At 71.7% G+C, this 230,686-nt stretch carries 171 protein-coding genes, 5 tRNA genes and 3 pseudogenes (2 of these 179 only partly in view); 108 read left to right on the forward strand and 71 right to left on the reverse strand.

Annotated features, from left to right (window positions below; translation table 11 throughout):
• A protein-coding gene (locus LNW73_RS21165; RefSeq protein WP_374118147.1) for a beta-N-acetylhexosaminidase crosses the window boundary here: on the forward strand, window positions 1-1,551 show its 3' portion. Its footprint begins 147 nt before the window's first position; only the last 1,551 of its 1,698 coding nucleotides appear in the window; its start codon lies beyond the left edge, outside the window; it ends in the stop codon at window positions 1,549-1,551.
• Between the two features lie 72 nt (window positions 1,552-1,623).
• Here the strand turns inward: LNW73_RS21165 and LNW73_RS21170 are convergent, their stop codons facing one another.
• From LNW73_RS21170 to LNW73_RS21185, 4 genes are read right to left on the reverse strand one after another with little or no spacing between them, the layout of a single operon-like run.
• Window positions 1,624-2,790 (reverse strand): acyl-CoA dehydrogenase family protein, encoded by a 1,167-nt coding sequence (locus LNW73_RS21170; protein WP_250990965.1) that lies wholly within the window; start codon window positions 2,788-2,790, stop codon window positions 1,624-1,626.
• A 2-nt stretch (window positions 2,791-2,792) separates the two neighbouring features.
• The gene (locus tag LNW73_RS21175; protein WP_250975990.1) at window positions 2,793-3,731 is read right to left on the reverse strand and encodes a hydroxymethylglutaryl-CoA lyase; all 939 of its coding nucleotides are present in this window, start codon (window positions 3,729-3,731) and stop codon (window positions 2,793-2,795) included.
• On the reverse strand, window positions 3,728-5,689 hold the full coding sequence (locus LNW73_RS21180) for an acetyl/propionyl/methylcrotonyl-CoA carboxylase subunit alpha (RefSeq protein WP_250992991.1): 1,962 nt from the start codon (window positions 5,687-5,689) through the stop codon (window positions 3,728-3,730). The genes LNW73_RS21175 and LNW73_RS21180 overlap by 4 nt, the downstream gene beginning before the upstream one ends.
• Before the next feature lie 14 nt (window positions 5,690-5,703).
• Window positions 5,704-7,317 (reverse strand): carboxyl transferase domain-containing protein, encoded by a 1,614-nt coding sequence (locus tag LNW73_RS21185; RefSeq protein ID WP_250990966.1) that lies wholly within the window; start codon window positions 7,315-7,317, stop codon window positions 5,704-5,706.
• Window positions 7,318-7,401: 84 nt separating this feature from the next.
• Between LNW73_RS21185 and LNW73_RS21190 the strand changes: the two genes are divergently transcribed.
• The 3 genes from LNW73_RS21190 (at window position 7,402) to tesB (ending at window position 10,120) form a co-directional block, all read left to right on the forward strand.
• Window positions 7,402-8,013: an SACE_7040 family transcriptional regulator gene (locus LNW73_RS21190; RefSeq protein ID WP_250975989.1), complete on the forward strand. Its 612-nt coding sequence runs from the start codon at window positions 7,402-7,404 to the stop codon at window positions 8,011-8,013.
• A 63-nt stretch (window positions 8,014-8,076) separates the two neighbouring features.
• Window positions 8,077-9,234, forward strand: coding sequence for an acyl-CoA dehydrogenase family protein (locus tag LNW73_RS21195; RefSeq protein WP_250990967.1), 1,158 nt, complete (start codon window positions 8,077-8,079; stop codon window positions 9,232-9,234).
• Between the two features lie 10 nt (window positions 9,235-9,244).
• Window positions 9,245-10,120, forward strand: a complete 876-nt coding sequence (gene tesB / locus LNW73_RS21200; protein WP_250990968.1) for an acyl-CoA thioesterase II — start codon at window positions 9,245-9,247, stop codon at window positions 10,118-10,120.
• 22 nt (window positions 10,121-10,142) lie between these two features.
• On the opposite strand, the gene LNW73_RS21205 is transcribed toward tesB, so the two are convergent.
• The 4 genes from LNW73_RS21205 to LNW73_RS21220 form a co-directional block, all read right to left on the reverse strand.
• Window positions 10,143-11,330: a sensor histidine kinase gene (locus LNW73_RS21205; RefSeq protein ID WP_250990969.1), complete on the reverse strand. Its 1,188-nt coding sequence runs from the start codon at window positions 11,328-11,330 to the stop codon at window positions 10,143-10,145.
• Entirely contained in the window at window positions 11,327-12,004 is a 678-nt protein-coding gene (locus LNW73_RS21210) for a response regulator (RefSeq protein WP_250990970.1), read from the reverse strand. The genes LNW73_RS21205 and LNW73_RS21210 overlap by 4 nt, the downstream gene beginning before the upstream one ends.
• A 104-nt stretch (window positions 12,005-12,108) precedes the next feature.
• Window positions 12,109-12,900: a phosphatase gene (locus LNW73_RS21215; RefSeq protein ID WP_250990971.1), complete on the reverse strand. Its 792-nt coding sequence runs from the start codon at window positions 12,898-12,900 to the stop codon at window positions 12,109-12,111.
• A 180-nt stretch (window positions 12,901-13,080) separates the two neighbouring features.
• Window positions 13,081-14,736 (reverse strand): PucR family transcriptional regulator ligand-binding domain-containing protein, encoded by a 1,656-nt coding sequence (locus tag LNW73_RS21220; protein ID WP_250990972.1) that lies wholly within the window; start codon window positions 14,734-14,736, stop codon window positions 13,081-13,083.
• A gap of 127 nt (window positions 14,737-14,863) precedes the next feature.
• Here LNW73_RS21220 and LNW73_RS21225 point away from each other — a divergent pair, with 127 nt between their 5' ends.
• The 5 genes from LNW73_RS21225 to LNW73_RS21245 all read left to right on the forward strand — a co-directional run bounded on the left by LNW73_RS21225 (window position 14,864) and on the right by LNW73_RS21245 (window position 24,719).
• Window positions 14,864-16,336, forward strand: coding sequence for a sodium:solute symporter (locus LNW73_RS21225; protein ID WP_250990973.1), 1,473 nt, complete (start codon window positions 14,864-14,866; stop codon window positions 16,334-16,336).
• A 142-nt stretch (window positions 16,337-16,478) separates the two neighbouring features.
• Window positions 16,479-17,450 (forward strand): agmatinase, encoded by a 972-nt coding sequence (gene speB, locus LNW73_RS21230; protein ID WP_138355061.1) that lies wholly within the window; start codon window positions 16,479-16,481, stop codon window positions 17,448-17,450.
• On the forward strand, window positions 17,447-19,072 hold the full coding sequence (locus LNW73_RS21235; RefSeq protein WP_250990974.1) for a thiamine pyrophosphate-binding protein: 1,626 nt from the start codon (window positions 17,447-17,449) through the stop codon (window positions 19,070-19,072). Before speB ends, LNW73_RS21235 begins: the two co-directional genes overlap by 4 nt.
• A gap of 174 nt (window positions 19,073-19,246) precedes the next feature.
• A complete protein-coding gene (locus tag LNW73_RS21240) occupies window positions 19,247-23,179 on the forward strand; it encodes an ABC transporter ATP-binding protein (RefSeq protein WP_250990975.1) in 3,933 nt (1,310 codons plus the stop codon).
• Window positions 23,180-23,264: 85 nt separating this feature from the next.
• A complete protein-coding gene (locus LNW73_RS21245) occupies window positions 23,265-24,719 on the forward strand; it encodes a S28 family serine protease (RefSeq protein WP_250990976.1) in 1,455 nt (484 codons plus the stop codon).
• A 100-nt stretch (window positions 24,720-24,819) separates the two neighbouring features.
• Here the strand turns inward: LNW73_RS21245 and LNW73_RS21250 are convergent, their stop codons facing one another.
• The 6 genes from LNW73_RS21250 to LNW73_RS21275 all read right to left on the reverse strand — a co-directional run bounded on the left by LNW73_RS21250 (window position 24,820) and on the right by LNW73_RS21275 (window position 31,842).
• A complete protein-coding gene (locus tag LNW73_RS21250; protein WP_250990977.1) occupies window positions 24,820-25,512 on the reverse strand; it encodes a hypothetical protein in 693 nt (230 codons plus the stop codon).
• A gap of 153 nt (window positions 25,513-25,665) precedes the next feature.
• A complete protein-coding gene (locus LNW73_RS21255; RefSeq protein WP_250990978.1) occupies window positions 25,666-27,486 on the reverse strand; it encodes a glycoside hydrolase family 3 protein in 1,821 nt (606 codons plus the stop codon).
• 78 nt (window positions 27,487-27,564) lie between these two features.
• Window positions 27,565-28,620 (reverse strand): hypothetical protein, encoded by a 1,056-nt coding sequence (locus tag LNW73_RS21260; protein WP_250990979.1) that lies wholly within the window; start codon window positions 28,618-28,620, stop codon window positions 27,565-27,567.
• 166 nt (window positions 28,621-28,786) lie between these two features.
• Window positions 28,787-29,584, reverse strand: a complete 798-nt coding sequence (locus LNW73_RS21265) for a sugar phosphate isomerase/epimerase family protein (protein ID WP_250975975.1) — start codon at window positions 29,582-29,584, stop codon at window positions 28,787-28,789.
• Window positions 29,585-29,660: 76 nt separating this feature from the next.
• Window positions 29,661-30,578: a bifunctional helix-turn-helix transcriptional regulator/GNAT family N-acetyltransferase gene (locus LNW73_RS21270; protein WP_250990980.1), complete on the reverse strand. Its 918-nt coding sequence runs from the start codon at window positions 30,576-30,578 to the stop codon at window positions 29,661-29,663.
• A gap of 190 nt (window positions 30,579-30,768) precedes the next feature.
• Complete coding sequence (locus LNW73_RS21275; protein WP_250975973.1) at window positions 30,769-31,842, reverse strand: LacI family DNA-binding transcriptional regulator; 1,074 nt, start codon at window positions 31,840-31,842, stop codon at window positions 30,769-30,771.
• Between the two features lie 159 nt (window positions 31,843-32,001).
• Here LNW73_RS21275 and LNW73_RS21280 point away from each other — a divergent pair, with 159 nt between their 5' ends.
• The 3 genes from LNW73_RS21280 (at window position 32,002) to LNW73_RS21290 (ending at window position 35,239) form a co-directional block, all read left to right on the forward strand.
• On the forward strand, window positions 32,002-33,153 hold the full coding sequence (locus LNW73_RS21280; RefSeq protein WP_250990981.1) for a Gfo/Idh/MocA family protein: 1,152 nt from the start codon (window positions 32,002-32,004) through the stop codon (window positions 33,151-33,153).
• The gene (locus tag LNW73_RS21285; RefSeq protein WP_250990982.1) at window positions 33,150-34,316 is read left to right on the forward strand and encodes a dihydrodipicolinate synthase family protein; all 1,167 of its coding nucleotides are present in this window, start codon (window positions 33,150-33,152) and stop codon (window positions 34,314-34,316) included. The genes LNW73_RS21280 and LNW73_RS21285 overlap by 4 nt, the downstream gene beginning before the upstream one ends.
• A gap of 71 nt (window positions 34,317-34,387) precedes the next feature.
• A complete protein-coding gene (locus LNW73_RS21290; RefSeq protein ID WP_250990983.1) occupies window positions 34,388-35,239 on the forward strand; it encodes a sugar phosphate isomerase/epimerase family protein in 852 nt (283 codons plus the stop codon).
• Between the two features lie 220 nt (window positions 35,240-35,459).
• Here the strand turns inward: LNW73_RS21290 and LNW73_RS21295 are convergent, their stop codons facing one another.
• Window positions 35,460-35,897: a DUF937 domain-containing protein gene (locus LNW73_RS21295; protein WP_250990984.1), complete on the reverse strand. Its 438-nt coding sequence runs from the start codon at window positions 35,895-35,897 to the stop codon at window positions 35,460-35,462.
• Window positions 35,898-36,186: 289 nt separating this feature from the next.
• On the opposite strand from LNW73_RS21295, the gene recD2 reads away from it, so the two are divergent.
• The 4 genes from recD2 to LNW73_RS21315 all read left to right on the forward strand — a co-directional run bounded on the left by recD2 (window position 36,187) and on the right by LNW73_RS21315 (window position 41,997).
• Window positions 36,187-38,403: an SF1B family DNA helicase RecD2 gene (gene recD2, locus LNW73_RS21300; RefSeq protein WP_250990985.1), complete on the forward strand. Its 2,217-nt coding sequence runs from the start codon at window positions 36,187-36,189 to the stop codon at window positions 38,401-38,403.
• A 124-nt stretch (window positions 38,404-38,527) separates the two neighbouring features.
• A complete protein-coding gene (locus tag LNW73_RS21305) occupies window positions 38,528-39,817 on the forward strand; it encodes a citrate synthase (RefSeq protein WP_250990986.1) in 1,290 nt (429 codons plus the stop codon).
• Window positions 39,818-40,269: 452 nt separating this feature from the next.
• The gene (locus tag LNW73_RS21310) at window positions 40,270-41,019 is read left to right on the forward strand and encodes an SDR family NAD(P)-dependent oxidoreductase (RefSeq protein WP_250990987.1); all 750 of its coding nucleotides are present in this window, start codon (window positions 40,270-40,272) and stop codon (window positions 41,017-41,019) included.
• A 219-nt stretch (window positions 41,020-41,238) separates the two neighbouring features.
• Window positions 41,239-41,997, forward strand: coding sequence for a DedA family protein (locus tag LNW73_RS21315; protein WP_250990988.1), 759 nt, complete (start codon window positions 41,239-41,241; stop codon window positions 41,995-41,997).
• A 237-nt stretch (window positions 41,998-42,234) separates the two neighbouring features.
• Here the strand turns inward: LNW73_RS21315 and LNW73_RS21320 are convergent, their stop codons facing one another.
• Entirely contained in the window at window positions 42,235-42,879 is a 645-nt protein-coding gene (locus LNW73_RS21320) for a TetR/AcrR family transcriptional regulator (protein ID WP_250990989.1), read from the reverse strand.
• Between the two features lie 117 nt (window positions 42,880-42,996).
• On the opposite strand from LNW73_RS21320, the gene LNW73_RS21325 reads away from it, so the two are divergent.
• Window positions 42,997-45,228, forward strand: a complete 2,232-nt coding sequence (locus LNW73_RS21325) for an MMPL family transporter (protein WP_250990990.1) — start codon at window positions 42,997-42,999, stop codon at window positions 45,226-45,228.
• Between the two features lie 67 nt (window positions 45,229-45,295).
• Here the strand turns inward: LNW73_RS21325 and LNW73_RS21330 are convergent, their stop codons facing one another.
• The gene (locus tag LNW73_RS21330) at window positions 45,296-45,499 is read right to left on the reverse strand and encodes a helix-turn-helix transcriptional regulator (protein ID WP_138355080.1); all 204 of its coding nucleotides are present in this window, start codon (window positions 45,497-45,499) and stop codon (window positions 45,296-45,298) included.
• Window positions 45,500-45,729: 230 nt separating this feature from the next.
• Here LNW73_RS21330 and LNW73_RS21335 point away from each other — a divergent pair, with 230 nt between their 5' ends.
• From LNW73_RS21335 to LNW73_RS21350, 4 genes and pseudogenes are all read left to right on the forward strand, one after another.
• Complete coding sequence (locus LNW73_RS21335) at window positions 45,730-46,317, forward strand: ArsR/SmtB family transcription factor (protein WP_250990991.1); 588 nt, start codon at window positions 45,730-45,732, stop codon at window positions 46,315-46,317.
• Between the two features lie 47 nt (window positions 46,318-46,364).
• Window positions 46,365-46,580: pseudogene (locus LNW73_RS21340) on the forward strand (ABC transporter ATP-binding protein); the annotation flags it as partial.
• The gene (locus LNW73_RS21345; protein WP_250990992.1) at window positions 46,580-49,126 is read left to right on the forward strand and encodes an ABC transporter permease; all 2,547 of its coding nucleotides are present in this window, start codon (window positions 46,580-46,582) and stop codon (window positions 49,124-49,126) included. The pseudogene LNW73_RS21340 and the gene LNW73_RS21345, both read left to right, overlap by 1 nt.
• 130 nt (window positions 49,127-49,256) lie before the next feature.
• Complete coding sequence (locus tag LNW73_RS21350) at window positions 49,257-50,771, forward strand: cellulase family glycosylhydrolase (protein ID WP_250990993.1); 1,515 nt, start codon at window positions 49,257-49,259, stop codon at window positions 50,769-50,771.
• 23 nt (window positions 50,772-50,794) lie between these two features.
• On the opposite strand, the gene LNW73_RS21355 is transcribed toward LNW73_RS21350, so the two are convergent.
• Window positions 50,795-51,211 carry a CBS domain-containing protein gene (locus LNW73_RS21355; RefSeq protein ID WP_250990994.1) on the reverse strand — a complete coding sequence of 139 codons (417 nt, stop codon included), beginning with the start codon at window positions 51,209-51,211 and terminating at the stop codon, window positions 50,795-50,797.
• A gap of 365 nt (window positions 51,212-51,576) precedes the next feature.
• Window positions 51,577-51,652, reverse strand: a tRNA-Arg gene (locus LNW73_RS21360).
• A 327-nt stretch (window positions 51,653-51,979) separates the two neighbouring features.
• On the opposite strand from LNW73_RS21360, the gene LNW73_RS21365 reads away from it, so the two are divergent.
• From LNW73_RS21365 to LNW73_RS21395, 7 genes are all read left to right on the forward strand, one after another.
• Window positions 51,980-53,575 carry a dynamin family protein gene (locus LNW73_RS21365; RefSeq protein WP_250980169.1) on the forward strand — a complete coding sequence of 532 codons (1,596 nt, stop codon included), beginning with the start codon at window positions 51,980-51,982 and terminating at the stop codon, window positions 53,573-53,575.
• 5 nt (window positions 53,576-53,580) lie between these two features.
• Complete coding sequence (locus LNW73_RS21370; RefSeq protein ID WP_374118149.1) at window positions 53,581-55,308, forward strand: GTPase; 1,728 nt, start codon at window positions 53,581-53,583, stop codon at window positions 55,306-55,308.
• Window positions 55,309-55,567: 259 nt separating this feature from the next.
• Window positions 55,568-55,972: a single-stranded DNA-binding protein gene (locus tag LNW73_RS21375; protein ID WP_285391443.1), complete on the forward strand. Its 405-nt coding sequence runs from the start codon at window positions 55,568-55,570 to the stop codon at window positions 55,970-55,972.
• A gap of 235 nt (window positions 55,973-56,207) precedes the next feature.
• Window positions 56,208-57,599, forward strand: coding sequence for an LAETG motif-containing sortase-dependent surface protein (locus tag LNW73_RS21380; RefSeq protein WP_250990996.1), 1,392 nt, complete (start codon window positions 56,208-56,210; stop codon window positions 57,597-57,599).
• 246 nt (window positions 57,600-57,845) lie between these two features.
• A complete protein-coding gene (gene ettA, locus LNW73_RS21385; RefSeq protein WP_138355090.1) occupies window positions 57,846-59,510 on the forward strand; it encodes an energy-dependent translational throttle protein EttA in 1,665 nt (554 codons plus the stop codon).
• A complete protein-coding gene (locus LNW73_RS21390; protein ID WP_250975954.1) occupies window positions 59,510-59,962 on the forward strand; it encodes an acyl-CoA thioesterase in 453 nt (150 codons plus the stop codon). Before ettA ends, LNW73_RS21390 begins: the two co-directional genes overlap by 1 nt.
• The gene (locus LNW73_RS21395; protein WP_250990997.1) at window positions 59,959-60,645 is read left to right on the forward strand and encodes a hypothetical protein; all 687 of its coding nucleotides are present in this window, start codon (window positions 59,959-59,961) and stop codon (window positions 60,643-60,645) included. Before LNW73_RS21390 ends, LNW73_RS21395 begins: the two co-directional genes overlap by 4 nt.
• Before the next feature lie 81 nt (window positions 60,646-60,726).
• On the opposite strand, the gene LNW73_RS21400 is transcribed toward LNW73_RS21395, so the two are convergent.
• The 4 genes from LNW73_RS21400 to LNW73_RS21415 all read right to left on the reverse strand — a co-directional run bounded on the left by LNW73_RS21400 (window position 60,727) and on the right by LNW73_RS21415 (window position 68,392).
• The gene (locus LNW73_RS21400; protein ID WP_250990998.1) at window positions 60,727-61,722 is read right to left on the reverse strand and encodes an ABC transporter ATP-binding protein; all 996 of its coding nucleotides are present in this window, start codon (window positions 61,720-61,722) and stop codon (window positions 60,727-60,729) included.
• Complete coding sequence (locus LNW73_RS21405) at window positions 61,719-64,511, reverse strand: FtsX-like permease family protein (RefSeq protein ID WP_250990999.1); 2,793 nt, start codon at window positions 64,509-64,511, stop codon at window positions 61,719-61,721. Before LNW73_RS21405 ends, LNW73_RS21400 begins: the two co-directional genes overlap by 4 nt.
• A 1-nt stretch (window position 64,512) precedes the next feature.
• A complete protein-coding gene (locus LNW73_RS21410; RefSeq protein ID WP_250991000.1) occupies window positions 64,513-67,830 on the reverse strand; it encodes an ABC transporter permease in 3,318 nt (1,105 codons plus the stop codon).
• Between the two features lie 157 nt (window positions 67,831-67,987).
• On the reverse strand, window positions 67,988-68,392 hold the full coding sequence (locus LNW73_RS21415) for a globin (RefSeq protein WP_250975949.1): 405 nt from the start codon (window positions 68,390-68,392) through the stop codon (window positions 67,988-67,990).
• A gap of 258 nt (window positions 68,393-68,650) precedes the next feature.
• On the opposite strand from LNW73_RS21415, the gene LNW73_RS21420 reads away from it, so the two are divergent.
• The gene (locus tag LNW73_RS21420; protein WP_250991001.1) at window positions 68,651-69,826 is read left to right on the forward strand and encodes a methyltransferase domain-containing protein; all 1,176 of its coding nucleotides are present in this window, start codon (window positions 68,651-68,653) and stop codon (window positions 69,824-69,826) included.
• A gap of 38 nt (window positions 69,827-69,864) precedes the next feature.
• Here the strand turns inward: LNW73_RS21420 and LNW73_RS21425 are convergent, their stop codons facing one another.
• The 14 genes and pseudogenes from LNW73_RS21425 to LNW73_RS21490 form a co-directional block, all read right to left on the reverse strand.
• Window positions 69,865-70,761, reverse strand: coding sequence for an FHA domain-containing protein (locus tag LNW73_RS21425; RefSeq protein ID WP_250991002.1), 897 nt, complete (start codon window positions 70,759-70,761; stop codon window positions 69,865-69,867).
• Window positions 70,762-70,793: 32 nt separating this feature from the next.
• Window positions 70,794-72,137, reverse strand: coding sequence for a vWA domain-containing protein (locus LNW73_RS21430; protein WP_138355100.1), 1,344 nt, complete (start codon window positions 72,135-72,137; stop codon window positions 70,794-70,796).
• Window positions 72,138-72,195: 58 nt separating this feature from the next.
• The gene (locus LNW73_RS21435) at window positions 72,196-73,473 is read right to left on the reverse strand and encodes a PP2C family serine/threonine-protein phosphatase (RefSeq protein WP_250991003.1); all 1,278 of its coding nucleotides are present in this window, start codon (window positions 73,471-73,473) and stop codon (window positions 72,196-72,198) included.
• A 4-nt stretch (window positions 73,474-73,477) separates the two neighbouring features.
• Window positions 73,478-76,069, reverse strand: coding sequence for a serine/threonine-protein kinase (locus tag LNW73_RS21440; protein ID WP_250992993.1), 2,592 nt, complete (start codon window positions 76,067-76,069; stop codon window positions 73,478-73,480).
• A 127-nt stretch (window positions 76,070-76,196) separates the two neighbouring features.
• Window positions 76,197-77,516, reverse strand: a complete 1,320-nt coding sequence (locus LNW73_RS21445) for a hypothetical protein (protein WP_250991004.1) — start codon at window positions 77,514-77,516, stop codon at window positions 76,197-76,199.
• Window positions 77,517-77,607: 91 nt separating this feature from the next.
• Window positions 77,608-78,615, reverse strand: coding sequence for a glutamate ABC transporter substrate-binding protein (locus tag LNW73_RS21450; RefSeq protein WP_250980167.1), 1,008 nt, complete (start codon window positions 78,613-78,615; stop codon window positions 77,608-77,610).
• Window positions 78,616-78,653: 38 nt separating this feature from the next.
• Window positions 78,654-80,114: a hypothetical protein gene (locus LNW73_RS21455; protein ID WP_308407698.1), complete on the reverse strand. Its 1,461-nt coding sequence runs from the start codon at window positions 80,112-80,114 to the stop codon at window positions 78,654-78,656.
• Window positions 80,115-80,358: 244 nt separating this feature from the next.
• The gene (locus LNW73_RS21460; RefSeq protein WP_250975944.1) at window positions 80,359-81,357 is read right to left on the reverse strand and encodes an N-acetylglucosamine kinase; all 999 of its coding nucleotides are present in this window, start codon (window positions 81,355-81,357) and stop codon (window positions 80,359-80,361) included.
• Window positions 81,348-82,610: a 6-phospho-beta-glucosidase gene (locus LNW73_RS21465; protein WP_250975943.1), complete on the reverse strand. Its 1,263-nt coding sequence runs from the start codon at window positions 82,608-82,610 to the stop codon at window positions 81,348-81,350. Before LNW73_RS21465 ends, LNW73_RS21460 begins: the two co-directional genes overlap by 10 nt.
• Window positions 82,607-83,512 (reverse strand): carbohydrate ABC transporter permease, encoded by a 906-nt coding sequence (locus LNW73_RS21470; RefSeq protein ID WP_250991005.1) that lies wholly within the window; start codon window positions 83,510-83,512, stop codon window positions 82,607-82,609. Before LNW73_RS21470 ends, LNW73_RS21465 begins: the two co-directional genes overlap by 4 nt.
• A gap of 5 nt (window positions 83,513-83,517) precedes the next feature.
• Window positions 83,518-84,464, reverse strand: a pseudogene (locus tag LNW73_RS21475) (carbohydrate ABC transporter permease).
• Window positions 84,464-85,792, reverse strand: coding sequence for an extracellular solute-binding protein (locus LNW73_RS21480; protein WP_250991006.1), 1,329 nt, complete (start codon window positions 85,790-85,792; stop codon window positions 84,464-84,466). Before LNW73_RS21480 ends, LNW73_RS21475 begins: the two are co-directional and overlap by 1 nt.
• Before the next feature lie 143 nt (window positions 85,793-85,935).
• Window positions 85,936-87,174: an ROK family transcriptional regulator gene (locus tag LNW73_RS21485; protein WP_250975939.1), complete on the reverse strand. Its 1,239-nt coding sequence runs from the start codon at window positions 87,172-87,174 to the stop codon at window positions 85,936-85,938.
• A 200-nt stretch (window positions 87,175-87,374) separates the two neighbouring features.
• On the reverse strand, window positions 87,375-88,442 hold the full coding sequence (locus tag LNW73_RS21490) for a mechanosensitive ion channel family protein (protein ID WP_250991007.1): 1,068 nt from the start codon (window positions 88,440-88,442) through the stop codon (window positions 87,375-87,377).
• A 233-nt stretch (window positions 88,443-88,675) separates the two neighbouring features.
• Here LNW73_RS21490 and LNW73_RS21495 point away from each other — a divergent pair, with 233 nt between their 5' ends.
• A complete protein-coding gene (locus LNW73_RS21495) occupies window positions 88,676-89,212 on the forward strand; it encodes an HNH endonuclease (protein WP_250975937.1) in 537 nt (178 codons plus the stop codon).
• 191 nt (window positions 89,213-89,403) lie between these two features.
• Here the strand turns inward: LNW73_RS21495 and LNW73_RS21500 are convergent, their stop codons facing one another.
• On the reverse strand, window positions 89,404-92,868 hold the full coding sequence (locus LNW73_RS21500; RefSeq protein ID WP_250991008.1) for a beta-N-acetylglucosaminidase domain-containing protein: 3,465 nt from the start codon (window positions 92,866-92,868) through the stop codon (window positions 89,404-89,406).
• A gap of 797 nt (window positions 92,869-93,665) precedes the next feature.
• Between LNW73_RS21500 and LNW73_RS21505 the strand changes: the two genes are divergently transcribed.
• The 3 genes from LNW73_RS21505 to LNW73_RS21515 all read left to right on the forward strand — a co-directional run bounded on the left by LNW73_RS21505 (window position 93,666) and on the right by LNW73_RS21515 (window position 97,583).
• The gene (locus LNW73_RS21505) at window positions 93,666-95,072 is read left to right on the forward strand and encodes an amidase (RefSeq protein WP_250991009.1); all 1,407 of its coding nucleotides are present in this window, start codon (window positions 93,666-93,668) and stop codon (window positions 95,070-95,072) included.
• Window positions 95,073-95,163: 91 nt separating this feature from the next.
• A complete protein-coding gene (malQ, locus tag LNW73_RS21510) occupies window positions 95,164-97,218 on the forward strand; it encodes a 4-alpha-glucanotransferase (RefSeq protein WP_250991010.1) in 2,055 nt (684 codons plus the stop codon).
• Window positions 97,219-97,397: 179 nt separating this feature from the next.
• Window positions 97,398-97,583 (forward strand): hypothetical protein, encoded by a 186-nt coding sequence (locus LNW73_RS21515; RefSeq protein WP_232485007.1) that lies wholly within the window; start codon window positions 97,398-97,400, stop codon window positions 97,581-97,583.
• Window positions 97,584-97,628: 45 nt separating this feature from the next.
• Here LNW73_RS21515 and LNW73_RS21520 read toward each other — a convergent pair whose 3' ends face one another.
• The gene (locus LNW73_RS21520) at window positions 97,629-98,132 is read right to left on the reverse strand and encodes a MarR family winged helix-turn-helix transcriptional regulator (protein ID WP_250975932.1); all 504 of its coding nucleotides are present in this window, start codon (window positions 98,130-98,132) and stop codon (window positions 97,629-97,631) included.
• 117 nt (window positions 98,133-98,249) lie between these two features.
• On the opposite strand from LNW73_RS21520, the gene LNW73_RS21525 reads away from it, so the two are divergent.
• Both LNW73_RS21525 and LNW73_RS21530 read left to right on the forward strand, forming a co-directional pair.
• Window positions 98,250-99,530 carry an MFS transporter gene (locus LNW73_RS21525; protein ID WP_250975931.1) on the forward strand — a complete coding sequence of 427 codons (1,281 nt, stop codon included), beginning with the start codon at window positions 98,250-98,252 and terminating at the stop codon, window positions 99,528-99,530.
• A 102-nt stretch (window positions 99,531-99,632) separates the two neighbouring features.
• A complete protein-coding gene (locus tag LNW73_RS21530) occupies window positions 99,633-100,562 on the forward strand; it encodes an EamA family transporter (protein WP_250991011.1) in 930 nt (309 codons plus the stop codon).
• Here the strand turns inward: LNW73_RS21530 and LNW73_RS21535 are convergent.
• Window positions 100,559-101,182, reverse strand: coding sequence for a class I SAM-dependent methyltransferase (locus tag LNW73_RS21535; protein ID WP_250991012.1), 624 nt, complete (start codon window positions 101,180-101,182; stop codon window positions 100,559-100,561). The two genes, LNW73_RS21530 and LNW73_RS21535, sit on opposite strands and share 4 nt — an antisense overlap.
• A 150-nt stretch (window positions 101,183-101,332) precedes the next feature.
• Between LNW73_RS21535 and LNW73_RS21540 the strand changes: the two genes are divergently transcribed.
• Entirely contained in the window at window positions 101,333-102,295 is a 963-nt protein-coding gene (locus tag LNW73_RS21540) for a DMT family transporter (protein ID WP_250991013.1), read from the forward strand.
• Here LNW73_RS21540 and LNW73_RS21545 read toward each other — a convergent pair.
• Entirely contained in the window at window positions 102,279-103,700 is a 1,422-nt protein-coding gene (locus LNW73_RS21545; RefSeq protein WP_250975927.1) for an ATP-binding protein, read from the reverse strand. The two genes, LNW73_RS21540 and LNW73_RS21545, sit on opposite strands and share 17 nt — an antisense overlap.
• Before the next feature lie 139 nt (window positions 103,701-103,839).
• Window positions 103,840-106,419: an aminopeptidase N gene (pepN, locus tag LNW73_RS21550; protein WP_250991014.1), complete on the reverse strand. Its 2,580-nt coding sequence runs from the start codon at window positions 106,417-106,419 to the stop codon at window positions 103,840-103,842.
• 185 nt (window positions 106,420-106,604) lie between these two features.
• On the opposite strand from pepN (LNW73_RS21550), the gene LNW73_RS21555 reads away from it, so the two are divergent.
• Complete coding sequence (locus tag LNW73_RS21555; protein WP_250975925.1) at window positions 106,605-107,474, forward strand: ABC transporter ATP-binding protein; 870 nt, start codon at window positions 106,605-106,607, stop codon at window positions 107,472-107,474.
• A complete protein-coding gene (locus tag LNW73_RS21560) occupies window positions 107,471-109,999 on the forward strand; it encodes an ABC transporter permease (RefSeq protein WP_250991015.1) in 2,529 nt (842 codons plus the stop codon). Before LNW73_RS21555 ends, LNW73_RS21560 begins: the two co-directional genes overlap by 4 nt.
• Window positions 110,000-110,078: 79 nt before the next feature.
• Here the strand turns inward: LNW73_RS21560 and LNW73_RS21565 are convergent, their stop codons facing one another.
• The 3 genes from LNW73_RS21565 to pepN (LNW73_RS21575) all read right to left on the reverse strand — a co-directional run bounded on the left by LNW73_RS21565 (window position 110,079) and on the right by pepN (LNW73_RS21575) (window position 117,440).
• Window positions 110,079-113,396, reverse strand: coding sequence for a S8 family serine peptidase (locus tag LNW73_RS21565; RefSeq protein ID WP_250991016.1), 3,318 nt, complete (start codon window positions 113,394-113,396; stop codon window positions 110,079-110,081).
• 155 nt (window positions 113,397-113,551) lie between these two features.
• Window positions 113,552-114,559: a hypothetical protein gene (locus LNW73_RS21570; protein ID WP_250991017.1), complete on the reverse strand. Its 1,008-nt coding sequence runs from the start codon at window positions 114,557-114,559 to the stop codon at window positions 113,552-113,554.
• Between the two features lie 304 nt (window positions 114,560-114,863).
• Window positions 114,864-117,440 (reverse strand): aminopeptidase N, encoded by a 2,577-nt coding sequence (gene pepN, locus LNW73_RS21575; RefSeq protein WP_250991018.1) that lies wholly within the window; start codon window positions 117,438-117,440, stop codon window positions 114,864-114,866.
• Between the two features lie 151 nt (window positions 117,441-117,591).
• On the opposite strand from pepN (LNW73_RS21575), the gene LNW73_RS21580 reads away from it, so the two are divergent.
• Together LNW73_RS21580 and LNW73_RS21585 are read left to right on the forward strand one after the other, a co-directional pair.
• Window positions 117,592-118,230 (forward strand): mycothiol-dependent nitroreductase Rv2466c family protein, encoded by a 639-nt coding sequence (locus tag LNW73_RS21580; RefSeq protein ID WP_250991019.1) that lies wholly within the window; start codon window positions 117,592-117,594, stop codon window positions 118,228-118,230.
• The gene (locus LNW73_RS21585) at window positions 118,230-118,622 is read left to right on the forward strand and encodes a VOC family protein (protein WP_138357652.1); all 393 of its coding nucleotides are present in this window, start codon (window positions 118,230-118,232) and stop codon (window positions 118,620-118,622) included. The genes LNW73_RS21580 and LNW73_RS21585 overlap by 1 nt, the downstream gene beginning before the upstream one ends.
• 87 nt (window positions 118,623-118,709) lie before the next feature.
• Here LNW73_RS21585 and LNW73_RS21590 read toward each other — a convergent pair whose 3' ends face one another.
• Complete coding sequence (locus LNW73_RS21590) at window positions 118,710-119,351, reverse strand: superoxide dismutase (protein WP_250991020.1); 642 nt, start codon at window positions 119,349-119,351, stop codon at window positions 118,710-118,712.
• Between the two features lie 84 nt (window positions 119,352-119,435).
• On the reverse strand, window positions 119,436-120,824 hold the full coding sequence (locus LNW73_RS21595) for an amino acid permease (RefSeq protein ID WP_250992995.1): 1,389 nt from the start codon (window positions 120,822-120,824) through the stop codon (window positions 119,436-119,438).
• A gap of 349 nt (window positions 120,825-121,173) precedes the next feature.
• Between LNW73_RS21595 and LNW73_RS21600 the strand changes: the two genes are divergently transcribed.
• Entirely contained in the window at window positions 121,174-121,776 is a 603-nt protein-coding gene (locus LNW73_RS21600) for a biotin transporter BioY (protein WP_250975917.1), read from the forward strand.
• Between the two features lie 58 nt (window positions 121,777-121,834).
• On the opposite strand, the gene LNW73_RS21605 is transcribed toward LNW73_RS21600, so the two are convergent.
• On the reverse strand, window positions 121,835-123,280 hold the full coding sequence (locus LNW73_RS21605) for an amino acid permease (RefSeq protein ID WP_250991021.1): 1,446 nt from the start codon (window positions 123,278-123,280) through the stop codon (window positions 121,835-121,837).
• 148 nt (window positions 123,281-123,428) lie between these two features.
• Between LNW73_RS21605 and LNW73_RS21610 the strand changes: the two genes are divergently transcribed.
• Together LNW73_RS21610 and LNW73_RS21615 are read left to right on the forward strand one after the other, a co-directional pair.
• Window positions 123,429-123,914 carry a ribose-5-phosphate isomerase gene (locus tag LNW73_RS21610; protein ID WP_250991022.1) on the forward strand — a complete coding sequence of 162 codons (486 nt, stop codon included), beginning with the start codon at window positions 123,429-123,431 and terminating at the stop codon, window positions 123,912-123,914.
• 7 nt (window positions 123,915-123,921) lie between these two features.
• The gene (locus LNW73_RS21615) at window positions 123,922-124,746 is read left to right on the forward strand and encodes an Fpg/Nei family DNA glycosylase (protein ID WP_250992996.1); all 825 of its coding nucleotides are present in this window, start codon (window positions 123,922-123,924) and stop codon (window positions 124,744-124,746) included.
• A 144-nt stretch (window positions 124,747-124,890) separates the two neighbouring features.
• On the opposite strand, the gene LNW73_RS21620 is transcribed toward LNW73_RS21615, so the two are convergent.
• Window positions 124,891-126,123: a GNAT family N-acetyltransferase gene (locus tag LNW73_RS21620; protein WP_250991023.1), complete on the reverse strand. Its 1,233-nt coding sequence runs from the start codon at window positions 126,121-126,123 to the stop codon at window positions 124,891-124,893.
• A 112-nt stretch (window positions 126,124-126,235) separates the two neighbouring features.
• Here LNW73_RS21620 and LNW73_RS21625 point away from each other — a divergent pair, with 112 nt between their 5' ends.
• Both LNW73_RS21625 and LNW73_RS21630 read left to right on the forward strand, forming a co-directional pair.
• Window positions 126,236-127,378: a SpoIIE family protein phosphatase gene (locus LNW73_RS21625; protein WP_250975913.1), complete on the forward strand. Its 1,143-nt coding sequence runs from the start codon at window positions 126,236-126,238 to the stop codon at window positions 127,376-127,378.
• 229 nt (window positions 127,379-127,607) lie between these two features.
• Complete coding sequence (locus LNW73_RS21630; RefSeq protein WP_138357641.1) at window positions 127,608-127,802, forward strand: hypothetical protein; 195 nt, start codon at window positions 127,608-127,610, stop codon at window positions 127,800-127,802.
• Here the strand turns inward: LNW73_RS21630 and LNW73_RS21635 are convergent.
• A complete protein-coding gene (locus tag LNW73_RS21635; protein WP_250991024.1) occupies window positions 127,767-128,780 on the reverse strand; it encodes an asparaginase in 1,014 nt (337 codons plus the stop codon). The genes LNW73_RS21630 and LNW73_RS21635 overlap by 36 nt on opposite strands.
• Window positions 128,781-128,910: 130 nt before the next feature.
• On the opposite strand from LNW73_RS21635, the gene LNW73_RS21640 reads away from it, so the two are divergent.
• Window positions 128,911-129,363, forward strand: a complete 453-nt coding sequence (locus LNW73_RS21640) for an Lrp/AsnC family transcriptional regulator (protein ID WP_138357640.1) — start codon at window positions 128,911-128,913, stop codon at window positions 129,361-129,363.
• A gap of 66 nt (window positions 129,364-129,429) precedes the next feature.
• On the opposite strand, the gene LNW73_RS21645 is transcribed toward LNW73_RS21640, so the two are convergent.
• The 3 genes from LNW73_RS21645 to LNW73_RS21655 form a co-directional block, all read right to left on the reverse strand.
• Window positions 129,430-131,058 (reverse strand): hypothetical protein, encoded by a 1,629-nt coding sequence (locus LNW73_RS21645; protein ID WP_250991025.1) that lies wholly within the window; start codon window positions 131,056-131,058, stop codon window positions 129,430-129,432.
• Window positions 131,059-131,118: 60 nt separating this feature from the next.
• The gene (locus LNW73_RS21650; RefSeq protein WP_250991026.1) at window positions 131,119-131,490 is read right to left on the reverse strand and encodes an ArsC/Spx/MgsR family protein; all 372 of its coding nucleotides are present in this window, start codon (window positions 131,488-131,490) and stop codon (window positions 131,119-131,121) included.
• Between the two features lie 90 nt (window positions 131,491-131,580).
• Window positions 131,581-131,651, reverse strand: a tRNA-Gly gene (locus LNW73_RS21655).
• 159 nt (window positions 131,652-131,810) lie between these two features.
• On the opposite strand from LNW73_RS21655, the gene LNW73_RS21660 reads away from it, so the two are divergent.
• From LNW73_RS21660 to clpX, 5 genes are all read left to right on the forward strand, one after another.
• A tRNA-Pro gene (locus tag LNW73_RS21660) sits at window positions 131,811-131,887 on the forward strand.
• 193 nt (window positions 131,888-132,080) lie between these two features.
• A complete protein-coding gene (gene tig, locus LNW73_RS21665) occupies window positions 132,081-133,490 on the forward strand; it encodes a trigger factor (protein ID WP_250991027.1) in 1,410 nt (469 codons plus the stop codon).
• Between the two features lie 262 nt (window positions 133,491-133,752).
• Complete coding sequence (locus LNW73_RS21670) at window positions 133,753-134,358, forward strand: ATP-dependent Clp protease proteolytic subunit (protein WP_250992997.1); 606 nt, start codon at window positions 133,753-133,755, stop codon at window positions 134,356-134,358.
• A 106-nt stretch (window positions 134,359-134,464) separates the two neighbouring features.
• The gene (locus LNW73_RS21675; protein ID WP_250980164.1) at window positions 134,465-135,103 is read left to right on the forward strand and encodes an ATP-dependent Clp protease proteolytic subunit; all 639 of its coding nucleotides are present in this window, start codon (window positions 134,465-134,467) and stop codon (window positions 135,101-135,103) included.
• A gap of 173 nt (window positions 135,104-135,276) precedes the next feature.
• Window positions 135,277-136,560, forward strand: coding sequence for an ATP-dependent Clp protease ATP-binding subunit ClpX (clpX, locus tag LNW73_RS21680; RefSeq protein ID WP_138357760.1), 1,284 nt, complete (start codon window positions 135,277-135,279; stop codon window positions 136,558-136,560).
• An 83-nt stretch (window positions 136,561-136,643) separates the two neighbouring features.
• On the opposite strand, the gene LNW73_RS21685 is transcribed toward clpX, so the two are convergent.
• The gene (locus tag LNW73_RS21685) at window positions 136,644-137,453 is read right to left on the reverse strand and encodes a hypothetical protein (RefSeq protein WP_250991028.1); all 810 of its coding nucleotides are present in this window, start codon (window positions 137,451-137,453) and stop codon (window positions 136,644-136,646) included.
• A gap of 84 nt (window positions 137,454-137,537) precedes the next feature.
• A complete protein-coding gene (locus LNW73_RS21690) occupies window positions 137,538-138,467 on the reverse strand; it encodes a hypothetical protein (RefSeq protein ID WP_250991029.1) in 930 nt (309 codons plus the stop codon).
• 121 nt (window positions 138,468-138,588) lie between these two features.
• Between LNW73_RS21690 and LNW73_RS21695 the strand changes: the two genes are divergently transcribed.
• The 11 genes from LNW73_RS21695 (at window position 138,589) to LNW73_RS21745 (ending at window position 153,868) form a co-directional block, all read left to right on the forward strand.
• Entirely contained in the window at window positions 138,589-141,219 is a 2,631-nt protein-coding gene (locus tag LNW73_RS21695) for a valine--tRNA ligase (protein WP_250991030.1), read from the forward strand.
• Window positions 141,220-141,415: 196 nt separating this feature from the next.
• Window positions 141,416-142,903, forward strand: a complete 1,488-nt coding sequence (folC, locus tag LNW73_RS21700) for a bifunctional tetrahydrofolate synthase/dihydrofolate synthase (RefSeq protein ID WP_250992998.1) — start codon at window positions 141,416-141,418, stop codon at window positions 142,901-142,903.
• Window positions 142,904-142,912: 9 nt separating this feature from the next.
• Window positions 142,913-143,248, forward strand: coding sequence for a DUF4233 domain-containing protein (locus tag LNW73_RS21705; protein WP_250991031.1), 336 nt, complete (start codon window positions 142,913-142,915; stop codon window positions 143,246-143,248).
• A 50-nt stretch (window positions 143,249-143,298) separates the two neighbouring features.
• Window positions 143,299-143,712, forward strand: a complete 414-nt coding sequence (ndk, locus tag LNW73_RS21710) for a nucleoside-diphosphate kinase (protein WP_138357754.1) — start codon at window positions 143,299-143,301, stop codon at window positions 143,710-143,712.
• Window positions 143,713-144,022: 310 nt separating this feature from the next.
• Window positions 144,023-145,048, forward strand: a complete 1,026-nt coding sequence (locus LNW73_RS21715; protein WP_250980162.1) for a rod shape-determining protein — start codon at window positions 144,023-144,025, stop codon at window positions 145,046-145,048.
• A 128-nt stretch (window positions 145,049-145,176) separates the two neighbouring features.
• Window positions 145,177-146,124, forward strand: coding sequence for a rod shape-determining protein MreC (gene mreC / locus LNW73_RS21720; RefSeq protein WP_250975904.1), 948 nt, complete (start codon window positions 145,177-145,179; stop codon window positions 146,122-146,124).
• A gap of 2 nt (window positions 146,125-146,126) precedes the next feature.
• Window positions 146,127-146,756: a rod shape-determining protein MreD gene (mreD, locus tag LNW73_RS21725; RefSeq protein ID WP_250975903.1), complete on the forward strand. Its 630-nt coding sequence runs from the start codon at window positions 146,127-146,129 to the stop codon at window positions 146,754-146,756.
• A 75-nt stretch (window positions 146,757-146,831) separates the two neighbouring features.
• A complete protein-coding gene (mrdA, locus tag LNW73_RS21730) occupies window positions 146,832-149,045 on the forward strand; it encodes a penicillin-binding protein 2 (protein ID WP_250991032.1) in 2,214 nt (737 codons plus the stop codon).
• Window positions 149,042-150,238 carry a rod shape-determining protein RodA gene (rodA, locus tag LNW73_RS21735; protein WP_250991033.1) on the forward strand — a complete coding sequence of 399 codons (1,197 nt, stop codon included), beginning with the start codon at window positions 149,042-149,044 and terminating at the stop codon, window positions 150,236-150,238. Before mrdA ends, rodA begins: the two co-directional genes overlap by 4 nt.
• A gap of 83 nt (window positions 150,239-150,321) precedes the next feature.
• Entirely contained in the window at window positions 150,322-151,842 is a 1,521-nt protein-coding gene (locus LNW73_RS21740; RefSeq protein WP_250991034.1) for a CYTH and CHAD domain-containing protein, read from the forward strand.
• 100 nt (window positions 151,843-151,942) lie between these two features.
• Window positions 151,943-153,868 carry a TIGR03960 family B12-binding radical SAM protein gene (locus LNW73_RS21745; RefSeq protein ID WP_250991035.1) on the forward strand — a complete coding sequence of 642 codons (1,926 nt, stop codon included), beginning with the start codon at window positions 151,943-151,945 and terminating at the stop codon, window positions 153,866-153,868.
• A gap of 23 nt (window positions 153,869-153,891) precedes the next feature.
• Here the strand turns inward: LNW73_RS21745 and LNW73_RS21750 are convergent, their stop codons facing one another.
• Complete coding sequence (locus LNW73_RS21750) at window positions 153,892-155,085, reverse strand: ROK family transcriptional regulator (protein ID WP_250991036.1); 1,194 nt, start codon at window positions 155,083-155,085, stop codon at window positions 153,892-153,894.
• Between the two features lie 146 nt (window positions 155,086-155,231).
• Here LNW73_RS21750 and LNW73_RS21755 point away from each other — a divergent pair, with 146 nt between their 5' ends.
• Entirely contained in the window at window positions 155,232-156,698 is a 1,467-nt protein-coding gene (locus LNW73_RS21755) for an APC family permease (RefSeq protein ID WP_250975897.1), read from the forward strand.
• A 90-nt stretch (window positions 156,699-156,788) separates the two neighbouring features.
• A complete protein-coding gene (locus tag LNW73_RS21760) occupies window positions 156,789-158,258 on the forward strand; it encodes a hypothetical protein (protein WP_250991037.1) in 1,470 nt (489 codons plus the stop codon).
• 30 nt (window positions 158,259-158,288) lie between these two features.
• Here the strand turns inward: LNW73_RS21760 and LNW73_RS21765 are convergent, their stop codons facing one another.
• On the reverse strand, window positions 158,289-161,414 hold the full coding sequence (locus tag LNW73_RS21765; RefSeq protein ID WP_250991038.1) for a phosphocholine-specific phospholipase C: 3,126 nt from the start codon (window positions 161,412-161,414) through the stop codon (window positions 158,289-158,291).
• 281 nt (window positions 161,415-161,695) lie between these two features.
• Here LNW73_RS21765 and LNW73_RS21770 point away from each other — a divergent pair, with 281 nt between their 5' ends.
• From LNW73_RS21770 to LNW73_RS21795, 6 genes are all read left to right on the forward strand, one after another.
• Window positions 161,696-162,475 carry a TIGR03936 family radical SAM-associated protein gene (locus LNW73_RS21770; protein ID WP_250975894.1) on the forward strand — a complete coding sequence of 260 codons (780 nt, stop codon included), beginning with the start codon at window positions 161,696-161,698 and terminating at the stop codon, window positions 162,473-162,475.
• Window positions 162,476-162,697: 222 nt separating this feature from the next.
• Complete coding sequence (locus tag LNW73_RS21775) at window positions 162,698-166,702, forward strand: Rne/Rng family ribonuclease (protein WP_250991039.1); 4,005 nt, start codon at window positions 162,698-162,700, stop codon at window positions 166,700-166,702.
• 262 nt (window positions 166,703-166,964) lie between these two features.
• A complete protein-coding gene (rplU, locus tag LNW73_RS21780; RefSeq protein WP_138359423.1) occupies window positions 166,965-167,285 on the forward strand; it encodes a 50S ribosomal protein L21 in 321 nt (106 codons plus the stop codon).
• Window positions 167,286-167,299: 14 nt separating this feature from the next.
• A complete protein-coding gene (rpmA, locus tag LNW73_RS21785; RefSeq protein WP_138359421.1) occupies window positions 167,300-167,557 on the forward strand; it encodes a 50S ribosomal protein L27 in 258 nt (85 codons plus the stop codon).
• Between the two features lie 136 nt (window positions 167,558-167,693).
• Entirely contained in the window at window positions 167,694-169,124 is a 1,431-nt protein-coding gene (obgE, locus tag LNW73_RS21790) for a GTPase ObgE (RefSeq protein WP_250975892.1), read from the forward strand.
• A gap of 110 nt (window positions 169,125-169,234) precedes the next feature.
• Window positions 169,235-170,797 (forward strand): glycosyltransferase family 2 protein, encoded by a 1,563-nt coding sequence (locus LNW73_RS21795; protein WP_250991040.1) that lies wholly within the window; start codon window positions 169,235-169,237, stop codon window positions 170,795-170,797.
• Window positions 170,798-170,900: 103 nt separating this feature from the next.
• On the opposite strand, the gene LNW73_RS21800 is transcribed toward LNW73_RS21795, so the two are convergent.
• Window positions 170,901-174,470, reverse strand: coding sequence for a bifunctional glycosyltransferase/CDP-glycerol:glycerophosphate glycerophosphotransferase (locus LNW73_RS21800; protein ID WP_285391467.1), 3,570 nt, complete (start codon window positions 174,468-174,470; stop codon window positions 170,901-170,903).
• 123 nt (window positions 174,471-174,593) lie between these two features.
• On the opposite strand from LNW73_RS21800, the gene galE reads away from it, so the two are divergent.
• The 6 genes from galE (at window position 174,594) to LNW73_RS21830 (ending at window position 180,736) form a co-directional block, all read left to right on the forward strand.
• The gene (gene galE / locus LNW73_RS21805; RefSeq protein WP_250975889.1) at window positions 174,594-175,574 is read left to right on the forward strand and encodes a UDP-glucose 4-epimerase GalE; all 981 of its coding nucleotides are present in this window, start codon (window positions 174,594-174,596) and stop codon (window positions 175,572-175,574) included.
• 186 nt (window positions 175,575-175,760) lie between these two features.
• A complete protein-coding gene (gene proB / locus LNW73_RS21810) occupies window positions 175,761-176,891 on the forward strand; it encodes a glutamate 5-kinase (RefSeq protein ID WP_250975888.1) in 1,131 nt (376 codons plus the stop codon).
• Between the two features lie 156 nt (window positions 176,892-177,047).
• Window positions 177,048-177,500 carry a hypothetical protein gene (locus LNW73_RS21815; RefSeq protein ID WP_138353135.1) on the forward strand — a complete coding sequence of 151 codons (453 nt, stop codon included), beginning with the start codon at window positions 177,048-177,050 and terminating at the stop codon, window positions 177,498-177,500.
• A 222-nt stretch (window positions 177,501-177,722) separates the two neighbouring features.
• A complete protein-coding gene (locus LNW73_RS21820; protein ID WP_250991042.1) occupies window positions 177,723-179,033 on the forward strand; it encodes a glutamate-5-semialdehyde dehydrogenase in 1,311 nt (436 codons plus the stop codon).
• Between the two features lie 95 nt (window positions 179,034-179,128).
• Window positions 179,129-179,563 carry an SCO2584 family spore wall biosynthesis protein gene (locus LNW73_RS21825; protein WP_250975886.1) on the forward strand — a complete coding sequence of 145 codons (435 nt, stop codon included), beginning with the start codon at window positions 179,129-179,131 and terminating at the stop codon, window positions 179,561-179,563.
• Between the two features lie 66 nt (window positions 179,564-179,629).
• Window positions 179,630-180,736, forward strand: a complete 1,107-nt coding sequence (locus tag LNW73_RS21830; protein WP_250991043.1) for an SCO2583 family membrane protein — start codon at window positions 179,630-179,632, stop codon at window positions 180,734-180,736.
• Between the two features lie 44 nt (window positions 180,737-180,780).
• On the opposite strand, the gene LNW73_RS21835 is transcribed toward LNW73_RS21830, so the two are convergent.
• Window positions 180,781-181,926, reverse strand: coding sequence for a M48 family metallopeptidase (locus LNW73_RS21835; protein WP_374118152.1), 1,146 nt, complete (start codon window positions 181,924-181,926; stop codon window positions 180,781-180,783).
• A gap of 136 nt (window positions 181,927-182,062) precedes the next feature.
• On the opposite strand from LNW73_RS21835, the gene LNW73_RS21840 reads away from it, so the two are divergent.
• The 6 genes from LNW73_RS21840 (at window position 182,063) to LNW73_RS21865 (ending at window position 185,996) form a co-directional block, all read left to right on the forward strand.
• Window positions 182,063-182,215 (forward strand): hypothetical protein, encoded by a 153-nt coding sequence (locus tag LNW73_RS21840; RefSeq protein WP_187144878.1) that lies wholly within the window; start codon window positions 182,063-182,065, stop codon window positions 182,213-182,215.
• Between the two features lie 8 nt (window positions 182,216-182,223).
• Window positions 182,224-182,826: a nicotinate-nucleotide adenylyltransferase gene (gene nadD, locus LNW73_RS21845; RefSeq protein ID WP_138353140.1), complete on the forward strand. Its 603-nt coding sequence runs from the start codon at window positions 182,224-182,226 to the stop codon at window positions 182,824-182,826.
• A 27-nt stretch (window positions 182,827-182,853) separates the two neighbouring features.
• Entirely contained in the window at window positions 182,854-184,605 is a 1,752-nt protein-coding gene (locus LNW73_RS21850) for an LCP family protein (protein ID WP_250991045.1), read from the forward strand.
• 139 nt (window positions 184,606-184,744) lie between these two features.
• Window positions 184,745-185,179 carry a ribosome silencing factor gene (gene rsfS / locus LNW73_RS21855; protein WP_138353142.1) on the forward strand — a complete coding sequence of 145 codons (435 nt, stop codon included), beginning with the start codon at window positions 184,745-184,747 and terminating at the stop codon, window positions 185,177-185,179.
• On the forward strand, window positions 185,176-185,829 hold the full coding sequence (locus tag LNW73_RS21860; protein ID WP_250992999.1) for a histidine phosphatase family protein: 654 nt from the start codon (window positions 185,176-185,178) through the stop codon (window positions 185,827-185,829). The genes rsfS and LNW73_RS21860 overlap by 4 nt, the downstream gene beginning before the upstream one ends.
• A 94-nt stretch (window positions 185,830-185,923) precedes the next feature.
• A tRNA-Ala gene (locus tag LNW73_RS21865) sits at window positions 185,924-185,996 on the forward strand.
• 217 nt (window positions 185,997-186,213) lie between these two features.
• Here the strand turns inward: LNW73_RS21865 and LNW73_RS21870 are convergent.
• Window positions 186,214-187,164 carry a helix-turn-helix transcriptional regulator gene (locus LNW73_RS21870; protein ID WP_250991046.1) on the reverse strand — a complete coding sequence of 317 codons (951 nt, stop codon included), beginning with the start codon at window positions 187,162-187,164 and terminating at the stop codon, window positions 186,214-186,216.
• Between the two features lie 102 nt (window positions 187,165-187,266).
• Between LNW73_RS21870 and LNW73_RS21875 the strand changes: the two genes are divergently transcribed.
• Complete coding sequence (locus tag LNW73_RS21875) at window positions 187,267-188,715, forward strand: MFS transporter (RefSeq protein ID WP_250991047.1); 1,449 nt, start codon at window positions 187,267-187,269, stop codon at window positions 188,713-188,715.
• Between the two features lie 157 nt (window positions 188,716-188,872).
• On the opposite strand, the gene LNW73_RS21880 is transcribed toward LNW73_RS21875, so the two are convergent.
• Window positions 188,873-189,940: an alkene reductase gene (locus tag LNW73_RS21880; RefSeq protein ID WP_250991048.1), complete on the reverse strand. Its 1,068-nt coding sequence runs from the start codon at window positions 189,938-189,940 to the stop codon at window positions 188,873-188,875.
• Window positions 189,941-190,030: 90 nt separating this feature from the next.
• Here LNW73_RS21880 and LNW73_RS21885 point away from each other — a divergent pair, with 90 nt between their 5' ends.
• Window positions 190,031-190,594, forward strand: a complete 564-nt coding sequence (locus LNW73_RS21885) for a MarR family winged helix-turn-helix transcriptional regulator (RefSeq protein WP_250991049.1) — start codon at window positions 190,031-190,033, stop codon at window positions 190,592-190,594.
• Here the strand turns inward: LNW73_RS21885 and LNW73_RS21890 are convergent.
• Entirely contained in the window at window positions 190,584-191,939 is a 1,356-nt protein-coding gene (locus tag LNW73_RS21890; RefSeq protein WP_308407700.1) for a glycosyltransferase 87 family protein, read from the reverse strand. The genes LNW73_RS21885 and LNW73_RS21890 overlap by 11 nt on opposite strands.
• A 209-nt stretch (window positions 191,940-192,148) precedes the next feature.
• Here LNW73_RS21890 and LNW73_RS21895 point away from each other — a divergent pair.
• Window positions 192,149-192,221, forward strand: a tRNA-Ala gene (locus LNW73_RS21895).
• A 3-nt stretch (window positions 192,222-192,224) separates the two neighbouring features.
• Here LNW73_RS21895 and LNW73_RS21900 read toward each other — a convergent pair.
• Complete coding sequence (locus tag LNW73_RS21900) at window positions 192,225-193,025, reverse strand: hypothetical protein (RefSeq protein ID WP_250991050.1); 801 nt, start codon at window positions 193,023-193,025, stop codon at window positions 192,225-192,227.
• Window positions 193,026-193,381: 356 nt separating this feature from the next.
• On the opposite strand from LNW73_RS21900, the gene LNW73_RS21905 reads away from it, so the two are divergent.
• From LNW73_RS21905 to LNW73_RS21940, 8 genes and pseudogenes are all read left to right on the forward strand, one after another.
• Window positions 193,382-195,343, forward strand: coding sequence for a S53 family peptidase (locus tag LNW73_RS21905; protein WP_250991051.1), 1,962 nt, complete (start codon window positions 193,382-193,384; stop codon window positions 195,341-195,343).
• A gap of 264 nt (window positions 195,344-195,607) precedes the next feature.
• Entirely contained in the window at window positions 195,608-198,496 is a 2,889-nt protein-coding gene (gene leuS, locus LNW73_RS21910; protein WP_250991052.1) for a leucine--tRNA ligase, read from the forward strand.
• 168 nt (window positions 198,497-198,664) lie between these two features.
• Window positions 198,665-199,276: a hypothetical protein gene (locus LNW73_RS21915; RefSeq protein WP_308407701.1), complete on the forward strand. Its 612-nt coding sequence runs from the start codon at window positions 198,665-198,667 to the stop codon at window positions 199,274-199,276.
• A gap of 81 nt (window positions 199,277-199,357) precedes the next feature.
• A pseudogene (locus tag LNW73_RS21920) lies at window positions 199,358-200,202 on the forward strand (DegV family protein).
• A gap of 359 nt (window positions 200,203-200,561) precedes the next feature.
• On the forward strand, window positions 200,562-201,326 hold the full coding sequence (locus LNW73_RS21925) for a ComEA family DNA-binding protein (protein ID WP_308407702.1): 765 nt from the start codon (window positions 200,562-200,564) through the stop codon (window positions 201,324-201,326).
• A gap of 59 nt (window positions 201,327-201,385) precedes the next feature.
• Entirely contained in the window at window positions 201,386-203,935 is a 2,550-nt protein-coding gene (locus LNW73_RS21930) for a ComEC/Rec2 family competence protein (RefSeq protein ID WP_250991053.1), read from the forward strand.
• Between the two features lie 43 nt (window positions 203,936-203,978).
• Window positions 203,979-204,635, forward strand: coding sequence for a winged helix-turn-helix domain-containing protein (locus tag LNW73_RS21935; protein WP_250991054.1), 657 nt, complete (start codon window positions 203,979-203,981; stop codon window positions 204,633-204,635).
• 2 nt (window positions 204,636-204,637) lie between these two features.
• A complete protein-coding gene (locus LNW73_RS21940; protein ID WP_250991055.1) occupies window positions 204,638-205,918 on the forward strand; it encodes an MFS transporter in 1,281 nt (426 codons plus the stop codon).
• A 38-nt stretch (window positions 205,919-205,956) separates the two neighbouring features.
• On the opposite strand, the gene LNW73_RS21945 is transcribed toward LNW73_RS21940, so the two are convergent.
• The 3 genes from LNW73_RS21945 to LNW73_RS21955 all read right to left on the reverse strand — a co-directional run bounded on the left by LNW73_RS21945 (window position 205,957) and on the right by LNW73_RS21955 (window position 208,534).
• Window positions 205,957-207,405 (reverse strand): APC family permease, encoded by a 1,449-nt coding sequence (locus LNW73_RS21945; RefSeq protein WP_250991056.1) that lies wholly within the window; start codon window positions 207,403-207,405, stop codon window positions 205,957-205,959.
• A 211-nt stretch (window positions 207,406-207,616) separates the two neighbouring features.
• Window positions 207,617-208,129 (reverse strand): pyridoxamine 5'-phosphate oxidase family protein, encoded by a 513-nt coding sequence (locus LNW73_RS21950; protein ID WP_250991057.1) that lies wholly within the window; start codon window positions 208,127-208,129, stop codon window positions 207,617-207,619.
• Between the two features lie 153 nt (window positions 208,130-208,282).
• Window positions 208,283-208,534, reverse strand: coding sequence for a hypothetical protein (locus LNW73_RS21955; RefSeq protein ID WP_138353157.1), 252 nt, complete (start codon window positions 208,532-208,534; stop codon window positions 208,283-208,285).
• Between the two features lie 57 nt (window positions 208,535-208,591).
• On the opposite strand from LNW73_RS21955, the gene holA reads away from it, so the two are divergent.
• A complete protein-coding gene (holA, locus tag LNW73_RS21960; RefSeq protein WP_250991058.1) occupies window positions 208,592-209,578 on the forward strand; it encodes a DNA polymerase III subunit delta in 987 nt (328 codons plus the stop codon).
• A gap of 89 nt (window positions 209,579-209,667) precedes the next feature.
• Here the strand turns inward: holA and LNW73_RS21965 are convergent, their stop codons facing one another.
• Window positions 209,668-210,519 (reverse strand): hypothetical protein, encoded by an 852-nt coding sequence (locus LNW73_RS21965; protein WP_250991059.1) that lies wholly within the window; start codon window positions 210,517-210,519, stop codon window positions 209,668-209,670.
• 203 nt (window positions 210,520-210,722) lie between these two features.
• Window positions 210,723-210,989, reverse strand: a complete 267-nt coding sequence (gene rpsT, locus LNW73_RS21970; protein WP_250975867.1) for a 30S ribosomal protein S20 — start codon at window positions 210,987-210,989, stop codon at window positions 210,723-210,725.
• 208 nt (window positions 210,990-211,197) lie between these two features.
• Between rpsT and lepA the strand changes: the two genes are divergently transcribed.
• The 3 genes from lepA to hemW all read left to right on the forward strand — a co-directional run bounded on the left by lepA (window position 211,198) and on the right by hemW (window position 216,539).
• Window positions 211,198-213,084: a translation elongation factor 4 gene (lepA, locus tag LNW73_RS21975; protein ID WP_250975866.1), complete on the forward strand. Its 1,887-nt coding sequence runs from the start codon at window positions 211,198-211,200 to the stop codon at window positions 213,082-213,084.
• Window positions 213,085-213,338: 254 nt separating this feature from the next.
• On the forward strand, window positions 213,339-215,225 hold the full coding sequence (locus tag LNW73_RS21980) for an AMP-dependent synthetase/ligase (RefSeq protein WP_250991060.1): 1,887 nt from the start codon (window positions 213,339-213,341) through the stop codon (window positions 215,223-215,225).
• Window positions 215,226-215,306: 81 nt separating this feature from the next.
• On the forward strand, window positions 215,307-216,539 hold the full coding sequence (gene hemW / locus LNW73_RS21985) for a radical SAM family heme chaperone HemW (protein ID WP_250991061.1): 1,233 nt from the start codon (window positions 215,307-215,309) through the stop codon (window positions 216,537-216,539).
• Between the two features lie 131 nt (window positions 216,540-216,670).
• On the opposite strand, the gene LNW73_RS21990 is transcribed toward hemW, so the two are convergent.
• Both LNW73_RS21990 and LNW73_RS21995 read right to left on the reverse strand, forming a co-directional pair.
• Window positions 216,671-217,516 (reverse strand): DUF3097 domain-containing protein, encoded by an 846-nt coding sequence (locus LNW73_RS21990; protein WP_250991062.1) that lies wholly within the window; start codon window positions 217,514-217,516, stop codon window positions 216,671-216,673.
• A 37-nt stretch (window positions 217,517-217,553) separates the two neighbouring features.
• Window positions 217,554-218,279 carry an MBL fold metallo-hydrolase gene (locus LNW73_RS21995; RefSeq protein ID WP_250991063.1) on the reverse strand — a complete coding sequence of 242 codons (726 nt, stop codon included), beginning with the start codon at window positions 218,277-218,279 and terminating at the stop codon, window positions 217,554-217,556.
• Between the two features lie 168 nt (window positions 218,280-218,447).
• Between LNW73_RS21995 and hrcA the strand changes: the two genes are divergently transcribed.
• The 9 genes from hrcA (at window position 218,448) to LNW73_RS22040 (ending at window position 228,553) form a co-directional block, all read left to right on the forward strand.
• Window positions 218,448-219,464, forward strand: a complete 1,017-nt coding sequence (hrcA, locus tag LNW73_RS22000) for a heat-inducible transcriptional repressor HrcA (RefSeq protein WP_138353257.1) — start codon at window positions 218,448-218,450, stop codon at window positions 219,462-219,464.
• Entirely contained in the window at window positions 219,465-220,598 is a 1,134-nt protein-coding gene (dnaJ, locus tag LNW73_RS22005; protein WP_138353165.1) for a molecular chaperone DnaJ, read from the forward strand.
• Window positions 220,599-220,718: 120 nt separating this feature from the next.
• On the forward strand, window positions 220,719-221,783 hold the full coding sequence (locus LNW73_RS22010) for a nitronate monooxygenase (protein ID WP_250991064.1): 1,065 nt from the start codon (window positions 220,719-220,721) through the stop codon (window positions 221,781-221,783).
• Window positions 221,780-222,532 (forward strand): 16S rRNA (uracil(1498)-N(3))-methyltransferase, encoded by a 753-nt coding sequence (locus LNW73_RS22015; protein ID WP_250991065.1) that lies wholly within the window; start codon window positions 221,780-221,782, stop codon window positions 222,530-222,532. Before LNW73_RS22010 ends, LNW73_RS22015 begins: the two co-directional genes overlap by 4 nt.
• A gap of 140 nt (window positions 222,533-222,672) precedes the next feature.
• Window positions 222,673-223,137: a hypothetical protein gene (locus LNW73_RS22020; RefSeq protein WP_250991066.1), complete on the forward strand. Its 465-nt coding sequence runs from the start codon at window positions 222,673-222,675 to the stop codon at window positions 223,135-223,137.
• Window positions 223,138-223,183: 46 nt separating this feature from the next.
• Window positions 223,184-226,465, forward strand: a complete 3,282-nt coding sequence (locus tag LNW73_RS22025) for a S41 family peptidase (protein ID WP_250991067.1) — start codon at window positions 223,184-223,186, stop codon at window positions 226,463-226,465.
• Between the two features lie 91 nt (window positions 226,466-226,556).
• Window positions 226,557-226,934 (forward strand): histidine triad nucleotide-binding protein, encoded by a 378-nt coding sequence (locus tag LNW73_RS22030; protein ID WP_250991068.1) that lies wholly within the window; start codon window positions 226,557-226,559, stop codon window positions 226,932-226,934.
• Window positions 226,921-227,826, forward strand: coding sequence for a ribonuclease Z (locus LNW73_RS22035; RefSeq protein ID WP_250991069.1), 906 nt, complete (start codon window positions 226,921-226,923; stop codon window positions 227,824-227,826). Before LNW73_RS22030 ends, LNW73_RS22035 begins: the two co-directional genes overlap by 14 nt.
• A gap of 139 nt (window positions 227,827-227,965) precedes the next feature.
• Window positions 227,966-228,553, forward strand: a complete 588-nt coding sequence (locus tag LNW73_RS22040; protein ID WP_250991070.1) for a hypothetical protein — start codon at window positions 227,966-227,968, stop codon at window positions 228,551-228,553.
• A 33-nt stretch (window positions 228,554-228,586) separates the two neighbouring features.
• Here LNW73_RS22040 and LNW73_RS22045 read toward each other — a convergent pair whose 3' ends face one another.
• Complete coding sequence (locus LNW73_RS22045) at window positions 228,587-228,961, reverse strand: DoxX family protein (RefSeq protein WP_250991071.1); 375 nt, start codon at window positions 228,959-228,961, stop codon at window positions 228,587-228,589.
• Window positions 228,962-229,091: 130 nt separating this feature from the next.
• Between LNW73_RS22045 and LNW73_RS22050 the strand changes: the two genes are divergently transcribed.
• Both LNW73_RS22050 and LNW73_RS22055 read left to right on the forward strand, forming a co-directional pair.
• Window positions 229,092-229,769 carry a TetR/AcrR family transcriptional regulator gene (locus tag LNW73_RS22050; protein ID WP_250991072.1) on the forward strand — a complete coding sequence of 226 codons (678 nt, stop codon included), beginning with the start codon at window positions 229,092-229,094 and terminating at the stop codon, window positions 229,767-229,769.
• 121 nt (window positions 229,770-229,890) lie between these two features.
• Window positions 229,891-230,686, forward strand: the 5' portion of a protein-coding gene (locus LNW73_RS22055; protein ID WP_250991073.1) for an adenosine deaminase. The gene runs 197 nt beyond the window's last position; the window shows 796 of its 993 coding nt (coding positions 1-796); the start codon lies at window positions 229,891-229,893; its stop codon lies off the right edge, out of view.

The raw sequence follows: 230,686 nt of genomic DNA on the forward strand, positions 1-230,686 counted from the left end.
GTCCCCGCCCCGGCCTCCGTACAGTCCGGCGGCGCCTCCTACGCCATCGGCGCCGGCACCCGCATCCACGTGCCCGGGAACTCCGACGAGGTGCGGAAGGTCGGCGACTACCTCGCGGCCGTGCTGCGGCCGTCCACCGGATACCCGCTGCCCGTCGTCGCGGACGACGGAGGCGGCGACGGCATCGTGCTCAAACTGGGAGCGACGATCAGCGGTGCGGGCAGCGACAAGGCCGCCCGCGTCGGGACGGCCGATCCCAAGGCGGACGGCGCCGGGGCGCCCCGCGACACGGCCGTGGCACTCGGAGCTGAGGGGTACCGGCTCGTCGTCTCCGGGCAGTCGGTGACCATCGGCGCCGAGCAGGCCGCCGGGCTGTTCCACGGTGTGCAGACGCTGCGCCAGCTGCTCCCCGCCACGATCGAGAAGCGCACCGTGCAGAGCGGCCCGTGGAAGGTGCCGGGCGGCACCATCACCGACGCACCGCGCTACGCCTACCGCGGCGGCATGCTCGACGTGTCGCGGCACTTCTTCTCCGTCGCGCAGGTCGAGCGGTACATCGACCAGCTCGCCCTCTACAAGATCAACCAGCTGCATCTGCATCTGTCGGACGACCAGGGGTGGCGGATCGCCATCGACTCCTGGCCGCGGCTGGCCGCCTACGGCGGCAGCACCCAGGTCGGCGGGGGACCCGGCGGCTCGTACTCGAAGGCCGACTACCGCGAGATCGTGCGCTACGCCGCCGGCCGCTATCTGACGGTGGTGCCCGAGATCGACATGCCCGGCCACACCAACGCGGCCCTCGCCTCCTACGCGGAGCTGAACTGCAACGGCATCGCCCCGCCGCTCTACACGGGCACCAGTGTCGGCTTCAGCTCGCTGTGCGTCGCCAAGGACGTCACCTACCGGTTCGCGGACCAGGTGCTGGGGGAGCTGGCCGCCCTCACCCCGGGCCCGTATCTGCACATCGGCGGCGACGAGGCGCACTCCACCAGCCACGCCGACTACGTGACGTTCATGGACAAGGTCCAGCCGCTCGTCACCAAGTACGGGAAGACCGTGATCGGCTGGCACCAGCTGGCGGGCGCGCACCCGGTCGCCGGGGCCGTCGGCCAGTACTGGGGCACGAACGGCGGTGAGAAGGAGGTCGCGGACGCGGCCAAGGCCGGAATGCGGCTGATCCTCTCGCCCGCCAACCGCGCCTATCTGGACATGAAGTACAACGCCTCCACCCCGATCGGCCAGAACTGGGCCGGCTTCGTCGAGGTGAAGGACTCCTACAACTGGGACCCCGCCACCTTCATCAAGGGCGCACCCGCCGCCGCCGTCCTCGGCGTGGAGGCGCCGCTGTGGACGGAGACCATTGTGACCAGCGCGGACGCCGACTACATGACCTTCCCGAGGCTGCCGGGAATCGCCGAGATCGGCTGGTCCCCGGTGGCCACCCACCAGTGGGATGCCTACAAGGTGCGGCTCGCCGCCCAGGGCCCGCGCTGGACGGCCCTGGGCATCGGCTACTACCGCTCGCCCCAGGTGCCCTGGCCGAGCGGCTGACAGCCGGCCGGCGGCGGACGGTCCTCGCGACCGACCGCCGCCGGCCCGCCGGCCGCCGATCGACCCGCCTCGTCAGCCCGAGAGCCCCAGCTCGCGGGCGATCAGCATCCGCTGGACCTCGCTGGTGCCCTCGCCGATCTCCAGGATCTTGGAGTCCCGCCACATACGGGCCACCGGGTACTCGTTCATGAAGCCGTATCCGCCGTGGATCTGGGTGGCCTCACGGGCGTTGTCGACGGCGACCGTCGAGGAATAGAGCTTGGCGATCGCCGCCTCCTTCTTGAACGGCTCGCCGTTCACCAGCCGGGAGGCCGCGTCGCGCCAGCCGATACGGGCCATGTGGGCGCGCATCTCCATGTCGGCCAGCTTGAACTGGATCGCCTGGTTGGCGCCGATCGGCCGGCCGAACGCCTCCCGGGTCTTCGCGTACGCCAGGGACTCGTCGACGCAGCCCTGGGCGAGCCCGGTGGCCAGCGCCGAGATCGCGATCCGGCCCTCGTCGAGGATCCGCAGGAACTGCGCGTAGCCGCGGCCCTCCTCGCCGAGCAGGTTCGCGGCCGGGACCCGGCAGTCGGAGAACGACAGCTCACGGGTGTCCGAGGCGTTCCAGCCGACCTTGGAGTACGGGGCCGCGACACCGAAGCCCGGCGTGCCAGAGGGCACGATGATCGACGAGATCAGCGGCCGTCCGTCGTCCTTGCGGCCGGTGACGGCGGTGACCGTGACCAGACCCGTGATGTCCGTACCGGAGTTGGTGATGAAGCACTTGGTGCCGTTGATCACCCATTCGTTCGTCGCCTCGTCCAGCCGGGCGGTGGTGCGGGTGCCGCCGGCGTCGGAACCGCACTCGGGCTCGGTCAGCCCGAACGCGCCCAGGATCTCCCCGGAACACATCCGCGGCAGCCACTCGCGCTTCTGCTCCTCGGTGCCGAAGCGGAAGACCGGCATCGCGCCCAGCGAGACGCCCGCTTCGAGGGTGATGGCGACGGACGAGTCCACCCGCGCGAGCTCCTCGAGGACGATGCCGAGGGCGAGGTAGTCGCCGCCCATGCCGCCGTACTCCTCGGGGAAGGGCAGACCGAACAGGCCCATCCGGCCCATCTCACGGATGATCTCGTACGGGAACTCGTGGTTCTCGTAGAACTCCCCGATCTTCGGCGTGATCACGTCGTGCGCGAACGCCTCGACGGTGCGGCGCAGTTCCTCGTGCTCGGGGGCGAGGCGGTGATCGATCGACATGACTACGGCTCCTGGTGGGAGAGGGCGCGGACGGTGCGGGAGGGGCTTGGCCTCCCGAGCTGCTCCGCCATCCACACGCTCGTGGCGGTGAGGCGGTCGAGGTCGACCCCGGTGTCGATACCGAGGCCGTTCAGCATCCAGACGAGGTCTTCCGTGGCGAGGTTGCCGGTGGCGCTCTTCGCGTACGGGCAGCCGCCGAGGCCGCCCGCGGAGGCGTCGACGACGGTCACCCCCCGCTGGAGGGCGGCCAGGGTGTTGGACAGCGCCTGGCCGTACGTGTCGTGGAAGTGCACGGCGAGCCGGTCCGTCGGGACCCCCTGTTCCACCAGGGCGGCGAGCAGCGCGGTGACATGGCCGGGGGTGGCGACGCCGATCGTGTCGCCGAGGCTCAGCTCGGTGCATCCCAGGTCGTACAGCCGGCGGGCGACGGCCGCCACCCGCTCCACCGGGACCGGGCCCTCCCACGGGTCGCCGAAGCACATGGAGAGATAGCCGCGCACGGTGGCCCCGGCCTCCCGGGCCCTGGCGACGACCGGCTCGAACATGGCGAGGGACTCGTCGACGGTCCGGTTCAGATTGGCCTTGGCGAACGACTCGGTCGCGCTGCCGAAGACCGCGATCTCCGTGACGCCGAGCGCCAGGGCGCGTTCCAGACCCCGTTCGTTGGGGACCAGCACCGGCAGATGCGCGTCCACATCGGCCAGCAGCGGCATCAGCTCGGCGGCGTCGGCCAGTTGGGGCACCCACTTGGGGTGCACGAAGCTGGTCGCCTCGATCGTGCCGAGGCCCGCGGCGGCCAGCCGGTGGATGAACTCGGCCTTCACCGCGGTCGGGACGGTCGTCTTCTCGTTCTGCAGCCCGTCGCGCGCGCCGACCTCGTGGATCCTGACCCGCGCGGGCAGCCCGGCGGCCGGTACGGACATGGGCAGACCGTTGGTCATGACTCCTCCCGGGGAGTGACGACGGCGAGCACCTGGTCCATGGCGACGGTGCTGCCGGGGGTGACGTCGATCTCGGTGACCGTGCCGTCGTGGGGAGCGGTGATGACGTGCTCCATCTTCATCGCCTCGACGACCAGCAGGCTCTGGCCCGCGGTCACCTCGTCCCCGGTCGCGACCTTGACGACGGTCACCGTGCCGGGCATCGGCGCGGTGAGCGCGCCGGTGCCACCGGCGCCCGCGCTGCCGCTCAGGGCGGCAGCGACGGGGTCGTGGTCCGCGACGTGCCAGCTGTCCCCGTCACGGCCCAGCCAGGCGCCCGCGTGGTGGAAGGAATGGGTGGCGCCGTCCCAGTGCAGGACGCCGCGTCCGCCGTCGGTGACCAGCCGCGCCGGGACCGCCGCGGCGTCGCCCACCCGGACCTCGCCCCCGCGGACCCGGACGGCCAGCGGCTCGTGGCCCGGCACTCGCAGATGGTGGATGGTCCAGGCCGGCTCGCCGCCCAGCCGCCAGCCGTCGGCCGCCGAGAACGGATCGGTCCAGGTGGTGGCGTCCGACGGGGGGAGCAGGGCGGCCTGGCGCAGCAGCGCCGCGGCGGCGTAGACCTCGGGCGGCACGTCCGGTGGGATCAGCGAGCCGACCTCGCGCTCGACCAGCCCGGTGTCGAGGACTCCGGAGACCACCTCCGGGTGGGCCAGCAGCCGCCGCAGGAAGCCGGCGTTGGTGGCGACACCCAGGGTGACGGTGCCGGCCAGCGCCGCGCGCAACTTGCGCAAAGCGGTGGCGCGGTCGGGGCCGTACGCGATGACCTTGGACAGCATCGGGTCGTACAGGCTGCCGATCTCGGTGCCCTCGGCGAGCCCGGAGTCGGTGCGGACCCCGTCGCCCTGCGGCTCGTGGAGCGACAGCACGGTTCCGCCGGAGGGCAGGAAGCCGCGGGCCGGGTCCTCGGCGCAGATCCGGGCCTCGACGGCGTGGCCGGTGAGGGTGACGCCCTCCTGCCCGAACGGCAGGCGCTCGCCGGAGGCGACGCGCAGCTGCCACTCGACGAGGTCCAGGCCGGTGATGAGTTCGGTGACGGGATGCTCGACCTGGAGGCGGGTGTTCATCTCCATGAAGCAGTACGCGGACGGGTCCGCGCCCGGGACGATGAACTCGACGGTGCCCGCGCCGACATAGCCGCAGGAACGGGCGGCCTGCACGGCGGCCTCGCCCATCGCCGCGCGGGTGGCCTCGTCCAGGAGCACGCTGGGCGCCTCCTCGATCACCTTCTGGTGCCGGCGCTGCAGCGAGCACTCCCGCTCGCCCAGGTGGACGACGTTGCCGTGGGCGTCGGCCAGCACCTGGATCTCGATGTGCCGCGGCCGGTCGATCCAGCGCTCGACGAGGAGGGTGTCGTCGCCGAAGGAACCGCGGGCCTCGCGCCGGGCGGCGGCGATCTCGTCGCCGAGCTGCGCCTCGTCCCGCACCAGCCGCATGCCCTTGCCGCCGCCGCCCGCGGACGGCTTGAGCAGGACCGGCATGCCGATCTTCTGTGCCTCGCCGATGAGTTGGGTGTCGGTGAGACCGCTGCCGGACGATCCCGGTACGACCGGGACACCGGCCTCCAGAACGGTCGCCTTGGCGCGGATCTTGTCGCCCATCAGCTGGATCGCCGAGGCCGGCGGTCCGATGAAGACGAGCCCGGCGTCGGTGCAGGCCTGCGCGAAGGCGGCGTTCTCCGCGAGGAAGCCGTAGCCGGGGTGCACGGCCTGGGCCCCGGTACGGGCGGCGGCGCGCAACTGCTCGTCGATGGAGAGGTAGTTCTCGATGCGGACCGCGGTGTCGGCCTCGCGGACGTGCCGGGCGTCGGCGTCGGCGTCGCTGAACACGGCGGCCGAGCGCACGCCGAGGCGCCGCAGTGTGCGGATCACCCGGACGGCGATCTCACCGCGGTTGGCGATGAGGACGGTGTCGAACATGGTCATCTCTGTCCTCACATCCGGAAGACGCCGTAGCCGGGCTCACCCAGCGGCGCGTTGGCGCAGGCGGTGAGCGCGAGGCCCAGGACCGTGCGGGTCTCCAGCGGGTCGATCACGCCGTCGTCCCAGAGCCGGGCGGTCGCGTAGTAGGCGTTGCCCTGGGTGTCGTACTGGGCCCTGATGGGGTCCTTGAACGCGGTCTCCTCATCGGGAGCCCACTCGCCGCCCGCCGCCTCGATCTGGTCGCGCTTGACGGTGGCGAGCACGGAGGCGGCCTGTTCGCCGCCCATCACGGAGATCTTGGCGTTGGGCCACATCCACAGGAAGCGCGGTGAATAGGCGCGCCCGCACATCGAGTAGTTGCCGGCGCCGTACGAGCCGCCGATCACGACCGTCAGCTTGGGCACCCGGGCGCAGGCCACCGCGGTGACCATCTTCGCGCCGTGCTTGGCGATGCCGCCCGCCTCGTACTGGCGGCCCACCATGAACCCGGAGATGTTCTGCAGGAACAGCAGCGGGATGCCGCGCTGGTCGCACAGCTCGATGAAGTGCGCGCCCTTCATGGCGGACTCGGCGAAGAGGATGCCGTTGTTGGCGATGATGCCCACCGGGTGGCCGTGCACATGGGCGAAGCCGGTGACGAGGGTCGTGCCGTACTCCGCCTTGAACTCCGCGAAGCGGCTGCCGTCGACGATCCTGGCGATGACCTCGCGCACGTCGTACGGGGTGCGGGAGTCGACGGGCACCGCGCCGGTGAGCCCCGCCGGGTCGACGGCGGGCTCCTCGACCGGGTCGAGGTCCCAGGGGCGGGGGGCCCGGGGGCCGAGGGTGGACACGATGTTCCGCACGATGCGCAGCGCGTGGGCGTCGTCCTCGGCCAGGTGGTCGGTGACGCCGGAGATCCTGGAGTGCACCTCGCCGCCGCCGAGCTCCTCGGCGGTGACGACCTCGCCGGTCGCGGCCTTCACCAGCGGCGGCCCGCCCAGGAAGATCGTGCCCTGGTTGCGGACGATCACCGCTTCGTCGCTCATGGCCGGGACGTACGCGCCGCCGGCCGTGCACGAGCCCATCACCGCGGCGATCTGCGGGATGCCGCGGGCCGACATCGTCGCCTGGTTGTAGAAGATCCGGCCGAAGTGGTCGCGGTCCGGGAACACCTCGTCCTGCCGGGGCAGGAAGGCACCGCCGGAATCGACCAGGTAGACGCACGGCAGCCGGTTGTCGAGCGCGATCTCCTGCGCCCGCAGGTGCTTCTTCACCGTCATGGGGTAGTACGTGCCGCCCTTGACCGTGGCGTCGTTCGCGACGACCACGACCTCACGGCCGGAGACCCTGCCGATACCGGCGACGACGCCGGCGGCCGGGGCCTGGCCCTCGTACATCCCGTCGGCGGCCAGCGGGGCGAGCTCCAGGAAGGGCGAGCCGGGGTCGAGCAGCCCGTCCACCCGGTCACGGGGCAGGAGCTTGCCGCGCGCGGTGTGCCGGGCGCGGGCCTTCTCGCCGCCGCCGAGCCGGGCGGCGGCGAGCTTGTCGCGCAGCCGCGCACTCAGTTCGGCGTGCGCCGCCGCATTGGCACGGTAGGTCTCCGACGCCGGATCGGCGGCGCTGGAGAGGACGGGTGCTGCCATGTGTCGGGCCCCCGGAAGTTAGCGAGCGTTAACGTGGTGACCTTCACGTTAACGCTCGCTAACGGGATTGTCTAGACTCGTTCCATGCACCCCACGAAGGCGAGCGAGAACCGCCGCGACCAGATCCTGCGGGAGGCCGCCCGGCTCTTCGCCGAACGCGGATTCCATGGCGTCGGTGTGGACGAGATAGGGGCCGCGGTCGGCATCAGCGGACCCGGCCTCTACCGGCACTTCGCGGGCAAGGACGCGATGCTCGCCGAGCTGCTCGTCGGGATCAGCGGCCGGCTGCTCACGGCCGGCAAGGCCCGGGTCGCCGAGGCTTCCGACCCGGCCGGAGCACTGGACGCGCTGGTCCGCGGCCATATCGACTTCGCGCTCGACGACCGCCCGCTGATCACCCTGCACGACCGCGAGCTGGACCGGCTGCGCGACTCCGACCGCAAGCTGGTGCGCCAGCTCCAGCGGCAGTACGTCGAGCAGTGGGTCGACGTCGTCCGGCAGGTGCGTCCGGCCGCGCCCGAGCCGCAGGTGCGGGCCGCCGTGCACGCGGTCTTCGGGCTGCTCAACTCCACCCCGCACCTGGGCGCGCACAGCGGGCTCCCGGACCGGAACGACACCGCGGCGCTGCTGCGCCGGCTGGCACTCGGCGCACTGACGGCTCTGGACAGCATGGACGACCGGCGAGTAACTTACTGAGCGCTTGCTTATTTTCCGGACCCCGGTCCCGGATCCATGTCTCAGGCCCAGAGGAGGCGCGAAGTGCGTCGTACGGTGTTCAACGAGGACCACGAAGCGTTCCGCGAGACGATCCGGGACTTCATCGCCGCCGAGGTCGTTCCCGTCTACGACGAGTGGCTGGCGGCCGGCCAGGCCCCCCGCGACTTCTACCGCAAGCTCGGTGAGCTGGGCGTCTTCGGTATCGAAGTGCCCGAGGAATTCGGCGGGGCCGGCGAGACCAGCTTCAAGTTCCAGGCCGTCATCACCGAGGAGTGCGCCCGCGCGGGCGTCAGCTTCGGCGGCAGCGGTGTGCACACCGGCCTCTGCCTCCCGTACCTGCTGGCCTACTGCGACGACGAGCAGAAGAAGCGCTGGCTCCCCGGCTTCGTCTCCGGCGACATGATGACCGCCATCGCCATGACCGAGCCGGGCACCGGCTCCGACCTGGCCGGCATGAAGACCACCGCCAAGCTCTCCGAGGACGGCACGCACTACGTCCTCAACGGCGCCAAGACCTTCATCACCGGCGGTGTGCACGCCGACCGCGTCATCGTCTGCGCCAGGACCGCCCCGGACACCCCCGAGGACCGCCGCGCGGGCATCTCGCTGCTGGTCGTCGACACGAAGTCCGAGGGCTACGCCGTCGGCCGCAAGCTGGAGAAGCTCGGCCTCAAGACCTCCGACACCGCCGAGCTGTCCTTCACCGACGTGAAGGTGCCCGTCGAGGACCTGCTCGGCGAGGAGGGCAAGGGCTTCTCGTACCTCGGCCAGAACCTGCCGCAAGAGCGGATCGCCATCGCTGTGGGCGCGTACGCGCAGGCCTCCGCCGCCATAGGTTTCGCCAAGGCGTACGTCCAGGACCGCACCGTCTTCGGCCAGTCCGTCGCCTCGTTCCAGAACACCAAGTTCGTGCTCGCCGACTGCAAGGCCGAGGTGGACGCGGCCCAGGCCGTCGTCGACCGCGCCCTGGACGCACACGACGCCGGTGAGCTGACCGCCGCCGACGCCGCCTCCGCCAAGCTCTTCTGCACCGATGTCGCGGCCCGCGTCATCGACAAGTGCCTGCAGCTGCACGGCGGCTACGGCTACATGCTGGAGTACCCCATCGCCCGCCTGTACGCGGACAACCGCGTCAACCGCATCTACGGCGGCACCAGCGAGGTCATGCGCTCCATCATCGCCAAGTCGATGGGCCTGTGAGCGCGACCCTGTGAACACAGCGCTGACGTCCCTGCTCGGTCTGCTCGATCTGGAGCGGATCGAGCAGGACATCTTCCGCGGCATCAGCAGGTCGGCGGTCGTGCCACGGGTGTTCGGCGGCCAGGTCGCCGCCCAGGCGCTGGTCGCGGCGGGCCGCACCGTCCCCGAGGACCGCGCCGCGCACTCCCTGCACGCGTACTTCCTGCGGCCGGGCGACCCCGGCGCGCCGATCGTCTACCAGGTGGACCGGATCCGGGACGGCCGCTCCTTCACCACCCGAAGGGTGGTGGCCGTTCAGCACGGACAGCCGATCTTCCATCTGTCGGCGTCCTTCCAGGAGCACGAGGAAGGGCTCGAGCACCAGGAGCCCATGCCGCCGGCGCCGGACCCCGAGTCGCTGCCCACCGCCGAGGAACTGCTGCCCGCGCACGCGGACAAGTTCCCCGACCCCAAGGTGATCGACCGCCTCCTGGAGGCGCGGGCCGCCGTCGACCTGCGGTACGCCGAGGATCCGCCGTTCCTCGTCGCCGGGCAGGGCCCGCGCGAACCGCGCTCCCAGGTGTGGTTCCGCACCCGCGGCAAGCTCGCGGACGACCCGCTGCTGCACGTCTGCCTGGCCACGTACGTCTCGGACATGACGCTGCTGGACTCGGTGCTCCTCGCCCACGGGCGGGGTGGCTGGGCTGTCGGCGACGTGGTCGGCGCCAGCCTGGACCACGCCATGTGGTTCCACCGGCCCTTCCGCGCCGACGAATGGCTGCTGTACGACCAGCAGAGCCCGTCGGCGTCCGGCGGCCGGGGACTGGGCACCGCCCGGATCTACACCCAGGACGGTCGCCTCGTGGTGTCCGTGATTCAGGAGGGCGTGGTCCGCGTCCCGCGTTAGCGGGTGGGGCACACGGCCCGCCCTACGCGGCGGGGAGGACGGCCCGCACCAGGAAGCCGCCGTCGGGCTGCGCGCACGCGTCGAGGGTGCCGCCCAGCTGGGCGGCACGTTCGCGCAGGCCGGCGAGGCCGTGGCCGCCGGAGGGCAGCAGGGGGCCCGGCAGCTCACCCGGCGGGCCGTTGCGGACGCTGACCAGGAGCCGTCCCCCGGTCAGCCGCACGTCGACCTCCGTCTCGGCGCCCGTCGCGTGCTTGCGCACGTTGGTCAGCGACTCCTGCACGATCCGGTAGGCGGCCTGCCCGACGGGCGCCGGGCAGCTTCCCGCGTCGACCTGCCCCCGCACCGTGGGACCCGCCGTCGCCAGCAGCGCCGGCAGCTCGGCCAGTCCGGGTCCGGCCGGCGGCGTCATGGCCGCCGGACGTGCCCGGCCCGCCGGGTCCGACGAGCCGGACGCGTTCGTCACGGGAAGCCGCAGCAGGCCCACCATGCGGCGCAGTTCGTCCAGCGCGTCCCGGCTCAGCTCGCGCACCGCTCCGGCCGCGTCGCGGGCCTCCTGGCTCCGCGCGGTGACCTCCAGCGCGCCGGACTGCACCGCGATGAGGCTGATGTGATGCGCGACGGTGTCGTGCATCTCGCGGGCGAGCCGGGCGCGCTCCTTGACGACGGCCTGCTCGGCGGCGAGCCGGCCTTCGCGTTCCCGGCTCTCGGCCAGCTCGGCGAGCCGGGCCGCCAGCTCCCGCCGGGAGGAACTGAGCAGCCCCAGGGCCGTGGGGGCGGTGGCCAGCAGGGCGGACAGCAGCAGCGCCAGGATCGTGGGCGCCGGCTCCCAGTCGATCGTGCCCAGCCACGGCCAGGGGACGAAGGAGACCACGGCCACGGCGGCGGCGCAGCCGCCGATGACCCACATCCGGGGTGTGACGCGGGGGCCGGACCCGGTGCCGCCGTTCGTGTCCGGTGCCGTGCGGCCCGTCCCGCCGGAGGCGACCTGGTAGAGCGCGGCCATCGGCGCCAGCCACACGTACCCGAGCGAGAGCGCGGGCAGCGTCGCCGCGAAGGCGAGCAGCGGAAACCGCCGGCGCACCAGGAGAGCGGCCGTCGCGGTGCACGCGACGGCGAGCGAGAGGGAGCCGCCCATCGACTGCGTCGCCCACACCTCGGTCGCCGAGAGGGCGATCAGGGCGGCATCCAGGACGGCGGGCCGCAGTCTCACGTCCGCTCCGCGGCCGGGGCGAGTCCCGCGCGGTGCGCGAGCACGGCCGCGGCGACCCGGTTGGGCGCGTCCAGCTTCCGCAGCACCGCGCGCACATGGTCCTTGACGGTGGCGACCGTGATCCCCAGCCGTGCGGCGATGTCGGAGTTCGGCAGACCCGCCGCCAGGAGGACGAGGACTTCGCGCTCGCGCAGGGTGAGCAGGCCCAGGGCGACGGCGTCCGCACCGCCGGGGTTGTCGAGGCCGGTCCCGGCCCCCGCCCCGAGGTAGCCGCGGACGACCGTACGGCTGACGGTCGGCGTGAAGACCGTCCCGCCGGAGGCGAGGACCCGCACGGCGTCGATCAGCGTGCCCACGGCCGTGTCCTTGAGGAGGAAGCCGGTGGCGCCCTCCCGCATCGCTGCACTGATGTACGCGCTGGTGTCGAACGCCGTGAGCATGGCGACGGCGGGTGGCCGCGGCAGCGCGCGCAGCTCCCGCAGGACCGTCAGCCCGTCCGGTGCCGGCATGACGGCGTCCAGCAGCACCAGGTCGGGTCCGGCCGCCTCGATGGCGGCCACCGCGTCCCGGCCGTCGCAGTCGACGACCACCGCGATGTCTCCCGCGGTCTCCAGAATCCGCCGCAGGGCGACCCTGACCAGCGCCTCGTCGTCGACGATCGCTACATGGATCAACTTGCGCCTGCCTTCTGAAGCCCCTCTGCGATCGTAACCAGAGACTTCGGATCCGCAGAGTCCGGATCCGCTGCGCGGAGGTAGGCCGCGTGCCCGCGCCGGGCTCAGATCCGTGCTTCGAGGCCTGCGGCGGCCAGCAGGTAGGCGGTCAGCGGGTCGTACAGGTGGGGCGGCACGTTGTCGTCCAGGGGGACCGTCACCGTCAGGTCGCCCTCGGCCTCGCCGACGAACAGCGCGGGATCGTTGCAGTCCGCGAAACCGACCGTGTCGATGCCCTGGCTGCCCGCGAAGCCCGCCCACCCGTGGTCGGCGACGACGAGATCGGGCTCCTGGCCCTCGTTCTCCATGGCGTCCAGCACCTCCCGCATGGGGTCGGGGGAGTGGGTGTGCATGAGGTTTCCGCCGCGGTGCAGGACGGACACACCACCGATGTGCCGGATCTCGCCGTTGTCGGCGTACAGCCGGTCCGCGGGCAGCAGGATCTCGCAGCCCGCGTCGCGCAGCGCGGCGGCGAGCGCCTGGTGCACGGCGAACATCCCGGCCGGGTGACCGGTGGCGAACAGCACGCGGGACCGGGATTCCGCGGCCTTGCGCAGCTCGACGGCCATCCGGTCCAGCGCGTCGATCGTCAGTTCCGCGTCGATGGTGTCCTGTCCCCTGCGGTGCTTCGGGTCGGCGACGACCCCGCAGCGTTCCACCATCAGCTCCAGCACGGCCCGCGGATCCGTCCAGCGGTCGCCGAGCTCCAGCCCCAACCAGTAGTAGCGGTTCCCCTCGGCGAGCTCACGGTAGTGATCGAGGTTGTTCTCGCGGCTCGTGGCCACGTCACCCGCGATGCGGGTGCGTATGAGGTGCTCGGCGAGGGACTGGCGGGACGGCGTCGTGTCATGGGGCATGTGTCTCATTGTCGCGCCTGGCAGCACGGGCGTAGGGGGCGAGGGTGATCGACACCGATGTGTGACCCTCGGAGGGGCCGGGGACCGGCTTTCCGCCGACTCTCGACGAGGTCCCTTCGGGCTCTGGTTCCGATCCCGGCACGGGTCCCGGTCGCATGTCGACCCCGGCGTCGTCGCTGCTCAGAGCCAGCGCAGGGCGAACCAGAGGTCCATGCGGGTGTCGGGGTCGTCCAGGTCCGCGTCGAGCAGCGCGGCGGTCCGCGCCACGCGCTGCCGGACCGTGTTGCGGTGCACTTCCAGTGCGACGGCGCTGCGGTCCCAGCTGCCGTGCAGCGCCAGCCAGGCGCGCAGCGTCTCCACGAGGGCGGGGGAGTCCAGCAGCGGTGCCAGCAGGGCACGGGCCTGGGCACGCGCCTCCTCGGGCGCCACGAGTGCCGTCATGCCCGCGCCGCCGCCGCGGTGCCGGGCCAGCCCGGAGCGGTTCGCGACGGCCCGGCGCAGCGCACCCGCCGCCTGGGCGTCGGCGGCGGAGAGTTCCGCCGTGGACGCGGGGGCGCTGACCCCGAGCGTCCAGCCCGGCTGCGCGGAGATCCGGCGGTCGGCGGGCAGCAGCGCCCGGACGGCGGCGACCCCGTCCGCGTCGACCAGCGCGGTGCCGAGCGCGGCCGCCAGGGCGGCGGCGGCCAGGGGTGCCGCCTCGCCGCGGGTGGGGCCGGAGCCGCGGTGATGCCCGTGCACCACGATCCAGTGCGGCCCGGCCGCTTCGGGGTGTTCAGCGCCGCTGTCGGTTTCTGCCGGACGGGTGGGACCGGTCAGCAGGGGCGCGACGTCCTCGGGCCGTGCGCCGAGCAGCAGCCGCACCAGGGCGGCGGAACGGTCGGTGTCGGCCGTGCCCTGGTAGGGGCCGGTGAGCAGCGAGAGCAGCACGGTGGCGACCCCGGTGAGCGCGTTGTCGGCCGGATCGCGCCGCCCCGCCGCGACGGCCAGCACCAGTCCCTCGCCGGGGGCGCTTCCGGCCAGCGCGTAGGCCGCCAGATGCGCGCCGGCGACGGTGTCGGTGGCGGAGGACGGGGCCTGGACGGTCTGCGACCGGTTGCCCGGCAGCGGCCTGACGACCTGCGCCAGCTGGCCGAGCGCCGCGCGGACCGGCGGCCCGGGGCGGGCGCCCGCCCCGTACAGTTCCCCGCCGCCGGGGCCGAGGAGGGCCGCCCAGCCGCCCAGATGGTGGGCGAGCTGACGCAGCACGGCGGGTACCGGCTCGGGGCGGGCGGCGGCGGAGGCGAGGGACTGCTGGGCCTCGGTGACCCGGCGCAGCTCGCGATGACGGGCCTCGGCCATCGCCTGCCAGACGGCCCGGGCGACCGCGGTGAACGGGGTTTGCGGCGGAACCTCCACCAAAGGCAGGGCGTACCGGTCGCACGCCTCCACGAGGGCGCGGGGCGTTCTGTCGTAGACGGGGGCGAGTCCGAAGCCGAGCGCCGCGGCGCCCGCCTCCACGGCGCGTGCCACGTAGTGGTCGAGATAGGCGTCGTCGACACCGCCGTCGTCGTCTTCGGCTTGGCCGGCGCCGACGTCATCGGTGGCGCCGCGGCCGGCGTCGTCCGGGCGCGTTTTCCGTCGCCCCGTGGTGTCGCTCGCCGACGGGAAGTGCACCCCGGCGGTCAGCAGCAGCTCGCCGCCCAGGAGATACGGAACCGGGTCTTCCATCTCGCTGGTGTGCACCCAGTGGACGGGAATGTCCTCGCGCGGACCCGCGACCTGCCGAAGTCCCAGGTCCGCGCGGGCCAGCAGGTCGGCGAGCGGTACCGGGGGAGTGGGCGGCGCCAGACTCGGCATGTGCGGTCCATCCACTGGAGTGACGTTGAATGGAGGAAACGTACACTTCAGCGACATCTTTCGGCCACCTAGGGTCATCCCCGGAATCGCCCGCATGCAGTGAAGCGCTTCGGATGGAGGAGAGCCCATGGCTGTCGACTACGCAGTGATCGTCGTCTACCTGGTCGGCATGCTCGCTGTGGGGTGGTGGGGGATGCGCCGCGCCAAGTCCAAGAGCGACTTCCTCGTGGCGGGCCGCCGCCTCGGTCCCACGATGTACTCCGGCACCATGGCGGCGATCGTCCTCGGCGGCGCGTCGACCATCGGCGGCGTGGGCCTCGGCTACAAGCACGGCCTGTCCGGTGCCTGGATGGTCTTTGCGATCGGCCTCGGCCTGCTCCTGCTCAGCGTCTTCTTCTCGGCGCGCATCTCCCGGCTGCGCGTCTACACCGTCTCCGAGATGCTCGACCTGCGCTACGGCGGCAAGGCCGGGGTCATCTCCGGCGTCGTGATGTGGGCGTACACGCTGATGCTCGCCGTCACCTCGACCATCGCCTACGCGACCATCTTCGACGTGCTCTTCGGCCTCGACCGCACCCTCGCCATCATCCTGGGCGGCACCATCGTGGTCGCGTACTCGACGCTCGGCGGCATGTGGTCGATCACGCTCACCGACATGGTGCAGTTCGTCGTCAAGACGATCGGCGTCCTGCTGCTCCTCCTGCCGATCGCGATCGTCAAGGCGGGCGGGTTCTCGGCGATGAAGGCGAAGCTGCCGACCGAGTACTTCGACCCGCTGGGCATCGGCGGCGAGACGATCTTCACCTATGTGCTGATCTATACCTTCGGCATGCTCATCGGACAGGACATCTGGCAGCGGGTGTTCACCGCCCGCACCGACAGGGTCGCGCGCTTCGGCGGCACGGTCGCCGGGACGTACTGCCTGGTCTACGCGCTCGCCGGCGCCGTCATCGGCACCGCCGCGAAGGTGATCTACCCGAACCTCGGGGCGGCGGACGACGCGTTCGCCACCATCGTCAAGGACTCGCTGCCGGTCGGCGTCCGGGGCCTGGTGCTCGCCGCCGCGCTCTCCGCCGTCATGTCGACCTCGTCCGGAGCGCTGATCGCCTGCGCGACCGTCGCCAACAACGACATCTGGTCGCGGCTGCGCGGCGCGGTCACCGGCGGCCAGGAGGGCGAGGACCGTGACGAGGTGCGCGGCAACCGCATCTTCATCCTGATCATGGGCATCGCGGTGATCGCCATCGCGATCGTCCTCAACGACGTCGTCCAGGCGCTCACCGTCGCCTACAACCTCCTGGTCGGCGGGTTGCTGGTGCCCATCCTCGGCGGTCTGCTGTGGAAGCGCGGCACCGGAGCGGGAGCGCTCGCCTCGATCGTGACCGGCGGTGTTTCCGTCGTCGGCCTGATGTGGTGGTACGGCATCCTCGCGAACGAACCCGTCTACTACGGCCTGCTGGCCTCGCTCGTCACGTACGCCGTGGTGAGCCTGGCCACGAAGCCGACCGACGCGGCCGTCCTGGCGGCCTGGCGCGAGCGGCTCGCGGGCCGCGGCGGCACCGCCCCGGCCGTCGCGGAACCGGTGCCCGCACAGGGCTGAACCGGGTCCCGGCACGGGGTCGAACCGGTTCCCGGACCGGACCGGACCGAAGTTATCCACAGCCCCGGCCCGCTTGTCCGCGGGCCGGGGGACACTCGAATCACACCGAAACACCACGAGTAACGCGAAAGAAGGCACCCCGATGAGCAGCAACGAACCGCGTGGACCGATCGACTCGTCCCGCATCCCGCGGTACGCCGGCCCCGCCACGTTCGCCCGGCTGCCCCGGCTGGACGAGGTCGGCACCGCGGACGTCGCCGTGGTCGGTGTGCCGTTCGACAGCGGGGTCTCGTACCGTCCCGGCGCCCGCTTCGGCGGCAACGCCATCCGTGAGGCCTCCCGGCTGCTGCGCCCGTACAACCCGGCGCAGGACGCGTCGCCGTTCGCGCTCGCCCAGGTCGCGGACGCGGGCGACATCGCCGCCAACCCGTTCAACATCAACGAGGCCGTCGAAACCATCCAGGCCGCCGCCGACGATCTGCTCGACACCGGCGCCCGCCTGATGACCCTCGGTGGCGACCACACCATCGCGCTGCCGCTGCTGCGCTCGGTCGCCCGCAAGCACGGGCCTGTCGCCCTGCTCCACTTCGACGCGCACCTGGACACGTGGGACACGTACTTCGGCGCCGAGTACACCCACGGCACCCCGTTCCGCCGCGCCGTCGAGGAGGGCATCCTCGACACCGAGGCGCTCTCGCACGTCGGCACCCGCGGCCCGCTGTACGGCAAGAAGGACCTGGACGACGACGAGAAGATGGGCTTCGGCATCGTCACCTCGGCGGACGTCATGCGCCGCGGTGTCGACGAGGTCGCGCAGCAGCTGCGCGAGCGCATCGGCGACCGGCCGCTGTACATCTCCATCGACATCGACGTCCTGGACCCGGCGCACGCCCCGGGCACCGGCACCCCGGAGGCCGGCGGCCTCACCTCGCGGGAGCTGCTGGAGATCATCCGCGGGCTCTCCTCCTGCCACCTGGTCTCCGCCGATGTCGTCGAGGTCGCCCCCGCGTACGACCACGCGGAGATCACCTCCGTCGCGGCCTCCCACACGGCGTACGAGCTGACCACGATCATGTCCCGGCAGATCTCCGCGGCCCGCCAGAGCGCCAAGTGACGGCCCGCAACGGTGGCGACCTCGTCGTCGAGTCCCTGGCCGCGCTCGGCGCGACCACGGTCTTCGGGCTGCCGGGACAGCACGCCCTCGGCACCTTCGACGCGCTGCGCCGCTCGACGCTCACCTACGTGGGGCTGCGCGTCGAGAACAACGCGGGCTTCGCCGCCGACGCGTACGCCCGGGTCACCGGCGGAGTCGCCCCGCTGCTGGTCTCCACCGGCCCCGGCGCGCTGATGACGCTCGCCGCGCTCCAGGAGTCCGCCGCCGCCTCCGCGCCGGTGCTCGCCATCAGCAGCCAGGTCCCGACCGCAGGCCTCGGCGGCGGACGCCACGGCTATCTGCATGAACTGCGCGACCAGAAGGCGTCGTTCCGGGACGTGGTCAAGTCCGTGCACACGGTCCGCACCGCCTCGCAGATCCCCTCGGCCCTCGCCGAGGCCTGGGAGTCCGCGCTCACCGCGCCGTACGGACCGGTGTGGGTGGAGATCCCGCAGGACGTGCTGCTCGCCGATACCGGCGTCCCGCCCGTCACCGCACTGCGTGCGGTGCCCCGCCCGCTGGAGCCGCGCGCCGAGCTGATCACCGAGGCGGCCCGGCTGCTGTCCGGGGCACAGCGGCCGGTCATCCTGGCCGGCGGCGGCGTCGTACGGTCCGGCGCGGCCGCTGAGCTCCTCGCGCTGGCCGAGCAGCTCGACGCCCCGGTCGCCTCGACGTTCGGCGGCAAGGGCGCGTTCCCCTGGGAGCACCCGCTGTCGCTGCAGTCCTGGATCGAGGACCGGCACACCACCGACTTCCTCGAAGCCGCCGACGTGCTGCTCGTCGTCGGCTCCGGCCTCGGCGAACTCTCCTCGAACTACCACACGTTCCGCCCCCGCGGCCGGGTGATCCAGATCGAGGCGGACCTCGGGAAGCTGGAGTCCAACCACCCCGCCCTGGGCATCCACGGCGACGCCCGGCTCTCACTGGCCGCCCTGTGCGACCTGACGGTGCCGCGCCCGGACGAGGAGGCCGCCAAGGCCGTCGCCGAAGTGCTGGCCCTCGTCGGTGACCGGATCGCCGGCCAGGACCTGGGCCTGGAGCAGCAGTTGCTGGCCGCGGTCCGCGACGCCCTGCCCGACACCTCGCCCAGCTGCTGGGACATGACGATCCTCGGCTACTGGGCCTGGTCCGCCTTCGACGCCCGGCACCCGAACACCATGCACTCGGCGCAGGGCGCCGGCGGCCTCGGCTACGGCTTCCCCGCCGCCCTCGGCGCGGCCGCCGCCGATCCCACACGGCCGGTCCTGGCCGTCTCGGGGGACGGCGGAGCCATGTACTCCATCGCCGAGCTGGCCACCGCGCGGCAGTACGGCCTGCCCGTCACCTGGCTCATCGTGGACGACGGCGGCTACGGCATCCTCCGTGAGTACATGACCGACGCCTTCGGCCAGGCGACCGCCACCGAGCTGGCGCGCCCGGACTTCGTCGCCCTCGCCGAGTCGTTCGGGGTCCCGGCCACCGCCACCACGCCCGGCACCCTCCGCGACGACCTCGCGGCGGCGCTGGCCGCCCCGGGCCCCTCCGTCGTCGTCCTCCCGGCGCACCTGCGGATGTTCGCCCCCACCCATCTCATAGGGAGCTGACCGGGCCCCCGTTCCGCCAGGAGCGGGCCGCCCGGCTCCAGCAAGGCTTAGGTCCATCGCCCGAGAAGAGTGAGACCTTGGCCCCTCTTTGGCTGCGGTTTGTTGCTGCAGGATGAAATTCGCACGCCAGCGCGTTGCAGCGTCGGGTAGTCGTGGATCAGTGGGAGGACCCGGGTGACATCGGCGAAGGTTGAGCCGGAGCAGGGCTGGTTGCGGCGGTTGGTCGGCTATTGCTGGCGGTACCGCCGCAACGTACTGCTGGCGTTGGGCGCGTCACTGGGCGGGATGGCCGTCACCGCGCTCGTTCCGCTGGTGCCGAAGCTGATCATTGACGACGTGGTGCTCGCCCACGACCGTCCGCTGCTGCCCTGGGCGATCGTGCTGGTGGTCGCGGCCGTCGCCGTCTACGTCCTGACGTATGTGCGGCGCTTCTACGGCGGCCGGCTCGCCCTCGATGTGCAGCACGACCTGCGCAGCGACATGTTCCGCTCGCTGACCCGGCTGGACGGCCGGCGGCAGGACGAGCTCGACACCGGTCAGGTGGTCGGCAGGGCCACCAGCGACCTGCAGCTCATCCAGGGCCTGCTCTTCATGCTGCCGATGATGATCGGCAACGTGCTGCTGTTCGTGCTGTCCCTGATCGTGATGCTCACCCTCTCCCCGCTCCTCACCCTCGTCGCGCTGGCCGTCGCCCCCGCCCTGTGGTTCATCGCCGACCGCAGCCGCAAGCGGCTCTTCCCCGCCACCTGGTACGCCCAGGGGCAGGCCGCGGCCGTCGCGGGCATCGTCGACGGGTCCGTCACCGGCGTCCGCGTGGTGAAGGGCTTCGGCCAGGAGCAGCAGGAGATGGACAAGCTGGAGGGCGTCAGCAAGAAGCTGTTCGCCGGCCGGCTCCGCACGATCCGGCTGAACGCGCGCTACAGCCCGGCCCTCCAGGCCGTGCCCTCGATCGGCCAGGTGGGCATGCTGGCGCTCGGCGGATGGATGGCGACCCGCGGGCAGATCACGCTCGGCACGTTCGTCGCGTTCTCCACGTACCTCGCGCAGCTCACCGGCCCGGTGCGGATGCTGACCATGATGCTGACCGTCGGACAGCAGGCACGGGCCGGCGTCGAGCGCGTCCTGGAACTGATCGACACCGAGCCGACGCTGGAGGAGGGCACCCGGACGCTGCCCGACGGCGCGGCCACCGTCGAGTTCGACCACGTCACCTTCGGCTACGACCCCGAGCGGCCGGTGCTGGCCGACTTCTCGCTGCGCGTCGAGCCCGGTGAGACCGTCGCCGTCGTCGGTGCCTCGGGCTCCGGGAAGTCCACCGTCTCGCTGCTGCTGCCGCGCTTCTACGACGCCACCGGCGGCGCGGTGCGGATCGGCGGCGAGGACGTCCGCGACCTCACCTTCGACTCGCTGCGCGGCGCCATCGGCATGGTGCCCGAGGACAGCTTCCTGTTCTCCGACACCGTCCGCTCCAACATCGCCTACGGACACCCGGACGCCACCGATGAGCAGGTGCTCGCCGCGACCCGCGCGGCGCAGGCCCACGAGTTCATCGAGGCGCTCCCCGAGGGCTACGACACCGTGGTCGGCGAACAGGGCCTGACCCTGTCCGGCGGCCAGCGGCAGCGCGTCGCCCTCGCCCGCGCGATCCTGACCGACCCGCGGCTGCTGCTCCTGGACGACGCGACCTCGGCGGTCGACGCCCAGGTCGAGGCGGAGATCTTCGACGCACTGCGCGAGGTCGTGACCGGCCGGACGACACTGCTCATCGCCCACCGCCGCTCGACGCTGGCGCTCGCCGACCGGATCGCCGTCCTGGAGGACGGCCGGCTGGCGGACATCGGCACCCATGACGAACTGGAGGAGCGCTCCGCGCTCTTCCGCAAGCTGCTCACCGACCCGGACGCGCTCGGCGCGGACGTCGTCACCGCCGACCCGGCCGGTGTGCTCGCCGCCGCCTGGTCGGGCGAGGGCGCCGCGACCGGGCTGGCGGAGCGCACCGCCACCGCATCCGGGTCCGACGGGTCCGAAGGGTCCGACGGGCCCGATCGGTCCGAGACGTTCGGCGGGTCCGACAGGTTCAACGGAACCGGCGGGATCAACGGAACCGGCAGGATCAACGGGTCCAAGGTGTCCGACGGAGTGACGGCGGCGCTGTGGCTCAGGGAGCCGCACCCCGCGGACGGGACCGCCGAGGGCAAGGCACGTGAGAACGGCGCCGCCCCGGCGCCCGTCGTCCCGGCGGCGGGTGGACCCGCCGGCATGGCCGCCGCGATGGCCGGGATGCCGGCCTCGCCCGACCTGCTCGCGAAGGTGGCGGCGCTGCCACCCGCCAACGACACCCCCGACGTGGACGAGGCGCAGGCCCGCATCGTCGACGAGGAGTTCGGGCTGCGCAGCCTGCTGCGCGGCTTCCGCGTCCCGCTGCTGCTCAGCCTGCTGCTGGTGGCGGCGGACGCCATCGCCGGGCTGATGCTGCCGGTGCTGATCAGGCACGGCATCGACTCCGGTGTCCGGGAGGCCGCGCTCGGCGCGGTCTGGGCGGCCTCGGCCGCCGGCCTGGTGATCGTCGTCGTGCAGTGGGCGGCGCAGTGGGGTTCGGCGCGGCTGACCGGCAGGACCGGCGAGCGCGTCCTCTACACACTGCGGGTGAAGATCTTCTCGCATCTGCACCGGCTCGGGCTCGACTACTACGAGCGTGAGCTGACCGGCCGGATCATGACGCGGATGACCACGGACGTCGACGCTTTGTCGACATTCCTGCAGACCGGACTGGTCACCGCCCTGGTCAGCGTGCTCACCTTCTTCGGCATCCTGGTCGCGCTGCTCGCCCTGGACGTCCAGCTGGCGCTGCTGGTCTTCGCGACCCTTCCGCCGCTCGTGCTGGCCACCTGGGTGTTCCGGCGCAAGTCGGTCCGGGCGTACGAACTGGCCCGTGAACGCGTCGGCGTCGTCAACGCGGACCTCCAGGAGAACGTCGCCGGGCTGCGCATCGTGCAGGCGTTCCGCCGGGAGCGCGTCGGCGCCGTCCGGTTCGCGGAGCGCAGCAGCGCGTACCGCGAGGCCCGGGTGCGCGGACAGTTCCTGATCTCGGTGTACTTCCCGTTCGTGCAGTTGCTGTCCAGCGGTGCGGCCGCGCTGGTGCTGATCGTCGGCGCCCAGCGGGTCGGCGCGGGGACGCTGACCGCGGGCGCGCTCGTCGCGTACCTGCTCTACATCGATCTGTTCTTCGCGCCGGTGCAGCAGCTGTCGCAGGTCTTCGACGGCTACCAGCAGGCGTCGGTGTCGCTCGGCCGGATCCGTGAACTGCTGCGGGTGCCGAGCACCACCCCGGCCGCGGCCCGGCCGCTGGCCGTTCCGTCGCTGCGCGGCGAGATCACCTTCAAGGACGTGCACTTCCGGTACGGGGACGGCGCCGAGGCGCTGAGCGGCGTGGACCTGCGCATCCCGGCCGGGCAGACGGTCGCCTTCGTCGGCGAGACGGGCGCGGGCAAGTCCACGCTGGTCAAGCTGGTCGCCCGGTTCTACGACCCGACCGGCGGCGGCGTCCTCGTCGACGGCACCGACATCCGCGAACTCGACATGACGGCCTACCGGCAGCGGCTGGGCGTCGTACCGCAGGAGCCGTACCTCTTCGCCGGAACGGTGCGCGACTCCATCGCCTACGGACGGATGGACGCGACGGACGCGGAGGTCGAGGCCGCGGCCCGGGCGGTCGGTGCGCACGAGATGATCGCGACGCTCGACGGCGGCTATCTGCACCGGGTCAGCGAGCGCGGCCGCAACCTGTCCGCGGGGCAGCGGCAGCTGATAGCCCTGGCCCGGGCCGAGCTCGTCGATCCCGACATCCTGCTGCTGGACGAGGCGACGGCCGCGCTCGACCTCGCCACCGAAGGACTGGTCAACCAGGCCGCCGACCGGCTGGCGGTGCGGCGCACCACGCTCGTCGTCGCGCACCGGCTGACCACGGCCTCGCGCGCCGACCGTGTCGTCGTGCTCGACCACGGCCGCGTCATCGAGGACGGCACGCATGACGAACTGCTCGCCGCGGACGGGCGATACGCCCGGTTGTGGCGCACATTCGTCGGTGAAGTACGGGCCGCCGCCTGATATTTCACCGTCCCAACGCCCTCTGGTGGTAAGACTCTCGCTCCCCTAGGTTCGCGGCAACGTCCGTGAACCCAGGGGAGGGTGCATGCGTAAGGCGCTCAGATGGCTGCTGTCACTGATGCTGCTCGTCGGCGCGACCGGTGCGGTCGGGGCCGGTGCGACGGGGACGGCCACCGCTGCGGATTCGGCCGGTGCGGATTCGGCTCGTGCGGATTCGGCTCGTGTCGACTCGGCGAGTGCGGATATCAAGGACCGCATCCTGGCGATACCCGGGATGACCCTCATCGAGGAGAAGCCGGTCACCGGCTACCGGTACTTCGTTCTCAACTACACCCAGCCCATCGACCACCTCCGCCCCTGGAAGGGCACCTTCCAGCAGCGGCTGACGGTGCTCCACAAGGCGACCGACCGCCCGACGGTCTTCTTCACTTCCGGCTACGGGCTCTCCACCAACGCGAGCCGTTCGGAGCCGACCCGGCTCATCGACGGCAACCAGGTCTCCATGGAGTACCGGTTCTTCACACCGTCCCGTCCCGCCGAGCCGGCCGACTGGTCCAAGCTCGACATCTGGCAGGCGGCGAGCGACCAGCACCGGATCTTCCAGGCGCTGGACCGCATTTACCACCAGAACTGGATCGACACCGGCGGCAGCAAGGGCGGCATGACCGCCACCTACTTCCGCCGCTTCTACCCGAACGACATGGACGGCACGGTCGCCTACGTCGCGCCCAATGACGTGGTCAACAAGGAGGACTCGGCCTACACGGAGTTCTTCAAGACCGTCGGCAACGCGGACTGCCGCGCCGCGCTCAACGCTGTGCAGCGCGAGGCGCTGGTACGCCGGGACGAGATCGTCGCCCGCTACCAGAAGTACGCCGACGACAACGCGCTGACCTTCACCACCGTGGGCAGCGCCGACAAGGCGTACGAGAACGTCGTGCTGGACCTGGTGTGGGCGTTCTGGCAGTACCACCTGGAGTCGGAGTGCCCGACCGTCCCCAAGCCGACCGCGACCACCGATGAGCTGTACAGCTTCATCGACACCATCTCCGGCTTCGACTTCTACACCGACCAGGGCCTGGAGTACTACACGCCGTACTACTACCAGGCAGGCACCCAGCTCGGCGCGCCCACCTTCGCGACCCCGCACCTCAAGGGGCTGTTGCGCTACCCCGGCATCTACCAGCCGCGCTCGTACGTGCCGCGGTCCATCCCGATGACCTTCAAGCCGTGGGCGATGCCCGACGTGGACAACTGGGTGCAGCACCACGCCCAGCGGATGCTGTTCGTGTACGGAACGAACGACCCCTGGGGTGCAGAACCGTTCCGGCTCGGGAAGGGCGCGAAGGACTCCTTCGTGATGTGGGCGCCCGGTGCCAACCACGGCGCCAACATCGCCGCGCTCAAGCCCGCGGACAACGCCAAGGCGACCGCCGAGGTGCTGAAGTGGGCGGGCGTCACCCCGGCCACGACGCTCGCCCCCTCGTTCGACGCGAAGCTCGACGTACCGAACGACGTCATGGAGCGCCACCCGCTGTAGCGCGGGTCCCGGTCCCGGATGTGATCCCGGGACCCGGGCCGGTCCCGGAGCTCCGGGACCGGCCCGGGGGATCAGGGCGTGATCTGAGCAAGGACGGGGTTCACAGCCGGCGGGCGCATCCGACGCCCGCCGGCCCGACGCTCACGAACAGAGCCGTTCCCGGCGGGCATTGCGCGCGATCAGGTGCGATCACATCCACCCGGTACCCGGGCTTGTTCCGGCTGGAACGGTCACAGGCCGTCTCCTTCACCTGGCCGGCACCCGCGGTGTAGACGCAGTCGCCGACGATGGTGCGCGGACCACCGCCCGCCCCCGGGTCACCGGGGTGCGGGCCGTCGCGTTTGCGCATACAGGCGTACCCCGGCGACCGGCCGGACGGCACGGACAGGACGAAGTCCGTCGTCTCCGGACACCGGTCTCCCGCCCGCACCGTCGGGACCGTCGAGGTCCCCTGGGCGGCGGTCGGCGCCGCCGGCGATGACGCATCCGGCAGCGGACCGTAGAACCGGACCGTGACCTCGGCGATGGCGTTCGGGTCCGAGCACGCCACCTCCCGGTACGAGCCCAGCGGATCGCTCTGCGCACACGCGCCCTCCGCGAGGAACGCCGTATCCGTGCCCGCGGGCGTCAGCGTCGGTGAAGGGGCGGCCGATCCTGCCCCCGAACCGCCGCCCGCCGTCCCCCGGAACGGTGTGCAGGCCGCGAGCGCGGTGAGGAGGGCGAGCGCGAACACCACGGCGGCCGAGACCACCGCGGTGTGCAGAAACGATCCGAAATGGCCGTACCCGCGCATGATGGCCCCCTAGGCTTCCCCCGCGCAACATGCACCCATACGTCAGGGTAGGGGGTGGAACCGGCGGAGGGGAGGGCCCGCCGGCTCCGGGTTGGCCCGGCACCTTCCCGGACCGCCCGACACCTGACCCGATGTGTTCTCCGGGGGCCTCGGCTACCGGTATTTCAGCCCGTGTCCGATCGGATAGAGCGTCTGTTCCGGATCGTCCGCGCGCGGCACCGCGACCGGCAGCCGGCCCGTCGGAGCCGCCCTGCCGGCGATGACCCGGGCCACCGCGCGCATCGACACATCGGTCCAGCCGTACACGGCGATTCCGGCCGCGACGCCGCCGAGCCACGCGATGTCGTACGGATTGCGGAGGGCGATCTGGACGACCGGGACGCCGGTGGCCACCAGCGCCTCCACCAGGGCGATCTGGCCGGCCGCGGCCGCCGTGACGTTGTACGTGCCGATGACGACGCCGTCCTTGCCGCGGGCGGCCGCGACGGCCTCGTCGATGACGGCCTGGCCGGGCGCGGTGCCGGTGGGCAGCGCCTGCGCGGGGTGGCCGAGGTCCGTGAGCGCCTTGGCGAGGACCGAGGTCGGCGGGCCACCCGTGCCGGACGGCGCGGCCGGATCCGCGCCGACCACGAGCAGGTTCCGATGTGCGCGGCGCGGCAGCGGCAGGATCCGGGAGGGGTTGGAGAGCAGGGTGACGGTACGGTCGGTGATCCGGTCGGCGGTCGCGAGGTGCGACCGGATGCCGACCGCCCGGTCGACGCCCTGATGCGTGACATACGGATTGCGGAACAGGCCCCTGCGGGCCTTGAGTTCCAGGATCCTGACGAGGGACTCGTCGATCCGCTGCTCGGTGATCTCCCCGGACGTCAGGGCGTCGAGTACCGCGTTCCAGGCGATGTCGAGGAGCGGCGGGTTCAGCAGCTGGTCGGCGCCGGCCTTCAGGGCGAGCACGGGCACCCGGTCGTCGCCGTACTTCTGCCGCACACCGGCCATGCCGAGCGAATCGGTGATCACGACACCGTCGTAGCCGAGTTCCTCCCGGAGGATCCCGGTGAGGATGGGGCGGGAGAGGGTGGCGGGGTCCCCCGAGTCGTCGAGCGCGGGAACCAGGATGTGGGCCGTCATGATCGAGTCGATCCCGGCGGCGATCGCGGCACGGAACGGCGGGGCGTCGATCCGCCGCCACTCGTCCAGCGAGTGGGTGATGACCGGCAGGTCGAAATGGCTGTCGGTGCCGGTGTCGCCGTGGCCGGGGAAATGCTTGGCGGTGGAGGCGATGCCGGCCCCCTGGTACCCCTTGACCTGGGCCGCCGCCAGAGCGGCGACAGCCTGCGGATCGGCGCCGAAGGACCGTACGCCGATCACGGGGTTGGCAGGATCGATGTTCACGTCGGAGACCGGAGAGAAGTTCTGGTTGACGCCCATGGCGCCGAGCTCGGTGCCGACGACATGGGCCGCTGCGCGGGCGTCGTGCGGATCGCCGTCGGCGCCGAGCGCCATCCCGCCGGGGAAGAGCGTTGCGGGGGAGCCGATCCGGGCGACCGCACCCTGCTCCTGATCGGTGGAGATCAGCAGCGGGATCGGAGTCCCATGGGCCAGCCCGGCGCGCTGGATGCCGTTGGAGAGGTCGGCGATCTGGTGCGGGTCCCGGGTGTTGTGGGCCCAGCTGAAGTAGATGATGCCGCCGAGGTGGTACTTGGCGATCAGTTCGGCGGCGTCGGAGACGCCCATCTCGCTCTGGTTGGACGCGACGTCCACGGGGTCGGGGTCGGTGGCGGAATGGCCGTAGACCCGCATCACGAAGAGCTGGCCGACCTTCTCCGCCCGGCTCATCCGCGCGATGATCGCGCGGATGAGTCTGCGGTCCGGGACGGCGGCCTGGGCCGACGGGACGCCGGCGGCGAAGGCGCCCGCCGTGACGGCGCTGGCGGCCGCGGTGGCGAGAACGGTGCGGCGGGATGGCTGGTGGTGCATGTCGAACTCCTTCCGGCTGGAGGAGATGAGCACGCTGAAAGTTTTCTTCAGTTGAAACGGATAGCCGGAAAGTTTTCGTCAGTCAATGGCTGTGACGCGAGTCGGCAGCACATTCACCGGGACGGCCAGCACCGCCGCGTAGATCTCGGGCCGGATGCAGCGGAGGTTCTCGCCTTCGGTCGGCGACGCCGACACCCGCCCCTCGGGAGTGATGAGGAGCGCGGCGCCGGTGGGCCGGCAACCGGACAGCTTGAATCCGAAGCGCCGTTCACCGCTCTTCAGCGGATGCGCGGCCAGCTGTGCGCGTACGGCGGCGGCGCCGGCGGCGGGCAGACCCGCCAGGTAGGCGTTCAGCTGGGCGGGCTGGGTCACTTCCGAACCCTTGGGCCCCTGGCCCTGGGCGGTCCCGCCCTCGAGGTGCGTGAACGCCACCGTCGTACCGGGGCCGGGCGCGGTGGCCGCCGCACCTCCGGTCCCGAACACCGGATGCTTCGGCATACGGTCGCGCGGCACCTCGAAGACCACCGTGACCTGATAGGCGACGAGGCATTCCGGCTTGGGCTTCGGCTGGATGACCCCGAGGGTCAGCCGGTCGCCACTGGCGAGCAGCACGGCCCCGGTGGCCTGGCTGCAGCCGGTGGTCTCCACCCAGCCCACCAGCACATTGCGCGAGAAGTCGGTCTTCTGGGCGCGCTGGGCGATCTCGCGGGCCGCCGTCGGATCGGATCCCGCGAACCAGCTCGGGAAGCGGGACAGCTCGAGTTCGCTGTTGACCACCGAGTGCACCGCGGGTGGCCGGTGCACCCCGGCGGAGAGGTACACGGCTCGGGACTCGATCCCGTGGGCCCCGGACTGGACGGGTGTGGTCGCGGTACCGGCGGACGACGGACTGCCCGACGGAGTACCACCGGTCGACGGCGGAACCCCCGTCGCCGAGGCGGTGGGGCTGTGGTCGCCCCCGGCACTGTCGGAGGGTGGCGCACCGGTGGTGGGCCGGTCCTGGCCGCAGCCGGTGGACAGGGCTGTCAGTGACGCGGCCAGCACCGCGACCGACACGGCTCTACGGAGCTTCATCAGCAGCATGTGGCTTGGACGGGCGGATTCCACGACCGGTTCCGTGCGGTGGCTGAACATGGCTCCATCGTCGGGTCGGCCGAGGTCACCGGGCAGGGTGTGATGCGCCGTTTGGCCGAAAACGCACGGATCGCCCCTGGCATGGACCGGCTCCGCGCACTCTCTTCCTGGCATGGCGCGGCCCCGTACGGGCCGCCCCGCGACCGGCGCACGGCCGGCCCCGGTGTCATGCCGAGTTGGCGAGCAGCCGGGACAGATGCTGCCGGGCCGGTGACAGCAGCTCCGGAAGATCCGCGGCCTGCGGGTACCAGCGCTTCTCGTACTCCCAGCACAGCCAGCCGTCCCAGTCCCCCCGGCTCAGCACCTCCACCGTCTCCGCCAGCGGCAGCACACCCGCCCCGAGCGGCAGCGGAGTGGTGTCCTCGGCCGAGGCGATGTCCTTGACCTGCACATACCCCAGGTGCGGGGCGAGTACGGGGTAGGTCTCGGACGGCTGCTCACCACCGCGCCAGGTGTGCATCACATCCCAGATCGCGCCCACACTGCCGTGCCCGACCAGCCCCAGGATCCGGGCCGCGTCCGCTCCGGTCGGGTGCGAGTCGTGCGTCTCGAGCAGCACCTTCACTCCGAGGCGGGCGGCGTCCGGTGCGACCGCCGCGAGGCGCCGTGCGGCGTACAGGTCGGCCTCCGCCGCCGGCAGTTCCCCACCGCCGGGGAAGACCCGCACGAACGGGGCCCCCAGATCGGCCGCGAGGGCCAGGTTGGCCCGCAGGTCCGTCAGTACCGGCTCGTCGTCACCCGGCGCGGCGACCTTGGCGTAGGCCGCCACCGTCAGGATCTCCACCCCCGACTTCTCGAACTCGGCCACGACCGCGCTCCGTTCCGCCGCCGACAGGCCGGTGTGGACGGGTTCCTCGGCGTTGGCCCGGATCTCCACACCGTGGAAACCATGCTCAGCGGCGAGACGGACGACCTGCTCGATGGGGAGTGCGGGGACGCCGAGTGTGGAGAACGCGAGCTTCATCCGGCGGACACTAGGCACCACGCCGGGCATGGTCAACCTCCCACGGCGCTCTCGGTGCGCGCCGCCGCGATCCGGCCTAAAGCGCCAGGCGCCAGTCCTGTCCCACGAGGTCCTTGCCGAAGCTGTGATGCGGTATCTCCGCGACGAGCTCGAAGCCGGCCCGCTGGTAGATCTTCCGGGCCGCCCCCAGCACATCGTTCGTCCACAGCACCAGCTCGCGGTACCCGGCGTCGCGGGCGAAGGATATGCAGCGCTCCACCAGCCGGTCGCCTATCCGATGGCCGCGCGCACCCGGCTCCACCAGAAGCAGCCGCAGCCGCGCGACGCCGGGCGCATCGTCACGGACGCAGAAGACACAGCCGGCCGGCACGCCGTCGAGCTCCGCCATCCACAGCGCCTCGCAACCGGGATCCGGATCGGCGGCGAAGTCCGCCACGATGCGGGCCACCAGCGCTTCGTACTCGCTGTTCCAGCCGAACTCGGCCGCGTACACCGCCGCGTTCCGCTGGATCACCCATCCCAGGTCGCCGGGGTTCGGTCCGCGCAGCTCGATCCGGGCCGGGGCCGGCCGGCGGTCGTCGCGCAGTATCTCCCGGACGGTGCGCATGGCCTCGGCCAGCCGCGGGCGGTCCTCCTCGGGCACCTCGCTGAGCAGCGACCCGACGGCGTCCTCCGCCCGCTTCTCCAGCAGGGTGGCAGCCTCCCGGCCCTGCGGGGTCAGCTCTATGCGCTGCCGCCGGGCGTCCTGCTCGGACGGCGCGCGGGTGACCAGCTGGTCCTGTTCGAACTTCGACAGCATGCGGCTCAAATGCCCGGCGTCGAGCGAGAGTTCCACCCGGAGGTCGGCGGCGTCGGTCCGCCGGGAGTGCGCCAGCTCGTACAGCACCCGCGCTTCGGTCAGCGTGTAGGGAGTATGCAGATGGCGGCTGTAGTCCAGCGCGCCGATGAGGTTGGTGTAGAAGCGGTTGAAGGCACGGATCTCTTGCACGGCCATGGGAGCACCTCGGCATTCACCCTCGAAATTCCTTTGCCTGAGTCAAAGGTAAGCCGACGAGGACGCCACGAAAAGGCCTGTGGATAACTTCCCGACGCCCCTGCGAGCCCCTGTGAACGGCCCTGCGGAATCCCGCGACGCCCTCGCACGACGGCCTTCCGGGCGTCCCGCGAACCCCTCGGCCCACGGTTCAGGCGGAGCCGGCCCGCGGCCGTGCCGTGGACGCCCGCACCATCAGCTCGGTACGGATCGTCGCGAGGCCGCCGGGCGGCGGGGCCTGGCGCCCCATGACGAGGCGGCCGGCCCGGGCGCCCGCCTCCTGCAGCGGAATGCGGACCGTCGTCAGGGCCGGCGCGGTGTCCACGCTGAACGGGAGATCGTCGAACCCCGCCACCGAGACATCGTCCGGAATGCTCAGCCCCTGGTCGCGCACGGCCGCGCACACGCCGAGCGCGACGGTGTCGTTGGCGGCGATGACGGCGGTCAGCGCGGGCTCCCTGCGCAGGAGTTCCAGCGCCGCGTCATAGCCGGAGGAGCGGTCGTACGAGCCGTGCACCGTGAGCCGGTCGACGGCGGGACCGGTGGACGGCAGATCGTGGTCCGCCAGTGCCGCCCGGTGGCCCTCCAGCCGGTGCCGGGTGGTGGTGCGGTCGGCGGGACCCGCGACGTACCCGATCCGGCGGTGGCCGAGGGAGAGCAGGTGCTCGGTCAGCCGCCGCGCGCCGCCCCGGTTGTCGAACGCGACGGTCGCGACGGGGATCCCCGTGGCCGGCTCCAGCGGAGGCCGTCCGCACAGCACGATCCGCGTGCCGGACTCCGCGAGCCGGGCGAGCCGGGCGGCGACCGCCGCGCTGTGCTCCGCGCCCTCGACCGCGCCCCCGGTGATCACCACGCCGGCCGCACGCTGGCGTTCCAGCAAGGTGAGGTACGTGAGTTCGGCCTCGGGGGAGCCGCCGGTGTTGCAGACCACCGCGAGCTTGCCGCCGCCGGGCGCGGACGGGTCGCTGATCTCGGCCTGGACGGCGCTCGCGATCAGTCCGAAGAACGGGTCCGCGACGTCGTTGACGAGTACCCCGACCAGGTCGGAGGTGGCGGCCGCCAGACCTCTGGCCTGCCCGTTGACCACATAGTCCAGGTCTTCGACGGCCCGCTGGACGCGTTCGCGCGTGCTGCCCGCGACCGGGTAGTTGCCATTGAGGACGCGCGAGACGGTCGCGGACGACACCCCGGCGCGCGCCGCGACATCGGCGAGGGTCACTGCCATCTGCGTCCGTACCTCCTACTGGCCCGTCCCGGGACCGCACCGCCCGTTGCCGGACATGTTCTCACCTTGTCGGATCGGCCCGCTTCCGGCTAGCGTGCCAGAGAAGAAAGCGCTTGCTATCGCTTGACGGGCGGTAGCGGCCGAAGGGGAGGACCCAACGTGACACGCAGGACAGTGCGGATCGCCATGAACGGCGTCACGGGCCGCATGGGCTACCGCCAGCACCTCGTCCGCTCGATCCTGAGCCTGCGCGAGCAGGGCGGACTCGACCTCGGGGACGGCACGACGCTGTGGCCCGAGCCGGTCCTCGTCGGCCGTCGGGAGCACGCGCTGCGCGCGATGGCGGACCGGCACGGGCTGGAGCACATCTCCACCGACCTCGACGCCGTCCTGGCCGATCCGACCGTCGAGATCTACTTCGACGCGCAGGTCACCTCGGCCCGCGAGGAGTCGGTGCGCAAGGCCATCGCCGCCGGAAAGCACATCTACTGCGAGAAGCCCACCGCGACGTCCCTGGACAGCGCCCTGGAGCTGGCCCGGCTCGCCACCGCCGCCGGCGTCAAGCACGGCGTGGTCCAGGACAAGCTCTTCCTCCCCGGCCTGCTCAAGCTCAAGCGGCTCATCGACGGCGGCTTCTTCGGACAGGTCCTCTCCATCCGCGGCGAGTTCGGCTACTGGGTCTTCGAGGGCGACTGGCAGAGCGCCCAGCGGCCCTCCTGGAACTACCGTTCGCAGGACGGCGGCGGCATCGTCGTCGACATGTTCCCGCACTGGGAGTACGTGCTCCACGAGCTGTTCGGACGGGTCCGCACCGTTCAGGCGCTGACCGCCACCCACATCCCGCGGCGCTGGGACGAGGACGGCAAGCCGTACGACGCGACCGCCGACGACGCCGCGTACGGCATCTTCCAGCTCGACAGTGGCGCCATCGCCCAGATCAACTCCTCCTGGACGGTGCGCGTCAACCGCGACGAACTGGTGGAGTTCCAGGTCGACGGCACGCACGGCTCGGCCGTCGCGGGCCTGCGGGACTGCCGGGTGCAGCACCGCTCCGCCACCCCCAAGCCGGTCTGGAACCCCGACCTCCCGGTCACCGAGCCCTTCCGAGACCAGTGGCAGACGGTCCCGGACAACGCCGAGTTCACCAACGGATTCAAGAGCCAATGGGAGCTGTTCCTGCGCCACGTCGTGCTCGACGAGCCCTGGCAGTGGGACCTGCTGGCCGGCGCGCGCGGCGTCCAGCTCGCCGAACTGGGCCTGAAGTCGTCCGCCGAGGGCCGGCGCCTCGACGTCCCGGAGCTGTCCCTGTGAGCGGCCGGGCAGCGATCGAGCTCCCCAGCGCCACCGGGGAACTACGTTCCTATGTGCCGCGTTCCGAGCCAGTTGTCCACGCCCTGGGCGGCGAACTGCGCAGCCGGGTCGTCTACTCGGCCGCGCACGTCGTCGCCGACCCCTGGCGCAGCGCCGCCGGCGAACCGGCGGCCATCGACTGGGGCGCCACCCTCGCCTTCCGCCGCCACCTGTGGTCACAGGGTCTGGGTGTCGCCGAGGCGATGGACACCGCCCAGCGCGGCATGGGTCTGGACTGGGCGGCCGCAGCCGAACTGATCCGCCGCTCCTCCGCCGAGGCCCGGGCCACCGGAGGCCGCATCGCCTGCGGCGTCGGCACGGACCAACTCGTCGCGCCCGCCCGGACGCTCACCGAGGTGACCGCCGCCTACGAGGAGCAGCTGGCCGTCGTGGAGGAGTCCGGATCGCAGGCCGTCCTCATGGCGTCCCGCGCGCTGGCGGCCCTGGCCAGGACCCCTGACGACTACGTCGAGGTCTACGGCCACCTGCTGCGCCAGTCCGCGGAACCGGTCGTTCTGCACTGGCTCGGTCCGATGTTCGACCCCGAGCTGGCCGGCTACTGGGGCAGCGAGGACCTCGACGCGGCCACGGAGACGTTCCTGGACGTCATCGCCGCCCACCCCGACAAGGTCGACGGCATCAAGGTGTCGCTGCTCGACGCCCGGCGTGAGGTGGAACTGCGCCGCAGGCTGCCCAAGGGTGTGCGCTGCTACACCGGCGACGACTTCAACTATCCCGAGCTGATCGAGGGCGACGAGCAGGGCTTCAGCCATGCGCTGCTCGGCATCTTCGATCCGCTGGCGCCGCTCGCCGCCGCCGCCGTCCGCACCCTGGACACCGGGGACGCGGCCGGCTTCCGGGCGCTTCTCGACCCGACCGTGGAGTTGTCCCGGCACCTGTTCGGCGCTCCGACGCGCTACTACAAGACCGGTGTGGTGTTCCTGGCCTGGCTGGCGGGCCACCAGTCGCACTTCACCATGGTGGGCGGTCTGCAGTCGGCCCGCTCCCTCCCGCATCTCGCGCGCGCCTACGAACTGGCCGACGGTCTCGGCCTGTTCCCCGACCCGGCGCTGGCCGAGGCCCGGATGCGGCAGCTGCTCGTCATCCACGGGGTCGCCGCATGAGCGCGGACCGTAGGACCGCCGGCAGCGGGAGCCCCGACATCAGACGCCAGGGCCGTACGACTGCCGGCCCTGTGACCGCTGGCGGCGCGACGGCCGGTGATCTGGCGCGGCTGAGCATCAACCAGGAGACCGTCAAGCAGTGGTCGCTGCCCGAGCTGGCGGCGGGTTGCGCCGGGCTCGGAGTGCCCGGTGTGGGCCTCTGGCGCGCGCCGGTGCAGGAGTACGGCGTCGAGCGGGCCGCCCGTCTGATGCGGGAAACCGGCCTCCAGGTGACGTCCTTGTGCCGGGGCGGCTTCTTCACCGCGAGCGATCCGGTCGCCCGGCGCACGGCGATGGACGACAACCGGGCCGCGATCGACGAGGCGGCCGTCCTGGAAACCGGCACCCTGGTGCTGGTTTCGGGCGGGCTGCCATCAGGAGAGCGCGATATCGCGGCCGCACGGGAGCGGGTCGCCGACGCACTGGCCGAGCTGGCTCCGTACGCCGCCGAGCGGTCGGTGCGCCTGGCGATCGAGCCGCTGCACCCGATGTACGCGTCGGACCGCTGCGTCGTCTCCACGCTCGGCCAGGCACTGGACATCGCGGAGCGCTTCCCCGCCGAGCGGGTCGGGGTCGTCGTGGACACCTACCACCTGTGGTGGGACGACCGGGTCCCGGCGCAGATCGCCCGCGCCGGCGCGGCGGGCAGGATCGCGGCTTTCCAGCTCGCGGACTGGGTCACCCCGCTGCCCGAGGGCGTGCTGCTGGGGCGCGGTCAGCTCGGTGACGGCTGCGTTGACCTGCGCGGATTCCGTGAGCAGGTCGACGCGGCCGGGTATTCGGGCGCCGTGGAGGTGGAGATCTTCAACCCCGCCCTGTGGGCGCGGGACGGCGCCGAAGTGGTCGCGGAGATCGCCCACCGGTACCGCGAACACGTGCTCTGAAGAATCTTCAAATTAATTCTGTCGGGCGTACAACCCTTCTGGGGGGTGGTCGGTCTTATAGGCATCAAGGTTCCCGGGAGGGGTTCGGGGAACTGAGGTAGTGATATGCGCCCGAGGGGGGCTTCGGGGGTACTGGGGGGAAACGCAAAGGGGTCCGGCTCACGCCGGACCCCTTTCGTCTGTCCGGGGACAGGTCACCGTCCCCGCATGCCCGCAGGGCTCATCTCTTGGACCGGGCCCGCTTGGCGAGCACGGTCGCCACCACGGGGATGACGAGTTCGAGCGCCCCGGCGACGGCCGCGACCGGCAGACCGGTCTTCTTCGACACGGCTCGGGCGGTCGGCGCCGTCACCTTGCGCAGTACGGCGACCAGCATGCCGCCGCCCGTCACCGAGGCCGGTCCGCCGAGCCCGGCGAAGCCGACGGCTCCGGCCGGCGGCTCGGGTTCTGCGGCGGCCTGTTCCAGCGCCTGGCTGAGTTCCGCGGTGCCGCCCGGGGTGACCGCGTCGTCGGTGAGGACACCGGTCAGCGAGGTGACCGAGGTCCCCACGAGCTTCCGGGCCGATTCCGGATCCGTGCCCAGCACTCCGGCGATCTCCTGGATCTGGTCGTCGCCGAGTTCGGACAGCACTTCGTTCTGCAGCGGTTGGTCGCTCATACTCCGGACGCTACGCGCGAAGGCGGTCCGGGGCCCGTGATGGTCGGCCGAACGCGTTAGGCGGTCCGTGAGCTGTGCGGGCCCAGCGCAGGGACGCGTAGACGATGAGGTTGTCCACGGGGTGCCCGGCGGCGTCCAGGGCGCCGTCGCAGCGGGGCGCCGCGGTTGTCCACAGGCGTACCCGGAGTGTCGGGGGCAGGCGGTACCTTCGGACCAGATCGCCGACGAGCAGCAGCCGGGCAGCCGCTGGAAAGTCGCGGAGCGCCGCTGGGGGAGGGGAGGCCGGGCCATGGGGGACGCGCGACTCGCCGTGCTCGAAGCCGTCCTGGAGCGGATCACCTACGCCAACGAGGACAACGGCTACACGGTCGCGCGGGTCGACACGGGTCGCGGCGCCGGTGATCTGCTGACCGTGGTCGGCGCCCTGTTGGGCGCGCAGCCGGGCGAATCGCTGCGCATGGAGGGCCGTTGGGGCTCCCATCCGCAGTACGGCAAGCAGTTCACCGTGGAGAACTACACGACCGTCCTGCCCGCGACGATCCAGGGCATCCGCCGATACCTCGGTTCGGGGCTGATCAAGGGGATCGGGCCCAAGATCGCCGACCGGATCGTGGAGCACTTCGGTACCGAGACCCTGGACGTCATCGAGGGGGCACCGAAACGGCTGATCGAAGTGCCGGGGCTCGGGCCGAAGCGGACCAGGATGATCGCCGTCGCCTGGGAGGAGCAGAAGGCGATCAAGGAGGTGATGGTCTTCCTCCAGGGAGTGGGGGTGTCCACGTCCATCGCGGTGCGCATCTACAAGAACTACGGGGACGCGTCGATCTCCGTGGTGAAGAACCAGCCCTACCGGCTGGCCGCCGATGTGTGGGGCATCGGATTCCTGACCGCCGACCGGATCGCCCAGGCGGTCGGGATACCCCATGACAGCCCGGAGCGGGTCAAGGCGGGGCTCCAGTACGCGCTGTCGCAGGCCACCGACAGCGGGAACTGCTTCCTGCCCGAGGAACAGCTGCTCTCCGACTCCGTGAAGCTGCTGCAGGTGGACGCCGGACTGGTAATCGACTGCCTCGCGGAACTGGTGGGCGAGGAGGGCGTGGTCCGGGAGTCCGTGCCGGATCCGGAGGGCGGCGATCCGGTGCGGGCCGTGTACCTGGTGCCGTTCCACCGGGCGGAGATCTCGCTGGCCGGCCAGCTGCTCAGGCTGCTGCGCGGGCCGGAGGACCGGATGCCGCTGTTCCAGGACGTCCAGTGGGACAAGGCCCTGTCCTGGCTGGCCGGCCGCACGGGCGCGGATCTGGCGCCCGAGCAGCAGCAGGCGGTGCGGCTGGCGCTGACCGAAAGGGTCGCGGTGCTCACCGGCGGCCCCGGCTGCGGCAAGTCGTTCACCGTGCGTTCCGTGGTGACTCTGGCGCAGGCGAAGAAGGCCAAGGTGGTGCTGGCCGCGCCGACCGGCCGCGCCGCCAAACGGCTGGCCGAGCTGACGGGCATGGAGGCGTCGACCGTGCACCGGCTGCTGGAGCTCAAGCCCGGCGGTGACGCGGCCTACGACAAGGACCGGCCGCTGGACGCGGACCTGGTGGTCGTGGACGAGGCCTCGATGCTGGACCTGCTGCTGGCGAACAAGCTGGCCAAGGCGGTGCCGCCGGGCGCGCACCTGTTGTTCGTCGGGGATGTGGACCAGCTGCCGAGCGTCGGCGCGGGCGAGGTGCTGCGGGATCTGCTGGCCCCGGGCAGCCCGGTCCCGGCGGTGCGGCTCACCCGGATCTTCCGCCAGGCCCAGCAGTCCGGTGTGGTGACCAACGCCCACCGGATCAATTCGGGAGTCCCGCCGATCACCCAGGGGCTGCCCGACTTCTTCCTCTTCCCGGAGGAGGACACCGAGGAGACGGGGCGGTTGACGGTGGAGGTGGCGGCCCGGCGGATCCCTGCCAAGTTCGGCCTCGACCCGCGCCGCGACATTCAGGTGCTCGCGCCCATGCACCGGGGCCCGGCCGGCGCCGGCGCGCTGAACGGCCTCCTCCAGCAGGCCATCACCCCGGCCCGGCCGGATCTCCCGGAGCGCAGGTTCGGCGGCCGGACGTTCCGCGTCGGCGACAAGGTCACCCAGATCCGCAACAACTACGAGAAGGGGGAGAACGGCGTCTTCAACGGCACGGTCGGGGTGGTCACGGCGCTCGACACCGTGGAACAGAAGCTCACCGTGCTCACGGATGAGGACGAAGAGATTCCGTACGACTTCGACGAGCTGGACGAGCTGGCCCACGCGTACGCCGTGACGATCCACCGCTCCCAGGGCAGCGAGTACCCGGCCGTGGTGATCCCGGTCACCACGGGGGCATGGATGATGTTGCAGCGGAACCTGTTGTATACGGCTGTTACCAGGGCGAAACGCCTGGTGGTTCTGGTCGGGTCGCGCAAGGCGATAGCCCAGGCGGTACGCACCGTCTCGGCCGGTCGGCGCTTCACCGCCCTCGATCACCGGCTCGCTCAGGGCGCGAAATAGGCACTCCGTGCCATGTTTCGGCCCTATGGCCGACCCCGAGTGCACGCGCCAGTGCCAAATGGGGGACAGTGGACCTAGTCAGGGCACCTCGAAGAAGAGGCAAAACCGTCGGTGAGGGAATGACGTGAGCGACAACTCTGTAGTACTGCGGTACGGGGACAGCGAGCACAGCTACCCGGTGGTCGACAGCACTGTCGGCGACAAGGGCTTCGACATCGGCAAGCTGCGCGCCGACACCGGTCTGGTCACCCTGGACAGCGGATACGGCAACACCGCGGCCTACAAGTCCGCGATCACTTTCCTTGACGGTGAAGAGGGCATCCTTCGCTACCGCGGTTACCCCATCGAACAGCTCGCCGAACGTGGCAGCTTTATCGAGACCGCGTATCTGTTGATCAACGGTGAGCTCCCGACCGTCGATGAACTTTCCACCTTCAAGGGTGAAATTACTCAGCACACGCTGCTGCACGAGGACGTCAAACGGTTCTACGACGGCTTCCCGCGCGACGCCCACCCGATGGCGATGCTGTCGTCCGTGGTCAGCGCGCTGTCGACGTTCTACCAGGACAGCCACAACCCGTTCGACCCGGAGCAGCGCCACCTGTCCACGATCCGGCTGCTCGCCAAGCTGCCGACGATCGCGGCCTACGCGTTCAAGAAGTCCGTCGGCCAGCCGGTGGTCTACCCGCGCAACGATCTCGGCTACGTCGAGAACTTCCTGCGCATGACCTTCTCGGTTCCGGCCGAGGAGTACGAGCTCAACCCGGTCGTGGTGGGTGCGCTCGACAAGCTCCTGATCCTGCACGCGGACCACGAGCAGAACTGTTCGACCTCGACGGTCCGGCTGGTCGGCTCCTCGCAGGCGAACCAGTTCGCCTCGATCTCGGCCGGCATCAGCGCCCTGTGGGGCCCGCTGCACGGCGGCGCCAACCAGTCGGTGCTGGAGATGCTCGAGGGCATCAAGAACGACGGCGGCGACGTCGACGCCTTCATCCGCAAGGTGAAGAACAAGGAAGACGGCGTGAAGCTCATGGGCTTCGGGCACCGCGTCTACAAGAACTTCGACCCCCGGGCGAAGATCATCAAGGCCGCGGCGCACGACGTCCTCTCGGCTCTCGGCAAGTCCGACGAGCTGCTGGACATCGCGCTCAAGCTCGAGGAGCACGCGCTCAGCGACGACTACTTCGTCTCGCGCAAGCTCTACCCGAACGTGGACTTCTACACGGGTCTGATCTACCGGGCCATGGGCTTCCCGACCACCATGTTCACGGTGCTCTTCGCGCTCGGCCGGCTTCCCGGCTGGATCGCGCAGTGGCACGAGATGATCAAGGAGCCCGGATCCCGTATCGGCCGCCCGCGGCAGATCTACACGGGCGTCGAGCTGCGGGACTACCTTCCGGTCGAGTCCCGCTGACCGCAGGCCACAGGCGGCGCGGCAAGCGGCGGTGCATACCGCCGCCGACGCCGCGGCGCACAGTTCGCGGAGCATGAAGAAGCGCCCCGCGCTAGATCCCCCCACGGGTCCGGCGCGGGGCGCTCCCGTCCCCCGGATCGGATCCCCCCACGGGTCCGTACCGGGTGCTGGGTGACGCGCTATGCCGGGACGAGAAAGTCCGAGAGGGCCGCTCAAGCTCTCCGGGCACTTTCGCCCCGGCGACGCGATTGGGCCGTCCCCCAAGACGACCCGCTCTTTCATCCCACCAACGCTCCCCGGGAGCGTGGTGTTCCCCTCCATAGACCCACGAGTGGCGGTAATGGTTACGTTCCATTCGGTGTGATCTACGTCTCTTTCCGGACGCCCGCCCCACTCGCAGACCGAAACGGTCCATCCCGTAGCGTGCTGTCACTTCTCGAGGGGCGGAGCGCATGGCACAGAACGAGGCAGTGGGCCGGAACATCGTGGTGACCGGTGGCGGTACGGGCATCGGCCGGGCCATCGCGACCCGGCTCGCCGGGTCGGGGGACCGGGTCACGATCGTCGGCCGCCGCCGGGACGTGCTCCGGGCCACCGCCGAGGAGCTGCGCGGCGAGCACGGTCTCGACGTCACTCCTGTCGACTGCGACCTCGCCGATCCCGACGAGGTGGAGACGGCGCTCACCCGGCTTCCGGGCCGGGTCGACGTGCTCGTGAACAACGCCGGCAGCCGGGAGCCGGCGACCGGGCCGGGGCCGCACGGGGTGCGGGCCCGCTGGCGCGGGGACTTCGAACGCAATGTGCTCACCGCGGTGCTGCTGACCGAGTCACTGCGTGACCGGCTCACCACGGACGGCGGCCGGGTGATCACCGTGACCTCGGTCGCGGCGTTGCGCGGCGGCGGCTCGTACGGCGCCTCCAAGGCCGCCCTGCACGCCTGGAACCACTCGCTGGCGGCCCAGCTGGGCCCGCAGGGCGTCACCTGCAACATCGTCGCCCCGGGCACCGTCGCCGGCACCGAGTTCTTCGGCGCCCGGCTCGATGACGCGGAGCTGACGCGCCGGGCCGGCCGTACCCTCGTCGGCCGGGTCGGCAGGCCCGCCGATGTGGCGGCCGCCGTGGTGTTCCTCGCCTCGCCCGAGGCGGCCTTCATCACGGGCGAGATCCTGCAGTGCAACGGTGGCGAGCTGCTCGGCCGGTAGAAGGCGCACGGCCGGTGGGCAAGGCCCGAACGGTGCCCCGCGGTACTCCGGGCCCGCCCGATGCCCGGGTCTGCGACCACAGGTGGACCCGGACCGGTCCCTGAGGATGACCTGTTCCTGGCAATCCCCTGGGAATCCCCCCATCGGGACGAAACTCTCTTGCAGCGCTCCAGTCGCCCCTGCCAGCTTGGGGATACGGGAGGGAAGAGGGGCAGCCTCATGGACGTTGGACACTTCGTGTCGTCACTCGACTTCACCGCCGGTCTCGTCGAGCACCTGCGGGGTGGAAACGTTGTGTGGGCGTATGCGCTGCTGGCCGCCACCACGCTGCCGCCGCTCGTGCCCAACGCGGTGCTGCTCGTCACCGGCGGAGTACTGGCCGCCCAGGGCCGGCTGGACCTCACTCTCGTCCTCGTGGTCGTCGCGCTGAGCGCGCTGGCCGGGGACATGCTGATCCACCGCACCGGCCGGGCGGTGAGCGGCCGCGTCGTATCCCGTATCCACCGCAGGCCGCGCCAGGCCGCCCTCTTGCGATGGGCCGCGCTGCGCATACAGCGGCATGGGGTGCCCTTCGTCATCGCGGTGCGCTTCCTCCCGAGCGGACGCCTGATCGGCGGACTCGCCGCGGGCGTGGTCCGCTATCCGGCACGCCGGTACCTGGCCGGAGCGGGGGTGGCCGAGGCGGTGTGGGCCACGTACTCCGTCGGCGTCGGCTACTTCAGCGGCCGCGCGGCCTCCAACTCCCTGTACGCCGTCGGTCTCGGCCTCGGCGTGTCCCTGCTGGTGGCGGCCGTGGGAGTGCTGGCCCAGTGGGCCTCCAGGACCCGGGAGCGCCGCCAGGTGCCGGTGGCCGTTCCCGCTGCCCTTCCTGCCGGTTTCCCGGCCACCCCGGCCCCGGCGCTCGTTCCGGCTTCGGTCGCCAGACCGGAGAGCGTCCTGGACAAGGATTTCTGCGAGTCCGCCGGGCGGGGTCGCTAGCCAGGGCAACTAGGGCCTGTCCGGTCGATCTTGGGCGGCCCAGGCGTCGTCTGGTGCGGTGCCTCGCAAGGCGCCGGAGCGCCCGCATACCGGTTGTATTCGGGCGTTTCGGCAACGCCGCGAGGGGCCGTGCCAGGCGGCGAAGGGGCCGTTCGTGATCGGCCGGACAGGCCCTAGTCGCACGGGGCCTCTAGCCGCGCTGGAGCCGGCCGCCCGTGCTTCCGTGCCCGTTACGGCTCAGTGGTGGCCGAGCGGTGGGCGGGACTCGGTGCCGACGTACGGGGCCAGATAGCGGTACAGCAGGCGCTTCAACTCGTTGATGTACGCGTCCTGTTCCGGGCCCTCCTGCGCGACGACGAGCTCCAGTCCCGTCTTGAACATGGCGAACGCGATCTCGGCGATGCGGGCGCGGTCCGCGGCCGAGAGCAGCGGCGCGCGCAGCTCGATCAGCCGGTCGACGCGTTCCAGCAGCGAGGCGTGCAGCTGATCGTGCTCGTCGGTGACCTTGCCCGGTGTGTCGGGGCCCTTGATCAGGGCGAGGAAGGCCGGGTTGGCGCAGTTGAAGTCGATGAACGGGTCGACGATCCGGTCGATCATCTCGGAGAGCGGCAGGGCGGCGTTCTCCGGAGTGAAGACCAGGCCGTGGGCCTGCTGCATCTGCTGGATGAGCCGGCCGCCGAGTTCGACCGCGATGGCTTCCTTGTTGGGGAAGAACTGGTAGAGCGTGCCCGGGGAGACGCCTGCCTCGCGCGCGATGGCGTTCGTGCTCGCCGCCCGGTAGCCGGACGTGCAGAACACGCTCGCGGCCGCTTCCAGCAGTTGCGTCACCCTGCGCTCGCCGCGCGCCTGGCGACGGCGCGGCTTCTCCTCCACCTCGGACACGTGTAGGCCCCAATCATGATTGACAAACACGAGTGGTCGCTCGCATTCTTGAAAACGCGAGTGGCTGCTCGTGTTTTTCATTCTATGCTCGTTCTACGGGGAGGGGACACCTCAGTGATGCCCGATGTCAACCGCGAGCACGCCGTCGGGGGCTGGACCCGGGCGGTCACCGCCCGGCCCAGGCTGACGCTGCTGCTCGCGCTGCTCTTCACCGCCCTCGCCGTGGTCGCCGGCAGCGGTGTGGCGGACCGGCTGAGCGGCGGCGGGTGGGAGGCTCCGGACTCGGAGTCGTCCTACGCGACCAAGGCGCTGGAGGAGCACTTCCCCGCCTCGCAGCCCAATCTCGTCCTGCTGGTGGACAGCCGCGGAGCGGGCGTCGACAGCCCGCAGGTGGCCGCCGCCGGACGTGACCTGGCCCGCAGACTGGCCGCCGACCCCTCGATCGCCGGTGTCACCTCGTACTGGGCCACCGGAGCCCCCGAGTTGCGGGCCAAGGACCGTGGTGAAGCCATGATCGCGGCCCGGATCGTGGGCGGCGACGATGCGGTGGGCGCCGCCGTCGAGCGCATAGCGCCCGCCTACCGGGGCGTTCAGGGGGCGGTGGACGTGCGGATCGGCGGAGTGGCCGCGGTCCGGCACGAGCTGCAGAGCACCATCGAGGAGGACCTGCTGCGCGCCGAGATGATCGCGCTGCCGGTCACGCTCGTGCTGCTGGTGATGGTCTTCGGCAGCGCGGTGGCCGCCCTGCTGCCACTCGGCGTGGGCATCATCGCGATCCTGGGGACCAACGCGGTGCTGCGCCTCATCACGTCCTTCACCGATGTCTCCCTCTTCGCCCAGAGCCTGACCACGGTGCTGGGGCTGGGGCTGGGGATCGACTACGCGCTGTTCATCGTGCGCCGCTTCCGTGAGGAACTGGCGGACCGGGACGACCCCTTGGGGGCGGTGGGCGCGACGCTGCGTACCGCCGGCCGTACGGTGCTGTTCTCGGCGCTCACGGTCGCCGCCGCGCTCGCGGCGATGCTGGTCTTCCCGCAGTACTTCCTGCGCTCCTTCGCCTACGCCGGTATCGCGGTGGTGCTGCTGGCGGCCGGCGCCGCACTGATCGTGCTGCCCGCCGCACTGGTGCTGCTCGGGCACCGGGTCAACGCACTGGATCTGCGCAGGCTGTGGCGGCGACGGGTCTCCGCCGCGGAGCCGCGCGAGCCCGGAGCCGGATACGCGGCGCTCGCCCGGCTGGTGATGCGGCGTGCTCCGCTCTTCGCCATAGGTGCCACCGCGGGCCTGCTGCTGCTCGGACTGCCGTTCCTGCAGATCCAGTTCGGCACGGCCGACGATCGGCAGCTCCCGGCCGGCGCCGAGTCGCACGCCGTCCAGCAGCACCTACGCGACGCGTTCCCCGGCACTCCGGGCGGCGGCATCACGGTGCTCGCCGAGGGAAGCCCCGGTCAGGACGCGCTCGCCGGGTACAAGGCGAAGCTGGCCGCGCTGCCCGGAGTCGTCACGGTCGACGGTCCCTACGCCGCCCCTTCCGGCGGCCCGGCGTACCTCACCGTGCTGCCCCGGACCGAGGCCGTGGACGCGGCCACCCAGGACCTGGTGGGCGAGATCCGAGCGGTGGACGCCCCGTTCAGGACCTCGGCCACCGGCCAGGCCGCGGTTCTGGTCGATGCGCAGAAGGCCATCGCCGACCGCTTGCCCTGGGCGGTCGGAATGATCGCCGTCGTGACCCTCCTTCTGGTGTTCCTGCTGACCGGAAGCGTGGTGATACCGCTCCAGGCGGTGCTGCTCAACGCGCTGAGCCTGACCGCGATGTTCGGGGCGGTGGTCTGGGTGTTCCAGGACGGACATCTGTCCGGGCTGCTGGGGTTCACCGCGACCGGCAGCATCGAGACCACCCTCCCGGTGCTGATGTTCTGCCTGGCCTTCGGCCTGTCCATGGACTACGGGGTCTTCCTGCTGTCGCGCATCAAGGAGGAGTACGACCGCAGCGGTGACCATGAGGGAGCGATCGTCTTCGGCGTGCGGCGAACCGGCGGACTCATCACCGCGGCCGCGGTGATCCTCGCGGTCGTCATGGTGGCCATCGGTACCTCACGGGTGGCCAACACCAAGATGCTCGGCCTCGGTATCGCCCTGGCCGTCCTGATGGACGCCATGGTGGTCCGCACCCTGCTCGTCCCGGCCGTCATGCGGCTGACCGGTAAGGCCACGTGGTGGGCGCCGCCCGCGCTGCGCCGGTTCCACGACCGGTTCGGCATAAGCGAGGGCGGCGGCGGGGGAGTGGCGCCGGAGGCGGCTCGTGCCCCGCAGCGTGATCATGAGCGGGACCCCGAGCCGGTCCGGTAGTCGTTCGCCGGTCAGGAGCCGGTCGTTGTGGGTGGCGGTCTGAGTCCCGGCGGCCCGGGTACGGGTGTCAGTCGGGATCCCGGCGGCCCCGGTTACCGGGCCGCCGGGCACTCCAAGCTCGAATGGTGTCGGCATACCAGAAGGGTTTGCCGCTCTCCACGACGTCCGGAGCGGGCAGGTGCCCGTGCTTGCGATACGAGCGCACGGTATCGACCTGGACCCGGATATGTGCGGCGATCTCTGCGTACGACCACAGGGTTCGGTCGGTCATGTCACGCACCTCCCTACGGTGGGGTGGCTGTTGATCAGTAACCCTTGTCCTGTGAACGACATGCACTGACAGCCGCATGGGCCTGTTGATCGTTTGTGACACGGAACCCGCGTAACAGTGACAAACGTGGCAGATAGGTGACGATCAGCACCAGGGTGGGGCTAACCCCCGTAGCAATTCGCGGGGCGTCGCCAGTGCACAAGTGAGTGTGCACAAATCATTGTGTACTTATGCCGAAGCAACGACACATCAAGGAGATCGGCGATCTCGGGGCGCTCAAGGCGCTCGCGCACCCACGCCGCCAGCAGATCCTCGAACATCTGGCGCTGCACGGGCCGGCCACCTCGGCCACCCTCGCCCGCGCCCTGGACCTGAACACCGGAGCCACCAGCTACCACCTGCGGGAGCTGGACCGGCACGGCTTCGTCGAGGAGGCCGAAGGGACGGGACGGGGGCGCGAGCGCTGGTGGCGGGCCGCGCCCGCGGACCTGCGCTTCCCGCAGCGCTCCGAGCAGAGCGACGAGATGCGGCCGGTCGTCGACGAGATGAACCGTCTCGCGTTCGCCGCCGACCTCGCGCTCTTCGAGCGGTCCCAGCGCGAGATCGACGGTGTATGGGCGGACGGCCAGCCGTACTCCCGGGGCTCCATCCAGGTGACCCTCCCCGAACTGCGCGAGTTCTTCGAGGAGTACATCGCCCTGGTCAACCGGTACAAGCGAGCCGACGACGCACTGCCGGAGGGCGCGCGAAACGTGCTCACCCGGTTCCTCGCCTTCCCGGCACCGGCCGACGACACCACGAACGGGGATCCGTCATGAACACGCTTGTCACGGACACCGACCGCATCGCGCTCGCGCCGGTACGGCTGGCGGCCGTCACCGCCAAGGAGATCCTCGGCCTCCTGCGCGGCTGTGTGGACGGCACCGGTCAGACCGTCGTCATGGTCACCCACGATCCCGTCGCCGCTTCGTACGCCGACACCGTGCTCTACCTCGCCGACGGACGCATCGCGGGCCGTGACGACGAGCCCAACGCCGACCGGGTGGCCGGGCGCATGACGCACCTGGGGGCTTGGTCCTGATGCTGCACTACGCACTGCAGACCCTGCGGGCCCCCAAGGGCGGCTTCGCGGGAGCCTTTCTCGCCCTGTTCTGTGCCGCGGCGCTCGTCACCGCGTGCGGGGTGCTGCTGGAGACCGGCCTCCGGGGCGAGATCGCGACCGAGCGGTACGCGGCCGCACCGATCGTCGTCGGAGCCGACCAGAACGTGCACCAGACAACCGTCAAGGAGAAGAAGGGCAAGACCAAGGTCAAGAACAAGGCCAAACCGCTCGCGGAGCGGGCCTGGCTGCCGGACACCACCGTGCGGACCGTCCGCCAGGTGCCAGGAGTGCGGGACGCCGTCCCCGAAGTCACCTTCCCCGCCTACGCGGTGGGCCCGGGTGCGGACCGGAGCGGTCCGCTGAGCGGAAAGCCGTCCTTCGGCCACGACTGGGCCTCCGCCGTACTCACGCCCTTCACCCTCACCGAGGGCCGTGCCCCGCAGGCGGACGGCGATCTCGTCGTCGATCGCGAACTCGCCGCGCGGCTGGGCCTGAAGCCGGGCAGCAGTGTCACCGTCCAGTCCACCCGGGCCCCGCGCAGCTATCGCGTCACCGGCATCGCGGCTGCCCAGGACGGTGATCTGCGACAGCAGACCTCGCTGTTCTTCACCACCGCCGAGGCCGGACGGCTGGCCGGTCACCCCGGGCAGATCACCGCGATCGGGGTCCTGCCGGAACCCGGCGCGGACACCGGAGCCCTCGCCACGAACCTCGCCGCCGCCCTGCGGGGCACGAAGGCCCAGGTGCACACCGGAGCCGACCGCGGACCGGTGGAGTCCCCCGACGCGGCCATGGCCAGGATCAAACTGGTCAGCATGGGTGGCGCGATCGGCGGCACCTCACTCCTCGTCGCGGTGCTCGTGGTCGTCGGCACCTTCGCGCTGACCATCCAGCAGCGCTACCGGGAGATAGCCCTGCTGCGCGCCATCGCCGCCACCCCGAAGCAGATCCGCCAGCTGATCGGCAGGGAGGCGCTGCTGGTGGGCCTCGCGGCGGGTGCTCTCGGCTCCGTCGCGGGCCTGCCGGTCGCGTACTGGCTGCACGCCGAGTTCGTCGGCTTCGGCGCCGTGCCGGACACCCTGCGGATCGCCTGGAGCCCCTTCCCGATGTTCGCGGCCGTGGGTGCCGCGCTGCTCGGCGGCTGGTCCGCGGCCCGGATATCCGCCCGCAGGGCGGCCAGGATCCGGCCCGCCGAGGCGCTCTCCGAAGCCGCCATGGAGACCCGTATGTCCCCCTGGGGCCGGCTGCTCGCCGGCGGGCTGTTCCTCGCGGGCGGCATCGTCCTGCTCGTCGTGCTCAGCGGCCTGCGCACCGAACCCGCGTCCACGCCGACCACCTTCCTGACCGTGGTGGTCCTCGCCGTCGCGGTCTCCCTGCTCGGGCCGTTGCTGGCCCGGATCGCCGCCGCGGTACTGGCCGTTCCGCTCCGCGCCTTGCGTATCGGCGGCCACCTCGCCGCCGCCAACGTCCGTACCAACTCCAAGCGCCTCTCGGCGGCCGTCACCCCGCTCGCGCTGCTCGTCGGGATGACCTGCACCGTGATCTTCGTACAGACGACGATGGGTCATGCCGCCCAGCAGCAGGCCTCGGCCGGCAACCGCGCCCAGTGGGTGCTCGGCGCCACCGCACCCGGTGTGCCCGGCGAAGCCGCCGCGGCGGTGCGCCAGGTCCCCGGCGTCACCGCGGTCACCGAGGTCGTACGGACCAGCGTCCGGGTCGGCCTCTCGAAGTACACAGCGCAGGGCGTGACCCCCGCCGGACTGACGACGACCTGGGATCCCGACGTCACCCAGGGCACGCTTCAGGGGTTCGGCGACGGCGACATGGCGCTCAGCGAGGTGGCCGCCGACGGGCTGGGGGTCCGGCCGGGCAGCACCGTACGGCTCACCCTCGGCGACGGAACTCCCGTCGCTCTCAAGGTGACGGCCGTCTACGCCCGCGGCCTCGGCTTCGGCGATCTGACGATGCCCCACGACCTGGCGGCACGACATGTCGACAATCCGCTCGCATCGGCCGTCCTCGTCGCCACCGACGGTCGCGCGGACCGTGCGGCGCTCGGCGCGGCGGTCAAGGGCTTCCCGGGTGTCGCCGTCCTCGACCACGATCAGGCGGGAGCGGTCCAGGCCGAGGTCCAGCAGTCCAACGCCGAGGTCAACTACCTCGCGATGGGCCTGGTGCTCGCCTTCACCGCGATCGCGGTCGTCAACACCCTCGCGATGTCCACCGCCGACCGGTCCAGGGAGTTCGCGCTGCTGCGGCTCGTGGGCACCACCCGCCGGCAGGTGCTGCGGATGCTGCGGCTGGAGGCGCTGACGGTCGTGCTCGTCGGGGCGGTGCTCGGCACCGCGATAGCCCTGGCCACTCTGACCGCGTTCAGCCTCGGCATGACGGGAGCGGCGGCGCCGCGGCTCGACCCCGCCGGATACCTGCTGATCGTGGCCCTGGCGGCGGGTCTCGCCCTGCTCGCCACGGCCCTCCCGGCCCGGCTCGCGCTGCGGGTCCGGCCCGCCGAGGCGATCGGCTGACCGCGAAGAAGTCCCGGAAGAAGTCCCGGAAGGAGTCCGGGAAGAAGTCCGGTTCGAACACTTGCCCTTGTGATTGCTACCGGACAGTATCGGCAGCCATCCGTACGGACCCGAGCCTGAGAGGTGGGCCATGCGCCTGCGCCGTACCGCTACCGCACTCGCCGTCAGCGCCGCCCTCCTGGGCGCCGGAAGCCTCCCCGCCACCGCTCAGACCGGCCAGAGCCACCGTGTCGCTCAGAGCCACCCGGCGGCCCCGGTTGCCGCCGCTCCCCACCGGGCGGCGGCGAGCGCGGCGGCCGGCACCGTCACCACCCCCGACGGCCGGACCTATCTCGCCGACCGCCAGGGCCGCGCCCTCCAGTTGCACGGCCTCAACCTCGGCAAGACCGACACCGTCACCGAGGCCGGTATCGCCGAACTGGCCGCGAGCGGCTTCAACCTTGTACGGCTCAACATCCAGTGGCAGAAGGTCGAACCGCGGCGCGGCCACTACGACACCGGCTATCTGCGCTACCTCGGCCGGGTCATGGACTGGGCGGACCGGTACGGCGTCCTGGTCCTCGTCGACTGGCACCAGGACGTCTTCGGACCGGCCTTCGGTTTCAACGGCGTCCCCGCCTGGGCCACCCGCACCGACGGCATCCCCTACGAACCGCTGCCCGGCGACGACTGGTTCGCCAACTACTTCCAGCCGGCGGTCGGTGCGGCCTTCCGGCACCTCTACGACGACGCCGACCTGCGGGCCGCCCAGGCCGCCGCGTACACCAGGGTCGCCGCGACGCTGCGCGGCCACCGGTCCCTGCTGGGCTACGACCTGTTCAACGAGCCGTTCGGGCCGTTCACCGGCGACCCCACCGACCCGGCCACCCAGATCGAGAACTCCGCCGCGATGGAACGGGGCCGGCTCGCCGGCCTGTACCGGCGGCTGATCGCCGCCGTCCGCACGGCCGACCAGGACGCCTGGCTGTTCGTCGAGCCCACCGTCCTCATCGGCCAGGGCGTCCCCACTCAACTGCCCGGCTTCAGCGACCCACGACACGGCTCCGACCGCATCGGCTACGCCCCGCACTACTACGACACCGCCGTGGAGAACGGCGCCGACTGGGATCCCGCCGATGGGTTCATCGAAGCCTACGAAGCCGTCATCCGCGCCTATCCGGCCGCCCACAGGATGCCGGTCCTGGTCGGCGAATGGGGTCCCGCGAAGGCCACCGGCAGTGGCAACGCCGAGCTGATACGCCGCCAAACAGCGTCCATGCGCGGCTTCGCCACCGGCTGGGCCCTGTGGTACGACTGCCACGCCGCCGAAGGCGGTGGCTACTGCGCCTACGACGCCGACGGCCGACCCGCGCCCGGCAAGGAGCCGGTGTTCGCCGCCTACGCGCCGGCGATCGCCGGGACGCCCGGCGCGGAGTCCTACGACCCCGCCACCCACACGTACACCCTCGCCCTGACCACCACCGCGGTCTCGCGGAGCGCCTGGACGGAACTGCGGCTGCCCGCCACCGCGTTCCCGCACGGCGCCAGGGTGTCCGTCACCGGCGCCCGCGGCGCCCTCGTCCAGCAGGCCCCGGGCGAGGCGCGGATCCTGCTCCCGGCGACCCCGCCGGGGAGGCACGTGACGCTGACGGTCACGGCCCGTTAGAGCCGGGGCAGCCAGCGGGGCCCCTAGTCGGCGCGGATCGCCGCTGCCAGCCTTCCGGCCTCGGCCGCGCCCAGCTTGCGGGCGATATCGGCTTCGCTGATCATGCCGACGAGCGAGTCGCCGTCCAGCACGGGAATCCGGCGGATGCGCTTGTCGGCCATCGCGGCCACGACGCTGTCCGTGGTGTCGCCGGCCATGGCCGTCACGGGCTTCCCGTTCATCAGCTCGGCGGCCCGTATGGCCGACGGGTCATGCCCGATGGCCACACACCGCAGAACGATGTCCCGGTCGGTGAGCACGCCCCGCAGTCCGCCGTCCGAATCGGTGATGGCCAGCGCGCCGATGCCCGCATCCCGCATCCGCTTGGCAGCCACGTCCAGCGTCTCGTGTTCGGAGATGCTTTCCACACCCTTGTGCATGATGTCGCGTGCAGTCGCCACGGAAACTCCGTCCATCGCAGGTAAGCCCCCGCATTGACGCTAGGCGAGCCCGCCCCGCCCTGCATCCGGAGCCGCCCCCTGCTCGCCCACCCGGCTGGCGAACCGGTCACCCGCCCCGAAAGCCCCACCGGCCCATCCTTCGCCGACCACTGGGCCGAACGGGTGCCGAATGGGTGCCGGACGGACGCCGGCCGCGTCCCTACCGGAAATGTCGACACGTATGAGGTACGCCCGCCGGGAGCGGGCCAGCGACGTCGTACGCACTGGGGGGCAGCGACTCACGTGAGTCGCTGCCCCCCAGTGCGTACACAGGGCGCCGAACCGGCACGACCTGCGGAAAGGTTTCCCCGGTACGGGTGAAGCGGTGGTGCCCCCAGCAGGACTCGAACCTGCGGCCAAGTGCTTAGAAGGCACCTGCTCTATCCACTGAGCTATGGGGGCCGGACAGTGGCCGCGGCTGTCTCCGCCCCTGGGTGGTTCCGTGACCTGGCCGGGGTCAAGGATAGGGCGCGGTGGACCTTCTACCGGTTGCTTCACCTCCGTGACACGTTGTGGAGGTTCAGTGAAGCGGTCCGATAATCGCAGGCGGGTACGAATGCTGCACCGCTTTTTCCGCCTCAGTCGGCGGCCGTTGTGCACTCGTTATGCCCGGGTCTCGTCCGGCTCCCTTACCGCCGTATCGGGTGCGTGCAAGCCCAAAAGGCGTGAACTGGGCGGTATACGCTTCAAAAATGCGCCAAAATGGGGCATTCTGCCACTGTGGCGATCTTGGACGTACGGCCCGATCTGCTAGACGCGCTGTCCGCGCTGCGTGACCGCGTCGACGTCGCGCGCTTTCCGTTCCCACTTCCTGGAGCCGCGCGGGCCCGCCGTACCCGCCAGGAGCTGATCGCACAGCTCGACGACTATCTGGTGCCCCGGCTGCGGACCCCCGAAGCGCCGCTGCTCGCGGTGGTCGGCGGATCGACGGGGGCCGGGAAGTCCACGCTGGTCAACTCGCTGGTGGGGCGGCGGGTCAGCGAGGCGGGGGTGCTGCGTCCCACGACGCGCACGCCGGTGCTGGTGTGCCACCCCGCGGACCGGGCCTGGTTCGCCGATCCGCGGATCCTGCCGGGCCTGGCACGCGCCTGGTCCGCGCGCCCCGGGACGCAGGACGAGGACGGGGCCGCGGAGGGCGAACTGCTGCGGCTGGAGATCGATGACGCGCTGCCCAGGGGGCTCGCGCTGCTCGACGCCCCGGACATCGACTCGCTGGTCGCGCGCAACCGTGAGCTGGCCGCGGAGCTGATCTGCGCGGCGGACATCTGGATCCTGGTCACGACCGCGTCGCGGTACGCCGACGCGCTGCCCTGGCATCTGCTGCGCACAGCCAAGGAGTACAACGTCACGCTGGCCACCGTGCTGGACCGGGTGCCGCACCAGATCGCCGGGGACGTCGCCCGGCACTACGCGGCGCTGCTGACGAAGGCCGGGCTCGGGGACGTACCGCGCTTCACCGTTCCGGAGCTGCCCGAATCGGCGGGCGGCGGCGGGCTGCTGCCGCAGACCGCGGTCGCGGCGCTGCGCCAGTGGCTGGCGCACAACGCCGAGGACCCGGCCGCCCGTCAGCAGGCGGCACACCGCACCGTGGTCGGCGTCCTGGACTCGATGCGCGCCAGGATGCCGGCCCTGGCCTCGGCCTCGGCCGTCCAGCACGCGGCGGCGGTACGGCTGGCCCGTGGCGCGGAGGACGCGTACGCGGAGGCCGCCGAACGGATCGACGGCGCTGTGACGGCCGGGGTGCCGTTGGCCGGCGAGGCGCTGGCGCGCTGGCTGGAGTACCCGCACTGCGGGCGGGAGTCGCTGCAGTCGGCGCTCGCCGAGGGGCTCGCGACGCTGCTGCGCTCCGAGGTCGACGCGGCCGACGAACGGATCGCCGCCGGATGGCAGCGGGACCGTGCGGGGGCCGCGCTGCTCGCGGAGCCGGACGGGCGCCCGGACCGGGCGGCCGCCGCGGACCGGATCGACGCCGGGGTCGCGCGGTGGCGCGAGGGCCTCACCGACCTCGCGTACGCAGAGGTGCGGGCCGCCCGCGACGCGGATCGCGCCCCCGCCGACCCGGAGGACGCGGCGGCGCTGCTGGCCACCGTCCTGCTCGGCGGCCGGCGCGGGAGCGCCGCCGGCGAACGGCTCGCGGAGACCGTCGGCGCGCAGGCCGCGCTGCGGATGCGCGACCGGGCGCGGGAGCAGCTGGAGGACGGGGTCGCCGGGCTGCTGCGCGGTGAGTGCGAGCGGCGGCTGGCGCCCGTGGACGGCCTCGACGTGACCGCGCAGCAGCAGTCCTCGCTGATCGCCGCACTGTCCCTACTGCAGAAGGAAAGGTGATCGCGGTGGCTTCCACGGCAGGAACCGGCACGGGTGCCGCCAGCGGAACTGGCTCCGCCAGAGGAATGGGTGCCGGCGGTGGATCAGGCGTCGCCGGAGGAACGGGTGTCACCGGACGGAGCGGGGCCCGTTCTTCCGGGGGCTCTTCCGGAGCCTCGCGCTTCCCCGATCCGCTCGCGGCCCGGGTCGACGCGCTCGGGGAGCTGCTGGGGCTGTCCCGGACGCGCGTCAGCCCGGACGAACTCGCCGAGACCGGAGCGCTGTTGGAACGGCTCGGGGAGCGTCGGCGGCTGTCGCTCGACCACACGGTCGTCGCGCTGGCCGGTGCCACCGGGAGCGGCAAGTCGACGCTGTTCAATGCGCTCGCGGGACTGGAGCTGTCGGCGACGGGCGTCCGCCGGCCGACCACCGCCGCCCCCGTCTCCTGCTCCTGGGACCCCGAGGGCGCGGCCGGACTGCTCGACCGGCTCGGCATCGCCCCGCAGGATCGTTACGCCAGACGGAGTGTGCTGGACGGCGCCGACCGCGTTCCCGGGACGGACGAGCGGCTGGCCGGGCTCGTGCTGCTGGACATGCCGGACCACGACTCGGCCGCGCACGGCCACCGCGACCAGGTGGACCGGCTGCTGCAGCTGGTGGACGTGGTGGTGTGGGTGCTGGACCCGGAGAAGTACGCGGACGCCGCGCTGCACGAGCGCTATCTGCGGCCGCTGGCCGGCCACGCGGACGTCACACTGCTGGTGCTGAACCAGGTGGACCGGCTGCCCGGCGACGCCGCCGACCAGGTACTCGACGATCTGCGGCGGCTGCTGGACGAGGACGGCCTCGCCGTCGGCGAGCACGGCGACGCCGGCGCGGTGGTGCTCGCGGTCTCGGCGCTCAGCGGGGTCGGCGTGCCCGATCTGCGGGCCTGCCTCGGGCAGATCGTGGCCGAACGGGGGGCGGCGAACCGGCGGTTGGCGGCCGACGTGGACCGCACCGCCGGCCGCTTGCAGTCGCTGTACGTGGGCGAGGGCGCGGTGGGCCTGACGGACCCCGCGCGCGAGGACTTCGTCGACCGGTTGGCCGACGCGGTCGGTGTCGCGGGCGCCGGTGAGGCCGCGGAACGTGACTGGGCGCGCGCCGCGGAGGCGGCCTGCGGCACCCCGTGGGGGCGGTTGACCACCGATCGCCAGGGCGGGGCGGACCGGGTGGCCCGTGGGCCGGCCGGGCTCGCCGCGTCCCGTCCCGCGGTGGACGAGGCGGTGCGGGCGCTCGCGGACGACGCCGCCCAGGGGCTGCCCGTCCCCTGGGCGCAGGCGGTGCGGGACGCGGCGCGGCGTGGCGGCGAGGGACTGCCGGCGGCGCTGGACACGGCGGCGGGCCGCGCGGAGCCGGGGGAGCCGGAACGGCCCGCCTGGTGGTCGGCGGTGGGTGCGGCCCAGTGGCTGCTGATGAGCCTCGCGGTGGCCGGGGTGGTCTGCCTGGTCGCGATCGCCGTCGGTTCGCTCGACGCTTCGTGGTGGCTGCCGGTCGTCCTGCTCGCGGTCGGCGCCCTCGGCGGCCGGGCGCTCGCCTGGGCCTGCCGTATCGCCGCGCGCGGTCCGGCCCGCCGGTACGGGCAGGCGGCCGAGCGCCGGCTGCGGGCCGCCGCGGCGGACTGCGGCCGGGCGCGGGTGCTGGAGCCGGTGGCGGCGGAATTGCTGCGCTATCGCGAGGTGCGGGAGCAGTACGCGGTGGTGGCCGGGGGCTGAGGACGGGAGCCGGGCCCGGGGCCTGGGGGCGGGGGTCGGGCGCTGAGGCGCGGTGCCCCTGGACCTGCCCGGCGTCCCGGGACGGTACCTCGGGTCGGTACCCCGGGCCGGATTTCACTCCCAGGAGTGACGGAGATATCCACAACCGGCCGGTAATCCACAGATTCGGTCCGGTTTTTCCACGCCCCGTCCGGCTCGTGCACGATGTTCTCAGGGCATTCGGGAGCGGGAAATTCGGCGGCGGGGGGAGAGCGGGCGGATGAATGAGACGTCGGTGACGGTGGTGGGGAATGTCGTGACGCAGCCAGAATTCCGGGAGACCGCGACGGGGGTGCCGGTCATCCGGTTCCGGCTGGAGACGACGGCGCGTCGCTGGGTCGCGGAGCGGCGGGCGTGGAGCGAGGGCAGTACGAGCTTCTTCATGGTGCGCGCGTGGCGGACGCTCGCGGCCAATGTGCGGACGTCCGTCCAGGTCGGCGAGCCGTTGGTGGTGCGGGGCCGGCTGCGGGTCCGCGAGGAGGAGCACGACGGACGGTGGTATGTCGCCGCCGACATCGACGCGGTGGCGATCGGACATGATTTGTCCCGGGGGACGGCGGCGTTCCGCCGGGTGTCGGTGGTCCGGCCGGAACTCCTTTCGCCCCGACCGGTCGAGATGTCCTGAGAGGCCCGTTTGTGCGGCTTTATACGAGTGAGTGACATCGGTGACTTATCGACATTCTCATGACCATCCCTTAATCACATAACGATTGCGATTCGAATCGGTTATGGGAGGGGATTGTTGGTGGCCGCGATACCTGTGGTTCCTAGGATTCCTTCGGTACTGCGGGGGCCCGGATGCTCTCGGAGCCGCAGGCGAGGCCACCCTCACGACCCGGCTTCGCCCGAAGGGGAGTTCCATGTTCAAGATTCAGAGGCGAAGCGCTGCCCGCCTCGCCGCCGCGGGCCTGGCCACGGGTCTGCTCGCAGCCGGTGCGATATCCGGCGCGGGAGCCGCTTTCGCGGACGGCGGTGCCACCGCGGTACTGGGCGGTCTGCAGGCCGACAAGTCGGACGGCGTCGTCATCCACGAGGGTGGCAAGGACAAGGCCGTCAACGCCGGTCTGTTCACCATGGACGTCGGTGGCGGCACCATCCAGACGTACTGCATCGACATCCACAACCCGACGCAGAAGCACGCGAAGTACCAGGAGGTCCCGTGGGACTCCTCTTCGCTGCACAACAACGCTGACGCGGGCAAGATCAACTGGATCCTGCAGCACTCCTACCCGCAGGTGGCCGACCTCGACGCGCTGGCCCAGGCCGCCAAGTCCGGCCCGCTCACCGAGAAGACCGCCGCGGCCGGTACCCAGGTCGCCATCTGGCGCTTCTCGGACAAGGCTGATGTCGAGGCGAACGACCCGGCCGCCAAGAAGCTCGCCGAGTACCTGGGCAAGACGGCGACGGACACTCCCGAGCCCAAGGCGACGCTGACGCTCGACCCGCCCGCCGTCTCCGGCAAGTCCGGCGACAAGCTCGGCCCGGTGACGGTGCACACCACCTCCACCACGCCCGTGCAGATCCAGCCCGCCCTGGACGTCCCGGCCGGCGTGAAGATCGTCAACAAGTCGGGCAAGGCCGTCACCACCGCGAGCAACGGTGACCAGCTCTTCTTCTCCATCCCGGCGGGTGCCGCCGACGGCACCACGTCGGTGACGGCCACGGCCGTCACCCAGGTTCCGGTCGGCCGCGCGTTCACGGGCGTCGACAGCAAGAGCCAGGTCCAGATCCTGGCGGGCTCCAGCGCCACCACCGCCACGGCCACGGCCACGGGCACCTGGGCCAAGAAGGGCCCGATCCCGGCGGTCTCCGCCACGGTCGACTGCGCCAAGAACGGCGTCGACGTCACCGCCAGCAACAAGGGCGACGAGGCCTTCACCTTCGAGCTCGCGGGCAAGAAGTTCTCCATCGAGGCCGGCAAGTCGAAGACCATCACCGTCCCGGTGAAGGAAGACCAGAAGTACGAGATCACGATCTCCGGCCCGAACGGCTTCACCAAGACGTTCAAGGGTGTTCTGGACTGCAAGACGACCGGTACGCCCACCCCGGCGCCGAGCACCCCCACCACCCAGCCCAGCCCGGCCTCGGCCGGTTCCACCACCGGCACCACCGGCGGTGACCTCGCTCAGACGGGTGGCAGCAGCGCCACCCCGATGATCGCGGGCATCGCCGTCGCGCTCGTCGCGGTCGGCGGCGGCGCGGTCTTCTTCCTCCGCCGGAAGAAGTCGGCCGGAACTCCCGCAGGCCAGTAGCAGCGGGCAGTACCGCAGGCTGAAGTACCTGAAGTAACGGGGGCGGGACTCTTGGAGTCCCGCCCCCGGCTCGTTCCCGCCCGGTCCCCGCGAGCACGCGGCGGCCGGGCGGCGGCCGTCCCAGGACCCAGGGATCGGCGGAGAAGGCGCAGGCGGGGCCCTCTGACCTACTCGTTCGCCCGTCAGGGTGGACGTACGGCAAGATGGGGTGTATCTGCCCACACATCGATTGCCGGACGGTTTCTCTTGGCTGAGTACATCTACACGATGCGCAAGACGCGCAAGGCACACGGCGACAAGGTGATCCTTGACGACGTGACGCTGAGCTTCCTGCCCGGCGCGAAGATCGGTGTGGTGGGTCCCAACGGTGCCGGTAAGTCCACGGTGCTGAAGATCATGGCCGGCCTGGAGCAGCCCTCCAACGGTGACGCGTTCCTGTCGCCCGGTTTCACCGTCGGCATCCTGATGCAGGAGCCGAAGCTCGACGAGTCCAAGACGGTCCTGGAGAACGTCCAGGACGGCGCCGCAGAGATCATGGGCAAGCTCAAGCGCTTCAACGAGGTCGCCGAGCTCATGGCGACCGATTACTCGGACGCGCTGCTGGACGAGATGGGCAAGCTCCAGGAGGACCTGGACCACGCCAATGCCTGGGACCTCGACGCGCAGCTGGAGCAGGCCATGGACGCGCTGGGCTGCCCGCCCGGCGACTGGCCCGTCACCACCCTCTCCGGTGGCGAGAAGCGCCGCGTAGCGCTCTGCAAGCTGCTGATCGAGGCCCCGGACCTGCTCCTCCTCGACGAGCCCACCAACCACCTCGACGCCGAGTCGGTGAACTGGCTGGAGCAGCACCTCTCGAAGTACGCGGGCGCCGTCGTCGCGGTCACTCACGACCGGTACTTCCTGAACAACGTCGCCGAGTGGATCCTCGAACTCGACCGCGGCCGCGCGATCCCCTACGAGGGCAACTACTCCACGTACCTGGAGAAGAAGGCCACCCGCCTCAAGGTCGAGGGCCGCAAGGACGAGAAGCGCGCCAAGCGCCTCAAGGAAGAGCTGGAGTGGGTCCGCTCCAACGCCAAGGGCCGTCAGGTCAAGTCCAAGGCGCGCCTGGCCCGTTACGAGGAGATGGCGGCCGAGGCCGACAAGGTGCGGAAGCTGGACTTCGAGGAGATCCAGATCCCGCCGGGCCCGCGACTGGGCTCCATCGTCGTCGAGGTCAACAACCTCTCGAAGGCGTTCGGCGACAAGGTCCTGGTCGACGACCTCTCCTTCACCCTGCCGCGCAACGGCATCGTCGGCATCATCGGCCCCAACGGTGCCGGCAAGACCACGCTGTTCAAGATGATCCAGGGCCTCGAGCCCGCTGACTCGGGCTCGGTCAAGATCGGCGACACGGTCAAGATCAGCTACGTCGACCAGAGCCGCGCCAACATCGACCCGAAGAAGACCCTCTGGGCGGTCGTGTCGGACGAGCTGGACTACATCAACGTCGGCCAGGTCGAGATGCCGTCGCGGGCCTACGTCTCCGCCTTCGGCTTCAAGGGGCCGGACCAGCAGAAGCCCGCCGGCGTCCTCTCCGGTGGTGAGCGCAACCGGCTGAACCTGGCGCTCACGCTCAAGGAGGGCGGCAACCTGCTGCTCCTCGACGAGCCCACCAACGACCTCGACGTCGAGACCCTGTCCTCGCTGGAGAACGCCCTGCTCGAGTTCCCGGGCGCGGCCGTGGTCATCTCCCACGACCGCTGGTTCCTGGACCGGGTCGCGACCCACATCCTCGCGTACGAGGGTGAGTCCAAGTGGTACTGGTTCGAGGGCAACTTCGAGTCGTACGAGAAGAACAAGGTCGAGCGGCTCGGCGCCGACGCGGCTCGCCCGCACCGCGCCACCTACAAGAAGCTGACCCGCGGCTGATGGCCCGGCATATCTACAGCTGCCCGCTGCGCTGGTCGGACATGGATGCCTTCGGGCACGTCAACAACGTGGTCTTCCTGCGGTACCTGGAAGAGGCGCGGATCGACTTCATGTTCCGGCTGGCACCCGGTGAGGGCAGCACGTCGTTCACGGGCGGGTCCGTCGTGGCCCGGCACGAGATCGACTATCTGCGACCGCTGGTCCACCGGCACGCGCCGGTGACCATCGAGTCGTGGGTGACGAAGATAGGTGCGGCCTCGATGACCGTCGCGTACGAGATCAAGGACGAGGAGACCGTGTACGTACGGGCCTCCACGGTCGTGGTCCCGTACAACCTCGCGGAAGCGCGGCCGCGGCGGATCAGCGCGGAGGAACGGTCCTTCCTCGAGGCGTACCGCGACGAACCGCCGTCGACGGCGGAAGCCGTGGCAGAAGAGGCCGTCGCCGCATGACGCGGCTGCTTCTCGCCGGCGCCGGGGAGGCGGCGGGTCTCGCCGCCTTCCTGGGCCGGCTGGTCCGCTGGGACAAGGCCGCCGTGGTGCGTCTGCGTTCCACGGAGGGGGTGCTGGCCGTGTTCGGCCAGCCGCCCTTCGGCGGCGTGCTCGCCATTCGCACGGCCTCGCTCCGCCATGTTTTCGACCTCGATGCCACGGTCTCGGCGGGGCAGCTGCTGGAAGGCATCCAGGAGCACTCCGGGGACGCTGCCGAAGCCGGCGACAGCGGCGACTCCGTCGTCGTCCCGCCGTCCGTCACCGGCCCCGCATGGGCCGGGCTGCTGCCGCCGCGCGGCGGCTGGCAGCGGATCGCGGAGTTCGCGCCCGAGGACGTACGGGCCGCCGCGGAGCGGCTGGTGGGGGAGTTCCGCTCGCGCACCGAAGTGCTGGTGCCGGAACGGCGGACGCGGGCCGAGCTCGACGCGCTCGCCGAGGAGGTCTGGTCCCGGCCGGTCGGGGACACGGTGCTGCCGATGCGCGCCGTGCACGCGGCGCAATCCCTGGGTTTCCTGCGGGGTGGCCGCGACGAGCCGTTCACGCTGCTGACGGCGGGGGCCTGGCTGCGGCTGCGTACGCCCTACGGCTCGGTCGCCGTACGGCGCACCGCCCTCGGCTCCGGCCTGACCGTCACGCCCGTCTGACGGCCAGGGGTCACGTCCGCCTCAGGTACGCGGCAAAGCACCACGACGCACCACGACGCCTCACGCCCGCGAGCCGCTGGATCAGTCCTGCTCCGGCGGCGCCGGCCGGTCCGGCCAGACACCGATGTGGTCGGATTCCAGTTCCAGCAGGACCCGGTTCTCGATGGAGAGCGCCGCGGTGTAGTCGCGGGGGAGCTGCAGCCGTCCGGCGCGGTCCACGGTGGCGTACTCGCGGGCGACGACCGACTCCTGGCCGTGTTCGTCGATCTCGGTGTGGCGCAGCACCTCGGACGCCGTCCGGCCGTCCCGGATCGCGACCGTGCGGCGTACGGCGTCGGCGACGGCGTGGTCGTGGGTGACGACGACGACGGTGGTGCCGAGCTCCTCGTTGGCGGTCCTGAACGCGGCGAAGACCTGCTCTCCGGTGGCGGAGTCCAGTTCGCCGGTGGGCTCGTCGGCCAGCACCAGGGACGGGGAGTTGGCGAGTGCCACGGCGATGGCGGTGCGCTGCTGCTCGCCGCCGGACATCTGCCCGGGGTGCCGGTCGTGGCAGTAGCCGACGCCGAGCATGGTGAGCAGCTCCGTGGCGCGGGCGGCGTGCAGCCGCTTGGCGCGGAACCCGTCACGGCCTGACAACTGCATCGGCAGCACGACGTTCTGAGCTGCCGTCAGATAGGGCAGCAGGTTGCGGGCGGTCTGCTGCCAGACGAAGCCGACGACCTCGCGGCGGTAGCGCAGCCGGGACTTGGCGTCCATGTCGAGCAGGTCGTAGCCGCCGACGGAAGCCGCGCCGGCGGTCGGGACGTCGAGGCCGGCGAGGATGTTCAGCAGGGTGGACTTGCCGCTGCCCGAGGCGCCGACCAGGGCCATCAGCTCGCCCTTGGCGACGAGCAGGTCCAGGCCCTGCAGCGCCTGGACCTCGACGCCGTCGGCCGTGAAGATCCGTACCAGCCGGTCGCAGCTGATGAGCGCGTCCTGCCCGTAGGCGGGCCGCTCGCGGCGGGCGGCCGCCCGCTGTTCCAGGTCGGCCAGGGTGGTCGTGGCGCCGCCGGCGCCGCCCTCGGTGGTGTGGGTCATGAGCGGTCTCCTACTCTCAGGTCCGTACTCTCTCGGCGCCGTCCGGTCACCCAGACCTGCGCCAGCAGCACCACGCAGGCCAGTGCCAGCAGTCCGAACGAAGGCAGCGCCAGCGAGAGCGGGTCGACGCGCAGCCCGAGGCCGGCCGGTGCGGTCGTGCCGGGGTCGCTGCCGAACGCCAGCGCGGTGATGTCCACGCCGGGCCCGAGCAGCGGGATCACCGCGAGGCCGACGAGCACGCCGCCGATCGCGGCCAGCAGCGCCTGCGGCAGCATTTCCAGGAACACCAGCCGTCGCCCGTCGCGCCGCCCCATGCCCATCGTCCGCAGCCGGGCGAGCAGCGCGGTGCGTTGGGGTGCGGCCTGGAGCAGGGACAGCAACAGCGCGAGCGCGCTGTAGCCGGCGCCGCCCGCGACCGCGGCGAGGTAGATGCCCCGCGCCCCGGTCTGCAGGGCCGAGTCGGCGAGCACACCGCGCTGCTCACTGAGCAGGGCCACGAACATGTTGGAGCCGGTCCTGGCGGTGGCGGCGCGCAGCGCCTTGCCGTCGATCGGACCGTCCGCGGTGACCATCAGCACGGTGGGGCCGGTGTACTGGCTGTAGTTCATGTCCGGGTGGCGCTTGGCGAGTTGCGCGGACGAGACGATCACGAAGTCGGCGTTGGGTGCCGCCGGGGTGAGGTCCAGCACCGCCGCGGCCCTGATGTCGGTCGTTCCGATGGCGGGCTCCACGGGGACGGTTCCCCCCGCGAGCTTCGCGGCGACGTTCCGGGAGACCACGGCCGGCATCGGGCCGGTGCCGTCGTCGTGCAGGAGGGCGTCGGCGGGGAAGTCGGGCAGACCGATGGAACGGGTCAGCGCGGCGTACGCGACCGGGTCGACGCTGACCAGGCTGTACGGCATCCCGAAGCCGGTGGTGGAGGCGCTGGGCTCGATGCGGACGCCGAGGGTCCTGGCGACGCCGGGCACCTGCCGGACGGTCGCCGCGAGCTTCTCGGGCAGGACGAAGTTGGCGTCGATCCTGGCGTCGGCGCCGATGGCCGCGCGGGCCGCCACGTCCCGGCCGTCCGCGACCCCGGCGAGCACCGATCCGCCGAACGAGGCCACGGTCAGCGACATCAGCAGCGCCAGCAACGGGAGTTGGGCGCTGGCCGGGGAGCGGCCGGCCCGGGCCAGGCCGAGATGGGTGACGGCGCCGGTCAGCCGGGCCGCGGGCCGGGCCAGCAGCCGCAGGGGCAGCGGGTACAGGCGCAGCAGGATCAGGGCGGCGGCGATGGCGACGAGGACGGGGGCGGCCGCCAGGAACGGGTCGGCGCCGCTGACGGTGCCCCGCCTCCGCAGGGCGGCCACCGCGCCGATGACCAGGACGGTGACCGTGAGCTCGGCCACCGTGCGGCGCCGGGAGGGCCGGGCGGCGGCCACGTCCTCGCGTGCGGCCGGGCGCGGCCGGCCGTGGGCGGCGACGGCCCGCAGCGGCAGCGCGAGCGAGGCCGTCACGGCCACGGCGGACCCCAGCAGCACGGACAGCAGGTACCGGTCGGTCGGCAGCAGGACGAGGGCGAGCGCGATTCCGGCGAGCGCGGCCGGCACGGCGGCCGCCGTCGTCTCACCGAGCAGCCGGCCGACCATGCCGCGCAGGGAGCCGCCGCGCGAGCGCAGCAGGGCGAGTTCGCCGCGCCGCCGCTCGGCCGCGAGCCCGCCGGCCATGAGCAGGACGGCGAACGCGGTGGCGCCGACACCGATCGCGGCGACCAGGACCAGCGGCAGCGCCGCCGTCCGGTCGCGTTCGTAGGAGGTGAGCAGCCGGCCGAGCCCGGTCGTGGTGTGGAGGTAACTCGCGGTGCCTTCCTGCATGGCGGTCGCGGCCGGGCCGCTGTCGAGCGAGGCCAGCTGCGTCTGGAGTGGGGCCACGTCCTGGGCGGTGAGGCGGCTGGTGTCGACCGGGTGGTGCCAGTAGAAGGACGCGCCCTTGCCCAGACTGAGCAGCGCGGGTGCCGCCTCCGGCGCGATCAGCACGGTGAAGTGCCAGTAGAACGTGGGGTACTCGCCGGGTTTCGGGGGAGGGGACGTCAACTGGGGGGTGAGGACGTCCTGCTCCTCGTTCCAGTACGCGCTGCCGGGATCGGTGGGCGCGATGACGCCGGTCACATGGACGGTGAACGCCCTGCCCAGGGTGCTGAGGTGGATCTCGGAGCCCGGACGCAGACCCATCACCTTGGCGGTCTGCTCGGTGATCGCCGCATCGGCCCGGTCCATCCCGCCCGACGCGTCGGCGGGAGCGGGGCCGCGCGGCATGCTGCCGGCCACCAGGCGGGAGTGCTGCTCCAGACCCTGCTGGGCGACGAGGTCGGTCTTCGGGTTCAGCGCCTTGGTCGGCCGGGGGAGCGCGGGATCCAGCGCCGCGGAGTCGCTGCCGGTCCTGATCCCGATCACGGACTGGCCCGGCTGCAGCCGCAGAGGCGGCTGTACGAGCTTCTGGAACTCCGACTCCACGCCGGCGAGCCACTCCGGCGCGAACCGCGACGTGTCACCCGCGCCCTCCGCACCCGACGAGGAGTCGCTGAGGCTGAGGGTGCGGTCGCGCAGCTTGGCGTCGGCGAGCGAGCCCCGCAGCGCCTTGACCTCGTAGCGGTCCACCGCGCGCGGCAGCGCGGCCGCGAGGAAGGCGGTGACCAGTACGAGCAGGGCCATCGCGATGGCGGCGGCCGGAGCGGCGCGCAGCCGGACCCGCACCCAGGAGAGCGCGGCGGGCCGCGGAGCCGCCGGGAGACCTTCGGTCCCGTTCGTCATGTCAGTCCTCCCCTTGCCGGCGCAGCGCGGTGACCGGGTCGCCGCGCCGGACCGCCGTCAGGACGACCACCAGCAGCGGTACGACCAGCACGATGGCGATCAGCTGGGCCAGCGGCCCCACCGGCAGGGTGACCAGCAGTCCCGGAACGGGCTGGGACGCCTGCGCCGTCAGAACGATCAGTGGTACGACCAGCCGGGTCAGCAGCGCGCCCAGCGCCACCCCGACCACCAGGGCCAGCAGCACCAGCAGGCCCTGCTCCGCGGCCATCATCCGGGCCAGCTTGCGGCGCGGTGCCCCCAGCGCCCGCAGCACCGCGAACTCCCCGCTGCGCTCGCGGATCGCGCCGGCCGAACTGACCGCGAAGCCCACCGCCGCCAGCACGGCGGCGGCGATCACGGCGGCCGGCAGCACCGACTGCGGACCGGCGCCGAGCGGGTCGGCCCGCAGCTCCGACGCGGTCTCGTCGCGCACCAGCAGCGCGTCGATGTCGGCCCGGTCGCGCAGCGCGGCGGCGACCTTCCCGGTGGCGCCCGGCCGGGCCGACAGCCACCACTCGCTGGGCTCCATGCCGCGGCCGCCCACCGCGTTGAGCGTCCGGTTCACGGCACGCAGGTCCAGCAGCAGCGCCCCGCCGTCCTTCAGGGAGGACGGCGGCGCGGTGGTGCCGGGCAGCGCGCGGATCACGGAGGTGATGCGCACGCTCGTCTCGATGCCGTTGAGTTCGACCCGGACATCGCCGCCCACCTTGCTGCCGGTGGCCCGCAGGAAGGCGTCGGTGGCGACCCCGGCGAGCGGCGGGGCGGCCGGTTCGGCGACATGTACGGACAGATGGGCGCCCTTGGACTCCGCCAGGGTGGCCCCGGTGGAGTAGTCCACGGTCAGTGCGGAACCGGCCGCCGTGCTGGTGACGGTGCCGGCGTTCGGCTGGAGGGCGGAGTTGCCGCCGAGCGCGGCGTCGGCCCGCTGCATCTGCGCCTTCGCGGCCCAGGCCGAGCCGGCGGCGGTCGTCAGCGGGCGGACGGTGCCGTCCGCGGCGACGGTCGCCGGGGCGAGGGTGAGCCGGTGCTTCTCGACGAACTCGGGGGCCGAGTAGTCGACTTCCACGCGGGTGAGCCTCAGCGGTCCGGCCGGGGACCCGCCCGTCCGGCCCGCCGCGTCGGTGAGGTCCAGGACCAGGAGGTGCGGTTTCCCGTCGGCCGGGACCTCGCCGAGGGGGAAGGCGTACATGATGCCGTTGGCGTCCCTGAGGACCGCGGTGAGCGAGTCGAGGACCCCGCCCTGCCCGTCCGAGTCGAGCTGCGCGGTGAAGCGCAGCTGCCGGGCGGTGGCGTCGACGGGGAAGCCGCCGGTCTCCTTCGCCCCGCCGGACGGGTCGGTCCGCAGCGGCCGGAGCAGCTCCGGCAGCGGTCGGTCGGCGAGATCCTGACGGAACCGCATCATCTCGCCGGCCTTCGCCGTGTCGATCATGAGAACGGAGGCCACCCGCTGTTCGGGCAGCGTCAGTTGGGCCCGCGCCGCGGGGGCGGCGCTCGCGATGCCGGGAGTGTGTTCGTACACCCCCGCCTGTCCGAACGGCGGGGTGGTGGAGCCGGTCACCCGCAGGTCCGCGCCCACCGCGAAATCGGCCTGGTCGCGCTGGGACCGGTCCCAGCTGGCGCCCTGTCCGATCGCGAACATGCCCATGGCGACGGCCAGTACGAGCAGCAGCACGGCTCCGGCGCCGCGCCGCGGCCGCCGGGAGAGCTGCCAGCCCGCGAGGGCGAGCGACAGCCCGCTGCCCCGCGCCGCCCTGCGCTCACCGAGCCGGGCGGCCAGCGGCAGCAGCCGCAGGATCAGCACGGTGCCGGCCAGCAGGCACAGCGCGGGCGCGGCGACCAGCACCGGGTCCACCCCGAGGCTGCCGCCGGTGTCGGCGCTCAGTACCCCGCTGTCGGAGGCGCGGCGCGACAGCTGCCAGTAGGCGACCCCGGCGAGCAGCAGCAGCCCGAGGTCGGCCCCGGCCTGTACCGCGGCGGGCAGCGCCCCGCGCCGGGCGCGTGCCGAGCGCTCCTCGACGTAGCTCCCGGCGCTGCGCAGGGCCGGCACGATGACGGCGAACGCGCAGGCCAGTGCGGTTCCGGCGGCCACCCACCAGGCGGCCGGACCGATCGCGCCGCCCAGGTCGGTGCCGGACCTGGCCAGGGCGCCCTGCCCGGCCAGCAGCCGGATGACCGGCCCGGCGAGCAGCGGCGCGGCCAGCCCCGCGGGCACCGCGAGCAGCAGCGACTCGGTGCCGGCCAGCCGGGCGACGCGGCCGCGCGAGCCGCCGCGGGCCCGCAGCAGCGCGGTCTCGCCGGCCCGTTCCTCGGACAGCAGCTGGGCGACGAGCAGGAGCGCGAAAGCGGCCAGGATCAGCAGCTGCAGGGCGCCGATCAGCAGCGTCGAGCGGGTCACCAGCAGGGTGCGCTGCACCCCGGTGAGCAGGTCGGGCAGCTCGGAGGAGATCTGGATGCCGGAGTTCGCCGGGTCCTTGGCGGTGGCGTCGATGGTCCGCTGCACGTCGTCCCGCACCCCGGGGATCCCGGCCACGTCCAGGTTCCGGAAGTCGGCGGTGCTCTGCCAGGACAACTCGGCGGGCGTGAGGCGGTCGGAGGCGAAGACGCTCGGGTCGGCGAGCAGCGGCCCGTAGGTGGTGAAGGACACGGTGCGGATGCCGTGGCCGCCCATCGGGTCGAGCTGCCAGTACGGGTCGCTCCGGTCGGTCGGGCGGTACGTGCCGGTGACCTGGATGTGGAGCACCGGGCCGCCGAGCCGGCTGGTCAGATCGACCAGGGTGCCGGGCCGCACGCCCAGGGAGCGGGCCACCGGCTCGGGGACCGCCACCGGTACGACGCCGGTGCCGCGGTCGACCGCGGTGGGCCAGCCGCCCTGGACCAGCGTCACGTGCGCCCGGTCGAAGGTGGCCAGCAGCGTCAGGTCCGGGTCGGCGCCCTTGGGGGCGCCGGACGCGGCACCGCCCAGCGTGGCCGGCAGCGCGTACGGACCGGACCTGATGCTGGACCGCACCTGCGCGGGCAGCCCGTCGTACGCGCTCCCCAGGCTCTTGCGGATCCCGGCGTCCGCGGTCCGCCAGGCGTCGGCCGTGACGGTCAGCTGGACGTTGACGGTGGTCCGCGCCGCCGACTGGTGCTCCAGCGTGCGGCGCAGCCCGGCATCGCCGATGGCACCGGTGAACGCGGCGAGGGTGGCCAGCACGCTGGTGGTGAGAACCACGGTGAGCAGGGCGGCGGTCAGCAGCAATCGGTGCGCGCGGACCCGCAGAAACACAAACCCCGTCACGCCACTCCCCCGTTCGACCGCTGTTCGGATGCTCTCAAACAGATCGTGCGTGAGGAAGTGCAGAAAATTGTCGCAATACGATCGTGACCCGTTGTCCGTTGTTCGATGTCCGGTCAGCGGACGGTCACAGCACGGCTGAACGGCAACGGCGGTCCGCTCAGCCCGCGGTGTTCACCATCGACGCGGCGGCGTACACCAGGTAGTCCCACAACTGCCGCTCGTGCTCGGGCGCGAGAGCCAGATCGTCGACCGCGTCCCGCATGTGGCGCACCCACGCGTCGTGCGCGGCCTGGTCGACCTGGAAGGGCGCGTGGCGCATCCGCAGCCGCGGGTGGCCGCGGTTGTCGCTGTAGGTGCGCGGGCCGCCCCAGTACTGCATCAGAAAGAGCGTCAGCCGTTCCTCGGCGGGGCCGAGGTCCTCCTCCGGGTACATCGCCCGCAGTTCGGGGTCGGCCGCGACACCCTCGTAGAAGCGGTGCACCAGCCGCCGGAACGTCTGCTCGCCGCCGACGGCGTCGTAGAACGTCTGCTGCGGCGCCGTGTCCTGCGGGGTCTCGTTCACTCAGCTCCACCTCAAGATGTCGCACCGGCCCGGCGCCGGTCGACGTGGTCCGCGCACGGGCACCGGGGTCGCCCCCGGAAGCGTGCGGCACTCCTCCATGGTCTCAGACGACCCGGCGGAGGACCTGGGACCTACGACCCGGTGCGCGACGGGACCAGGACGGGGCCGGGACGAGGGCGGGACCAGGCCGGGACCGGTTACTGGCCGGCGCGGACGCGGGGCGTCGCGGATCGGGCCCGGCCGCCGCACAGTGGAGCTATGGAGGACGCGGACCGGAAGGAGCACCGCACCGAGGCGGCGGACGCGCTGCGCGACCTGCTGGTACGGCAGATCGTCGCGGCCGGCGGGCTGGCCGACCCCGGGTGGCGCACGGCCTTCGAACAGGTGCCGCGCCATCTGTTCGTCCCCGAGTACTACAGTCCGCGGCCCGGCGGATACGAACGGCTCTCCGCGGACGACCCCGATCCGAAGGAGCGCGCCCGCTGGCTGACCGGCGCCTACGAGGACGTTCCGCTGGTCACGCACGTACAGGACGGGAGGCTGATCTCGTCCAGCAGCCAGCCGTCGCTGATGGCCTCGATGGCCGAGGCACTGGAGGTACGGGAGGGGCGGACGGTGCTGGAGATCGGTGCCGGCACCGGCTACAACGCGGCGCTGCTCGCCCACCGTCTCGGCGACGACGCGGTCACCACCGTCGACCTGGACCAGGAGATCACCGACGCGGCCCGCGCGCACCTGGCGACGGCGGGCGCCGCACCGGCCGTCGTCACCGGCGACGGAGCGCTCGGCCACCCGGACCGGGCGCCCTACGACCGGATCGTCGCGACCTGCGAGCTGCCGTCCGTGCCGGTCGAGTGGCTGCGCCAGTGCCGCCCCGGCGGCCGGATCCTCGCGCCGTTCGCGGGCGGGCTGATCCGGCTGACCGTCACCGGCCCCGACCGTGCGGAGGGCCGCTTCCTGCGCACCGCGGCCTACTTCGTCCCGCTGCGCGGCACGGCCGCCTCCCACCGGCAGGATCCCGTACCGGACGGGCCGCACGACGGGCAGCACGACGGGTCACCGGACGCGCCGCCGGACGACGCCCCGGAGCGGGTCCGCTGGTCCGGCACGCCGCCGCGGATCCTGGAGGACGATCTCTTCCGCTTCCTGCTGACCCTGCGGACGGGCGCCCTGGAGGTCCGCTGGGCCTCCGGCGACCGCGGCGTCGCCATCACCGCCCCCGACGGCTCCAGCGCCCGCGCCGACCGCGACGGCAGGGTCCTGCTGGCCGGCCCCCGCGATCTGTGGGCCATCGCGGAGAGCGCCCACGCCCTGTGGCAGCGCGCCTCCCGGCCGGCGCGTGACCGCTACGGCCTCTCCGTCCACGGCGGCCGCCAGTGGACCTGGCTCGACGCCCCTGACGGGCCGCACGTCTGGGACGTCCCGGCCGCCTGAGGCGGCCCCGGGCGTCGTGCCGGGGGAGAAGTGACGGTTCAGCCGCGGCTGACGGTGATCGTCGTCCAGGCGCCGACGTGGACGCGGTCGCCGTCCTTCAGCGGTACCGGGAGGTAGGGCTGGATCGGGTCCGCCGCCCCGTTGACCGTGGTGCCGTTCGTCGAGTCCTGGTCGACGACGGACCAGCCGCCGTCGGGCTGTTGCACCAGAACGGCGTGCTGGTGCGAGACGCCCGGGTCCTCGGGGGCGCGGGACAGGTCGATGTCGGGAGCCTCGCCCGTGCTGTGCCGGCGGCGGCCGATGGTGATCTGGTTGCCGAGCAGCGGCAGCCGCAGTTCGGGGGAGTACGACGGGAAGTACAGACCGGTGGCGTCGGGTCCGCTGCGGGCCATCATCGCGGTGAAGTAGTCGCGGTCGGCGGCCACGGTGGCGGTCCAGGTCGTCACCTCGGGCGCGATCGGGGCCACCACCGGCTCCGCGACGGGCTCGGGCCGGGACGGCGCCGACGGGGTGGAGGGCGCGCTCGGCGGCGTCAGCAGGAAGTCGCCCGAGCCGCCCGGGATGATCGCCTCCGGAGCCAGCGGCTCCGCAGGGCGGTTCATCTGGGACGGGCGCGAGCGCTGCGACTCGTACCGCTGGTAGGGCGGGAACCCCGGCGAGGGCGGGGAGGGCGGGGCGACGAAGGTGGTGGCGGTGTGCGTCTGGAAGTTGTAGCGGCACTCCTCGCAGAACAGCGCCAGCCCCTCCCGGGGCGTACCGCAGGCCGGGCACGGCTCGGCCGCCGCCGTCGCGTCCGGATCGTAGCCGGACCTCACCGGCCCGGCGGGCCCGGAGGCCGCGGAGGAGGACGGCACGGCGGGTGCGGACATGCGGTGGCCGCACACCTCGCACCAGTCGTCGGTTCCCGACTGGTGACCGTTCGGACAAGTCGACATACGGCTGGCTCCCCCTCCGCCTGCGAGCGCGGCTACTTCTTGACGCGGACGGTTTTCGTCGACCGCGTCTCCAAGGTCATCTCGTCGGCGTCCGCGACCCGCGCCTTCAGCCGTACGGTACCGCTCGGCGCGTCGACCACGTCGACCACCTTGGCCAGCAGCTTCGCGGTGTCGTCATTGCCCGAGGCGCTCGCGAGCTGAACGGCGCGGCCCAGCTTCGCGGTCGCCCCGTCGATGTCGCCCGACTTGCGTGCTTCCAGGCCCTCCTGGATGACGGAGGCGAGCTCCGCCTGGCCCGTGTAGTGCGCGACCTGCGGGTTGATCCGGGTCGAGGCGGCCATGTCGTCCGTCCACACCGCCCGCACCAGCCCCTGGGAGAGCACCTGGGAGGTGCCGTCCGGCTGCGGCAGGACCAGCGACAGACGGGCGGCGAGCATCTCCTGGCCGACACCGGCGTTCGGGACCTGGACGCACACGTGGTAGTCGCGGGACTCGTCGCCCCAGGAGCCGGTGGGGTAGTCGCCGGCCCGCGGACCGGCCTCCGTACGGCGTGCCGTCAGGTCCTCGACCGTCGGCGCGACCTGCTTCACGAACTTGATCTCGGAGCCCTGCGGGGTCCACAGCCGCAGACCCACGTCCGCGACCTCCTTGCCCATCGCGGTCTCCATCATCGCCTGGAAGTCCGCCTTCAGCCCGGCCGGGTCGGCGACGATGTCGACGGAGCCGAGCATCGCGGAGGCGATCCCGGTCAGCTCCTTGACCTCCCAGTCCGTCCCCACGCCCCGCGCGTCACAGGTGAAGCGGCCGGCGCAGGCCTCCAGGGTGGCCCGCAGGTCCTCCGGCTTCTCGTGCTCGTTGCGGCCGTCGGTCAGCAGGATGCCGTGCCGGATCGGCACGTCGGCGGTCGCCAGCAGCCGGTCGGCGAGCCGCAGCCAGGTGCCGATCGCGGTGCCACCGCCCGCGGTGAGCTTGCGCAGCGCCTGCTTGGCCTGGCCGCGGGTCTGCGCATCGGCCACCGCGAGACCGCCGTTGGCGGGGTAGACCTCGCGGGCCTGATGGGTGCCGCCGACCACGGCGAAGGCCACCCCGTCGCGGATCGTGTCGATCGCGGCGGCGGTCGCGTCGCGGGCGTTGCGCATCTTCGTGGGCGGATAGTCCATCGAACCGGAGCAGTCCACCATGATCACCACCGCTCCGCCCGGTGCGCCGTCGGTGGCGTAACCGGGAGCCGCCAGCGGGTGACCGCCGGAGGTGCCGCCGCCGGTCGACGTCACCGTGACGATGGCATTGACCTCGCGGCCGCCCTCGGGCAGGTACTCGTTCTGATAGATGTCGACCGAAAACTGCGGCACGTTCGACTTGGAGAAATTGGCCATCGCGTGAGCTCCTCGCGCTCCTCAGTCCACAAAGACATCCCCCGGAGAGGGACCGGTTCTACGCAGGTTCGGATCCTGCCCGCCCCACCGTGGCCGGGAACGGAAGTACGGCGACTGTTACGTTGTCGTGGCCCCCGCCGTCGAGCGCCACCCCCACCAGCGTCTGCGCGCAGTGCAGCGGCCGGGTGCGGGCGTCGGCCGGAACCACTGCCGCCAGTTCGGCCGCGGACTCGGCGTAGTTCCACAGCCCGTCGGTGCACACGACCACTACACCCGTTCCCTCCGGCTGGAAGGAAGCGGTGTGCGGATCGATTTCGACGGCGTCGGCGCCGAGCCAGCCGGTGATCGCGTGGGCGCGCTCGTCCGCGTACGCCTCGGCCTCCGACATCAGCCCCGCCGACACCATCCGGGCCGCCCACGAGTCGTCCTCGGTGAGGCGGGCGGACGGGGTGCTCCGGTCGTCCGGGACCCAGTACGCGCGGCTGTCGCCGATCCAGCCGACGGTGAAGACCGGGCCCGCGGCGACGGCGCTCACACAGGTGCAGGCCGGGGCGTTGTGGTGCGGGCCCTGCCGGCCGTCGTCCTCGTCGGCCAGCACCGCCACCGCGTGGGCCGCCGCCAGCAGGGCGTCGTGCATGGCCTGTTCCGGCGGACTGCCGTGCTCCAGCGCGTCGAGCAGCTTCTCGCTGCCCACCGCGGCGGCCGCCGCCGAGGCGTCGTCGGGGCGGTACGCCGACGAGACGCCGTCGCACACCACCGCGATGACCGCGGGTGTCCCGTCCGGCAGCGACGTCGCGGCCACGGCGAACGCGTCCTCGTTGCGGTGGTGCCGCAGACCGCGGTCGCTGACCGCGGCCACGCCTTCGAGTTCGCGCTCCTGGTGGTCGCGCAGTCGCGGCTGCGCGTGCCCGCAGTGTTCGCAGTATCCGTCGGCGTCGACTCCGCCGACCCCGCACGCCACACAGGTCCGCCCCTGCGGGGCCGGTCCCGCGAGCAGTTCCTCGCGGGGGTCGGTGACCTCCGCGGCGGGCTGCGGCGCGGCGGGGGCGTCAGCGCTCGCCGGCCGTCCCGGTGCGGACTGCCCGGGGACCCCGGCGGGGCTCTGCGGCGGGGCGAGCGCGAAGGGATCGGTGAACTCACCGTTCCCCGCGCCCGCCGCCGCCGAGCCGTTGCCGGAGGACCCGGTTCCGGGCAGGTCGGCGCCCGCGGCGGGGAGCGGCGCGGTCACGTCCGTGCCGCATACGCCGCAGAACCTGTCGCCCTCCTCCAGCGGTTCCGCGCAGCTGGGGCAGCTGATCGACTGAGCTGACTGGGCCGACTCCGGCAGTCCTGGCATTCGGTTACACCCACGTCCGGGGGCGGAAACGGTTGGCCCGCTCCACCAGTTCGATCCTTGTGCGGTCCTTCTGGGCCAGCCGGGCCAGCACTCGGTACGAGCGCTCCAGGCCGAAGCGCAGCCCGCGTTCTTCCAGGGCGCTGCCCAGCAGCACGGGACGGGCGCCGGCGGCGGGCTGCGTGCCCTGCCCGCCGGCCAGCACCCAGTCGAGCGCGCTGCCGAGCACCTCGGCGGACAACTGCTCGCGCCGGTCGGCGTCGAGGCCCTGCTGCTGCAACTGCTCGACCTGCCGGCCGGCGGCCGTCAGATCGTCCAGCAGCGGTTCGTGCGGGGACCGGTCGCGCAGCCGGGCCCTGATCGCCGCGACCCGTGCCGCCGTGAAGTGGATCGACGACTCGGGCACCGACTCCAGGACCTGTACGGCACCGGGCCGGTCGCCCGCCGCCAGCCGCACCCGGGCCAGCCCGAAGGCGGCGCTGACGTAGCTCTGGTCGGTGCTCCACACCAGGCGGTAGTACTCGGTCGCGTTGTCCAGCTGGCCCAGCACCTCGGCGCAGATGCCCAGCGCGAGCTTCGGCGCGGACTCGCCGGGGAAGGCGTCGTAGACCGCGTCGAAGGAGAGCGCGGCCGTCTCGTGGTCGCCGGTGGTCAGCGCGGTGAGGCCGCGGTGCCAGACGACGCGCCAGTCCTCCAGGTCGTCGTCCGCCAGCCCCTGCAGCACGAGCAGTGCGGTGCCGCCGTCGCCCAGTTCGAGCCGGGCCCGCAGATCGCGCAGCCGACGCTCGACCGACTCGACGGGGGAGGACTGCAGCGCCGAGATCAGTTCGGCGGGCGCCGCGGACGACAGACCCGCCAGGAAACCGGCGTTCGGGTCGGACGGGTCCACGTGCGGCACGGGCAGCGCCAGTACGGCGGCGGGTGCGTCGAGCCGGGTGACCGACGGGAAGCCGAATCCGTTCCCGTCACCCGCCGGTCCCGCCGCACCCGGCAGGGCGGCCGGGGCGATGGGCACCGTGCCGACGACGGTCGCGCTGTACGGGAGGGGAGCGCCGGGCGGCAGAGCGGGCGCGCCCGGAGTGCCCGCCAGGGCTCCCTGCTGGGCGCCGCCCTGCGGGGGGATGAACGCGGGCGGCGCGCCGTTCACGCCGTTGGCGGCGCCCGCGCCGGGCTTGCGGCGGCGGTCCGCGCCGAGCCGGGACGCGTCGCCGGGCAGCGGGTGCACCAACTCCGTGTCCACCACCCGGATCTCCGGCCCGAAGAGGGTGGACAGCGCGGGCCGCGGCTTGCCGGTCTCGAGCGCCACGACCTCGCGCAGCACGCCCAGCAGCTGGTCCGACATCTCCTCGGCGGACGCGAAGCGCTTGTCCGGGTCCGGGTCGGTGGCGCGCACCAGCAGCCGGTAGAAGGACTCGTAGCGGGAGAAGACCTCGATGTTGTCGGGGTCGGGCAGGCTGTCGGCGAAGACGTTGGTGTAGCCCTGGAAGTCGAAGGTCAGCACGGCCAGGGTGCGCGCGACGGTGTACAGGTCGGAGGCGACGGACGGGCCCAGCTCGGCGACCTCCGGGGCCTGGTAGCCGACCGTGCCGTAGATCGCGCTGTCGTTGTCGTCCATCCGGCGGACCGCGCCCATGTCGATCAGTTCGAGGCGGTCCTCCTGCTGGATGGCGTTGTCGACCTTGAAGTCGCAGTACAGCAGGTTGCGGCTGTGCAGATAGCCGAGCGCGTCCAGCGCCTCGATGGCGTACGCGATGGCCGTCGCCACCGGCAGCGGCGCGCGCTTGCCGTCGGGACCGCGCCGGTCGTTGGCGATCTCCTTGAGCGACTTGCCGCCGACGTAGGCCATCACGATGTAGCCGTCGAGGGTGCCGGACCGCTGGTCCAGGTGCTCCACGAAGTTGTAGATGCGGACGATGTTCGGGTGCTCGATCTCGGCGAGGAACCGCCGTTCGGAGACGGCCGCGGCCAGCGCGTCCTCGTCCCCGGTGTCCAGCAGGCCCTTGAGCACCACCCAGCGGTCGGAGACCGCGCGGTCCACCGCGAGGTAGATCCAGCCGAGCCCGCCGTGCGCCAGGCAGCCCACGACCTCGTACTGGCCGCGCACCACATCGCCGGCCCGCAGCTTCGGCGAGAAGGAGTACGGGTGCCCGCACTTGGTGCAGAACCCCTCGGTGCGGCCCGCCTTGTCACCGCGGCTGCGGCCCACCGGCGCCCCGCAGTCGCCCTTGCTGCAGAACCGCTTGCGCTCGGGGACCTGCGGGTTGTCCAGGACGGCCGCGGCCGGATCCGGTCGCGGGATGGGCGGTACGGAGACCAGGCCGGCGCCGAGCTTGCCGCGGGTGGAGCCGCTGCCGGCGCTCCGGGAGCTGCGCACCGACACCGAACGCCCGGTGGTGGAGCCGCTGAGCGCGCGGGACAGCCGCCCGGACACCGAGCGGCGCGAGGACCGCGAAGACGACTTGGACGAACGGGAGGAGTGCGCCGACGAGCGCCCCGAGTCCTGGCCGCCGCCGGCGGCCGACCGTGCCGAGCTGCTCGCCGCCGCGACGGCCACGGGGGCGAGCCCGCAGGTGTCGCAGTACAGCTCGCCGCCGCCCATGTCCTCCAGAGCCCCGCCGCAGCCGGGCCGTTGGCACTTGCTCACGGTGTCCCCCCTCGTTCACTCGTGCGGCCGCCCGGCGACCGTCCAGCCCTCTTCGGTGATCCCGTTGTCCGATGGTCCCGCATCAGCGGTCCCGCCTGTCCGCGGGCTGGGACTGCTTCGGGGCCAGTGTCTCCGCCACCGCCTGCTGGTAGCGCAGCACCGTCGACTCCGCGGCCCGCAGATCGCACGGCGCGCTCCACAGCATGCGGCGCGCCTGGTCGTACCGTTCGATCAGCAGCGGATCCTCCGCCATGCCGTGCCGCGCCACCTTCGCGCGGTAGGCGTCCAGCCGGCCGCGCAGCTCGGCGCGGACCGCGAGCGGCGCGGTCACCGCCGTCAGGGAGTCGCGGGCCCGCAGCAACTCGTCGTCGGCGTGCTGCTCCAGGCCGTCCAGCAACGGCGACAGCCGGTGCCACTGACCCGTCCTGTGGTAGTCGTCGGCCGCGGAAAGCCGCTCGTGCAGCGCGGACGACGGGCCACTGACCGCGGGCACCTCCGACGCCGCTATCTTCGCCAGCACCTCGACGCGCGCGCTGCGCGCCTCGGTGAGGGTGCGGTCCGCCCGGGACAGCACGTCCCGCAGATGCAGCAGCCGCTGGTCGGCGTCGTCGCGCACGTGCAGCACGGCGTCGACCTCGCGGCGCAGCTCCTCCAGCCGGCGGCCGGCCTGCTCGTAGCGGGCGGTGTCCGCGCGGCCCGGCTTCGGCTCCGGCAGCCAGAACGCCAGCGGGTCGGAGACCACCTGGGCGCGCAGCGCTGCCAGATCGGTGATGAGCCGCTCCAGCTCGTCCCCCGAGGGGTGGGCGCCGGGGCGCACCCCCACCGAGTGGGCCAGCGAGCGGACCCGCTGCACGTCCGCGGCGAGCAGATCGATACGGGCGGGCAGCGCGGACCAGACGGAGTCGGCGCCGGCGACCATCGTCATGGCCTGCTCGTACCAGCCGTTCATCCGGTCCAGCAGCTGCTCCAGGCTGAACCGTTCGGTGAGCACGGCGGGGCCGGTCAGACTGCGGGCGGCGTCCGGGACCGCGCCGCCGGACACCGTGACGCCGGTGCCGCGCAGCAGTTCGGTGAGGGAGTTCAGATCGGTCTGGGTGGGCCAGCGGCGGCGGCCGCGCAGCTCCCGCGCGGAGTTGAGGGCAGCGGTGTACGCCTCGAAGTGCGACCACAGCAGGGTGATCGCCGAATCCGTCTCGGTCCAGCGCTCCTTGGTGACACCCGTCAGCTCGGCGCCTTCGAGCAGCCTGCGGCCGGAGTGGTCCTGGAGTGCGAGCAGCGAGGACTCGATGGCCTCGTGGTCCGCGCCGAGCCGCGCCAGGGCACGGTCGACCTCGTCCCGGCCCATCACCGGCCCGGACGGTCCCTCCACCGACCTCCGGCCGGGAGGTGCCCCCTCCGCCATCGAACCTTCTTTCCCGTAACCGGCACGTCGTGTGCGGAGCTCAGTCCTGCTGGGTCGGCCCTGGTGTTCCCGGCCCTGGTGGCCCGGTGGTTCAGTTCTTGTAGAGCGGTGCGGGCGGTCCGGTCACATCCGGCAGCTTGGCGGCCAGCCAATGACGGTACGCCTGCATCCAGGGGCTGTTGACGCCGCCGCTGCGGTAATCCTCCAGCACCTTGTTGACGCGGGCCACCAGATCGGTGTCCTTGAGGTTCATGGCCACCCCGTACGGCTCCGTGGTGACCTTCTGGCCGATGAGGTGCACCGAGGGGTCCTGCGCGGCCTGGCCGGCCGCCAGCGCGTTGTCGGTGAACACCGCGTCCACCAGGTTCAGCTGCAGCCGCACGAGGCAGTCCAGCTGGTTCGGTACGAGGACGACCTTGGCGCCGTGCGACTCCTCCTTGAGCTTGGTCTCGCCCGTGGAGCCCTTCGCGGTGCAGACCGTCCGGCCGTTGAGGGAGTTGTCGAAGCCGGTGATGGTGGTGCCCTGCAGGGGGACGAGGAGCTGCTGTCCGGCCTCGAAGTACGCGGTGGAGAACGCCACGTCCTTCAGCCGCGAGCAGTTGATGGTCATGGTGCGCACCACCATGTCCACCTTCCCCGCCTTGATCATGGGGATGCGCTGGTCGGTCGGCACCGTCAGGTACTGGACCTTGTCCGGGTCGCCGAGGATGTCCTTGGCTATGGCGCGCACCAGGTCGATGTCGAAGCCGGTGATCTGGCCGGTGGCCGGATCGCGGAAGCCCCACAGATAGCTGTTCTGGTCCACGCCGACGATGAGCTTGCCGTGCTCCTTGATCCGCCGCACGGCGTCACCGTCCACCGCCGACGGCCGCTGACCGCTGGCCTCCGGGTGGTCGCAGGTGTCCTCCGTGGAGGCGTACTTGGCGCTCAGCACGCCCTCGGGCGTCGCCGACCGCGCGCCGTCCGGCGTGCCGGCACCGCGCAGCGGGACCGCCACCGCGGTGACGACCAGCGCGCAGGCCGCCGCCATCCCCGCGACTCCGCCCCAGCCGCGCCAACTGCGGCGCGTCCGCCGCGTCCGCGGCGTGTCCTCGCCCATGGTCCGCTTCCCTCCACCGGCCTGGCCGGTCACGCCGGTCACCGGTACTCCGACAGCCGGCGTCCGATGCCGAGCGCGGCGCCGGCCGCGGCCAGCACGGCCAGCAGCGCGGCACCCGCCGGAAGCCCGGTCAGCGCCCCGCGGCCGTCGTTCGCCGCCTGCTCGAATTCCTGCTGCTCATGGTCGACGGCCTTGCGCAGGCTGGCGTCCACCGCGTCGAAGCACTGGCCGGTGGTCGCGCTGACCACCTCGCCCTGTTGGTTCTTGCCGCCGATCACCTGAGCGACGGCGTCCGCGTAGTTGCCCTCGTTGTCGCTGGCGCGGGCCGCGGTGTGCCGACCCCGCCAGGCCTGAACGCCCTTGATCGCGTCGTTGACCGGGCCGCGGCCCGCCTCGTCGTCCGCGAGCGCCAGGGCCTGTGCCATCTCGCCGCCGACGCCCTTGGGGTCCTTGCCGGCCAGGGTCGACATGCCGCCCTGGAAGTTGGTCTCGTACGAGGCGCCGGAGCCGCGGGCGACCAGCGTCAGGTTCTCGTCGCCGCGGGCCTGCAGCACGCCGATCCGGGCGCTGTTGAGCACCTGCAGGGACTTCGCCCCGTGGTCGTACGACGTATCGAGCTGGGAGGCGGCGACCGTGTGGCCGACCACCGCCCACAGCAGCACCACCACGGAGGCCGCGCTGGCGGCCAGCATCCCCTGGTTGAAGACGCGGTTGGTGCGCCGGTACGAGCGCCGCTGGGCCCACAGCAGGGCGCCGAGCGCGATCGCTCCGAGCGACCAGGCGAGCCACGGCAGCGCCTTGGCGGAGCCGTAGTCCTCGCCGAGCCGGGCCGTCTCGGCCTTGTACAGCTTGTCGGCGGTGTCCAGCAGGCCGCCGTCCTGGCGCATCAGCTCGTTGGCGTACCGCAGGTAGGCACCGCCCACCGGGTAGCCCTGCCGGTTGTACACACCGGCGTTCGCCACCGCCTCGGTGTACCCCTTGAGCTGCTGGTTGAGCAGCGAGATCTGCTCCAGGGTCGTCGCGGACCCCTGCGCGTTCCCCGCCGCCTCGGCGATCAGCTTCGACGCCGTCCGCAGATCGGCGTCGTACCGGTCCGTGACGGACTTCGGCTGCTGGCCGCCGATGAGGAAGCCGCCGGAGGCGGTGGTGTCCGCGTCCGCCAGCGACCGGTAGATCTCGGCGGCCTTGGCGCTCAGCGGGGCGCTGTGGTTGACCACGTCGCTCGCCGCCGAGGCGCGGTCGGTGATCTGCCACGCCGTCACCGCGCCGAACGCCACGACCAGCACGGCCAGTACCGCGCCGATGATCCGCAGCCGGCCGGGCTCGGTCGTCGCGGCGGCGCGCAGCCGGTCCGCGCCCTCGCTCCAGGCCCGCCGCCGTGGCGGCGGGGGCGGCGGTGCGGCCGGCGGCCTCACGGGCTGCTGGGGAACGCGCGGCGCGGGCGGGGCACCGTAGCCCTGCGCGGCCGGGATTCCGCTCCCCGTCGGCGTTTGTGTCACTGACCCTCCCCCGGAACAACTCCCCTGCGCACGGCAGTCAAGCTCTTGGCCAGCAGTATGGCCGTAGGCGGTGTCATCCACCTAGGGATTGCGTGGATCTTGCGCGAACTGCCCGCTATGCGGCCCTGCCGTACGAACTTCACCCGTATCCCATCACGCCCGGGACCCGCGCCCGGTTCCGGGGGCGCCCGCGAAAAGCCGGACGGACCCGTGGAACGGGCCCGTCCGGCGGTCGCGGACGGCACTACGCGTAGTGCGCGCGCAGCCTGGCGTGGACCGCGGGATCCGCGGCGACGTGGTCCAGGCCGAGAAGCGCCGCGCCCAGCACCGGGGCGGCGCTCACCACACGGGTGACGGCCTTCGGCGCGCGGGCGGTGAGGCGCTCCGTGATGGCGTCCATCAGGGTCGGGTTCCCGGCCGCCATGACACCGCCGCCGAGCACCACGTCGGCCTCCTCGTCGAGCAGGCCGAGCCGCCCCAGCGCCACGGTCGCCAGCGCGACGATCTCGTCGGCCTGCCGGCTGACGATCTCCCGGGCCACCGGATCGCCCGCGTCCGCGGTGCGGAACAGCACGGGCGTCAGCTCGTACTTGCGGGACGGCGGGATGTGCTCCAGGTGCAGCGCCTCGATCAGCGCGTACATCGAGGTGAGGCCGAAGTGCGCGGGCAGCGCGACGGCCAGTTCCGTGGGGCCGCCGCGGCCGTCCTCGGCCCGTGCGGCATGGAACAGGGCCTCCTCCGCCAGACCCGATCCGCCTCCCCAGTCACCCGATATCTTGCCGATCGCCGGGAAACGGGCCGTGCGGCCGTCCGGCAGCATGCCGACGCAGTTGATGCCCGCGCCGCACACGACCGCGACGCCGCGCGGCTCGTCGACGCCCGCTCGCAGTATCGCGAACGTGTCGTTGGCCACCCGGGTGCTCAGGCTCCAGCCCTGCGCGTGCACGGCCAGTTCGAGCTGCTGCTCCTCCACGGGCAGGTCGGCGTTGGCCAGACAGGCCGAGGTGTGCTCGGTCAGCGGCCGCTCGCCCAGGGTCAGGCCGGCCGCGGCGGCGGCCCGGCCGACGATGGCCGCCAGAGCCGCGACGGCCGCGTCGACACCGACGACCGGCGGCTGGAAGCCGCCGCCGCGGGCGGTGCCGAGCACCGTCCCGTCGGCGGCCACGATCGCCACGTCGGTCTTGCTGTTGCCCGCGTCGATGGCGAGGACGCCACCCGCCACGAGCGGTTCGTTCAGGCCCACGCGAGGTGCTCCCGGTTGTGCGCGACGAGACTGTCGGTCAGCGCTTCGGCGTACTCGTACTGGCCGATGAGCGGGTGCGACAGCAGCGCCTTGAACACCCGGTCCCGGCCGCCGTGGATCGCGGCCTCCAGGGCGAGGTCCTCGTAAGCGGTGACGTTGGCGATCAGGCCCGCGTACAGCGGGTCCAGCGGGGCGACGGGCAGCGGCTCGGTGCCGGAGCCGTCCACCGTCGCCGGTACCTCGATCACCGCGTCGTCCGGGAGGAACGGCAGGGTCCCGTTGTTGTACGTGTTGACGACCTGGATGTCGCCGGTGTTCCGCAGCAGGGAGGAGGCCAGGGCCACCGCCGCCTCGGAGTAGAAGGCGCCGCCGCGCTTGGAGAGCAGCTCGGGCTTCTCGTCCAGCTTCGGGTCGCCGTACATCTCCAGCAGCTGCTTCTCCATCGCCGCGACCTCGGAGGCCCGCGACGGCTTGATCTTCTGCTCGCGCACCACCTCGTCGTGCGCGTAGAAGTACCGCAGGTAGTACGAGGGGACGACGCCGAGCCGGTCCAGGATCACCCGCGGCAGGCGGATGTCCTCGGCGATGGCGTCGCCGTGCTCCGCGAGGAGCCGGGGCAGCAGGTTCTCGCCGCCGGGCCCGCCGAGGCGGACCCCGCGCTCCCACGTCAGGTGGTTGAGGCCGACGTGGTCCAGGTGGACCTCTCCGGGCGCGACGTCGAGCAGCGCGGCGAACTTCCGCTGGAAGCCGATCGCGACGTTGCACAGGCCGACGGCCTTGTGACCGGCCTGCAGCAGGGCGCGGGTCACGATGCCGACCGGGTTGGTGAAGTCGATGATCCAGGCGTCGGGCGCCGCCCTGCGGACCCGCTCGGCGATGTCGAGCACGACCGGGACGGTGCGCAGCGCCTTGGCGAGGCCGCCGGCCCCGGTGGTCTCCTGGCCGACGCAGCCGCACTCCAGCGGCCAGGTCTCGTCCTGGTTGCGCGCGGCCTGTCCACCGATGCGCAGCTGGAGCAGTACCGCGTCGGCGCCGGCGACGCCGGCCTCCAGGTTCGCGGTGGTGGTGACCTTTCCGGGATGTCCCTGCTTGGCGAAGATCCGCCGGGCGAGTCCGCCGACGAGTTCGAGGCGCTCGGCGGCCGGGTCGACCAGCACCAGCTCCTCGATCGGCAGCGTGTCGCGCAACCGCGCGAAACCGTCGATGAGTTCGGGGGTGTAGGTCGAGCCACCGCCGACAACTGCCAGTTTCATCCCTTGACTCCAGTCAGGGTCACGCCTTCGATGAAGGCCTTTTGGGCGAAGAAGAAGACCACGATCACGGGAGCCATCACCAGAACGGTGGCGGCCATCGTGAGATTCCAGTTGGTGTGGTGGGCGCCCTTGAACGATTCCAGGCCGTAGCTGAGGGTCCAGGCGGCCGAGTTGGAGCTGGCGTAGATCTGCGGGCCGAAGTAGTCGTTCCAGCAGTAGAAGAACTGGAACAGCCCCACGGCGGCGATCGCCGGCTTGATCATCGGCACGATCACGGTGAGGAGCGTGCGCAGCTCGCCGCAGCCGTCGACCTTGGCGGCCTCCGTGTACTCCTTCGGGATCGTCAGCAGGAACTGCCGCAGCAGGAAGATGGTGAACGCGTCACCGAACGCCATCGGGATGATGAGCGGGTACAGGGTCCCGTCCATGCCCATCTGCCGGGTCCAGAACAGGTACATCGGAATGATGATGACCTGGGGCGGCAGCATCATCGTCGAGATGACCAGCACCATCACCAGATTGCGGCCGCGGAAGCGGAACTTCGCGAGCGCGTAGGCGACGGGCAGGCTGGACACGACGGTCAGCACCGTGCCGGACACCGCGTACACCAGGGTGTTGCGCCACCAGGTGAGGAAGCCCGGGGTGTCCCAGACCTGCCGGAAGTTGCTCCACTGCCAGTCGTGCGGCCACAGGTCGCGGCTGAGCGCCTGGTTGTCGCTCATCACGGCCGTCAGGAAGACGAAGACGAACGGCAGGACGAAGAACAGCGCCGCCGCGAGGCCGAGCGAGTGCACCGCGATCCAGTGCAGTACGTCCTTGCGCTTCGCGGTCCGTCTGGCCGCCACCGCGGTGACGTGCGGGGCCGGCGCCTGGGTCGGCGGGGCGAGAGTTGCGTGGGTCATGATGATCAGTCCTCCGCCGACAGGAAGCCGTTGCGGCGTCGCATGAGCAGCGCCGTGAACGCCATCGCCAGGACGAAGAGCACCAGCGCGATCACGCAGGCGGCGCCGTAGTCGAAGCGCTGGAAGCCCAGGTTGTACACGAGCTGGGGCAGGGTCAGGGTCGACTTGTCCGGGTAACCGGGCTCGAGCTGCTGGCCCGAGTTGCCGATGATGCCGGACGCGATCTTCCCCGCGACCAGTGGCTGTGTGTAGTACTGCATGGTCTGGATGACGCCCGTGACCACCGCGAACATGATGATCGGCGAGATGTTGGGCAGCGTGACGAAGCGGAACCGCGCCCACGCGCCCGCGCCGTCCAGCTCGGCCGCCTCGTACTGGTCCTTCGGTACGTCGAGCAGCGCGGCCATGAAGATGACCATGAGGTCACCGATGCCCCACACGGCCAGGATGGTCAGCGCCGGCTTGGACCACGCCGGATCGGTGAACCAGCCCGTCGTCGGGATGCCCACCGAGTCCAGGATGTGGTTGACCGGTCCGGTGCCCGGGTTGAGCAGGAAGACGAACGCCATGGTGGCGGCGACCGGCGGGGCCAGGTACGGCAGGTAGAACGCCGTGCGGAAGAAGCCCGCGCCGGTCTTGATCTTGGTGATCAGCAGACCGATGCCGAGTCCGAAGACCACCCGCAGCGTCACCATGACGATGACCAGCCACAGGGTGTTCCGCAGCGACGGCCAGAACAGGGGTAGTCGTTGAAGACGTACGACCAGTTCTTGAACCCCGCGAACGTCGGGGGGTTGAACCCGTCGTACTTCATGAAGGAGAAGTAGACGGTCGACAGCAGCGGGTAGACGAAGAAGACCGTGAAGCCGATCAGCCACGGCGAGAGGAAGCCGAGGGTGCGGAGGGTCGATTTCCTGCGCTTCGCCTTGAGCAGGGGATGGATGGTCGTCATCACTTGGCCTGCGCGATGTCCTTGTCGACCTGAGCGTCGACACCCTGCAGACCGGCCTGGACATCCGTCTTCTTACCGGACTCGAAGGCGTATCCGAAGTCCTGCAGCGTCACCTGGTAGGCGCCGCCGTTGATGCTGGCCGGGGTGGTGTTGCTGTACTGGTTCTGGGCGATGTCGAGGAAGACCTTCGGGACACCGGTCAGCTCGGGGGACTTCTGCGCCTCGAACGTCGACGGCACGTTGTGGATGGCGTTGGCGAACGACACGACGGCCTGGGTGTCGGTGGTCATGAACTTGACCAGCTCCCACGAGGCGTTCTTCTTGGAGCTGGTGTTGGCGACGCCGACGATGGTGCCGGAGAGGTAGCCGCGGCCGTAGGTGTCGGCCTGGTCGTCCGGGACCGGGAACGGCGCCACGGCGAGGTCGGAGGTCGCGTTGGCTTCCTTGGCCATGCCCAGCCGCCACTCGCCGTCGATGCCCATCGCGACCTGGCCGGTGTGCAGCGGGTTCTTGGCGCCGAACTCGTCACCGAAGGTGTTGCGGTACTTCTCCAGCTTGTCGAAGCCGCCGAGGGACTTCACCATGTCCCGCTGCCAGGTGAGCATCTCCGCGAAGCCCTTGTCCTTGGCGAGCTGGGCCTTGCCGCTGGCGTCGAAGTACTTGGCGCCCCACTGGGCGGCGAAGTGGCCGGGAGTGGACTCGTAGCCGTGGAAGTTGGGCATGAAGCCCAGCTGGGAGTACGAGGCACCGGTGGACTTCGTCAGCCTCACCGCGTCGGCCTTGAACTCCGAAAGGGTCTTCGGCGGGCCGGCGATGCCGGCCTCCTTGAAGGCCTTCTGGCTGTAGTAGAGGGCGTAGACGTCGCCGAGCAGCGGCAGCGTGCAGCGCTTGCCCTGGAACTGGGTGTACTCGAGCATCGGCTTCGGGAAGACCTTCGCCGGGTCGATGTTGTCCTTCTTCAGGAACGGCGCCAGGTCGGCGAACGCGCTCGAGGAGCAGAACTTGCCGACGTTGTCGGTGGTGAAGGACGACACGACGTCGGGGGCGGTGGCGCCGCCGGCCCGCACCGCCTGGTTGATCTTGTCGTCGGTGATGTTGGCCTGCACCTTGACGTGGATGTTCGGGTGCGCCTTCTCGAAGCGGGCGACGTTGTCGTTGATCGCCTTGAGCTCGTTGGGAGCGGTCCACCCGTGCCAGAAGGTGATGGTGACGTCCTTGGTGGCGTCATCGTTCGCCTGGGTGGTGCTCTGGCTGGTACAGGCACTCGCGAACAGCGATATCGCGGCCGTGGCCGCGACGGCGGCGGCCACCTTCTTGGTACGGGACACTGCGCTTCCTCCGGGGGATGAGAGGGTCGTTGACGGGCGGGCGAAGGGTGTGCGGAGCCAACGGGCCGGCTGTCGGGGCCGGTCCGGAACGGTGACGCTGCGGTGGGTGGTGCGTCGAAGGGTGGTCGGCGGGGGAGCGGGGGTCAGCGCGAGGTGTCGAACACCTCGTCGCGTGTGGTGGCGAGGGCGCTCTGCAGCGCCCCGCACAGGACGGGGTGTTCCTGCACCGCGCCTATCACCAACCGGGGCCTGGGCACGGCGAGTTCTGCCAGTTCGGCCTGGATGAGGGCACGGAGGTGCTCCCCGCCGGCGACGATCACGCTGCCGGTGAGGACGATGAGTTCCGGGTCGAGGACGGCGACCATCGAGGCCAGGCCGGTGGCCAGCCCGGTGGCGATCCGTGCCAGCAGCTCGGCGTGCGGCCCGGTGTCCGGGGTGCCGTCCCGTTCGGCCGTCTCCGCCGACCGCGCGGCTTCGGTGAGCAGCGTGGCGGCCAGATCGGCGAGCGGGGCCCCGCTGACCGGGGTGAGGCCGAGTTCCCGCGCGATGCGCACCACCGCGTCGCAGCCGGCCAGTTCCTGGAAGCCGCCGTTGTTGGCCTTGGTCACATGCCGTACGAGGGGCGTGCCCGGCACCGGCAGGAAGCCGACCTCGCCGGCGCCGCCGGTCCACCCGCGGTGCAGCCGGCCGCCGATGACGATGGCGGCGCCGATGCCCTCCTCGTTCCACAGCAGGACGAAGTCCTCGTGGTCACGGGCGGCGCCGACCCGCTGCTCGGCGACCGCGGCGAGGTTCACGTCGTTGTCGTACTCCAGCGGCACGGCGAGCGCGGCGGCCAGTTCGTCGAGGAGCGTGGTGGAGTGCCAGCCCGGGAGGTGGCTGGCGTAGCGCAGCCGGCCGGTGCTCGGGTCGAAGGCGCCGGGTGTGCCGATCACGACCCGGTGCAGGTCCGAGCGGTTCAGCCCGGCGGCTTTGGCCGCCTCGTCCACCGCCTGCACGACCTGCTCGACGGTGCCCTGCGCGCGGCGGCCCGGGGTCGGCAGCTCGAACTCGCCGACGGTACGGCCGGTGATGTCCGCGACGGCTGCCTTGATCCGTATCGGTGTCACGTCCAGCCCGGCGACATGCGCCGCGGCCGGGTTCACCGAGTACAGCTGGGCGTTGGGCCCGGGCCGGCCGGCCGTGGTGCCGGTGGCCAGTACCAGTCCGGCCGCTTCGAGCCGCGCCAGCAGCTGCGACGCGGTCGGCTTGGAGAGGCCGGTGAGCTTGCCGATCCGGGTTCGCGACAGGGGCCCGTGCTCCAGAAGGAGGTCGAGCGCCGCGCGGTCGTTCATGGCGCGCAGTACGCGCGGGGTTCCAGGGGTGCCAGCCATGCGCGCCATCCTCCCTCAGTTCACTGTTAGGAAACTTTCCTATTGGTGAAACGAAAGGTAGGCCCGCTTTCGGCGGAGCGTCAAGGGGGGTCGGCCACAGGTCGACCAAAGCGTTACCTCCATGAAAGCGGCCCCCGGCGCAGTGCGCCAGAGGCCGGCAGCGGCATGTGTCAAGACCGCCGAAAGGAGGAGACCCAAGGGGCGCCTGGTTACTTGGCGCCGTCCGCCCCCTGCGAGGGCACCGGACGGGCCGCCAGCGCCTGCGGTGAATCCGGGTTGGAGAGCGCCGAAGGGGCCGCCACCGCCACCATCGGGTCGGCCGGCACACCCGTGTCGTCCACGGCCGCGGTCGGCGTGCCGCCGACGATCGTGATGCCCGCCTCGTCGAAGGCCCGCTTGATCCGCCAGCGCAGCTCCCGCGCGACCGCCGTGGCCTTGCCCGGCATCGTCTTGGCCTGCGCCTGGATCACCACCGAGTCCGCGCTCACCGACTCCAGGCCCAGCACCTGCACCGGCTCCCACAGCGCCTCGTCCCACGGATCGGACTTCGCCATGTCCTCGGCGGCGGCCTCGATCACCGCGCGTGCCCGGTCCAGATCCTGCGCGTAGCCGACCTGGACGTCCACCACGGCCGTCGCCCAGCCCTGGCTCAGGTTGCCGATCCGCTTGACCTCGCCGTTCCGGACGTACCAGATCTCTCCGTTGTCGCCGCGCAGCTTCGTCACTCGCAGCCCGACCTCGATCACCGTGCCGCTGGCCACCCCGGCGTCGATGACGTCACCCACGCCGTACTGGTCCTCAAGGATCATGAAAACGCCGGACAGGAAGTCCGTCACCAGGTTCCGGGCGCCGAAACCGATCGCGACGCCCGCGACCCCGGCGCTCGCCAGCAGCGGCGCCAGGTTGATCTGCAGCACCGACAGCACGGTCAGCGCCGCGGTGCCGAGGATGGTGAACGAGGCGATACTGCGCAGCACCGACCCGATCGCCTCGCTGCGCTGCTTGCGCCGCTCCGCGTTGACGACCAGCAGCCCGCCCAGGGTGGTGCCCTGCGCGACCTCCACGCCCCGGTTCATGCGGTCGATCAGCTTGCTGATGGTCCGCCGGACCAGCCCGCGCAGCACCAGCGCGATGACGATGATCAGCAGAATTCTCAGGCCCGCGCCGAGCCAGTCCGCCCAGTTGGCCTCGACCCAGCCCGCGGCCTCGGTCGCGGATTTCTGGGCGTCGTCAAAGCTGGTTGCAGGAGCACTCGGGGACGGTGCGGGGGTGGACACGGTGGAAAACCTCCGTTGTGGGACAGACCCTCCACACTAACGGGCTAACGGATATGCCTCGTTGCCAAGTTCGAGGGCCAACAGCCCGAAAGGTGGGGAAGTAAAGGAGTGTGGTCGAAAACACCCTGAGTCCGTTACCTGGTCATGGTGGCGCCGCCACCCGGCTTCCGGAGAGACTGAGGGCAGATCGTCCCGGCGCGAGCCACGCGCCGCCGGCGTATAAGGAGGCACCCGTGCCGCATGTCCTGGTCCTCAACGCGTCGTACGAGCCGCTCGGCGTCGTACCGCTCCGCCGTGCGCTTGTCCTCGTACTGAACAAGAAGGCCGTGTGCCTCGAGGAAACCGGCGCCTATCTGCACAGCGAGTCCTGCGCTCTTCCGGCGCCCAGTGTCGTCAAACTCACCAAATTCGTGCGAGTCCCCTTTCGAGGCACCGTCCCGCTGACCCGTAGGGCACTCTTCGCCCGCGACGGCGGCAGGTGCGCGTACTGCGGAGCCGCCGCAACCAGCGTCGACCACGTCATCCCGCGCAGCCGCGGCGGTCAGCACGCCTGGGAGAACGTCGTCGCCGCGTGCAGACGCTGCAACCACGTCAAGGCGGACCGCCATGTCGCGGAGCTGGGGTGGCGGCTGCGCCATACACCCGCACCACCGGCGGGCCTGGCCTGGCGGATCATCGGAACGGGACACAGAGACCCGCGCTGGCTGCCGTACCTGCAACCATTCGGCGCGGACGACGCCCTGGCCCGGATTGACGGCATCTCTGCCTGATATCCGGGCTTTCGTGTCTGCGGGTGTCCGCGGACGCGGGGTCCGCGGGTGTCTGCCGGTGTCTGCGGACGCGGTGGATGCGGGGCTGGTTGTGTTCGTGGTGCCGACCGGGTCCGGCCCGGCCGGCACCTTGCTGTGTCGTGGCCGCTTCGTGGTCGTCGGACGCCGGGCGCCCGTTTCGCGTGGGCCGGTCACGGCAGGACGGCGTAGGCCTCCACGCCGAACAGGCTGTAGCTGTACTTCGTCGCCCGCTGGACGCCGTGCACCCGCAGGAACCGGGCCCCCGCCCACGGGGCGGACGCGTCGTCCAGGCGGACCGACTCGGTACCGCCCTTGCCGTCGCGCACGGTCGCCGCGGTGTGCCACGTCACCCCATCGGCCGAGGTCTGCACCGCGTAGCGGGCGGCGTAGGCGTCCTGCCAGTGCAGCACCACCCGGCCCACCCGGGCCGGCGCGGCCAGCTCCACCTGGACCCACGCATCGTCCTGCACCGGCGATGACCAGCGGGTTTCCGGGTCGCCGTCGGCGATCGCCGCGGCCGGGAAGGCCGGGGTCTCGTCCCCGGAGGACGTCGCCCGCGCGCCCCTGACCAGGTCGGGGCCGCCGGTCCGCGGCCGGGCCCGTACGGTGATCCACTGCTCGGCCGAACGGCCGTCCACCGTGAAGCGCACCGGAATGGAGTACGTGCCCGGCGCGGAGCCGGGCGGCACCGACACCCGTACCGGTACGACCGGCGCCGCGCCGCGCCGCACGACGACGGAGGCGGGCACCTCCACGTGGGCGCCACCCTTCGGTGCCGCCGCCTCCAGCGTGCCCTGCGTGTCCAGCGGCCGTTCGGAGCGCAGCTCCGCGTGGACGGTGACCGGATCGCCGCCGATCTCCGCGTCGACCTCGGCGTCGTCCAGCGTGATCCGCGGCGGTTCGGTGAACCACGGCACGATCTCGTGGACGGCCGGGACCGGGTTCGGGACCGGGTTCGGGCCCGGGGTACCGCTGCCGCCGGTCGTGGTGAGCCGGATCGCGTCGGCCGTCACCCCGTGGGCCGACAGCTCCGTCCACCCGTCCGCGAGGGTGCCCACACGCTGCCACCCCTTGCCGGGGACCCTGACCTCCACGGAGGCGGGGGAGGCGGTGGCGCTGGCGCCTGCGGCCGGGGCCGGGGCCTGTGCCGTGCCGCCCGGTTCCGTCAGCACGGTCACCGCCTCCAGTGGTCGGGCGGCGCCGAATTCGACGGTCAGCGGCCCTTCGGTCCCGTCCGGTCCGGCCGGCCGGTACGAGGTCGTCACGTCGTCGTCCGCGACGGCACGGGCGGCCGGGGCGCCGCCGACCACCTGCGCCGCGGTCCCGTCGACCGGCACGTCGAACGCCCGCACCGCCACCGAGCTGGGCTGCGCGCCCGTCGCCCGCAGCCGGACGAAGCGCGCGCGGGCGCCGGCCGGGAGCCGTACCGCGATCGTCCGCCGGTCGTGGAAGGCGCCGGCCGACCGCCAGCCCGCGTCGTCGCCCGCCGAGTACTCCAGCACCGCGTCGTGCAGATAGTCCTCGGAGTCGGCGGCGCTGCCCATCACGATCCGCACCCCGCCCACCGGCCGGACCAGGCCGAGGTCCACCCCGAACGCGTCGCCCTCCTGCGGCGGCGTGTCGCTCGACCACGCCGTGCCGTCCTTGCCGTCGACCATCAGGGACGGATCGGTGGCCCGGGCCGAACCCTGCGTGACGATGGCCTTCCGCGCGTCGGCGTGCCCGCCCGTCCAGGAGTCCGCCGTCGTGGTCGCCGTCGTCAGGAACGTGTCCAGGACGGTGCTGCCGCCCATCGTCGCCGTCCCCGCGCCGAGCCCGGTGCGGGCCCGCTGCACCGCCAGCCGCCCCTGCCAGCCGGCCGCCCCGTCCCCACGGGCCTGCGCCAGCAGCATGTCCACCGCCCGCTCGCCCGCCGTGCCGTACAGCGCCAACCGGTCCAGCCACGGCCGCACTTCACCGCCGAACGAGCCGTCCGCCAGCCCCGCGAGCCGGCCCGGCGCCCACCGCATCGTGGTGAACGCGGCCCGCAGCCGGCGGGCCGCGTCCGGCAGCCCCTTGCGGTCCGCCGACCCGTACGCCGTCCAGAAGTCCGCCAGCAGCGGCCGCAGATACGCCGACTCCGTACCGCCGAGCGCCGACGACACGTCATTGCCCGCCAGCGAGCGCAGCGCCTCGCGGGCGCCCCGGTCGGGACCGGCGAGATCGTCGATCGCCGCCTGCCAGGAGGCCTGGGCGTCGTACCCGTGCGCGTTCCACGCGTAGTCGGCCGCGGTGAACAGCGCGATCCGCGACGCCACCGGCTGCTGCATCGCCGCCGCGACCACCCCTGCGGACCCGCTCGCGACGGCCGGCTCCCGGCCCGTGTACGGGCCGAGGAAGAGCCGGGTGGGCGCGTAGTCGTTGACCGGGTAGTTGTCGACGGTCAGGAGGGAGTGCTTGAACGCTGCCGCTGTGGTGGCCAGTTGGGTGCCGGTGATCCGCTCGGGCACCACGCCGACGCCCGTCCACGCCACGGCGACGCCGGGGCGCAGCGCGGTTGCGAGCGCGGTGCGGTATTTCGTGGGGCCGTCCTGGTAGTACTCGGTGGGCATGAGGGACAGATCGGCGGCGCCTGCGCCTGTGCGGCCCGTCAGATGATCGGCGAGCGCGTTCGTCAGCCGTGCCTGCGCGCGGGCCGCCGCCTCCGGGCCCTTGCCGAACTCCTTGGCGTCCGCGCCGCAGTGCCACTCCGTGTAGCTCACGTCCTGGAACTGCAACTGGAACGCGCGGATGCCCAGCGCCCACATGGCGTCGGCCTTGCGGGTCAGCGCACGCAGATCGTCCGCCGACGAGAAGCAGAGTCCCTGGCCGGGGGCGACGGCCCAGGCGAGCGTCACGTGATTCGCCGCCGCGCGGTCGGCGAGCGCCCGGAACTGCGCCCGCTGCGCGGCCGGGTACGGCTCCCGCCACTTCGCCGCCTGCCGGTACGGGTCGTCGCCCGGCGCGTAGAGCAGCCGGTTCTGCTTGGTGCGGCCCATGAAGTCCAGCTGCGACAGGCGCTGGGCCTGGGTCCAGGGGACCCCGTAGTAACTCTCGGCGGTCCCGCGGACCCTGGCGGTCGGCCAGTCCCGGATCAGCGCCGCGGCGAAGGCCCTTCCACGGAGCAGCTGGCGCAGGGTCTGCGCGGCGTGGAACAGACCGTCGGTGCCGACGCCCGCGAGGGCGACGGTGTCGCGGCCGGTGGCGAGCCGGTAGCCACCGGCCGGCAGGTCCGCCTGCGGCTCGGCTTTGAGGCGGCTCAGCTGGGCTTCGGCGGCGGGGCCGTCGGCGTAGACGGTGAGGCCGGTTGTGGTTGCCGTCCTGGCTTCAAGGATGGTGCGGGCGCCGGCTTCCCGGAGGACGTCGCGGATGACGGTGAGCGCGTACGGGTCGGCCGTGGGGGCGGCGACGAGGGTGACGGTGGGGGTCACCTGGGCGGCTTCGCCGCCCGTGCCGCGGAGGGACTGGGGGCGCGGCCAGACGGACGGCTGCGCCTGCGTCTCCTGTTGGCGCGGCGGTGACTCCGGTGCGGCGTCGGCGGCGGGCACGTTCCCGAGGACACCGCCGATGACGGCGGCCACCAATGCCACGGCTGATCGGCTGCGCAAGGGCTGCACGGGTCCTCCTCGCGGCACGCGGTGATGAGCGCTGAGCCCATCACTGTGGTGGCGGCCGTGTCAACGCGGGTTGTCCTGCCGACGGCTTGCTCGGGGTCGGTGCCCGGGCCCTCCGGGGTGGGGGGTCGAAATCGACTATTTACGGTCCCCCAACCTTCGGCCGGGGGTCCCCCCAGCGGCCCACAAATAGCTCGGCAGCCCCACCGACCCCGGTCCCCTCACGTCACCACCACCCCGTCGGCCCACCGGCCCGCCGACCTCCGCAGCCCGGTGCACCCGGGCGCCGCCCCACCCCGCCGGTAGGCATATATCGCCAGCCCCCCACCCCTCCGACCCCGGTCCCCTCACGTCACCACCACCCCGTCGGCCCACCGGCCCGCCGACCTCCGCGGCCCGGTGCACCCGGGCGCCGCCCCACCCCGCCGGTAGGCATATATCGCCAGCCCCCCACCCCTCCGACCCCGGTCCCCTCACGTCACCACCACCCCGTCGGCCCACCGGCCCGCCGACCTCCGCGGCCCGGTGCACCCGGGCGCCGCCCCACCCCGCCGGTAGGCGTAGATGGGGCGGGCGGGTGGGGAATGCCCGCCGCAGGCGCAACGGTGCCGCGGGTGCCCGCGTACTCGAACCCCCGCCGGAGGCGCGTGGCGCAACGGCGTCGCGGGCGCCGAATCCCGCTGTGCAGCCCGCCGTCAGGCGAAAGGGCGGGTGGGTGGGGAACAGCCCGCCGCAGGCGGAAGCGGCTCGCACGGGCCGGCGTACCCGTGGTTCCGCCCGGACCGAACTACCCTGCCCGGATGGGCGAACCTCATGAGTTGACGATGCTGGAGCAGGCCGCCGCGGTCCGGGGCAAGGTTCTCTCCCCAACGGAGTTGGCGCGGCATTACCTCGGGCGGATCGACCGGCTGAACGATGCCGTCGGGGCGTACGTGACCGTGACGCCCGAGCGCGCGCTCGAGGACGCGCGGCGGGCGGAGCGGCGGTTGGCGGAGGGTGGGGTGCTGCCGCCGCTGTTGGGGGTGCCGGTGCCGGTGAAGGATCTGACGCCGGTGGCGGGGGTGCGGTGGACGGCGGGATCGGCGGTGTTCGCGGACCAGGTCGCCGAGTCGGGGACGCACGTCGGGGAGCTGCTGCGGGCCGCCGGGACGGTGCTGCTCGGGAAGACGAACACGCCCGAGTTCGGGCTGCCGGCGTACACCGAGGGCCGGGTGGCGCCTCCGGCGAGGAGCCCGTACGACACGGCGCTGATGGCCGGCGGGTCGAGCGGGGGAGCGGCGGCCGCCGTGGCCGCCGGGCTGGCGCCCGCCGCGCACGGGAACGACGGCGGGGGGTCGATCCGCATTCCGGCGAGCTGCTGCGGGGTGGTGGGGCTGAAGCCCAGCCGGGGGCGGGTGAGTCCGGCGCCGTACGGGGATGTGACGGGGCTGGCGGTGACGGGGCCGATCGCGCGGAACGTGCGGGACGCGGCGGCGCTGCTGGATGTGATGGCGGGGCCGGTGCCGGGGGATCCGATGCCGGTGGCGGCGTCGGGGACGTCGTTCCTGGAGTGGTGCGAGCGGGAGCCGCGGCGGTTGCGGATCGGGCGGTGGGCGCGGCCCGATGTCGACGTGCCGGTGGATCCGGTGGTGCTGGCGGCGTACGAGCGGACGTCGGCGCTGCTCGCGGGGCTGGGCCATGAGGTGGTGGACGTCGAGCAGCCGCTCGGGCCCGGGGACCACGGGTCGTTCGATCCGGTGTGGGAGGTGATGGCGCTGCTGGTGCCGGTGCCGGCCGACCGGGAGGGGGAGTTGATGCCGCTGACGCGGTGGCTGCGGGAGCGCGGCCGGGCGGCGTCGGGGGAGCGGTTCGCGATGGCACTGGGGGCGATGCAGGCGGTGGGGCGGAAGTTCGCGGCGGCGGTGGCGCCGTTCGACGCGGTGCTGACGCCGACGCTGGCCCAGCTGCCGCAGCCGGTGGGGGCGTTGCGCGACGACGCGGATCCGGCGGCGGATTTCGCGGCGCAGTACGCGTTCACGCCGTTCACGGGGGCGTGGAACATCGCGGGTCTGCCGGCGGTGTCGCTGCCGGTGGAGTGGACGGACGGCGGGCTGCCGGTCGGGATGATGCTCGGCGCGGCGCACGGTGCGGAGGGCCCGCTGCTGGCGCTCGCGGCTCAGGTGGAGGCGGCGGCGCCGTGGCGGGAGCGGCGGCCGGCGGGTTGGTAGCGGTGCCGGGCGGGGTGGCGGCGTCTGACGGGGTGTCCGGTGGGGTAAGGCTGGGGTGACCCCCACCCCGCACTGTGATCTTGGAGGCCCGATGGACCGGGAGCGGCTGGCCGCGCTGCACGGCGTGGACACGACGTACCGCCCTGGGCCCGACCGGGAGGCCCGGGTGCCGGAGGAGACGGTGGTGGCCGTGCTGGCCGCGCTGGGGGTGGACGCCTCGACGCCGCAGGCGGTGCGGGACGCGCTGGCCGCGTACGAGCACCGCGACCGGCAGCGGCTGCTGGCGCCGTGCACGGTGGTGCGGACCGGCCGGCCGCTGCCGCTCGGGCTCCCGGAGGGGACCCGGGTGCTGATCGAGGCCGAGTCGGGCGAGGTGTTCGACGCCGGTGACTGGGAGCGGATTCCGCTCGGCCGGCATGTGGTGCGGGCGACCGCGCTGGACGGGCGGACGGCGCGGGCCGATCTGGTGATCGCGCCCGAGCGGCTGCCGGGTCCGCCGGGGCGCACGTTCGGCTTCATGGCGCAGCTCTACTCGACGCTGTCGGAACGCTCCTGGGGGATGGGCGACCTGGGCGATCTCGCCGATCTGGCGGCCTGGTCGGGGCGGGCGCTGGGGGCCGGGTTCCTGCAGATCAATCCGCTGCACATCGCGGTGCCGGGGCGGCCGACGGACCCCTCGCCGTACCGCCCGTCGTCCCGGCGGTTCCCCGATCCGGTGTATCTGCGGGTCGAGGACGTTCCGGAGTACGCGTATCTGGCGCCGGACGACCGGTCGCAGGCCGTGGAGCTGGCCGGCCGGGCCGCGGCGCTGCGGGCGGGTGTGCTGTACAAGGACGCGCTGATCGACCGGGACGCGGTGTGGGAGCTGAAGCTGGAGGCGCTGGGGCTGGTGCGGAAGGTGCCGCTGCAGCCGGGGCGCCGGGCCGGGTACGCCGACTTCCTGGCGGAGCAGGGGCAGTCGCTGGACGACCACGCCACCTGGTGCGCGCTCGCGGAGGTGCACGGTCCCGACTGGCACGCGTGGCCCGCCGGGCTGCGCGATCCGCGGTCCGCGCAGGTCGCGCGGGCCCGCAGCGAACTGCTCGACCGGGTGGACTTCTACTGCTGGCTCACGTGGCTGACGGATGATCAGCTGGGCGCGGCGCAGACGGCGGCGCGGGCCGCGGGGATGCCGATCGGGATCGTGCACGACCTGGCCGTCGGGGTGCATCCGTCGGGCTCGGACGCGTGGGCGATGCAGGACGCGCTGGCCCGGGGCATGTCGGTGGGCGCACCGCCGGACGCGTTCAACTCACGCGGCCAGGACTGGGGCCTGCCGCCCTGGCGGCCGGACGCGCTGGCCGCCACCGGGTACACCCCCTACCGGGATCTGCTGAGCCGGCTGCTGCGGCACGCGGGGGCGCTGCGGATCGACCATGTGATGGGGCTGTTCCGGCTCTGGTGGGTGCCGGAGGGCCGGCCGCCGACCGAGGGCGCCTATGTCCGGTACGACGCGGAGGCGATGCTCGGAGTGCTCGCCCTGGAGGCGCACCGGGCGGGCGCGGTGGTGATCGGCGAGGACCTGGGGACGGTGGAGAACGGGGTCAGGGAGGAGCTGTCCGACCGCGGCATCCTCGGCACGTCGGTGCTGTGGTTCGAGCGGAACCACGACGGGGACGGCAAACCGCTGGCGCCGGAGGCCTGGCGGCCGGCCTGTCTGGCCACCGTCACCACGCACGATCTGCCCAGTACGGCGGCCCGGCTGACGGGCGAGCACGTCGAGCTGCGCTACCGGCTGGGGCTGCTGACCCGGCCGCTGGCCGAGGAGCAGGCGGAGGACGCGGCGGAGGTCGCGGAGTGGATCGCGCTGCTCGGCCGGCTGGGGCTGCTGCCGGAGGGCGCGGGCGACGAGGAGGCCGTCGTCAAGGCCGTCCACCGGTTCCTGGCGCGCACTCCGGCGGCGATGGTCGGCGTCTGGCTGCCGGACGCGGTCGGCGACCGCCGCCCGCAGAATCTGCCGGGCACCTGGGACCAGTACCCGAACTGGCGGCTGCCGGTGGCCGACGCGGCGGGCCGGCCGGTCACCCTGGAGCAGCTGGCCGGATCGCCGCGGCTACACGCGCTGCTGGACGAGGTGCGGGCCGCGCTGGCGGCCCGCCCGGAGTGACGACGTCCTCCGTTGCCGCAGGTCGCAAGGACATGGGCGTGTAAAGACATGGGCAAGGACCCCCATAAGGACACCCCGGGCGTGCGGGCCCGGAGGTCGTTCACTACATTGAGGGCGTGGACAAGAAGCTCAACAAGAAGGCCGTGCGCGCCGGGGTCATCACCGCCGGGACGACGCTGATGCTGCTGATGTCGTCCCCCGCGTTCGCGGTCTCCCGCGACGACGGCGACGACCCGGGTTCCGGCCTGAGTGTCGTACAGACCCTCGGCCTCTTCGTGCTCGCGCCGATCGCGCTGTTCGCGATCATCGCCGGCGTGGTGATGGCGACCGACAAGACCCGTAAGCAGCAGCAAGAGCGCGGCTGACGCCTTTCTCCTGCTGGCCCCCTGACCGCATGCGCGGCAGGGGGCTCAGTGCTGTTCCGACGAGCCGAGCAGCTGCCGCAGCAGGTCCGAGAGCTGCGCGGCCTGCTCGTCGTCCATCGCGCCGAGAGCCGCCTTCTGCACGGCGAGCCCGGCGCCCACCGCCTCGTGCAGCAGCGTGAGGCCGCGTTCGGTGAGGGTGACCCGCAGACCGCGCCGGTCGTGCGGGTCCGGGCTGCGCTCGACGAGGCCGGCGCGCTCCAGCTTGTCCAGCCGTCCCGTCATGCCGCCGGTGGTGAGCAGCAGCGTCGAGGAGAGCTCGCGCGGTGACAGGGTGTGCGGCTCACCGGCCCTGCGCAGGGTCGCCAGCACGTCGAACTCGCCGCGGCTGATGCCGAAGCGCCCGTACTCCTTCTCCATCTGGTCGCCGACCGCGCGCGCGATGCGGTAGATGCGGCCGAAGATCGCCATCGGCACGGTGTCGAGGTCGGGGCGGACCTCGTTCCACTGCGCGGTGATCTTGTCCAGGGGATCCGGGGCGGGGGTGGTCATACGCACCAGTATCGGACGAGGGACGATCGCTGGCAAGAAAGTAGCTTGACGGTAAGTCGCTTAGTAGTAAGCTAATCACCATCGAGCTACTTCGGCGACGATCTCCCAGGAGCGGACATGCCCAGCACCCAGCGGATCCCCGGTGAGCGGTCGATGCTCGCCGCGATGACCGTCAACGCGGTCGGCTCCGGGATGTACCTCCCCTTCACCCTGATCTTCTTCCACCACGTCACGGGCCTGTCGTTCGCCGCCGTCGGCGCGGTGCTCACGGCGGCCGGGCTCATCGGGCTCACCACGCTGCCGCTGGCCGGCACCGCCGTCGACCGCTTCGGGGCGCGCCGCGTCCAGCTGGTGCTCTTCGGGGTGCGGGGGCTGGGCTTCGCGCTCTACCCGTTCGCCCAGTCGGTGCCCGCCTTCGCCGTCGTCGCCCTGGTCACGATCATCGGCGACGGCGCCTTCCCCGCCGTCCAGCAGTCCTTCCTCGGCGAGATCGCCCGCGGCGCCGACCGGGACCGGCTGCAGGCCGCCTCCCGGGCGCTCAGCAACGGCGGCATGGGCGCCGGCGCGCTGCTCGCCTCGCTCGTCGTCGGCTTCGGCGGCGACGCCGGCTTCACCGCGGCGGCCTGGCTCAACGCGGCCAGCTTCATCCTCTCGGCGCTGCTGATGTGGCGGGTGCGCCCGGTCCTGGTGGTCAGGGACGCGGCCGCCGTCGCCCGCCAGAAGGCCGGCTACCGGCTGGTGCTCCGTGACCGCCCGTTCCTCGGTCTGACCGCGGCCAACTTCCTCATCGCCCTGGGCTACACCGCGCTGCCCGTCCTGTACCCGCTCTACATCTCCACCTGGCTGCACGGCCCCGAGTCCCTGACCGGCGCCGCCTTCACCGTCAACACCGTGCTGTGCGCCGCGGGCGGCGTCCTGGTCGCCTCCTTCGTGCGCCGCCGCGGCGCCCGCCGCAACCGGTCCGCGGCGCTCGGCGCGGTGCTCTTCGCGGTGGCCTTCGCCGGACAGATCGTGCTCGGCACGGTGCGCCCGCAGGCCGGCTGGGCGATCGGCGCCGGCCTCGCCGTGATCATCACGGTGCACACCATCGGCGAGATGGTGCACAACCCGTCGGCCGGCGCCCTGGCCATCGCCGCCGCCCCGGACGCGGTACGCGGCCGGTACATGGCGGCCTACCAGTTCTCCTGGCAGCTGGTGCGGGCCATCGCCCCGTCGCTCTTCACCGGCCTGATGGCCGTCGACGGCCGGCTCCCGTGGCTGCTGCTCATCGGCACCACGCTCGGCGCGGCGCTCCTCCTGGTGCGGCTCGAGCCGCACCTGGCATCCGACGCCGTCCACCCGGCGGCCCCGCGCCCGGTGGCCGCCTCCCCGAAGCCGGACCTCGTCCCCGCCGCCTGATCCCCGCCTGTTCGCCGCCTGATCCCCGATCGCCCGGTCGTCGCCCGGCTCCGTTCTCGCGGCCCCGCCCTCGTGACCGCTGCTCCCGTGAGGAGTCCGCAGATGTCCCGTCTCCCCACCATCGCCCTCACCGCCCTCGCCCCGCTGGCCTGGGGTTCCACCTACGCGGTCACCACCCAGCTCCTTCCGCCGGACCGCCCGCTGTTCGCCGGGCTGATGCGGGCGCTGCCCGCCGGGCTCGTGCTGCTCGCCGCCACCCGGGCGCTGCCGCGCGGCGCCTGGTGGTGGAAGTCGGCAGTGCTCGGCACCCTCAACATCGGCGCCTTCTTCCCGCTGCTGTTCCTCGCCGCCTACCGGCTGCCCGGCGGCGTCGCTTCCGTCGTCGGCTCGGTGGGCCCGCTGTTCGTGGCGGGCCTCGCGGCGGCCCTGCTCAGCGAACGCCCCAGCGCCCGTACGCTCACGGCCGCGGTCATCGGGGCGGTCGGCGTCAGCCTCGTCGTCCTGCGGGCCGGTGCCGGATTCGATGCCCTCGGCCTGCTCGCCGGGGTCGCCGGCTCGGCGAGCATGTCGGCCGGGACCGTCCTGACCAAGCGCTGGGGACGCCCTAAGGGCGTCGGCCCGCTCGCCTTCACCGGCTGGCAGCTCACCGCCGGCGGCCTGCTGATCGCCCCGGTCGCCCTCCTCGTCGAGGGCCTCCCGCCCGCCCTCGACGCCCGAGCCGTCACCGGCTACGCGTACCTCGCCGTCGCCAACACCGCCGCCGCGTACTGGCTCTGGTTCCGCGGCATCGGCCGCCTCCCGGCAACGTCGGTCTCCCTCCTCGGCTTCCTCAGCCCGATCTCCGCCGCCGCCATCGGCTGGGCCGTCCTGGACCAAGCCCTGACCCCCGTCCAACTGCTGGGCATGGCCATCGCGTTCACCGGAACCCTGCTGGGACAGCTGCACTACAGCCGGCGCGCAGCGCCGTCGGTGTCCGTGCCGAAGTCGGTGCCGGCGGTGCCGGTGGCCGTGCCGAGTCGTCTCTCCCGCTAGGGGGAAACCGCGACGCCCAGTGCGGCGGCGCCCATGGGTTTCGGGGCGCCCTCTTCGTAGAAGATGTCGACCTCCCGGATGGTGAATCCGGCGGTCGTCAGCATCTCGACGGTCGGCCGGGTGAGGTGGCAGCCGCCGAGGAGGCGTTTGTTCACCGGTTCGAGGCGGCGTTGCCAGCGGCGAATGTTCTCGTCCTGCTCCGGGGCCAGCCCGTGCTCGACGAAGTGCAGCGTGCCGCCGGGCCTGAGGACGCGTCGGACCTCCCGCAGGGCCGCGTCGGCGTCGGGGATGGTGCACAGCGTCCAGGTGGACAGGGCGGCGTCGAAGCTGTCGTCGCCGAAGGGGAGTGACTGGCCGTCCAGGCCGGCGCGGCGCACCGGGACCGTTGCTGCTCGGACCCGGTCGGCGGCGAGCCGCCAGCCGACGTCGGAGGGCTCGATCGCGGTCACGCCGGTGACGGTGGCCGGATAGTAGGGAATGTTGTGGCCCGAGCCGAATCCGATTTCGACGATCTCGCCTTCCAGGCCCTCGCAGACCCGGCGTCGCAGGGGCACGGTCACCTTCACCCCGCAGGCGACATTGATGATCCGCGGCACGACCTGTTCGGCATAAATACCCATCTCTCGACCTCCGCGTCTCCCTTCCAGAATGTCACCGGAGGAGCAGGGACGCACCGTTTAGTGCAACTGAACATATAGGTCAGAAACATTCGATGGACCTGATCGGTTGGCCGGGGCGACAGTGGGGAAACCGCCGACCGAAGGAGCCATGTGACCGTCCTGGATCACGCCCCCGCAACCGCCGCAACCGCCACAACCGCCACAACCGCCACCGCCACCCGTACCCCCGCCGGAGGCGGAGCCGGACTCGTGCTCGCGGCCGTGGCGACCGTCGTGTGGTCCGGGAGCTTCGTCGTCTCCCGGGCGCTGCACGACAGCGTGCCGCCCGTGCAGGCCGCGTTCTGGCGGTGGGTGATCGCGCTGGTCGCGGTCGCGCCGTTCGCGGTGCGGCAGGCGTGGCGGGAACGGGCGCTGCTGAGACGTCACTTCGGGTACATCGCGTTCGCCGCGCTCCTTGGCATCACCGTCTACAACACACTGGTCAACCAGGCCGGGGTCACCACCTCCGCGAGCAACATGGGCATGATCATGGCGGCGGCGCCGGTGCTGATCACCGTCTTCGCCCGGCAGCGGATCGGCGGGCGGCGGGCCGTGGGGCTGGTGATCGCGCTCCTGGGCGTGCTCACCCTGCTGGGCAAGGGCTCCCCGGCGGCGCTGCTCCGCCTCGACTTCACCACCGGCGACCTGTGGATGCTCGCCGCCGCCCTGTCGTTCGCCGGGTACAGCGCGCTGCTGCGCCGCAAGCCGGCCCGGATCGGCCAACTGCCGTTCCTGTTGGCCACCTTCGCGTTCGGTGCGGCGCTCCTGGCGCCGGTGTACGTCGTCAGCCTGGTGACGCAGGGCGGCTTCGCGCCCTCCGCCGGGACGGTGGGGCCGCTGCTCTACGTCGGGGTGTGCTCCTCGGCCGTCGCCTTCTTCGCCTGGAACAAGGCCATCTCGCTCATCGGCCCCGCCCGCGCCGGAATCGTCTACTACCTGCAGCCCGTCTGTGTCGCGCTGCTCTCCTTCGCCCTCCTCGGCGAGCGGACCGGTCCGCTGCAGATCCTCTGCATGGCGCTGATCCTGGCCGGCGTCGCCCTCGGTGCCTCCGGCCCGGTCACCGCCAGGCGGTGATCAGCTCCTCGGGCCCCACGGCCTGGACACCGTCCACCGACACACCGCTGCGCGCCACCGCGATCAGTGGCGTCGAGGTGTCCGCACCGGGCAGCTGGGAGCGATGGACGATCAGCTTGGCGAGGTCGTGCCCGTCGAAGGGCCGCTTCTCCAGCCACTTGACGGAGCCGACAGCCGTGATGCGCTTGGCGATCGGCCCCCGGTCGGCCGCCACGATGTCGATCTCGGGATCGTTGTTGCGGGTCCAGTAGCCGCCGACCGCGCCGGTGTCGTCGGGTACCCCGCCCGCCCGCATGCGGAAGAGGGCGTCACGCACCACGGGTTCGATCGCCCGGCCGCGCCACGAGGTCCACGTCTGCAGGATGCGCGCGAACGTCAGGTCGCCCCGGCCGCGTTCGATCTCGGACATGTACGGCCCGAGCAGGGCGAGCCAGAAGCGCAGGTGCGGGTCGGCGACGTAGTAGCGGGTCTCCTTGGAGGGGCGGGTCGACAGCGGGGTGATCGCCTCCACCACCCGCTTCGCGGTGAGCAGTTGAAGCGAACGGTTGAGGCTGGTGGGGGCGAGATCGCCGGCCGCCCGGCCGATCAGGGTGCGGGTCCGCTCACCCGACCCGATGGCCCCCAGCACCAGTCGCGCCTGTGCGTCGGCCGGGAACTCGGCGGCCAGCGACCGCTCCCCGCTCACGAGCAGCGCCGACGTCGGGTCCTCCACGACCTCGGCGAGGTAGTCGAAGACCCCCGCGCCACGGGGCCACTCCTCCAGCACGAGCGGCAGCCCGCCGGAGACGAGGAAGGCGTCGAAGGCGTCGGCGGGCGGCAACTGCAGCATCTCGGCCACGTCGGCCGGGCTGAGCGCGGGGACCACCATCTCGGTGCCGCGCTGGTGGAACGGGCGGTCGTAGTCGTTGAGCCGCTCCATCATCGCCAGGTCGGAGCCGACGCAGAGCAGCAGCACCGGCTTCCTGGACAGCTCCCGGTCGAAGAGCTTCTGGAGAGTGCCCTCGAAGCCCGCGTCGTTCTTGATCAGGTACGGCATCTCGTCGAGGACGACGGCGCTCGGCCGGTCGTCGGGCAGGGCGGCGACCAGCAGGCGCAGGGCGGCGTCCCAGTCCCGGGGGGACTGGCCGATCAGGGTCGCGGCGCCGGGCAGGTCGGACGCCGCGGCGGTCTCGACGAACATCCGCAGATCCGCCTCCGGGTTGGACTGCTGCGAGGCGGTGAAGAAGACGCTCGGCAGCCCGGAGCGCTCGATGAACTCCTCGACCAGCCGTGACTTCCCCACCCGGCGGCGGCCGCGGATCAGCATGGCCTTTCCCGGCCGCCCGGTCCGCCCGCCGTCCGCGACGCGCCGCAGCATGCGGTTCAGCGCGGCGAGCTCCGGCTCCCGGCCGATGAAGTTGTCCATCGCGGCCACCCTGATCAATAGGTCCATTTTTGGTACAACCAAAATCGAACCTACCAGAAATGGATGTGTTGTGCGTCACTCTGGTCATGCGTGAGGCCCCGGACCTGGCGGGTCCGGGGCCTCCCGTACAGAGCCGGTACTAGGCGGTGGCCGCCGCCGCGTCCGCCGCCTGGGCCTTCAGAGCGCGCTCCACACCCGAGCGGGACTCGATGACGAGCCGGCGCAGGGCCGGCACCGGGGTCGCCGAGGCGAGCCAGGCGTCGGTGGCGTCCAGGGTCTCCTGGGAGACCTGGAGGGCCGGGTAGAGACCGATCACGATCTGCTGGGCGATCTCATGGCTGCGCGAGTCCCAGACGCCCTTGACCGCGCTGAAGTACCGCTCGGTGTAGGGCGCCAGGAGCTCACGCTGGTCGGTCTGGACGAAGCCGCCGATCGCGGACTCCTGCACGGAGTTCGCGAGCTTGTCGTCCTCGACGACCGCGGCCCAGACCGCGGCCTTGGCGTCGGCGGTCGGACGGGCGGCGCGGGCGCCGGCCGCGTGCTCCTCGCCGGCCGAGGTCGGGTCGAGGGCGAGCTCCGCCGCGATGGCCTCCTCGTCCGCCTGGCCGGTCGCCGCGAGCCGGTGCAGCAGGGACCAGCGCAGCTCGGTGTCGACGGCCAGGCCGTCGATGACCTGCGAACCGTCCAGCAGCCCGGCGAGCAGCCCGAGCTGCTCCGGGGTGCGCGCGGTCGCCGCGAAGGCGCGGGCCCACGCGAGCTGGTGGTCGCTGCCGGGGGCGGCGGCGCGCAGCTGCTCCAGCGCGGCCTCCGTCCAGCGGGCCAGGCCGGTGTCGCGCCAGGCCGGGTCCGCGTACAGGTCGAGCGCGAGCTTGAGCTGGCGGTGCAGCGACTGGACGACGCCGATGTCCGACTCCTTGGTGATGCCGGAGAGCACCAGTTCCAGGTAGTCGCGGGTGGCGAGCTCGCCGTCACGCGTCATGTCCCAGGCCGCGGACCAGATCAGGGCGCGGGGGAGGGACTCGGTGAAGTCACCGAGGTGGTCGCGGACGACGGCGAGGGACTCGTCGTCGAGGCGGACCTTGGCGTACGTCAGGTCGTCGTCGTTGAGCAGGATCACCGCGGGGCGCCGGGTGTTCTGCGGGAACGGCACCTCGGTCAGCTCGCCGTCGACGTCCAGCTCGATACGGCTGGTGCGGACCAGCTTGCCGTCCTGGAGGTCGTAGCAGCCGACGGCGATGCGGTGCGGCCGCAGCACGGCCTCGCCCTTGGCGCCGGCCGGCAGCGCCGGGGCCTCCTGGCGGACCGCGAAGGACGTGATCGTGCCGTCCTCGGCGAGGGTGATCTCCGGGCGCAGGATGTTGATGCCCGCGGTCTCCAGCCACGCCTTCGACCAGCTCTTCAGGTCGCGGCCCGAGGTCTTCTCCAGCGCGCCGAGCAGGTCGGACAGCTGGGTGTTGCCCCAGGCGTGCTGCTTGAAGTACGCCTGCACACCGGCGAAGAACTCGTCCATGCCGACGTAGGCGACGAGCTGCTTGAGCACCGAGGCGCCCTTGGCGTACGTGATGCCGTCGAAGTTGACCAGGACGTCGTCGAGGTCGTTGATCTCCGCCATGATCGGGTGGGTGGACGGCAGCTGGTCCTGCCGGTACGCCCAGGTCTTCATGGAGTTGGCGAACGTCGTCCACGACTGCGGGAACTTGCTGCCCGGCGCGTACGCCTGGCAGGCGATCGAGGTGTACGTGGCGAACGACTCGTTCAGCCAGAGGTCGTTCCACCACTCCATGGTGACCAGGTCGCCGAACCACATGTGGGCCAGCTCGTGCAGGATGGTCTCGGCGCGCGTCTCGTACGCCGCGTCCGTCACCTTGGAGCGGAAGACGTACTGGTCACGGATGGTGACCGCGCCCGCGTTCTCCATCGCGCCGGCGTTGAACTCCGGGACGAAGAGCTGGTCGTACTTGGCGAACGGGTACGGGAAGTCGAACTTCTCCTCGAACCAGTCGAAGCCCTGCCGCGTGACGTCGAAGATCGCGTCCGCGTCCAGGAACCCGGCCAGCGACGGGCGGCAGTAGATCGCCAGCGGGACGCTGCGGCCCGCGCCCTCCCAGGTGCTGTGCACGGCCGTGTACGGGCCGGCGATCAGCGCGGTGATGTACGAGGAGATGCGCGGCGTCGGCTCGAAGCGCCAGACGTTGTCCTTGACGTCCTCGGGCTTGGGCGTCGGGGAGTTGGAGATGACCGTCCACCCCGCCGGGGCGTTCACCGTGAACCGGAAGGTGCCCTTGAGGTCGGGCTGCTCGAAGCTCGCGAAGACTCGGCGCGCGTCCGGCACCTCGAACTGCGTGTACAGGTAAGCCTGCTTGTCGACCGGGTCGACGAAACGGTGCAGGCCCTCACCGGTGTTGGTGTAGGCGCAGTCCGCGACGACGCGCAGCTCGTTGCGGCCGGCCAGGAGCGACGGCAGGGCGATGCGCGAGTCCGCGAACACCTCCGCCGGGTCGAGCGCGGTGCCGTTCAGCACCACTTCGTGCACGGTCGGGGCGACCAGGTCGATGAATGAGGACCCCGCCTTCGCGGCATCGAAACGCACCGTGGTCACCGAGCGGAAGGTGCCCCCGTCCTGCGCGCCGCTCAGGTCGAGGTCGATCTCGTACGCGTCCACGGTGAGAAGGCGAGCACGCTGCTGCGCCTCCTCGCGGGTGAGGTTCGTGCCAGGCACGGTAGGCCACTCCTTAATGAAGACTGACCGCCATCCTCGCACGCTGCGCGGGCCGGGATCAGGGTCTGCACCAGCTCCGGCCTCGGGTTTTCCCCACCCCCAAGACGCCGGGAACCGGCATGGTCCGGGACCCCCGGTGATCCGTAACTTCGGAAGGGTCGTCGGCAACCGAAACAGAGGACATCATGCGACTCCGGTCGAAGCACTCCAGCACCGCCCCCACGGCCCCCGCGGCGCCGCAGTACCCGCCGCGGACCAGCGGTGACACCGCGCACGGCCGTACCGGGACGGGCTCGGGTGCCGCCGTCGAGCTGCGCTCGGTCCGCCGTACCTACGGCCGCGGCGACTCCACCGTGCACGCGCTGCGCGGCATCGACCTGGCGCTGCCGCGGGGCAGTTTCACCGCGGTGATGGGCCCCTCCGGTTCCGGCAAGAGCACCTTCCTGCAGTGCGCCGCCGGGCTCGACAAGCCCACGGCCGGCACCGTGCACCTGGGCGGCGCCGACATCACCGGTCTCAACGAGAACAAGCTCACCCAGCTGCGCCGCAGCCGCATCGGCTTCATCTTCCAGTCCTTCAACCTGCTGCCGTCGCTCACCGTGCAGCAGAACGTGCTGCTGCCGCAGCGGCTGGCCGGTGGCCGGCCCGACCGGCGGCGGGCGGCCCAGCTGCTCGCGCAGGTCGGCCTCGAGGGGTACGGAAGCCGGCGGCCCGGTCAGCTGTCCGGCGGCCAGCAGCAGCGGGTGGCCATCGCCCGCGCCCTGATCACCGAGCCCGAGGTGGTGTTCGCCGACGAGCCGACCGGCGCCCTGGACACCAACACCGCCCGCGAGGTGCTGGGTCTGCTGCGGCACGCCGTCGACCGGCTCGGCGCCACCGTCGTGATGGTCACCCACGACCCGGTCGCCGCCTCCTTCGCGGACCGGGTGCTCTTCCTCGCCGACGGTTCGTTCGCCGGCCACCTGGAGCGCCCGGAGCCGACGGAGATCGCCGACCACATGGTCGCGCTGACCACCGGCGCCCGCCCCGAGCGCGCTGCGAGGGCCGCCGCGTGAACGGTCTCGCCCGCGCCTCCGTGCGCTTCCGGCCGGCGTCCTTCGCCGGCACGTTCATCGCCCTGCTGTTCGCCGCCGCCGTCATCACCGCCTGCGGCACCCTGCTGCAGACCGGGATCGTCGCGCACCTCGCGCCCGAGCGCTACGCGGGTGCCCCGGTGGTCGTCGCCGCCGACCAGCACGCCCGGATGACCGTCGGCCACGGCGAGGACCGCGACGAGGAGGCCGAGCCGCTGCCCGACCGGGCCCGCGTCGACGCCGGGCTCGCGGACCGTATCGCCCGTGAACCGGGTGTCGCCGCGGCCGTGCCCGACGTGGCCTTCCCCGTGCAGAGCAAGGCGCTGCCGGCGCTGACCGGCCGCGACTGGTCGGCCACCGCGATCAGCACCGCCCCCGCCGCGAAGCCGCTCGCCGAGGGCCGCGCCCCGGCGGCCGGCGAGGTCGCCCTCGACGCCGCGACGGCGCACGCCGCGAAGCTCGGCACCGGAGACACCGTCACCCTCGTCACGCCCGCCAGTACCGGCAGTTACCGGATCTCCGGTCTGACGGCGGCGGGGTCCGGTTCCGCCACCGCCTGGTTCGAGGACGCGGCGGCGGGCCGGCTCGCCGGCCACCAGGGCCAGGCGGACGCCATCGCCGTCTACCCGCGCGCCGGTGTCAGCACCGATCAGCTCGCCGGGCAGGCCGAGCACGCCGTCGGCGGGCACGCCCTGGTGCGGACCGGGGACGACCGCGGCGAGGTCGAGCACCCCGAACTCGCCGGCGGCAAGGAGATGCTGACGGGGCTGGGCGGCTCCTTCGGTGGCATCGCCGCCCTGACCGCGATCTTCGTCGTCATGGGCACCGTCGCCCTCGCCATCGGCCAGCGCAGCCGGGAGATCGCCCTGCTGCGGGCGATCGGCGCGACCCCGCGGCAGATCCGCCGTACCGTCGCCACCGAGGCGATGATCGTCGCCCCGCTCGCCGGCGCGGTCGGCATCCTGCCGGGACTGGCGCTCGCCCACTGGTGGTTCGGCCAGCTCGCCGACCGCGGTGCGGTGCCCGCCGGGCTGCAGGTGTCCACCGGCTGGATCCCCATGGTCAGCGCGGTCGGCGCGGGCCTGGTCGGCTCGCTCGTCGCTGGCTATCTGGCCGCCCGCCGGCCCTCCAAGGCCCGGCCCAGCCAGGCCCTGGGCGAGGCGGCGGTGGAGCGGGGGCGCCCCGGACCCGTCCGTACGGTGCTCGGCGTGGCGGCCCTCGCCGGCGGCATCGTCGTGGCGTCGCTCGCGGCCCACGCCACGGGGGAGGACGCGGCCAACATCGCGCTCGGCGTTGTGATGCTCTTCATGCTCAGCGTCGCGCTGCTCGGTCCTGTCGTCGCCTGGCTCGCCGCCACCGTCCTCGGACTGCCGCTGCGGGCGGGGGCCGCGCCGGCCGCGCTCGCCGCCGCCAACGCCCGTGCCAACTCCCGCCGGCTGGCCTCCGCGATCACCCCGATCGTGCTGGTCATCGCCTTCTGCGGCACGCTGGTCTTCATGCAGAGCACCATCAAGCACGTCTCCGCGGAGCAGGTGCGCGACGGTGTCGTCGCCGACCAGATCGTCAGCGGCACCGGCGCGGGGCTGCCGTCCACGACCGCCGCGGAAGCGGCGCGGGTGAAGGGCGTGGACGCGGCCGTCGGCATCCTGCGCACCGGAGTCCTCTACCGCTCGGCCGGCTCCTTCATCGGCGCCTCCACGCTGGGGGTCTCCGGGAATCCGGCCGACCTGGCCAAGGTGCTCGACGTCGGCGTCAAGGAGGGCTCGCTGACCGGGCTGGCGGCGAACGACACCGTCGCGCTGAACAGCCTGCTCGCCGACACCGCCAAGGTCTCGGTCGGCGACCGCATGGAACTGCGGCTCGGCGACGGCACCACGGTGCACCCCCGGGTCGTCGCCCTCTACGAACGCGGCCTGGGCCTCGGCGAGGTGCTGATGCCGCGCGCCGCGGTCGCCGGACACGTGTCGGCCGCGTACGACAGCCAGGTGCTCGTCCGGGACGCGGCGGGCGCCGACCAGGCCGCCGTCGCGAGTGCGCTGCGACGGCTCGACGCCCCCGGCGTCGCGGTCACCGACCGCGCCGGCTACACCGCCCAGGTCGACAAGGACCTGGAGCTCAACGCCTGGGCCAACCGCGTGATGGCGGCGGTGCTCGGCGGATTCGCCGCCGTCGCGGCGGCCAACACCCTGGTGATGACGGTCCTCGACCGGCGCCGCGAGGTCGCCCTGCTGCGGCTGGCGGGCACCACCCGCCGCCAGGTGCTCGGGATGATGCGCTGGGAGGCGCTGCTCGTCGGCACCGCGGGCCTGGTGATCGGAACGGCCATCGCCTGGGCGACGCTCAGCCCGATCGCCCGCGGGCTGACCGGCGGCGCCCCTTACGTACCGCCCACCGTGGCGGCCGCCATCGCCGGCGGTGTGCTCCTGCTGGGCCTGGCCGCCACCGGTCTGCCGGCCAGGGCGCTGCTCCGCACCCGCCCGATCGAGGCGGGGGCGGCCCGCGAGTAGCGGGACCGGGGAACACGACGGGGCGGGTGCTCGTGAGAGCACCCGCCCCGAAGCGGTCCTACAGCTGATCAGATGCTGGTCAGCCGGTGACCTTCTTGATGATGACGCTGCCGGTTCCGGCGATGGTGCCGCGGGAGTTCAGCAGCTGCACCTCACCGAAGAACTGACGTCCTTCGGGGGCCGGGGACGCGGCCACGACCTGCGCGGAGAAGGACGCCGAGGCGCCGTTCGCCAGCGAGACGGTCTTGGTCTCGTCGACCTTGACCTGGCCGAGCGAGTCCGCGAAGTACACGTCCTTGTAGTTGTACTCCGTGGTGCCCGCCGGGACCGAGTAGCCGGTCACGACGACGGTGTACGTACCGGCCGCCGGGTTGGCGATGCTGACGGCTTCCTCGGAGTCGCCGTCCGCGGACGAACCGACCTTGGTGGAACCGAGGTAGACCTCGAGGTCGAGGTCGGCGCCGGTGTCCGAGGTGGAACCGATCGCCACGTCGAGCCGGGAGGCGCCGGGGCCGACGACCAGCGTCGTCTCCTTCGTCTCGCCCTGCGCGATGGTCGGGCGGGCGGTCAGCGCGGAGCCGAGGGCGCCGCCCTTCAGCTTGCCGTCAAGGGCGGCGAAGCCGTTGGTGACCTTCCAGTTGACCGCGGCGGGGGTACCGACCTTGGCCTCGTCGAGGGTCTGCACGGCCGGGTCGAAGGACACACCCAGCACCGACGCCGTGACGGCGTACGGGTTGTTCAGCAGCGGCGAGGTACGGCGTGCCTCGACCTCGATCTCCCAGACGCCCGGCAGCGGGTCGGTGTACGACCGCAGGTCCGGACGGCACTTGTTGTTCGGGTTCACGTAGTTGAGGTAGCACGACGGGGTGGACGTGTCGTCCATCGGAACGCCGTACGGGTTGATCGCGATGAACCGGGTCTGGCTGGTCGCCTGGATGCCGCCGAGGGCGATCTCCAGGGACTTGGCGCCGGCCGGCACGTTCAGGAAGTACGAGGTGGTGCTGTTGCGCTGCACCACGCCCGACTCCTTGGTGGAGAAGGCGGGCTTGGCCAGCGGCTTCGAGACCACGACGGTGGCCAGGATCTGCTGGTCGGTGCCCTTGGTGCGCTTGTCGTCCGCGGTCAGGATGACGCTGTGCAGACCGGTGGTCCTCGCCTTCGCGGTGACCTTGACGGTGACCGGCACGTTCAGCGGCAGCGAGATCTCGCTGCTGCCGGCGAGCTTGAAGGTGCCGTCGTTGTTCACCAGCGCCAGCGAGTGCTTGACCGGGCGGTCGGAGCCGGTGGTGCGGGTGATGGTGACGTCGTACGTCCGGGTCTGGCCGGTCTTGAGGCCGCCCTCCCGGTCGTAGATGCCGGTGCCGAAGCCCGGGGTCTTCAGGAACGCCGACAGCGCGGTGTTGACCGGAGCCTTGACGGTGTACTCGTTGGCCGAGACACCCGCCTTGATCAGGTTCCAGGCGCCGTTGATGTCGATCAGACCGGAGCCCTCTTCGTACGCCTGCGTGCCCGCGATGTGCTTCGCGGAGCTCGTCAGCGCGGTCCGCAGGGCGGCCGGGTTCAGGGCGATGTTCTTCTGCTTCGCGGCGGAGATCAGCAGTGCGCTGGCGCCCGCGGCCTGCGGCGAGGCCATCGAGGTGCCCTGCAGCATCGCGTAGCCGGGCGGCAGGCTGTAGCCGGCCTCGGCGACCGGGCTGCCGGCCTCCCAGGTCGGGACCGTGTTGATCGACGCGCCGGGCGCGGTGATGGTCGGCGTGAAGCCACCGTCCTCACGCGGGCCGCGCGAGGAGAACGGCATCATCTGGTACGCCTTGTCCACCTGCGAGCCGTAGTTGGCCGCCCAGGTGTCCTTGGAGATCGACGCACCGACGCTCAGGACCTTGTCGGCCAGGCCGGGGTCACCGATGGTGTTGGCACCGGGGCCGCTGTTGCCGGCCGAGATGACCAGCTGGACGCCGTAGGTGTCGATGAGGCGCGTGTACAGCTCGGCGCGCGCGTTGTTGGCGTCGTTCAGTGCGGGCAGGCCGCCGATGGACATGTTGACGATGTCCACGCCGTGGTTCACGACGAGGTCGATCATGCCCTCGGTGAGCGCGACGTTGGTGCAGCCGCCGCTCCAGGTGCAGGCGCGCGAGGAGACGATCTTCGCGCCGGGAGCCGCACCGGTCATCTTGCCGCCGAACAGGCCGTTCGCGGAGGTGATGCCCGCGACGTGGGTGCCGTGCTCGGACTGGACGAGGCCGATGTTGACGAAGTCGGCCTTCTTGCCGACCCAGTCGCCGCCGTACGGGTCCGTCGGGACGTCCTTGCGGATCTGGACGACGAACGGGATCGACTCGGAGATGGCGGTCGCCGGGTTGTCCGTCCCGAAGTGCGCGATCTGGAAGCCGTTCTTGTACGGCTTGAGCGCCTCGTCGTCGCTGAAGTCGCCGTTGTTGTTCAGGTCGACGCGCACGGTGCCGGCGGCGGCGTCGTAGAGCACGCCCCAGACATCGGTGGTGTCGCCGTCACGGTTCAGGTCGCCCGCCATGTCGCCGCCGACCGTCGCGGCCTCGGAGAACGTGTTGAACATGTACGAGCCGGCCGGCGCGGTCCAGGTGCGGCCCGCGATGGTGAAGGTGGGGCCGGAGACCGCGGCCGTCATGCGGCGCCAGGTGGCGTCGCCGTCGGTTATGGGGTCGGTCGAGGTGACCCAGTCGACGATCTTGCGCTCGCCGGTGGTGGTCTTCTGCAGCGCCGGGTGACCGAGGTCGACACCGGAGTCCAGGATGCCGATGGTCACGCCGCGGCCGTCGGCCTTGGGCTGGTTCTTGACGAAGTCCACCGCGCCGGTCTCGAAGGCCGGCTGGTACGGGTTCTTCACCGGGGTGCTCGCGCTGGGACCGGGGTAGGTCTTCGCGGCGGCCTTGCCCTTGGCCTTCGCGCCCTTGGCGGTGTCCGCCACGGGGGTCGGGTCGTCGAGCGCGATCTCCTGCTTGAGGTCGATGCCGTGGACCGAGGTCAGCTTCTGCGCCTTGGCGATCGCCGCGTCCGCCTTGGCGGTCGGGACGGTCGCTCGCACATAGCCGAGCTTGTCGTAGGTGCTCCCCACCGAGGCGCCGGAGGCACCGAGCTGGTCGACGACCTGCTTGGTGGCGCCGGGAGCGGTGGCGATCATCATCGTCACGGTCTTGTCGCCGTCGGACTTGGCCTTGGCCAGGAGCTCCGCGTCGGCAGAACCGAGCTTGTCGGTGGAAGCCTTGACCGGGGCGGAAGCGGGGCCGCCGGTCGGAGTGCCGCTGGGGGCGTTGTCGGCGAACGCGGTGGCGGACCCGGTCGCGGCCAGTGCGGCCACCAGGCCCGCGGCGAGCGCGACGCGGGCCACGCGTCTCTTGGCGCGTATGTGATCGAGAGGCATGGGCATCCTTGTTCGGAAAACGGTGCCGGTTGACCGCTAAGAGTCACGTAAGCGACCGGTGTTTGTGGAGAGTTGTCCGAGGCAGGATGTGGACATGACGTATTTCCGCCATACGCCATCACCGGCAAAGCGCGCGTAAAGGAGTAAAGCGCCGGTCAACTCGGGGTCACGACCACGTAAGCGGCCGGAGTCCGGTCCGTCGAAGCCATCAGCGCGGTGCGCACCACGGTCGCCTGCTGTTCCAGGGTGTCCCGCAGTTTCTTCGGGGTGAGGTGCACGACGGTGATGCCGAGTCCCTCCAGGTGCTCGCGCTTCTGCGCGTACTGCGACCACAGGGCGTCGTCGTCCTGGCGGGGTCCCCGCGCGTCGATCTCCACCGCCACCGCGTGCTCCGGCCAGTACGCGTCCACGCCGCCCAGCGACGGCCCGCCGGGCAGCCGCAGATCGACGTGCCACACCGGGTCCGGCAGGCCGAAGCAGGCCACCATCTCGTACAGCCGGCCCTCGGCGAGCGCCCGGCCCTCCGCCAGCAGCGCGTCCACCGCGTCCACCACGTGCGGCCGGGACAGCAGCCGGGCCCGGCTCAGCTCCCGGACCACCGCGGCGGCCTCGCAGTGCCCGCCGCGCACCGCCTCGGTCAGCAGCCGCCGAACGGTCTCGGCGTCGTCGAGGTCCGCCACCGCGTCGGCCAGCGCACGCGGCACCGGGGCGCACGGCAGTCCGGTCACCTGCTGCGGCCGGGGCAGCGTGTGCGCCCGGCGGATCGCCACGTCCCCGGCGTCCCGCAGCCGCCGCTGGCGCGGCACCAGGACGTCGATCCGGTCGATCCCCAGCAGCGGCGGCACCGAGGAGAACCGGTGCAGCGCCAGCGCCGCCAGCCCGGTGACCATCGCCTCGCCGTCGCCGGGGCCGCCCGTGCCGCCCGGCTCGCAGCCCGCGTACAGCAGCGCCGCCCGCAGCCGTTCGTCGCTGGTGGGCGGTCCCGCGTGCAGCAGGAACACCTGCGGCAGCAGCTGCTGCCACGGGCCGCCGGGCCGGCACCGTTCCGCCAGGGTGCTCGCGGTCACGCCGTGCTCGCGCAGCTGACGTGTCGTCAAGATCCTTTGCTGGGTGCGGGAAAGGTGGTCCAGGGGGCGCGGGGTGTGCGGTGCGTTGTGGTTCATGTCGGGTTGGTTCCGCCGCTGGACCGCCCGCTAACCGCTGTTACACAGCCGTCGACAAACCGGGACAACTCCGCACTAAAGTTCAGGCGTTCGGATGCCGATGGGCGAATTTCACCTATTCGGATGACAGCCCCCGGATACCGCCGGGAGACGCCCCGAGCCGTGTGATGGACGGGCGGCGGAAGCCGGCCCACTTCACGGCGGAACCCCGCCGCGTCACCGTTCGATGGGGTGACGCTCCCCCAGCTACCGCTGGGAGGTGCCCCCAGGTCCGCAAGGTACGCCGGGACGTGGGGGCCAGGCCCTAGCCGTCGGTCGCCTGGGCGCGCAGCGCGCGGGACAGGTCGTCGCTGGCCTCCAGGACGAGCCGGCGCAGGGCGGGCGCCGCGTCCGCGTGCGCGTCGAGCCAGCCGCCGGCCGCGTCGACGGTCTCCTGGGCGATCCGGTACCGCGGGAAGAGGCCCCGCACGATCGCCATGCCGATCTCGATCGAACGCTGCGACCAGATCCGCTCGATCACGGCGAAGTACCGGTCGGCGTAGGGCGCCAGCAGCTCCTCCTGGCCCGGCTGGTCGAACCCGGCGATGCTCGCCTCGACCAGCGCGTTCGACAGGGAGTCGGACTCCACGACCGACGCCCACACCTGCGCCTTGACCGCGGCCGACGGCCGGGCGGCGAGGCAGCGCACCTGGTGCCGTCGCCCGGAGGCGGTGTCGTCGCGCGCCAGTTCGGCCGCGATCACGGCCTCGTCGACCTCGCCCGCGGCGGCCAGCGGCTCCAGGAACGACCAGCGCAGCTCCTGGTCGATCTCCAGCCCGTCGATCTTGGCACTGCCTTCGAGCAGCCCGCTCAGCAGCTGGAGATCGGCCGCCGACGCCGCCACCGAGGCGAAGAAGCGCGCCCAGGCGAGCTGGTGACCGCTGCCCGGCTCGGCCTGCCGCAGCTCGGTCAGCGCCCCGTCCGCCAGCGCCCTGGCGCCCTCGGCGCGCCACTCCGGCGACGCGTACTGGTGCAGCGCGGTCTGCGCCTGCTGGTGCAGCGACTGCAGCACCCCGATGTCGGACTCCTGCCCGGCGAACCGCAGCACGAGCCCGAGGTAGTCACGGGCCGGCATCAGCGCGTCCCGGGTCATGTTCCACACCGCCGACCAGGCCAGCGCCCGCGCCATGGGGTCGGACAGATCGCCCAGGTGCTTGCGCAGGGTGTCGAGGGAGTCCGGGTCGAAGCGGATCTTGCAGTACGTCAGGTCCTCGTCGTTGACCAGGATCAGATCGGGCCGCTCGGCGCCGGCCAGCTCCGTCACGATGGTGCGGGACCCCGTCACATCGGTCTCGGCGCGGGCGTAGCGCTCCAGCGCGCCGCCCGCGGCCCGCCGGTACAGGCCGACGGCGACGCGGTGCGGCCGCAGTTCGGGGTGCGACGCGGCGGCGGTCTGCAGCACGGACAGCCGGGTGATCCGGTCCTCGGCGTCGTACACGGCCTCCGGCGTCAGCGAGTTCACCCCCGCGGTCTGCAGCCAGGCGCGGGACCACTGCGCCATGTCGCGTCCCGAGGTCTCCTCCAGCACCGCCAGCAGGTCCGCCAGCGTGGTGTTCCCGTACGCGTGCCGCTTGAAGTACCGCCTGGCCGCCTCCAGGAAGGCGTCCGCACCGACATAGGCGACGAGCTGCTTCAGCACGGACGCGCCCTTGGCGTACGTGATGCCGTCGAAGTTGAGCTTGGCGTCCTGCAGGTCGTGGATGTCCGCGGTGACGGGGTGCGTCGAGGGCAGCTGGTCGGCCCGGTACGCCCACGCCTTGCGGCGGTTGGCGAAGGTGATCCAGCCGTCGGTGAAGCGGGTCGCCTCCACCTGCGAGTACGCGCCCATGAAGTCCGCGAACGACTCCTTGAGCCACAGGTCGTCCCACCACTGCATGGTGACCAGGTCGCCGAACCACATGTGCGCCATCTCGTGCAGGATGACGTTGGCCCGGCCCTCGTACGCCGCCTGCGTCACCTTGCCGCGGAACACGAACTCCTCGCGGAACGTGACACAGCCCGGGTTCTCCATCGCGCCGATGTTGTACTCGGGCACGAACGCCTGGTCGTACTTCCCGAAGGGGTACGGGTAGTCGAAGGTGTCGTGGAAGAAGTCCAGGCCCTGCTTGGTGACGGTGAAGATGTCGTCCGCGTCGAAGTGCGGCGCGAGCGAGGCCCGGCACAGCGCGCCGAGCGGGATGTCCAGCACCGTGCCGTCGTCGAAGGTGCGCGAGTAGTGGTCGCGCACCACGTGGTACGGCCCGGCGACGACGGCCGTGATGTACGTCGAGATCGGCTTGGTGGGCGCGAAGTCCCAGGTCGCCGAAGAGGGGTCGGCGTCCCGCGCCGGGCCGGCCTGAGCCTCGTTGCTCAGGACGGTCCAGTGCGCGGGCGCGGTCACCGAGAAGGTGAAGGGCGCCTTGAGATCCGGCTGCTCGAAGTTGGCGAAGACCCGGCGGGCGTCGGCCGGCTCGTACTGCGTGTACAGATACGTCTCGCCGTCCTCCGGGTCGGCGAACCGGTGCAGCCCCTCGCCGGTGCGGCTGTAGGCGCACCGCGCGTCCACGGTGAGGACGTTCTCGGCGGCGAGGCCGTCGAGGGCGACCCGCGTCCCGTCGAACACGGCCGCCGGGTCCAGCTCCCGTCCGTTCAGCACCACGGACTCGACCGACGGTGCCAGCAGATCCACGAAGGTGGCCGCGCCCGGCTGCGCGGACCGGAAGCGGATCGTGGTCACCGAGCGGAACGTGTCCTCGTCGGGCCGGGTGGCCGACCGCAGGTCGAGCGCGACCTCGTATCCGTCGACCGAAAGGATCCGCGCGCGTTCGCGGGCCTCGTCGCGGGACAGGTTCTCACCGGGCACTGATGACTCCTTTGTCAGCATCGTCGATCGATTCGAATACTGCCACGCCGCACCAATGGGCGACAGGCGGGAATGCCGCCCCCGATCCCGAGGTTTCCGAGGTACGAGCAGTCCCGTGCCGTGTTGGTTTTGTTCCTGAGGAGAAGAAGAAGTGACCACAGCCGAGAAGACCCCCGTCGACTTCTGGTTCGACCCGCTGTGCCCCTGGGCGTGGATGACCTCGCGCTGGATGCTGGAGGTCGAGAAGGTCCGGCCGGTCGAGGTCCGCTGGCATGTGATGAGCCTGGCCGTCCTCAACGAGTCCAAGCTCGACGAGCTGCCCGAGCGGTACCGCGAGCTGCTCGGCCCGAAGGGCTGGCGGCCGGTGCGGGTGGTCGTCGCGGCCCAGCAGAAGTTCGGTGACGAGGTCGTCGGGAAGCTCTACACCGCGCTCGGCACCCGCTTCCACAACCGCGGCGAGGGCGCGACCCTGGAGGCGATCGCGGGGGCGCTGGAGGACGCCGGCCTCCCTGCGGATCTGATCGACTTCGCTGACAAGGACACCTACGACGCCGAGGTGCGCGCCTCCCACCAGGAGGGCATCGACAAGGTCGGCCAGGACGTCGGCACCCCGGTCATCGCCGTTCCCGGCGCCGACGGCGAGCAGGTCGCCTTCTTCGGCCCGGTCGTCACCCCCGCCCCCAAGGGCGAGGCCGCGGCCCGCCTCTGGGACGGCACGCTGCTGGTGGCCTCCACCCCCGGCTTCTACGAGATCAAGCGCACCCGGACCGCCGGGCCGATCTTCGACTGATGCCGCACCTCGGACTGGTGACCCTCGTCGTCCGCGACTACGACGAGGCCATCGCCTTCTACACCGGCGCCCTCGGCTTCGAGCTGCGCGAGGACACCGCGCGCGACGACGGCAGCCGCTGGGTGATCGTGGATCCTCGCGGGTCGCGGGGGCAGGGGACGGGACTCCTGCTGGCGCGTGCCTCGACGCCCGAGCAGGAGGCGCGGATCGGCGGCCAGACCGGCGGCCGGGTCGGGCTGTTCCTGAACACCGACGACTTCGACCGCGACTACAAGCACATGGTCGCGGCCGGCGTCGTCTTCGAGGAGGAGCCCCGGCACGAGGCCTACGGTTCCGTCGTCGTCTTCCAGGATCTGTACGGCAACCGCTGGGACCTCATCGAACCCCGCTGACGCGGGTCGGCGGGCGAGGGTTCGGCAGAACAGGGTGAAGGCCCCCGCGCGACACCACCGCGCGGGGGCCTTCGGCCTTCGGGCGCCCTACGGCGCCAGCAGCAGCCCGCTCGTCCGCTCCTTGGCGGCGGCGAAGCGCGCCTGGACGTCCTGCCAGTTCACGACGCGCCACATGGCCTCGACGAAGTCGACCTTCTGGTTGCGGTACTGAAGATAGAACGCGTGCTCCCAGGCGTCGAAGACGAGCAGCGGAACGCTGCCCTGGCCGACGTTCCCCTGGTGGTCGTAGATCTGCTCGACGATCAGCCGCTCGCTGAGCGGCTCGTACGCCAGCACGCCCCAGCCGGAGCCCTGCGTGGTGGCCGCGGCCTTGGAGAGCTGGGCCTTGAAGCGGTCGAAGCCGCCGAAGTTCTCCGCGAGGGCGTCCGCGAGCTGCCCCGTGCCGTCCTGGTCCAGCGGCTCGCCACCGCCGTCACCGGACATGTTCGACCAGTAGATGCTGTGCAGGATGTGGCCGGAGAGATGGAAGGCGAGGCTCTTCTCCAGCCCGTTGATGCCGCCCCACTGCTCCTTGTCACGGGCCTCGGCGAGCTGGTCGAGGGTGTCGTTCGCGCCCTTCACGTACGCCGCGTGGTGCTTGTCGTGGTGCAGCTCGATGATCTCGCCGCTGATCACGGGCTCCAGCGAGGCGTAGTCGTAGGGCAGTTCAGGAAGCGTGTACGTGGGCATGCGCGAGTTCCTCCGGCCGCTAGGTTATTGCAAGTCGTATGCAAGTGCACGCTAGCAGCAGGAGTGTGTCGGGCCCGGGTGCCCCTACCGGCCCGGTCGGCCCGGGGTCCGGCGGCGGTCCCGCCACTCCCGCCACTCCCGTCCGAGGGCCACCGCGAGCACCACGCCCGTCGCCCCCGCCGACCACAGCACCTGCGGACGCGCCGCGTCGTCGGTCAGCATCAGCACCAGGACCGCGGCCATCCCCGCCAGTGCCGCCCAGCTCAGCCAGGGGAAGCACCACATCCGCAGGCTGAGCGCCCCCGGCGCCTCGCGCTCCAGCCGCCGCCGCAACCGCAGCTGCGAGGCGGCGATCAGGCTCCACACCACGAGCAGCACCGCGCCCACCGCGTTGAGCAGGTACTGGAAGACCGAATCCGGCCACTTCAGATTGAGCAGCACCGACCCGAAGCCGAACGCGACGGACGCCAGCACCGCCGGCCGCGGCACCCCGCCGCGCGAGACCTTCGTCAGCGCGGCCGGCGCCTCGCCCCGCTCGGCGAGCGAGAAGATCATCCGCGACGAGCCGTACAGATTGGCGTTGAGCGCCGACAGCAGTGCGACGAACACCACGATGTTCATGATCTGGGCCGCCCCGGAAACGCCGATCCGGTCCAGCACCGCGACGTACGGGCTCTCGCCGGGCACGACGGAGTCCCACGGCAGCAGCGTCACGATGACGAGCATCGAGCCCACGTAGAAGAGCAGGATCCGCCACACCGCACTGCGGACCGCGCGCGCCACCGCGCGCGCCGGATCGTCCGACTCGGCCGCCGCGATGGTCACGACCTCCAGGCCGCCGAACGCGAAGACGACCGCGAGCACACCCGAGACCACCCCGTCCCAGCCGTTGGGCAGGAAGCCGCCGTGGCCGGTGAGGTCGGCCAGGCCCACCGGGTCGGTGTCGGGCAGCAGCCCGAGGACCGCCAGCAGGCCCAGCACCAGGAAGAGCACGATCGCGCCGACCTTGAGGGCCGCGAACCAGAACTCGAACTCGCCGAAGTTGCCCACGGCGGCGAGGTTCGCGGCGGTGAACACCACCATGAACAGCAGCACCCACGCCCAGGTCGGCACCGACGGCAGCCAGCCGTTCGCGATCTTCGCCGCGCCGGTCGCCTCCACCGCCAGCACCACGACCAGCAGCAGCCAGTACAGCCAGCCCACCGTGAAACCGGCCCAGCGGCCGAAGGCCCGTTCCGCGTGCACCGAGAAGGACCCGGAGGCGGGCATCGCGGCCGACATCTCGCCGAGCATCCGCATCACCAGCATCGCGAGCAGACCCGCGATCAGATACGAGACGACGATCCCCGGCCCGGCGACCGCGATCCCGGCGCCCGAGCCGACGAACAGCCCCGCACCGATCACCCCGCCCAGGCCGAGCATGGTCAGATGGCGCTGCTTCAGCCCGGCCGACAACGGCTCGGCGGGGGAGATACCTCGTGCACGGTGCTCGAACTCTCACAGGATCGGGGGAGGGGGGACGGTGGAGGAAACGGTGGGCTTTGGTGGGACCCCACAGTGTCCCCGTGCCCGGGCACGCTCCGCAAAACCCGTCCGCGTCGGGCGGGGTGTCTCGCGCCGACCGTGACGAGCATCACGTGACCTGCTGAAACAAGAGAAACGCAAGCGCGGCGGGGAAAGCCGGCCGGTGCAGGGAACTCTCCAAGACGCCGAGCGCGGCTTTGTCGGCTGCCGACGGTGATCTTGGGTTGTCCGCTGCGTTAGCGTCGCGGCGTCACCTGTACGGATCCGGCCCGGCCGACCTCTCACCCACGGAGTACCGATGAGCACCGCTGTTGTCCCTGACACCCGGACCGGGACGGTCCTCGCCGATCTGCTCCCCGCTTCCTCCGCCGCCCGGGCCCGGGTGCGCGACGTGGCGCTGGTGCTCGGCGGCGCCGCGCTCACCGGCCTGGCCGCGCAGCTCTCGGTGCCGGTCCCCGGCTCCCCGGTCCCGGTCACCGGCCAGACCTTCGCCGCGCTGCTCGTCGGCACCGCGCTCGGCGCCCGCCGCGGCTTCGCGGCCCTGGCGCTGTACGCCGTGGCGGGTGTCGCGGGCATGCCGTGGTTCGCGGAAGGCTCGTCGGGCTCCGCCATGCCGAGCTTCGGCTACATCCTCGGGATGCTGCTCGCCTCGGCCGCCGTCGGCGCGCTCGCCCGCCGCGGTGCGGACCGCACCGTGCTGCGGACGGCCGGTGCCATGGTGCTCGGCAGCGTGATCATCTACGCGGTCGGAGTGCCGTACCTGGCGCTGGCCGCCCATCTCTCCTTCGGCAAGGCCGTTTCGCTCGGCCTGACGCCGTACCTGCTCGGTGACGCCCTCAAGGCCGCGCTCGCGATGGGCGTGCTGCCCGCCGTCTGGCAGCTGGTGGGCCGCCGCGGCTGACCCGCCGGACAGCACGGCGGCCCGGCCCCTGGGGGACCGGGCCGCCGTCGTTCCACGGCTACGAGCCGACGACAGCGTCCTTGCGACCGCTCTTCATCCGCTCACGGACCAGCGAGATCGCGATGACCACGGCCGCCACCAGCAGCGACAGCAGCACCTGCGGGCGGCCGTCCTTGTCGGTGAGCATGTAGACGAGCACGAACGAGATCATGCCGATGGTCGCCCACGTCAGGTACGGGAAGAGCCACATCCGCACGATGAGCTTCTCCGGTTCCTCCCGCTCGATGATCCGGCGCATCTTCAGCTGCGAGAAGCAGATGACCAGCCAGACGAACAGCGCGACCGCGCCGGACGAGTTGAGCAGGAACTTGAAGACCGTGTCCGGCCACTCGTAGTTGAAGAAGACCGCGACGAAGCCGAACAGGACCGAGCCCAGGATCGCGTTCCGCGGCACCCCGCCCTTGCTGGTGCGCGCGAACCGCGCCGGCGCGTCGCCGCGCTGCCCGAGCGAGAAGGCCATCCGGGACGCGGTGTACAGGCCGGAGTTGAGGCAGGACAGCACGGCCGTCAGCACGATGACGTTCATGATCTCGCCGGCGTGCGCGATGCCTATCGAGTCCAGGGCCGCGACGTACGAGCCCTTCTTGGTGATCGCCGGGTCGTCCCACTTCAGCAGGGACACCACGATGAGGATCGAGCCCAGGTAGAAGACGCCGACGCGCCAGATGACGCTGTTGGTCGCCTTGGTGATCGCCTTGCGCGGGTTCTGGGACTCGCCCGCCGCGAGGGTGACGATCTCGCTGCCCATGAACGAGAACACCACCATCAGCACACCGGTGAGGATCGCGCCGGGCCCGTTCGGCAGGAAGCCGCCGTGTCCGGTGAGGTTCGCCATACCGACCGCTTCGTGGTCGGAGCCCGGCAGGATGCCGAAGGCGGCGAGCCCGCCGAGGACGATGAACGCGGCGATGGCGACGACCTTGATCCCGGCGAACCAGAACTCGAACTCGCCGTACGAGCCGACGGAGACCAGGTTGGTCGCGGTCAGCACCGCCATCACGATCAGCGCCCAGGCCCACTGCGGGACCGAGGACACCCAGCCGTGCAGGATCGTCGCGCCGGCCGTCGCCTCGACCGCCAGCACCACGACCCAGAAGAACCAGTAGAGCCAGCCGATGGAGAACCCGGCCCAGCGGCCGAGCGCCCGGTCCGCGTAGGCGGAGAACGAGCCGGACGTGGGGTTGGCCACCGCCATCTCGCCCAGCATCCGCATGACGAACACGACCATCGTGCCGACGAGGGCGTACGAGAGCAGGATGCCCGGGCCTGCTGCCGCGATACCGGAGCCGGAGCCGACGAACAGGCCGGCGCCGATGACACCGCCGATCGCGATCATCGACAGATGACGGTTCTTGAGTCCGGCCTGGAGACCGGACGACTGCTGTGGAGTCTTGTCTTCCTGTTGGGGGGCGTCGGTCACGACTGAGGGGGGAAGTGAGCTCATGGGGTCGCATCCAATACCCGGAACGACCACTTACGGAACAGCGGAGGACAGCTGAGGCCAATTCGTTGCTTTAACCTCAAATAACCCTCAAGCGCGCCCGGCGCCCCCCTGACCTCTGCCCGCCTCCGGACATGCCACACTCGTCCGTATGCGCGTGTATCTCGGCTCCGACCATGCCGGCTTCGAACTCAAGAACCACCTCGTCGAGTGGCTCAAGGCCAACAACCACGAGGTGACGGACTGCGGTCCGCACATCTATGACGCCCAGGACGACTACCCGCCGTTCTGCCTGCGGGCCGCGGTGGGCACCGCCGCCGACCCCGGCAGCCTCGGCATCGTCATCGGTGGCTCCGGCAACGGCGAGCAGATCGCCGCGAACAAGGTCAAGGGCGTCCGCGCCGCACTCGCCTGGAGCGAGCAGACCGCGGCCCTCGGCCGTGAGCACAACGACGCCAACGTGATCAGCATCGGCGGCCGGATGCACACCGAGGACGAGGCGATCAAGTTCGTCGAGATCTTCCTCGCCACCCCGTACTCCGGCGAGGACCGGCACACCCGCCGCATCGACATGCTCACCGCGTACGAGAACACCGGTGAGCTCCCCCCGATCCCGGCCCACCACCCGCAGGGCTGACCGCACCATGCCCGAAGGGCACACGATCCACCGGCTGGCCGCCGACCACCTCGAGAGGTTCGGCGGCCGTCCTGTGCGGGCGAGCAGCCCCCAGGGCAAGTTCTCCGACAGCGCCGCACTGCTGGACGGCGCGGTCCTCGACCGCGTCGACGCCCACGGCAAACACCTGTTCCTCGGCTTCGACGGGACGGGCTGGGTCCACATCCACCTGGGCCTGTTCGGCAAACTCGGCTTCGGCGACGGCAAGGCCCCGCCGCCCACCGACACCGTCCGGCTGCGGCTCGCCAACCCGGACTCGTACGCCGACCTGCGCGGCCCCACCACCTGCGCGCTGATCACCGACGGCGAGAAGCACGCGATACACGCCCGCCTCGGCCCGGACCCGCTGCGCCCGGCGGACGACCCGGCCAAGGCATGGCACCGCATCGCGCGCAGCCGCAGCACCATCGCGGCACTCCTGATGGACCAGAAGATCATCGCGGGAGTGGGAAACGTCTACCGGGCCGAAGTCCTCTTCCGCCACGGCATCGACCCCTACCTCCCCGGCCGCGACATCACCCGCGCCCAGTGGGACGCGATGTGGACCGACCTGGCCGCCCTCATGCGCGAGGGCGTCCGCAACAACCGCATCGACACCGTCCGCCCGGAACACGAGCCCGAAGCCATGGGCCGCCCGCCCCGCCAGGACGACCACGGCGGCGAGGTCTACGTCTACCGCCGCACCGGGCAGCCCTGCCTGATCTGCGGGGGAGAGATCCGCACGGCGGGCCTGGCAGCGAGAAACCTGTTCTGGTGCCCGCGCTGCCAAGAGCCTTCGGCGACCGAAGCGTAAAAGCGGTGGAGCACCCTGGGTCTTGACGCAAGGGGGCCGGGACCGCAGGGAGGGGGGTCCGAAATGCTGCCGAGCTATTTGTGGGCCGCCAGGCCCTAAATAGTCGATTTCGGACCCCCCTCCCGGAGGGCCCGGCGCCCGACCTCAGAACCCGTGCGGCAACCACGGCTTGACGTCGGAAGCGAATGCCGCCGACGCTTCGGCCAGTGCGCCCGGACGCAGTTCCTTGATCCGCCCCGCCGCCGCGAGGGCGCTGAGCGAGAAGCCGCCCAGATACGCCGCCCCCAACTCCCGCGCCGAGAGCGCCAGGTCCGCGGAATCACCCGTGCGGGCACACGTGGCCCCCTTCGCGTCGCCCGCCAGCCGCCAGCGGCCGGCGTTCCACGGACAGAACGCGTCCTCGACGTCGAGGACCACGTCGACCGGAGCCGCGTACGTCCGTGCCTCCAGGGCAGCGGCGACGTCCACCGTACGGACGAACAGCCCGTCGCGGAGCCCGATGCCGGACCGGCGGACGTCGGAGACCAGATGGAGCACCGGGTCGTCGGCCGGCCGGTTGCGGATCCGTACCGAGGACGTCAGGTCGAGGCCGAACAGGAAGTTCCACAGCGCCGCGTACGCCACCGGGTCGAGCGCCTCGACGTCGCGCAGCAGCACCGTGCCGTCGGGACCGGTCGCGGGGCTCCAGATCGGCCGCACCGCGTACCGCGCGTACCCGCGCACCTCACCGTCCACCTCGGCGAGCACGCACAGCAGCTCGCCCGCGCCGTCCCGGTTCCCCTTCGGGTCGAGCAACGGCAGCCGGTCCCAGCCCGGTTGCCGGGCGAGCATCCCCGGCCGGACGGCGACCCGCTGCGCGTAGACCGCCTCGCACGCCTCCCGTGCCGCGGTGGGCGCCACGATCCGCAGCCGGACCCGGTCGGTCCCGGCGGGCAGGTTCAGCCGGACGCGATTGGTGTCGATCTCCAGCCGCATCTGGTCCGTGGCCTGCCCGTAGCCGAAGCGGCCGTAGATCGCCGGCTCCGAGGCGGTGAGCACCGCCAACGGCTCGCCCGCCGCCCGCACATCGTCCAGCTGTCTGCGCATCATCGACGTCAGCACCCCGCGCCGGCGATGCGTCGGCTGCACACTGACCATCGTCACGCCCGCCGCCGGCACCAGCGCGCCGCCCGGCACCGACAGCCGGAACGAGAACGCTCCCGCGGTGCCGGCGATCTCGTCCCCGTCCCATGCCGCGAGCGACCGTTCGCAATCGGTCAGCTCCCGCCACAGCGCCCGTTCCTCCCGGGACTCGGCCGGGCCTCCGAAGGCGCGCTCCAACTTCCCGTACCAGTCGTCCCACTGCCCGGCGTCAAGCACCCGCAATTCGGTCGTCATACACCCTGCCTACCAGCCCTCTTACCGTGATGCGAGCGCATTTACCGCAGACGGCGACCCACCGTCCAGGGAATCGACGTGCCGCCGAAAGGGTGGGTAGGGTCGCCGGAACATGGGTAAGGACGCGGCAAGAGACAGTCTTGGCACCCGGTGGCGCCGGTCGCTGCACAGGGTCCGCCTCGGCCTGCGCAAGTCCGCCGTCGACTACTTCCGCGGGGACGCCTCGGACTGGCTGGCCCTGACCGTGCTGATGCTCACGGTCCCGGCGCTCGCCTACACCACCGTCTGCATCCCCGTCTGGTGCCCGCCCAGCGCCCTCGTCCTGCCGATCCTCACCGGCGGCCTGCTGCTGCGTCCGGCGAGCCTCCTGGTGCTCTACACGAGCGCCGCGGTCGCGCTGGTCGTCGAGGCCGCGGTCCTCGGCCCGTACCGCGACGGCCCGTCCCGGGTGACCCCGGGCATCGTCCTGGTGGTCTCCGCCGTCGCCCTCTCCGGACTGCTCATCGCCCAGTTCCGCAGCCGGGTCGGGGTGCCGTGGCGGGGTGGCCACACGATGCTGTTCGACCTGCGGGAACGGATCCGGGTGCAGAGCCGGCTGCCCAGGCTCCCGGCGGGGTGGCACGCCGAGATGGCGCTGCGCCCGGCCGGCGGTCAGTCCTTCTCCGGCGACTTCGTGGTCGCCACCCGCACGCTGGGCGGCCGGGTGCTCGAAGCGGTGCTGACCGACGTGTCCGGCAAGGGCATGGACGCCGCGTCCCGTTCACTGCTGCTGTCCGGCGCCTTCGGCGGCCTGCTCGGCTCGCTGCCGCCGCACGCCTTCCTCACCGCCGCCAACGGCTATCTGCTGCGCCAGAACTGGGACGAGGGTTTCGCGACCTCCATCCACCTGGTGCTCGATCTCGAGAGCGGCGACTACGAGTTGCTCTCAGCCGGCCATCTGCCCGGCGTGCAGCTCAGCGCGGGAACCGGCCGCTGGGAGGAGATGGCGGCGGAGGGCCCGTTGCTGGGGGTCTACGACGGCGCCGAATTCCACGGCGTCAAGGGCACGTTGCGGTCGGGCGACGTTCTGCTGCTGTTCACCGACGGTCTGGTGGAGGCCGCGGACCGGGACATCACCGAGGGCATCGACCGGCTGATCGGCGAGGCCGACCGGTTCGTCGCCACGGGATTCCGCGGCGCCGCCTGGCGGTTGATCGAGGCGGTCGCCAAGGACGTCAACGACGACCGTGCGCTGCTGGTCGTGTGCCGTGACTGACGGCGCGGCGCCCCCTCCGGCACCACCGTCACCACGCCCCCCAACACCGGTGTTCCGCACGCCAGTTCGCCACCCCTGTTCTTGAGGCCGCCTGTTTGTGGCCGGGTTGTCGTGGAACGATGTGGTTCCCGGGTCCATAGTGTCGCTGCTTGGTGGCACGATGGATGTGGCGCGGGGGCGCGGCGACTCCCCGGACCGTTGCGGCGTACCGAAGAGGAAGTGATCCGCTGTGGCCATCTCCCTGTCCGTAGTCCTGTTGTTGGGCGTCATTCTGGTGGTCATGATCAGGGGGAAGTCGATCAAGGTCGGCCCCGCGATAGTGGCCGCCCTGTTCGGCTTCTTCATCGCGTCGACCAATATGGCGCCCTCGGTGAACCGTTTCCTTACCTCACTTGCCGACACCATCAACCAGATAAAGCTCTGACGTCGAGTCCACGATCCGGCGCAGCGCGGCGGGGCGGTCCGCGCGGTCGGGCGTGGACAGCAGGGCGGACAGCACCGCGATGCGGGCCTGTCCCGCGCGCAGCGAGCCGGCCAGCACGGCGCCCGCCTCGACCAGGTCCACGGCTCCGCCGCCGGTGTAGATCGGCGCCACCGCGCCGGCCGCCACCCGGGTGCTGACCGCGACGAGGACACCGGCCGCCACCGCCCGGCCTACGGCGGCCGCGAAGTCCGGGGTCGCGTTGCCGGCTCCGGTGCCGACCAGCACGATGCCCTCGGCGCCGGCGGCCAGCGCGGCGTCGAACAGCACCGGATCGGCGTCGCTGTGGTGCATCACGATGTCCACCCGCGGCGGCCGTACGTCCGCGGCGGGCAGCGGCAGCGCCTCCGGCCGGGGGCGGTGCCGCCCCCAGGTGACCCGGCCGAACTGCACCCGGCCCAGCGGCAGCCCCGTCGGGTCGGCGAACGCCTGGACGTCGACGGTGTGCTTCTTCACCGTGCCGCGGGCCGCGTGCACCAGCCCGCCGAAGGCGATGACCGCGCCGATGTCCCGGCCGGTGGAGGCCGTCAGCAGCGCGTCGTAGAGATTGCCCGCCGCGTCGCCGTCGGCCGCGTCGAGCGGCTTCTGGGCCCCGGTGAGCACGACCGGCCTGCGGTCCGCGTGGTGCAGGTCCAGCAGGAAGGCGGACTCCTCCAGGGTGTCCGTGCCGTGCGTGACGACCACGCCGTCGACGGCCGGGTCGGCCAGCACCTCGTGCACCGTACGCAGCAGTTCCAGCTGGTGGGCGGTGGTCAGCCGGGAGCTGTTGACGGTGAACAGGTCCACGACCCGTACGTCGACGCCCTCGGGGATCGCCCCCGCGGCCAGCACCTCCAGGCCCGCGGCCTCCGCCGCGTAACCGGCTCCCTGCCACCTGCTGGCTATCGTGCCCCCGGTGCTGATGACGACGATGTGCGGCACTGTGACCCGCTTCCGCGTGTTGTCTGATAAGTCCGTCTGATAAGTCCACAGCAAGGATATGCGGATATTGACAACATTTGATTGCTGATTACGGCGCGAAATGCTCACGACAGTGCTAGAAAATGTCACCATGGACGCCATCGACAGACGAATCTTGCGCGAGCTGCAGGCCGACGGCCGGCTGACCAACCAGGAGCTGGCCCAGCGGGTCGGCCTCACCCCTTCCCCCTGCCTGCGCCGGGTGCGCCAGCTGGAGGACGACGGGGTGATCCGAAGCTACCGCGCCGTCGTCGAGCCGGCCGCCGTCGGCCGCGGCTTCGAGGTCTTCGCCTCCGTCGAGGTCCGCCGCGACCGCGACTCCGTCGCCGCCTTCGAGGCCCAGCTCCAGTCCACCCCGGACGTGGTCGAGGCCTACCGCCTCTACGGCGCCCCCGGCTGCCTGCTCCGCATCGCCGTCGCCGACAGCGAGGCCTACGAGCGCTTCTGGACCGAGAAGCTGATCTCCCTCCCGGGCGTCAGCGACGTCAACTCCCAAATGATTATGAAACGCATCAAAGCCCCCCAGGGCGTCCCGGTCGACTGACCGCGGCCCCCTGCCGGGTGGCAGGGGGCCGCGGTGATCTCGTACGGGTGGGCCGTCGGACCCGTCCTAGAACAGGTTGTGGCCGGTGGGCCAGCCGCTGCGGGCCACGGTGGCCGGGGCGCCCAGCGTCCCGTCCGCCGCCGGGACGAAGAGCTGCAGGCCCTGCGTCCGGGTGGTGGCGAGCAGGTCGTTGCGGCCGTCACCGTTCAGGTCGAACGGAGCGAGGAAGAGCGGGTGCTGCGCCGTCTTCCAGCCCGAAGCCGCGATGACGGTGGGGTCGCCGAGGCTCCCGGGATCCAGCTGGTCCGAGCTCCAGTCGCGCAGGATCGGGTACTGGGAGAGGGTGCCGGCCACGCCGTCGCGCACCCACACCTTCGGCAGGTCGCCGTCCACGAGCTGGTCGGAGATCGCGACGGTCTTGTCGGCCCAGCCGCTCTGCACCAGGGTGATCACCCTGCCCACCACCGCGTCGCGTCCCAGCGGGGCATAGACCAGGCGGTCGCCCTCCTTCGCCAGGAGGAAGCCGGAGAACTGCGGGTTCGGGCTCACGACCAGCTGCGTCGCCGCCGACCAGTCATGGGTGTCCACGCCCGACAGGGCCGGAACCGGGGTCCCGAATCCGCCCTTGCCGTTGCCCGGGTAGACGAACAGCTGCGAACCTCGGCGCACCAGGAGGTCGTTGCGCGGGTCGGTGTCCTGGTTGAGGCCGGACAGCGGCACGTTGTACCCGGCGCGGGCGATCAGCGTGCCCCGCCAGTCCCCGCCGTCCGAGAGCACGGGCGCGCCGAACGTGCCGTTAGCCCGGCCCGGGTGCAGGTAGAGCTTGCCGTCGGTCCCGACGCTGAACAGGTCGGGGTGGCCGTCACCGGAGTAGTCCCCGGGGGGCTCGACGAACGGGGTGGTGATCGAGTACTCCACGCGGGCGGTGTCCGACCGCTGGCCCGCCCGGTCCACGCTGAAGACCTTGACGTTGCTCGGCCCCGAGCTGTCCGGGGTGACGAACGTCGCGGTCGCCGTCCCGTCCGGGCCGACCGGCGCCCACTGCGGCCCGCAGCCGTGCGGACCGGTCGGGTGGCTCGTGTCCGGTTCGTCGGCGGCTCGTACGGAGAAGCAGAAGCCGTCCACCTCGCTTCCCGCGGGGACCGTGAACCTGAGGCTGCGCACGGTGCCGGCCGGCACACCCGGCCCGCTGTTCGGGTAGCCGTCGGTGAACGCGACCGTCGGGGTGGGGGGCCGGTCACGGTCCACCGAGAAGCCGCACGGGGCGGCCCACGCGGAGCTCGGGCCCGCGCTGTTCTCCAGACGCGCGGACCACGCGTACCCCTCCCCGGACGGGAGCAGCTCGTCCGGCACCGAGAACGTCGACGCCTGGCCGCCCGCGAGGCTGGTGAGCACCGCCTCCGCGACGGGGGCGTTCTCGTCGCCCTTCCAGACCTTGAAGTGGACCGACGGCCGCGGCTCGGCCGGGCTGGTGCCGTCCACCCGGGCGCTCAGCGCGACCCGGGTGTTGCCTATCCAGGGCAGCGGGGTCCCGCTGGCGCAGGCGTTCCCCGGATGCGTCTGCAGGTCGCTCAGCGCGTACGGATACGCGTCGGCCTGTGCGGTGCCGGTGGTCGCCATGCCCAGCGCGCACGTGACGGCCGCCACGGCGGCGCCCCAGCGGGCCAGGTTTCTGCGGTGTCGTGAGTGGAACACGTACCCCTCCCAAGTTCTACGTGTTGATCACCGGACGATAGCCCGGCCCACTGACAGCGCTTACACCGCGCCGCCGCGCCCCAGTGCGTCGCGTACCGCGTCCTCGGTGCGGGCCACCTGGGCCGTGCCGTCGTCGGAGGTGATGATCGGGCGCTGGATGAGGGAGGGGCGGGCGGCGAGGGCGTCGATCCAGCGGTCGCGGTCCTCGGGGGCGCGGCCCCACTCCTTCAGGCCCAGCCCGGCGGCGGCCGGCTCCTGGGTCCGTGCGATGTCCCACGGCTCCAGCCCCAGCCGCCCCAGCACCGCCCGCAGCTCGGCCGCGTCCGGCGGGTCCTCCAGATAGCGGCGGACGGTGTACTCCGCGCCCTCGGCGTCCAGGGTGCTCAGCGCGGAGCGGCACTTCGAACAGGCGGGATTGATCCAGATCTCCATGGCCGGCACCCTAGAACGCACCGGCACCCTGGAACGCGGCCGGCCCGTGACCGGGACGGAAGTCCTCGGGCACGGGCCGGAGCCGTACAGAGCGGGCGACGGGAATCGAACCCGCGTAGCTAGTTTGGAAGACTAGGGCTCTACCATTGAGCTACGCCCGCAGCGCCACAGATTCTGGCACACCGCATCGTAGCGGCTCGCACACCCCCGCCGCACACCGGTAAATCCGGGTGTGTGACCCGGCCGGGATTCAGTTGAAGTCGCGACGGAATATTGGCCGCCCGCGTGTACCAGGGCATGTACTCTACGTCTCGCACCAGCGGGGTGTGGCGCAGCTTGGTAGCGCGTCCGCTTTGGGAGCGGAAGGCCGTCGGTTCGAATCCGGCCACCCCGACCAGATGACTTTGCCGAGCGGGACGGGCGTGCCCGTCGTACCGGTACTATGCAATGGCGCCTGTATACGGGGCGACGTAGGGGCGCAGTCCCCGAGTAGTACGTCTCGTCGGCCGCCGGTTCCGCTCACATGGTGGGAACCGGGTGTTGGCGCGATTCTCTAAAGCCCCTGATGTCAGCCCCAAGGAGACCCAACCGTGAAGAGCGCCGTCGAGACTCTGAACCCGACCCGGGTTCGACTCACTGTCGAGGTGCCCTTCGAGGAGCTCAAGCCCAGCCTCGACGCGGCCTACAAGAAGATCAACCAGCAGGTCACGGTGCCGGGCTTCCGTAAGGGCAAGATCCCCGCGCGCGTCATCGACCAGCGGTTCGGTCGCGGCTCGGTCCTCGAAGAGGCCATCAACGACGCACTCCCGAAGTTCTACACGGAGGCTGTCAGCGAGGGTGAGCTGAACGTTCTCGGCCAGCCCGACGTCGACATCACCGAGTTCAACGACGGCCAGGACCTCAAGTTCACCGCCGAGGTCGACATCCGTCCGGCGATCGAGATCCCGGACTACTCCGGCATCGAGGTCACCGTCGACGCCCTTGAGGTGTCGGACGAGGACATCGACAAGTCGCTGGAGCAGCTCCGCGAGCGCTTCGCCTCGACCTCCCCGGTCGAGCGCGCCGCCGCCGAGGGCGATGTCGTGGTCCTGGACCTCGAAGCGTCCGTGGACGGCGAGGTCCTCGAGGACGGCGTCGCCAAGGGCATCAGCTACACCATCGGCTCCGGCCAGCTGCTCGAGGGCATCGACGAGGCCGTCATCGGCCTCGAGGCCGGCGGCACCGCCACCTTCGACTCCGAGCTCAAGGGCGGCTCCGCCGCCGGCAAGACCTCGTCGGTCAAGGTGGACGTGACGTCCGTCCAGGCCCGTGAGCTGCCCGAACTGGACGACGACTTCGCCCAGCTGGCGAGCGAGTTCGACACCCTCGAGGAGCTGCGCGCGGACAGCGTCAAGCGCCTCGAGAACATGAAGCGTTACGACCAGGCCACCCAGGCCCAGGAGAAGGTGCTCGACGCCCTCCTGGAGCTGGTCGAGGTCCCGATGCCGGAGAAGCTGCTGGCGGACGAGATCCAGACCCGCAAGCACAACCTGGAGCACCACCAGTTCCCGGCCATGGGCCTGGACTGGGACGGCTACCTGGAGCGCGAGGGCAAGACCGCCGAGGAGCACGACGCGGAGCTCGGCGCGCAGGCCACCAAGGGCATCAAGACCCAGTTCATCCTGGATGAGCTGGTCTCCAAGGAGCAGCTGTCGGTCAACCAGGAGGAGCTCACCGAGCACCTCATGCGCCGCGCCGCCTCCTCGGGCATGAGCCCGGACCAGTTCGCCCAGGCCGTCGTCGAAGGCGGCCAGGTGCCGATGCTCGTCGGCGAGGTCGCCCGCGGCAAGGCGCTCGCGGTGGTCGTCGAGGCCGCCAAGGTCACCGACACCAACGGTGAGACGGTCGACCTGGACGACGAGGTCGAGGACGAGGGTGCTGTGACGGTGGAGGCCGGCTCCGACGAGGAGACCGCCACCGATGTCGAGGACGCCGCCGAGGCGACCTCCGACAAGGCCTGACCTGTTCGCACGACGGGCCCGGACGCGAAGCCGCGTTCGGGCCCGTTTTGCTTACCCGGGCGCCGAGCCTGCGCTCACAGCGAACAGTTTCGCGTAGGGGATTGCTGGGCCCCACCTGCGCGTTAGGGTCCAAGTAGGGATGCTGGGGGACCGACCCCCGAAGCCGCCCGAGAACACCCGAAGACGCGAAGACGCGAAGACGAAGACGCTGAGACGGCCCCGGGCCGTCCGACAACGAGCAGGTGGATACGTGACGACTCCGATGCCTTCCGCCGCCGGCGAGCCGACCATCGGTGGACTCGGCGACCAGGTCTACAACCGACTGCTCAACGAGCGGATCATCTTCCTCGGCCAGGCGGTCGACGACGATATCGCCAACAAGATCACCGCGCAGCTGCTCCTTCTCGCCGCTGACCCGGACAAGGACATCTACCTCTACATCAACTCGCCCGGCGGCTCCGTGACGGCCGGCATGGCGATCTACGACACGATGCAGTTCATCAAGAACGACGTCGTGACGATCGCCATGGGCCTCGCCGCCTCGATGGGTCAGTTCCTGCTCACCGCGGGCACGCCCGGCAAGCGCTTCGCGCTGCCGAACACCCGGATCCTGATGCACCAGCCCTCCGCCGGTCTGGGTGGCTCCGCCACCGACATCAAGATCCAGGCCGAGCAGCTGCTGCACACCAAGCGGCGGATGGCCGAGCTCATCGCGCAGCACAGCGGCCAGAGCGTCGAGCAGATCACCAAGGACTCCGACCGTGACCGCTGGTTCTCGGCCGAGGAGGCCACCGCGTACGGCCTGCTGGACGGGGTCATGCTCACCGCCTCCGGCGTTCCGGGTGGTGGCGGCACCGGGGCTGCCTGAGCACCTCAGGCCCCCTCCGCCGAACCCGCCCAGCCCACTGCTCATCACCAGGACGGTGAAAGTGAACTCCCTGAATTTCCCCGGTAGCGGCCTCTACGAGCGCACGATGGCCGAGGCGCCAGGTGTGCTCGGCGCCGAGGCCCGCTACATCATTCCGCGCTTCGTCGAGCGCACCTCGCAGGGCGTGCGCGAGTACGACCCGTACGCGAAGCTCTTCGAGGAGCGCGTGATCTTCCTCGGCGTGCAGATCGACGACGCCTCGGCCAACGACGTCATGGCGCAGCTGCTGTGCCTGGAGTCGATGGACCCGGACCGCGACATCTCCGTCTACATCAACTCGCCCGGTGGCTCGTTCACGGCCCTCACGGCCATCTACGACACCATGCAGTTCGTGAAGCCGGACATCCAGACGGTCTGCATGGGCCAGGCGGCCTCCGCCGCGGCCGTGCTGCTCGCGGCCGGCAGCCCCGGCAAGCGGATGGCGCTGCCGAACGCCCGGATCCTGATCCACCAGCCGTACAGCGAGACCGGCCGGGGTCAGGTCTCCGACCTGGAGATCGCCGCCAACGAGATCATCCGGATGCGCGCGCAGCTGGAGGAGATGCTCGCCAAGCACTCCACCACGCCGATCGATCAGATCCGCGAGGACATCGAGCGCGACAAGATCCTGACCGCCGAGGAAGCCCTCGCGTACGGTCTGGTCGACCAGATCGTCTCCACCCGTAAGACCTCCGCGTCGGTCTGACGGGCAGGTCGCGGTACCCCTGCGGGGCACCTTAGTGCGGAAGCGTTACCGCCCTCCTTGGACTGAGTAGGTCCAAGGGGGGCCCGCACGGGGGGCGCGGCAAGGTACCGTCGATGAGAGAAGCACCAGGTTCCGTTGGACTAGGCGGATCCCAGGCGAAGGGGAAACACCTCGTGGCACGCATCGGTGACGGCGGCGACCTGCTCAAGTGCTCGTTCTGCGGCAAGAGCCAGAAGCAGGTGAAGAAGCTCATCGCAGGGCCTGGTGTGTACATCTGCGATGAGTGCATCGATCTCTGCAACGAGATCATCGAGGAGGAGCTGGCCGAGTCCTCCGAAGTGCGGTGGGAGGATCTGCCCAAGCCTCGGGAGATCTACGAGTTCCTGGAGAGCTACGTCGTCGGCCAGGAGCCGGCGAAGAAGGCCCTCTCGGTCGCGGTCTACAACCATTACAAGCGGGTGCAGGCCGGTGAGAACAACGGCCGGGGCCACGACGACGCCATCGAGCTCGCCAAGTCCAACATCCTGCTCCTCGGCCCCACCGGCTCCGGCAAGACGCTGCTCGCGCAGACCCTCGCCCGGATGCTGAACGTGCCGTTCGCCATCGCCGACGCCACCGCACTCACCGAGGCGGGCTATGTCGGCGAGGACGTCGAGAACATCCTGCTCAAGCTGATCCAGGCGGCCGACTACGACGTCAAGAAGGCCGAGACCGGGATCATCTACATCGACGAGATCGACAAGGTCGCTCGCAAGAGTGAAAATCCTTCGATCACGCGGGATGTGTCCGGTGAGGGCGTTCAGCAGGCGCTGCTGAAGATCCTGGAAGGCACGACGGCCTCGGTGCCGCCGCAGGGCGGGCGCAAGCACCCGCACCAGGAGTTCATCCAGATCGACACCACGAACGTGCTGTTCATCGTGGGCGGTGCCTTCGCGGGCCTGGAGAAGATCATCGAATCGCGGGCCGGCGCCAAGGGCATCGGCTTCGGCGCGACGATCCGCTCCAAGCGCGAGATCCAGGCCGCGAACCAGTTCCAGGAGATCATGCCGGAGGACCTGGTGAAGTTCGGGATGATTCCCGAGTTCATCGGCCGGCTTCCGGTCATCACCTCCGTCCACAACCTGGACCGCGAGGCGCTGCTGCAGATCCTCGTGGAGCCGAAGAACGCACTGGTGAAGCAGTACCAGAAGCTCTTCGAACTCGACGGTGTGGAGCTGGAGTTCGAGCACAGCGCGCTGGAAGCCATCGCCGACCAGGCGATCCTCCGCCAGACCGGCGCGCGCGGGCTGCGCGCCATCATGGAGGAGGTGCTGATGTCCGTGATGTACGAGGTGCCGTCCCGCAAGGACGTCGCCCGCGTCGTCATCACCGACGAGGTCGTGCACTCCAACGTCAACCCGACCCTGGTGCCGCGCGAGCCGCGCATCATCGGCAAGGGCGAGCAGAAGAGCGCCTAGCGCTCGGCGGACAGACACCGAAGGGGGCGCCCGGCAATTGCCGGGCGCCCCCTTCGCGTTGTGCGGCTACCGCACGGGTGCGGCTACTTCTTGACGCGGATCTCGCTGCGGATCTTGGCCGTGGTGTTCGCCCAGTCGGCGGCCGAGGGCGGCGTGGACGTACCGCTGAGGTCGATGTTGATGTACATCGAGATCATCACGGTGCTGTCGTCGCCCCAGACGCAGTAGGGCATGGACGAGCCGCCACCGGCGCACTTCATCACGGTGCCGTCGAATCCGGCGGGGTGCTGCTCGGTGGCCTCGGAGCCGCTCTTGCTGAGACCGCTCGACAGGATCTTGTCGACCGCGGCCTTGGGGTCCGTGACATTGCCTTCGCCGCCGGAGAGGGAGACCGTCTCCTTGTCCGACTTGTACGTTCCCCGCACGCTGGTCGGGTCGGTGATGCCGGCGTCCGACTTGCCCGTCTCGGGGGTGCCGATGTTCTCCGACGACTTGGTGTACTTGCCGTCGGCGATCTTCTCCGGGAAGGCGATCTTGTAGCCGCCGCCACTGCCGCTGGAACCGCCACTGGTGGCGAAGTAGATGCCCCCGCCGATCGCGGCGAGCACCACGACGCCGATCACCACACCGACGGCCTTGCTCTTGCCCCGCGGCGGCTGCGGTGGGTAACCCGGCTGCTGGCCGGGCTGCTGGCCGTTCCAGCCCTGCTGCGGCTGCGGCTGCGGCTGCTGGGGCTGCTGCGGGTAACCCTGCTGCTGCGGCCAGCCCTGCTGCTGGGGCTGCTGCGGCTGCTGGGGGTAGCCGCCGTACCCGGGCTGGGGCGGCTGCTGGCCGTAGGGCTGCTGCGGCTGCTGCGGCTGGCCGTAACCCGGCGGCGGCTGGTTGTAGCTCATGTGTGGTGCTTCCCCTCGTGGAACGTACGTCTTGCTTCGTGTGGCCGGGTACCGCTACGCGGTCACGGCCTGCCGCGCCGCGGTCTACTTGATCTCGACGCGCGCGTCCTTGCGCACCTTCGCGGTGGTGGCCGCGGTGTCGCTGATGCTGGGGCCGCTGCCGGTGAGGGCGGCGATCGGGTCGACGACCATGACCATGGCCACGGTGCTGCGGTCGGACCAGATGCACAGCGGAACGTCCGCGCTCTTCACCGGCGAGGTGCTGGTGGTGGGCGCCTTGAACCTGACGATCTGGCACTTCATGACGGCGCCGCCGTCGAGCCCGTCCGGGGTGACCTTCTCCGGGGTCCCGACGAGCTCGGCGTCACCCTCCTTGGTGATGTCCTGCGTGCCGCTGACGAAGAGCGCGTCCACCTCCCTCCCGGGATCGGCGACCGTGCCCCACACGCCCCTGAACAGCATCTTCTTCTTGGTGCTGCTCTCGTAACTACCACCGGCCGGAGCCGGGTTGGCGACTCCGGGCACCTTGTTCAACTCGGTCTTGCTGTCGTCGTCCAGCGGGTCCTTGAGCTGGAAGTCACCGGCGACGGTCTGCGGAGCGGTCAGCTTGTACTTCTTGCCGTCGTCGCTGCCGCTGCCCTTGGTGCCGCCCGTGGTGCCGCCGCTGCTGCTGACCGTGCCCTTGTCCGCGTCCCCGCCACGGAAGAGCGCGAAGGCGCCCCCACCGATCGCGGCGACGACGACCACGGCGGCGATGACGATCCACACCGTGTTCTTCTTCCCGGGCGGCGGCTGCGGCGGATAGCCGCCGAAGCCCTGCTGCGGCTGCTGTCCGTACGGGCCGGGCTGCGGGGGGACCTGCTGCGCCGGGTAGCCGTACCCGGGCTGCTGAGGCGGCTGACCGTAGCCGCCCGGCTGGGGCTGGCCGTATCCGCCGGGCTGCTGCGGCTGCTGCCCGTAGGGGTTCGGCTGCCCGCCGTAGCCGGGATCGGGCGGCGGTTGGTTGTAGCTCATATGACTCGTCCCCTCCGTAAACGACCGTGCACCCATCCTTCCGGATGTCTTACCCGCCGCTTACGCCGGGCCCGCTACGGCTTCGTAACGAGCGGTGCGGGGGCGCCCGTAGAATGACCGGGTGACCGACAACTCTCAGCGCAGCCCCCATGGCGGGCCGAACAGCACCCCCGAACTGCCGACCGCGTACGTGCCGGCCGAGGTAGAGGGGAAGCTGTACGAGCGCTGGGTGGAGCGTGGGTACTTCGAGGCCGACGCCAAGAGCGACAAGCCGCCGTACACGATCGTCATCCCGCCGCCGAACGTCACGGGCAGCCTGCACCTGGGGCACGCCTTCGAGCACACGATCATCGACTCGCTCACCCGCCGCAAGCGGATGCAGGGGTACGAGACGCTGTGGCAGCCCGGCATGGACCACGCGGGCATCGCCACCCAGAACGTCGTCGAGCGTGAGCTGGCCAAGGAGGGCAAGTCCCGCCACGACCTGGGCCGCGAGGCGTTCGTCGAGAAGGTCTGGCAGTGGAAGGAAGAGTCCGGCGGCCAGATCTCCGGGCAGATGCGCCGCCTCGGCGACGGCGTCGACTGGTCGCGTGAGCGCTTCACGATGGACGAGGGCCTGTCGCAGTCCGTCCAGACGATCTTCAAGAAGCTCTTCGACGACGAGCTGATCTACCGTGCCGAGCGCATCATCAACTGGTGCCCGCGCTGTCTGACCGCCATCTCGGACATCGAGGTGGAGTACCAGGACGACGACGGCGAGCTCGTCTCGATCCGCTACGGCGAGGGCGACAACGCCATCGTCGTCGCCACGACCCGCGCCGAGACGATGCTCGGTGACACCGCCGTCGCCGTCCACCCGGACGACGAGCGCTACGCGCACCTGGTCGGCACCGAGATCGAACTGCCGCTCACCGGCCGCCGGATCCCGATCGTCGCGGACGAGCACGTGGACCCGGAGTTCGGCACCGGCGCCGTCAAGGTGACCCCGGCGCACGACCCGAACGACTTCGAGATCGGCCGCCGGCACGACCTGCCGAACCTCAGCGTCATGGACGAGCGGGCGATCATCACCGTCCCGGGCCCCTTCGAGGGCCTGGACCGGCTCGAAGCCCGCAGCGCCATCGTGGCGGCCCTGCGCGCCGAGGGCCGCATCGTCGCCGAGAAGCGCCCGTACCAGCACTCCGTGGGGCACTGCTCGCGCTGCAAGACGACCATCGAGCCGCGGCTGTCGCTGCAGTGGTGGGTCAAGGTCGGCCCGCTGGCCCAGGCCGCCGGTGACGCGGTCCGCGACGGCCGGGTGAAGATCCACCCGAAGGAGATGGAGTCCCGCTACTTCAGCTGGGTCGACAACCTCCACGACTGGTGCATCTCGCGCCAGCTCTGGTGGGGCCACCGCATCCCGGTCTGGTACGGCCCGGCCGGCGAGGTCGTCTGCGTCGGACCGGACGAAGAGCCGCCCACCGGCGAAGGCTGGACGCAGGACACCGACGTGCTCGACACGTGGTTCTCGTCGGGCCTGTGGCCGTTCTCGACGCTGGGCTGGCCCGAGCGGACCGAGTCGCTGGAGAAGTTCTATCCCAACTCGGTGCTGGTCACCGGGTACGACATCCTCTTCTTCTGGGTCGCCCGGATGATGATGTTCGGCCTGTACGCGATGGACGGCACCCCGCCGTTCCACACCATCGCCCTGCACGGCATGGTCCGCGACCAGTTCGGCAAGAAGATGTCGAAGTCCTTCGGCAACGCCGTCAACCCGCTGGACTGGATGGACACTTACGGCTCCGACGCCGTCCGCTTCACCCTGGCGCGCGGCGCCAACCCCGGTGTCGACGTGCCGATCGGTGAGGACTGGGTCCAGGCGTCCCGCAACTTCACCAACAAGATCTGGAACGCGACGCGCTTCGCGCTCATGAACGGCGCGACGGTCGAGGGTGAACTCCCGCCCGCCGAGGAGATGTCGGCCACCGACCGCTGGGTGCTGTCCCGGCTCAACACGGTCGTCGCCGAAGTGGACGCGCTCTACGAGGACTACCAGTTCTCCAAGCTCTCCGAGGCGCTCTACCACTTCGCGTGGGACGAGGTCTTCGACTGGTACGTCGAGCTGTCGAAGACCACCTTCTTCGCGGGCGGCCGCGGCGCCGAGGTCTCCGGCCGGGTGCTCGGCGAGGTGCTGGACGTGCTGCTGCGCCTGCTGCACCCGGTGGTCCCGTTCGTCACCGAGACGCTGTGGACCACGCTCACCGGCGCCGAGTCGGTCGTCATCGCCGAGTGGCCGAAGGACAGCGGCTTCCGGGACGCGGCGGCCGAGAAGGAGATCGCCGGCGTTCAGCAGGTGGTCACCGAGGTCCGCCGGTTCCGCGCCGACCAGGGTCTGCAGCCCGGCCAAAAGGTTCCCGCGCAGCTCACCCTCGCGGGCGCCCTGGCGGCCCACGAGGCGCCGATCCGCCAGCTGCTGCGTCTGCAGCCGGCCGGTGACGAGTTCAGCGCCACCGCGACCCTCCCGGTCGCTGGCGGCACCGTCGCGCTGGACCTGTCCGGCACGATCGACGTCGAGGCCGAGCGCAAGCGGCTGACCAAGGACATCGGGCTGGCCGAGAAGGAGAAGGCGCAGGCGCTGGGCAAGCTCGGCAACGAGGCGTTCCTCGCCAAGGCGCCCGAGCCCGTTGTGGACAAGATCCGGGTCCGGCTGGCGGCGGCCGAGGCGGACATCGCCCGCATCACCGCCCAGCTGGACGCCCTGCCGCTGAGCTGAGCCGCGGCACCACCCGGACCTCCTGGACGCGGGGCCGGCCCGTTCGCCACGGGTCGGCCCCGCGTCCGCCGCGTCCGCCGCGTTCTCCGGGGGCGCGCGGGCCGCCGCCCGCTCACCCGGGCATGTGGACCCGCACCGGCTCCGTAGACTGGGCGGCGTGAGCGAGCACCCCCAGAACGACGACGCGGCAGCAAACCTGTTCGACGAGACTCCGGACGACGACGCCCCCGACGGCGGGCCCGTCCGGGAAGCCGACATGGCGGTGATCGAGGCAGGCAGCCGTACCCTGCGCACGCCCGTCCCGCTCACGCCGGACGACGGCGTACCGGCCCCGCCCAAGGACCCCGGGACCGAGCGTGAGCTGCGGGAGATCGAGGGGGAGCTGACCGGGCGCTGGCCCGAGACGAAGCTGGAGCCGTCGCTCGACCGGATGACCGCACTCATGGACATCCTGGGCGAGCCGCAGCGCACCTACCCGGCCATCCACATCACCGGGACCAACGGCAAGACCAGCACCGCCCGCATGGTCGAGCAGCTGCTGCTCGGCTTCCATCTGCGCACCGGCCGCTACACCAGCCCGCACGTGCAGGCGATGACCGAGCGGATCAGCCTGGACGGGCAGCCGATCAGCGCCGAGAAGTTCATCGAGACGTACCGCGACATCCAGCCGTACATCGAGATGACGGACAACGCGCAGCCGCACCGGCTGTCGTTCTTCGAGGTGCTCACCGCGATGGCCTACGCGGCCTTCGCCGATGCCCCCGTCGACGTCGCGGTCGTCGAGGTCGGCATGGGCGGCAGCTGGGACGCCACCAACGTGATCGACGGCTCGGTCGCCGTCGTCACCCCGATCGCGCTCGACCACACCGACCGGCTGGGCACGACGCCCGGCGAGATCGCCGTGGAGAAGTCCGGGATCATCAAGAAGGACGCGACCGTCGTGCTGTCCCAGCAGCCCGTCGACGCCGCGACCGTGCTGCTCAAGCACGCCGTCGAGGTCGACGCGACGGTGGCCCGCGAGGGCATGGAGTTCGGCGTCGTGCACCGTGAGATCGCGGTCGGCGGCCAGCTGCTGACGCTGCGCGGGCTCGGTGGCGAGTACGAGCAGATCTTCCTGCCGCTGCACGGCGAGCACCAGGCGCAGAACGCCGCGGTCGCGCTGGCGGCCGTCGAGGCGTTCTTCGGCATCGGCACCACCCGGGTCGGCTCGCTGGACATCGACACCATCCGCGGTGCCTTCGCGTCCGTCACGTCGCCGGGCCGCCTGGAGATCATCCGGCGCAGCCCCACCGTCGTCCTGGACGCCGCGCACAACCCGGCCGGCGCGCGGGCGGCGGCGGCCGCGGTCAGTGAGGTCTTCGACTTCACCCATCTGGTGGGCGTCGTCGGTCCGAGTGCGGAGAAGGACGTCCGCGGGCTGCTGGAGGCGTTCGAGCCGGTGTTCTCGGAGGTCGTGGTGACCCGGAACTCGACCAGCCGGGCGATGGACGTGGACGTGCTGGCGGCGCTGGCCGTCGAGGTCTTCGGCGACGACCGGGTGCAGGTCGAGGCGCGGCTGGACGACGCCATCGAGGCCGCGATCACCCTCGCCGAGGACGAGGGCGCGTACTCGGGGGCGGGCGTGCTGGTCACCGGATCGGTGTTCACCGTGGGAGAGGCCCGGCTGCTGCTGGGCCGGAAGTGAGGCGGCACGATGCGGACCCTGTGCGCGAGCACCCTGATCGGTGAGTTCTTCGTGATCGGTTTCGCCGGTCTCGTCGCGATGAAGCAGGACGACCTGACGGCCGGCACGGTGTGGGCGGTGTGCGGCGCCGGCATGCTGCTGTGCGTGCTGCTGTGCGGCATGCTGTCCCGCCCCGGCGCCCTCGCGATCGGCTGGGCGCTGCAGGTCGCCCTGGTCGTGAGCGGCTACTGGGTCGGGACGATGTACTTCCTGGGTGTGGTCTTCGCGGCCCTGTGGTGGGCCTCCATCCACTTCGGCCGGAAGATCGACGAGGCCAAGGCGAGGCACTCGGCGCAGGTGGCCTGACCACGCCTTGTAATGTCGTCATACCCGTCACCGTCAGTAGGAGCCGTACCGTGAGCCAGCGCACCCTTGTCCTTCTCAAGCCGGACGCCGTCCGCCGCGGCCTGATCGGCGAGATCATCGGCCGGATCGAGCGCAAGGCAGGCTGGACGATCGGCGCCCTCGAACTGCGCACGCTCGATCTCGGCACCCTGGAGCAGCACTACGCCGAGCACGTCGGCCGCCCGTTCTACGAGCCGCTGATGGAGTTCATGGCCTCGGGCCCGTCCGTCGCGCTGGTCGTCGAGGGCGAGCGCGTCGTCGAGGGCGTACGGGCGCTGGCCGGCCCCACCGACCCGATCGCCGCCGCCCCCGGATCCATTCGCGGGGATTTCGGCAGCATCGTGCGCGAGAACCTCATCCACGCCTCGGACTCCCCGGAGTCCGCCGAGCGTGAGATCAAGCTCTTCTTCCCGGGCCTGGTCTGAACAATCGGCCCGCCGTCCCGCTTCCGGGTGTATGTGCCGACCGGCCATACCCCCTCTGACCTGCGGTGCAGGCTCGCCGACTGACGTCCAATCAGCTCAGAGGCGACCGGAGAAATCCGGTCGCCTCTGGCATATGCAACGCTTTATCGGGAACCAATCTCTCCGACACGTCGTCACCATTACCAGCGGACGCTGTGTGTTCTGATGACAATGACGTCGGAACCCCGGACCCCGTGCCCCGTGGGGCGCGACTACGATGGAATCTCCGCTCAAGCTCGGGAAGGCCAGACGTATCCACATGGCGAACAACATGTCGTTCATCGGCCGTGACATGGCTGTCGACCTCGGGACTGCCAACACGCTGGTGTACGTCAGGGGTCGCGGGATCGTCCTCAACGAGCCCTCGGTCGTCGCCATCAACACGAACACCGGCGGCATTCTGGCGGTCGGCGCCGAGGCCAAGAAGATGATCGGCCGCACCCCGGGAAACATCGTCGCGGTCCGCCCGCTGAAGGACGGCGTCATCGCCGACTTCGAGATCACCGAGCGGATGCTGCGCTACTTCATTCTCAAGATCCACAAGCGGCGTTATCTGGCCCGGCCCCGCGTCGTCGTCTGCGTGCCCTCCGGTATCACCGGGGTCGAGCGACGCGCCGTCATCGAGGCCACCACCCAGGCCGGTGCCCGCCAGGTGCACATCATCGAGGAGCCGATGGCCGCCGCGATCGGCGCCGGGCTCCCGGTCCACGAGGCCACCGGCAACATGGTGGTCGACATCGGCGGCGGCACCACCGAGGTCGCCGTGATCTCCCTCGGCGGCATCGTCACCGCGCAGTCCATCAGGGTCGCCGGCGACGAGCTGGACAGCTCGATCATCCAGCACATCAAGAAGGAGTACAGCCTCCTGCTCGGCGAACGCAGCGCGGAGCAGATCAAGCTCACCATCGGGTCGGCCTTCGACCCGAAGCTGGAGAAGGACGAGCACACCGAGATCCGTGGCCGGGACCTGGTCAGCGGCCTGCCCAAGACGGTGGTGATCTCGGCCGCCGAGGTCCGCAAGGCCATCGAGGAGCCGGTCAACGCGATCGTCGACGCGGTCAAGACGACGCTCGACAAGTGCCCGCCCGAGCTCTCCGGCGACATCATGGACCGTGGCATCGTGCTGGCCGGCGGGGGAGCGATGCTCCGCGGGCTGGACGAGCGACTGCGGCACGAGACCGGAATGCCGATCCACATCGCGGAATCCCCGCTGGACTGCGTGGCGCTCGGCGCCGGCAAGTGCGTCGAGGAGTTCGAGGCGTTGCAGCAGGTTCTGGACGCCCAGCCGCGCAGATGAGTTCGCACGGTCCTGCGTGCGGGTGACTGCCCGCCGGCCCGCGGGATCGTTCTCACTGCGTCACACACTTCGACCGGCCGGGGACCGCAGCCGACCGGTCCGTTCGAGGAAGGCACGGACTGGCGCCCGTGAGGGACACACGAGAGAGCCGGCTTCTGCTGGTGCTGTTGATCGCGATCGCGTTCGCACTGATCACCGTGGACATCCGCGGAGGCGAACAGTCACCGATGGACGGCCCCCGACAGGCGGCGGCCTCGGCCTTCGGACCTGTCGAAAAGGGTGTGGCGTCCGCCGTCGACCCGGTCGGCAACGCGATCTCCGCGGTGCGCGACTCCGGGGGACGGCACAGCACGATCAGCCGCCTGGAACGCGAGAACGCGGAGCTCAAGCAGCAGCTCGGCAGCAAGGACATCACCCGCAACAAGGCCCGTGAACTGGACCAGCTCCTGAAGACCGCGGGAGCCGGCCAGTACGCGATCAAGGGCGCTCAGATCATCGCCATAGGAGCCGCCCAGGGATTCTCCTGGACGGTCACCATCGACGCCGGAAGCGCTGACGGAGTCCTCCGCGACCAGACCGTCATCAACGGCGACGGCCTGGTCGGACGGGTCACCACCGTCGGACCCTCCACCTCCACCGTGTTGCTCGCCAACGACCCGGACTTCACCGTCGGGACCCGGATGGAGGGCTCGATGGAACTGGGCTTCGCGACCGGCCAGGGCGACCGGCCGATGCGCGTCCAGCTGCTCAACGGCAAGGCCAAGGTGAGCAAGGGCGACCGGCTGGTCACCTTCGGCTCGCAGGCCGGCAAGCCGTTCGTACCCGGCGTCCCGGTCGGCAGGGTCGTCGCGATCGACCCGTCCGCGGGCAGCCTGACCCGTACGGTCCAGGTCGAGCCGTACGTCGGCTTCTCCCGGCTCGACATCGTCGGCGTCGTCGTCGAGGGTCCGCGCACGGACCCGCGCGACAGCGTGCTGCCGCCCAAGCCCACGCCGTCGCCCACCGCGGCCAAGGTCGCCCCGCCGGCGCGGAAGCCGGGCGCCACCCCTTCCGGTGCGCCCACCACCAGGAGCTGACCATGCGACTCAACCGGATCCTGCTCTCCACCGTCCTGGTCGTCGTCGCGATGGTCGTCCAGGTCAGCGTGCTGGCCCGGCTGCACCTGCCCGGCGCGGTACCCGACCTGCTGCTGCTCACCGTGCTCGGCCTCGCGCTGACCTACGGCCACGTCGGCGGCTCGCTCGTCGGCTTCGGCGCCGGCATGCTCGCCGACCTCGCACCGCCCGCCGACCACGCCGTGGGCCGGTACGCCCTCGTGCTGTGCGTCATCGGCTATCTGGCGGGCCTCGCCAAGCCCGAGACCGGGCAGCTGCGGACCGCCGCCATGCCGATGCTCGTCGTCGTCGCGGCGGCGATCGGCGGCACCCTGCTCTACGCGGGCGTCGGCGCCCTCGTCGGCGACACCGCCGGGGCCCACGTGGGCCTCGCCAAGCTGCTGTTCACCGCGGCCGTCTACGACCTGCTGCTCGCCCCGTTCATCGTCCCGCTGGTGATGGCACTGGCCAGACGCTTCGACAACGATCCGCTCGCCGAGGACGCGGCCGGCGGCTACGGCAGCCGCATCGGCAGCCAGCGCGCCGGACTGCTCGGCCGGGTCGGCCGCGGCAGCCGGGTCGGCTCCATCGCCAAGGGAGGCCGCCGACTGTGAGCGCCCACCCTCCCCTGGCCTCCGGCATGGGGCACCCCACCGCCACGAATCCCGCGAGGAAGGCGCAGCGCGCCGATGTCTAACATTCCCGAGACCGGCCGCACCTCCCGCGTCACGATCCGCCTGGTCATCCTGCAGATCCTGGTCTTCTCGCTGCTGCTCACCCTCGGCGGACGGCTGTGGTACCTGCAGATCCGCAACGGTGACGAGTACACCGAGAAGGCGGCCAGCAACCACATCCAGCAGGTCGTCACCCCCGCGGTCCGCGGGGCGATCCTGGACGCGCGCGGTGTGCCCATCGCCGACAACGAGACCCGGCTGGTGGTCTCCGCCAGCCGCACCGAGCTGCTCAAGCAGAAGGACGACGGCAAGGCCGTCCTCACCCGGCTCGCCGCGGTGCTGGCCATGCCGCCCGCCGACGTCATCGCCAAGGTCCGGCTCTGCGACGCCAAGACCCCGCAGCCCTGCTGGAACGGTTCGCCGTACCAGCCGATCCCGATCACCGACAAGGCCACCACCCAGCAGGCGCTGCAGATCATGGAGCGCCGCGAGGACTTCCCCGGGGTGACCGCGGAGCCGACCGCCGTCCGCCGCTACCCGGCGCCGAGCAAGGCCAACGCCGCGCAGGTGCTCGGCTACCTCTCGCCCGTCACGGACGACGAGATCACCTCCTCGCAGAAGAACGGCACCCCGCTGCTGCGCTCGGACCAGGTCGGCCGCTCCGGCCTGGAGCGCCAGTACGACGCGGCGCTGCGCGGTACGGCGGGTGTGACCCGCTACGAGGTGGACAACCTCGGCCGGGTGATCGGCCGGGCGGGCGACACGCCCGCGGAACCCGGCGCCAACCTGGTGACCAGCATCGACTCGCGCGTCCAGGCCGTCGCCGAGAAGGAGCTGAACGACGCGATGGTGGAGGCCCGCAAGACCTTCGACACCGTCACCGGCACCAACTACAAGGCCGACTCGGGCGCGGTCACCGTCATGGACGTGCACACCGGCCAGGTCATCGCGATGGCCAGCGCACCGACGTACGACCCGAACGCGTGGGTCGGCGGCATCTCCCCGGCCAGCTACAAGCAGCTGACCGGCAAGGACTCGAACTACCCGCTGCTGAACCGGGCCATCCAGGGCCTGTCGGCGCCCGGCTCGACCTTCAAGGTGATCTCCACGTCGGCTGCCGTCAACGCCGGATACCCGCTCGACGGCGCCTACCCCTGCACCTCGTCGATGACCATCGGCGGCCGCCTGTTCAAGAACTTCGAGGGCGAGAGCTTCGGCGCGATCAACCTCGGCAAGGCGCTGGAGATCTCCTGCGACACCGTCTTCTACGGCCTCTCGTACAACCAGTGGCTCGCGGACGGCGGCACCAAGCCCAAGAACCCCAAGGACTTCTTCTACAAGACCGCCCACCAGTTCGGCCTGGGCGCCAAGACCGGCATCGACCTGCCGGGCGAGGTCAAGGGCCGGGTCCCCGACCGCCAGTGGAAGCAGGCCTACTACGAGGCCAACGTGGACTACTGGTGCCGGGAGGGGAAGACCAACAAGCAGGACTACGCGACCCAGATCGCCCGTGAGAACTGCGTGGACGGCAATGTGATGCGCGCCGGTGACTCGGTCAACTTCGCGATCGGCCAGGGCGACACCCTAGTCACCCCGGTCCAGATGGCGCGGATCTACTCGGCCCTCGCCAACGGCGGCACGCTCTACCAGCCGACCATAGGGAAGGCGATCGTCAGCGCCGACGGTAAGACGGTCAAGCCCATCGCGCCCAAGGCCACCGGCAAGCTGCCGGACAGCGCCGAGACCCTGAAGTACATCAACCAGGCCACCGCCGGCGTCATCACCAGCGGTACCGCCGCCTGGCGCTTCGCCGGCTGGCCGCAGGACAAGATCCAGCTGCACGCCAAGACCGGTACCGCGGAGGTCGACGGCAAGCAGACGACGTCCTGGCTGACGACGTACACCAAGGACTACGCGATCGTCATGACGATCTCGCAGGGCGGCACCGGCTCCGGCGGTTCGGGCCCCGCGATCCGCAAGATCTACGAGGCGATGTACGGCATCCAGGCCAACGGCTCGATCGACAGCAAGAAGGCGCTGCTGCCGACCCCCGAGACGAAGCTGCCGAAGTTCACCGACGACGGCTCCGTCGTCCGGGCCGCGTCCGCCGTCACCACCTTCGCCCCGTCGTCCGGCGCACCCTTCGTGCCCGCCGGCGGCCCGGTGCTCGCCGCGCTCACTCCCGGCCGCGACGACAAGCTCCTGCTGGGCCGGAGGTACCTCTCATGAGCGCCGGCGGCTACACGATCCGCCGCTTCACCCCGGAACGCAGCACCCTGGGCAAACTGCTCGCCCGGGACTCGATACTGCGCCGGATGGACTGGGTCCTGCTGGGCTCCGCACTCGCGCTGTCGGCGATCGGCACGCTGCTCGTCTACTCGGCGACCCGCGGGCGCACCAACCTCACCCACGGCGACCAGTACTACTTCCTGCTGCGCCATCTGATGAACACCGGCATCGGCCTCGGCCTCGCCGCGGGCGTCGTGGCGCTGGGACATCGCCGGCTGCGCGGCGTCGTGCCGGTGCTCTACGTGATCTCGGTGCTGCTGATCCTGTCGGTGCTCAGCCCGCTGGGCACCACGATCAACGGCGCGCACTCATGGATCGTGATCGGCGGCGGCTTCTCGCTGCAGCCGTCCGAGTTCGTGAAGATCACCATCATCCTGACCATGGCGATGCTGCTGTCGGCCCGGGTGGACGCGGGCGACCGCGTGCACCCCGACCACCGCACCGTCCTCCAGGCCCTGACCTGGGCGGCGCTGCCCATCGCGATCATCATGCTGATGCCGGACCTCGGCTCGGTGATGGTGATGGCGGTGATCATCCTCGGGGTGCTGCTCGCCTCCGGCGCCTCCAACCGCTGGGTGCTGGGCCTGATCTCGGCGGGCGCCGTGGGCGCCGGGCTGATCTGGCAGCTCGGCGTGCTCGACAAGTACCAGGTCGACCGGTTCGCGGCGTTCGCCAACCCCGCCCTGGACCCGGCGGGCGTCGGCTACAACACCCACCAGGCGCTCATCGCGATCGGCTCCGGCGGCCTGTTCGGCAAGGGGCTCTTCCACGGCAGCCAGACCACCGGCCAGTTCGTGCCCGAGCAGCAGACCGACTTCGTCTTCACCGTCGCCGGCGAGGAACTCGGCTTCGTCGGGGCCGCCCTGATCATCGTCCTGCTCGGGCTGATCGTCTGGCGGGCCTGCGCGATCGCCCGCAGCGCCACCGACCTGTACGGCACGATCGTCGCGGCCGGCATCGTCGCCTGGTTCGCGTTCCAGGCGTTCGAGAACATCGGGATGACGCTCGGCATCATGCCGGTCGCCGGCCTGCCGCTGCCCTTCGTGTCGTACGGCGGCTCGTCGATGTTCGCGATCTGGATCGCCATCGGACTGCTGCAGGCGGTCCGGATACAGCGCCCGATGTCCGCCTGACCGCCGCCACCGGCCGGAACGAACCGGCCGGTGGCAAGGTACGCACCATTGCCCGCAGCGGAACCCGCGACTACGTTCCCTTCATGGGCAAGCGTGTGCGGGAGACCGAGCGCAAGTACGAAGCGGACGGCCGGTTCGAGCCGCCCGACCTCAGCGGGCTGCCCAAGGTCTTCAGCAGCTGTGTCCTGGATCCGGCGGAACTCGACGCCGTCTACTTCGACACCGAGGACCTGCGCCTCGCGGCCCGCAGGATCACCCTGCGCCGCCGCACCGGCGGGGACGACGCCGGCTGGCATCTGAAACTGCCGACCACCGAGGCCGACACCCGCACCGAGGTGCACGCCCCGCTCGGACGCGCGACCCGCACCGTCCCGAAGGACCTGGCCGCCGAGGTGGCCGTGCACACCCGGGGGCGGCGGCTGATCCCCGTCGTGCGGCTCAAGAACCACCGCGAACGGCAGCATCTGCTGGACGCGGCGGGGGAGCCCCTGGCGGAGATCGCCCATGATCACGTCACCGCGCAGCTGCTGGGAGCCGGACCGGCGAACAAGGCCGTGGCGATCACCTGGACCGAGTTCGAGGTCGAGCTCGTCGGCGGCAAGCCCGCGCTCCTCGACGCCGTCGAGCAGCGGCTGGCCGCCGCGGGCCTGCACCGGTCGGACTCGCCCTCCAAGCTCGCCCGCGCCCTCGGCGACCGGCTGACGGCCGCGACGGTCCCGCCGGGACCGCCCGCCGAGCTCCTCACCGCAGGAGACGCGGCGCTGGCCTATCTGCACGAGCAGCTGCGGGCCCTCATCGCCCTCGACCCCGAGGTCCGGCGGGCCGAGCCCGACGCCGTGCACCAGATGCGGGTCGCGGCCCGGCGCGCCCGCAGCGCGCTGAAGACCTTCCGCCGGGAGCTGGACCGGGCGGTGACCGACCCGGTCGGCGAGGAGCTGAAGTGGCTCGGCGCGGTGCTGGGCACGGAACGCGACCGGGAGGTGCTGGCCGAGCGGCTGCAGGAGCGGCTCGCGGAGCTCGCCCCGGACCTGATCGACGAAACGCTGCGCAGCCGGCTGCTCGCGGAGGGCACCAAGGCGCACGGTGAGACGCACGCCGCCGTGCTGCGGGTGCTCGGCGGCCCGCACTACTTCCAGGTGCTGGACACCGTCGAGGCACTGCTCGCGGACCCGCCGTACCTGGAGGGCGCGAAGGCGCCCGCGACACCCGCGGTGCAGAAGGCCGTACGCCGGGACCACCGCCGGCTGCGGAGGCTGATCGAGGCCGCCATGGCCGTCGAACGCGGTCAGGAGCGCGATCTGGCGCTGCACGAGGCCCGCAAGGCGGCCAAGCGCGCCCGCTACTGCGCCGAGGCCGCCCGCCCGGTGCTCGGCTCCCCGGCGAAGGACCACACCGCCCGGATGAAGTCCGTGCAGCAGCTGCTGGGCGAACACCAGGACAGCGTGATGTGCCGGGTCGCGATCGCCCGGCTGGCGCAGGAGGCCGTAGCGGCGGGCGAGAGCGCCTTCCCGTACGGCGCGCTCAGCCAGCTGGAACGGGCCCGCGCGATCGAGGTGGAGGAGCAGCTCCCCGACCGCTGGCGCGAGGCCGACTTCCGGCCGTGACCCGGTGCGGCGCACGGCCGGGATTTCCACGGGGCGAGGGTGACTCCGAAGGCGCGCTAGTCTTGAGGGTCCCCCTGCCCGCTGATGAAAGACATCTCTGATGCCTGTCGAGTCGGTCTTCCCCCGTCTGGAAGCGCTTCTCCCGCACGTCCAGAAGCCCATCCAGTACGTCGGTGGGGAGCTGAACTCCACCGTCAAGGACTGGGACGCCTGCGATGTGCGCTGGGCGCTGATGTACCCGGACGCGTACGAGGTCGGCCTGCCCAACCAGGGCGTCATGATCCTTTACGAGGTGCTCAACGAGCGCGAGGGCGTCCTCGCCGAGCGCACGTACAGCGTGTGGCCCGACCTGGAGGCCCTGATGCGCGAGCACCGGGTCCCGCAGTTCACGGTCGACGCGCACCGTCCGGTCAAGGCGTTCGACGTGTTCGGCCTGAGCTTCTCGACCGAGCTCGGCTACACCAACATGCTCACCGCGCTCGACCTCGCCGGCATCCCGCTCAACGCCGCCGACCGCACCCTGGACGACCCGATCGTGCTCGCGGGCGGCCACGCGGCCTTCAACCCGGAGCCGGTCGCGGAGTTCATCGACGCCGCGGTGATCGGCGACGGTGAGCAGGCCGTGCTGGCGATCACCGACATCGTCCGCGCGTGGAAGGCCGAGGGCCGTCCCGGCGGCCGTGACGAGGTGCTCTTCCGGCTCGCGAAGACCGGCGGGGTGTACGTCCCGAAGTTCTACGACGTCGAGTACCTGGAGGACGGCCGGATCTCCCGCGTCGTCCCCAACCGCTCGGGCGTGCCGTGGCGGGTGTCCAAGCACACCGTCATGGACCTCGACGAGTGGCCCTACCCGAAGCAGCCGCTGGTCCCGCTCGCGGAGACCGTCCACGAGCGGATGTCCGTCGAGATCTTCCGCGGCTGCACCCGCGGCTGCCGTTTCTGCCAGGCCGGCATGATCACGCGTCCCGTGCGGGAGCGAAGCATCACCGGCATCGGCGAGATGGTCGAGAAGGGCCTCAAGGCGACCGGCTTCGAGGAGGTCGGCCTGCTCTCGCTCTCCTCGGCGGACCACAGCGAGATCGGCGAGATCGCCAAGGGCCTCGCGGACCGCTACACGGAGGACAAGGTCGGCCTGTCGCTGCCCTCCACCCGCGTCGACGCGTTCAACATCGACCTCGCCAACGAGCTGACCCGCAACGGGCGCCGGTCCGGCCTCACGTTCGCCCCCGAGGGCGGCAGTGAGCGCATCCGGAAGGTCATCAACAAGATGGTCTCGGAGGAGGACCTGATCCGTACGGTCGCCACCGCGTACGGCAACGGCTGGCGCCAGGTGAAGCTGTACTTCATGGTCGGGCTCCCCACCGAGACCGACGAGGACGTCCTGCAGATCGCCGACATGGCGCGCAACGTCATCCAGAAGGGCCGCGAGGTCACCGGGCAGAACGACATCCGCTGCACGGTCTCCATCGGCGGGTTCGTCCCCAAGCCGCACACCCCGTTCCAGTGGGCGGGCCAGCTCGGCGTCGAGGAGACCGACGCCCGGCTCGCCAAGCTGCGGGACGCCATCCGCAACGACAAGAAGTACGGCCGCAACATCGGCTTCCGCTACCACGACGGCAAGCCCGGCATCGTCGAGGGCATGCTCTCCCGCGGTGACCGCCGGATCGGCGCGGTCATCCGCGCGGTGTACGAGGACGGCGGCCGCTTCGACGGCTGGCGCGAGCACTTCAGCTACGACCGCTGGATGCGGGCCGTCGACAAGGCGCTCCCGGGCACCGGCGTCGACCTGGACTGGTACACCACCCGCGAGCGCACCGAGGAAGAGGTCCTGCCCTGGGACCACCTGGACTCGGGCCTCGACAAGGACTGGCTCTGGCAGGACTGGCAGGAGTCGCTGGACGAGACCGAGGTCGAGGACTGCCGCTGGACCCCGTGCTTCGACTGTGGCGTCTGCCCCCAGCTCGACCTGGACATCCAGATCGGCCCGACGGGCAAGAAGCTGCTCCCGCTGACGGTCGTCAAGTAACAACCGCAGCGGTCGGCGTCGTCCTAGGACGACGCCGACCGCTGTTCGAACACCACGTCCCGCGCGGTCCCGAGCGCCGTTGCCACCGCACCGAGTACCACCGCGTCCTCGCCCAGCCCGCTCGGAACGACCTTCGGCCGTAGCGGTGTCAGTGCCCGCAGGGTGTCCCGGACCGTGCTCAGCAGCAGGTCCGCGCTGTGCCCCACGCCCCCGCCCAGCACCACCAGGTCCGGGTCGAGCACTGCCGCCACAGCCGCCACCGTGTGCGCGAGCCGTTCGCCCTCCTGGCGGACGGCGGCCACGGCCGCGACGTCCCCGGCCCGTGCGGCGTCGAAGACGTCCTTGGCGGTGAGCGGGCCGCTCATGCCCAGCCCGCGGGCGGCCTGGACGACGGCGTCGGCCGCCACCGCGCCCTCCAGGGTGTCCGGGGTGTCCGGCCGGTGGTGGCCGGGGCCCGCCCACGGCAGATAGCCGATCTCGCCCGCCGCGCCGTGCGCACCGGTGAACAGCCGGCCCTCGGAGACCACGCCCATGCCGAGGCCGGTGCCGATCATGACGTAGACGAAGAGCTTGCTGCCCGCGCCGACACCGAAGGTGTACTCGCCGAGGGCGGCCAAGTTGGCGTCGTTGTGGACGGCCAGCGGTACGCCGAGTTCGTCCCGCATCCGGTCGAAGAGGCCGGCCCGGCCCCAGCCGGGCAGGTGCTGGGCGTAGCGGACCCGGCGCTGCGCCTCGTCGTACACGCCGGGGGTGCCGACCACCGCGTGGGCGACCTTGGCGGGGGCGACGCCGGAGTCGGCGACGACCTGGTGGGAGGTGGCGACCACGAGGTCGGCCATCGCGGCGGAGCTGCGGGCGCGGTTGCGGACGTCGGCGCGGGCGACGACCGTTCCGTCGAGGTCGGCGAGTGCGACCCGCAGCCACGCGCGGCCGATGTCGATGCCGAGCGCGTAGCCGGCGGAGGCGTCGGGGGCGTAGAGCACGGCGACGCGGCCGCGTTCGGGGGTGTGCAGCCCGGCTTCGCGGACGAGTCCGGCCAGTTCGAGGAAGGCGAGGGCGCTGGAGACCGTCGGCTTGGACAGGCCGGTCTCGCGGGCGAGTTGGGCACGGGAGGCGACACCGCCGGTCCGCAGCCGCTCCAGCAGGAGCCGCTCGTTGCTGCTGCGCAGTCGCTGCCGGTTCCAGGGCTGTTCCGCACCGCCGTCGCTGCTGCTCATCGAACCATTCTCATGCATATCGCCGTGACCCCTTGACGCATCAAGTAAAGGTACTTAACTTAAGCACGCCCGGCGCCGAGGCGAACCCCTGCACTGGCGAAACGGCAGTCCGCTCCCCGTCCCCGTCACCTGCCCAGGGAGGCACCGTGTCCGGCTCCCCGCCACCCGCCGGCGGCTTTGTCCGCCGCATCGGCCTGTTCCAGGCCACCGCCATCAACATGAGCCAGATGTGCGGCATCGGACCCTTCGTCACCATCCCCCTGATGGTCGCCGCGTTCGGCGGGCCGCAGGCCGTGATCGGCTTCCTGGCCGGTGCCGTGCTGGCGCTCGCCGACGGTCTGATCTGGGCCGAGATGGGCGCGGCGATGCCCGGTTCCGGCGGCTCGTACGTCTACCTCCGGCAGGCGTTCCAGTACCGCTCGGGCAAGCTCATGCCGTTCCTGTTCGTCTGGACGGCCATGCTCTTCATACCGCTGATCATGTCCACCGGAGTCGTCGGCTTCGTCCAGTACCTCGGCTATCTGGCCCCCGACATGGGCCAGAACGCGGGGGACGCCGTCGGTCTCGGCATGATCGCGCTCGTCGTCCTGCTGCTGTGGCGCGGCATCGAGCACATCGCCCGGATCACCGCCGTCATGTGGTGCGTGATGATCCTGTCGGTCGCGCTCGTCATCCTCGCCGCGTTCACGCACTTCGACGCGGACCTGGCCTTCACCTACCCCGCGCACGCCTTCGAACTGACCAGCCACACCTTCTGGATCGGCTTCGCCGCGGGCCTCACCATCGGCATCTACGACTACCTCGGCTACAACACCACCGCGTACATGGGTGCCGAGATCAAGGACCCCGGGCGCATCCTGCCGCGCTCCATCATCTTCTCGATCCTCGGCATCATGGGGATCTACCTGCTGCTCCAGATCGGCACCCTCGGCGTCATCGACTGGCACCGGATGCTCAACGCCGACGACATCGCCTCCTCGTCGGTCGCCTCCGCGGTGATGGAGAAGACTTGGGGCAAGGGCGCCGCCGACACCGTCACGGTCCTCATCCTCATCACGGCCTTCGCCTCGGTCTTCACCGGACTCCTCGGCGGCTCCCGGGTGCCCTACGACGCGGCCCGTGACCGCGTCTTCTTCCGCCAGTACGGGAAGCTGCACGCCAAGCACCGCTTCCCGATGCTCGGCCTGGCCACCATGGGCGTCATCACCGCGATCGGCTTCCTCATCGGCCGCCACACCGATCTGGCCACCCTCATCCAGCTGCTCACCACCGTCATGGTGATCGTCCAGGCGCTCGCGCAGATCCTCGCCGTCTCGGTGCTGCGCCGCCGCCAGCCCGGTCTGCACCGGCCGTACAAGATGTGGCTCTACCCGCTGCCGAGCTTCATCGCCCTCGTCGGCTGGCTGGTGATCTACGGCTACGCGGACAAGAACTCGCCCGGCCGTCACCCCATCGAGTGGTCCCTGGCGTGGGTCGCCCTCGGCTGCGTCGCCTTCTTCCTCTGGGCCCGCTTCGAAAAGGTCTGGCCGTTCGGGCCGAAGGAGATCACCGAGGAGTACCTCCAGGGGATCGACCCCGACACCGAGCAGAACACCGCGCCGGCGGCCGTCTGACGGGCACGGGGACGTAGGGCGGGGCCCCGGGCGCACTGCCCGGGGCCCCTCCGCTTCTGGGTTCCGGCCGGCGTCCCGTACCGTGCGCGCATGAGCGTGACGGGGGAACGGAACACCAACCAGGGCTGCTTGACGGTCGCGATACGGATGCCGGTGCGGATCTTCGCGCTCGTCGTGATCCTTCCGGTGCGGATGGCGTGGGACGCGCTCGCCGCCCTGGGCCGCGCTCTGGGCGCCGGCCTGGGCTGGCTGTGGCGGCGCATCGTCGTCGAACCGCTCAGCGCCGTGGCCCGCGGCACCGGCCGCGCCCTCGGATGGCTGGGCGGCGCCCTCGCCTGGCTCGGCCGCGTGCTCATCGCCGCCCCCCTGGTCCGGCTCTGGACGAAGGTACTCGTCCCGGCCGGCCGGGGCACCGCCACCGCCACCCGGTGGCTGGTGCGCACGCTGGTCGTGGTGCCGCTCGGCGCCCTGTACCGCTACGTCCTGACGCCGTTCGGCCAGGGCCTGACATGGTCGCTGCGCGCCACCGGATCCGGTCTGGCCGCGCTGGTGCGGCTGTTCGGCACCGGGGTCGCCCTGCTCGTGACCCACCTCCTCGTCCGGCCGCTGCGGCTGCTCCACAGCGCCGTCCTCGCCCCCGCCGCCCGCGCTCTGGCAGCCGCCCTCACGGCCACCGGCCACGGCACCGGCGCGGCCGTGCGGTGGCTGCTGCGCGTGCTGATCGTCGTTCCGCTGGTGCTCCTGTACCGCCACGTGCTGACGCCGGCCGGCCACGGCGCCCGGTGGTCGGTGCGGGCGCTCGGTACGGCCGCCGGCTGGCTGCTGCGCTACCTGGTCGCCGTACCGGCCGTGGTCCTCTACCGCTATGTGCTCACCCCGCTCGGCCATGCCGCGGTCTGGACGGCCCGCGCGTCCGGCACCGCCGCACTGTGGCTCGGGCGCGTGCTGTTCGTGGTGCCGGTGGTCGCGTTCCACCGGTACGTGCTGACGCCGCTCGGCCGGGCCGCAGTGTGGTCGGTACGGGCGCTCGGCACGGCCCTCACCTGGTCTGCCGAGGCCGTCGGTACGGCCGTCGGCTGGCTGCTGGGGTATCTGCTCGTCGTGCCGCTCGTGGCGCTCTACCGCCATGTACTGGCCCCGGTGGGGCGGGAGATCGCCGCCGCGCTCGGCCATGCCTGGCGGGTCGCCGGGTACATTTCGCGGGCGGCGGGGCGCGGGCTGAAGTGGCTGGCGCGGACCCTGATCGGTGATCCGGCGCGCTGGGTGTGGCACACCGTCGTCGTACCCGCCGCCGACGCCGCGCGCGCCGCCGGCCGCTGGACGCGGCGCGAAGTGCTCGCGCCGGCCGGCCGGGCGGTCGGTGAGGCACGGCAGATCGTTCAGGACGCGCTGCGCACCGTGCGGGTGACCGTACGCGAGGCGCGGGCGGACGCCCGCCGGATGCTGTTCGGGGCGCCGAAGAGCGCCGCGCGCCTTCCGGAGCAGAGCGCGGCGCCCGTCCCGGACTTCGTGAAGCGCGCCCCGGAGCCCGGCAGGCGCGTTCCGCCGGGTCACCGCTGAGCGGGACCGGGACCCGGCGGGAAGCCGCCGTCAGCCGGTGATCGGCTTGGTGTCCAGCCGGACGTGGTCGATGGCCCAGTACCAGTTGTTGCCCGCGTTGAACATGCGGAACTTCAGGGTCACGGACCTGGCACCGGCCGGTACCGCCAGCTCACTGGTCACGAACCGGTCCTCCATGTCCTGGCCCGCGTTGTCGTTGCCGGTGGCGGCGGAGCTGTAGGTGAGCAGCGTCCGCTCCTCACCGGTGTCGAAGACGGCCGTGACGGTCGCGGTCTGCGGCGCCTCCTGGCGGTAGTGGGAGTCGAAGCCCAGGTGCAGCGTGGTCGCCCCGGCCGGAACGGCGACCGCCGGGGAGGCGAGCGTCGAGTCGAAACGGCCCTTGGCGGACGGCGCCCCGGTGTCGTCCCAGTCGTCCGGATCGGCGACCGCGACGATGCCCAGGCCGCGGGTGAAGCCGGCCCGGTCCTGGCCGCCGGTCGACCAGAAGCGCTTGGTCATGAACGTCCAGCCCTGCAACTCCCTGGTGCCCTGCGGCATCGCCGCCGCGTTGGTGACCGTCCAGCCGGCCGGGGCCGCCGCCGTCCAGCCGAGCAGGTCGGCGGGGGAGCCGCGGTCGACTGCCGGCTTCAGCGCCCCGGCCAGCGACTCGAAGTCCTCACCGAGCAGATGACCGGCCATGGACGGCGCGGTGCGCGCCGCGATCTCGGCCTCGGCGAGGGCGAGGCGGTCCCCGGCCCGGGCCCGGGAGACCACCAGCAGCCGGTGGGTGCCGCCGGCCGGGAGGCTCGCGGGCGGGGTGACGTCCCATACGGCGGTGCCGGAGGCGCCCGCGACCAGCGCCGACGGCGCCGCGGTGACGTTCCGCACGCTCCAGCCCGGCGGAACGACGAGCCGCGCCTCGACACGGCCGGCGGCGGACGTGGCGGTGAGGGTCGCGGAGACCCTGGCGGCCTTCCCGGGGACGAGGATCGCCTCGTCGATGGTGGTGGAGGCGGAGGCCAGCCGGACGGTCGCGGCCAGCGCGTCCGGCAGGCCCATCGCCGGATCGGTGACCCCGGGCCGCCGGTCGGCGATGCGGCCCGCGAACCGCCGCAGGAAGTGCACGTCGTCGGTGGTGGTGACGGCGAGGTCGTACCAGCCCTCACGGCCGGTCCTGACGGTCACCGTCCGGCGGTCGCCCCGGCCGACCCGCACCTCGCGGATGCCGTCGCCGTACGCCAGGTCGCCGACGAGGAACGTCCGGGCGGCGCGCTCCTCGTTGGTGAGTTCGATCTCGACCCGGCGGTGCCCGGTGTCCTCCGTGAGCTGCGCCTCCAGGCGCTGCGCGGCGCCGCGGAAGTGCCACAGCGAACCGCTCGGCCCGTGGACGCGCAGGTCGTAGCCCTCGTCACCGATCGTCCAGGTGTCGGAGAGCCGGCCCTGCGCGCCGACGGTGTAGAACCGCGGCTTGCCGCCGGGGGCGGGGTACGCGGCGAGCACCGCGCCCTGCCGGCCGCGGTTGCGGAAGTCCAGCTCCAGCCGGCCCTTGCGCACCTGCGGCCGTACCCGCAGCGCGTACGGCAGGGCGCGCGCCGGACGGGTGCCGCGCTGCTGCCGGGGGAGGGACTGCGGACTGGGCACGGTCGGCGCGGGGCGCGATCCGGCGTCCTCGGCCTTCTTCCGGTTGCCGCTGGTGTCGGGCAGCGCCGGCCACACCGGGTCGTCACCGGAGAAGTCGAACACCGACAGCAGGTCGCCGGTGACCTCCCGGCGCCAGGCGCTGATGTTCGGCTCGCGCACCCCGAAGCGCCGCTCCAGGAAGCGGATCACGGAGGTGTGGTCGAAGACCGTCGAGTCGACGACCCCGCCCCGGGTCCACGGTGAGGCGACGATCATCGGGACCCGGGTGCCCAGGCCCAGCGGGTACGGGCCCGAGACGACGCTCTCGCCCGCCGGCAGGGTGTCCGACCAGGTCAGCGACCCGTCGGCGGCCTTGACCCGGTACTTCCCGTGCTGGCTGACCACCCGGTGGTAGGTCTTGCCGTCCTTCGTCACCCGCATCACGACCTCGCCGTCCGGCGAGACCGTGCTGGCGCCCCGGCCGGCCGCGACCGGGGGGACGGGCGGCAGCAGATGGTCGAAGAAGCCGCCGTGTTCGTCGTAGTTGAGGATGAAGACGGTCTTCGCCCACACCTCGGGGTTGTCGGCGAGCGCCCCGAGCAGCCGGGCCGTCAGGTCCTCGCCGTTCGGCGGCGCGTAGTCGGCGTGCTCCGACAGCGCGGCGGGCGCCACCAGCCACGACACCTGGGGCAGCGAGTCGGCCCGCACATCGGCGGCGAACGCCGCGACCAGCGCGTCGCCCATCGCGAACGGGTCACCGCTGTGCGCGGCGTCCCCGACCATCCGCAGTCCCCGCTCGTACAGCGGCTCGCCGGGCTTGGCCCGGTGGAAGGCCGCGAACCAGGCGAGCGCGTTGTCGTCGAAGTTGTCGTGCGCCTGGTACGTCCGCCAGCTCACGCCGGCCCGCTCCAGCCGCTCCGCGTACGTCGTCCACTCGTAGCCGTCGGCGGTCTCGGTGTTGTCGTGCACCACGACATCGCGGACGGTGCCGCCGCTGGTGCCCGTCATGAAGTGCTCGCGGTTCGGGTTGGTGCTGGTCTCCATGGACGCGTGGTAGTGGTCACAGATGGTGAACACCGAGGCCAGCGCGTTGTAGAAGGGCATGTCGGCCGGCTCGTAGTAGCCCTGGCCGAGCCAGCCGCCGCCGCGCCGGGACACATAGCCGTCGGCGATGCCGTCGTTGCGCGCGCCCATGGAGTCGACGTAGCCGAAGGCGGGCGCCCCCTGTCGGTAGGCGTTGGTGTGCGCCGCGTTCATCGCGAACGGCGAGAGGTAGCCGTCCTTGCGGGACGCGTCCGGCTGGTCGAAGACCGGCCGGCCGTTGATGCCGCGCACCGCGGTCCGGTCGCCGAAGCCGCGGATGCCGGACATGGTGCCGAAGTAGTGGTCGAACGCACGGTTCTCCTGCATCAGGATCACCACGTGCTGGATGTCCTCCAGCCGGCCGGGCTTGGCGGGGGCGGCGAGCGCGGTCTGCACGCTCAGCGGCAGCGCGGACAGCATCGCCGCTCCGGCGGCACTGCCGAGCAGCGTGCGCCGGGAGAGCTCAGGACTCATCGGGGGGCTCCTTCATCACATCCGCGGACCGGTCCCACGGAACGGTTCCGGTCCAGACCCGTTATGAATACGAGACGCGAATGGCGCTGACCGGAGGGGCGGATGAACTTTGGCCGAAACCCCGCGGGCCCGGCCGCTCCGCACGGCCCGTCATCACCTGTGCGCGACGCGGCGTAACCTTGGGTATGACAAACGGGCCCCGACCGGGCCCCCGCAGACGTACGAGGGACTGAACGACACTGGGCAAGCGACAGCCCGAAGGCCCACCGCCCGCACCGACGGTGCAGCGCATCCGCCTGCGCTACACCAAGCGCGGCCGCCTCCGGTTCACCAGTCACCGCGACTTCCAGCGCGCCTTCGAGCGGGCCCTGCGCCGCGCCGAGGTGCCCATGGCGTACTCGGCGGGCTTCACCCCGCACCCCAAGGTCTCGTACGCGAACGCCGCGCCCACCGGCGTCGGCAGCGAGGCCGAGTACCTGGAGATCGGCCTCACCGAGGTCCGCGACCCCGAGAAGCTGCGGCTGCTGCTCGACGAGTCGCTGCCCACCGGGCTCGACATCACCGAAGCGGTGGAGGCCCGTACCTCCGGCCTCGCCGAGCGGCTGCAGGCCTCCGTATGGCAGCTCCGGCTCGACGGCGTCGAGCCGGCCGAGGCGGAGCGCGCGGTCGCCCTCTTCCTCGCCGCCGAGACCGTCCAGGTCGAGCGGAAGACCAAGAACGGCATGCGCGCCTTCGACGCGCGCGACGCCGTCACCCGGCTCGAAGTCCTGCCGGTTGACGCGCTCGAACAGGGTGCCGATAGGCCCGAGCCTGTCGCCTGTGCGATACTGCGGCTAGTTGTTCGGCACTTGACACCTGCCGTGCGACCCGACGACGTCCTGTCCGGCCTCCGTGTGACGGCCGACCTCGCGCCGCCGGTCCCCGCAGCGGTGACCAGGCTGGCGCAGGGGCCGCTCCACGAAGAGTCCGGGACGGTCACCGACCCGCTCGCGCCAGATCGCGACGCCGCGACGGTGCCGAGTGGGGACTCCCCGCCGAAGGCTGGGGAAGCTTCCGCGTAGGAACGCCGTCGACGTGTTGCCGACGCGCCAGGGAGCCACCCGGGCCCGGCGACGCTGACCTAATAAGACTTTCGTCGGCCCGTCACAGGCGTGCCGACGAGCGAGACAACAGCTCCCGTGCGGCGCCCGCGCCCCCGGACAGCGGCACCACGACCGACGTCGCGGCCCGCCGCCACCGGAACAGAGCGCGGCGCCCGGGAGCATGACGGGAGCACTGCCCGAATGCTCGATCACAACGAGCCCAACGAGGCGCCGGACAACGGCGCCGCGACCAGCGAAGAAGCCACGGCTCCCCGCCGTCGCCGCCGCGCCGTATCCCGCCCGGCGGGCCCGCCCGCCGCGCCGGCCATACCGGCCACTTCCGCCGACGAGGCCGCGTCGGCCGCGAGCCCGGCGTCCGCAGAGGACACCGCCGCCCCTGATGACTCCGCCGCGCCGCCGCGCGCCCGCCGTCGTGCCACCCGCAAGGTGACGGCCCCGGCCGGTGCCCCCGCGGCCCCCGACGCCGTCGAAAGCCCAGTGGCCGCACAGCCCGCACCGGCCGCCGCGCCCGAAACCCCCGCCGAAGCCGCTGACGCCCCGGACACCTCCGCCGCGCCGCCGCGCGCCCGTCGTCGTGCGACCCGCAAGGTCACCGCGCCGTCCGAGGCCCCGCAGGCGGTCGAGGAGGCGCCCGTCGCCGAGACCCCGGCCGCTGTCGAGGCACCGGCCGAGCCGGCCGTGGACCCCGCCGCGCCGACCCGGGCCCGCCGCCGCGCGACCCGTAAGGTCGCCGCGCCCGCCCAGGCTCCGCAGTTCACCGAGGAGGCGCCCGCCGCCCCGGCGCCCGTCGTCGCCGCGGCCCCCGCTGCGGCGCCCGCCGCGTCCGAGGCCGAGGCCCCGGGCCGTGGCCGCCGCTCCTCCCGCAAGCGCGTCGCTCCCTCCGCCCCGTCGGCCTCGTCGGCCGCGGGCGACGGTGCCCGCCGGCTGAAGCCGGGCGCGCTGGCGCCGAAGGACGACACCTTCGCGCAGGCCGCACCGGCCGCGCAGCCCGCCGTGCCGGACGAGGAGGACACCGACGTGCCCGCCGCGCCGCGTGCCGCCCGCCGCGCGACCCGTAAGGGCACCGCCGAGGCCGCCCCGCAGTTCGCCCCGGTCGAAGAGGCCGTGGCCGAGGCACCCGAGGCGGAGGCCCCGGCCCGCAACCGCCGCACCCGCAAGCGCGCCGTCGCCGCCGAGCAGGCCGTCGAGGCCGCCCGTCCGGTCGAGCCCGTCGAGCCCGAGGAGTCCGCCGCGCCGGTGGCCGTCGAGCCCGAGGAGGCCCCGGCCGAGCCGGCGCCGACCCGTGGCCGCCGCCGTGCGGTGCGCCCGCCGACGATGGTCTTCCAGCCGCCGGTCTTCCAGGCCGCCGAGCCCGTCACCGCCCCCGTCGCCGCGGAACCGGTCCAGGAGGAGCCGCAGGCTCCGGCCGTCCGGTCCCGTGACGAGGACGACGAGCAGGAGGGCGGTTCGCGCCGCCGCCGCCGTCGCCGCGGCGCCCCGGCCGAGGACGTGGTGACCGAAGCCGCGCCCGTCGAGGCCGAGGACGAGACCACCGACGCGGTGTCCGAGGAGACCGTGTCCGACGAGGACGACGACGAGTCGGACGACCGTCCGTCGCGCCGCCGCCGCCGTGGTGGCCGCCGCCGCCGTCGGGGCGAGTCCGCCGACGGCGACGAGCAGTCCGCCGAGGACGACGAGCACGAGGACGACACCGAGGACGACGCCGAGGCGTCGGACGGTGGCCAGGACGACGACGACCACGGCTCCACCAGCAGCCGTCGCCGGCGCCGCCGCCGTCGCCGCAGTGGCGACTCGGGCGGGGACGACGGCACGGTCGCCGACGACCCGGAGCGCACGGTCGTCAAGGTCCGTGAGCCGCGCGCCAAGGCCGAGCCCAGCCTGGGCACCGGCTTCGACGAGGTGACGTCCATCAAGGGCTCCACCCGCATGGAGGCGAAGAAGCAGCGCCGCCGTGAGGGCCGTGAGCAGGGCCGCCGCCGCGTCCCGATCATCACCGAGGCCGAGTTCCTGGCCCGCCGCGAGGCCGTCGAGCGCGTCATGGTCGTCCGGCAGAGCGGTGAGCGCACCCAGATCGGCGTGCTGGAGGACAACGTCCTCGTCGAGCACTACGTGAACAAGGAGCAGGCCACCTCGTACGTCGGCAACGTCTACCTGGGCAAGGTCCAGAACGTGCTGCCGTCCATGGAGGCCGCCTTCGTCGACATCGGCAAGGGCCGCAACGCGGTGCTGTACGCCGGTGAGGTCAACTTCGAGGCGCTCGGCATGGGCCACGGCCCGCGCCGGATCGAGAGCGCGCTGAAGTCCGGCCAGTCGGTCCTGGTGCAGGTCACCAAGGACCCGATCGGCCACAAGGGCGCCCGCCTGACCAGCCAGATCTCGCTGCCCGGCCGCTACCTGGTCTACGTGCCCGAGGGCTCGATGACCGGCATCAGCCGCAAGCTGCCCGACAACGAGCGGGCCCGGCTCAAGACCATCCTCAAGAAGATCGTCCCCGAGGACGCGGGCGTCATCGTGCGCACCGCCGCCGAGGGTGCGAGCGAGGAGGAGCTGCGCAGCGACGTCGACCGGCTGCAGGGCCAGTGGGACGACATCCAGAAGCGTGCCAAGGGCGGCAACGCCCCGACGCTGCTCTACGGCGAGCCGGACATGACCGTCCGCGTCGTCCGCGACATCTTCAACGAGGACTTCACCAAGGTCATCGTCAGCGGTGACGAGGCGTGGGGCACCATCCACGAGTACGTCAGCCAGGTCGCCCCCGACCTGACCGACCGGCTCACCCGGTGGACCTCCGAGGTCGACGTCTTCGCGACGTACCGGATCGACGAGCAGCTGCTGAAGGCGCTGGACCGCAAGGTCTGGCTGCCGTCCGGTGGTTCGCTGGTGATCGACAAGACCGAGGCGATGATCGTCGTCGACGTCAACACCGGCAAGTTCACCGGTCAGGGCGGCAACCTCGAGGAGACCGTCACCAGGAACAACCTGGAGGCGGCCGAGGAGATCGTGCGCCAGCTGCGGCTGCGCGACCTGGGCGGCATCGTCGTCATCGACTTCATCGACATGGTCCTGGAGTCCAACCGCGACCTCGTCATGCGGCGGCTGCTGGAGTGCCTGGGCCGGGACCGGACCAAGCACCAGGTCGCCGAGGTCACCTCGCTCGGACTGGTGCAGATGACCCGCAAGCGGGTCGGCCAGGGCCTGCTGGAGTCGTTCTCCGAGGTCTGCGTGCACTGCAACGGGCGCGGCGTCATCGTCCACATGGACCAGGCGACGACCACCGGTGGCGGCGGCAAGCGCAAGCGCCGCGGCAAGGCCGGGACCGGTGCGGGCGACGAGCACACGCACGAGCACGACACCGAGAACGAGAACGACGAGTACGAGGCGCACGAGGACGCGGACGAGTACCCGGAGCTGGAGCCGGTCGCGGTGACCGAGGCCGAACTGGTGCCGACGGTCGCGACCGACGACGAGTGGTTCAGCAGCGCCGCCGAGGCCGAGGCCGCGGCGACGTCACGTGGCCGTGGCGGCCGCCGCCGGGCGAGCCGTAAGGCCACCGCCCCGGCGGGCGCGCCCTTCGCCGACCGGCAGACGCCGGCCGCCGAGGTGATCGAGTTCGTGATCGAGCCCGCCGCCGAGGCCCCGGAGCCGGTCGCCGAGCCGGAGCCGGTGGCGGTCGCCGAACCGGCACCCGTCGCGGAACCGGTCGTGGAGGCGCCGGCCCCGGGCCGTACGCGCCGCCGTGCCACCCGCAAGGTGAGCGCCCCGGCGGGTTCACCGGCCTCCTCCGAGGCCGAGCCCGTCACCGTGGTCGAGGCCGCCCCCGTCGTCGAGCCGACGCCGGAGCCGGTCGTGGAAGCGGCGCAGCCCGCTCCCTCCGCCGCACCGCCCCGGGCCCGCCGCCGTGCGACCCGCGAGGTGACCGCTCCGGCGGCCGAGGGCGCCGCAGTGGTGGTCGTCGGCACCGAGGCCGCCCCTGAGGCCGCGGAGACCGTCCAGGACGCCGCTGAGGCCGACGGTGCGGTCACGGAGCCCAAGAAGCGGGCGCCGCGCAAGGCGGCCGCGAAGAAGGCGCCGGCGGCGAAGAAGGCCGTGGCGAAGAAGACGGCGGCCAAGAAGACCGTCGCCAAGAAGGCGCCGGCCAAGAAGGCGGCCACCAAGAAGACCGCCGGCACGGCCGACAGCGAGTAGCCCAACTGCTGGTGTGACAAGCCGTCTTGAGACGGTGAAGGGCGGGCCCGGAGACCTCGGGCCCGCCCTTCCGCACTACGGCCGCCGGCCGCCCGGCCACCCGGTTTGACCCTGCGCCATGGGCCCCGTAGCCTTGGCCTTCGGCGTTTTTGCGCCCGCTCCTGAGCAAATCCCTCCCGGTCCGCCGGGAGAGGCCCCCCAATGTCGGACAGGGATGGCTGGCTTCAGGAGTACCCGATTCGAGCTTGAGAGTGAGTTCCGCGTGTACGCAATCGTGCGCAGCGGCGGCCGCCAGCACAAGGTGGCCGTTGGCGATGTCGTCGAGGTAGACAAGATTTCCACCGGCAAGGTGGGCGACGCGGTCGAGCTCTCGACGCTGCTCGTCGTCGATGGCGACTCCGTCACCAGTGACCCGTGGGTCCTGGCCGGAATCAAGGTCGCGGCCGAGATCGTGGACCACCACAAGGGTGTCAAGATCGACATCCTGCGGTACAAGAACAAGACCGGTTACCGCCGTCGTCAGGGTCACCGTCAGCAGTACACGGCGATCAAGATCACCGGTATCCCCGCGGCTGCGAAGTAAGGGACTGAGAGAACATGGCACACAAGAAGGGTGCATCGTCCACCCGTAACGGACGTGACTCCAACGCTCAGTTTCTCGGCGTGAAGCGTTTCGGCGGCCAGGTCGTCAACGCCGGCGAGATCATCGTCCGCCAGCGTGGCACGCACTTCCACCCCGGTTCGAACATGGGCCGCGGCAAGGACGACACGCTGTTCGCTCTCGCCGCCGGTGTGGTCGAGTTCGGCACCGCGCGTGGCCGCAGGGTAGTGAACATCGTTCCGGCCGCCGTCTAATACGGCTCCGCAACGAACACAGACACACCACTGAGGGCGGATCCCACTTCCCCGACGCGCACCGCGCGCGGGAAGAGGGTCCGCCCTTGGTGCGTTAGTACAGAGACAATCCCGTATTTATCTGGAGGCAATCCGTATGACCACCTTCGTGGACCGCGTCGAGCTGCATGTCGCCGCGGGTAACGGAGGCCACGGCTGCGCCTCCGTTCACCGGGAGAAGTTCAAGCCGCTCGGCGGTCCGGACGGCGGCAACGGCGGCCGTGGCGGCGATGTGATCCTGGTCGTGGACCAGGACGTCACCACGCTCCTCGACTACCACCACACCCCGCACCGCAAGGCCACCAACGGCAAGGGCGGCGCGGGCGGCAACCGCACCGGCTCCGAGGGCCAGGACCTGGTCCTGCCGGTGCCGGACGGCACCGTCGTGCTGGACAAGGACGGCAATCTGCTCGCCGACCTCGTCGGCCAGGGCACCACCTTCGTCGCCGGCCAGGGCGGCCGCGGCGGCCTCGGCAACGCGGCGCTGGCCTCGGCCCGCCGCAAGGCCCCCGGCTTCGCGCTGCTCGGCGAGCCCGGCAAGGCCCGGGACATCGTCCTGGAGCTCAAGACCGTCGCCGACGTGGCACTGGTCGGCTACCCGAGCGCGGGCAAGTCCTCGCTCATCTCGGTGCTCTCGGCCGCCAAGCCGAAGATCGCCGACTACCCCTTCACCACCCTGGTCCCGAACCTGGGCGTGGTCACCGCCGGTGAGGTCGTCTACACGATCGCCGACGTCCCCGGCCTGATCCCGGGCGCCAGCCAGGGCCGCGGCCTGGGCCTGGAGTTCCTGCGGCACGTCGAGCGCTGCTCGGTGCTCGTGCACATCCTGGACACCGCCACGCTGGAGTCCGACCGTGACCCGGTGACCGACCTCGACGTCATCGAGGCCGAGCTGGCCGAGTACGGCGGCCTGGGCGACCGGCCGCGCATCGTCGTGCTGAACAAGATCGACGTGCCGGACGGCAAGGACCTCGCCGACATCATCCGGCCCGAGCTGGAGGCCCGCGGCTACCAGGTCTTCGAGGTCTCGGCCGTCTCCCGGCTGGGCCTGCGCGAGCTCTCCTTCGCCCTGGCGAAGATCGTCGCCGAGACCCGCGCCGCCAAGCCCGCGCAGGAGTCGACCCGGGTCGTCATCCGCCCGGTCGCGGTGGACGACGCCGGCTTCACCGTCACCGAGGAGGAGGGCTCCTACCGCGTGCGCGGCGAGAAGCCCGAGCGCTGGGTGCGGCAGACCGACTTCTCCAACGACGAGGCCGTCGGCTACCTCGCGGACCGGCTCTCGCGCCTCGGTGTCGAGGAGCGGCTGGTGAAGGCCGGCGCCCAGGCGGGCGACGAGATCATCATCGGCGAGGAGGAGAACGCGGTCGTCTTCGACTGGGAGCCGACGATGGCAGCCGGCGCCGAGATGCTGGGCCGCCGCGGCGAGGACCACCGCTTCGACCCGCCGCGCCCGGCCGTCAACCGCCGCCGCGACAAGAGCGACAAGGACGACGCGCAGCAGGAGTTCGACGACTTCGAAGCCTTCTGAGCAGCCGTTCCGAACAGCCCCGAGGAGTGCCGCGTCAGGCGCTCCTCGGGGGCTTTCCGGCCCGTGCCGGATGAGATGATCTCCTGATGGTCAGGGACATGGGGTCGGGTATGGGACACGTCAGCATCGTTGTGATCGTCTACAACGACGCCTCCCGCATCGTGAGCGCTGTGGAGTCCGCGCTCGCGCAGGGGCCCGAGGTGGGCGAGGTGATCGTCGTCGACGACTGTTCGACGGACGGCACACTCGACGCGCTCGCGCCGTTCGCCGGAGACCCGCGGGTGCGGATCCTCCCCAGGGAGACGAACAGCGGGGGCTGCGGGACACCGCGCAACGACGGCATGGCCGCCGCCACCCTCCCGTACGTGATGTTCCTGGACAGTGACGACGTCCTGCCGCCGGGGGCCATCGGCGCCCTGCTGCCGATCGCCGAGCAGCGGCGTGCCGACGTCGTCGCGGGCCAGTGCCTGCGCGTGGAGCTCCCGGACGGCGCGACCACCGTCTGGGCCCCGCTGATCTACGACCGGTCGGCGGGCGCCGATCTGCCCGGCACCGTGATCGAGGGGATCGAGGACCGGCCCCGCATGCTGTGGGACACCCTGTCCGTCAACAAGCTCTACCGCCGGGCGTTCCTGGAGAAGCACGCCATCACGTTCCCCGACGGCGCCTTCCACTACGAGGACTTCGTCTTCACCGCGCGCGTCTACGCCGCCGACCCGCGGCTGGCGGTGACCGACGAGGTCGTCTACCACTGGCAGGTACGCCGGCAGGCGGCGAAGCTGTCGATCTCGCTGAGCCGTGGCGCCATCAGGAACTGGCAGTCCCGCGTCACCGCCCACCGCGGCGTCGTGGAGGTGCTGCGCAACGCCGGGCGCGAGGAGCTGGCGCTGCACGCGCAGGCCAAGTTCTGCGATTACGACCTGCCGCTGTATCTGCGTGAACTCCCGCAGCGCGACCCGGAGTACGTGGCCGACTGGTGGCGGATCACCCGTGAGTACCTGGCCGGGTTCGACCCCGAGGGCATCGCCTGCGCGGCTGTCGTCTCCCGCTGGATCGCCGGTGCGATCCTGGCCGCGCCGGAGCCCGCCGACACCGGCCGGCTGGTGGAGCTGACCGCCCGCCCGCCCCGGCTGATCCCCCCGTACGACCCGGCCGCGCCGCCCGTGGGACTCGGCCTGCTGACCACCGCGGAACTGCCGGTGGCCGTCGACGGCCGCGTCAGGGCGGGCGGCAGCACCCGGCTGAGCCTGCGTGTGCACGAGCTGTACGGGCGGCTCGCGGAGCTCGGCCCGCGCACCGTCCACGTCGAGCTGGAGGAGCGGACCGGAAGCCGGCCCGCGGTCGGCGTGCAGGCACCGCTGGTCCCGGACGGCGACGGCTGGACCGCCGAGGTACGGCTGTCGACCGGTGCACTGGCCTGCCCCGGACAGCTGGGCGTGTGGAGCGTACGGGCCGAGATCCGGTACGCCGACGGCGCCGCGACCCCGGTGGAGGTGCGTGCCGCCGGAGCCCAGGCGCCCCGCCGGGGCATCGTGGTGCGCCCCACGGGCCGGGTGCTGCTGGTCCAGACGCATGTCACCGGCGGCCGGGCGCTGGTGCTGCGGGTCGCCGACGGACTGCAGGGCGCCCGCAGGGTCGCCGAGGCCCGGATGCGCCGGCTGCTCGGCCGCTGACGCTGCCGCCTTCCGGTCTGCTGCCGCCGCCTGCTGCCGGATTCACCCGAAAGGGCGGCCACCCCGAGGGGTGGCCGCCCTTTCGCGGCTGGGAGCGGGGAGGTCAGTCCTCCTTGGTCAGCTCCTGCATCCGGTCGATGACCCGGCCGGCGGCCTGGCCGTCGTCCAGGTCGCAGAAGACGTCCTGGAACTTCTTGTACGCGTCCTTGTACCGGTCCGTCACCGCGTCCAGGTCCTTGAGCGACGCGATCAGCTCGTCCGACGTGGAGATCAGCGGCCCGGGGGCCTCCTTCTCGAAGTCGAAGTAGAAGCCGCGCAGTTGGTCGCGGTAATGCGCCAGGTCGTAGGTGAAGAACAGCATCGGACGGCCGGTGTTCGCGTAGTCGAACATCAGCGACGAGTAGTCCGTGATCAGAACGTCCGCGGCGAGGAACAGCTCGCCGATCTCCGGGTACTCCGAGACGTCCCAGACGAAGCCCTCGCCCGCACCCGGCACCGTGTCCACCACGTTCGGGTGGCGCCGGACCAGGAGGACGAAGTCGTCCCCGAGCTCCTGCTTGGCCTTCACCAGATCGACCTGGAGGTCGAGCTTGTACCGGCCGGGGCCGTAGTACTGGTCGTCGCGCCAGGTCGGGGCGTAGAGCACGACCTTCTTGCCCGCGGGGAGCCCGATGCGCTCGCGCACCTTCTCGGCGATCTCGTCGCGCTCCGGTGCGTAGAGCATGTCGTTGCGCGGGTAACCCGCCTCCAGCAGCTCACCGTCGAACGCGAACGCGCGCTTCAGGATCGGCGTGCTGAACCGGTTGGGGGAGACGATGAAGCTCCAGCTCTTCGACTCCTTCGCCACGTTCTCCAGGTACCGCCCGTTGGTGAACTGGACGTCCTCGATGTCGTGGCCGATCTTCTTCAACGGGGTGCCGTGCCAGGCCTGGACGACGACCTGGCCCGGACGCCGCTTCAGCCAGTACGGCAGGTGCGCGTTGGTGACGATGTACCGGCTGCGGGCCAGCGCCTCGAACCACTCGCGGCCCCACATGCGGACGGCCTTCGCGCCCGGCGGCAGTTCGACCTGCTCGTCGCGGACGACCCACAGGTGCTCCAGGTCGTCGCCGCGCCGCATCAGTTCCTCGAACACCGCACGCGGCGAGTCGGAGAACTGCTTGCCGGTGTAGCTGTCGTACAGCACGGATTCGCGCAGCGGCTGGGTGCGGGCCTCGGGGTAGAACTGCGTCCGCAGCTGGCGCTGCCGGTACGGGCCCTGCTCGTCGGTCCGCAGCGACGCGGTGACTTCGAGCGCCAGCCGGTCGTAGGAGTGCGCGGCCGCGACGTACTTGCGGCCGGCGACCATGGTCTCGGCGGGCAGTTCGTCGATCAGCGCGGGGCTGATGACGACCGGGGTGCGCTCGTTGCCCTCCACCGAGTTCTGGAACATCAGGTTCCAGCGGCCGGGACGCAGCGGCAGGGTGCCGGCCATCCCGGGGACGGCGTGCACGGTGAGGGTGGCGGTGAACCGGTTGTCGGCCACCGTCACGGGGAAGACCTTCTCCTCGTGGTGCGCCCGGTGCATCAGCACCAGGTTCGCCGGGTCGGTGGCGCTGGTCGGGCACTCGCCCTCGACCAGCAGCGAGCCGTCCGACTGCCAGGTCAGCCGGTCCACGACGGGCCGTACGATCCGGTCGCTCAGCAGCAGGTAGCCCGGCGCGTTGCGGTGCAGGGCCAGCTCACGAGGGAGACCCGAGGCCGAGGGCGCGAGCGCGTAGCGGCCCGGCGCCAGATCGTCGTCGGCGATCAGCTGACGCGACTTGGGCTCACCGGGAACGACGATCTCGGTACGCCAGGTCTCGCTGTCCGGCGCCTTGACCGACGACAGCGCGATCTCCGTCATCCGGCCGTCGACGATGTCGTCCAGCGGGATCCGTACGGTGAAGGTCGTCTGCCCCTTGGGGGAGCTGCCGGTGATCTCCAGCGGGTACTCGTGCGAGCTGGGGGTCTTGAGGTGCTGCATGCTCAGCCGGCTGCCCTCGGCGAGCTCGCCGGCCGCCACCCCGCGGATCTCGATGAATCCGTCGGTCAGTTCGTGCCCGGTGACCCGGGCGCGGACCTTCTCCACCCGCAGCCGCAGCCGGCCGCCGATGAATAGCGGGACGATCCGGGTCTCGGCGTCGACGTAGTGCACCGGCGGGTGCGTACCGGAGCCGAAGGCGCCCGGGTTCAGGGCGCCCTTGCGCAGCAGGCCGCGGCTGAGGTTGCCGATCGCGAAGCGCCAGGTCGACTCGTTCCAGTGGCCGCGCTGCTTGAGCTTCTGCGCGTCGACCGTCAGCTCGAAGCCGGACCAGTCGTACGAGTAGCGGTTCTGGCCGGAGGTCGACGTGGCCTCGGGACGGAAGACCGTACGCGCCGGGATGACCAGCGTGCGCTTGGACTTGCTGTTGCGCAGCGCGATGACCTTGAGCGACATCCGCCGCTTGTGGACGTTCAGGTTGCTGACGTAGGAGAAGCCCTCGATCTTCAGCTCGTCGCCGTGCCAGGTGATCGAGGACACCTTGGTGCGCAGCGCCAGTTCCTGCTTGAGGCGGTACACGTGATTCGGCACACCCACGGTGCGGTTGCCGAAGAACGGGAACTTGCCGTAGCGGCGGAACCGCCGGACGACCGGCAGTGACGCGCCGGTCTCCTTCTTCTCGTACGACAGGACTTCGAGCAGTTCGTCCAGCTTGCCGTGCCGGATCAGGTGCCACTTCAGCCGCATGAGGGCCGGCAGCGCGTCCAGGGCGCGGGGCTCCACCCGGCTCAGGAAGTCCGACGCGACCTGCATGAACAGATCGCGGAACTCCTGGTCCGCGTCGGGCAGCACGTTGATGAAGATCCGGATGTCGCTGGCGAGGGCCGTCTCGTCGTACCAGCGCTTGTACTTGCGGTACTCCTTGCCCGGCTGCGCGGCGAGGAACCGGCTCACCGAGTCGACGGCGGCCACGCGGTCGCGGACCGACTTCAGCTCGGTGCGGCGCTGGGTGATGGACGGTGCCGCGCCGCCCTCCCGCTGCCGCCAGTAGTACGTGGGCTCACCGAGGATGTCGACGCTGCGGGCCCTGAAGTGCGCCGGGACCGTCAACGGAGTGTCCTCGTAGAGCACACCTTCGGGGAATTCCATCTCGTACTTGTCCCAGAAGGTGCGGCGGAACACCTTGTTGGGGGCGAGCCGGTCGGCGATGAGCGCCGGGTCCCGCGTGATGTGGGTCTTCAGCCGCGTCGTCGCCGTGGCCTTGCGGTGCATGGCCGACTGGGCGGTGCCTTTCGAGTCCAGCGTGAACACGTTGCCCGACGCGAAGTCGGACCCCGTCTCGTCCAGCGTCGACAGGAAGTGCTCGTACGCGTAGTCCGGGATGATGTCGTCGCTGTCGACGAATGTGAGGTAATCCACCCCGGGAGTGCAGTTGCGTACACCCGTGTTGCGGGCGTGGCCAAGGCCGCCGTTCGTCTGTTCGACGACACGGAACCGGGGGTCGCGGGCGGCGAAGGCGGCGGCGATCTCGCCGCTTCTGTCCGTCGAACCGTCATTGACCATGATGACTTCGAGCTCACGGAGCGTCTGACCGGCGAGGGATTCGAGGCACTCCTCGAGAAACATCTCGACGTTGTAAATCGGCACTACCACCGAGAGCCGAGGGACCATGGGTCAGGACAACCTTTCCGTGGCGGGAAATGACGAACCGAGGTCCTGCTCCGGGGGAGCGCAGCCTGCTGAGGGTTCACTCCGAGTTTATCGCATGGCTACTCACCGACTTAGACTGACCGGATGACCTGGATGATCACCGGCGGCGCCGGATATATCGGATCGCATGTCGTCAAGGCGCTCGTCGAGAGCGGTGAACAGGTGGTCGTCCTCGACGATCTCAGTACCGGCGACGCGGCACGGCTGCCCGCCGGAGTGCCCCTGGAGCAGGGCTCGGTGCTGGACCGGGCGGTGCTGGACCGCGTCCTGAGCCGGTACGAGGTGCGCGGGATCGTGCACATCGCGGCGAAGAAGCAGGTCGGCGAGTCGGTCGAGCGCCCGCTGCACTACTACCGCGAGAACGTCGTCGGCCTGCAGACGGTGCTCGAAGCCGCCGCCGACGCCGGGGTGAGCCGCTTCCTCTTCTCCTCCTCCGCCGCGGTCTACGGCATGCCGGACGTCGATCTGGTCACCGAGCGGACCCCCTGCGACCCGATGAGCCCCTACGGCGAGACCAAACTCACGGGGGAGTGGATGGTCGGCGCGGTGGGCCGGGCGCACGGCATGGCCACCGCCTCGCTGCGCTACTTCAACGTGGCGGGCGCCGCCTCCGCGGAACTCGGCGACCCGGGGATCTTCAACCTGGTGCCGATGGTGTTCCAGCGGCTGGCCCAGGGCAAGGCGCCACTGATCTTCGGCGACGACTACCCGACGCCGGACGGCACCTGCGTCCGTGACTACATTCACATCGAGGACGTCGCCTCCGCCCACGTCGCCGCGGCGCGCCGGCTGACCGCCGACCCCTCGGCGTCCCTGAAGCTCAACATCGGCACCGGCGAAGGCGTGTCGGTGGCGGAGATGATCGACCTCATCCGCGAGGTGTCGGGGCACACCGACCTCGCGCCCGAGATCGTCCCGCGCCGCGCCGGCGACCCGGCCCGGGTCGTCGCGTCGGCCGAGCTGATCACCAAGGAACTGGGCTGGTCCGCCCGGTACGACGTCCGCCAGATGGTCACCTCGGCGTGGGCCGGCTGGCAGCTGCGGCACCCGGACCCGCGGGCCTGACCCGTGATCCGCGGGCCTGAGCCGCGTCCGGAGGTCTGACCCGCCTCCCGGACCCGCCGCCCCGGCGGGTCCCGGGGCGCGGTGTCCAGGGCGCGATACGCCCGGCCGCGCGGTGGCCCGGATCACGTAGATTGCACGGATCGGGGCGGGTGGACCGACGGGAACAGGCGAGCACAGGGGACGTACGTGGCAGCGGCGCGGCAGGACGTGGTGGAGGCCCGCAGGGTCGTGGTCAAGGTCGGTTCGTCCTCGCTGACGACGGCCTCCGGCGGGCTGGACGCGGACCGCGTCGACGCACTGGTGGACGTGCTGGCCACCGCCCGGGAGAACGGCCCGAAGGAGATCGTGCTGGTCTCCTCCGGCGCCATCGCCGCGGGCCTCGCCCCGCTCGGCCTCGACAAGCGGCCGCGCGACCTGGCCCGCCAGCAGGCCGCCGCCAGCGTCGGCCAGGGACTGCTGGTGGCGCGGTACACCGCGTCGTTCTCCCGCTACGGGATCCGGGTCGGCCAGGTGCTGCTGACCTCCGACGACATCAGCCGCCGCGCCCACTACCGCAACGCGTACCGGACGCTGGACCAGCTGCTCGTCATGGGCGCGGTGCCGGTCGTGAACGAGAACGACACCGTGGCCACCGACGAGATCCGTTTCGGCGACAACGACCGGCTGGCGTCCCTCGTCGCCCACCTGGTCCGCGCCGACCTGCTGGTGCTGCTGTCCGACGTGGACGGCCTCTACGACGGCGACCCGCGCTCGCCGGGCGCCACCCGGATCGACGAGGTCTCGGGACCCGCCGACCTCGAGGGCGTCACCATCGGCAGCGCCGGCAAGGCCGGGGTCGGCACCGGCGGCATGGTCACCAAGGTCGAGGCGGCCCGGATCGCGGCCGCCGCCGGCATCCCGGTCGTCCTCACCTCCGCCAGCCACGCGGCCGACGCCCTCGCCGGCCGCGTCACCGGCACGCTCTTCCACCGCACCGGCAAGCGGTCCGCCGACCGGCTGCTGTGGCTCGCGCACGCCTCCACCCCGCGCGGCGCGCTGCGCCTGGACCCGGGCGCGGTCAAGGCCGTCACGGAGCGCCGCACATCGCTGCTGCCGGCCGGACTGACCGGCGTCGAGGGGCAGTTCGTGGCCGGCGACCCGGTCGACCTGCTCGACGAGTCCGGCCGGGCCGTCGCCCGAGGCCTCGTCAACTTCGATGCCAGGGAGCTGCCGCGGCTGCTCGGCCGCTCGACGCACGACCTCGCCCGCGAACTCGGACCCGCGTACGAGCGCGAGGTCGTGCACCGCGACGACCTCGTTGTGCTGCACCAGCACTGAGCGAAGGGCCGGCCCGGCAGACCCAGTCGGGGACTTCTTGTCGAAAACGCCCCCGCGGTAGCCCGCACCCTGGTCAACTTTGAAGCGGAGGAGTCGCCAATACCGCCGCGGGGACGGGCGGCGCTCGCAAAGCAGAACGCCACAGGGAGGCCGCCGGTGAGACGAGGGCGCCCAGGTTCGTTCCCCCGGGGGACGACCGAACGGGCACTGGTCAGCGTCGACAGCGGAGCGGATACCAGTGCGGACCATCAGCCGGAAGCGCGCACCAGCTCCCGGCTCTGGCACGTCACGCTCAGCGTCTCCGGGCCCGGGGCCCCGCTCCCGGAGGTCAGACGCGCGCTGGAACAGCTCGCGCACGATCACCCGTTCCTGCTGACCAGCCGATATGCCCATGACCACGCCGAGATCAGGTACTGGGAGGAGGCCCGTGACCTCCACGATGCCGCGGCCATCGCGCTGCGCCTGTGGGGCGAGCACCGCTCGACGGCCAAGCTCCCGCCATGGGAGACGGTCGGCCTCGAAGTGATCGACCGTGAGACCTATCACCAGCGCATCTCCGAGGGCTACGGCCCCCCGCCGGCCGTGCCGGTGGGTGTCCACCCCTTCTAGGGCCTGTCCGGTCGATCATGGGCCGTTCGTGATCGGCCGGACAGGCCCTAGGCCTTCGCAGCGTTTCCCCCGTGCCCCCGGCTACCGCTGAGTGGTGCCCCCAGCCCGGCCCGGGTCCCGCCCCGGCCGGGCGGCGGGGGAGCCGGCAGGCCGGTCGGAGGGCCGTCTCAACGGCCGGAATCCCGTCCCGCCGTCCCCGGGAGGCGCCGTAGGCTGCCTGACATGAGCAGCAGCAGCCATGACGCCCCCTCCCTGCCCTCCCCCCTGCCCGAGTCCGCCGTGCTGCGGGCCGCCTACCGGGCCAGGGCCGCCGCGGCCTACCTGGCGCCGCTGCCGCGCTCGGTGAAGGACGACGCGCTGCTCGCCATCGCCGACGCGCTGGTGGTGCGGACGAAGGAGATCGTCGAGGCGAACGCGCGGGACGTGGCGCGGGCCCGGGCGGCGGGGAGCAGCGAGACGGTCATCGACCGGCTGACGCTGACCCGCGAGCGGGTCGCGGCCATCGCCGCCGACGTACGCGACGTGGCGGGCCTGCCGGACCCGGTCGGCGAGGTCGTCCGCGGCTCGACGCTGCCGAACGGGCTCGACCTGCGCCAGGTGCGGGTGCCGCTCGGCGTGGTCGGCATCATCTACGAGGCCCGGCCGAACGTGACCGTGGACGCGGCCGCCCTGTGCCTGAAGTCCGGAAACGCGGTGCTGCTGCGCGGCTCGTCCTCCGCGTACGCCTCCAACGAGGCACTTGTGAAGGTGCTGCGGGACGCCGTCGGCGGCGCGGGGCTGCCGGCCGACGCGGTGCAGCTGGTGCCGGGCGAGAGCCGGGAGTCCGTCAAGGAGCTGATGCGGGCCCGCGGCATGGTCGACGTCCTCATCCCGCGCGGCGGAGCGTCGCTGATCAGGACGGTCGTCGAACAGTCGACGGTGCCGGTCATCGAGACCGGTACCGGGAACTGCCACGTCTACGTGGACGCGCAGGCGGACCTCCCGATGGCGGTGGAGGTGCTCATCAACTCCAAGGCGCAGCGTCCCAGCGTCTGCAACTCCGCGGAGACCCTGCTGGTGCACCAGGACATCGCCGAGGCGTTCCTGCCGCTGGCGCTGGCGGCGCTGGCCGAGGCCGGGGTGACCGTGCACGGCGACGAGCGGGTGCTGGCGCTGGCCGAGCGGACCGGCTCCAAGGCCACCGTGGTGCCGGCGACCATGGAGGACTGGGAGACCGAGTACCTGAGCTACGACATCGCGGCGGGCGTCGTCGACTCGCTGGACGCGGCCGTCCATCACATCCGGCTCTGGTCGTCCGGCCACACCGAGGCGATCGTCACCACCTCGCAGCCCGCGGCGCGCCGGTTCACCCAGTTGGTGGACGCGGCCGCGGTGGTCGTCAACGCCTCGACGCGGTTCACCGACGGCGGTGAGTTCGGGTTCGGTGCGGAGATCGGCATCTCCACCCAGAAGCTGCACGCCCGCGGCCCGATGGGCCTGCCGGAGCTGACGTCGACCAAGTACATCGTGACCGGCGACGGTCACATCCGGTAGCGCGGCGGTCCGTCCACAGGGCCAACTGGGCGGGCGGGCAGTGTATTTCATCCGCTCCCTGCCCAAAGCGCCGTTGCCCGGACTACCCTGGTGCGATGCCGGATGATGACGAGTTCGCATCCCTGGTCTTCGACGAGGACTTCGTACGGTCCGCGCCCGTGCACGAGCCCACCGCGCGGCAGCGCATGCTCGCCGCCGCGCGGGCCCGTGCCGAGGCCGAAAGCGTGTCCGGCGGCGGGTCCGCTCCGGCCGATCCGGTCCGGTACGACACCGGTGAATCGGACGAACTGTATCTGCAGCACGTCCGAATGGCCGAAGGCCGCCCGTACCGTGCCGGCAGTGTCCGCTGGCACCGTTCACTCGCCTGGCTGCTGGCCGTGCTGATGGGAATCGGCGTGGTGGCGCTGACCTTCGCGGCCGTGTACCGGGGCGCCGGAGGCGGCCGGCAGCCCGCCGTACCGGCGCCGCCGTCGAGCGGACGGGTCGGCAGTCAGACCCTGCCGCCGGTGGCCGCCACCCCGCTTCCCTGAGCTGTTGTCAGAAGTTGTCGCGTATCACGGCGTTTATATGTGCCTCCGGAGACTTAACCTTGTGGTATGGCCGGTCCCCCTGGAGACCCTCCTGAGGGCGCCCCTGAGGGAGTCCCGGGAGGTGGTGAGGACGAGTACCGATCCGTCGTCTTCGACGAATCGTTCGTCCGTGCTGCCCGTATCCAGGAGTACTCGGCCCGTGAGCGGCTGGACGGGACCTCGCGGGCGGTGCGCGTCCGCCATATGTGGCCGGTCGCCGGCGCCCCGCGGCAGGCCCTGATCCTGGTCGTGCTCATCGCCGTCGCCTTCGGCACCGCCATCTACCTGGGCATTCGTCATCCGTACAGCAGTTCGGGACCGGAAGCGGTGGAGCCGCTGCGGATCACGGTGATACCGCTGGTGCCCCCGGGCCCGGTACCGGCCGTGAACGTGAAGTCGCTGTACGCGAACGATCCGGCCGCGCACTACCGGGCCGGTGCCGAAGGGCTTCCGCTGCCGACCGCGCGCCGTGTCGGGGACTTCACCGAGAGTCAGGTGATGCAGGCGCTCAGCAGCACCAAGGAGTACCTGGTGGCCTCGGCGCTCGACCCGGAAGCGGTTACGGGCGGCGGTGTGCGCGCCGTCCGGGACCTGATCGATCCCGGCCAGGTCGACCAGTTCGACCGCAGTCTGAGCGCCCCGGGCGACGACGGGCAGCACGCGGCGACCGGCTGGCTGGTGCGGCTGGATCCGGCCAAGGTGCGGCTGGCCGACCAGAAGGTACGGGTGAACGGCACGATCACGGTGTCCCAGGTCGGTGACGACCGGCTGGAGGTCGTCGCCGACCACACCTTCGTCTACGCGGTGCAGGGCGTCACCGGGTCCGGGGCGGCGCCGGGCGCCACGTCGCTGTTCACCGTGCGGCGCGAGATGCGGTTCCGCTTCGACCGGGACGACCTGCGCGACCACCACCTGGAAGTGGTGCAGGCCGATGTCGCCGCCGGGCCGCTGTCCTGCACGGCCCCGGCCGCCGACTACTTCCGGCCGCTGCTCGCCGGCCAGTCGCCGCAGGGCCCGGCCACCGCCGATCCGTACGACCGCGACCGGCCGGCCGCCTCCGTCTGCGCGGGGCTGGCGAACGGCGCCACCGGTACCCCGGCGGCGCCCTTCGCCACGTCCTCAGCCGCTCCCTAGGCCCCCGAGGGCGTTGCGGGGCCCGGGAGCGCCTGGAATCGGTGTCACTCCGCGCGGGGGCCGTTCTCCGGGCTGTCCCCGGGGCCGTCCTGCGTCTCGTCGGCCGGCCGCTCCTGGGTGCTGGTCTGCGTGCCGCCCGGACCGGTGAACTTGTTCCTGAGCTTGCCGCCGATGTCGCCCGCGCCCGTCGATATGTCGCGGATCAGGCCCATCAGCGGGTCCTTGCTGGTCTTGACGTTCTCCGCGTAGTGGTTCGCCGACTCCTTGAAGGTGTCGTAGACCGAGGTGTCCTTGTCCTCGGCCCTGCGCGGGTAGTGCCCGTCCATCAGCCGCTGGTGGTCACGGCTCTCGGACCACTTCTTCAGCTCGGCGGCGCGCACCGTGGTGAAGGGGTGGGTGCGCGGCAGCACGTTCATGATCTTCAGGACGGAGTCGCGCAGGTCGCCGGCGGCCTCGTACTCGTCGGCCTGCTTCAGGAACGCGTCCACGTTCATCTCGTGCAGGTGGTTGCCGCCGGCGATCTTCATCAGCCCGCGCATCGACGCCTGCAGGTCCTGCCCGACCAGCAGCCCGGCCCGGTCGGCCGACAGCTCGGACTTGCGGAACCACTCGCGCAGCGCCGTGACGATCGCCAGGATCGCCAGGTTGCCCAACGGGATCCACGCGACCCGCACGGCCAGATTCGTCAGGAACAGCAGGATGGTGCGGTAGACCGAGTGGCCGGAGAGCGCGTGGCCCACCTCGTGGCCCACGACCGCCCGCATCTCCTCCTCGTCGAGCAGCTCGACCAGGCCGGTGGTGACCACGATGATCGGCGAGTCCATGCCGATGCACATCGCGTTCGGCTGCGGGTCCTGCGTGACGTACATCGACGGGACCTTCTCCAGGTCCAGGATGTAGCAGGCGTCGAGCAGCATGACGTTGAGGTGCGCGAACTGCTGGTCGCTCACCCGGACGGAGTCCGAGAGGAACAGCAGTCTCAGCGAGCGCTCGGGGAGCAGTCCGCTGAGCGCCTTGAAAGCGGTGTCGAAACCGGTCAGCTTGCGGAGCGCGACGAGCGCGGACCGGTCGGCGGGATGCTCGTACGCCCTCGAGGAGATCCCCGGGAAGCGCTTTCGCGTGCGGCTGGGCACCTTCTCGGCACCGCCACTGGACTCCGTGGAGTCGCTCGGATCGTTCGGCACGGACATAGTGACCCAACCCCCAGATAGCCAACCGGTACATACTCTGGACGCGCGGAGCCTGCGCTAAGTTCCACAGGGCCCGCCCGTACGATGTGCGTGAGTCTTCCCGTCCACCCTCGAAACCGCAAAGGTCCTGCCGACCATGACGTCATACGCAGCTGCCGCACTGACCACCCTCGCCGAGGAGTCGGGTGGGGGGAACCACGAGAGCCTCAGCCCGTATCTCACGGGCGGTGGCGCGCTGTTCGCGCTGCTCCTCCTGCTGTGGATCACGACCCGCTTCAACCGGGACTAGTCTCCGCGATGCCTGGGAACGTGAAGAAGCGGATCGGCGTGATGGGCGGAACGTTCGACCCCGTCCACCACGGTCACCTGGTCGCCGCCAGTGAGGTGGCGAGTCTGTTCCAGCTCGACGAGGTCGTCTTCGTGCCGACCGGCCGGCCGTGGCAGAAGGCCGACAAACCGGTCTCGCCACCCGAGGACCGTTATCTGATGACGGTGATCGCCACCGCCTCCAACCCGCAGTTCTCGGTGAGCCGCAGCGACATCGACCGCGGCGGCAAGACGTACACCATCGACACCCTGCGGGATCTGCGCGACGAGCACGCGGACGCGGACCTCTTCTTCATCACCGGTGCGGACGCGCTCAATCAGATCTTCTCCTGGCGGAACGCCGAGGAGCTCTTCTCGCTGGCGCATTTCATCGGGGTGACGCGTCCTGGGCATACCCTGGCGGATCCGGGCTTCCCGGAAGGCGGGGTCTCGCTGGTCGAGGTTCCCGCGCTGGCGATCTCGTCGACGGACTGCCGCCAGAGAGTGGCCAAGGGCGATCCGGTCTGGTACTTGGTGCCGGACGGGGTGGTGCGCTACATCGACAAACGCAGGCTCTACCGGGACGACGGGTAGCGGACGCATCGCAGTGAAGGGGTCCTCGTGAACGACGCAAACCCCCGTTGGCAATACGCCGAGGGAGGTCCTGAGAACGGCCAGGACCCGTACACCCCGCAGGACCCGCCCGCGCCCCAGGACCCTTACTACCAGCAGCAGTACGGATACGACCCGTATGCACAGCAGCCGGAGCAGCAGCCAGGGCAACAGCAGCCGCCGCCGCAGCAGACGCAGCAGCAGCCGGGGTACGCCGACCCGTACTACGCGGACCCGGCGCAGACGTACGCCGGGCAGCAGCAGGGCTGGATCCCGCAGCAGCAGCCGTATCCGGACCCCCAGTACGCGCAGCCGCAGCCCTTGCAGCAGCCGCCGTACCAGGATCCGCAGTACCAGCAGCAGCCGCAGCCGCAGCCGCAGTACGGCGCGCCGCCCGCTCAGCCGTACTACGCGGCGTCCGCCCCGGCCGCCGCTCCGCCGGCCGCCCCGGTACCCGCGCAGGCCCCCGGGCCCGACGCCGTTCCGCCGCAGCAGCAGGCCGGAGAGGACTACCGCACCGAGCAGTTCGCCTTCGTCGACGAGGACGACGAGGAGTCGGAAGAGGTCATCGACTGGCTGAAGTTCTCGGAGTCCCGCACCGAGCGCCGTGACGAGCGCAAGCGGCGCGGCCGCAAGCGCAAGATCGCCCTGGTGCTGCTGGTCGTGGTGGCGCTGGTCGGCGGCACCGGCTACCTCTGGAAGACCGGCCGGATCCCCGGCCTCGGCGCCCCCGGCAAGAACACGGCGGCGGCCGGCGCGGGCGGCCAGAAGCGCGATGTGATCGTGGTGAACCTGCGGCCGGTGGACGGCTCGGAGTCCTCCACGGCGCTGCTGGTCAGCAACCGGACCACCGGCAAGGGCACCACGGTGCTGCTGCCGAACGCGCTCGCCCTCAGTACCGACGACGGCGGTTCGACCACCCTCGGCAAGCAGATCGACCAGGGCCAGGAGCCGACCCGGCAGGGACTGAACACGCTGCTCGGGTCCGACATCAAGGGCAGCTGGCGGCTGGACACCCCGTATCTGGAGATCCTCGTCGAGTCCCTCGGCGGCATCACCGTGGACACCGACACCGCGGTGAACGGGAAGGAAGCGGGCAAGGTCCTGGTCACCCAGGGCAAGGCGCAGGAGCTGAACGGCCAGGGGGCCGTCGCGTACGCCACGCACCGCGGCGCCGGTGAGGCGCAGGCCAAGCAGCTCATCCGCTTCGGTCAGGTCATGCAGGCCGTGCTCGCGAAGATGCCGAGTGACGCCGCCTCGGCGACGAAGACCGTCGACGCGCTGAACTCGATCCCGGATCCCTCGCTGCCCATCAACGCGCTCGGCGCCTCGCTGGCGCAGCTCGCGGAGCAGGCCAAGACGGGCACGTACAGCACCGCGCTGCTGCCGGTGCAGCCGAACGGGACGCTGAGCGCACAGGCCACCGAGAGCGTCGTGAAGGACGTGCTGGGCGGCACCGTGAAGAACGCCGGGGCCTCGGCGCAGGCCAGGGTGATGATCAAGGACGCTACCGGCGACAGGAAGGCGGCGGGCCTGGCCCAGGCCGCGATCCTGAACGGCGGCTCCTACACCTACGTGCCGGGCGGTACGGCCCCGAAGTCGCAGCCGGCCTCCGAGGTGGTGTACGCCGACGACGCCCGCAAGGCGGCGGCGGCCGATGTGGCCAAGACCCTGGGGCTGCCGGCGGGTGCGGTGAAGAAGGGAACGGTCGCGGCGAATGCGGACATCACGGTCGTCCTCGGCAAGGACTACAAGGGCTGACACCCCCCTGAGCGGCGGCCCGGGACCGGCCGGGAATCCGCTCGGGGGGCTTGACCAGGCCTGATGGATAACGGGTCGGGGGCTGTCCGTGGGGCGTGAGACCCTGGAGAGACACGCCCTCGACCCGAAAGCCTCACCTGTGACCGCCACTGACCACTCCATCGAGCTCATCAAGGCCGCCGCGCAGGCCGCCGCCGACAAGCTCGCGCACGACATCATCGCCTATGACGTCAGCGACGTCCTCTCCATCACCGACGCGTTCCTGGTGGCCTCCGCCCCGAACGACCGGCAGGTCAAGGGCATCGTCGACGGCATCGAAGAGGCGCTCCTCAAGGAGCTGGGCACCAAGCCGGTGCGCCGCGAGGGCGAGCGCGACGGCCGCTGGGTGCTGCTCGACTACATCGACATCGTGGTCCACGTGCAGCACTCCGAGGAGCGTGTCTTCTACGCCCTCGAGCGGCTCTGGAAGGACTGCCCCGAGATCGAGCTGCCCGCCGACGCCGTCGCCACCCGCGGCAAGGGCGAAGAGCACGCGAAGCTGTACGCCGCCGAAGCGGATGGAGACCTGAGCTGAACGGGCACACGACGGGCCGCGGCCGCCGGATCGTTCTTTGGCGGCACGGCCAGACCGAGTGGAACCTGGAGCAGCGCTTCCAGGGCAGTACCGACATCCCGCTGACCGCGGACGGTATCGCCCAGGCCCGGCGCGCCGCCAGGCTGCTCGGCGCTCTCGAACCGGCCGCGATCATCGCGTCCGACCTGCAGCGCGCCTCCGCGACGGCCGCCGAGCTGGCCGCCGTGACCGGCCTCGGCGTGACCCACTACGAGGGGCTGCGCGAGACCTACGCGGGGGACTGGCAGGGTCTGACCCACACGGAGATCGTCGCGCTGCACGGCGAGCAGTACGCCGCCTGGAAGCGCGGCGAGCCGGTACGGCGCGGCGGCGGTGAGCTGGAGACCGAGGTCGCGGACCGGGCGGCGCCCGTGGTGCTGGGCGAGGCCGACAAGCTGGCCGACGGCGGCACCCTGGTGGTGGTCAGCCACGGCGGCACGATCCGCACCACGATCGGCCGGCTGCTGGGGCTGGAAGCGGGCAACTGGGAGGCCCTCGGCGGTCTGTCGAACTGCTGCTGGTCGGTGCTGGGCGAGGGCGCGCGCGGTTGGCGGCTGCTGGAGCACAACGCGGGCACGCTGCCCGAACCGGTGCTCGGCGACGACAACTGATCCACTCCCCGGTGGATCACCGGGCGGATTTCGCATCTGCCCCGGAAACCGGTTAAGCTTCTTCTCGTTCCCAGCGCGAGCCGCTGGAAACGGCGGGGCTGTAGCTCAGTTGGTAGAGCGCTTGCATGGCATGCAAGAGGTCCGGAGTTCAATTCTCCGTAGCTCCACAATAGGGATCCCGTCCGATCACTGCGATCGGGCGGGATCTTTGCGTTTCCGCAGGTCAGCGGGGTGCGGCTCGGGCGTCGGACGTTCTCGGGCCGGGAGCGGGTCAGTCGATGGTGTCGCCGAGTGACTCGGAGAGGTGCCGCAGGGCATCGGCGAGGGCCGCCCGCTCGGGTTCGGTCAGTGCGGCGAGCCGCCGGTGTGCGGGTGTCCCGCCCCTTACGAGAGGCGGGACTCCACCGGCTCCGCCACCCGGCCGGGCAGCCGCGCGGCCGCCCGTTCCGCTTCCCGTTCCGCCACGATCTCCGAGACCTTCCGCCGGTGCGCGGGGCAGCCGATCATCGGTTCGTCCATGGTGCGCAGCCGCTCGATCTGCGCGCGGCTCGTGTCGTCGGCCGGGGTGTAGACGACGATCCGGTGCTCGGCCATGCCGTCGATCGCCAGCGACACCGACGTCAGGTTGATCAGCCCGACCGACGCGTGCCGGAACACCTTGAGCCGGGGTCCCGGCGAGGCCACGTCGCCGCGTGCCCACATCTGGGCGAACTCCGGGCTCTCGTGGATCAGGCGCGCGATGAACGTCTCCCAGACCGGCTCCCCGACATGCCGGCCGTACGCGGCGCGCAACTGACCGACCATGCGCGGCAGTTCCTCGTCGCTGTTCACCATCGACGAGCAGCACTCCGGGATGGTGAACAGCTTCAGCAGCACATTGCGTTCCGCGCGCGGGACGAACGCGGTCGCCGGCCAGATGTCGCGGTAGGCGGCGTTGGAGGCCTGTACGTCGTAGCGCGCGCTGTAGACGACGGCGGGCAGCGGGTCCAGGGCGTCGAGGATGCCCTGCACCTCCTCGCCCACCACCTCCGCGTCGGAGACGTCCTGGCGGACGAACGGCACCCCGGCCAGCCGGTAGAGGTGCTCGCGTTCGGTCACGTCGAGCTGGAGCACCCGGCCGACCGCGTCCAGTACCTGCACACTGGCGTTGATCGGGCGGCCCTGTTCCAGCCACGTGTACCAGGTGACCCCGACCCCGGCGAGCTGCGCGACCTCCTCGCGCCGCAGACCGGGGGTACGGCGCCGCAGGCCCGGCGGCATGCCGACGTCCGCGGGGGTGATGCGGGCGCGGCGGCTGCGGAGAAAGGCGGCCAGCTCGGTGCGGCGTCGGGGCATCTCCCCATCCTCCATCGGGCCGGGCGCGCTTGCCAGGTGCTGCCGGTACCAGCATCACAGGGCTCTCGTTACCAGTAGCGCGCCGCGCGCAGGCTGGCGGTCATGACGAATTCCGTGCTCCCGTTCCCCGTCACCGACAAGGAGACCATCCCCGGCCCCGACCGGCGTCCGCGCACCGGCCTGCTGCTCGGCATCATCCTGACGGGCCAGTTCATGGCCCTGCTCGACGTCTTCATCGTGAACGTCGCCGCGCCCACCATCCGTACCGATCTGCACACTTCGGGTGCCGGGCTGCAGCTCATCGTGGCCGGCTACACGATCGCGTACGCCGTACTGCTGATCACCGGCGCCCGGATCGGCGATCTGCTCGGCCACCGGCGGGTCTTCCTGTCAGGACTGGCGCTCTTCACGGCCTCGTCGCTGGCCTGCGGCCTGGCCCAGTCCACGGGTCAGCTGATCGGTTTCCGGTTCGTCCAGGGCGCCGGTTCGGCCCTGATGATTCCGCAGGTGCTCAGCCTGATCCAGCTGACGTTCACCGGCGAGGCCCGGTCGAAGGCGCTCAGCGTCTACTCGGCGGTGATCGCCTCCGGCGCGGCGATCGGCCAGTCGCTCGGCGGGGTGCTGGTCAGCGCGGACCTGTTCGGCACCGGCTGGCGGCCGGTGTTCCTGGTGAACGTGCCGATCGGGCTGGTCATGCTGGTCATCGCGCCGCGGGTGATCCCGGCCGACGTCCGCAGCGCCCCCGAACGGCGGCGCGGGCTCGACCTGCCGGGACTCCTGACGCTGGGCGCCGCGGTGACGCTCTTCACCGTGCCGCTGGTACTCGGGCAGGAGGAGGGCTGGCCGGTGTGGGGCTGGATCTGCCTGGGCCTGAGCGTGGTCCTGTTCGCGCTGTTCACGGTGCTGGAGTCGCGGCTGGCGCGCCGCGGCGGCGCCCCGCTGGTGTCCGGGCGGGTGCTGCGGGCGCCGGGGATGGCGCGGGCGGCGACGATGATCGGCCTGGCCATGGCGGTCAACGCGGGCTTCCTGTTCAGCATCGCCCTGCATCTGCAGACCGGGCTGGGGGACAGCGCGCTGCGCACCGGCCTCACCTTCGCCGTCGCGGCGGTGTTCTTCGGCGGGGTCGGCCTCAACTGGCGCCGTCTGCCGCGGAGCTGGCACCGGTGGCTGGCCCCGGCCGGCTTCGCCGTCGCGGCCCTCTCGTTCGCCGTGCTCGGTCTGGCGCTGCGCGGCGGCGGACACGGCGGGTTCGCGCTCTTCGCCGGACTGGCGGGGATCGGTACGGGGCTGGGCGCGGCGTTCAGCCCGACCCTCACCCGCGCGCTGGGGACGGTGGCCCCGCAGGACGCGGCCGACGCCAGCGGGCTGCTGGCCACCGTCACCCAGCTCGGCATGCTGGTGGGCGTGGCCACCCTCGGCACCCTGTTCCTGAACCGCCTCGACGTCGCGGGGCCGCACCCCGCGGCCCATGCCTTCGCGGTGACCGCGGCGGCGCTGACCGTCGTCGCGGTGGCCGGGGCGCTGCTGGGGCTGCGCCGCGCCAAGGTGTAGCCGCGCCGCACGGAGCCAGGGGGGACGTGGTCGGGCCGGATGGAGCCAGGCCGCACAAAGCCAGGACCGCCTCCCCGCATCCCGGCTTCCGTCAGCAACCGGCCCCGGCCCCGCTCCGACCGCCTCGCCGCGAACTGTTCCGCTCCGCCCGCTCCGTTCAGACCAGCGCCGGATAGTCGGTGAAGCCGCGCTCGTCCCCGCCGAAGAACGTGGCGGAGTCAGGGGTGTTGTACGGGCCGCCGGTCGCGAGGCGGCGCGGCAGGTCGGGGTTGGCGAGGAACAGGGCACCGTAGGACACCAGGTCCGCGGTGCCGTCCTCGATGAGGGCGAGCGCGTCGGGACCGGTGGGACGCCGCTCGGTCCAGACGTTGAGAACGAGGGTGCCGGCGTACTGCTTGCGCAGCCGCAGCGTCAGCTCGCGGTCGGCTCCCTCGACCAGGTGCAGATACGCCAGGCCGAGCGGTTCCACCGCGCGCACCAGGGCGCTGTAGACGGCCTCCGGCTCGGGCTCGGCGATGTCGTTGTACGGGTTTCCGGGGGAGATCCGCAGACCGGTGCGGTCGGCGCCGATCGCACCGGCCACCGCGCGCGTCACCTCGACGGCGAACCGGATGCGGTCCTCGTCCTCGCCGCCCCACTCGTCGGTGCGGCGGTTGGTGTTGGGGGCCAGGAACTGGTGGACCAGATAGCCGTTGGCGCCGTGGATCTCGACCCCGTCGAAGCCGGCCTCGATCGCGTTGCGGGCGGCGGTCGCGAAGTCGGCGATGGTCCGCCGGATCTCCGCGTCGTCCAGCTCACGCGGCGCGATGAACTCCTTCGGCCCCTCATGGGTGTACACCCGGCCCTCGGCGGCCACCGGTGAGGCGCTGACCGGGACGAGCCCGTCCGGCAGCAGGTCCGGGTGGCCGATCCGGCCGGCGTGCATCAGCTGGGCGAAGATCCGGCCGCCCGCCGCGTGCACGGCGTCGGTCACCGTCCGCCAGGCGGCGATCTGCTCCGCGCTGTGCAGCCCGGGGGTGTCGGGGTAGCCCTGGCCGACGGCGCTGGGCTGGATCCCCTCGGTGATGATCAGCCCGGCCGAGGCGCGCTGGGCGTAGTACTCGGCCATCGCCGGGGTCGGGGTGGCGCCGGGACCGTAGGCCCGGCTGCGGGTCATCGGGGCCATCGCTATGCGGTTGGGAAGCCGGGTACCGGCGAGGTCGATGGGGTCGAAGGCGTTGGACATGAGGGTCTCCCCAGGAAGTTATGTGGTCGGCCAATCAATCAACGGGGAAGTAGCGCGACACATTCCTTGGCCGGCCAACATAATGGGTTCATGACCCCGAAGAGCCGCCCCGCGGCCACCGAAGACCCCGCCTGTACGCCGCCGCCGGCCCCCGCCGGCCGTACCGGCATCAGCCACGCGGTGTTCCGCACCGCCCGCGCCCACCGCATGGCCGCCGGCCGGCTGCTGCGCGGCGCCGGGCTCTACGCGGGACAGGAGCTGCTGATGATGCGGCTGTGGGACGCGGGACCCCAGCGGCAGGCCGAGCTGATCAAGCTGCTGGACCTCGACCCCTCGACCGTGACGAGGATGGTCCAGCGCCTCGAACAGTCCGGTCTGGTCACCCGCCGCCCCGACCCCGACGACGGGCGCGCGGTCCTCGTCGAGGCGACCGAGGCCGGCCACACGCTGCGCGCGCCCGTCGAGGACGCGTGGCGGAAGCTGGAGGAGATCACCGTCGCGGGGCTGTCGGCCGACGACCGCAGGGAACTGGCCCGGCTGCTGGCCCGGGTCGAGGACAACCTGCTCTGCCGTGGCATGGATGGGACGGATGGGGCGGGCAAGGCGGATGTGATGGGGGCGACCGCCGAAGCAGGGGGGTCGGTCAGCGGTTGACGTAGTCGTACGCGGCCGACCGCCGCGACGACAGCACGGGCGTGGAACGCCGCCGCCGGCGCGGATCGTTGCGGAAGGCCTGGAACGCCACCGTGCCGGTCACCGTGAGGAACGCGGCGCCGATCACCGGATAGACCGCGGACAACATCATCTGCCCGCCGTTCTGCCCCAGTTCGAACCGCCCGGCGCCGTGCGGGACCAGCCACAGCATGAACGAGCAGAACAGCGCCCCCGTCAGGGCCGTCCCCGCCGCCCACAGCGCGTCCCGGCGGCGCAGCGCCTCGGTGGCGAGCAGGACCACCATCGGCACCCCCCACACCCAGTGGTGCGACCAGGAGATCGGGCTGACCAGCAGCGCGGTCACCGCGCAGGCCACCGTCGCCCAGGCCACGTTGTACGGGAGCCGGTCCCCGGCGAGCAGCGCCGCGACCGCGACGGCCAGGCCCGCGCAGCCGACGGCGGCGGCCGCCAGCAGCCAGCCGCTGCCCGGGTCGCCGGTGTGCAGGGCGCGGGCGAAGATCCCGCGCAGCGACTGGTTGGCGGTGTCCTCGCCGAAGCCGACCCGGTCCGCCGCGAAGAGCATCTCGGTCCAGAACCGCCGTGAGTCGTGCGGCAGCGCCACCGCGGCCATCGCCACCGTCCCGATGAACGTGATGACGGCCACCGCGGCCCGCCGCAGGTGCGGATTCCAGGGGCTGTGGCCGCGGCGCAGCCGCCGCCAGCCCAGCGCCACCCCGGCCAGCGCCAGCAACACCGCGAACAGCGCGGGCGTCAGCTTGATGCCCGCCGCGATCCCGGTCCCGAAACCGGCCCAGCGGTGGCTCGCGCGCCGTGTCAGGTCCCACAGCACCAGCACGGCCAGCAGCAGGTTGATCTGTCCGTACCGCAGGGTCGTCCACACCGGCTCGCACCACACCGCGACCGACGCGACGGCCAGCGTCACCGCCGCGGCCGGCAGCTTGACCGGCCGCCCGGTCAGCCGCAGCGACAGATGCACCAGCGCCACCAGCAGGCCCAGGTTCGCCACCGTCGCCACCGCGCGCATCCCGCCCACGCCGATCCACGTCAGCGGCATGAACATCAGCGCGGCGAAGGGTGGATACGTGGTCGGGAGGTTCGCGTACGTGGCCCGCATGTCGTACAGGTCGCCGCCGTTGCGCACGGTCGCGCCCTCGGCCCGGTAGACCATCAGGTCGATCATCGACACATGGGAGGCGCGCTGCGCCATCCAGAAGCCGGCGAAGGAGACCAGGCAGACCGCCGCGGCGAGCAGCGTCGGTCGCCGCAGAATGAACGTCCTGGCCGCAATCATGCGGGTGTCGGCGGTCAGCTGCGTCGCTGTCACAGTGCGCTGCTCCAGGGAGACTGGTGGGGGGCACGGGGCGCCGGTGAACCTGGCACGGAATCCCGACATTACCTGGCTCGGCCTCGGAACAGCAGGGCAACGGTTCCTCCAGGTGAGCCCCCGGCTTCCCGGTAAACGATTTGGCGAAACACCCCCAGGGCCGTGTAATGTATGCCGAGTCGCCGGGGGAACCCGGCGGGGCACAACGCGGGGCTGTAGCTCAGTTGGTAGAGCGCTTGCATGGCATGCAAGAGGTCCGGAGTTCAATTCTCCGTAGCTCCACAATCAGAAGGCCCGATCGCCGAACCGGCGGTCGGGCCTTTTTCGTCTTCTCGTCCGTCCTTCTCCGCGAGCCGCGGCGCCGGCGCCGGGAGGCCGCCGGTCACCGCCGCCGCGGTCGTCCCGCGGCGGGCGCAGCCGTACGACGAGCGCGGCGGCGACGGCCACCAGGCACAGGGCGTACGCGGCGACCACCCAGCCGGCGGGGGCGCGGCCGGCCCTGAGGCCGTGCACGATCGCCAGACACCAGGAGACGTACGCGCAGGAGTGCAGCACCCGCCACCGGCCGGCCCGCCACCGGCCCGCGAAGGCACTGCGCAGCGCGCCCGTCACGGCGGCGAGCACCATGAGGTAGCCGGACAGGGTGCCGAGCGCGATCAGCACCGCGCCGCCCCGCGGGCCGAACGGCAGCAGTCCGGAGGGGAGCAGCGCGCCGGAGACCGGGACCCGTCCGACCGCGATCTGCACCGAGACGTGCAGCACCAGGAAGCCGAGCGCGCCGACGGCGGTGGCGCGGTGCACGGCCTGGGCGAGCAGCCGGTGCCGCGGTCCCAACAGCGCGCGGTCGGTGGAGATCAGACCCCAGACGACGGTCGCGGTGAGCGACACCAGGGTGAGCACGCCGGAGGTGAACCGGAGGTATCCGCGCATTCCCGGCCCCGAGGTGAGGGCCAGGATGAGGACGCCGGCGGTGGTCGCGGTGCCCACGGCGATACGGAGCACCGTGCGCGCGGAGCCGGGCCCCGCCCGGTCGTTGACGCCGCGGGTCCGCTGCTCCCGGTGCGCGCGGTGCTGGCGCATTCGCATGACCGGGACGCTAGGCGGGCCGGCGGAGCCCGGCGGCCGGCTTCCGACAACTCCGGCCGCGCCGTTGCCGCCGCTGCTAACGTCGTCCGTTCGGGTACCGGATTCCCTTTCGGCGCCCGCCGATCGGGCGCGGTTCCCATCGGCCCGGCCACGGTTCCCACCGGCCGGGTCCTGCCTCCGGCGCCCCGTGACCGGCGCGCCGCGCTTACCGTTCGCTGGCGTTTCCTTGGCCTGCTCTTGGCAATTGCATGCCCCTGACATGAGCTTTTCGGCGAAAGAGTGGCGCTCTGCGGTACGAGCCGTACGCATAGCGGCGACACCGTAATCGGCGTCAACTCGCTTCGCATGGGGGTTTCATGAGATTTGAGCGCAAAAGAACGCGTGCCGGACTGGCGGTGGCCGCAGCGCTGCCGCTGATGGCCGGCGCGCTCGCGCTGGGCACACCTGCCGCGCAGGCCGACCAACCGCACGACAGGCAGCTGCTCAGTGGCACCAAGCCGCTGTGGGCAACCGCCAATGCGGACAAGGGCGACACGGCGGACGCCAGCGGCGTCACCGCCCGTGTCTACCTGGCGGGCCGGGACGCGAAGGGCCTCACGGCCTATGCGACCGCGGTTTCCGACCCGAACTCGGCTTCCTACGGCAAGTATCTGACCGCGGCGCAGACGCAGGCGCGGTTCGGTGCGACGAAGGACCAGATAGCCCAGGTCACCGCCTGGCTGAAGTCCTCGGGCCTCAAGGTGGCCGGTACCACCCAGCACTACATCACCGTGAGCGGTGACGTGGCGGCCGCGGAGAAGGCGTTCGGCACCCAGCTGCACAACTTCACCAAGGACGGCAAGACTTACCACGCCCCGGCGACGACGGCCTCCGCGCCGGCGGCGCTGAACGGCGCGGTGCTCACGGTCGTCGGCCTGGACAACGCTCCCAAGATCGCCAAGCACGACGAGGCGCTGCCGCCTCCCGGCGCGGTGTTCAAGAACGCCGGGCCGTTCTCGAGCTACTTCGGCTCGAACACCAACAAGAAGCTCCCCTCCGCCTACGGCACCAAGGCGCCGTACGCGATCAAGGGCTACACCGGCAAGGACCTGCGCGCCGCCTACGGTGCGAAGAGCTACACCGGTAAGAACGTCACGGTCGCGATCACGGACGCGTACGCCTCGCCGTACATCGTCCAGGACGCGAAGAAGTACGCCAAGAACAACGGTGACCAGGCGTACCGCAAGGGCCAGCTCTCCCAGGTGCTGCCCGCCGACTACAACTCGACCGAGGCCTGCGACGCGGGTGGCTGGTACGGCGAGGAGACGCTCGACGTCGAGGCCGTGCACGCCGTGGCCCCCGACGCCGACATCGTCTACGTCGGTGGCGCGTCCTGCCAGGACAACGACCTGCTCGACGCCCTGAACAAGGTCGTCGACGGCCGGCTCGCCGACATCGTCTCCAACTCGTGGGGCGACGTCGAGGCCAATGAGACCCCGGACGTGGCCGCGGCCTACGACCAGGTCTTCCTGCAGGGTGCTGTCGAGGGCATCGGCTTCTACTTCTCCTCCGGTGACTCCGGCGACAACGTCGCCAAGACCGGTAAGAAGCAGGTCGACACCCCCGGAAACTCCCCCTGGGCCACCTCGGTCGGCGGCACCTCGCTGAACGTCGGCAAGGGTGAGAAGTACCAGTGGGAGACCGGATGGGGCACCGAGAAGGCTGTGCTGTCGGCTGACGGCAACAGCTGGACGGGCTTCCCGGGCGCCTACACCTCGGGCGCGGGCGGCGGCACCAGCAACCTCTACGCGCAGCCGTTCTACCAGCGCAACATCGTTCCGGACTCGCTCGCCCTCGCCAACGGCGGCGGCGTGAAGCAGCGCGTCGAGCCGGACATCTCGGCGGTCGCCGACCCGAACACCGGCTTCCTGGTCGGTCAGACCCAGTCCCTCGCGGACGGGTCGCTGGCGTACAGCGAGTACCGGATCGGCGGCACCTCGCTCGCCGCCCCGGTGATCGCCGGCGTCCAGGCCCTCGTGCAGCAGGCGCGGCACGGGATCCCGGTCGGCTTCGCCAACCCGCTGATCTACGACCGGTACGCCACCTCGGCCTACCACGACGTCACGGACCACCCGCTGGGCCAGGGCCGTGACCAGGCGGTCGTCCGCGTTGACTTCGTCAACGGGGTCGACGCGGCGGACGGCACGACCACGTCGCTCCGCAGCCTCGGCAAGGACGCGTCGCTGCACGCCACGGTCGGCTTCGACGACGTCACCGGCGTCGGCACCCCCGGTGCCGACTACGTGACCTCGTACCTGCCGAAGAAGAACCACCGCTGACCGCACGGTCGGCGCACGGGCTGAGCTCCTGAGCCGGTGCACGGGCCCGCACCGGGGCATTCCCGGTGCGGGCCCCTCGCGCGCTGCGGTAACCTGACCCCATGCGTGCCGTACGCCTTCTGCTTAGCAAGCCGCACTGACAGCGATCCACAGCGATCCGAGTCGGTGCGGCGGCCCCTCCTGTGCGAGGGGTTTTTTCGTTTCCGCAGGCAGGCAGCAGACGCGGCGTACGCCCGTCATGATCACGATGGAGCTTCGAGGACGATGAGCGAGACCACCGCCGCCACTGAGGCAGCCGAGCCGCACCGTACTGTGCCGACCTTCAAGTACACCGCTCAGCTGGCCGCCGACATCGAGGCCCGCTGGCAGGACTTCTGGGAGGCCTCGGGCACCTACGAGGCGCCGAACCCCAGCGGTGACCTGGCGGGCGACGCCGAGCTGGCCGCCAAGCCCAAGAAATTCATCATGGACATGTTCCCGTACCCCTCGGGCTCGGGACTGCACGTCGGCCACCCGCTGGGCTACATCGCCACCGATGTGTACGCCCGCCACCAGCGGATGACCGGCCACAACGTGCTGCACACGCTGGGCTTCGACTCCTTCGGGCTGCCCGCCGAGCAGCACGCGGTCGCCACCGGGACGCACCCGCGGGCCTCCACCGAGGACGCCATCGAGAACATGCGGCGCCAGCTGCGCCGGCTGGGCCTGGGCCACGACATGCGCCGCTCGGTCGAGACGATCGACCCGGCGTACTACAAGTGGACCCAGTGGATCTTCCTGCAGATCTTCAACTCCTGGTACGACGAGGAGGCGGGCCGGGCCCGTCCGATCGACACCCTGGTCGCCCAGTTCGCCTCCGGCGCCCGCCCGACCCCCGACGGCCGTGCCTGGGACGCGCTGACCGCCATCGAGCGCTCCGACCTGCTGGGTGAGTACCGGCTGGCCTACGCGTCCGAGTCGCGCGTCAACTGGTGCCCGGGTCTGGGCACCGTCCTGGCGAACGAGGAGGTCACCGCGGACGGCCGTTCCGAGCGCGGCAACTTCCCGGTCTTCAAGTCCAAGCTGCGCCAGTGGAACATGCGCATCACCGCTTACGCGGACCGGCTGATCGACGACCTGGAGCCGCTGGACTGGCCCGAGGCCATCAAGCTGCAGCAGCGCAACTGGATCGGCCGCTCCGAGGGCGCCCGGGTCGACTTCGCCGTCGGCGACGAGAAGATCACCGTCTTCACGACCCGCCAGGACACACTGTTCGGCGCCACCTACATGGTGCTGGCGCCCGAGCACGAGCTGGTCGAGACGGTCGTCCCGGCCGCCTGGCCCGAGGGCACCCACGACGTGTGGACCGGCGGGCACGCCACCCCGGGCGAGGCCGTGGCCGCGTACCGCAAGATGGCCGCCGCCAAGTCCGACGTCGAGCGGCAGGCCGACGCCAAGGAGAAGACCGGCGTCTTCACCGGCGCCTACGCCGTGAACCCGGTCAGCGGGGACGAGGTCCCGGTCTTCATCGCCGACTACGTGCTGATGGGCTACGGCACCGGCGCGATCATGGCCGTCCCGGCGCACGACAGCCGCGACTTCGCCTTCGCCCGCGCCTTCGAGCTGCCGATGCGCTGTGTCGTCCAGCCCTCCGACGGCCGCGGCACCGACCCGGCGGAGTGGGACGACGCCTTCGCCGCGTACGAGGCGAAGCTGGTCAACTCCGCCAACGACGAGTTCTCCCTGGACGGCCTGGGCGTCGCCGACGCCAAGGCGCGGATCACCGAGTGGCTGGCCGGCCGCGGTATCGGTGCGGCCACCGTCAACTTCCGGCTGCGCGACTGGCTGTTCAGCCGGCAGCGCTACTGGGGCGAGCCCTTCCCGATCGTCTACGACGAGGCCGGCGTGGCGCACCCGCTGCCCGAGTCGATGCTGCCGCTGGAGCTGCCGGAGGTCGACGACTACTCGCCGCGCACCTTCGACCCGGACGACGCCGACACCCGCCCGGAGACCCCGCTGTCCCGCAACGCGGACTGGGTGAACGTCGACCTGGACCTGGGTGACGGCAACGGGATCCGGCGCTACCGCCGCGAGACCAACACCATGCCCAACTGGGCCGGCTCCTGCTGGTACGAGCTGCGCTACCTGGACCCGAACAACAGCGAGCGGCTGGTCGACCCCGCGATCGAGCAGTACTGGATGGGCCCGCGCGAGGGCCAGCCGCACGGCGGCGTCGACCTGTACGTCGGCGGCGCCGAGCACGCCGTGCTGCACCTGCTGTACGCGCGCTTCTGGTCCAAGGTGCTGTTCGACCTGGGGCACATCTCGTCCTCCGAGCCGTTCCACAAGCTGTACAACCAGGGCATGATCCAGGCGTTCGTGTACCGCGACAGCCGCGGCTTCCCGGTGCCGGCCACCGAGGTCGAGGAGCGCGACGGGGCCTACTTCCACCAGGGCGAGCCCGTCAGCCGCGTGCTGGGCAAGATGGGCAAGTCCCTGAAGAACGCCGTCACCCCGGACGAGATCTGCGCCGAGTACGGCGCGGACACCCTGCGCCTGTACGAGATGGCGATGGGCCCGCTGGACGTCTCGCGCCCCTGGGACACCCGCGCGGTGGTCGGCCAGTACCGGCTGCTGCAGCGGCTGTGGCGCAACGTCGTCGACGAGGAGACCGGTGAGGTCACCGTCTCCGACGCCGAGCCGGACGAGGCGACGCTGCGCGCGCTGCACAAGGCGATCGACGGCGTCGGCCAGGACATGGCGGGCCTGCGCTTCAACACCGCCATCGCCAAGGTCACCGAGCTGAACAACTTCCTGACCAAGGCGGGCGGAGCGGTGCCGCGTGCCATCGCCGAGCCGCTGGTGCTGCTGGTCGCCCCGCTGGCCCCGCACATCGCCGAGGAGCTGTGGCGCAGGCTGGGCCACGACGGCTCGCTGGTCCACGCGCCGTTCCCGGTCGCGGACCCGGCGCTGGTCCAGGACGAGGCCGTGATCTGCGTCGTCCAGATCAAGGGCAAGGTCAAGGCACGCCTGGAGGTGCCGCCGACGATCTCCGACGCGGACCTGGAGGCGCTGGCACTGGCCGACGCGGGTGTGGTCGCGGCGCTGGGCGGGGCCGCGGTGCGCAAGGTGATCGTGCGGGCGCCGAAGCTGGTCAACATCGTCACCGGCTGACGCCACGGAGTGCGCTGAACCCCTGGTGTCCGGCGGTGCGCCGGGTACCAGGGGTTTCCCTTACGGGCGGATTGGGGGTTCGTACAGAGCCACCGATCCGCCCGGTGCGTTTACCGTTGACGGTGGGCCCACCCGGCTGCCCGCGCCCGTTCGACCGGAGGAGCACCCGTGGATATCGCCGTCGTTGTGCTGCTGCTGCTCTTCGCGTCGTTCGTGGCGGTGGGCGTCGTCGCCACCGTACGGACCGTGCGAGCGGTGAAGCGCGGCGTGGAGCGCGGCAGCGCGCAGGCCCGCCGGGTCGTCGAGGACACCGCGCTCAAGGCCCGCCGCTACACGCTGATGGGGGCGGCGGGGGAGCTGGCGCAACTCCGGCTGGATCTGCGCACCTCCATCGACAGCACCTACCGGGCGCTGGAGGCCGGCTCGGCCGAGGACGCCTCGCTCTCCGAGGCGTCCGCCCTGCTCGCCCGGCTCAACGATCATGCGCGGGTGCTGGACACCGAGCTGAAGGTGCTGGAGCGCGAGCCGGACAAGGCGCGGATCGCCGACCGGCTGCCGTCCCTGGCCGAGCGCACCGAGCGGATCACCCACTCCGCCGACGCGCTGCGCTGGGCCGCCCAGGACCGGGCCCGGCAGTTCGCCGACGACGATCTGACCGCGCTGGCGCAGCAGATCGACATCGAGGCCGGAGCACTGCGGCACTGGGCGCCCAGCACACTGCCGGTCGGTGGCCCCACGGGCGGCCCCGCCGGCGATCCCAAGCACATCAGCCGATCTTGACCCGGGCCGCACAAGCACATCAGCCGATCTTGACCCGGGCCGCACTGTCGCCACGCCCGGGCCCCGGGTAACCTCCCGCACATGTCCCCGCATGTCGCTATCGTCACGGATTCCACGGCCTACCTGTCGCAGGAGGCCCTGGCCCGGCACGGCATCACCGTCGTTCCGCTGACCGTGGTGATCGGCGACGAGGCGTTCGAAGAGGGCACGGAGATCTCCGCCCCTGCGGTCGCCAGAGCCCTGCAGCGCAGGCGTCCGGTGACCACCTCGCGACCCGGCCCGGCGGAGTTCGCCGCGTGCTACCGGGCCGCCGCGGAGGCGGGCGCGGACCACATCGTCTCGCTGCATCTGTCCGCGGAGTTCTCCGGGACCCATGACGCGGCGCTGGTCGCCGCGCGCGACTCGCCCGTTCCGGTACGGGTCGTCGACACCGGAATGGTCGCGATGGCGCTCGGTTTCACGGTCCTGGCGGCGGCCGAGACCGCCGGGTCCGGGGGACGGCCGACGAGGTCGTGGCCGCCGCCGAGAAGCGCGCGGCGGACACCCTGGCGTACTTCTACGTCGACACCCTGGACTATCTGCGGCGCGGTGGCCGGATCGGTGCGGCGCAGGCGCTGTTCGGGTCGGCGCTGGCGGTCAAGCCGATCCTGCAACTGGTGGACGGCAGGATCGAGCTGCTGGAGAAGGTCCGTACGGCCTCCCGGGCGATCACGCGGCTGGAGGAGATCGTCGTCGAGCGGGCCGGCAGCCGGCGGGTGGCCATCGCGGTCCACCACCTGGCCGCCGCCGACCGTGCGGCGGCGCTGGCCGAACGGCTGCGGGAGCGGGTGCCGGGGCTGGACGAGCTGGTGGTCAGCGAGGTGGGCGCGGTGATCGGCGCACACGCGGGGCCGGGGCTGCTCGGAGCGGTGATTTCACCTCATTGAGTGAGCGAGTTGTCCACAACTCGTGGGTTATCCACAGGATTTGGCAGTGATCATATTCGTTCGGTGATTCCGCCTAGTTTCGCGGCATGGGAACCACAGCGCTCACCACGATCAGCCGCCGCCGCAGTCACCTCCAGGGCAATCGGGGCGTTCAGCACCTCCAGGGGACGGTGGGGGAGCGCGCCGCCGCGCTCTTCGATCCACCGGACCCGCGTCCGGACCCGCGTCCGGACCCGCGCCCTGACCAGCGCCCTGACCCGCGCCCGGATCCTCCACCGGCACCGCTCGCTGCTTCCGCTGTCACTTCCGCTGGCTCTTCTGCTGCTCCTTCGGCCTCGCCTTCGGTCGCTCCTTCGGCCGTGACGTCGGCGCCGGGGCCCGAGGGTGTGGCGCGGTTCCGGCAGACTCCTGCCGAGCGGTTACGTGCCTTCCGCGGCTGGCTGTATGTGCGCTGCGGCCTGGAGTTCAGGACCGCCGCCGCGCTGCTGGTCGTCCTGGCCGTCGCCGTCGGCTTCGCCGTGCAGCACTTCTGGACCGGGCGGCCACGGACGGTCTCGGCTCCGGCGCGGATCGACGGGCCGTCGGCCGGTGCGTCCCTGACCCCGATGCGGGGGCCGGGGTCCGCGCCGGGCTCCGGGCCGGAGGGATCCCGGGCGGACGGCTCCGGGCCGCCCGGGTCCGTGCCGGCCGCCGCCGGGGCGGCGAAGACGGTCCTGACGGTGGACGTCGCGGGCAAGGCCCGGCGCCCCGGGCTGCTCAGGCTGCCCGCCGGGTCGCGGGTGGCCGATGCTCTCGCGGCGGCCGGCGGGGCGCTCCCGGGGACGGACACCAGCGCGCTGAACCTTGCCCGGGTGCTCTCCGACGGTGAGCAGGTCGTCGTCGGCGGGCCGCCCGCGCCCGCCGCCCCGGGGCCGGGCGGCGGTGCCCCCGCCGGTCCCGTGAGCCTCAACTCGGCGACCAGCGCCCAGTTGGAGACCCTGCCGGGTGTCGGGCCGGTCCTGGCGCGGCACATCCTCGACTACCGCGCCCAGCACGGCGGCTTCGCCTCCGTCGACCAGCTCCGCAATGTGACCGGCATCGGCGACCGGCGCTTCTCCGACCTCAAGCCCCTGGTCCAGCCGTGACCCGTCCCAGGGCGGGTCCCGGCGCGGGCGCGGGGCGCCGGGCGGATACGGCGGGTGCCGTGCCGCGTTCGGCGGTGCACGCGTCGGCGGCATCACCGCTCGGCGCGTCCAACCCGCACCAGGAGGGGCCCGCGGATCTGCGACTCGTGCCGCCGGCCCTCGCCGCCTGGTTCGCGGCGGCGCTCGCGCTGGGGATGCCGGGTGAGGTGGCGGCCTGGTGCGCGGTGGTCACCGCTGTGGTGGGGGCGGCGTTGCTGGCGGCCGGGCGGGGGCGGCCTGCGGCCGGTCTGGCGGCGGCCACCGCCACCGCGCTGCTGTGCGCTTCCGCGGCGACGGCCGTCGCGGCCCTGCACGCGGCCGACGGGCATCGCGGGCCGCTGCCGGCACTGGCCGCCGAACATGCCCACGCCGTCGTCGAGTTGAGGATCGCCGGTGATCCGCGGCTGACCCTCCCGCACGTCCGGGGCGCGGCCCGCGCCCCGGACGCCGTGATCGTCGAGGCGGAGGCCGTCCGGGTCACCGCGCACGGGGTGACCACGAAGGTCCGCACGCCGGTCCTGGTCATCGCCGAAGCAGTCGCACCGCGCAAGCCGGCACGACGCTGGCCGGGACCGGGTGCGCGCCCGGCCGGGCAGGTTCCCGCGGATGGCCGGGTGCCCGCGGCGTCCGCCGATCCGTGGCTCGGGCTGCTGCCGTCCACCGTGGTCACCGTGGCGGCACGGATCGCACCGCCGGACTTGCCCGGCGATCGGAACGCCGCCGTGCTGTCGGTGCGCGGGCCGCCGCACGTCAGTGGCCCGCCCACCACGACCCAGCGCTTCGCGGGGCGGCTCAGGGCGGGGCTGCGCGTGGCGACGGACGGGCTGCCGTCCGATGCGCGGGCGCTGCTCCCCGGTCTCGTCGTCGGGGACACCGTGCGGCTCACTCCGGAACTGCGCGAGGCGTTCCACGCCACGGATCTGACGCATCTGACAGCGGTCTCCGGTTCGAATCTGACCATCGTCCTGCTGTTGCTCATCGGTCCGCCCGGCCTCGCCATCCGCGCGGAGCGACGTGGGCTCGCCCCGCGGATCGGGATCCCGCTGCGCACGACCGCCGTCCTCGGCGGGCTGCTCACCGTCGGGTTCGTCATCGTCTGCCGTCCCGATCCGAGTGTGCTGCGGGCCGCCGCCTGCGGCCTGATCACGCTGCTGGCGATCGGTACCGGCCGCCGCCGCGCCCTGCTGCCGGCGCTGGCCGCGGCCGTGCTGCTCCTCGTCCTCTACGACCCCTGGCTCGCCCGCTCCTACGGATTCCTGCTGTCCGTGCTGGCCACCGGCGCGCTGTTGACGATCTCCCCGCGGTGGAGCGCGGCTCTGCGCCGCCGTGGGATGCGGCCGGGGCCGGCCGAGGCGCTGGGCGCTGCGGCCGCCGCGCAGGCGGTCTGCGCCCCGGTGATCGTGGTGATCGCCGGGCAGGTGAGCCTGGTCGCGATCCCGTGCAATCTGCTCGCGGAACTGGCGGTGGGGCCGGCCACGGTGCTCGGGTTCGGGGCGCTGGCCGCCGCGCCGTTCGCGATGCCGGCCGCCAAGTGGCTGGCCTGGCTGGCCGGGTGGCCCACCGGCTGGATCGCGGCCGTCGCCCGGCGGGGCGCGGCACTGCCCGGTGCCGGGATCGGCTGGCCCGGCGGGTGGGGCGGCGGCCTGCTGCTCGCCGCGCTCACCGTGGCGGTGGTCACGACGGGCCGCCGGCTGGTGGCCCGCCCATGGCTCTGCGCGGCCGTCGCGCTCCTGCTGCTGCTCGCCGTGCTGCGGCCCGTCCAGCTCCCGCGCGTCATCACGGGCTGGCCGCCGCCCGGCTGGCGGCTCGTCATGTGCGATGTGGGCCAGGGGGATTCCCTGGTGCTGTCCGGGACGGACGGCTCGGCCGTCGTCATCGACGCCGGGCCGGAGCCGGCCCTCGTCGACCGGTGCCTGCGGTCGCTCGGGGTGACCTCGATCGCGCTGCTGATCCTGACCCACTTCCACGCGGACCACGTGGACGGGCTGCCGGGGGTGCTGCGCGGCCGCAGGGTCGGCGCGATCGAGACCACGACGCTGGACGAACCGCCCGAGCAGGCGGCCTTCGTCCGCAGACAGGCGGCCGCCGCGCGGATCCCGGTGGTCCGCGCGGCGGCGGGGGAGCGGCGCCGGCTGGGAGGGCTGGAGTGGCAGCTGCTCTGGCCGCCCGTGACCCCGGGCGAGCTGCCGGACAACGGTCCGAACGACGCCAGCGTCGTCCTGCTGGTCCGTACCGCGGGGCTGACGTTCCTGCTGCTGGGCGACCTGGAGCCGCCGGCCCAGCGGCAGTTGCTGGCGGCTGTCCCCGGGCTGCCCCGGGTGGATGTGCTGAAGGTCGCGCACCACGGCTCGGCGTACCAGGACCCGGTCCTGCTGGCCCGGCTCCGGCCGCGCCTGGCGCTGATCTCCTGCGGTGCGGACAACCCGTACGGCCACCCGGCGCCGCGCACGGTCTCCGCGCTGCGCGCGCAGGGCGCGACGGTGCTGCGGACGGACACCGACGGGTCGGTCGCGGTGGTGGGGGACCGTGTGGACGATCTCCGGGCCACCCTGGTGGGGAGTGCTATGTAAAGACTTCGTTGTAAAGACTTCTTTCTAAAGGTATCTTTACATCATGACCGAGAGGCAGATACAGCTCACCGACCCGCGCGCCCTGCGGGCCTACGCCCACCCGACGCGGATGATGCTCACCGGCCTGCTGCGCCGGGAGGGTCCGTTCACCGCGACGCGGGCCGCCGAGCTGACGGGGGAGTCCGTCGCCAGCTGCTCCTACCATCTGCGGGTGCTCGCCAAGTTCGGACTCGTCGAGGAGGCGGAGGGCGGCCACGGCCGGCAGAAGCCGTGGCGGGCGACGGCGCGCTTCACGGACTGGCCCGGCTACTCGGACGACCCCGCGGTGGCGGAGGCGGCGGACGCGCTCACCGTCGCCGTCGCCGAGAACTACTTCCAGAAGATGACCAAGGCGCTGGAGACCCGCCGTGAACTGTCGCGCGCCTGGCAGGAGGCGGAGCAGTTCGGCGACAGATGGCTCCATCTCACCCCGGAGGAGCTGGTCGCGCTGGGCGCGAAGGTGGACGAACTGCTGGAGACGTTCGCCGACCGGGACACGGATCCCGCACTCCGTCCCGACGGCGCGGAGCGTGTCTCCTTCCTGCGGATCGCCTTCCTGGACCGGGACACCGCGGCCCCTGCCGGCCATCCGGCCGCCGACGACCCGGCCCCCGGCAACGACCCCGCCCACCAACCCGCCCCCGACCCCGCAGAGGAGTAGTCGTGAACGTCGCCGAGCGCGTGCCGGCGCTGCTGCGCGAACGCCCGTTCCGCCGGTACTGGACCGGCCAGACCGTCTCGCTCTTCGGCGACCAGGTGTCGTTCCTGGCGATACCGCTCGCGGCCGTCCTGGTGCTGCACGCGGATGCCGCGCAGATGGGCTGGCTCTCCGCCGCGGGTCTGCTGCCGGCCCTGCTGTTCTCGCTGCCGGCGGGGGCGTGGGCCGACCGGCGGGGCAGCAGGCGGCGCATCATGATCGCCGCCGACCTGGTCCGCGCGGCGCTGATGCTCTCGCTGCCCGCCGCCTACGCCCTGGACCTGCTGACCCTCACCCATCTGTATGTGATCGCCTTCGCTGTCGGCGCCTGCAGCGTCGCCTTCGACGTCTCCAACGCCACGCTCTTCGTCTCCCTCGTGCGGCCCGGCCGGTACGTGGACGGCAACGCGCTCGTCAACGGCAGCCGGGCCTTCTCCTTCGTGGCCGGGCCGAGCGTGGCCGGGCTGCTGGTGCAGATACTCGCCGCGCCGCTCACGCTGCTCGTCGACGCCGTCTCCTATCTCGTCTCGGCCGGCTATCTGGCCCGCATCTCCCCGGTGGAACCACCGGCCGCCCCGGCGGAGAAGGGGCACTTCACCGCCGGGCTGCGGTTCATAGCGGCCTCCCGGATCCTGCGCCCGCTGCTGGCCGCCGCCGCGACCGTGAACTTCTTCAACTTCGTCTTCCACACCATCGTCGTGCTCTACGCGGTCGGTGAACTCGGCCTGAACGCGGGCGTGCTGGGGCTGGTGATCGGTGCCGGGGCGGTCGGCGGACTCATCGGTGCGGCTCTCAGCGGCCGGATCGTCCGGCGGATCGGGATCGGCCCGGCGGTCGTCCTCGGCTTCGCGGTCTTCCCCACCCCGCTGATCCTGGTGCCGCTGGCCGGCGGACCCACCCCGCTGGTCCTCGGCCTGCTCTTCCTCGCCGAATTCATCTCCGGATTCGGGGTGATGGTGCTGGACATAGCCAGCGGCTCCCTGCAGAGCGCCGTCATCCCCGACCGGCTTCGGGCCCGGGTGACCGGGGCGTTCCGCATGTTCAACCACGGCATCCGCCCGCTCGGCGCCCTCGCGGGCGGCGTGCTCGGCACGGCACTCGGACTGCGGCCCACGCTGTGGATCGCCACCGTCGGCGGAGTGCTGTGCGTCCTGTGGCTGCTGCCCTCGCCGGTACCCCGGATACGCGAACTCCCGGACCAGGAGGAGATCCCGGCCCGGGAGGCCACAACGATGGAGCCGGCGTGACGCGGCACTTACCGCGCCGCCGCACCATCGCGCTGTTCTCAGCCCGCCGTGGCGGGCGCGGGCTCGTCCTCCAGACCCAGCTGCTCCTCCGGCACCGTGATCACCCAGCGGGTGTCCTGGCGGGGCCGCAGGTAGAACAGCCAGTACAGACAGGCGACGGCCACGATGCCGCCGGTGATCGCGAGGTCCTTGATCTCCTGCACGTACAGGACGTACGCCATCACCAGGATCAGGACCGCCGGGATCACGGGCCACAGCGGCATCCGCCACGCGGGCCGCGACTTGTGCCTGCCGCGCCGTGAGGCGAGGGCGCCGATCGCGACCAGCAGATACATTCCGGCGACCGCGACGCCGGTGACGTTGGTGAGCGTGTCCAGCGGCGCGAAGCAGAGCGCCGCACCCGGCACGCCGACCGCCAGGGTGGCCACCCACGGGGAGCCGAAGCGGCTGTTCAGGGTGGAGAACGCCTTGTTGACCGGCCGCGGCCAGGCGCGGTCGCGGGCGGAGGCGTAGAGCACCCGGGAGTTCTGGATGACCATGACGATGCCCGCGTTGATGATCGCCAGCGCGATGCACAGGCTGACGAACGTACCCACCGCGGAGTTGCTCCAGGCCTTCACCATCGCCGAGAGGTTGCCCTCGGTCAGCGTGTGCATGTCGGGCGCGCCCAGCGTGATCGCGATGGTGGGGACGATGACGACCACGGCACCGATGCCCAGCGTCCACAGCACGGTCCGTGAGACGTTCTGGCGCGGGTTCTCCATCTCCTCCGACAGGTACACCGCGGTGCTGAAGCCCTGCAGCACGAAGAGCGCCACGGCCAGCCCCGCGACGATCGCGCCGCCGGTGAGGGCGGCGGTGGCCGGGCTGCCCGGAGCACCGCCCGTCGCCTCGACGACCGGGTGGATGAGCGTGGACGCAGAACGGGAGGAGTGCGAGAAGCCGAGGACGGCGACGACCCCGGCCGCGATGACCTCGAGGACCAGGAAGACGCCGGTGATCCAGGCGTTCGCCCGCAGATCGAGCAGGCCCATGACGGTGGCGAGCAGCATGACGCCCGCGCCCGCCCACTGGGCGTTGATGTGCATGATCGGTTCGAGGTACTCGCCGGTGCCGAGCGCGATGATCGGCGGCACGATCATCACCACGATCAGCGACAGGATGAAGACGATCCAGCCCGCCAGCCGGCCGATCAGCGTCCCGACCATGGCGTACTCGCCGCCCGCGCTCGGGATGAGGGTGCCCAGCTCGGAGTAGCAGAAGGCCACCGCGATGCACAGGACGGCCGCGATCACGATGGTCAGCGCCGTCCCGGTACCCAGATCCCCGAAGAGGCCCGGCACGATGACGAAGAGCGACGAGGCGGGCGTCAGGCAGGACAGCGTCAGCAGCGTGCCGCCGACCACGCCGATGGACCGGGTGAGGGCCTTCGGCGGGGTGACGGGCGGCGCGATGGGGGAGTGCGGAGGACGCAGCGTGTCAGTCATGCGGGGTCCGATCGGATGGTGCTGAGGGGGCTTACCGCCTCCGGTCCAGGGAAAATCGAAGCGGAACGGCCGCTTCATCCCCGGCATCAAACCCCGGGCGCCAAGAACGCGTCAAGAGATTCAGAACAACGAAATCCGTCGTCAATATTGCCGTTCCATGGTGTATGCGAAGCAATGGATCACCCGAGCTATCGAACTCGATAGATTCCTGTTAGAGCAGCCACTGCCCATCCCGCATCAGGTCCCGCTCCTTCAACTCGGCCACCGTGCCCCAGGCCTGGACGGTGTGCGGCTGGACCCGGAACCACAGGTAGGACGGTCCGTCGCCGCGCGGATCCCAGTCGCCCTTCGCGGCGAAGGCGTCACCGATTTCGACGGGCAGCTCCGCCGCGGTCAGGGTGCTGGCCGTGGCGTCGATCTGGACGACGTCACGGGTGTGCCCCAGGCAGACCCGCACCAGCCCGCTGTCCCGCAGATTGCGGCCGGTGGGATTCGTACCGCGGGTGGACAGCCACAGCGCCTCGCCGTCCCACAGGAAGAACAGCGGCACCAGGCACGGTGCCCCCTGGGCGTCGGCGGTGGCCACCCAGACGTCCGCGTCGTGTTCGAGCCGGTGCAGCGCCTCGTCCTTGCGCTGCTTCAGGCTCCGGGGCCCGTCCGGAAGGGGCGGGACGGCAGCGGCGGAAGAGGCGGCAGGCGTGAGCGGTGCGGCAGGGGTCGTCATGCCCCGGGACGCTACCGAACGCCCGCGGACGCCACCATGGGCCGCGGCCCTACATCTCCGGACCTAGGCCTCGCCCGGCAGATCTCCGGACCTAGGCCCCGTCCGGCAGATCTCCTGACCTGGGCCCCGTCCGGCGTCCGGCCACGCGCGGCGCTACTCGCGGGGCTGTTCCCGCCAGCCGTCGAACTCCTCCGCCAGGGCGTGCAGGGCGGCGCCCTCGAGGCGGCCCTCCTCGTCCTCCACCACGACCAGCCACTGGGCGTCCTCGGCGTCGTCCTCGCCGGCCAGCGCGTCACGGACGAGCTGTGGCTCGAAGGGGAGGCCGAAACGCTCCATGGCCGCCTCGGCGGCCTCCTCGGCGGCATCGCGGTCGGGCAGCACCAGGACATGTCGTACGTCGCTCACCGGACCATTCTCCGCCATGGCCGCCGCTGTCAGTACCCCGTGGGATGCTGGTCGGCGATGGCCAGGAAGAGTTCCCCAGACGATCTGCTCGCTCCGCTCACGCTCGCCGTGGGCCAGGAGGACCTGCTGCTCGACCGCGCCGTGCGGGAGGTGATCGTGGCGGCGCGCGCCGCCGACGCCGACACCGATGTGCGCGACCTCGCCCCCGGAGTGCTGCAGCCCGGCACCCTCGCTGAGCTGACCAGCCCCTCGCTCTTCGCCGAGCGCAAGGTCGTCATCGTGCGCGACGCGCACGACCTCGGCGCGGACACGATCAAGGACGTGAAGGCGTACCTGGACGCGCCCGCCGAGGAGATCACCCTGGTGCTGCTGCACGCGGGCGGTGCCAAGGGCAAAGCCCTGCTGGACGCGGCCCGCAAAGCGGGGGCCCGCGAGGTCGCCTGCCCGAAGATGACCAAGCCGGCCGACCGGCTGGCGTTCGTCCGGAGCGAGTTCCGCACCCTGGGCCGTTCCGCGACCCCCGAGGCCACCCAGACGCTGGTCGACGCCATCGGCAGCGACCTGCGCGAGCTGGCCAGCGCCGCCGCCCAGCTCGTCGCCGACGTCGAGGGGACGATCGACGAGGCCGTCGTCACCCGCTACTACACCGGCCGCGCCGAGGCCACCGGCTTCGAGGTCGCCGACTTCGCCGTCACCGGCCGGACCGCGGAGGCGCTGGAGCGGCTGCGCTGGGCCCTCTCGGTGGGCCAGCCGCTGCCCGGCATCACCTTCGCCCTCGCCTCGGGCGTGCGCGCCATCGGCAAGCTCGCCTCCGCCCCGCGCGGCGCCAACCCCGGCCAGCTCGCCCGTGACCTGGGCATGCCCCCGTGGAAGATCGACCGGGTGCGCCAGCAGATGCGCGGCTGGACCGGCGACGGAGTCTCCGCCGCGCTGCGCGCCGTCGCCGAGGCGGACGCCGCGGTCAAGGGCGGCAGCGCGGACCCCGCCTACGCCCTGGAGAAGGCCGTCGTGGCGGTGGCCCGCGCCGCCCGCGACCGCTCGTAGCAGCCCGGCCGGCTGCTCCTGCGGTCGCGGGCGGTCCGGTAGGTCTCCGGCCGGACCCGGCCCGCCCCGGCCCGCTCCGTCCGCCCCGCTCAGTTCTTCAGCTTGGCCAGCGTCGCGGTGGTGGAGCTCTTCACCCAGCTGGTGACCTCGCTCACCGTCGGCGGGGTCTTGTCCTTGTCGAGCGAGGACAGGTACATGCTCCAGGCCATCTGGTACGTCATCCAGCCGTCCCGTACGGCCAGCGTCACCGAGCGCGAGCCCGACGAGCCGCTGATCGTGTCCTCGGTGACCAGATAGGCCGCGTCACCGAGGCCGGGGACCTTCTCGGCCTTGTAGTCGCCCTTGCGCTGTGTGTAGCTCTCCCACCGCGCCACGAACTCGGCCGACGGATCGGTCACCTTGTGCAGCTGCACCGTGGTGTTCAGATAGGCGTCCGCGTAGCCAGACCCCGACATCTTCAGGTCCATGTCGCAGTACATGTCGTCCAGTGCGTCGTGCTTGAGCGTGTACGTCACCGGGGAGCTGTCGTTCTCCGGGTATTTGCCCTTGAAGGCCGAGACGTCGGTGGCCGTGCAGACATCGGACTGGATCTTGTAGCCCTTGAGGTCGGCGGTCGCGGTGTCCTTGTCCTTCCCGCCGAGCAGGAGCACCCCGCCGCCCCAGAGCGCGGACGCGACCACCGCGCCGACGGCCGCCCACAGCACGGCCTTCCCGGCGCCGGAGCCACCGCCCGGCGGCGGAGGCAGCTGCGGTATCGGCGGACCCTGCGGCCCGTAGTACGACCCTGGCTGGCCCGGCTGCTGCGGTACCTGGTGCGGCGCGGGCTGCGCGTACGGGTTCTGCTGGGCCGGAACCGGCGGCCCGAACCCGGGCGAGGGCTGCGCGGCGGACTGGGGACCCGGATACGGGTAGGCGCTCGGCTGATCAGGCGGCGTCGACATGCCGTGAGGATAGGGCAACGCCGAAGGCCCCGCTGCCGTCCCGTGAGGATGGCTGCGGGGCCTTCGGATGATGCTGTGTGCGCCGCACCCGCGTGGCGAACGGCCGAGCGCGGCGCGATGTCTTTCGGTTGCCGGTCCGGGCGGTAGAGGGGCCGCTGGTTCCGTTTCCGGCGAGCTGGGGCCCAGGGGCCCCGGTCAAACGGTCAGGCCTTGATCGAGGCGACCTTGTGAGCCAGCGCGGACTTCTTGTTCGCGGCCTGGTTCTTGTGGATGACGCCCTTGCTGACGGCCTTGTCGAGCTTCTGCGCGGCCTCGCGGTTGGCGATGGTGGCCTTCTCGACGTCACCGGTCGCCGCGGCCTCGCGGGCCTTGCGGATCGCGGTCTTGAGGGAGGACTTGACCGCCTTGTTGCGCAGGCGCGCCTTCTCGTTGGTCTTGTTCCGCTTGATCTGGGACTTGATGTTCGCCACGAAAGAGCCTTCTCAGGTTCGGGTACTTTGCATAGACACTTGACTGAGCGCCTCGGGTCACAGGGCACGAGGCACAGTGCTCCAGGCTACCAGCCGCCCGCACGACCTCCCAAACCGGTCCCAGGCCTCCAGTCATGGGACGATGGGGGTCAACGTATCGATCCGCCTACAGACGTCAGACGTCAAGCGTCGAGAAACAGGACCCTGCGTGCCCGCGACCCCGATCAATGTTCCGCAGCCGAGCCGTACCGACCCGGCGCTGATCCGTAACTTCTGCATCATCGCGCACATCGACCATGGCAAGTCGACGCTCGCCGACCGGATGCTCCAGCTGACCGGTGTGGTCGATCCGCGGCAGATGCGTGCCCAGTATCTCGACCGCATGGACATCGAGCGTGAGCGTGGCATCACGATCAAGTCCCAGGCGGTCCGGCTGCCCTGGGCGCCCACGGACGGCGACGCCACGGCCCCGACCCACATCCTGAACATGATCGACACTCCGGGCCACGTGGACTTCACGTACGAGGTCTCGCGGTCGCTCGCCGCCTGCGAGGGCACCGTCCTCCTGGTCGACGCGGCGCAGGGGATCGAGGCCCAGACCCTCGCCAACCTGTACCTGGCGCTGGAGAACGACCTCGCGATCATCCCGGTGCTCAACAAGATCGACCTGCCGGCCGCCCAGCCGGAGAAGTTCGCCGAGGAGCTGGCGCACATCATCGGCTGCGAGCCGTCCGATGTGCTCAAGGTCTCCGCGAAGACCGGCGTCGGCGTGGGCGACCTGCTGAACGAGGTCGTGAAGAAGGTGCCGGCCCCGGTCGGCGCCAACATCTCCGAGGCCCCGGCCCGCGCGATGATCTTCGACTCGGTCTATGACTCCTACCGTGGCGTGGTCACGTACGTGCGGGTCGTGGACGGTGAGCTCAAGAAGCGCGAGCGCATCCAGATGATGTCGACCGGCGCGACCCACGAGCTGCTGGAGATCGGCATCTCCGGTCCGGAGATGACGCCCTCCGACGGCCTCGGGGTCGGTGAGGTCGGCTACATCATCACCGGTGTGAAGGACGTCCGGCAGTCCAGGGTCGGTGACACGATCACGTCGCAGTCCAAGGGCGCCACCGTGGCCCTGGGCGGCTACAAGGATCCCAAGCCGATGGTGTTCTCCGGCCTGTACCCGCTCGACGGCTCGGACTACCCGGAGCTGCGCGAGGCGCTGGACAAGCTCCAGCTCAACGACGCCGCGCTGGTCTACGAGCCGGAGACGTCCGCCGCGCTCGGCTTCGGCTTCCGCGTCGGCTTCCTCGGCCTGCTGCACCTCGACGTGGTCCGCGAGCGGCTGGAGCGCGAGTTCGGCCTGGAGCTGATCGCCACCGCGCCCAACGTGGTCTACCGCGTGGTGATGGAGGACCGCTCCGAGCACATCGTCACCAACCCGAGCGAGTTCCCCGAGGGCAAGATCACCTCGGTGTACGAGCCGATGGTGAAGTCGACGATCCTCGCGCCCAACGAGTTCGTCGGCGCGATCATGGAGCTCTGCCAGTCCCGCCGCGGCTCGCTGCTCGGGATGGACTACCTGTCGGCGGACCGCGTCGAGCTGCGCTACGACCTGCCGATGGCCGAGATCGTCTTCGACTTCTTCGACAACCTGAAGTCCAAGACCCGCGGCTACGCGTCGCTGGACTACGAGCCCAAGGGCGAGCAGACCGCCGACCTCGTCAAGGTCGACATCCTGCTGCACCACGACAAGGTGGACGCGTTCTCCGCCATCCTGCACAAGGACAAGGCGTACGCGTACGGCGTCCGGATGGTCGACAAGCTGCGCAAGCTGATCCCGCGGCAGAACTTCGAGATCCCGATCCAGGCCGCGGTCGGCAGCCGCGTCATCGCCCGTGAGACGGTGCGCGCGATCCGCAAGGACGTGCTCGCCAAGTGCTACGGCGGCGACATCTCCCGTAAGCGCAAGCTGCTGGAGAAGCAGAAGGAAGGCAAGAAGCGGATGAAGATGGTCGGCAGCGTGGAGGTCCCGCAGGAGGCCTTCATCGCGGTGCTGTCCACGGACTCCGACGGCGGCGGCAGCGAGAGCAAGGGCAAGAAGTAGTTCTTCGCGTCACACTCCGCGCCCAGGGCGCCCCACCGGAAACGGAGGGGCGCCCTCCGCGCATCCGGCCCGGTTCGCGGGCACAACCCCCACCTGCGACGCGTCCGAAGCATGTACCTGGCACCTACACGATTGGTTACGGTTGCAACGAGCGGCCCTGAGCCCCTTACGCGCCGGGCGATGGGCCTCTACTCTGATCGCGACGCAGAGGTTACTGGTGAGTTAACAGAGCAGGCGCGGGCCCGGAGGATGTCGTGACAGAGACACAGACGCTGATCGAGACCCGACCGCCATCCGTGGCGACACTCTTCCTCGAACGGGTGGAGTCGACTCCCGACGCGGAGGCATACCGCTACCCCGTGATCGACGCGGCCGGGGGCCCGGACAGCTGGCGTTCGCTGACCTGGGGCCAGGCCTCGGGACGGTTGTTCGCCATCGCGGCCGGTCTGATGGACCTCGGGATCCGTCCCGAGGAGCGGGTGGCCATCGCCTCCGCGACCCGGGTCGAGTGGATCCTCGCCGACCTCGGAGTGCTGTGCGCGGGTGCGGCCACGACGACGATCTACCCCAGCACCAACGCCGACGAGACGGCCTTCATCCTCGCCGACTCGGGCAGCCGCGTGCTGATCGCGGAAGACGCCGTACAGGTCGGCAAGGCCCGCGAGCGGCGGGCGGAGCTTCCGGAGCTCGCCCATGTGGTCGTGATCGACGCCACCGGCGTCGAGGGCGCCGACGGTTCCGGTGACGGCTGGGTGCTCTCGCTCGACGAGCTGGAGCGGCGCGGAACGGCGTATCTGGAGAAGCACCCGGAGGCCGTCAAGGACGCCGTCGGTGCCATCACCCGCGACCAGCTCGCGACGCTGATCTACACCTCCGGCACCACCGGCCGCCCCAAGGGCGTCCGGCTGCCGCACGACTGCTGGGCCTACATGGCCCGCGCGATCCAGTCGGTCGGCCTGCTCGACGAGAACGACGTCCAGTACCTGTGGCTGCCGCTGGCGCACGTCTTCGGCAAGGTGCTCACCGCCGGCCACATCACCATCGGCCACGTCACCGCCGTGGACGGCCGGGTCGACAGGATCATCACCAATCTGCCGCTGATCCAGCCGACCTACATGGCGGCCGTGCCCAGGATCTTCGAGAAGGTCTACAACGGCGTGGCGGCCAAGGCCCGCGCGGGCGGCGGCGCCAAGTACAAGATCTTCAAGTGGGCCTCGGAAGTGGCCCGCGAGTACGCCAAGGTCACCCAGAACAACCTGCGCCTCACCGGCAAGGCCAGCGCCCCCTTCGGGCTGTCCACGAAGCACGCCGTGGCCGACAAGCTCGTCTACGCCAAGATCCGCGAGGCGTTCGGCGGCAACCTGCGGGCCTGCGTCTCCGGCTCCGCCGCGCTGTCGCCCGAGATCGGCTACTTCTTCTCCGGCGTCGGCATCCACATCCTGGAGGGCTACGGGCTCACCGAGTCCAGCGCCGCCAGCTTCGTCAACCCCGGTGAGTCGTACCGCACCGGCACCGTCGGCAAGCCGCTGCCCGGCCTCGAGGTCCGGATCGCCGAGGACGGCGAGATCATGCTGCGCGGCCCCGGCATCATGCAGGGCTACCACGGGCTGCCGGAGAAGACCGCCGAGGTCCTCGAGCCCGACGGCTGGTTCCACACCGGTGACATCGGCGAGCTGTCCGCGGACGGCTTCCTGACGATCACCGACCGCAAGAAGGACATCATCAAGAACTCGAACGGCAAGTACATCGCGCCCGCCGCGGTGGAAGGCCAGTTCAAGGCGGTCTGTCCGTTCGTCAGCAACGTCCTGGTGATCGGCGCGGACCGCAACTTCTGCACCGCGCTGCTCGCCCTGGACGAGCCGACGATCCTCGGCTGGGCCACCGAGAACGGGCTCGAGGGACGGAGCTACGCCGAGGTCGTCGCCTCCCCGCAGGCCCGCGAGATGATCGAGGGCTATGTGGCGCGGGTCAACGAGGACCTGCAGCGCTGGCAGCAGATCAAGCAGTTCCGGCTGCTGCCCCGCGACCTCGACGTCGAACACGGCGACCTGACCCCGAGCCTCAAGCTCAAGCGGCCGGTCGTCGAGCGCGAGTTCCAGTCGCTGATCGACGACATGTACGCGGGATCGCGCGAGGCCTGAGACCAGGCCGGGCGAGCCCGGCGGCGGTCCGTCCCCGAGCGGGTGGGACGAGCGCCGCCGCCGGGGGCGGACAATGGGGTCATGCCTTCCGTACTGCCTGATGGTGAGCCGATGCCCGAGGACGGGGCGCTGCCCGCGAGCGCGCTCGCAGGGGCGGGCGCCCGGCCGCTGGGGTTCTATCTGCACGTCCCGTACTGCGCCACGCGCTGCGGCTACTGCGATTTCAACACCTACACCGCGAGCGAGCTGCGCGGCTCCGGCGGGGTCCTCGCCTCACGGGAGAACTACGCGGACCACCTGATCGACGAGGTCCGGCTCGCCCGCAAGGTGCTCGGCGACGACCCGCGCCAGGTCGAGACCGTCTTCGTCGGCGGCGGCACCCCGACGCTGCTCCCGGCCGCCGACCTGGTCCGGATGCTGGCCGCGATCCGCGCCGAGTTCGGCTTCGCGCCGGGCGCGGAGATCTCCACGGAGGCCAACCCCGAGTCCGTCGACCCGGCCTACCTCGCGGAGCTGCGGGCGGGCGGCTTCAACCGGATCTCGTTCGGCATGCAGAGCGCCAAGCAGCACGTCCTGAAGATCCTGGACCGCAAACACACCCCGGGCCGGCCGGAGGCCTGTGTCGCGGAGGCGCGCGCCGCCGGCTTCGACCACGTCAACCTGGACCTGATCTACGGCACGCCGGGCGAGTCGGACGACGACTGGCGGGCCTCGCTGGACGCGGCGATCGGCGCCGGACCCGACCACGTCTCCGCGTACGCCCTGATCGTCGAGGAGGGCACCCAGCTGGCGCGGCGGATCCGCCGCGGCGAGGTGCCGATGACCGACGACGACGTGCACGCCGACCGGTACCTGATCGCCGACGAGCGGTTCGCCGCGGCCGGATTCGACTGGTACGAGGTGTCGAACTGGGCGACGACCGAAGCGGGGCGCTGCCGGCACAACGAGCTGTACTGGACCGGCGCGGACTGGTGGGGCGCGGGCCCCGGCGCGCACAGCCACGTCGGCGGCGTGCGGTGGTGGAACGTCAAGCACCCGGGCGCGTACGCGCAGGCGCTGTCCGAGGGGCGCAGCCCCGGCGCGGGACGGGAGCTGCTGGCGGACGAGGACCGGCGCGTCGAGCGGATCCTGCTGGAGCTGCGGCTGGCGGCGGGGTGCCCGCTGGGGTTGCTGGCACCGGCGGGGGCGGCGGCCGCGGCGAAGGCGGTAACGGACGGTCTCCTGGAGGCCGGTCCTTACGCCGACGGGCGGGCCGTACTGACGTTGCGGGGGCGCCTGCTGGCCGACGCGGTGGTGCGGGACCTGGTCGACTGAGGCCACCCCCGCGCCGGCGGGGACAACGCTCTGCTCGGCCGAGTGGACGAACTGATCGACGGCTCACCTCCGCGCAGGCGGAGAGCATTCGACCAGATCCCTTCGTGGGAACGACGACGGGCAGCGCTGGGTCACGGTGCGGCAGAGCCCATCGTCACGTGGTCGATGAGGTGCTCGACAGCTCCCAGGAGCGCCGGTTCCACGTCCTTGTACGTGTGGACCGACGCCAGGATCCGCTGCCAGGCCTCGCCGGTGGTCTCCCGCCAGCCCAGCGCTTCGCAGACGCCGGTCTTCCAGTCCTGGCCGCGCGGTACCGAGGGCCAGGCGGGGATGCCGACGGAGGAGGGCTTCACGGCCTCCCAGACGTCGATGTAGGGGTGGCCGACGACGAGGACGTCGGCGACGCCGGAGACCTGGCTCGCGAGCCGGGACTCCTTGGAGCCCGGCACCAGGTGGTCGACGAGGACGCCGAGCCGTGCGTCCGGGCCGGGGGAGAACGCGGCGACGATCGCCGGCAGGTCGTCGATGCCCTCCAGGTACTCGACGACGATGCCCTCGACGCGCAGGTCGTGGCCCCAGACCCGCTCGACCAGCTCCGCGTCGTGCCGGCCCTCCACGTAGATCCGCCCCGCCCGCGCCACCCGGGCGCGGGCGCCTTGGACCGCGATCGAGCCCGACGCGGACAGCAGCGGCCCGCGCTGCGCGCCGGGACCGCCGGTGCGGGGGCGGACGAGGGTGACGGGTTCGCCGTCGAGCAGGAAGCCGCGCGGCTCCATGGGGAAGACCCGGTGCTTGCCGAAGCGGTCCTCCAGCGTCACGGTCAGCCCCTCCGCCGTCTTCTCGCAGCGGACCACCGCCCCGCAGAAGCCCGTCGAGACCTCCTCCACCACCAGATCCGGCTCCGCCGCCACCTCGGGCGCGGGCACGCTCTTCTTCCAGGGCGGGGTGAGGTCGGGACCGTACTCTCTGCTGCGCATGGGCGGATCGTATCCAGGACAGCGTCCTGGGCGGGGGCTACGACGCGGTGAACCGGGCCGTCAGGGCGTCGCGTTGGGCGCGGACGAAGCGGGCGTCCACGGCGGCGCCGTGGCCGGGGACGTAGACGGCGGTCTCGCCGCCCACCGCCAGCAGCCGGTCGAGGGTGGCGGGCCAGGCGGCGGGGACGGCGTCGGGGCCCGCCTGCGGTTCGCCGGACTCCTCGACGAGGTCGCCGCAGAACACGACGGCGGGCGTTCCGGGCACGTACACGGCCAGGTCGTGGGTGGTGTGGCCGGTGCCGGGGTGGAAGAGCAGGGCGGTGCGGCCGCCGCCGAGGCCGAGTTCGTACCCGTCGTTGACGAGCCGGTCCGGGCGCACCAGGACGTCCGCCGCCTCGGCCGCGGGCCCGGGGTCGACGCCGTGCGTGACCGCGTCCTCGCGGAGCGCGTCGCGGCCGCGCTCCAGGCAGCCGTCGAGTGCCCGGTGCCCGTACACCCGCACCCCGGAGAAGGCGGCGGCGCCGAAGACATGGTCGAAGTGGGCGTGGGTGAGAGCGATGTGCGTCACAGGGCGGCCGGTCAGTTCCCGCACCTGCAGCCGTAGTCGAGCGCCCTCGGCGAGGGTGGAGCCGGTGTCGATGAGCAGTACGCCCTCGTCACCGACGACCAGGCCGATCGTGACGTCGAGGAAGGGAAGACGGCGGCGGGCGACGCCGGGAGCCAGGTGCTCCCAGCCGTCGGCGCCGGACTCTGCGGTATCCACCCTGTGACGCTATCGCCGGGGGACCCTCCCCGCGCGCTACCGTTGCGACCCTTGCCGGGGCCTTGCTACTCCGCCGTACACTGACTGCGGGGGATGCTGGCACTCGTATCGGATGAGTGCCAGGCCACGGCAGTGCTGGTGCGGGATCTACGGCTGGAGGTGTGCGCGATGCTCAGCGAACGCAGACTCGAAGTACTGCGCGCCATCGTCCAGGACTATGTGGGCACCGAGGAGCCGGTCGGCTCCAAGGCGCTCACCGAGCGCCATGGCCTGGGCGTCTCGCCGGCCACGGTGCGCAACGACATGGCGGCGCTGGAGGACGAGGGCTACATCCACCAGCCCCACACCAGTGCGGGCCGGATCCCGACGGACAAGGGCTACCGGCTGTTCGTCGACAAACTAGCCGGGGTGAAGCCGCTCACGTCCGCCGAGCGGCGCGCGATCCAGAACTTCCTGGACGGCGCGGTGGACCTCGACGACGTGGTGGGCCGCACCGTACGGCTGCTCGCGCAGCTCACCCGGCAGGTCGCCGTCGTCCAGTACCCGTCGCTCACCCGCTCCTCGGTGCGGCACGTCGAGCTCCTGGCGCTGGCCCCGGCCCGGATCATGCTGGTCCTCATCACCGACACCGGACGGGTCGAGCAGCGGCTCATCGACTGCCCGGCGCCGATGAGCGACACGCTGCTCGCCGATGTGCGGGCCCGGCTGAACGCCCGGGTGGTGGGCCGCCGGTTCGCGGACGTCCCGCCGCTGGTGGCGGATCTGCCGGACGGCTTCGAGTACGACGACCGGCCGTCGGTGTCGATCCTGCTGGCGACGCTGCTGGAGACGCTCGTCGAGGAGACCGAGGAGCGCATCATGCTCGGCGGCGCGGCGAACCTGACGCGCTTCAACCACGACTTCCCGCTGACGATCCGGCCGGTCATGGAGGCCCTTGAGGAGCAGATGGTGCTCCTCAAGCTCCTCGGCGAGGCCAACGACTCGGGCATGACCGTGCGGATCGGGCATGAGAATTTTCACGAGGGCTTGAATTCCACATCCGTTGTGGCGGTCGGCTACGGTTCGGGCGACGAGGCAGTCGCCAAACTCGGTGTGGTCGGACCGACCCGCATGGACTACCCCGGAACGATGGGAGCGGTACGCGCAGTGGCACGTTACGTCGGACAGATCCTGGCGGAGTCGTAGGTGGCCACGGACTATTACGCGGTCCTTGGCGTGCGCCGTGACGCCGGACAGGACGAGATCAAGAAGGCCTTCCGCCGCCTCGCGCGCGAGCTGCATCCGGATGTGAATCCGGATCCGAAGACCCAGGAGCGCTTCAAGGAGATCAACGCCGCGTACGAGGTGCTCTCGGACCCGGCGAAGAAGCAGGTCTACGACCTGGGCGGCGACCCTCTGTCGTCCTCCGGCGGCGGTGGCGCGGGCGGCTTCGGAGCCGGTTTCGGCAACTTCAGCGACATCATGGACGCCTTCTTCGGGCAGTCCCAGCAGCGCGGGCCGCGATCGCGGACCCGGCGCGGCCAGGACGCCATGATCCGGCTGGAGATCGAGCTGGACGAGGCGGCCTTCGGCACCACCAAGGACCTCCAGGTCGACACGGCGGTGACGTGCGGCACCTGCTCCGGCGAGGGCGCCGCGCCCGGTACGGCGGCGCAGACCTGCGACATGTGCCGTGGCCGCGGTGAGGTCTCGCAGGTCACCCGGTCCTTCCTGGGCCAGGTCATGACCTCGCGGCCGTGCCCGCAGTGCCAGGGCTTCGGCACCGTGGTGCCGACGCCGTGCCCGGAGTGCGCGGGCGACGGCCGGGTCAGGTCCCGCCGTACGCTCACGGTCAAGATTCCGGCGGGCGTCGACAACGGCACCCGCATCCAGCTGGCGGGCGAGGGCGAGGTCGGCCCCGGCGGCGGCCCCGCCGGTGACCTGTACGTGGAGATCCGGGAGCTTCCGCACCCGACCTTCCAGCGGCGCGGCGACGATCTGCACTGCACGGTCACGATCCCGATGACGGCGGCGTCCCTGGGCACGAAGTGCCCGCTGGAGACGCTCGACGGCATGGAGGAGATCGACGTCCGGCCCGGTACCCAGTCCGGCCAGTCGATCCCGTTGCACCAGCGCGGGGTGACCCATCTGCGGGGCGGCGGCCGTGGTGACCTGATCGTGCACGTCGAGGTCATCACGCCCAACAAGCTCGACGCCGCGCAGGAGGACCTGCTGCGGCAGCTGGCCAAGTTGCGCGGCGAGGAGCGGCCCACCGGTCACTTCCAGCCCGGCCAGCAGGGGCTGTTCTCCCGGTTGAAGGACGCTTTCAACGGCCGCTGAGGCCATCGGCGGCGTCCGGCGGGGCCGCCGGCTCCGACCGTCCCCCGGCCTCCGGCCGGGGGTACCCCCATTGGGCGGGCCCGACCTGTTCGGGCCCGCCCGGCGTGAAACGATGGGCGTATGTCCGCGTTGACCGATCTCTCGTCGTTCTCGGCGTTCCCGATCATCCAGGCGCCGATGGCCGGCGGCGGGTCCACCCCGCGGCTCGCCGCGGCCGTGAGTGACGCCGGCGGCCTGGGTTTCCTCGCCGCCGGGTACAAGACGCCGGAAGCGATGTACGAGGAGATCCGGCAGCTGCGCGGCCTGACGTCGAACCCCTTCGGCGTGAATCTCTTCACTCCGCAGCCCGACACCGCCGACCGGTCCGCCGTCGAGGTCTACGCCGAGCAGCTCGCGGGCGAGGCCGCCTGGTACTCCACCCCGCTCGGCGACCCCGAATCGGGGCAGGACGACGCGTACGACGCCAAGGTCGCGATCCTGCTGGACAATCCGGTCCCCGTCGTCAGCTTCACGTTCGGCTGCCCTGACCGGCCGGTCTTCGACGCGTTCGCGAAGGCCGGGACGTACACCGTGGTCACGGTCACCACACCCGGTGAGGCGCTCGCCGCCCAGTGGGCGGGCGCCGACGCGGTGTGCGTGCAGGGGACGGAGGCGGGCGGCCACCAGGGCACCCACCGGGACGATCCGGAGCTGGACCACGCGGGGTTCGGGCTGCTGTCGCTCGTTCCGCAGGTCCGTGACGCCGTCCAGCTGCCGATCATCGCGACGGGCGGGCTGATGCGCGGCAACCAGATCGCGGCCGTCCTGGCGGTGGGCGCGGACGCCGCGCAGCTGGGCACCGCCTTCCTCGTCTCTCCCGAGTCCGGGGCCAACGCGCTGCACAAGCGCGCCGTCACCGACCCGGTCTACGCCCGCACCGAGTTCACCCGGGCGTTCTCCGGGCGTCCGGCGCGCGGGCTGGTCAATCGCTTCATGCGCGAGCACGGGCCGTACGCGCCCGCCGGATATCCGCAGATCCACCATCTGACCGCGGGCATCCGCAAGGCCGCCGCGGCGGCCGGTGATCCGCAGGCGATGGCGCTGTGGGCGGGGCAGGGACACCGGCTGGCCCGCGACCTGCCGGCGGGCGAACTCGTCGCCGTGCTCATGGAAGAACTCAACGCAGCACGGAAGGCCTTCGGATGACCGCGCCGGTATTCATCGTCGAACCCGGGCAGTTGCGGGACGGGTCGCGGAGCGGCGGACGGCTGGTGCTGTCCGGTGCCGAGGGGCGGCACGCGGTGTCCGTGCGGCGGCTCGCGGTCGGCGAGGAGATCGTCCTGACGGACGGCGAGGGCGCCGGAGCGTACGGCGTGGTCGCTTCCGTCGAGGGCAAGGACCGGCTGGAGGTCGCCGTCTCGGAGCTGCGCACCGAACCGGCGCCGGCCCCGCGGATCACCGTCGTCCAGGCGCTGCCGAAGGGCGACCGCGGCGAGCTGGCCGTGGAGACGATGACGGAGACCGGTGTCGACGCGATCGTGCCGTGGGCGGCGTCCCGGTGCATCACGCAGTGGCGCGGCGACCGGGGTGCCAAGGCGCTCGCGAAGTGGCGTTCCACGGCGCGGGAGGCCGCGAAGCAGTCGCGGCGGCTGCGGTTCCCCGAGGTCACGGAGCCGATGACGACCCGGCAGCTGGCGGGTCTGCTCGGCGGGGCGGCGTTCGCCGCCGTCCTGCACGAGGAGGGCTCCGCGCCGCTGGCCGATGCCGCGCTGCCGTCCGAGGGCGACATCGTGCTCGTCGTCGGCCCGGAGGGCGGGGTCTCGCCCGATGAGCTCGCCGCCTTCGCCGCCGCCGGGGCCAAGCCGTACCGGCTGGGCGCGACGGTGCTGCGGACCTCGACCGCCGGGGTCGCCGCGACCGCGCTGCTCCTCGGGCGCACCGGCCGCTGGTCCTGAGCGGTTCCGGCCGACGGGGTCGAAGACCGCTCGAAGAACGCCGAGGACCGCCGGCTGTGTGGCGAAATCCCGGTCCCGTAAGGGGCGTTCTACGTCGTGTGGGCGATGTGCGCGGGGCGGGACGGCGGGACCCTGCCGGTATGAAGCGTTTACAGCAGTGGGGAGTGGCCGGAGGCCTCGCACTGGCCGCGTTCGGCGGAGTGGTGGCGTGCGATCCGGCGAGTGGGATGACCGCTTCGGCGGTGTCGATCACCACGGACCAGCTGGGCACCCGGGCGTTGCAGGACCACGGGATCAAGGTGCAGTGGATGTCGTGCCACGCCTCGGTGGACGGCGCCACGACCGCCTCCGGCACGGCGAGCCCGCGGGTGTCCGGCGTACCGGTCAAGGGTGTCGCGTCCGTGGACTGTCAGGGCGAGACCACCGACAAGCAGAAGATCACCGTCACCGGCCGGGTGACGGAGCAACTCGACGGCCGCTGCGTGCGCGGCCGGCTGACCGCGCAGGTCGGCAAGCGTACGGTCTTCGACGTGAACGGACTGGGCGACTGCTCGGCGACGTCGGGGCCGTCCGGCAAAACCTCCGCCGCATCCGCCAGAAGCTGAAGACAAAGCGCTCGTTCGCGTCCTCGATCATGGTTAATGTGGCGGAGTGACACAGCCTTCGTACCTCCGGTATCCGCATGTAAACGGTGAGTTGGTCGCTTTTGTCGCCGAGGACGACGTCTGGGTGGCGCCGCTCGACGGCGGGCGCGCCTGGCGCGTCAGCGCCGACAACATGCCGGTCGACCATCCGCGCATCTCGCCGGACGGAACGACGGTCGCCTGGACCTCCACCCGCGACGGCGCGCCAGAGGTGCACGTGGCCCCCGTCGACGGCGGCCCGTCGCGGCGGCTGACGCACTGGGGCAGCGTGAAGACCTCGGTGCGCGGCTGGACGCCGGACGGCGAGGTCGTCGCGATCAGCACGCAGGGCCAGCCCTCGCTGCGCCGCACCTGGGCGCGGGCGGTGCCGCTGGACGGCGGGCCCGCGCGCACGCTGCCGTACGGGCCGGTCGGCGATCTGGCGTACGGGCCCGACGGCGCGGTGCTGCTGCTGTCGGCGACGATGGGCCGCGAGGCCGCGGCCTGGAAGCGCTACCGGGGCGGCACGGCGGGCAAGTTGTGGATCGACCTGACGGGCGGCGGCGACTTCGAGCGGCTGCACGCGGACCTCGACGGCAACCTCGAATCCCCGCTGTGGGTGGGCGAGCGAAGCGAGACGGGGGCACCCCCGGCCGAAGGTTGGGGGCGCATTGCGTTCCTCTCCGACCACGAAGGCACCGGCGCGCTCTACTCCAGCCTCCCGGACGGCTCGGACCTGCGCCGGCACACCCCCCTCGACGGCTTCTACGCCCGGCAGGCCGCGACCGACGGCACCCGCGTCGTGTACAGCTCCGCCGGTGAACTCCACCTGCTCGACGACCTGGAGTCGGCCACGCCGCGCCCGGTAGAGGTCCGCCTCGGCGGCCAGCGCACCGACCTCCAGCCGCACCCGGTCCGCGCCTCGCACCACCTCGGGGACGCCCGCCCGGACCACACCGGGCGCGGCAGCGCCGTCGAGGTCCGCGGCACCACCCACTGGGTCACCCACCGGGGCGGCCCGGCGCGCGCGCTCGCCGCGGAACCGGGGGTCAGGACGCGGCTGCCGCGCACCTTCGGCGGCGAGGGCGACCAGCAGGTCGTCTGGGTCACCGACGCCGAGGGCGAGGACGCCCTCGAACTCTCCCCCGCGGCCGGTCTGGCACCCGGCGCCACCCCCCGCCGGCTGGCGGCCGGCCGCCTCGGCCGGGTCCTGGAACTCGAAGTGTCGCCGGACGGGCACCGGATCGCCGTCGCCTCGCACGACGGCCGGGTGCTGCTCGTCGAGACGCAGACCGGCGAGGTGCGCGAGGTCGCGGCCAGCGACGCGGGCGATGTGACCGGTCTGGCGTTCTCGCCGGACTCGGCCTGGCTCGCCTGGTCGCACCCAGGCCCCGACCCGCTGCGGCAGCTCAGGATCGCCGCCACGTCGGACCTGTCCGTCGCCGACGCGACCCCGCTGCGCTTCAACGACTACGCGCCCGCGTTCACCCCGGACGGAAAGCATCTCGCGTTCCTGTCCGAGCGGGCCTTCGACCCGGTCTACGACGCCCACGTCTTCGACCTGTCCTTCCCCAACGCCTGCCGCCCGCACCTGATCACGCTGGCCGCCACCACCCCGTCGCCCTTCGGTCCGCAGCGGCACGGCCGCCCGGTCGAGGAGCCGGACGACGAGGGTAAGGACGACAAGTCCGAGGGCGAGAAGGACGCCGAGAGCGCCGACGGCGAGGACCGCCCCCGCGTCCCGGCCACCCGCGTCGACTTCGAGGGCATCGCCGACCGCATCGTCGCGTTCCCCGTCGAAGCCGGCCGGTACACCTCGCTGACCGCCGCCAAGAACGGCCTGCTCTGGCTGCGCCACCCGCTGCTCGGCACCCTCGGCACCGCCCTGGCCACGCCCGAGGCGCAGCCGCCCGGCAGCGTCCTGGAGCGCTACGACCTCAAGCAGCTGCGCGTCGAGGAACTCGCGGACGACGCCGAGGACTTCGCCGTCACCGGTGACGGCACCAAGGTGCTGCTGGCCGCGAACGGCCGGCTGCGCGTCGTACCCGCCGACAGCAAGTCGTCGGACGACGACGACTCGGACGCGAACATCACCGTCGACCTGTCGCGGATCCGGGTGACCGTACGGCCGCAGGACGAGTGGCGGCAGATGTACGCCGAGGCGCACCGGCTGATGCGCGACAACTTCTGGCGCGCCGACATGAGCGGCGTCGACTGGAACGCGGTCGGCGAGCGCTACAAGCCCGTCCTGGAGCGCGCCGCCACCCACGACGACCTCATGGACCTGATGTGGGAGGTGCAGGGGGAACTCGGCACCTCGCACGCCTACGTCACCCCGCCCGGCGGCCACCGGGACGCGCTGACCCGCCAGGGGCTGCTCGGCGCGGACATCGCCCGCGCGGAGGACGGCCGCTGGCAGTTCGTCCGCGTGCTGCCCGGCGAGTCCTCCGACCCGCAGGCCCGCTCCCCGCTCGCCGCACCCGGGGTCGCGGTGCGCGCCGGTGACAGCCTGCTGGCGGTCGACGGACACGCCGTCGACCCGGTCGCCGGGCCCGGCCCGCTGCTGACCGGTACGGCGGGCAAGCCCGTCGAACTGACCGTGGCCCCGGCGGACGGCGGCCCGGTCCGGTACGTCGTGGTGGTACCGCTCGCCGACGAGGAGCCGCTGCGGTACCACGACTGGGTCGCGGGCCGCCGAGCCCACGTCCACGAGCGCTCCGGGGGCCGGCTCGGCTATCTGCACGTCCCGGACATGGTCGGCTTCGGCTGGGCGCAGCTGCACCGCGATCTGCGGGTCGAGGTCGCCCGCGAGGGCCTGGTGGTGGACGTCCGCGAGAACCGCGGCGGGCACACGTCGCAGCTCGTCATCGAGAAGCTCGCGCGCCGCATCGTCGGCTGGGACCTGCCGCGCGGCCTGCGCGCGCAGAGCTACCCGCTGGACGCGCCGCGCGGACCGGTCGTCGCCGTCGCCAACGAGTTCTCCGGCTCGGACGGCGACATCGTCAACGCCGCGATCAAGGCCCTGAACATCGGCCCGGTCGTCGGCACCCGCACCTGGGGCGGCGTGGTCGGCATCGACAGCCGGTACGACCTGGTGGACGGCACGGCCGTCACCCAGCCCAAGTACGCCTTCTGGTTCGAGGGTTACGGCTGGGACGTCGAGAACCACGGCGTCGACCCGGACGTCGAGGTGCTGCAGCGCCCGCAGGACTGGGCAGCGGGCACCGATCCGCAGCTCGACACCGCCATCGACCTGGCCCTGGCATCCCTCGCCGAGCACCCGGCCAAGACACCGCCGCACCTGCCGTAGGGCCCGTCCTGACCGTGCCGGGCGGTGTCCGGCCGATACGATGCGCCTTTCGACGACCACTGTTTCCACGATGGAAGAGGGAGAAGCACCCGTGGCGGGAGAACCCCAGGCGGACTGCCTGTTCTGCAAGATCGCGGCCGGGGACATCCCGGCGACGATCGTCCGCGAGACCGACACGACGGTGGCGTTCCGCGACATCAACCCGCAGGCGCCCACGCATGTGCTGGTGATCCCGAAGGTGCACTACGCGGACGCCGCCGCGCTCGCGGTCGGCGACCCGCAGGCCGCCGTCGACGTGCTGCGCGAGGCGGGCGAGGTGGCGGCGGCGGAGAAGACCGTCGACCGCGGCTACCGGATCGTCTTCAACACCGGCGCGGGCGCCGGCCAGACCGTGTTCCACGCGCACGCGCACGTCCTCGGTGGGCGCGGCCTTGAGTGGCCCCCGGATAACCGCCTTGTCCATCCGTGAATTCGTGGTGCTCGGCACCGCCAGCCAGGTCCCCACCCGGCTCCGCAACCACAACGGCTATCTGCTGCGCTGGGACAGCGAGGGCATCCTCTTCGACCCGGGAGAGGGCACCCAGCGGCAGATGCTGCTGGCCGGCGTGGCCGCGCACGACCTGACCCGGATCTGCGTCACGCACTTCCACGGTGACCACTCGCTCGGTCTGGCCGGGGTGATCCAGCGGATCAACCTGGACCGCGTCCCGCACCCGATCGCGGCCCACTACCCCGCGAGCGGGCAGCACTTCTTCGAGCGGCTGCGCTACTCGACGGCCTACCGCGAGACGGCCGTGATCACCGAGGAGCCGGTCGCCGCTGACGGCGTGCTGGCCACCACGGAGGCCTTCACCCTCTCCGCGGCCAAGCTCTCGCACCCCGTCGAGAGTTACGGCTACCGCCTCGTCGAACCCGACGGCCGCCGTCTGATCCCCGCGCGCCTCGCCGCACACGGCATCACCGGCCCGGACGTGGGCCGGCTGCAGCGCGACGGGGTGCTCGACGGGGTGACCCTCGACGAGGTGAGCGAGGTCCGCACCGGCCAGCGCTTCGCCTTCATCATGGACACCCGCCTCTGCGACGGCGTCCACGCGCTGGCCGCGGGCTGCGACCTCCTCGTCATCGAGTCGACGTTCCTCAACGAGGACGAACACCTCGCCCGCGACCACGGCCATCTGACCGCGGGTCAGGCCGCCCAGGTGGCCGCCGAAGCCGGCGTCCGTCATCTCGTCCTCACCCACTTCTCGCAGCGCTACACCGACCCCTCGCTCTTCGGCCGGCAGGCGCGCGAGGCCGGCTTCGAGGGTGAACTGACCGTGGCGGAGGACCTGATGCGCATCCCGGTGCCGAAGCGCCGCTGAACGCCGCCCGGCTGAGCCCGCCCGGCTGGGGCAGGGTGGGTGACGCGGTCGACCCGGTCAAGATCGCCAAGGAGAGCTGGGAACGTGTGAAGGACCTCAGACGCCGTGGCGCTGTCCCTGAAGTGGAGCGCATGAGCCAGTGAACGACGACACGTGGAACGTCGGTATCGAATGCCCCGAGGACTGGATCCCGCTGCCCCTGGAGCCGGGCATCGACCTCGGCGCGTGGGCGCTGGAGCAGGCGGCGAAGCTGGCGGCGGCGCCGGCGGAGGTCGACGCCGACGCGCTGATGTACGACCTGCGGGAGCGGGCCGCCGACAGCCGGGGGCGGGAGCCGGTGTTCGCGTTCGGGCTGTATCCGGAGGGGTTCGAGGAGGCGCTCGCGGTGCTGGAGGTGGATGTCGTCCACCCCGACGACAAGGTGCCGTCGATCACGCTGGACTGGATCACCGAGGTCTTCGCGACCGGCGACTTCCAGGAACCGGAGGTGGAGCGGGCCGTGCTTCCGGCGGGGCCGGCTGTCCGCATCCGCCAGGGGCTGGCCGGCCGGGGGACCGGGCAGAGCGGTGAGCGCTCCCTGATGGAGACCGTCACCTACGGGGTGCGCCCGCCGGGGATCGAGAGCGCCGTCATGGTCCTCGTCTCCTGGACGGCGCCCGGCCTCGCCGACCTGATGACGACGGCGGCCGACCAGATCGTCCACACCCTCAAGATCACGGTGACGTGAGGGCGTGACGTGAGGGCGTGACGCAGGGCCGGGTCAGAACGAATACGGCCCGAAGCGGCCCCACGCGATCACCACGGCGAGGACCAGCAGGACCACCGACGGGAGGAGCTCCTTCGCCGTGTCCTTCTTGCGGAGGTGGTAGTTCGCCGCGCCGGCCATCGTCACGGCGAGGCCGGTGGCGGCGATCGGGGTGAGGATCGGCGCTATGTCCGTCGCGGCGGGGAGGATCAGGCCGATCGCGCCGAGGGCCTCCGCCGCGCCGATGAGCTTGACCATCCCGGCCGAGTAGTCGTTCACGAACGACATCGTGTCGGCGAGCTTCTCCTTGGGCCGGCTGACCTTCATCAGCCCGGACGCGAGGAAGGCGGCGGCGAGAACGCCCTGCAGGACCCAGAGGACGGTGTTCATGGGGGGACTCTTTTCGGGAGGTCGGGATGCCGGAATGTGGGGACGAACCTGAGGCGACCCTCATGTTCCTCAGGTTGAATACCGTACCACCGAACCTGAGGTATGCCTCCGGTTCGGTAGACTGGCGGACATGTCCGACTCCGACCGCTCTCGCTGCCCGAAGCGTGTCCTGCGGCGCGACGCGCAGCGCAACCGCGACGCACTGATCGCGGTCGCCCGCACCGCCTTCGCGCAGGACGGGATCGACGCGCCGCTGGAGTCGATCGCCAAGCGCGCCGGGGTCGCCATCGGCACCCTCTACCGGCACTTCCCGACCCGGCTCGACGTCATCGAGGAGATCTTCGCCGAGAAGCTCGCCGAGTGGCTGGCGGCGGCCGAGCGCGGGGCCGCCGCCGACGATCCCTGGGAAGGGTTCGCCGGGTATCTGGAGGACATGTGCGCCCTGCAGGCCGGCGACCGGGGGTTCAACGACCTGGCGTCGATGCGGCTGCCGTCGTCACCCGAGGTGGAACGGCTGCGGCTGCGCATCTTCGAGCTCAGCCGCGACATCCTGCACCGGGCCCAGCGGGCCGGTGCCGTACGCCCCGATCTCACGCCCGAGGACCTGGCCTTCCTCATCTGGTCGCAGGCGCGGATCACCCAGGCCACCCGGGAGGTCGCGCCGCGCGCCTGGCGGCGTCATCTCGCGCTGCTGCTGGACGGCTTCCGCGCCGAGCGCGCCCACCCGCTGCCCGAGCCCGCCATGACGCCCGCGCAGGTCGGCCTCGCCATGGCCGCCCTGGGCGGCAGCAGCTCCTGCCCCGGCTGAGGCTCCCGCCCCGGCTGAGGCTCGCCACGGCTGAGGCTCCCGCCCCCAGGCCATCGCACCGCGCTGACCTGTACCGTTGTACGACCCCTCGCCGCCGTACCGACTGTGAAGTGAATCCCCTGTGCCCATTCCCAAGGCTGAACTGCACCTCCACATCGAAGGCACCCTGGAGCCGGAACTGGCCTTCGCGCTCGCCGCGCGCGGCGGGATCTCGCTGCCGTACGCCGACGCCGACGAACTCCGCCGCGCCTACTCCTTCACGGACCTGCAGTCCTTCCTGGACCTGTACTACGCGCTGATGGCCGTGCTGCGCACCGAGGACGACTTCGCCGACCTCGCCGACGCCTATCTCGCGCGCGCCGCGGAACAGGGCGTACGGCACGCCGAGATCTTCTTCGACCCGCAGGCGCACACCGCGCGCGGCGTCGACATCGGCACCGTCGTCGAGGGGCTGTCCCGCGCGCTGGACGCCGGGCGGGAACGGCACGGCATCAGCACCCAGTTGATCATGTGCTTCCTGCGCGACGAGTCCGCGCAGTCCGCGCTGGACACCTTCGAGGCGGCAAAACCGTACCTCTCCCGGATCTCCGCCGTCGGGCTGGACTCCGCCGAGGTCGGCAACCCGCCGTCGAAGTTCCGCGAGGTCTACGAGCGGGCCGCCGCCGAGGGGCTGCGCCGCGTCGCCCACGCGGGCGAGGAGGGGCCGCCCGCGTACATCTGGGAGGCCCTCGACGTCCTGGGCGTCGAGCGCGTCGACCACGGCCTGCGCTCCCTGGAGGACCCGGAGCTCGTCGCCCGCCTCGTCCGCGACCGCATCCCGCTCACGCTGTGCCCGCTCTCCAACGTCCGGCTGCGCTGCATCGACCGCATCGAGGACCACCCGCTGCGCGCGATGCTCGACGCCGGCCTGCTGGCGA

The sequence above is a fragment of the Streptomyces sp. RKAG337 genome (assembly GCF_023701715.1).
Taxonomy (GTDB): Bacteria; Actinomycetota; Actinomycetes; order Streptomycetales; family Streptomycetaceae; genus Actinacidiphila.

Excerpts from the sequence above, each read along its gene's own strand:
- LNW73_RS21170 (WP_250990965.1), bottom strand. The coding sequence starts at position 2,790 with ATGTCGATCGATCACCGCCTCGCCCCCGAGCACGAGGAACTGCGCCGC.
- LNW73_RS21585 (WP_138357652.1), top strand. The coding sequence starts at position 118,230 with ATGCCGCACCTCGGACTGGTGACCCTCGTCGTCCGCGACTACGACGAG.
- LNW73_RS21590 (WP_250991020.1), bottom strand. The coding sequence starts at position 119,351 with ATGCCCACGTACACGCTTCCTGAACTGCCCTACGACTACGCCTCGCTG.
- LNW73_RS21875 (WP_250991047.1), top strand. The coding sequence starts at position 187,267 with ATGACGAATTCCGTGCTCCCGTTCCCCGTCACCGACAAGGAGACCATC.
- LNW73_RS21885 (WP_250991049.1), top strand. The coding sequence starts at position 190,031 with ATGACCCCGAAGAGCCGCCCCGCGGCCACCGAAGACCCCGCCTGTACG.
- LNW73_RS21675 (WP_250980164.1), top strand. The coding sequence starts at position 134,465 with ATGGCCGAGGCGCCAGGTGTGCTCGGCGCCGAGGCCCGCTACATCATT.
- mreD (WP_250975903.1), top strand. The coding sequence starts at position 146,127 with ATGCGACTCAACCGGATCCTGCTCTCCACCGTCCTGGTCGTCGTCGCG.
- LNW73_RS21625 (WP_250975913.1), top strand. The coding sequence starts at position 126,236 with ATGGGTAAGGACGCGGCAAGAGACAGTCTTGGCACCCGGTGGCGCCGG.
- LNW73_RS21610 (WP_250991022.1), top strand. The coding sequence starts at position 123,429 with ATGCGCGTGTATCTCGGCTCCGACCATGCCGGCTTCGAACTCAAGAAC.
- hrcA (WP_138353257.1), top strand. The coding sequence starts at position 218,448 with ATGCTCAGCGAACGCAGACTCGAAGTACTGCGCGCCATCGTCCAGGAC.
- LNW73_RS21745 (WP_250991035.1), top strand. The coding sequence starts at position 151,943 with ATGCCTGTCGAGTCGGTCTTCCCCCGTCTGGAAGCGCTTCTCCCGCAC.
- LNW73_RS21600 (WP_250975917.1), top strand. The coding sequence starts at position 121,174 with ATGAGCACCGCTGTTGTCCCTGACACCCGGACCGGGACGGTCCTCGCC.
- LNW73_RS21825 (WP_250975886.1), top strand. The coding sequence starts at position 179,129 with ATGCCGGATGATGACGAGTTCGCATCCCTGGTCTTCGACGAGGACTTC.
- rodA (WP_250991033.1), top strand. The coding sequence starts at position 149,042 with ATGAGCGCCGGCGGCTACACGATCCGCCGCTTCACCCCGGAACGCAGC.
- recD2 (WP_250990985.1), top strand. The coding sequence starts at position 36,187 with ATGGGGGACGCGCGACTCGCCGTGCTCGAAGCCGTCCTGGAGCGGATC.
- LNW73_RS22010 (WP_250991064.1), top strand. The coding sequence starts at position 220,719 with ATGTCCGCGTTGACCGATCTCTCGTCGTTCTCGGCGTTCCCGATCATC.
- LNW73_RS21325 (WP_250990990.1), top strand. The coding sequence starts at position 42,997 with ATGCCCGATGTCAACCGCGAGCACGCCGTCGGGGGCTGGACCCGGGCG.
- LNW73_RS21180 (WP_250992991.1), bottom strand. The coding sequence starts at position 5,689 with ATGTTCGACACCGTCCTCATCGCCAACCGCGGTGAGATCGCCGTCCGG.
- LNW73_RS21390 (WP_250975954.1), top strand. The coding sequence starts at position 59,510 with ATGGCCCGGCATATCTACAGCTGCCCGCTGCGCTGGTCGGACATGGAT.
- LNW73_RS21260 (WP_250990979.1), bottom strand. The coding sequence starts at position 28,620 with ATGTTCAGCCACCGCACGGAACCGGTCGTGGAATCCGCCCGTCCAAGC.
- LNW73_RS21705 (WP_250991031.1), top strand. The coding sequence starts at position 142,913 with ATGCGGACCCTGTGCGCGAGCACCCTGATCGGTGAGTTCTTCGTGATC.
- LNW73_RS21245 (WP_250990976.1), top strand. The coding sequence starts at position 23,265 with ATGCGTAAGGCGCTCAGATGGCTGCTGTCACTGATGCTGCTCGTCGGC.
- LNW73_RS21945 (WP_250991056.1), bottom strand. The coding sequence starts at position 207,405 with ATGACTGACACGCTGCGTCCTCCGCACTCCCCCATCGCGCCGCCCGTC.
- LNW73_RS21275 (WP_250975973.1), bottom strand. The coding sequence starts at position 31,842 with ATGGCAGTGACCCTCGCCGATGTCGCGGCGCGCGCCGGGGTGTCGTCC.
- rpmA (WP_138359421.1), top strand. The coding sequence starts at position 167,300 with ATGGCACACAAGAAGGGTGCATCGTCCACCCGTAACGGACGTGACTCC.
- LNW73_RS21175 (WP_250975990.1), bottom strand. The coding sequence starts at position 3,731 with ATGACCAACGGTCTGCCCATGTCCGTACCGGCCGCCGGGCTGCCCGCG.
- LNW73_RS21255 (WP_250990978.1), bottom strand. The coding sequence starts at position 27,486 with ATGCACCACCAGCCATCCCGCCGCACCGTTCTCGCCACCGCGGCCGCC.
- LNW73_RS21535 (WP_250991012.1), bottom strand. The coding sequence starts at position 101,182 with ATGGGTATTTATGCCGAACAGGTCGTGCCGCGGATCATCAATGTCGCC.
- LNW73_RS21505 (WP_250991009.1), top strand. The coding sequence starts at position 93,666 with ATGGGCGAACCTCATGAGTTGACGATGCTGGAGCAGGCCGCCGCGGTC.
- LNW73_RS21880 (WP_250991048.1), bottom strand. The coding sequence starts at position 189,940 with ATGTCCAACGCCTTCGACCCCATCGACCTCGCCGGTACCCGGCTTCCC.
- LNW73_RS21800 (WP_285391467.1), bottom strand. The coding sequence starts at position 174,470 with ATGGTCCCTCGGCTCTCGGTGGTAGTGCCGATTTACAACGTCGAGATG.
- LNW73_RS21950 (WP_250991057.1), bottom strand. The coding sequence starts at position 208,129 with ATGACGACCCCTGCCGCACCGCTCACGCCTGCCGCCTCTTCCGCCGCT.
- LNW73_RS21400 (WP_250990998.1), bottom strand. The coding sequence starts at position 61,722 with ATGACCCACACCACCGAGGGCGGCGCCGGCGGCGCCACGACCACCCTG.
- LNW73_RS21715 (WP_250980162.1), top strand. The coding sequence starts at position 144,023 with ATGTCGTTCATCGGCCGTGACATGGCTGTCGACCTCGGGACTGCCAAC.
- LNW73_RS21900 (WP_250991050.1), bottom strand. The coding sequence starts at position 193,025 with ATGCGAATGCGCCAGCACCGCGCGCACCGGGAGCAGCGGACCCGCGGC.
- LNW73_RS21545 (WP_250975927.1), bottom strand. The coding sequence starts at position 103,700 with ATGGACAACTTCATCGGCCGGGAGCCGGAGCTCGCCGCGCTGAACCGC.
- LNW73_RS21185 (WP_250990966.1), bottom strand. The coding sequence starts at position 7,317 with ATGGCAGCACCCGTCCTCTCCAGCGCCGCCGATCCGGCGTCGGAGACC.
- LNW73_RS21470 (WP_250991005.1), bottom strand. The coding sequence starts at position 83,512 with ATGACCCACGCAACTCTCGCCCCGCCGACCCAGGCGCCGGCCCCGCAC.
- LNW73_RS21450 (WP_250980167.1), bottom strand. The coding sequence starts at position 78,615 with ATGGGCGAGGACACGCCGCGGACGCGGCGGACGCGCCGCAGTTGGCGC.
- LNW73_RS21795 (WP_250991040.1), top strand. The coding sequence starts at position 169,235 with ATGGGACACGTCAGCATCGTTGTGATCGTCTACAACGACGCCTCCCGC.
- LNW73_RS21760 (WP_250991037.1), top strand. The coding sequence starts at position 156,789 with ATGAGCGTGACGGGGGAACGGAACACCAACCAGGGCTGCTTGACGGTC.
- LNW73_RS21690 (WP_250991029.1), bottom strand. The coding sequence starts at position 138,467 with ATGAGCTACAACCAACCGCCGCCCGATCCCGGCTACGGCGGGCAGCCG.
- LNW73_RS21270 (WP_250990980.1), bottom strand. The coding sequence starts at position 30,578 with ATGGCCGTGCAAGAGATCCGTGCCTTCAACCGCTTCTACACCAACCTC.
- LNW73_RS21405 (WP_250990999.1), bottom strand. The coding sequence starts at position 64,511 with ATGACGAACGGGACCGAAGGTCTCCCGGCGGCTCCGCGGCCCGCCGCG.
- LNW73_RS21765 (WP_250991038.1), bottom strand. The coding sequence starts at position 161,414 with ATGAGTCCTGAGCTCTCCCGGCGCACGCTGCTCGGCAGTGCCGCCGGA.
- LNW73_RS21395 (WP_250990997.1), top strand. The coding sequence starts at position 59,959 with ATGACGCGGCTGCTTCTCGCCGGCGCCGGGGAGGCGGCGGGTCTCGCC.
- LNW73_RS21670 (WP_250992997.1), top strand. The coding sequence starts at position 133,753 with ATGCCTTCCGCCGCCGGCGAGCCGACCATCGGTGGACTCGGCGACCAG.
- LNW73_RS21465 (WP_250975943.1), bottom strand. The coding sequence starts at position 82,610 with ATGAAACTGGCAGTTGTCGGCGGTGGCTCGACCTACACCCCCGAACTC.
- LNW73_RS21220 (WP_250990972.1), bottom strand. The coding sequence starts at position 14,736 with ATGCCGAGTCTGGCGCCGCCCACTCCCCCGGTACCGCTCGCCGACCTG.
- LNW73_RS21380 (WP_250990996.1), top strand. The coding sequence starts at position 56,208 with ATGTTCAAGATTCAGAGGCGAAGCGCTGCCCGCCTCGCCGCCGCGGGC.
- LNW73_RS21830 (WP_250991043.1), top strand. The coding sequence starts at position 179,630 with ATGGCCGGTCCCCCTGGAGACCCTCCTGAGGGCGCCCCTGAGGGAGTC.
- LNW73_RS21740 (WP_250991034.1), top strand. The coding sequence starts at position 150,322 with ATGGGCAAGCGTGTGCGGGAGACCGAGCGCAAGTACGAAGCGGACGGC.
- LNW73_RS21775 (WP_250991039.1), top strand. The coding sequence starts at position 162,698 with ATGCTCGATCACAACGAGCCCAACGAGGCGCCGGACAACGGCGCCGCG.
- LNW73_RS21375 (WP_285391443.1), top strand. The coding sequence starts at position 55,568 with ATGAATGAGACGTCGGTGACGGTGGTGGGGAATGTCGTGACGCAGCCA.
- LNW73_RS21420 (WP_250991001.1), top strand. The coding sequence starts at position 68,651 with ATGGAGGACGCGGACCGGAAGGAGCACCGCACCGAGGCGGCGGACGCG.
- LNW73_RS21650 (WP_250991026.1), bottom strand. The coding sequence starts at position 131,490 with ATGGAGATCTGGATCAATCCCGCCTGTTCGAAGTGCCGCTCCGCGCTG.
- galE (WP_250975889.1), top strand. The coding sequence starts at position 174,594 with ATGACCTGGATGATCACCGGCGGCGCCGGATATATCGGATCGCATGTC.
- LNW73_RS21295 (WP_250990984.1), bottom strand. The coding sequence starts at position 35,897 with ATGAGCGACCAACCGCTGCAGAACGAAGTGCTGTCCGAACTCGGCGAC.
- LNW73_RS21870 (WP_250991046.1), bottom strand. The coding sequence starts at position 187,164 with ATGCCCCGACGCCGCACCGAGCTGGCCGCCTTTCTCCGCAGCCGCCGC.
- LNW73_RS21345 (WP_250990992.1), top strand. The coding sequence starts at position 46,580 with ATGCTGCACTACGCACTGCAGACCCTGCGGGCCCCCAAGGGCGGCTTC.
- nadD (WP_138353140.1), top strand. The coding sequence starts at position 182,224 with ATGCCTGGGAACGTGAAGAAGCGGATCGGCGTGATGGGCGGAACGTTC.
- holA (WP_250991058.1), top strand. The coding sequence starts at position 208,592 with ATGGCCAGGAAGAGTTCCCCAGACGATCTGCTCGCTCCGCTCACGCTC.
- LNW73_RS21520 (WP_250975932.1), bottom strand. The coding sequence starts at position 98,132 with ATGACCACCCCCGCCCCGGATCCCCTGGACAAGATCACCGCGCAGTGG.
- LNW73_RS21640 (WP_138357640.1), top strand. The coding sequence starts at position 128,911 with ATGGACGCCATCGACAGACGAATCTTGCGCGAGCTGCAGGCCGACGGC.
- LNW73_RS21350 (WP_250990993.1), top strand. The coding sequence starts at position 49,257 with ATGCGCCTGCGCCGTACCGCTACCGCACTCGCCGTCAGCGCCGCCCTC.
- LNW73_RS21250 (WP_250990977.1), bottom strand. The coding sequence starts at position 25,512 with ATGCGCGGGTACGGCCATTTCGGATCGTTTCTGCACACCGCGGTGGTC.
- LNW73_RS22015 (WP_250991065.1), top strand. The coding sequence starts at position 221,780 with ATGACCGCGCCGGTATTCATCGTCGAACCCGGGCAGTTGCGGGACGGG.
- LNW73_RS21310 (WP_250990987.1), top strand. The coding sequence starts at position 40,270 with ATGGCACAGAACGAGGCAGTGGGCCGGAACATCGTGGTGACCGGTGGC.
- LNW73_RS21525 (WP_250975931.1), top strand. The coding sequence starts at position 98,250 with ATGCCCAGCACCCAGCGGATCCCCGGTGAGCGGTCGATGCTCGCCGCG.
- LNW73_RS22050 (WP_250991072.1), top strand. The coding sequence starts at position 229,092 with ATGTCCGACTCCGACCGCTCTCGCTGCCCGAAGCGTGTCCTGCGGCGC.
- LNW73_RS21565 (WP_250991016.1), bottom strand. The coding sequence starts at position 113,396 with ATGCCTCTCGATCACATACGCGCCAAGAGACGCGTGGCCCGCGTCGCG.
- LNW73_RS21435 (WP_250991003.1), bottom strand. The coding sequence starts at position 73,473 with ATGCCAGGACTGCCGGAGTCGGCCCAGTCAGCTCAGTCGATCAGCTGC.
- LNW73_RS21530 (WP_250991011.1), top strand. The coding sequence starts at position 99,633 with ATGTCCCGTCTCCCCACCATCGCCCTCACCGCCCTCGCCCCGCTGGCC.
- LNW73_RS21820 (WP_250991042.1), top strand. The coding sequence starts at position 177,723 with ATGAGCAGCAGCAGCCATGACGCCCCCTCCCTGCCCTCCCCCCTGCCC.
- LNW73_RS21225 (WP_250990973.1), top strand. The coding sequence starts at position 14,864 with ATGGCTGTCGACTACGCAGTGATCGTCGTCTACCTGGTCGGCATGCTC.
- LNW73_RS21515 (WP_232485007.1), top strand. The coding sequence starts at position 97,398 with ATGCTGCTGATGTCGTCCCCCGCGTTCGCGGTCTCCCGCGACGACGGC.
- LNW73_RS21190 (WP_250975989.1), top strand. The coding sequence starts at position 7,402 with ATGCACCCCACGAAGGCGAGCGAGAACCGCCGCGACCAGATCCTGCGG.
- LNW73_RS21485 (WP_250975939.1), bottom strand. The coding sequence starts at position 87,174 with ATGGCGCGCATGGCTGGCACCCCTGGAACCCCGCGCGTACTGCGCGCC.
- LNW73_RS22020 (WP_250991066.1), top strand. The coding sequence starts at position 222,673 with ATGAAGCGTTTACAGCAGTGGGGAGTGGCCGGAGGCCTCGCACTGGCC.
- LNW73_RS21555 (WP_250975925.1), top strand. The coding sequence starts at position 106,605 with ATGCGACTCCGGTCGAAGCACTCCAGCACCGCCCCCACGGCCCCCGCG.
- LNW73_RS21425 (WP_250991002.1), bottom strand. The coding sequence starts at position 70,761 with ATGTCGACTTGTCCGAACGGTCACCAGTCGGGAACCGACGACTGGTGC.
- LNW73_RS21430 (WP_138355100.1), bottom strand. The coding sequence starts at position 72,137 with ATGGCCAATTTCTCCAAGTCGAACGTGCCGCAGTTTTCGGTCGACATC.
- hemW (WP_250991061.1), top strand. The coding sequence starts at position 215,307 with ATGCCTTCCGTACTGCCTGATGGTGAGCCGATGCCCGAGGACGGGGCG.
- LNW73_RS21215 (WP_250990971.1), bottom strand. The coding sequence starts at position 12,900 with ATGCCCCATGACACGACGCCGTCCCGCCAGTCCCTCGCCGAGCACCTC.
- LNW73_RS21335 (WP_250990991.1), top strand. The coding sequence starts at position 45,730 with ATGCCGAAGCAACGACACATCAAGGAGATCGGCGATCTCGGGGCGCTC.
- mrdA (WP_250991032.1), top strand. The coding sequence starts at position 146,832 with ATGTCTAACATTCCCGAGACCGGCCGCACCTCCCGCGTCACGATCCGC.
- LNW73_RS21965 (WP_250991059.1), bottom strand. The coding sequence starts at position 210,519 with ATGTCGACGCCGCCTGATCAGCCGAGCGCCTACCCGTATCCGGGTCCC.
- leuS (WP_250991052.1), top strand. The coding sequence starts at position 195,608 with ATGAGCGAGACCACCGCCGCCACTGAGGCAGCCGAGCCGCACCGTACT.
- LNW73_RS21440 (WP_250992993.1), bottom strand. The coding sequence starts at position 76,069 with ATGGGCGGCGGCGAGCTGTACTGCGACACCTGCGGGCTCGCCCCCGTG.
- LNW73_RS21330 (WP_138355080.1), bottom strand. The coding sequence starts at position 45,499 with ATGACCGACCGAACCCTGTGGTCGTACGCAGAGATCGCCGCACATATC.
- obgE (WP_250975892.1), top strand. The coding sequence starts at position 167,694 with ATGACCACCTTCGTGGACCGCGTCGAGCTGCATGTCGCCGCGGGTAAC.
- LNW73_RS21265 (WP_250975975.1), bottom strand. The coding sequence starts at position 29,584 with ATGAAGCTCGCGTTCTCCACACTCGGCGTCCCCGCACTCCCCATCGAG.
- malQ (WP_250991010.1), top strand. The coding sequence starts at position 95,164 with ATGGACCGGGAGCGGCTGGCCGCGCTGCACGGCGTGGACACGACGTAC.
- LNW73_RS21445 (WP_250991004.1), bottom strand. The coding sequence starts at position 77,516 with ATGGCGGAGGGGGCACCTCCCGGCCGGAGGTCGGTGGAGGGACCGTCC.
- LNW73_RS21615 (WP_250992996.1), top strand. The coding sequence starts at position 123,922 with ATGCCCGAAGGGCACACGATCCACCGGCTGGCCGCCGACCACCTCGAG.
- LNW73_RS21750 (WP_250991036.1), bottom strand. The coding sequence starts at position 155,085 with ATGAGCAGCAGCGACGGCGGTGCGGAACAGCCCTGGAACCGGCAGCGA.
- LNW73_RS21570 (WP_250991017.1), bottom strand. The coding sequence starts at position 114,559 with ATGAACCACAACGCACCGCACACCCCGCGCCCCCTGGACCACCTTTCC.
- LNW73_RS21685 (WP_250991028.1), bottom strand. The coding sequence starts at position 137,453 with ATGAGCTACAACCAGCCGCCGCCGGGTTACGGCCAGCCGCAGCAGCCG.
- LNW73_RS21315 (WP_250990988.1), top strand. The coding sequence starts at position 41,239 with ATGGACGTTGGACACTTCGTGTCGTCACTCGACTTCACCGCCGGTCTC.
- LNW73_RS21990 (WP_250991062.1), bottom strand. The coding sequence starts at position 217,516 with ATGCGCAGCAGAGAGTACGGTCCCGACCTCACCCCGCCCTGGAAGAAG.
- speB (WP_138355061.1), top strand. The coding sequence starts at position 16,479 with ATGAGCAGCAACGAACCGCGTGGACCGATCGACTCGTCCCGCATCCCG.
- LNW73_RS21835 (WP_374118152.1), bottom strand. The coding sequence starts at position 181,926 with ATGTCCGTGCCGAACGATCCGAGCGACTCCACGGAGTCCAGTGGCGGT.
- LNW73_RS21905 (WP_250991051.1), top strand. The coding sequence starts at position 193,382 with ATGAGATTTGAGCGCAAAAGAACGCGTGCCGGACTGGCGGTGGCCGCA.
- LNW73_RS21605 (WP_250991021.1), bottom strand. The coding sequence starts at position 123,280 with ATGAGCTCACTTCCCCCCTCAGTCGTGACCGACGCCCCCCAACAGGAA.
- LNW73_RS21935 (WP_250991054.1), top strand. The coding sequence starts at position 203,979 with ATGACCGAGAGGCAGATACAGCTCACCGACCCGCGCGCCCTGCGGGCC.
- LNW73_RS22045 (WP_250991071.1), bottom strand. The coding sequence starts at position 228,961 with ATGAACACCGTCCTCTGGGTCCTGCAGGGCGTTCTCGCCGCCGCCTTC.
- LNW73_RS21840 (WP_187144878.1), top strand. The coding sequence starts at position 182,063 with ATGACGTCATACGCAGCTGCCGCACTGACCACCCTCGCCGAGGAGTCG.
- LNW73_RS21620 (WP_250991023.1), bottom strand. The coding sequence starts at position 126,123 with ATGACGACCGAATTGCGGGTGCTTGACGCCGGGCAGTGGGACGACTGG.